At 59.9% G+C, this 226,944-nt stretch carries 207 protein-coding genes, 2 tRNA genes, 2 other RNA genes, 1 pseudogene and 1 other annotated feature (2 of these 213 only partly in view); of the genes and pseudogenes, 108 read left to right on the top strand and 104 right to left on the bottom strand.

The features are described from left to right. The 3 genes in view from ACF8MC_RS03280 to ACF8MC_RS03270 are tightly spaced (at most 25 nt apart) and all read right to left on the bottom strand, a layout consistent with a single transcriptional unit that may run on beyond the window. Positions 1-244, bottom strand: the 5' portion of a protein-coding gene (locus tag ACF8MC_RS03280; RefSeq protein ID WP_164104978.1) for an alpha/beta hydrolase. The gene continues 659 nt to the left of window position 1, outside the view; 244 of the gene's 903 nt are visible here — the first part of the coding sequence; the start codon lies at positions 242-244; its stop codon lies off the left edge, out of view. Further along, positions 231-1,127: an alpha/beta fold hydrolase gene (locus tag ACF8MC_RS03275; protein ID WP_164104979.1), complete on the bottom strand. Its 897-nt coding sequence runs from the start codon at positions 1,125-1,127 to the stop codon at positions 231-233. Before ACF8MC_RS03275 ends, ACF8MC_RS03280 begins: the two co-directional genes overlap by 14 nt. Before the next feature lie 25 nt (positions 1,128-1,152). Beyond that, a complete protein-coding gene (locus tag ACF8MC_RS03270; RefSeq protein WP_164104980.1) occupies positions 1,153-2,208 on the bottom strand; it encodes a sugar phosphate isomerase/epimerase in 1,056 nt (351 codons plus the stop codon). Positions 2,209-2,348: 140 nt separating this feature from the next. On the opposite strand from ACF8MC_RS03270, the gene ACF8MC_RS03265 reads away from it, so the two are divergent. After that, a complete protein-coding gene (locus tag ACF8MC_RS03265; protein WP_060420877.1) occupies positions 2,349-2,939 on the top strand; it encodes a TetR/AcrR family transcriptional regulator in 591 nt (196 codons plus the stop codon). Here the strand turns inward: ACF8MC_RS03265 and ACF8MC_RS03260 are convergent. Continuing rightward, the gene (locus ACF8MC_RS03260; RefSeq protein ID WP_226873095.1) at positions 2,936-3,088 is read right to left on the bottom strand and encodes a hypothetical protein; all 153 of its coding nucleotides are present in this window, start codon (positions 3,086-3,088) and stop codon (positions 2,936-2,938) included. The genes ACF8MC_RS03265 and ACF8MC_RS03260 overlap by 4 nt on opposite strands. Next, positions 3,057-3,989 (bottom strand): LysR substrate-binding domain-containing protein, encoded by a 933-nt coding sequence (locus ACF8MC_RS03255; RefSeq protein WP_039565997.1) that lies wholly within the window; start codon positions 3,987-3,989, stop codon positions 3,057-3,059. The genes ACF8MC_RS03260 and ACF8MC_RS03255 overlap by 32 nt, the downstream gene beginning before the upstream one ends. A 169-nt stretch (positions 3,990-4,158) precedes the next feature. On the opposite strand from ACF8MC_RS03255, the gene ACF8MC_RS03250 reads away from it, so the two are divergent. The 9 genes from ACF8MC_RS03250 (at position 4,159) to ACF8MC_RS03210 (ending at position 11,590) form a co-directional block, all read left to right on the top strand. Beyond that, complete coding sequence (locus ACF8MC_RS03250; protein WP_164104981.1) at positions 4,159-5,109, top strand: branched-chain amino acid ABC transporter permease; 951 nt, start codon at positions 4,159-4,161, stop codon at positions 5,107-5,109. Positions 5,110-5,119: 10 nt separating this feature from the next. Beyond that, positions 5,120-6,232, top strand: coding sequence for an ABC transporter ATP-binding protein (locus tag ACF8MC_RS03245; protein WP_033648403.1), 1,113 nt, complete (start codon positions 5,120-5,122; stop codon positions 6,230-6,232). Continuing rightward, entirely contained in the window at positions 6,229-6,999 is a 771-nt protein-coding gene (locus ACF8MC_RS03240) for an ABC transporter ATP-binding protein (RefSeq protein WP_047567335.1), read from the top strand. Before ACF8MC_RS03245 ends, ACF8MC_RS03240 begins: the two co-directional genes overlap by 4 nt. Beyond that, positions 6,992-7,705: an ABC transporter ATP-binding protein gene (locus ACF8MC_RS03235; protein ID WP_060706563.1), complete on the top strand. Its 714-nt coding sequence runs from the start codon at positions 6,992-6,994 to the stop codon at positions 7,703-7,705. The genes ACF8MC_RS03240 and ACF8MC_RS03235 overlap by 8 nt, the downstream gene beginning before the upstream one ends. Before the next feature lie 82 nt (positions 7,706-7,787). Next, a complete protein-coding gene (locus ACF8MC_RS03230) occupies positions 7,788-8,891 on the top strand; it encodes a branched-chain amino acid ABC transporter substrate-binding protein (protein ID WP_369803927.1) in 1,104 nt (367 codons plus the stop codon). 18 nt (positions 8,892-8,909) lie between these two features. After that, entirely contained in the window at positions 8,910-9,401 is a 492-nt protein-coding gene (locus ACF8MC_RS03225) for an L-2-amino-thiazoline-4-carboxylic acid hydrolase (protein ID WP_033634625.1), read from the top strand. Beyond that, positions 9,398-10,624, top strand: coding sequence for a Zn-dependent hydrolase (locus ACF8MC_RS03220; RefSeq protein ID WP_041035231.1), 1,227 nt, complete (start codon positions 9,398-9,400; stop codon positions 10,622-10,624). The genes ACF8MC_RS03225 and ACF8MC_RS03220 overlap by 4 nt, the downstream gene beginning before the upstream one ends. Positions 10,625-10,705: 81 nt before the next feature. Next, the gene (locus tag ACF8MC_RS03215; protein WP_004938187.1) at positions 10,706-11,053 is read left to right on the top strand and encodes a helix-turn-helix transcriptional regulator; all 348 of its coding nucleotides are present in this window, start codon (positions 10,706-10,708) and stop codon (positions 11,051-11,053) included. 3 nt (positions 11,054-11,056) lie between these two features. Further along, entirely contained in the window at positions 11,057-11,590 is a 534-nt protein-coding gene (locus ACF8MC_RS03210) for an SRPBCC family protein (protein ID WP_074026585.1), read from the top strand. On the opposite strand, the gene ACF8MC_RS03205 is transcribed toward ACF8MC_RS03210, so the two are convergent. Continuing rightward, entirely contained in the window at positions 11,591-12,619 is a 1,029-nt protein-coding gene (locus ACF8MC_RS03205) for a transporter (RefSeq protein ID WP_033653089.1), read from the bottom strand. A 186-nt stretch (positions 12,620-12,805) separates the two neighbouring features. On the opposite strand from ACF8MC_RS03205, the gene ACF8MC_RS03200 reads away from it, so the two are divergent. The 5 genes from ACF8MC_RS03200 (at position 12,806) to ACF8MC_RS03180 (ending at position 17,958) form a co-directional block, all read left to right on the top strand. Then, positions 12,806-14,416, top strand: a complete 1,611-nt coding sequence (locus tag ACF8MC_RS03200) for an inorganic phosphate transporter (protein WP_164104982.1) — start codon at positions 12,806-12,808, stop codon at positions 14,414-14,416. A 26-nt stretch (positions 14,417-14,442) separates the two neighbouring features. Further along, a complete protein-coding gene (ppk2, locus tag ACF8MC_RS03195) occupies positions 14,443-15,357 on the top strand; it encodes a polyphosphate kinase 2 (protein ID WP_033648410.1) in 915 nt (304 codons plus the stop codon). A 120-nt stretch (positions 15,358-15,477) separates the two neighbouring features. After that, positions 15,478-15,903, top strand: coding sequence for a nucleoside triphosphatase NudI (nudI, locus tag ACF8MC_RS03190; protein ID WP_033634632.1), 426 nt, complete (start codon positions 15,478-15,480; stop codon positions 15,901-15,903). 93 nt (positions 15,904-15,996) lie between these two features. Continuing rightward, positions 15,997-16,833: a D-alanyl-D-alanine endopeptidase gene (pbpG, locus tag ACF8MC_RS03185; RefSeq protein ID WP_164104983.1), complete on the top strand. Its 837-nt coding sequence runs from the start codon at positions 15,997-15,999 to the stop codon at positions 16,831-16,833. Between the two features lie 138 nt (positions 16,834-16,971). Further along, positions 16,972-17,958 carry an MsnO8 family LLM class oxidoreductase gene (locus tag ACF8MC_RS03180; RefSeq protein WP_041035235.1) on the top strand — a complete coding sequence of 329 codons (987 nt, stop codon included), beginning with the start codon at positions 16,972-16,974 and terminating at the stop codon, positions 17,956-17,958. On the opposite strand, the gene ACF8MC_RS03175 is transcribed toward ACF8MC_RS03180, so the two are convergent. Beyond that, positions 17,955-19,259 carry an aminotransferase class I/II-fold pyridoxal phosphate-dependent enzyme gene (locus tag ACF8MC_RS03175; RefSeq protein WP_164104984.1) on the bottom strand — a complete coding sequence of 435 codons (1,305 nt, stop codon included), beginning with the start codon at positions 19,257-19,259 and terminating at the stop codon, positions 17,955-17,957. The two genes, ACF8MC_RS03180 and ACF8MC_RS03175, sit on opposite strands and share 4 nt — an antisense overlap. Positions 19,260-19,325: 66 nt before the next feature. On the opposite strand from ACF8MC_RS03175, the gene ACF8MC_RS03170 reads away from it, so the two are divergent. Genes ACF8MC_RS03170 through pdxY form a run of 3 tightly spaced genes read left to right on the top strand, consistent with a single transcriptional unit; the run spans position 19,326 to position 21,139 of the window. Then, positions 19,326-19,580 (top strand): hypothetical protein, encoded by a 255-nt coding sequence (locus ACF8MC_RS03170; RefSeq protein WP_033634636.1) that lies wholly within the window; start codon positions 19,326-19,328, stop codon positions 19,578-19,580. Then, positions 19,577-20,293, top strand: coding sequence for a glutamine amidotransferase (locus tag ACF8MC_RS03165; RefSeq protein WP_164104985.1), 717 nt, complete (start codon positions 19,577-19,579; stop codon positions 20,291-20,293). The genes ACF8MC_RS03170 and ACF8MC_RS03165 overlap by 4 nt, the downstream gene beginning before the upstream one ends. Before the next feature lie 3 nt (positions 20,294-20,296). Further along, positions 20,297-21,139 carry a pyridoxal kinase gene (pdxY, locus tag ACF8MC_RS03160; RefSeq protein ID WP_049233180.1) on the top strand — a complete coding sequence of 281 codons (843 nt, stop codon included), beginning with the start codon at positions 20,297-20,299 and terminating at the stop codon, positions 21,137-21,139. Between the two features lie 43 nt (positions 21,140-21,182). On the opposite strand, the gene ACF8MC_RS03155 is transcribed toward pdxY, so the two are convergent. From ACF8MC_RS03155 to olsF, 3 genes are all read right to left on the bottom strand, one after another. After that, entirely contained in the window at positions 21,183-21,896 is a 714-nt protein-coding gene (locus ACF8MC_RS03155) for a flagellar brake protein (protein ID WP_033634639.1), read from the bottom strand. Between the two features lie 76 nt (positions 21,897-21,972). Continuing rightward, positions 21,973-22,755 (bottom strand): N-formylglutamate amidohydrolase, encoded by a 783-nt coding sequence (locus tag ACF8MC_RS03150; RefSeq protein ID WP_033634640.1) that lies wholly within the window; start codon positions 22,753-22,755, stop codon positions 21,973-21,975. 101 nt (positions 22,756-22,856) lie between these two features. Next, positions 22,857-24,578, bottom strand: a complete 1,722-nt coding sequence (gene olsF / locus ACF8MC_RS03145; RefSeq protein ID WP_033648417.1) for an ornithine lipid synthase OlsF — start codon at positions 24,576-24,578, stop codon at positions 22,857-22,859. 687 nt (positions 24,579-25,265) lie between these two features. Here olsF and ACF8MC_RS03140 point away from each other — a divergent pair. The 6 genes from ACF8MC_RS03140 to uspE all read left to right on the top strand — a co-directional run bounded on the left by ACF8MC_RS03140 (position 25,266) and on the right by uspE (position 30,793). Further along, a complete protein-coding gene (locus tag ACF8MC_RS03140) occupies positions 25,266-26,432 on the top strand; it encodes an SIS domain-containing protein (RefSeq protein ID WP_164104986.1) in 1,167 nt (388 codons plus the stop codon). 9 nt (positions 26,433-26,441) lie between these two features. Beyond that, positions 26,442-27,296: a tagatose bisphosphate family class II aldolase gene (locus ACF8MC_RS03135; protein ID WP_033634643.1), complete on the top strand. Its 855-nt coding sequence runs from the start codon at positions 26,442-26,444 to the stop codon at positions 27,294-27,296. A 305-nt stretch (positions 27,297-27,601) separates the two neighbouring features. Beyond that, the gene (locus ACF8MC_RS03130) at positions 27,602-27,913 is read left to right on the top strand and encodes a hypothetical protein (protein ID WP_060421218.1); all 312 of its coding nucleotides are present in this window, start codon (positions 27,602-27,604) and stop codon (positions 27,911-27,913) included. 219 nt (positions 27,914-28,132) lie between these two features. Beyond that, positions 28,133-28,657, top strand: a complete 525-nt coding sequence (gene ogt / locus ACF8MC_RS03125) for a methylated-DNA--[protein]-cysteine S-methyltransferase (protein ID WP_041035243.1) — start codon at positions 28,133-28,135, stop codon at positions 28,655-28,657. 281 nt (positions 28,658-28,938) lie between these two features. Next, positions 28,939-29,703, top strand: a complete 765-nt coding sequence (locus ACF8MC_RS03120; protein ID WP_033634646.1) for an FNR family transcription factor — start codon at positions 28,939-28,941, stop codon at positions 29,701-29,703. Positions 29,704-29,830: 127 nt separating this feature from the next. Continuing rightward, complete coding sequence (gene uspE, locus ACF8MC_RS03115; protein WP_033648422.1) at positions 29,831-30,793, top strand: universal stress protein UspE; 963 nt, start codon at positions 29,831-29,833, stop codon at positions 30,791-30,793. Positions 30,794-30,846: 53 nt separating this feature from the next. On the opposite strand, the gene pntB is transcribed toward uspE, so the two are convergent. From pntB to ACF8MC_RS03100, 3 genes are all read right to left on the bottom strand, one after another. Continuing rightward, complete coding sequence (pntB, locus tag ACF8MC_RS03110) at positions 30,847-32,241, bottom strand: Re/Si-specific NAD(P)(+) transhydrogenase subunit beta (RefSeq protein ID WP_033634648.1); 1,395 nt, start codon at positions 32,239-32,241, stop codon at positions 30,847-30,849. A 10-nt stretch (positions 32,242-32,251) separates the two neighbouring features. Next, positions 32,252-33,781: a Re/Si-specific NAD(P)(+) transhydrogenase subunit alpha gene (gene pntA / locus ACF8MC_RS03105; RefSeq protein ID WP_004938288.1), complete on the bottom strand. Its 1,530-nt coding sequence runs from the start codon at positions 33,779-33,781 to the stop codon at positions 32,252-32,254. Positions 33,782-33,930: 149 nt separating this feature from the next. Next, the gene (locus tag ACF8MC_RS03100; RefSeq protein WP_133160055.1) at positions 33,931-34,200 is read right to left on the bottom strand and encodes a hypothetical protein; all 270 of its coding nucleotides are present in this window, start codon (positions 34,198-34,200) and stop codon (positions 33,931-33,933) included. A 118-nt stretch (positions 34,201-34,318) separates the two neighbouring features. On the opposite strand from ACF8MC_RS03100, the gene ydgH reads away from it, so the two are divergent. The 4 genes from ydgH (at position 34,319) to ACF8MC_RS03080 (ending at position 38,045) form a co-directional block, all read left to right on the top strand. Next, positions 34,319-35,269, top strand: a complete 951-nt coding sequence (ydgH, locus tag ACF8MC_RS03095; protein ID WP_004938291.1) for a DUF1471 family protein YdgH — start codon at positions 34,319-34,321, stop codon at positions 35,267-35,269. A 244-nt stretch (positions 35,270-35,513) separates the two neighbouring features. After that, on the top strand, positions 35,514-36,905 hold the full coding sequence (locus tag ACF8MC_RS03090; protein WP_060430315.1) for an amino acid permease: 1,392 nt from the start codon (positions 35,514-35,516) through the stop codon (positions 36,903-36,905). Positions 36,906-37,130: 225 nt separating this feature from the next. Further along, positions 37,131-37,616, top strand: a complete 486-nt coding sequence (locus ACF8MC_RS03085) for a hypothetical protein (protein WP_033634651.1) — start codon at positions 37,131-37,133, stop codon at positions 37,614-37,616. Between the two features lie 33 nt (positions 37,617-37,649). Continuing rightward, positions 37,650-38,045 (top strand): pyridoxamine 5'-phosphate oxidase family protein, encoded by a 396-nt coding sequence (locus ACF8MC_RS03080; RefSeq protein WP_043147521.1) that lies wholly within the window; start codon positions 37,650-37,652, stop codon positions 38,043-38,045. A 99-nt stretch (positions 38,046-38,144) separates the two neighbouring features. Here ACF8MC_RS03080 and ACF8MC_RS03075 read toward each other — a convergent pair whose 3' ends face one another. Further along, positions 38,145-38,555, bottom strand: coding sequence for a hypothetical protein (locus ACF8MC_RS03075; protein WP_033648426.1), 411 nt, complete (start codon positions 38,553-38,555; stop codon positions 38,145-38,147). Between the two features lie 184 nt (positions 38,556-38,739). Here ACF8MC_RS03075 and folM point away from each other — a divergent pair, with 184 nt between their 5' ends. The 4 genes from folM (at position 38,740) to ACF8MC_RS03055 (ending at position 43,098) form a co-directional block, all read left to right on the top strand. Beyond that, positions 38,740-39,462: a dihydromonapterin reductase gene (folM, locus tag ACF8MC_RS03070; protein WP_060438618.1), complete on the top strand. Its 723-nt coding sequence runs from the start codon at positions 38,740-38,742 to the stop codon at positions 39,460-39,462. A 75-nt stretch (positions 39,463-39,537) separates the two neighbouring features. Continuing rightward, positions 39,538-40,263 (top strand): two-component system response regulator RstA, encoded by a 726-nt coding sequence (gene rstA, locus ACF8MC_RS03065; RefSeq protein WP_060438617.1) that lies wholly within the window; start codon positions 39,538-39,540, stop codon positions 40,261-40,263. Next, positions 40,260-41,564, top strand: coding sequence for a two-component system sensor histidine kinase RstB (rstB, locus tag ACF8MC_RS03060; RefSeq protein ID WP_060425795.1), 1,305 nt, complete (start codon positions 40,260-40,262; stop codon positions 41,562-41,564). The genes rstA and rstB overlap by 4 nt, the downstream gene beginning before the upstream one ends. A gap of 34 nt (positions 41,565-41,598) precedes the next feature. After that, entirely contained in the window at positions 41,599-43,098 is a 1,500-nt protein-coding gene (locus tag ACF8MC_RS03055; protein WP_033648429.1) for a carboxypeptidase M32, read from the top strand. Positions 43,099-43,267: 169 nt separating this feature from the next. Here ACF8MC_RS03055 and ACF8MC_RS03050 read toward each other — a convergent pair whose 3' ends face one another. Continuing rightward, positions 43,268-44,173: an alpha/beta fold hydrolase gene (locus tag ACF8MC_RS03050; protein WP_033648430.1), complete on the bottom strand. Its 906-nt coding sequence runs from the start codon at positions 44,171-44,173 to the stop codon at positions 43,268-43,270. A gap of 185 nt (positions 44,174-44,358) precedes the next feature. Here ACF8MC_RS03050 and asr point away from each other — a divergent pair, with 185 nt between their 5' ends. Both asr and ACF8MC_RS03040 read left to right on the top strand, forming a co-directional pair. Next, positions 44,359-44,634 carry an acid resistance repetitive basic protein Asr gene (gene asr, locus ACF8MC_RS03045; RefSeq protein WP_033648431.1) on the top strand — a complete coding sequence of 92 codons (276 nt, stop codon included), beginning with the start codon at positions 44,359-44,361 and terminating at the stop codon, positions 44,632-44,634. 293 nt (positions 44,635-44,927) lie between these two features. After that, positions 44,928-45,740 carry a serine protease gene (locus ACF8MC_RS03040; RefSeq protein WP_033634660.1) on the top strand — a complete coding sequence of 271 codons (813 nt, stop codon included), beginning with the start codon at positions 44,928-44,930 and terminating at the stop codon, positions 45,738-45,740. A gap of 293 nt (positions 45,741-46,033) precedes the next feature. Here ACF8MC_RS03040 and ACF8MC_RS03035 read toward each other — a convergent pair whose 3' ends face one another. Together ACF8MC_RS03035 and ACF8MC_RS03030 are read right to left on the bottom strand one after the other, a co-directional pair. Continuing rightward, positions 46,034-47,530, bottom strand: coding sequence for an aldehyde dehydrogenase family protein (locus ACF8MC_RS03035; RefSeq protein WP_200761765.1), 1,497 nt, complete (start codon positions 47,528-47,530; stop codon positions 46,034-46,036). A gap of 604 nt (positions 47,531-48,134) precedes the next feature. Continuing rightward, positions 48,135-48,800 carry a DUF3313 domain-containing protein gene (locus ACF8MC_RS03030; RefSeq protein WP_060420917.1) on the bottom strand — a complete coding sequence of 222 codons (666 nt, stop codon included), beginning with the start codon at positions 48,798-48,800 and terminating at the stop codon, positions 48,135-48,137. Positions 48,801-49,042: 242 nt separating this feature from the next. Between ACF8MC_RS03030 and ACF8MC_RS03025 the strand changes: the two genes are divergently transcribed. Further along, complete coding sequence (locus tag ACF8MC_RS03025; protein ID WP_033653064.1) at positions 49,043-49,666, top strand: TetR/AcrR family transcriptional regulator; 624 nt, start codon at positions 49,043-49,045, stop codon at positions 49,664-49,666. 363 nt (positions 49,667-50,029) lie between these two features. Here ACF8MC_RS03025 and hrpA read toward each other — a convergent pair whose 3' ends face one another. Beyond that, entirely contained in the window at positions 50,030-53,917 is a 3,888-nt protein-coding gene (hrpA, locus tag ACF8MC_RS03020; protein WP_103829564.1) for an ATP-dependent RNA helicase HrpA, read from the bottom strand. Positions 53,918-54,186: 269 nt separating this feature from the next. Here hrpA and azoR point away from each other — a divergent pair, with 269 nt between their 5' ends. Continuing rightward, positions 54,187-54,792 (top strand): FMN-dependent NADH-azoreductase, encoded by a 606-nt coding sequence (gene azoR / locus ACF8MC_RS03015; RefSeq protein WP_033634661.1) that lies wholly within the window; start codon positions 54,187-54,189, stop codon positions 54,790-54,792. Here the strand turns inward: azoR and ACF8MC_RS03010 are convergent. The 5 genes from ACF8MC_RS03010 to ACF8MC_RS02990 form a co-directional block, all read right to left on the bottom strand. Continuing rightward, on the bottom strand, positions 54,789-54,926 hold the full coding sequence (locus ACF8MC_RS03010) for a hypothetical protein (RefSeq protein ID WP_107685448.1): 138 nt from the start codon (positions 54,924-54,926) through the stop codon (positions 54,789-54,791). The two genes, azoR and ACF8MC_RS03010, sit on opposite strands and share 4 nt — an antisense overlap. Continuing rightward, on the bottom strand, positions 54,911-55,234 hold the full coding sequence (locus tag ACF8MC_RS03005; protein ID WP_033634662.1) for a YdbL family protein: 324 nt from the start codon (positions 55,232-55,234) through the stop codon (positions 54,911-54,913). The genes ACF8MC_RS03010 and ACF8MC_RS03005 overlap by 16 nt, the downstream gene beginning before the upstream one ends. 8 nt (positions 55,235-55,242) lie before the next feature. After that, positions 55,243-55,440: a YnbE family lipoprotein gene (locus tag ACF8MC_RS03000; protein WP_025302979.1), complete on the bottom strand. Its 198-nt coding sequence runs from the start codon at positions 55,438-55,440 to the stop codon at positions 55,243-55,245. Then, complete coding sequence (locus ACF8MC_RS02995) at positions 55,437-58,049, bottom strand: YdbH family protein (RefSeq protein WP_164104987.1); 2,613 nt, start codon at positions 58,047-58,049, stop codon at positions 55,437-55,439. The genes ACF8MC_RS03000 and ACF8MC_RS02995 overlap by 4 nt, the downstream gene beginning before the upstream one ends. A 317-nt stretch (positions 58,050-58,366) precedes the next feature. After that, positions 58,367-59,197: a LysR family transcriptional regulator gene (locus ACF8MC_RS02990; RefSeq protein WP_033653062.1), complete on the bottom strand. Its 831-nt coding sequence runs from the start codon at positions 59,195-59,197 to the stop codon at positions 58,367-58,369. A gap of 139 nt (positions 59,198-59,336) precedes the next feature. Between ACF8MC_RS02990 and ACF8MC_RS02985 the strand changes: the two genes are divergently transcribed. The 3 genes from ACF8MC_RS02985 to hslJ all read left to right on the top strand — a co-directional run bounded on the left by ACF8MC_RS02985 (position 59,337) and on the right by hslJ (position 61,241). Then, positions 59,337-59,627, top strand: coding sequence for a putative quinol monooxygenase (locus ACF8MC_RS02985; protein WP_033648435.1), 291 nt, complete (start codon positions 59,337-59,339; stop codon positions 59,625-59,627). Between the two features lie 142 nt (positions 59,628-59,769). Beyond that, positions 59,770-60,762: a 2-hydroxyacid dehydrogenase gene (locus ACF8MC_RS02980; protein ID WP_016927571.1), complete on the top strand. Its 993-nt coding sequence runs from the start codon at positions 59,770-59,772 to the stop codon at positions 60,760-60,762. 50 nt (positions 60,763-60,812) lie between these two features. Next, on the top strand, positions 60,813-61,241 hold the full coding sequence (gene hslJ, locus ACF8MC_RS02975) for a heat shock protein HslJ (RefSeq protein WP_164104988.1): 429 nt from the start codon (positions 60,813-60,815) through the stop codon (positions 61,239-61,241). 29 nt (positions 61,242-61,270) lie between these two features. Here hslJ and ACF8MC_RS02970 read toward each other — a convergent pair whose 3' ends face one another. After that, on the bottom strand, positions 61,271-61,525 hold the full coding sequence (locus ACF8MC_RS02970; protein ID WP_015377999.1) for a DUF333 domain-containing protein: 255 nt from the start codon (positions 61,523-61,525) through the stop codon (positions 61,271-61,273). A gap of 499 nt (positions 61,526-62,024) precedes the next feature. Beyond that, positions 62,025-62,357, bottom strand: a complete 333-nt coding sequence (gene ssmE / locus ACF8MC_RS02965; RefSeq protein WP_033634669.1) for a multidrug efflux SMR transporter SsmE — start codon at positions 62,355-62,357, stop codon at positions 62,025-62,027. Between the two features lie 238 nt (positions 62,358-62,595). On the opposite strand from ssmE, the gene nifJ reads away from it, so the two are divergent. The 3 genes from nifJ (at position 62,596) to ACF8MC_RS02950 (ending at position 67,839) form a co-directional block, all read left to right on the top strand. Beyond that, positions 62,596-66,129, top strand: coding sequence for a pyruvate:ferredoxin (flavodoxin) oxidoreductase (nifJ, locus tag ACF8MC_RS02960; RefSeq protein WP_060421234.1), 3,534 nt, complete (start codon positions 62,596-62,598; stop codon positions 66,127-66,129). 226 nt (positions 66,130-66,355) lie between these two features. After that, positions 66,356-67,294 (top strand): tRNA 2-thiocytidine(32) synthetase TtcA, encoded by a 939-nt coding sequence (gene ttcA, locus ACF8MC_RS02955; RefSeq protein ID WP_033634672.1) that lies wholly within the window; start codon positions 66,356-66,358, stop codon positions 67,292-67,294. A 146-nt stretch (positions 67,295-67,440) separates the two neighbouring features. Continuing rightward, complete coding sequence (locus tag ACF8MC_RS02950) at positions 67,441-67,839, top strand: VOC family protein (RefSeq protein ID WP_033634674.1); 399 nt, start codon at positions 67,441-67,443, stop codon at positions 67,837-67,839. Positions 67,840-68,058: 219 nt separating this feature from the next. On the opposite strand, the gene zntB is transcribed toward ACF8MC_RS02950, so the two are convergent. Next, positions 68,059-69,042, bottom strand: coding sequence for a zinc transporter ZntB (gene zntB, locus ACF8MC_RS02945; protein WP_049234356.1), 984 nt, complete (start codon positions 69,040-69,042; stop codon positions 68,059-68,061). A gap of 50 nt (positions 69,043-69,092) precedes the next feature. On the opposite strand from zntB, the gene ACF8MC_RS02940 reads away from it, so the two are divergent. From ACF8MC_RS02940 to ACF8MC_RS02930, 3 genes are all read left to right on the top strand, one after another. Then, entirely contained in the window at positions 69,093-69,902 is an 810-nt protein-coding gene (locus ACF8MC_RS02940) for a hypothetical protein (RefSeq protein ID WP_225845395.1), read from the top strand. 5 nt (positions 69,903-69,907) lie between these two features. Beyond that, on the top strand, positions 69,908-70,945 hold the full coding sequence (locus tag ACF8MC_RS02935; RefSeq protein ID WP_060387802.1) for a hypothetical protein: 1,038 nt from the start codon (positions 69,908-69,910) through the stop codon (positions 70,943-70,945). Between the two features lie 194 nt (positions 70,946-71,139). Then, the gene (locus ACF8MC_RS02930) at positions 71,140-71,388 is read left to right on the top strand and encodes a hypothetical protein (protein ID WP_033648443.1); all 249 of its coding nucleotides are present in this window, start codon (positions 71,140-71,142) and stop codon (positions 71,386-71,388) included. A 159-nt stretch (positions 71,389-71,547) separates the two neighbouring features. Here ACF8MC_RS02930 and ACF8MC_RS02925 read toward each other — a convergent pair whose 3' ends face one another. Beyond that, entirely contained in the window at positions 71,548-73,182 is a 1,635-nt protein-coding gene (locus ACF8MC_RS02925) for an ABC transporter substrate-binding protein (protein ID WP_164104989.1), read from the bottom strand. Between the two features lie 158 nt (positions 73,183-73,340). After that, positions 73,341-73,691, bottom strand: a complete 351-nt coding sequence (locus ACF8MC_RS02920) for a hypothetical protein (protein WP_015378006.1) — start codon at positions 73,689-73,691, stop codon at positions 73,341-73,343. Between the two features lie 205 nt (positions 73,692-73,896). On the opposite strand from ACF8MC_RS02920, the gene mpaA reads away from it, so the two are divergent. Then, on the top strand, positions 73,897-74,604 hold the full coding sequence (mpaA, locus tag ACF8MC_RS02915) for a murein tripeptide amidase MpaA (protein WP_033648445.1): 708 nt from the start codon (positions 73,897-73,899) through the stop codon (positions 74,602-74,604). A gap of 3 nt (positions 74,605-74,607) precedes the next feature. On the opposite strand, the gene ycjG is transcribed toward mpaA, so the two are convergent. Next, a complete protein-coding gene (gene ycjG / locus ACF8MC_RS02910; RefSeq protein ID WP_164104990.1) occupies positions 74,608-75,582 on the bottom strand; it encodes an L-Ala-D/L-Glu epimerase in 975 nt (324 codons plus the stop codon). A 224-nt stretch (positions 75,583-75,806) separates the two neighbouring features. Here ycjG and tpx point away from each other — a divergent pair, with 224 nt between their 5' ends. Next, positions 75,807-76,310, top strand: a complete 504-nt coding sequence (tpx, locus tag ACF8MC_RS02905) for a thiol peroxidase (RefSeq protein WP_004930536.1) — start codon at positions 75,807-75,809, stop codon at positions 76,308-76,310. A gap of 57 nt (positions 76,311-76,367) precedes the next feature. On the opposite strand, the gene tyrR is transcribed toward tpx, so the two are convergent. From tyrR to pspA, 7 genes are all read right to left on the bottom strand, one after another. After that, positions 76,368-77,939, bottom strand: a complete 1,572-nt coding sequence (tyrR, locus tag ACF8MC_RS02900) for a transcriptional regulator TyrR (RefSeq protein ID WP_033648446.1) — start codon at positions 77,937-77,939, stop codon at positions 76,368-76,370. Positions 77,940-78,251: 312 nt separating this feature from the next. After that, complete coding sequence (locus ACF8MC_RS02895; protein ID WP_164104991.1) at positions 78,252-79,313, bottom strand: YcjF family protein; 1,062 nt, start codon at positions 79,311-79,313, stop codon at positions 78,252-78,254. Further along, the gene (locus ACF8MC_RS02890; protein WP_033653054.1) at positions 79,310-80,707 is read right to left on the bottom strand and encodes a YcjX family protein; all 1,398 of its coding nucleotides are present in this window, start codon (positions 80,705-80,707) and stop codon (positions 79,310-79,312) included. The genes ACF8MC_RS02895 and ACF8MC_RS02890 overlap by 4 nt, the downstream gene beginning before the upstream one ends. Then, complete coding sequence (gene pspD / locus ACF8MC_RS02885) at positions 80,688-80,954, bottom strand: phage shock protein PspD (protein ID WP_031299672.1); 267 nt, start codon at positions 80,952-80,954, stop codon at positions 80,688-80,690. The genes ACF8MC_RS02890 and pspD overlap by 20 nt, the downstream gene beginning before the upstream one ends. Positions 80,955-81,051: 97 nt before the next feature. Beyond that, positions 81,052-81,411 (bottom strand): envelope stress response membrane protein PspC, encoded by a 360-nt coding sequence (pspC, locus tag ACF8MC_RS02880; RefSeq protein WP_033643233.1) that lies wholly within the window; start codon positions 81,409-81,411, stop codon positions 81,052-81,054. Next, on the bottom strand, positions 81,411-81,638 hold the full coding sequence (gene pspB, locus ACF8MC_RS02875; RefSeq protein ID WP_004930553.1) for an envelope stress response membrane protein PspB: 228 nt from the start codon (positions 81,636-81,638) through the stop codon (positions 81,411-81,413). The genes pspC and pspB overlap by 1 nt, the downstream gene beginning before the upstream one ends. A 63-nt stretch (positions 81,639-81,701) precedes the next feature. Beyond that, a complete protein-coding gene (gene pspA / locus ACF8MC_RS02870; RefSeq protein ID WP_047567251.1) occupies positions 81,702-82,367 on the bottom strand; it encodes a phage shock protein PspA in 666 nt (221 codons plus the stop codon). A 184-nt stretch (positions 82,368-82,551) separates the two neighbouring features. Between pspA and pspF the strand changes: the two genes are divergently transcribed. After that, positions 82,552-83,559: a phage shock protein operon transcriptional activator gene (pspF, locus tag ACF8MC_RS02865; RefSeq protein ID WP_103798492.1), complete on the top strand. Its 1,008-nt coding sequence runs from the start codon at positions 82,552-82,554 to the stop codon at positions 83,557-83,559. Between the two features lie 157 nt (positions 83,560-83,716). Here the strand turns inward: pspF and ACF8MC_RS02860 are convergent, their stop codons facing one another. Next, entirely contained in the window at positions 83,717-84,847 is a 1,131-nt protein-coding gene (locus tag ACF8MC_RS02860) for an MFS transporter (protein WP_049234348.1), read from the bottom strand. A 31-nt stretch (positions 84,848-84,878) separates the two neighbouring features. Continuing rightward, entirely contained in the window at positions 84,879-85,838 is a 960-nt protein-coding gene (locus ACF8MC_RS02855) for an SDR family NAD(P)-dependent oxidoreductase (RefSeq protein WP_164104992.1), read from the bottom strand. A gap of 93 nt (positions 85,839-85,931) precedes the next feature. Here ACF8MC_RS02855 and ACF8MC_RS02850 point away from each other — a divergent pair, with 93 nt between their 5' ends. Next, complete coding sequence (locus ACF8MC_RS02850; protein WP_164040399.1) at positions 85,932-86,165, top strand: hypothetical protein; 234 nt, start codon at positions 85,932-85,934, stop codon at positions 86,163-86,165. A gap of 47 nt (positions 86,166-86,212) precedes the next feature. On the opposite strand, the gene zigA is transcribed toward ACF8MC_RS02850, so the two are convergent. The 3 genes from zigA to folE2 are packed head-to-tail and all read right to left on the bottom strand — an operon-like array spanning position 86,213 to position 88,887. Next, complete coding sequence (gene zigA, locus ACF8MC_RS02845) at positions 86,213-87,400, bottom strand: zinc metallochaperone GTPase ZigA (protein ID WP_121535803.1); 1,188 nt, start codon at positions 87,398-87,400, stop codon at positions 86,213-86,215. A gap of 10 nt (positions 87,401-87,410) precedes the next feature. Continuing rightward, the gene (locus ACF8MC_RS02840) at positions 87,411-87,971 is read right to left on the bottom strand and encodes a carbonate dehydratase (protein WP_033634689.1); all 561 of its coding nucleotides are present in this window, start codon (positions 87,969-87,971) and stop codon (positions 87,411-87,413) included. Beyond that, complete coding sequence (gene folE2, locus ACF8MC_RS02835) at positions 87,961-88,887, bottom strand: GTP cyclohydrolase FolE2 (protein ID WP_033653048.1); 927 nt, start codon at positions 88,885-88,887, stop codon at positions 87,961-87,963. The genes ACF8MC_RS02840 and folE2 overlap by 11 nt, the downstream gene beginning before the upstream one ends. A 204-nt stretch (positions 88,888-89,091) precedes the next feature. Here folE2 and sapA point away from each other — a divergent pair, with 204 nt between their 5' ends. The 7 genes from sapA to ACF8MC_RS02800 all read left to right on the top strand — a co-directional run bounded on the left by sapA (position 89,092) and on the right by ACF8MC_RS02800 (position 96,999). Continuing rightward, positions 89,092-90,741, top strand: coding sequence for an ABC transporter substrate-binding protein SapA (sapA, locus tag ACF8MC_RS02830; RefSeq protein WP_060418574.1), 1,650 nt, complete (start codon positions 89,092-89,094; stop codon positions 90,739-90,741). Further along, positions 90,738-91,703: a putrescine export ABC transporter permease SapB gene (sapB, locus tag ACF8MC_RS02825; RefSeq protein WP_004930575.1), complete on the top strand. Its 966-nt coding sequence runs from the start codon at positions 90,738-90,740 to the stop codon at positions 91,701-91,703. Before sapA ends, sapB begins: the two co-directional genes overlap by 4 nt. After that, complete coding sequence (gene sapC, locus ACF8MC_RS02820; protein ID WP_004930580.1) at positions 91,690-92,580, top strand: putrescine export ABC transporter permease SapC; 891 nt, start codon at positions 91,690-91,692, stop codon at positions 92,578-92,580. Before sapB ends, sapC begins: the two co-directional genes overlap by 14 nt. After that, positions 92,580-93,572, top strand: coding sequence for a putrescine export ABC transporter ATP-binding protein SapD (sapD, locus tag ACF8MC_RS02815; RefSeq protein WP_004930587.1), 993 nt, complete (start codon positions 92,580-92,582; stop codon positions 93,570-93,572). The genes sapC and sapD overlap by 1 nt, the downstream gene beginning before the upstream one ends. Before the next feature lies 1 nt (position 93,573). Continuing rightward, on the top strand, positions 93,574-94,386 hold the full coding sequence (sapF, locus tag ACF8MC_RS02810) for a putrescine export ABC transporter ATP-binding protein SapF (RefSeq protein ID WP_033648455.1): 813 nt from the start codon (positions 93,574-93,576) through the stop codon (positions 94,384-94,386). Positions 94,387-94,810: 424 nt separating this feature from the next. After that, positions 94,811-95,995, top strand: coding sequence for a carboxymuconolactone decarboxylase family protein (locus tag ACF8MC_RS02805; RefSeq protein ID WP_033634696.1), 1,185 nt, complete (start codon positions 94,811-94,813; stop codon positions 95,993-95,995). Positions 95,996-96,450: 455 nt separating this feature from the next. Continuing rightward, the gene (locus tag ACF8MC_RS02800; RefSeq protein WP_033634697.1) at positions 96,451-96,999 is read left to right on the top strand and encodes an inclusion body family protein; all 549 of its coding nucleotides are present in this window, start codon (positions 96,451-96,453) and stop codon (positions 96,997-96,999) included. Between the two features lie 88 nt (positions 97,000-97,087). On the opposite strand, the gene ACF8MC_RS02795 is transcribed toward ACF8MC_RS02800, so the two are convergent. Both ACF8MC_RS02795 and dacD read right to left on the bottom strand, forming a co-directional pair. Continuing rightward, the gene (locus ACF8MC_RS02795) at positions 97,088-97,993 is read right to left on the bottom strand and encodes a LysR family transcriptional regulator (RefSeq protein WP_033653045.1); all 906 of its coding nucleotides are present in this window, start codon (positions 97,991-97,993) and stop codon (positions 97,088-97,090) included. 64 nt (positions 97,994-98,057) lie between these two features. Further along, on the bottom strand, positions 98,058-99,227 hold the full coding sequence (gene dacD / locus ACF8MC_RS02790; RefSeq protein ID WP_060430337.1) for a serine-type D-Ala-D-Ala carboxypeptidase DacD: 1,170 nt from the start codon (positions 99,225-99,227) through the stop codon (positions 98,058-98,060). 282 nt (positions 99,228-99,509) lie between these two features. Between dacD and ACF8MC_RS02785 the strand changes: the two genes are divergently transcribed. Then, positions 99,510-101,816 (top strand): FdhF/YdeP family oxidoreductase, encoded by a 2,307-nt coding sequence (locus tag ACF8MC_RS02785; RefSeq protein ID WP_164104993.1) that lies wholly within the window; start codon positions 99,510-99,512, stop codon positions 101,814-101,816. Positions 101,817-101,831: 15 nt separating this feature from the next. On the opposite strand, the gene ACF8MC_RS02780 is transcribed toward ACF8MC_RS02785, so the two are convergent. Then, positions 101,832-102,686 (bottom strand): LysR family transcriptional regulator, encoded by an 855-nt coding sequence (locus ACF8MC_RS02780; protein WP_033648464.1) that lies wholly within the window; start codon positions 102,684-102,686, stop codon positions 101,832-101,834. A 99-nt stretch (positions 102,687-102,785) separates the two neighbouring features. On the opposite strand from ACF8MC_RS02780, the gene gloA reads away from it, so the two are divergent. Together gloA and ACF8MC_RS02770 are read left to right on the top strand one after the other, a co-directional pair. Continuing rightward, complete coding sequence (gene gloA / locus ACF8MC_RS02775) at positions 102,786-103,313, top strand: lactoylglutathione lyase (RefSeq protein ID WP_004930603.1); 528 nt, start codon at positions 102,786-102,788, stop codon at positions 103,311-103,313. A gap of 187 nt (positions 103,314-103,500) precedes the next feature. Continuing rightward, complete coding sequence (locus ACF8MC_RS02770; protein WP_048321642.1) at positions 103,501-105,435, top strand: exoribonuclease II; 1,935 nt, start codon at positions 103,501-103,503, stop codon at positions 105,433-105,435. 75 nt (positions 105,436-105,510) lie between these two features. On the opposite strand, the gene ACF8MC_RS02765 is transcribed toward ACF8MC_RS02770, so the two are convergent. Together ACF8MC_RS02765 and ACF8MC_RS02760 are read right to left on the bottom strand one after the other, a co-directional pair. Then, on the bottom strand, positions 105,511-106,821 hold the full coding sequence (locus ACF8MC_RS02765) for an MFS transporter (RefSeq protein ID WP_039565906.1): 1,311 nt from the start codon (positions 106,819-106,821) through the stop codon (positions 105,511-105,513). Positions 106,822-106,851: 30 nt separating this feature from the next. Then, the gene (locus ACF8MC_RS02760) at positions 106,852-108,015 is read right to left on the bottom strand and encodes a M20 aminoacylase family protein (RefSeq protein ID WP_126192071.1); all 1,164 of its coding nucleotides are present in this window, start codon (positions 108,013-108,015) and stop codon (positions 106,852-106,854) included. Positions 108,016-108,400: 385 nt separating this feature from the next. Here ACF8MC_RS02760 and ACF8MC_RS02755 point away from each other — a divergent pair, with 385 nt between their 5' ends. After that, on the top strand, positions 108,401-110,467 hold the full coding sequence (locus ACF8MC_RS02755) for a carbon starvation CstA family protein (RefSeq protein ID WP_033653036.1): 2,067 nt from the start codon (positions 108,401-108,403) through the stop codon (positions 110,465-110,467). Positions 110,468-110,529: 62 nt separating this feature from the next. Here the strand turns inward: ACF8MC_RS02755 and ACF8MC_RS02750 are convergent, their stop codons facing one another. From ACF8MC_RS02750 to fsa, 6 genes are all read right to left on the bottom strand, one after another. After that, on the bottom strand, positions 110,530-110,745 hold the full coding sequence (locus tag ACF8MC_RS02750; protein WP_164104994.1) for a hypothetical protein: 216 nt from the start codon (positions 110,743-110,745) through the stop codon (positions 110,530-110,532). 80 nt (positions 110,746-110,825) lie between these two features. Beyond that, positions 110,826-111,251 carry a hypothetical protein gene (locus ACF8MC_RS02745; protein ID WP_060438595.1) on the bottom strand — a complete coding sequence of 142 codons (426 nt, stop codon included), beginning with the start codon at positions 111,249-111,251 and terminating at the stop codon, positions 110,826-110,828. 40 nt (positions 111,252-111,291) lie between these two features. After that, positions 111,292-111,657: a hypothetical protein gene (locus ACF8MC_RS02740; protein WP_125460730.1), complete on the bottom strand. Its 366-nt coding sequence runs from the start codon at positions 111,655-111,657 to the stop codon at positions 111,292-111,294. Further along, positions 111,654-122,591 carry a hemagglutinin repeat-containing protein gene (locus tag ACF8MC_RS02735; protein WP_314235208.1) on the bottom strand — a complete coding sequence of 3,646 codons (10,938 nt, stop codon included), beginning with the start codon at positions 122,589-122,591 and terminating at the stop codon, positions 111,654-111,656. Before ACF8MC_RS02735 ends, ACF8MC_RS02740 begins: the two co-directional genes overlap by 4 nt. A gap of 67 nt (positions 122,592-122,658) precedes the next feature. Beyond that, positions 122,659-124,263: a ShlB/FhaC/HecB family hemolysin secretion/activation protein gene (locus tag ACF8MC_RS02730; RefSeq protein WP_225369030.1), complete on the bottom strand. Its 1,605-nt coding sequence runs from the start codon at positions 124,261-124,263 to the stop codon at positions 122,659-122,661. A gap of 385 nt (positions 124,264-124,648) precedes the next feature. Then, positions 124,649-125,314 (bottom strand): fructose-6-phosphate aldolase, encoded by a 666-nt coding sequence (fsa, locus tag ACF8MC_RS02725; protein WP_164104996.1) that lies wholly within the window; start codon positions 125,312-125,314, stop codon positions 124,649-124,651. Positions 125,315-125,463: 149 nt separating this feature from the next. Here fsa and ACF8MC_RS02720 point away from each other — a divergent pair, with 149 nt between their 5' ends. The 4 genes from ACF8MC_RS02720 to osmB all read left to right on the top strand — a co-directional run bounded on the left by ACF8MC_RS02720 (position 125,464) and on the right by osmB (position 130,087). Next, positions 125,464-126,363, top strand: a complete 900-nt coding sequence (locus tag ACF8MC_RS02720) for a glycyl-radical enzyme activating protein (protein ID WP_164104997.1) — start codon at positions 125,464-125,466, stop codon at positions 126,361-126,363. A gap of 4 nt (positions 126,364-126,367) precedes the next feature. Then, a complete protein-coding gene (locus ACF8MC_RS02715) occupies positions 126,368-128,800 on the top strand; it encodes a formate C-acetyltransferase/glycerol dehydratase family glycyl radical enzyme (protein ID WP_164104998.1) in 2,433 nt (810 codons plus the stop codon). A gap of 50 nt (positions 128,801-128,850) precedes the next feature. Continuing rightward, positions 128,851-129,597, top strand: coding sequence for a DNA-binding transcriptional regulator YciT (locus tag ACF8MC_RS02710; protein WP_033647550.1), 747 nt, complete (start codon positions 128,851-128,853; stop codon positions 129,595-129,597). A gap of 271 nt (positions 129,598-129,868) precedes the next feature. Beyond that, on the top strand, positions 129,869-130,087 hold the full coding sequence (gene osmB, locus ACF8MC_RS02705; protein ID WP_004945176.1) for an osmotically-inducible lipoprotein OsmB: 219 nt from the start codon (positions 129,869-129,871) through the stop codon (positions 130,085-130,087). A 190-nt stretch (positions 130,088-130,277) separates the two neighbouring features. On the opposite strand, the gene yciH is transcribed toward osmB, so the two are convergent. Further along, positions 130,278-130,604, bottom strand: coding sequence for a stress response translation initiation inhibitor YciH (gene yciH, locus ACF8MC_RS02700; RefSeq protein ID WP_033647552.1), 327 nt, complete (start codon positions 130,602-130,604; stop codon positions 130,278-130,280). 10 nt (positions 130,605-130,614) lie between these two features. Beyond that, positions 130,615-131,343: an orotidine-5'-phosphate decarboxylase gene (gene pyrF, locus ACF8MC_RS02695; RefSeq protein WP_049232982.1), complete on the bottom strand. Its 729-nt coding sequence runs from the start codon at positions 131,341-131,343 to the stop codon at positions 130,615-130,617. Between the two features lie 329 nt (positions 131,344-131,672). Here pyrF and ACF8MC_RS02690 point away from each other — a divergent pair, with 329 nt between their 5' ends. Beyond that, the gene (locus ACF8MC_RS02690; RefSeq protein ID WP_041035330.1) at positions 131,673-131,933 is read left to right on the top strand and encodes a YdgH/BhsA/McbA-like domain containing protein; all 261 of its coding nucleotides are present in this window, start codon (positions 131,673-131,675) and stop codon (positions 131,931-131,933) included. 172 nt (positions 131,934-132,105) lie between these two features. Then, positions 132,106-132,405, top strand: coding sequence for an Arc family DNA-binding protein (locus ACF8MC_RS02685; protein ID WP_033653022.1), 300 nt, complete (start codon positions 132,106-132,108; stop codon positions 132,403-132,405). Between the two features lie 59 nt (positions 132,406-132,464). Here the strand turns inward: ACF8MC_RS02685 and lapB are convergent, their stop codons facing one another. From lapB to ACF8MC_RS02630, 11 genes are all read right to left on the bottom strand, one after another. Beyond that, positions 132,465-133,637 carry a lipopolysaccharide assembly protein LapB gene (lapB, locus tag ACF8MC_RS02680; RefSeq protein WP_033634721.1) on the bottom strand — a complete coding sequence of 391 codons (1,173 nt, stop codon included), beginning with the start codon at positions 133,635-133,637 and terminating at the stop codon, positions 132,465-132,467. Between the two features lie 6 nt (positions 133,638-133,643). Beyond that, positions 133,644-133,946 carry a LapA family protein gene (locus ACF8MC_RS02675; protein ID WP_004930650.1) on the bottom strand — a complete coding sequence of 101 codons (303 nt, stop codon included), beginning with the start codon at positions 133,944-133,946 and terminating at the stop codon, positions 133,644-133,646. A 291-nt stretch (positions 133,947-134,237) separates the two neighbouring features. Beyond that, positions 134,238-135,035 carry an SDR family oxidoreductase gene (locus ACF8MC_RS02670; protein WP_164104999.1) on the bottom strand — a complete coding sequence of 266 codons (798 nt, stop codon included), beginning with the start codon at positions 135,033-135,035 and terminating at the stop codon, positions 134,238-134,240. Then, a complete protein-coding gene (locus tag ACF8MC_RS02665; RefSeq protein WP_033647558.1) occupies positions 135,032-136,555 on the bottom strand; it encodes an FGGY family carbohydrate kinase in 1,524 nt (507 codons plus the stop codon). Before ACF8MC_RS02665 ends, ACF8MC_RS02670 begins: the two co-directional genes overlap by 4 nt. Beyond that, entirely contained in the window at positions 136,548-137,612 is a 1,065-nt protein-coding gene (locus ACF8MC_RS02660) for an ABC transporter permease (RefSeq protein WP_060456994.1), read from the bottom strand. The genes ACF8MC_RS02665 and ACF8MC_RS02660 overlap by 8 nt, the downstream gene beginning before the upstream one ends. Positions 137,613-137,622: 10 nt before the next feature. Beyond that, positions 137,623-139,122, bottom strand: a complete 1,500-nt coding sequence (locus tag ACF8MC_RS02655; protein WP_164105000.1) for a sugar ABC transporter ATP-binding protein — start codon at positions 139,120-139,122, stop codon at positions 137,623-137,625. After that, a complete protein-coding gene (locus ACF8MC_RS02650) occupies positions 139,122-139,748 on the bottom strand; it encodes a DUF2291 family protein (protein WP_164105001.1) in 627 nt (208 codons plus the stop codon). The genes ACF8MC_RS02655 and ACF8MC_RS02650 overlap by 1 nt, the downstream gene beginning before the upstream one ends. A gap of 64 nt (positions 139,749-139,812) precedes the next feature. Continuing rightward, positions 139,813-140,745, bottom strand: coding sequence for a D-ribose ABC transporter substrate-binding protein (locus ACF8MC_RS02645; RefSeq protein WP_048321653.1), 933 nt, complete (start codon positions 140,743-140,745; stop codon positions 139,813-139,815). A 63-nt stretch (positions 140,746-140,808) separates the two neighbouring features. Continuing rightward, the gene (locus ACF8MC_RS02640) at positions 140,809-141,609 is read right to left on the bottom strand and encodes a GolD/DthD family dehydrogenase (protein WP_164105002.1); all 801 of its coding nucleotides are present in this window, start codon (positions 141,607-141,609) and stop codon (positions 140,809-140,811) included. Between the two features lie 10 nt (positions 141,610-141,619). Continuing rightward, a complete protein-coding gene (locus ACF8MC_RS02635) occupies positions 141,620-142,525 on the bottom strand; it encodes a transketolase family protein (protein ID WP_033647566.1) in 906 nt (301 codons plus the stop codon). Positions 142,526-142,527: 2 nt separating this feature from the next. Beyond that, entirely contained in the window at positions 142,528-143,331 is an 804-nt protein-coding gene (locus ACF8MC_RS02630) for a transketolase (RefSeq protein WP_033634732.1), read from the bottom strand. A 388-nt stretch (positions 143,332-143,719) separates the two neighbouring features. Here ACF8MC_RS02630 and ACF8MC_RS02625 point away from each other — a divergent pair, with 388 nt between their 5' ends. Next, positions 143,720-144,514: a DeoR/GlpR family DNA-binding transcription regulator gene (locus tag ACF8MC_RS02625; RefSeq protein WP_033647568.1), complete on the top strand. Its 795-nt coding sequence runs from the start codon at positions 143,720-143,722 to the stop codon at positions 144,512-144,514. Positions 144,515-144,536: 22 nt separating this feature from the next. Here ACF8MC_RS02625 and pgpB read toward each other — a convergent pair whose 3' ends face one another. After that, entirely contained in the window at positions 144,537-145,298 is a 762-nt protein-coding gene (gene pgpB, locus ACF8MC_RS02620) for a phosphatidylglycerophosphatase B (protein WP_033647569.1), read from the bottom strand. Between the two features lie 279 nt (positions 145,299-145,577). On the opposite strand from pgpB, the gene ribA reads away from it, so the two are divergent. After that, a complete protein-coding gene (ribA, locus tag ACF8MC_RS02615; RefSeq protein ID WP_019452695.1) occupies positions 145,578-146,171 on the top strand; it encodes a GTP cyclohydrolase II in 594 nt (197 codons plus the stop codon). 56 nt (positions 146,172-146,227) lie between these two features. Here the strand turns inward: ribA and acnA are convergent, their stop codons facing one another. From acnA to topA, 5 genes are all read right to left on the bottom strand, one after another. Continuing rightward, entirely contained in the window at positions 146,228-148,900 is a 2,673-nt protein-coding gene (acnA, locus tag ACF8MC_RS02610; protein ID WP_164105003.1) for an aconitate hydratase AcnA, read from the bottom strand. A gap of 222 nt (positions 148,901-149,122) precedes the next feature. Next, positions 149,123-149,359, bottom strand: a complete 237-nt coding sequence (locus ACF8MC_RS02605; protein WP_080494909.1) for a hypothetical protein — start codon at positions 149,357-149,359, stop codon at positions 149,123-149,125. Next, positions 149,356-149,892, bottom strand: coding sequence for a DUF2778 domain-containing protein (locus tag ACF8MC_RS02600; RefSeq protein ID WP_164105004.1), 537 nt, complete (start codon positions 149,890-149,892; stop codon positions 149,356-149,358). The genes ACF8MC_RS02605 and ACF8MC_RS02600 overlap by 4 nt, the downstream gene beginning before the upstream one ends. A 180-nt stretch (positions 149,893-150,072) precedes the next feature. Further along, positions 150,073-151,047, bottom strand: a complete 975-nt coding sequence (gene cysB, locus ACF8MC_RS02595) for an HTH-type transcriptional regulator CysB (RefSeq protein WP_033634747.1) — start codon at positions 151,045-151,047, stop codon at positions 150,073-150,075. Positions 151,048-151,407: 360 nt separating this feature from the next. After that, entirely contained in the window at positions 151,408-154,005 is a 2,598-nt protein-coding gene (gene topA / locus ACF8MC_RS02590) for a type I DNA topoisomerase (protein ID WP_033647571.1), read from the bottom strand. Between the two features lie 427 nt (positions 154,006-154,432). On the opposite strand from topA, the gene ACF8MC_RS02585 reads away from it, so the two are divergent. Beyond that, positions 154,433-154,684, top strand: coding sequence for a YciN family protein (locus ACF8MC_RS02585; RefSeq protein ID WP_033634749.1), 252 nt, complete (start codon positions 154,433-154,435; stop codon positions 154,682-154,684). A 51-nt stretch (positions 154,685-154,735) separates the two neighbouring features. Here the strand turns inward: ACF8MC_RS02585 and sohB are convergent, their stop codons facing one another. Further along, positions 154,736-155,782, bottom strand: coding sequence for a protease SohB (gene sohB / locus ACF8MC_RS02580; protein ID WP_101426997.1), 1,047 nt, complete (start codon positions 155,780-155,782; stop codon positions 154,736-154,738). Positions 155,783-156,141: 359 nt separating this feature from the next. On the opposite strand from sohB, the gene ACF8MC_RS02575 reads away from it, so the two are divergent. Continuing rightward, positions 156,142-156,903, top strand: coding sequence for a YciK family oxidoreductase (locus ACF8MC_RS02575; RefSeq protein WP_060438590.1), 762 nt, complete (start codon positions 156,142-156,144; stop codon positions 156,901-156,903). 11 nt (positions 156,904-156,914) lie between these two features. After that, complete coding sequence (gene cobO / locus ACF8MC_RS02570) at positions 156,915-157,505, top strand: cob(I)yrinic acid a,c-diamide adenosyltransferase (RefSeq protein WP_164097274.1); 591 nt, start codon at positions 156,915-156,917, stop codon at positions 157,503-157,505. 37 nt (positions 157,506-157,542) lie between these two features. Here cobO and rluB read toward each other — a convergent pair whose 3' ends face one another. From rluB to ACF8MC_RS02545, 5 genes are all read right to left on the bottom strand, one after another. Further along, the gene (rluB, locus tag ACF8MC_RS02565; protein WP_033647574.1) at positions 157,543-158,448 is read right to left on the bottom strand and encodes a 23S rRNA pseudouridine(2605) synthase RluB; all 906 of its coding nucleotides are present in this window, start codon (positions 158,446-158,448) and stop codon (positions 157,543-157,545) included. Between the two features lie 163 nt (positions 158,449-158,611). Continuing rightward, entirely contained in the window at positions 158,612-159,409 is a 798-nt protein-coding gene (locus tag ACF8MC_RS02560) for an alpha/beta fold hydrolase (RefSeq protein ID WP_164105005.1), read from the bottom strand. A 148-nt stretch (positions 159,410-159,557) separates the two neighbouring features. Then, positions 159,558-159,917, bottom strand: a complete 360-nt coding sequence (locus ACF8MC_RS02555) for a Rap1a/Tai family immunity protein (RefSeq protein WP_033634755.1) — start codon at positions 159,915-159,917, stop codon at positions 159,558-159,560. Between the two features lie 114 nt (positions 159,918-160,031). Further along, positions 160,032-160,652 carry an L-threonylcarbamoyladenylate synthase gene (locus ACF8MC_RS02550; protein ID WP_033643268.1) on the bottom strand — a complete coding sequence of 207 codons (621 nt, stop codon included), beginning with the start codon at positions 160,650-160,652 and terminating at the stop codon, positions 160,032-160,034. A 47-nt stretch (positions 160,653-160,699) separates the two neighbouring features. After that, complete coding sequence (locus tag ACF8MC_RS02545; RefSeq protein WP_164105006.1) at positions 160,700-161,581, bottom strand: PHP domain-containing protein; 882 nt, start codon at positions 161,579-161,581, stop codon at positions 160,700-160,702. Between the two features lie 253 nt (positions 161,582-161,834). Then, positions 161,835-161,938 (top strand) — a sequence feature (Trp leader region). Positions 161,939-161,962: 24 nt separating this feature from the next. Here ACF8MC_RS02545 and ACF8MC_RS02540 point away from each other — a divergent pair. The 6 genes and pseudogenes from ACF8MC_RS02540 to ACF8MC_RS02515 all read left to right on the top strand — a co-directional run bounded on the left by ACF8MC_RS02540 (position 161,963) and on the right by ACF8MC_RS02515 (position 169,056). After that, positions 161,963-163,525 carry an anthranilate synthase component 1 gene (locus ACF8MC_RS02540; protein ID WP_164105007.1) on the top strand — a complete coding sequence of 521 codons (1,563 nt, stop codon included), beginning with the start codon at positions 161,963-161,965 and terminating at the stop codon, positions 163,523-163,525. Continuing rightward, positions 163,525-165,121: pseudogene (trpD, locus tag ACF8MC_RS02535) on the top strand (bifunctional anthranilate synthase glutamate amidotransferase component TrpG/anthranilate phosphoribosyltransferase TrpD). Before ACF8MC_RS02540 ends, trpD begins: the two are co-directional and overlap by 1 nt. Before the next feature lie 3 nt (positions 165,122-165,124). Then, positions 165,125-166,486, top strand: a complete 1,362-nt coding sequence (gene trpCF / locus ACF8MC_RS02530) for a bifunctional indole-3-glycerol-phosphate synthase TrpC/phosphoribosylanthranilate isomerase TrpF (RefSeq protein ID WP_080289017.1) — start codon at positions 165,125-165,127, stop codon at positions 166,484-166,486. Positions 166,487-166,527: 41 nt separating this feature from the next. Next, positions 166,528-167,718, top strand: a complete 1,191-nt coding sequence (gene trpB, locus ACF8MC_RS02525; protein WP_033634762.1) for a tryptophan synthase subunit beta — start codon at positions 166,528-166,530, stop codon at positions 167,716-167,718. Beyond that, on the top strand, positions 167,718-168,524 hold the full coding sequence (gene trpA / locus ACF8MC_RS02520; protein ID WP_164105008.1) for a tryptophan synthase subunit alpha: 807 nt from the start codon (positions 167,718-167,720) through the stop codon (positions 168,522-168,524). Before trpB ends, trpA begins: the two co-directional genes overlap by 1 nt. A gap of 217 nt (positions 168,525-168,741) precedes the next feature. Further along, positions 168,742-169,056, top strand: coding sequence for a BON domain-containing protein (locus ACF8MC_RS02515; RefSeq protein ID WP_025303053.1), 315 nt, complete (start codon positions 168,742-168,744; stop codon positions 169,054-169,056). 44 nt (positions 169,057-169,100) lie between these two features. Here ACF8MC_RS02515 and ompW read toward each other — a convergent pair whose 3' ends face one another. Next, positions 169,101-169,733 carry an outer membrane protein OmpW gene (gene ompW / locus ACF8MC_RS02510; RefSeq protein WP_004932076.1) on the bottom strand — a complete coding sequence of 211 codons (633 nt, stop codon included), beginning with the start codon at positions 169,731-169,733 and terminating at the stop codon, positions 169,101-169,103. A gap of 287 nt (positions 169,734-170,020) precedes the next feature. Between ompW and ACF8MC_RS02505 the strand changes: the two genes are divergently transcribed. Together ACF8MC_RS02505 and ACF8MC_RS02500 are read left to right on the top strand one after the other, a co-directional pair. Beyond that, the gene (locus ACF8MC_RS02505) at positions 170,021-170,461 is read left to right on the top strand and encodes a YkgJ family cysteine cluster protein (protein WP_033634766.1); all 441 of its coding nucleotides are present in this window, start codon (positions 170,021-170,023) and stop codon (positions 170,459-170,461) included. Between the two features lie 34 nt (positions 170,462-170,495). Further along, the gene (locus ACF8MC_RS02500) at positions 170,496-171,248 is read left to right on the top strand and encodes a YciC family protein (protein WP_033647584.1); all 753 of its coding nucleotides are present in this window, start codon (positions 170,496-170,498) and stop codon (positions 171,246-171,248) included. Between the two features lie 52 nt (positions 171,249-171,300). Here ACF8MC_RS02500 and ACF8MC_RS02495 read toward each other — a convergent pair whose 3' ends face one another. Then, positions 171,301-173,004, bottom strand: a complete 1,704-nt coding sequence (locus ACF8MC_RS02495) for a SulP family inorganic anion transporter (RefSeq protein WP_033634768.1) — start codon at positions 173,002-173,004, stop codon at positions 171,301-171,303. Positions 173,005-173,225: 221 nt separating this feature from the next. On the opposite strand from ACF8MC_RS02495, the gene ACF8MC_RS02490 reads away from it, so the two are divergent. Continuing rightward, positions 173,226-173,765: a septation protein A gene (locus ACF8MC_RS02490; protein ID WP_004932082.1), complete on the top strand. Its 540-nt coding sequence runs from the start codon at positions 173,226-173,228 to the stop codon at positions 173,763-173,765. A gap of 76 nt (positions 173,766-173,841) precedes the next feature. Further along, a complete protein-coding gene (yciA, locus tag ACF8MC_RS02485; protein ID WP_004932085.1) occupies positions 173,842-174,270 on the top strand; it encodes an acyl-CoA thioester hydrolase YciA in 429 nt (142 codons plus the stop codon). Positions 174,271-174,337: 67 nt separating this feature from the next. On the opposite strand, the gene tonB is transcribed toward yciA, so the two are convergent. Both tonB and ACF8MC_RS02475 read right to left on the bottom strand, forming a co-directional pair. Continuing rightward, positions 174,338-175,081 carry a TonB system transport protein TonB gene (gene tonB, locus ACF8MC_RS02480; protein ID WP_016927510.1) on the bottom strand — a complete coding sequence of 248 codons (744 nt, stop codon included), beginning with the start codon at positions 175,079-175,081 and terminating at the stop codon, positions 174,338-174,340. A gap of 236 nt (positions 175,082-175,317) precedes the next feature. Continuing rightward, on the bottom strand, positions 175,318-175,971 hold the full coding sequence (locus tag ACF8MC_RS02475) for an epoxyqueuosine reductase QueH (RefSeq protein WP_025303057.1): 654 nt from the start codon (positions 175,969-175,971) through the stop codon (positions 175,318-175,320). Positions 175,972-176,146: 175 nt separating this feature from the next. On the opposite strand from ACF8MC_RS02475, the gene ACF8MC_RS02470 reads away from it, so the two are divergent. Together ACF8MC_RS02470 and ACF8MC_RS02465 are read left to right on the top strand one after the other, a co-directional pair. After that, entirely contained in the window at positions 176,147-176,443 is a 297-nt protein-coding gene (locus tag ACF8MC_RS02470) for a YciI family protein (RefSeq protein ID WP_033634770.1), read from the top strand. 172 nt (positions 176,444-176,615) lie between these two features. Further along, on the top strand, positions 176,616-177,557 hold the full coding sequence (locus ACF8MC_RS02465) for an amidohydrolase family protein (protein ID WP_039565837.1): 942 nt from the start codon (positions 176,616-176,618) through the stop codon (positions 177,555-177,557). A gap of 33 nt (positions 177,558-177,590) precedes the next feature. Here the strand turns inward: ACF8MC_RS02465 and ACF8MC_RS02460 are convergent, their stop codons facing one another. Next, positions 177,591-178,457, bottom strand: a complete 867-nt coding sequence (locus tag ACF8MC_RS02460) for a LysR substrate-binding domain-containing protein (RefSeq protein ID WP_047567139.1) — start codon at positions 178,455-178,457, stop codon at positions 177,591-177,593. Between the two features lie 92 nt (positions 178,458-178,549). Here ACF8MC_RS02460 and ACF8MC_RS02455 point away from each other — a divergent pair, with 92 nt between their 5' ends. Continuing rightward, positions 178,550-179,500, top strand: coding sequence for a DMT family transporter (locus ACF8MC_RS02455; protein ID WP_239506345.1), 951 nt, complete (start codon positions 178,550-178,552; stop codon positions 179,498-179,500). A 17-nt stretch (positions 179,501-179,517) separates the two neighbouring features. Here the strand turns inward: ACF8MC_RS02455 and ACF8MC_RS02450 are convergent, their stop codons facing one another. Together ACF8MC_RS02450 and ACF8MC_RS02445 are read right to left on the bottom strand one after the other, a co-directional pair. Then, positions 179,518-180,519 (bottom strand): LacI family DNA-binding transcriptional regulator, encoded by a 1,002-nt coding sequence (locus ACF8MC_RS02450; protein WP_039565832.1) that lies wholly within the window; start codon positions 180,517-180,519, stop codon positions 179,518-179,520. Positions 180,520-180,589: 70 nt separating this feature from the next. Continuing rightward, on the bottom strand, positions 180,590-181,144 hold the full coding sequence (locus ACF8MC_RS02445) for a D-lyxose/D-mannose family sugar isomerase (RefSeq protein ID WP_164105009.1): 555 nt from the start codon (positions 181,142-181,144) through the stop codon (positions 180,590-180,592). Positions 181,145-181,372: 228 nt separating this feature from the next. Here ACF8MC_RS02445 and ACF8MC_RS02440 point away from each other — a divergent pair, with 228 nt between their 5' ends. The 5 genes from ACF8MC_RS02440 (at position 181,373) to ACF8MC_RS02420 (ending at position 187,527) form a co-directional block, all read left to right on the top strand. Next, positions 181,373-182,407: an NAD(P)-dependent alcohol dehydrogenase gene (locus tag ACF8MC_RS02440; protein ID WP_033634775.1), complete on the top strand. Its 1,035-nt coding sequence runs from the start codon at positions 181,373-181,375 to the stop codon at positions 182,405-182,407. 4 nt (positions 182,408-182,411) lie between these two features. Next, positions 182,412-183,929, top strand: a complete 1,518-nt coding sequence (xylB, locus tag ACF8MC_RS02435) for a xylulokinase (protein ID WP_164105010.1) — start codon at positions 182,412-182,414, stop codon at positions 183,927-183,929. After that, entirely contained in the window at positions 183,926-185,431 is a 1,506-nt protein-coding gene (locus ACF8MC_RS02430) for a sugar ABC transporter ATP-binding protein (protein ID WP_164105011.1), read from the top strand. The genes xylB and ACF8MC_RS02430 overlap by 4 nt, the downstream gene beginning before the upstream one ends. A 77-nt stretch (positions 185,432-185,508) precedes the next feature. Further along, positions 185,509-186,486 (top strand): ABC transporter permease, encoded by a 978-nt coding sequence (locus ACF8MC_RS02425; RefSeq protein WP_016927501.1) that lies wholly within the window; start codon positions 185,509-185,511, stop codon positions 186,484-186,486. Positions 186,487-186,519: 33 nt separating this feature from the next. Further along, entirely contained in the window at positions 186,520-187,527 is a 1,008-nt protein-coding gene (locus ACF8MC_RS02420) for a substrate-binding domain-containing protein (RefSeq protein WP_033634778.1), read from the top strand. A gap of 140 nt (positions 187,528-187,667) precedes the next feature. On the opposite strand, the gene ACF8MC_RS02415 is transcribed toward ACF8MC_RS02420, so the two are convergent. Continuing rightward, entirely contained in the window at positions 187,668-188,231 is a 564-nt protein-coding gene (locus ACF8MC_RS02415; protein ID WP_039565828.1) for a TetR/AcrR family transcriptional regulator, read from the bottom strand. A gap of 127 nt (positions 188,232-188,358) precedes the next feature. On the opposite strand from ACF8MC_RS02415, the gene smfY reads away from it, so the two are divergent. Continuing rightward, positions 188,359-189,831, top strand: a complete 1,473-nt coding sequence (gene smfY, locus ACF8MC_RS02410; RefSeq protein ID WP_033634780.1) for a multidrug efflux MFS transporter SmfY — start codon at positions 188,359-188,361, stop codon at positions 189,829-189,831. 200 nt (positions 189,832-190,031) lie between these two features. Beyond that, positions 190,032-190,523: a Dps family protein gene (locus ACF8MC_RS02405; RefSeq protein WP_004932132.1), complete on the top strand. Its 492-nt coding sequence runs from the start codon at positions 190,032-190,034 to the stop codon at positions 190,521-190,523. A gap of 45 nt (positions 190,524-190,568) precedes the next feature. On the opposite strand, the gene ACF8MC_RS02400 is transcribed toward ACF8MC_RS02405, so the two are convergent. Further along, the gene (locus ACF8MC_RS02400; protein ID WP_025159792.1) at positions 190,569-190,745 is read right to left on the bottom strand and encodes a YciY family protein; all 177 of its coding nucleotides are present in this window, start codon (positions 190,743-190,745) and stop codon (positions 190,569-190,571) included. A gap of 242 nt (positions 190,746-190,987) precedes the next feature. On the opposite strand from ACF8MC_RS02400, the gene cls reads away from it, so the two are divergent. Further along, a complete protein-coding gene (cls, locus tag ACF8MC_RS02395; RefSeq protein ID WP_033634781.1) occupies positions 190,988-192,448 on the top strand; it encodes a cardiolipin synthase in 1,461 nt (486 codons plus the stop codon). Between the two features lie 56 nt (positions 192,449-192,504). After that, on the top strand, positions 192,505-192,828 hold the full coding sequence (locus tag ACF8MC_RS02390; RefSeq protein WP_004932139.1) for an HI1450 family dsDNA-mimic protein: 324 nt from the start codon (positions 192,505-192,507) through the stop codon (positions 192,826-192,828). Between the two features lie 73 nt (positions 192,829-192,901). Here ACF8MC_RS02390 and oppF read toward each other — a convergent pair whose 3' ends face one another. The 7 genes from oppF to ACF8MC_RS02355 form a co-directional block, all read right to left on the bottom strand. Then, entirely contained in the window at positions 192,902-193,903 is a 1,002-nt protein-coding gene (gene oppF, locus ACF8MC_RS02385) for a murein tripeptide/oligopeptide ABC transporter ATP binding protein OppF (RefSeq protein WP_025303071.1), read from the bottom strand. Continuing rightward, the gene (locus tag ACF8MC_RS02380) at positions 193,900-194,916 is read right to left on the bottom strand and encodes an ABC transporter ATP-binding protein (protein ID WP_033634782.1); all 1,017 of its coding nucleotides are present in this window, start codon (positions 194,914-194,916) and stop codon (positions 193,900-193,902) included. Before ACF8MC_RS02380 ends, oppF begins: the two co-directional genes overlap by 4 nt. A gap of 11 nt (positions 194,917-194,927) precedes the next feature. Further along, positions 194,928-195,836: an oligopeptide ABC transporter permease OppC gene (oppC, locus tag ACF8MC_RS02375; protein ID WP_033634783.1), complete on the bottom strand. Its 909-nt coding sequence runs from the start codon at positions 195,834-195,836 to the stop codon at positions 194,928-194,930. A gap of 14 nt (positions 195,837-195,850) precedes the next feature. Then, entirely contained in the window at positions 195,851-196,771 is a 921-nt protein-coding gene (gene oppB, locus ACF8MC_RS02370; protein ID WP_033634784.1) for an oligopeptide ABC transporter permease OppB, read from the bottom strand. 83 nt (positions 196,772-196,854) lie between these two features. Continuing rightward, positions 196,855-198,492 (bottom strand): oligopeptide ABC transporter substrate-binding protein OppA, encoded by a 1,638-nt coding sequence (gene oppA / locus ACF8MC_RS02365; RefSeq protein WP_033647597.1) that lies wholly within the window; start codon positions 198,490-198,492, stop codon positions 196,855-196,857. A gap of 149 nt (positions 198,493-198,641) precedes the next feature. Then, entirely contained in the window at positions 198,642-200,279 is a 1,638-nt protein-coding gene (locus ACF8MC_RS02360; RefSeq protein ID WP_041035408.1) for an ABC transporter substrate-binding protein, read from the bottom strand. 696 nt (positions 200,280-200,975) lie between these two features. Beyond that, complete coding sequence (locus ACF8MC_RS02355) at positions 200,976-201,620, bottom strand: YchE family NAAT transporter (protein ID WP_015378089.1); 645 nt, start codon at positions 201,618-201,620, stop codon at positions 200,976-200,978. 531 nt (positions 201,621-202,151) lie between these two features. On the opposite strand from ACF8MC_RS02355, the gene adhE reads away from it, so the two are divergent. Then, entirely contained in the window at positions 202,152-204,824 is a 2,673-nt protein-coding gene (gene adhE / locus ACF8MC_RS02350) for a bifunctional acetaldehyde-CoA/alcohol dehydrogenase (protein WP_033634787.1), read from the top strand. A gap of 119 nt (positions 204,825-204,943) precedes the next feature. On the opposite strand, the gene ACF8MC_RS02345 is transcribed toward adhE, so the two are convergent. Beyond that, on the bottom strand, positions 204,944-205,528 hold the full coding sequence (locus ACF8MC_RS02345) for a thymidine kinase (RefSeq protein WP_033634789.1): 585 nt from the start codon (positions 205,526-205,528) through the stop codon (positions 204,944-204,946). A gap of 700 nt (positions 205,529-206,228) precedes the next feature. Here ACF8MC_RS02345 and hns point away from each other — a divergent pair. Beyond that, on the top strand, positions 206,229-206,636 hold the full coding sequence (gene hns, locus ACF8MC_RS02340; RefSeq protein WP_004932170.1) for a histone-like nucleoid-structuring protein H-NS: 408 nt from the start codon (positions 206,229-206,231) through the stop codon (positions 206,634-206,636). Positions 206,637-206,822: 186 nt separating this feature from the next. On the opposite strand, the gene ACF8MC_RS02335 is transcribed toward hns, so the two are convergent. From ACF8MC_RS02335 to rssA, 5 genes are all read right to left on the bottom strand, one after another. Further along, positions 206,823-207,833 carry an NAD-dependent epimerase gene (locus ACF8MC_RS02335; protein ID WP_164105012.1) on the bottom strand — a complete coding sequence of 337 codons (1,011 nt, stop codon included), beginning with the start codon at positions 207,831-207,833 and terminating at the stop codon, positions 206,823-206,825. A 9-nt stretch (positions 207,834-207,842) separates the two neighbouring features. Then, a complete protein-coding gene (locus ACF8MC_RS02330; RefSeq protein WP_033634791.1) occupies positions 207,843-209,186 on the bottom strand; it encodes a UDP-glucose/GDP-mannose dehydrogenase family protein in 1,344 nt (447 codons plus the stop codon). 40 nt (positions 209,187-209,226) lie between these two features. Continuing rightward, the gene (gene galU / locus ACF8MC_RS02325) at positions 209,227-210,144 is read right to left on the bottom strand and encodes a UTP--glucose-1-phosphate uridylyltransferase GalU (RefSeq protein WP_033634792.1); all 918 of its coding nucleotides are present in this window, start codon (positions 210,142-210,144) and stop codon (positions 209,227-209,229) included. Positions 210,145-210,356: 212 nt separating this feature from the next. After that, the gene (gene rssB, locus ACF8MC_RS02320) at positions 210,357-211,370 is read right to left on the bottom strand and encodes a two-component system response regulator RssB (protein WP_033634794.1); all 1,014 of its coding nucleotides are present in this window, start codon (positions 211,368-211,370) and stop codon (positions 210,357-210,359) included. A gap of 103 nt (positions 211,371-211,473) precedes the next feature. After that, the gene (rssA, locus tag ACF8MC_RS02315) at positions 211,474-212,376 is read right to left on the bottom strand and encodes a patatin-like phospholipase RssA (protein WP_033634795.1); all 903 of its coding nucleotides are present in this window, start codon (positions 212,374-212,376) and stop codon (positions 211,474-211,476) included. Positions 212,377-212,494: 118 nt separating this feature from the next. Here rssA and ACF8MC_RS02310 point away from each other — a divergent pair, with 118 nt between their 5' ends. The 9 genes from ACF8MC_RS02310 to ACF8MC_RS02270 all read left to right on the top strand — a co-directional run bounded on the left by ACF8MC_RS02310 (position 212,495) and on the right by ACF8MC_RS02270 (position 216,893). Continuing rightward, a complete protein-coding gene (locus tag ACF8MC_RS02310; RefSeq protein WP_033634796.1) occupies positions 212,495-212,959 on the top strand; it encodes a YchJ family protein in 465 nt (154 codons plus the stop codon). A gap of 68 nt (positions 212,960-213,027) precedes the next feature. Next, positions 213,028-213,876 (top strand): formyltetrahydrofolate deformylase, encoded by an 849-nt coding sequence (gene purU, locus ACF8MC_RS02305; RefSeq protein WP_016927485.1) that lies wholly within the window; start codon positions 213,028-213,030, stop codon positions 213,874-213,876. A gap of 175 nt (positions 213,877-214,051) precedes the next feature. After that, positions 214,052-214,136 (top strand) — tRNA-Tyr (locus tag ACF8MC_RS02300). A gap of 213 nt (positions 214,137-214,349) precedes the next feature. Beyond that, a tRNA-Tyr gene (locus ACF8MC_RS02295) sits at positions 214,350-214,434 on the top strand. Positions 214,435-214,481: 47 nt separating this feature from the next. Further along, positions 214,482-214,608, top strand: a non-coding RNA gene (locus ACF8MC_RS02290) — RtT sRNA. A 46-nt stretch (positions 214,609-214,654) separates the two neighbouring features. Beyond that, a non-coding RNA gene (locus ACF8MC_RS02285) (RtT sRNA) lies at positions 214,655-214,781 on the top strand. Between the two features lie 185 nt (positions 214,782-214,966). Beyond that, positions 214,967-215,539 (top strand): TIGR00730 family Rossman fold protein, encoded by a 573-nt coding sequence (locus tag ACF8MC_RS02280; RefSeq protein ID WP_004932190.1) that lies wholly within the window; start codon positions 214,967-214,969, stop codon positions 215,537-215,539. Between the two features lie 101 nt (positions 215,540-215,640). Beyond that, positions 215,641-216,447: an exodeoxyribonuclease III gene (xthA, locus tag ACF8MC_RS02275; RefSeq protein WP_060425833.1), complete on the top strand. Its 807-nt coding sequence runs from the start codon at positions 215,641-215,643 to the stop codon at positions 216,445-216,447. A 44-nt stretch (positions 216,448-216,491) separates the two neighbouring features. Continuing rightward, on the top strand, positions 216,492-216,893 hold the full coding sequence (locus ACF8MC_RS02270) for a pyrimidine (deoxy)nucleoside triphosphate diphosphatase (protein ID WP_033654369.1): 402 nt from the start codon (positions 216,492-216,494) through the stop codon (positions 216,891-216,893). 21 nt (positions 216,894-216,914) lie between these two features. Here ACF8MC_RS02270 and ACF8MC_RS02265 read toward each other — a convergent pair whose 3' ends face one another. The 5 genes from ACF8MC_RS02265 to ACF8MC_RS02245 form a co-directional block, all read right to left on the bottom strand. Further along, positions 216,915-217,211, bottom strand: a complete 297-nt coding sequence (locus ACF8MC_RS02265; protein ID WP_164104802.1) for a YnjH family protein — start codon at positions 217,209-217,211, stop codon at positions 216,915-216,917. Beyond that, the gene (locus tag ACF8MC_RS02260; RefSeq protein WP_164038908.1) at positions 217,208-219,133 is read right to left on the bottom strand and encodes a DNA topoisomerase III; all 1,926 of its coding nucleotides are present in this window, start codon (positions 219,131-219,133) and stop codon (positions 217,208-217,210) included. The genes ACF8MC_RS02265 and ACF8MC_RS02260 overlap by 4 nt, the downstream gene beginning before the upstream one ends. After that, entirely contained in the window at positions 219,133-220,251 is a 1,119-nt protein-coding gene (mnmH, locus tag ACF8MC_RS02255) for a tRNA 2-selenouridine(34) synthase MnmH (protein ID WP_164104803.1), read from the bottom strand. The genes ACF8MC_RS02260 and mnmH overlap by 1 nt, the downstream gene beginning before the upstream one ends. Beyond that, positions 220,251-221,294, bottom strand: coding sequence for a selenide, water dikinase SelD (selD, locus tag ACF8MC_RS02250; RefSeq protein ID WP_164104804.1), 1,044 nt, complete (start codon positions 221,292-221,294; stop codon positions 220,251-220,253). Before selD ends, mnmH begins: the two co-directional genes overlap by 1 nt. Before the next feature lie 157 nt (positions 221,295-221,451). Beyond that, on the bottom strand, positions 221,452-222,003 hold the full coding sequence (locus ACF8MC_RS02245; protein ID WP_004932204.1) for an NAD(P)H nitroreductase: 552 nt from the start codon (positions 222,001-222,003) through the stop codon (positions 221,452-221,454). A gap of 160 nt (positions 222,004-222,163) precedes the next feature. On the opposite strand from ACF8MC_RS02245, the gene sppA reads away from it, so the two are divergent. The 4 genes from sppA to ACF8MC_RS02225 all read left to right on the top strand — a co-directional run. Then, positions 222,164-224,020, top strand: coding sequence for a signal peptide peptidase SppA (gene sppA / locus ACF8MC_RS02240; protein ID WP_164038915.1), 1,857 nt, complete (start codon positions 222,164-222,166; stop codon positions 224,018-224,020). Between the two features lie 93 nt (positions 224,021-224,113). Next, positions 224,114-225,130, top strand: a complete 1,017-nt coding sequence (ansA, locus tag ACF8MC_RS02235; RefSeq protein ID WP_033638505.1) for an asparaginase — start codon at positions 224,114-224,116, stop codon at positions 225,128-225,130. Positions 225,131-225,152: 22 nt separating this feature from the next. Beyond that, positions 225,153-225,785, top strand: coding sequence for a bifunctional nicotinamidase/pyrazinamidase (pncA, locus tag ACF8MC_RS02230; protein WP_033647610.1), 633 nt, complete (start codon positions 225,153-225,155; stop codon positions 225,783-225,785). 232 nt (positions 225,786-226,017) lie between these two features. Beyond that, positions 226,018-226,944, top strand: partial view of a glycoside hydrolase family 18 protein gene (locus ACF8MC_RS02225; RefSeq protein WP_164104805.1) — the 5' portion only. The gene runs 351 nt beyond the window's last position; 927 of the gene's 1,278 nt are visible here — the first part of the coding sequence; its start codon is at positions 226,018-226,020; the stop codon falls past the right edge of the window.

Genomic DNA, 226,944 nt, shown 5'->3' with positions numbered 1-226,944 from the left:
CGAACAGCATTGCCGGCTGCGCGGCGGCGCGGTTTTCCCCCGCCGGTAGATAGGCGCGCAGCGCGATCCGATACCCATCGGCGGCGACCACCGTAAAGTCCCTGACGCCGCCGCTCGGTTCCGCCTCGCCCTGCAGCTGGCGTAAACCGGTTTCCGCGGCCGCGCGCATTTCCGCCAGCGACGCGGGGGGCGGCGCATCGGCCGATGCCGTCAAAAAGGCGGCAATGCGTTCATCGAGCGGCATGTGGTTCTCCTGCCAGGAACGGCGTAATCAGTGCAGTAAATTCCTCATGACACTCTTCGGTAATGAAATGCCCGCAGCCGGCGATCGTTTCGCCCCGCAGATCGTGCGCATTGCCCCGCAGCGTCGTCAGCGGCGCGTCGCCGGTGGCGTGCTCGGCCCCCACCGTCAACACCGGCATCGTCAGGGGCGTGGCGGCGCGCAGGCGGTTTTGCCGCACGGTCTCCGGGATCGCCCGGTAATAGTCGAATCCGGCGCGTAGGCCGCCCGGCGCCGAATAGGCGGCGATATACACCTGCGCCGCCACCCGATCGCGCCGATAGGACCAGCGATTGAAGATATAGCCAAGATATTCCCGCTCACGCCCCTGGGTCAGGGTCTCCGGCAAATCCGCCAGCTGGTTGAACATGAAATGCCACAGGAAGATGTTCTCCTCCGGCGCGACGAAAATCGGCGGCGGCGGCGCCAGCCCGGGGATCACCGCCTCCGTCAGCACCAGACGTTCCACCGCCTGCGGGAAATCGCTCGCCATGGCGTAACCGATCCACATGCCGATGTCGTGGCCAACCAGTTGGTAACGTTCATGGCCCAGCTGCGCCATCATCGCGTGCAACGTCGCACCAACGCTGCCGGTGTCGTAGCCGCCAGCGGGCTTGTCGGAATCGCCGATGCCCGGCGGATCGACGGCGATCGCCTGAAAACCGGCCGCCGCCAGCGCTTGCATCAGATAGCGCCAGGTGTACCAGGTTTGCGGCCAGCCGGGGATCAGCAGCACCGGCCGCCCTTCACCGGCCATCACGCAGTGAAGGCGCCGGCCGTTGACCTGGAGATAGACGTGTTCCGCCGCGAGATCCGCCAACGGGATCTCGTTCTGTAGGTGTTGCATGGGGTGACTCCCTGAAGGATTAGGCTCAGCGAATGCCGAGCAACGCGTTGATTTGCCGTGGGTTGACCGGTGCGCCGGCGAAGTCGTCGAACACTTTATCGGTGACGCGGATAATGCGATCGCGGATGAAGGCTGCGCCTTCGCGCGCGCCGTCCTGCGGATTTTTCAGGCAACATTCCCACTCCAGCGCCGCCCAGCCCGAATAACCGTACTGCGTCAGACGCGAAAAGATGCCGTTGAAATCGACCTGGCCGTCGCCCAACGAGCGGAAGCGGCCGGCGCGATCGATCCAGGATTGATAGCCGCCGTAAATACCCTGGCGACCGGTCGGATTGAACTCGGCGTCCTTGACGTGGAACATGCCGATAACCTCTTTATAGATATCGATAAACTCCAGATAGTTGAGCTGCTGCAGCACCATATGGCTCGGATCGAACAGAACCCGGCAGCGCGGATGATGGCCAACGCGCTCATGAAACATTTCGAATGTCACACCGTCGTGCAGATCCTCGCTCGGGTGAATTTCGTAACACAGGTTGATCCCCTGCTCGTCGCAGGCGTTAAGCACCGGCAGCCAGCGCCTGGCGAGCTCGTCGAACGCGGTGTCGATCAGCCTTTCCGGACGCTGTGGGAACGGAAACAGATAGGGCCAGGCCAGCGAACCGGAAAAGGTGCCCAGCTCGCTGAGCCCGAGCCGCGCCGACGCCTTCACCGCCAGCAGCATTTGCTGCCGCGCCCACTCGCCTCGCGCCTGCGGATTGCCCTGCAGCGCCGGCGGCGCGAAGCTGTCAAACAGCGCATCGTAAGCCGGGTGTACCGCCATCAGCTGGCCGAAGATATGGCTGGTCAATTCGCTGACCACCAACCCCTGTTCCGCCAACATGCCGGTCAAATCATCGCAGTAGGTTTGGCTTTCTGCGGCGGTGGCCACGTCGAATAAACGCCGATCCCAGGCCGGGATCTGCAGCGCGCTAAAGCCGGTCTGCGCCGCCCACTCGGCAATGGCGGGCAGGCTGTTGAACGGCGCTGTCTCATCGCTGAACTGCGCGAGATGCAGGCTTGGACCTTTGAGGGTTTTCATCGTAAACTCCTATTGGTTGTCGATTGACAAACAATAGGAGCAAAGCGCGATGACCGCAAGTGAAATTTATAAAGATATTGGTATTCCCGACGATTTAAGCGATCCTATGTCGCTGAATGGCAGGTAAATTGGAGCAGCAAATGGCAGGCAGACCGCGCGAGTTCGACCGCGAACAGGCGCTTTTGAAGGCGCGAAACTTATTCTGGCGACAGGGTTACGAAGGCACTTCGATGTCGGATCTGGTGGCGGAATTGGGCATTGCTTCCGCGCGCATCTACAAGGCGTTCGGCTCCAAAGAGCAGCTGTTCCGCGAGGCGATCGCCAGTTATGAAACCGAGGAAGGCGGCTTCGCCGATCGCGCCTTCGCGCAGGAAAGCGGCATTCGCCCGGCGATCAAACGCCTGCTGGAAGACGCCGTGCGGCTCTACAGCCGGCCGGATCTGCCGCAGGGCTGCATGGTGGTCTCCTCCGCCGCCAGCGTCAGTGCGGAAAACGACGGGCTCAAAGTCTGGCTGGCTGAGCATCGGTTGCAGCGCACCCAGCAGATCGTCGAACGGCTGCGGCAGGCGGTGCAAGCCGGCGAACTGCCGGCCGGCACCGACGCCGACAGCCTGGGGGACTTTTTCGCGGTCTTCCTGCACGGCCTGTCGATTCAGGCGCGTGACGGCGTCACTGAAACACGACTGTTGGCGGCGGTAAAGGTGGCGCTGACGGCCCTGGGCAACGCTTAATCTCCCGGCCGATCGGCAATCGCCAGCGCGCCTTCGCCGTAATCATGCTCTTCATCCTCAATGCGGCGCGCGTCCATGCGCAGCGCTTTGATGTTGGCCGCATCGACGGGTTGCAGATTATGCCCCGGCGTTCTGAGCCGCCGCCTCACGGCGCAGCCACTGCCGCAGATTTTCGCCTTCCTGCGACAGTTCGCTATCCAGGCGAGCGCACAGGTAATAATCGCGGCCGTCGTCGATCGGCAGATCGAACATTTTGATTAACTCACCGCTCTCAAGGTAGTGGGCGATTAACGGCTCACGCATCAGCGCGCATCCCAATCCCGCCTGCACCGCCGCCAGCGTCAACAATCCGTCTTCGAACATCGGGCCGATACTGCGCAGCGGGCGTTTAACACCGGCCTGCTGAAACCATTGCATCCAGGTATTGCGCTCCTCGTCGTGCAGCAGCGGCAGCGTCGCCAGCTGATCCGGCGTATCGAGCAAACCGTGCAGTTTACTGAACGCCCGGCTGCACACCGGCACCATTTGGCCGGACATCAGCTTTTCGCTGCGATAGCCGGTCCACTGCCCAACCCCGAAGCGGATCGACAGATCGGCGGCGTCGCTCAGGTAATTGCGGTGGTTGGCGTAAACCACATTGATGTCGATATCCGGATTTTCGCGCAGAAAGCCGCGCAGCCGCGGAATGAACCATCCCATGCCGAACAGCGGGATCAGGCTGATGGTGACCTGCCGCGATGCGGACTGCTCGCGCACGTGTTCGGTCGCCTGGCGCAGCACGTTAAACGCCGAGCGGATCGAACGGTAATACTCCCGCCCCTCGCTGCGCAGCACCAGATGACGCCCCTGCCGTTCTGTCAGCGGCATCTGCAAAAACGCCTCCAGCGTTTTCAGCTGATGGCTGACCGCCGAAGGCGAAATCATCAGCTCCTTCGCCGCCGCGCTGATGCTGCCCAGGCGCGCGATGGCTTCGAACGCCCGCACGGCGCGCAGCGGCGGATCGTTCGGCAGCATCGGCAACGGCTCATCATACTGTTCTGTTTTTTTCATATATCTATTGTTTTATGGAAGTCACGGAGAGAGGATTTATTTAATATACATAAAAATCAACAAATTAAAATCACTCGTTTTTTGTATAAGAAAGTATTTTTCCGTATTTTACAATTTTTTTAAATTCTCTACTGTGAGCCTCCTGACTCATTATCTCCGGACTCTCCTTATGGATACGCTGGTACAGCAGACCGTCAACGGTTTGATGCTCGGCAGCATCTATGCGCTGATCGCGCTCGGCTACACCATGGTGTACGGCATCCTGCGCATCATCAACTTCGCGCACGGCGACGTGCTGATGGTCGGGGCGCTCAGCGCGCTGTCGGCGATCGGCGTGTTGCAGCATCATTTTCCCGCGCTTTCGCCCTACGCCACGCTGCTGCTGGCGGCCCTGTTCGCCATGGCCGTCTGCGCCATCACCTCGATGGCGATCGAACGTCTGGCCTATCGCCGGTTGCGCAATGCGCCGCGCCTGGCCCCGCTGATCAGCGGCATCGGCGTCTCGCTGCTGCTGCAAACCCTGGCGATGCTGATCTGGTCACGCAATCCCCTGATGTTTCCGCAGCTGTTGCCGATGGCGCCCATCGCCCTGACCGCAGGCAGCGCCGAACATGCGCCGGCGGTGATCACCGGCACCGCGATCGTCACGCTGGCGGTGGCCATGGCGGTCATGGCCGGCCTCTGGCTGCTGGTCGAACACAGCCGTTTCGGCCGCGCCATGCGCGCCACGGCGGAAAACCCGCAGGTCGCCGGCCTGATGGGCATCAGTCCTGACCGCATCATCGTTCTGACCTTTGCGCTCGGCGGCGCGCTGGCGGCGGTAGCCGGCATCATGATGGCCAGCAACTACGGCAACGCCGGTTTCTCGATGGGCTTTCTGCCCGGCATCAAAGCCTTTACCGCCGCCGTGCTCGGCGGCATCGGCAACCTGCGCGGCGCGATGCTCGGCGGTTTGCTGCTGGGGCTGTTCGAATCGCTGGGCACCGGCTATCTCGGCGAGCTGACCGGCGGCGTATTCGGCAGCAACTACCAGGACGTCTTCGCGTTTCTGGTGCTGATCGCCGTACTGGTCTTCCGCCCCTCCGGGCTGTTGGGCGAACGCATCGCCACGCGCGCATAAGGACATCACGATGACCGTTTTAACTTCCACGCTTCCCCTGGCCACGCCTCGGCGCGCCAGACTGGGGCTGACGCTGTTCATTCTCGCTCTGCTGCTGGCGCCCTGGGTTGCGGGCGCCGCCGGCGGCAACTACTGGGTGCGCGTCGTCGACTTCGCCCTGCTGTACCTGATGCTGGCGCTCGGGCTGAACATCGTGGTGGGCATGACCGGCTTGCTGGACATGGGCTTTATCGCTTTTTACGCCGTTGGCGCCTATCTGGCCGCGCTGCTGTCGTCACCGCATCTGACGCAGCAGTTCCCGCTGCTGCTGCAGTGGTTCCCCGACGGGCTTCATCTGTCGATGCTGTGGCTGATCCCGCTGGCGGCGCTGCTGGCGGCCGTGTGCGGCATTCTGCTTGGCGCGCCGACGCTGCGGCTGCGCGGCGACTATCTGGCGATCGTCACGCTCGGTTTCGGCGAGATCGTACGTATTTTGATGCGCAATCTCGATCGCCCGGTCAACCTCACCAACGGCCCCAAAGGCATTTCCGGCATCGACCCGGTCAGCCTGTTCGGCCTGAAGTTTTCCGGCATGCATGAGTGGTTCGGCGTGCGTTTCTCCGGCCTGTACCTCTATTACTACCTGTTCGCCGCCCTGCTGCTGGCGATCCTGTTTATCAGCCTGCGGTTGCAAAATTCGCGCATCGGCCGCGCGTGGACGGCGATCCGCGAAGACGAGGACGCCGCGCGGGCGATGGGCATCAACACCCGCAACTTCAAGCTATTGGCCTTTGCCATCGGCGCCACCTTCGGCGGCGTGGCCGGCGCGCTGTTCGCCGCGTTTCAGGGCTTCGTGTCGCCGGAATCGTTCACCCTGCAGGAGTCGATCGCCGTCCTGGCGATGGTGGTGCTCGGCGGCATGGGGCACATCCCCGGGGTGATCCTGGGCGCGCTGCTGCTGGCCGCCCTGCCGGAATTGCTGCGCAGCAGCATGGGGCCGCTACAGCAGGCGCTGTTCGGCCAGGTGCTGATCGACCCGGAAATCATTCGCCAACTGTTTTACGGCCTGGCGCTGATCCTGGTGATGCTGTATCGCCCGGCGGGCCTGTGGCCGGCACGCCATATAAGGGGGAACGCCGCATGACGCCTTTGCTCACTTTAAATCACGTCAGCAAACGCTTCGGCGGCCTGACGGCGGTGGATGACGTCAGCATGAGCATCCGCCAGGGGGAAATCTACGGCCTGATCGGGCCGAACGGCGCCGGTAAGACCACCTGCTTCAATCTGATCACCGGTCTGTATCGCGCCGACGCGGGCGAATTCCGCCTGTCGGGCCAGCGCTATAGGCCCCAGGCGATCGATAAAGTGGCGCAGGCCGGCATCGCCCGCACCTTCCAGAACCTGCGGCTGTTCAACGAAATGAGCGTGCTGGAAAACGTGATGGTCGGCTGCCACGTGCGCACCCGCAACGGCCTGTGGGCGGCGATCGCCCGCCACCGCCGCGCCAGGGAGGAGGAACAGGCGGTGCGCGATAAGTCCCATGCGCTGCTGGAGTACGTCGGCATCGGCCAATTCGCCCATTACCGCGCCGGCGATCTCGCCTATGGTCATCAGCGCCGCCTGGAGATCGCCCGCGCGCTGGCGACCGAACCCCGGCTGCTGGCGCTGGACGAACCGGCGGCCGGCATGAACGCCGGAGAAAAAGTGGCGCTGCGCGAGCTGCTGCTGCGCATTCGCGACAGCGGCAAAACGCTGCTGTTGATCGAACACGACGTCAAGCTGGTGATGGGTCTGTGCGATCGCCTGACGGTGCTGGACTACGGCAAAGCGATCGCCGAAGGCGAACCGGCGCAGGTTCGGCGTGAACCGGCGGTCATTCAGGCCTATCTGGGAGGCGGCGCACATGTCTGAAGCCCTGCTGAGCGTTAAACGACTCAAAGTGTCCTACGGCGGCATTCATGCGGTCAAAGGCATCGATTTTACGGTCAACGCCGGCGAACAGGTCACGCTGATCGGCGCCAACGGCGCGGGCAAGACCTCCAGCCTGCGGGCGCTGACCGGTCTGCAGCCTTTCGAGGGCGACATCCTGTTCGACGGCCGTTCGATTCGCGGCATGGCGCCGCACCGCTTGCTGCAACAGGGGCTGGTGATGGTGCCGGAAGGTCGCGGCATTTTCACCCGCCTGACGGTGCGAGAAAACCTGCAGCTGGGCGCCTATGCGCGCCGTGACAAACCGGCGGTGCGGCACGATTTTGAACGGGTATGCGCCACCTTCCCGCGCCTGAACGAGCGCCTGAACCAACCGGCCGGGCTGCTTTCGGGCGGCGAACAGCAGATGGTGGCGATGGGCCGCGCGCTGCTCAGCCGCCCGCGCCTGTTGATATTGGACGAGCCGTCGATGGGGCTGGCGCCGATTGTGGTGGAGGCCATTTTTTCGGTCATCAAACAGCTGGCGCGTGACGGCGTCACGCTATTGCTGGTCGAGCAAAACGCCCGCCTGGCGCTGGAATCCACCGATCGCGCCTATGTGCTGGACAGCGGCAGCCTGAGCCACAGCGGCCGCTCCGCCGAGATGCTGGACGATGAAAAAATCAAACAGATCTATTTGGGTGAATAACCGTTGTTACCTTTAACCGCACCAGGAGTATGACATGCAGCAGAACTTTCGCATCAAGCCGTTGGCGCTGGCCGCCGTGACGATGATCCTGAGCCTCCCGGCGCTGGCGGACGACACCGTGCTGATCGGCCTGGCCGGGCCGCTGACCGGCCCTTCCGCGCGTATCGGCAAAGATCTCGAAAACGGCGCGCGGTTGGCGATCGCCGACGCCAACGCGCAAAAGCCGACGCTGAACGGCAAACCGGTCACCTTCAAATTGCTGTCCGAGGACGATCAGTCCGATCCGCGCACCGCCGTGGCCGTCGCGCAGCGTTTGGTGGACGAAGGCGTCGCCGGCGTGGTCGGCCACTGGAACACCGGCACCAGCATCCCGGCGGCACGCATCTATCACGATGCCGGCATCGCCCAGGTGGCGCCGGTCGCCACCGGCCACGGCTACACGCAACAAGGCTTTGACACCAGCTTCCGCGTGATGGGCCATGACGACGACGGCGGCAACTATGCCGGGCAGTATGCGGTGAAAACGCTGAAAGCCCAGCGCATCGCGGTGATCGACGATCGCACCGCCTTCGGCCAGGGCCTGGCGGACGAGTTCATCAAATCGCTGCAGGCCCAGGGCGTGCAGCCGGTCACCCGCGAATACGTCGACGACAAGACCGTCGATTTCAGCGCCGTGCTGACCACCGTGCGCAGCAAAAACGCCGATCTGATCTTCTTCGGCGGCGTGGACTCCCAGGCGGCACCGCTGGCGCGCAAACTGAAACAGCTGGGCATGAACGCGCAGCTGATGGGCGCAGGCGGCTTTGTCAGCCAGACCTTCCTGACGCTGGCGCAGCGTGAAGGCGAAGGCGTCGTCGCGCTGGAGCCGGGGCTGCCGCTGGAACAGATGCCGGGCGGCAAGGCGTTTGAACAAGCCTACCGCGACCGTTACCACACCCACATCGAACTGCATGCGCCCTTCGCCTACGACGCCACCCGGGTGCTGATCGCCGCCATCGAACAGGCCGGCTCGGCCAATCCGGCCGATTACCTGCCGAAACTGCGCGCCATCCATTATCAGGGCGTGACCGGCGCCATCGCCTTCGATGCGCAGGGCAACCTGCAACAGCCGAGCTTCACCCTGTACCGGGTAGTGGACGGCAAATGGCAGCCGCAAACCGTGTTGGGCGGCGCCAAACCACAATAAATCAAGAGGAGCAAGGCGATGAGCTGTGCAAACAACGAGTTGGGCATTTTGGCCCGCAGAAAGATCGAAGCGGAGATCATCAAACCGATCTACCAGATCCTGGTGCGTGAAATCGGCAAGGCGCGCGCTCAGGCGGTGATCGGCGAAGCCATCGAGAATGCCGCCATCGAGGCGGGCAAACGGTTCGCCGCACAGGAGCCGAACGGCGCGGATCTGCGCAGCTTCGCCGCCTTGCAGTATCTGTGGGAAAAAGACGACGCGCTGCGCGTTGAGGTGATCAACCAGGACGAACAACACTTCGACTATAACGTCACCCGCTGCCGCTACGCCGAGATGTACCACGAGATGGGGCTGGGGGAAATCGGCCACCTGCTCTCCTGCGCGCGCGACAGCCAGTTTATCGTCGGCTATGCGCCGGAGGTCGAGCTGCAGCGCAGCCAAACTATCATGTCCGGCGCCCCCTGCTGCGATTTCCGCTACACCGCCAAAACGCCGGGAGAAGAACAATGACGTATCGGGTCAACGGCGAGCGCCTGTGGCAAAGCCTGCACGCGATGGCGCAGTTCGGCGCCATCGCCGACAACGGCGTCACCCGCCTGGCGCTCAGCGAAGAGGATCGCCAGGCGCGCGACCAGCTGCGCCTGTGGGCGCTGGAGGCCGGTTGCAGCGTGCGCGTCGATCGGATGGGCAACATGTTCCTGCGCCGTGAAGGCGCGCGGCCCGAGCTGGCGCCGGTGGTCACCGGTTCTCACGGCGACTCGCAGCCCCGCGGTGGCCGTTTCGACGGCATCTACGGCGTGCTGGCCGGGTTGGAGGTGATTCGCAGCCTTAACGATCGGCAGATCGTCACCGAACGCGCAATTGAAGTGATCAACTGGACCAACGAAGAAGGCGCTCGCTTCGCGCCGGCGATGATCGCCTCCGGCGTGTTCGCCGGGGTCTTCGAGCTGGAATACGGCCTGACGCGCCGCGACGAGCACGGCGTCAGCCTCGGCGACGCGCTGGAACGCATCGGCTACGCCGGCGAACACCCGGTGGGCGGCACGCCGATCCATGCCGCCTTCGAGCTACACATCGAACAGGGGCCGATTCTGGAAGCGGAGCACCTCGACATCGGCGTGGTAACCGCCGCACAGGGGCAGCGCTGGTACGAACTGGAGGTCGTCGGCTTCAGCGCCCACGCCGGCACCACGCCGATGGATCGCCGCCGCGACGCCCTGCTGGGCTTCACCGAGCTGGTGACGGCGGTCAACCGCATCGGCTGGGATTTCGCGCCCGACGCGCGCGCCACGGTGGGCATGGCGCAAATTACCCCCAATTCACGCAACGTGGTGCCGGGCCGGGTCTTTTTCAGCGTCGAATTCCGCCATCCGCAGGAGTCAATTCTGGAACAGATGGAGCAGCGCCTGCTGGCGGCGGTAAACCACGTCAACGGCGGCGGCCTGACCGCTCGCGCCGAGCGCATTTTCCAGTATCCCCCGATCGCTTTTGATCGGGGCTGCATCGACAGCGTACGTCATGCCGCGCAAGCGTTGGGCTACCGCCATCGCGACATGATTTCCGGCGCCGGCCACGATGCCTGTTACCTTAACCGCGTCGCCCCAACCGCCATGATTTTCATTCCCTGCGTGGACGGCATCAGCCACAACGAGCGGGAAGACATCACCCCCGCCTGGGCAACCGCCGGCGCCGACGTGTTGCTGAACGCCCTGCTGGCGCACGCCGGCGCCTGATCCCCGCCCCGGTTTTCGCCGGGGCAAAAAATATTCAACAAAACGGTTGAATATTAGCCCGCCTGTTCTATATTCAACCATATGGTTGAATTATCTTCCTCACAGCTGGACGCCATTTTTCATGCGCTGGCCGACCCGACGCGCCGCTCGATGTTGCGCGCGCTGGCCGGCGGTGAGCGCAGCATCGGCGAACTGGCCGCGCCGCTGCAGATGTCGTTCGCCGGCGCCTCCAAGCACGTGAAAGCACTGGAACATGCGGGCCTGGTGCAACGCACCGTGCAAGGAAGAAACCATATCTGCCGGCTCGAACCCGAGCCTATGGCGCAGGCCATGCACTGGCTGCAAACCTATGAACATTTCTGGACTGAACGGCTGGATGCGCTCGAACAGGCGCTGCTGCAGCCCGAACAGCTTCCTCCCAAGGAGTGAACCATGAATGATTACGGCATGATTATCGAACCCGGTACGCTGCGCATCCAGCGGCTGCTGCCCGGCCCCATCGAGCGGGTGTGGGCTTACCTGACCGAATCCGACAAGCGCGCCACCTGGCTGGCGGCCGGCGCCATGACGTTGGAGAACGGCGCGCCGCTGGAGCTGGAATTTCGCAACTCCGATCTGGCGGGCGAGCACGAACCCCCGCCGGCCAAGTACAAACAGCACGGCGGCTGCGTCTGCAACCGCGGCCACATCACCTGCCTGTTCCCGCCGCGCCTGCTGAGCTTTACCTGGGCCGAACAGGATCAGGGCCGCCCTTCCGAGGTGACCTTCGAACTGACGGAACAGGGAAGCGCGGTGCTGCTGACGGTCACCCACCGGCGCTTGGCCAACCGCGACGAGATGCTCAGCGTCGCCGGCGGCTGGCACACCCATCTGGATATCCTGCAGGATCGCCTGCACGATCGGGCGCCGCAGCCGTTCTGGAGCACCCATGCCCGGCTGGAAGAAGAGTACCGCGCCCGCCTGTAATTACGACTCGTCCCTGCGCCTGAACGCCAGATAACCGGCGATCAGCGTAAAACTGCCGACCAGCAACACCAGCAGGATAAAACCGTGGTGATTGCTGGCCAGCGGGATCCCCCCCACGTTCATGCCGAAGAAACCGGCGACGATATTGATCGGCAGCGCCAGCACGGTGATTACCGTCAGCGTGTAGAGCGTGCGGTTGTTCTGCTCCATCAGCTTAGCGCCCAGCTCCTCCTGCAGCAGCCGGATGCGTTCGGTCAGGCTGGCGAGATCGTTCAACACCACGGTGAACTCTTCGGTAAACTGCCGCAGATCCTGCACCACCTCACGGCTCAGCCAGGTCGGCGGCCGGTTCAACAGGCGAAACAGCGCGGCCGGTTCGGGCGCCAACAGGCGCTGAAAGCGCAGCAACATGCGGCGCATGCGCCCCAGCTCGGTGCGATTGCGTTTCACGCGGCGGGTCAGCAGGCGATCCTCGATGGTATCGACATACTGGTTGGCCTGTCGCACCACCTGCTCCAGCACGTCCTCCTGCTCTTCCAGCAGGTGCGCCAGCAGTTCGGTGGACGAGGCCAACTGCAGCGCCGTCAGGCGGCCGAGCAGCCGTTCAATGAGTCGCACCGGTTTATGGCGCACGGTCACCACCAGCCCGCGGCAGCAATAGAGCCACAGCGTCGCCGTTTCCGGGTTGCTGTCCTCGGGGTGGAAGATCACATCGTTGAGCACCGCGAACAGATCGTCGCCCTGGCGCTCAATGCGCGTGGTGTGCGAACCGTGGCGAATCTCGTGGAAGAAAAAATCGGAAATGGCGAAATGATTTTTCAACCACTTCTCCGCCGCCGCGTGGTTGAGATTGAGGTGCAGCCAGATAAAACCGTCGCCGGGCGGCAACGTCTGGTAGGCCTGGCAGACCTGCTGCGAGTTCAGGCGCCTCGGCGGCTCACCGGAACGAAACACATGGCCGTAGATCAGCCCGGTCACTTCATCATCAAAATCCAGCTTGTGCATCTTTTCCGCTAACCGTTGCACCATAACGCCCTATCCTGCCTGTTGCCGTTAACCCAAGACCGTCCCCGCTGTTATAACAATCTTTATTTATCGGCGTTAATGATTTTCGCCGTTCCCGATGATTAATATTTTCGTCATAAAAAAGCCACATTCATTCAGAATACTTTTCAGGCGACAGCTACCGCATCCAATCCTCTCAGGAAGGTCATTATGAGCGATAACAGCGCCGTTCAACCGGACATGCCGGCCGCCTCCAGCCTGCCCAAACTGCATCAAAAGAACAGTCGACTCACTGTTCTTTTTTTTATGTTCTTATTAATTCTGGGGATCGCGTTCGCCGGGATGAACTTATTTAACGACGTCAGCGACGCCGGCGCCGTCTATACCAGTTACGTTCCGTTTTTATTATTGGGGCTGGCGCTATTGATTGCGCTGGGCTTTGAATTCGTCAACGGCTTCCACGATACCGCCAATGCGGTCGCAACGGTGATTTACACCCACTCGCTTTCGCCGATGGTCGCCGTGGTGTGGTCCGGTTTCTTCAACTTTCTCGGCGTGTTGCTCTCCAGCGGCGTGGTGGCCTTCGGCATCATTTCGCTGCTGCCGGTCGAGCTGATCCTGCAGGCCGGCACCGGCAACGGTTTCGCCATGGTGTACGCCCTGCTGTTCTCCGCCATCATCTGGAACCTCGGCACCTGGTGGCTCGGGCTGCCCGCCTCGTCGTCGCATACGCTGATCGGCTCGATTATCGGCGTCGGCGTCGCCAACGCCCTGATCCACGGCCGCACCGGCACCAGCGGCGTGGACTGGGGCCAGGCGATCAAGGTGGGCTACGCGCTGCTGCTGTCGCCGGTGATCGGCTTCGTGTTCGCCGGCCTGTTGCTGCTGGCGCTAAAGCTGTTCGTCAAGAACCGCCAGCTGTACAGCGCCCCTAAGGGCAATACCCCGCCGCCGCTGTGGATCCGCGGGCTGCTTATCCTCACCTGCACCGGCGTTTCCTTCGCCCACGGCTCCAACGACGGCCAGAAAGGCATGGGCCTTATCATGCTGATCCTGGTGGGCACCATGCCGATCGCCTACGCCCTGAACCGTTCGATGCCGCCGGAGCAGATTCCCCGGGTGGCGGCGCTGGCGGAGGTGACCCAAAACCAGCTGCTGCGCCAGTTCCCGGCCGGCGGCCAAACGCCGCCGCGCGAGGTGCTGACCGGCTATGTGCGCACCAGCGAGCTAACGCCGGAGGTGGTGCCGGCGTTGGCGCAGCTGGCCGGCGCGATCGGCGATCAAATTCGTCAGTACGGCTCGGTCGACAAGATCCCGGCGCAGGCGGTGTCGAACACCCGCAACGACATGTATCTGGCGTCCGAGACCATCAAGCACCTGAAGGCAGAGCATCAGCTGCAGATCAATCCCGACGCGCAGCGCAACCTCGACGCGCTGAAGGGCGAACTCGACAACGCCACCCGCTTCATTCCCTTCTGGGTGAAGGTGGTGGTGGCGATTGCGCTGGGGCTCGGCACCATGGTCGGCTGGCGCCGCATCGTGGTGACGGTGGGCGAAAAGATCGGTAAATCGCACCTGACCTACGCCCAGGGCGCCAGCGCCGAACTGGTGGCGATGACCACCATCGGCGCGGCCGACGCCTTCGGCTTGCCGGTTTCGACCACGCATGTCCTGTCGTCCGGCATCGCCGGCACCATGGCCGCCAACCGCTCCGGGCTGCAGATGGCCACCCTGCGCAATCTGCTGATGGCCTGGGTGCTAACCCTGCCGGCCTCGGTGCTGCTGTCGGCGGTGCTGTACTGGATCTTCAACCATTTCTAACACCGGGCCGATACGGAGAAAATCTGATGACCATGCATGAAGTCAACCGCGATGACGGTTTCAACCAGCGCCTGCTGCAAGAGTTTTACGACAGCTACGACGAAGAGCTGGAAATGGAGCTGGACGACCTGCGCTTCGACGCGGCAGAAGTCGACAGCGACGCGAAGAAAGCCTGGCGCAAGCAATACTTCCGCGAGTTGCTGCGCCTGCAGGGCGAGCTGGTGAAGCTGCAGGATTGGGTGATGCGCACCGGCCACCGGCTGGTGATAATCTTCGAAGGCCGCGACGCCGCCGGCAAGGGCGGCGTGATCAAGCGCATCACCCAGCGCCTCAACCCGCGCACCTGCCGCGTGGCGGCGCTGCCGGCGCCGAACGATCGCGAACGCACCCAGTGGTATTTTCAGCGTTATATCGCGCATCTGCCGGCCGCCGGCGAAATGGTGCTGTTCGACCGCAGCTGGTATAACCGCGCCGGCGTGGAGCGCGTGATGGGCTTTTGCAACGACGAAGAGTATGAGGAGTTTTTCCGCAGCGTGCCGGAATTCGAAAAAATGCTGACGCGCAGCGGCATCCAAATCGTCAAATACTGGTTTTCAATCACCGATGAGGAGCAGGAGCTGCGTTTCCTCAGCCGCATTCACGATCCGCTCAAGCAGTGGAAGCTCAGCCCAATGGATCTGGAAAGCCGCCGCCGCTGGGAGGACTACACCGAGGCCAAAGAAATCATGTTAGCGCGCACTAACATTGCCGAAGCGCCCTGGTGGGTGGTTCAGGGCGTCGACAAGAAAAAGGCCCGCCTGAACTGCATCACCCACCTGTTGCAGCAGGTGCCTTATGAGGAAGCCGAAGGCAACGTCATCACGCTGCCGCAGCGCAAACGCAGCCCGGAATACCACCGTAGCCCGGTGCCGGACAACATGGTGGTGCCTGAAATCTACTGACCTTAGCGCAGAGAGGCGGCTACCGCTTCTCTGCGCTAATACAACGCTTTGATTTCTCTCACGCTAAGGGGTTAAACCCCATGTTAAAGTGGTTGCTTTCCATTTTGACAGGAGTCTTCCATGCGCCAGCGCATCATTGTCTGCCCGCTGATTGAAAACGATAACGCCTTCCTGCTGTGCAAAATGGCGGCGCACAAGGGCGTGTTCCCCGGCCAATGGGCACTGTCCGGCGGCGGCGTCGAGCCGGGTGAACAGATAGAACAGGCACTGCGGCGCGAAGTGCGCGAAGAGCTGGGCGCCGCGCTGATCCTCGACAGCATCACGCCCTGGACCTTCCGCGACGATGTGCGCATCAAAACCTATGCCGACGGCAGCCGGGAGCAAATCTACATGATTTACCTGATTTTCGACTGCCATGCCGCCAACCGCGACGTGACGATCAACGACGAGTTCGACGACTACGCCTGGGTGCCGCGCGAGCGTCTCGCGGACTACGATTTGAACGAGGCCACCCGCTTCACGCTGCAACAAAAGGGATTGTTGTAACAGTTTGAGCGATTATCGCCCTATTTTCTTCACATTTGCCGGGCAGACTCTTTTGATATTTTTTAATCACTTAGGGTCACTATTGCCGCCGTTATGCTTTTATCTCACGCTTTTCTCCGTCTGCCCGCCCGGCGCTTCGGCGCCGCCCTCCTGTTCAGCCTGCTGTTCGTTTTGGCGCCCGTGCATGCCGCTGCGCCGCCGCTGGTGCTGAACGCCAAATCGGTGCTGGTCGTCAATCAACGCACCGGAAAGACGCTCTATCAGAAGCAGCCGAACCGCGTGCTGCCGATCGCCTCGCTCACCAAGCTGATGACCGCCATGGTCGCCCTGGACAGCAAACGCCCGATGGGCAGCAGGCTGAAAGTCACCGCCGCCGATCGCGATCTGCTGAAGAAAACCCACTCGCGCCTGACCATCGGCTCGGTGCTCAGCCGCCGCGACATGCTGCACATCGCCCTGATGTCTTCGGAGAACCGTGCCGCTGCGGCGCTGAGCCGCAGCTATCCCGGCGGACGCAAGGCCTTCGTGGCGAAAATGAATCAGAAAGCGCGCGCCATCGGTATGAAACGCGCCCGCTTCTACGATCCGACCGGGCTGACGCCGCGCAATGTGGCGTCCGCCAACGATCTGCTGAAGATGGTCAATCACGCCTATCGCTATCAATCGATTCGCCGCTTCAGCACCGACAAGCAGCAGATCGTGCGTCCTGGCCGAGGCCAGTTGGTCTACCGCAGTTCCAACGGCCTGATCAACAACCCAGCCTGGAAGATCCAGCTGCAGAAAACCGGCTTTACCGACGAGGCTGGCCACTGCCTGGTGATGCGCACCACCATCAAAGGGCAGCCGGTGGTGATGATCCTGCTCGGCGCGCAGTCGCGCTACGGCCACTACCGTGACGCCATTCGTCTGAAGGCCTGGCTCGAAGGATAATATCGCGGCGCTTTACCGATCTGCGCATATCCAAATTCGTTTTGGATCAATGGAATATCCTATCGCCAATCAGTATTAAGGCGCGCGCCGCCCGCATGGTATTTGTCAGGCATATCTGATGAGGAAAGGAGCGGGAAAATGGCTTATGCCTTGAGCATATTGGAAAAGAGTCCGATCGCCGACGGGGAAAGCGCCGCCCAGGCGCTGGCGCGCACGCTGCATCTGGCGCAACAGGCGGAACGCTGGGGCTATCGGCGTTTCTGGCTGGCGGAGCACCACAACACGCCGCAGCTCGCCTGCCCGTCGCCGGAAGTGCTGATCGGCTACCTGCTCGGCCAGACGTCGCGCATTCGCATCGGCTCCGGCGGCGTGATGCTGCAACACTACAGCGCCTACAAGGTGGCCGAAAACTTTAACCTGCTTGCGGCGTTGGCGCCGGGGCGCGTCGATCTCGGGGTGGGCAAAGCGCCCGGCGGCCTGCCGCTCGCCACCCAGGCGCTGCAGGCTGCCCATGACCGGCAACACAAGCCGGCTTTCCCGCAGCAGCTGTCGCAGCTGACCGCCTATCTGAACGACGACGCCGAGCCCGGCCTGAGCGCCACGCCGCTGCCGCCGCATGCTGCCCAGCGCTTTCTGCTCGGCGCCAGCAAAGAGAGCGCGGCGCTGGCGGCCGAATCCGGCTGGGCCTTCGTGTTCGCCGCGCATCTGAACGGCAATCCGCAAGATATCAGCGCAGCGCTGGCGCACTACGCCGCACACAGCGGCGGCCGCAAGGCGCTGCTGGCGGTAGCGGCGATCGCGGCGCCAAGCGCGGAACAGGCCGCGGCGCTGGCGGCGGATATACAGCAATACCGCGTCCACGTCGCCGGTGAGCAGAGCGTGACCGTCGGCAGCCTGGCGCAGGCCGAGAGTTTCGTGCAGCAGGCCGGCGCCACCGACTACCGCATCGAGCCGCGGGAAAGCCATATCCTGCTCGGCACCGCGCCGCAGGTGCATCAGCAACTGGCGCAGCTGCAGCAGCGGTACGGCGTGGACGAGTTCATCATCGACACGCCGATCGCCGAACCGAGCGCCCGGCTCACCTCACTGCAGCTGCTGGCGGAGGAGAGCCTGACGCCGGCCTAGTTGATCGCCGTACTGGCCCGCATGGCGTCGGCCAGATCCTGCACCAGAGCCGCCAGTTGCGCCGGCGCCACGTTGGCCAGGCTGACGCGGATCGCAGGATCGCTCTTCAGACGAAAAGGCTCGCCGCCCTGCACCAGCCACCCCCGCTGCGCCATCAGCTGCGCGGCGGCGGTTTCCGACCGCACCGGCAACCACAGGTGCAGCCCTTCACCTACCGCCAGCGCCGTGTGATTCAGCGCGTTGAGCCGTTGCACCAGTTCATCCCTTCTGGCCTGATACGCCTGCTGCGCCCGCTGCAGCTGCCCTTCCTGCAAGGCCTGCCCCCACAGCCTGGCGGCGATCTGCTGCAAGATATGGCTGACCCAGCGCTCGCTGATGTACTGATCGGCGCGCATTGCCTGCAGCAACGTCGGGTTGCCGCAGGCCAGCGCGATGCGCAGATCCGGGCTGAGAAACTTGCTCAGCGACAGCACGTACAGCCCGCGATCGCCGTCGAACGGCAGATGCAGCGGCAGCTGCGACAGCGGCCCCCAGAAGTCGTCGACGATCGCCAGACACTGCGGATTCGCGCTGAGAAAACGCCGCCACTGCTGCGCGCGTTGCGCAGAAAGCGAGGCGCCGGTCGGATTGTGGGCGCGCGGCGTCAGGATCACCGCGCCCGCCGCTCCGCTTTCCGGCAACCGACACCCCTGTTCATCCATCGCCAGCGGCAGCGGCCGCAGACGCAGGTGGCGCAGCAGCGTCAATAGCGGCGGCCAGCAGGGATCTTCCACCCACACCGCCGCGCCCGGCTGCATATGGCAGCGCAGCGCCTTTTCCATCGCGTCCAGCGCGCCGGAGAACACCGCCGGTTCCCCCAGCGTGACGCCCTGGCGGCCGAGCCACTCGCGCCCCAGGCCGGTCAATACCGGCAGATCGCCGCTGATGTCATAACCGTTTTGCTGCGGGAACGCCTCCGCCACGCCCAGCGCCAACGCCGGCAACAATGCGGCATCGAGATTGCCGCTGGCCAGATCGCACATCCCCGCCGGCACCTGGCGCGGCGCATAGGCCGCACTCACCGCCGCCAGCGGCGGCTCCAGCACCACCGTTCCCGCCCGCCCGCGCGTCACCACCAGACCGGCATCGCGCAATCGGGCGTATGCGCTGGCGACGGTATTCGGATTGACCTCCAGCTCCGCCGCCAGCTGGCGTACCGGCGGCAACAGCTCGCCCGGCCGCAGCGCGCCGTCTTTGATGCGTGCGGCGATCTGCTCGGCAATCTGGACAGCGCCGCCGCCTTTTGCATACAATGAAGTCATACATAAATCCTTTTGTACTAGTTCAAAATAGATTAACAGCTTCCGCGGCCAAAAGTAAGGGGTTCCATGGATAAACATTACGTGCTCGACATTCAGTATGCAGGAAAGGCCTTTGCCCGCCTGCAGATGTTCACGCCCTGGGCGGCCGATCAGCTGGAGCAGGCTTGCGCGCTGTTCCCGGCCGCGCAGGGTTATCAGGTGCAGCTCAGCCAGGTCAGCGAACGCCGCATCGTCTACCAGAGCGGCGCGCAAGGCATCGCGGTGCTGGGCGAGTCGCTGGCGCTGACGCCGTTCACCCACGCTCACGAGGTTAAACAATGAAGAAAGCCGTCGCCATTCGACACGTCAATTTTGAAAACCTTGGCATCCTCGGTTCCCTGCTCTCGCTGCGCGGCTATCAGATCGACTATTACGATGCCGGCCGCGATGATATTCGTGCTATCAATAATGAAAAGACCGATCTGTTGGTGGTGCTCGGCGGGCCGATCAGCGCCGCCCAACACTTTTCCGGCGCGCAGCGCTATGATTTTCTCGACCATGAATTGGCGCTGGTCAAACAGCGGCTGGCGCAGCGGCGGCCGACCCTTGGGGTGTGTCTCGGCGCGCAGGTGATCGCCCAGGCGTTGGGCGCCGACGTGATCTCGCTCGGCGTCAAAGAGATCGGTTTCGCCCCGCTGACCACGCTCACGGCGCAAGACGACTCGGTGCTGGCACCGCTGGCCGATACGCCGGTGCTGCATTGGCACGGCGATATGTTCACGATCCCGGAGGGCGCCCGCTGCCTGGCCGGCACGGCGGTTTGCCCGCATCAGGCCTTCGACTATCAGGGGTTCGCGCTCGGCCTGCAGTTCCATCTGGAGGCGGATCATCGCGATATCGAACGCTGGCTGATTGGCCATGCCTGCGAACTGGAACTGGCCGGCATCGCGCCCCAGAGCCTGCGCGAACAGGCGGCGCGCCACGGCGCACAGCTGGAACAGCGCGCGCGGCAGGTGTTCGCCCGCTGGCTGGATAATAACGAACCAAGGATGTAACTCATGCAACAGACTTCACCCTTGCGATCACCGTCCATCGACGTGATCAGCATTCAATCTCAGGTGGTCTACGGCAGCGTCGGCAACGGCATCGCCTACCGCGCCCTGCTGAAAAAAGGGCTGGAAGCGCTGCAGGTGCCCAGCGTGCTGTTCGGCTGCCCGCCCTATTACGGCAAGCCGCACGGCGGCGTCATCTCCGGCGAGTGGTTCGGCGGCTTTCTCGACGATCTGATCGCCCGCGGCGTGATGAAGCGCGCCCGGGCGGTGATCGTCGGCTATCTGGGCGACGTGATGCAGTGCCATATTCTGGCCAACTGGCTGCAGCGGGTGCGCGCCCTCAACCCGCAGATAAAGATCTATATCGATCCGGTGATGGGCGATTACGGCGAAGGGATCTACGTGGATGAGCGCATCGTCAACTGCTATCGCTCACCGTTCCTGCGGCTGGCCAACGGCCTGACGCCGAACGGTTTCGAACTGGAGCAGCTGTGCGGCCGGCAACTGAGCAGCCAAGAACAGACGCAGCACGCCGCGCAGGCGCTGTTGAACGACACCACCGAATGGGTGCTGGTCACCAGCGCGCCGGGCGTGGCGCAGCACGAAGACGAAGTGGGATTGATGCTGGTCACCCGGCAGGAAACGCGGTGCTTTACCCATCCGAAGGTCAAATCGGCGGTCAAAGGCACCGGCGATCTGTTCGCCGCACTGCTGGTGAGCCATCTGCTGCACGGCGCCGCACTGGACGCGGCCGTGGTCGCCGCCGGCGGCGAAGTGTGCGACGTGCTGGCCGAAGCGGCGCATTTCGGTTGGGAAGAGATCGGCAGCCTGCGGGCGTTACAGCCGTAAGGCCAGTGGAGAGTCAGGGGCAGCGTGCCGCCCCTGATAAATATCAGCGTTTTTTCTTTTTGTTGAAATCCAGCTCGAAGGCGAACACCGCGCTTTGAATTTTGCGCTCCATCGCCAGCCCCAGCTTGAGGAAGCGGCATGACAGGCGCGAGAAGTGCACCACCTGATCGTTATCGTCGGTTTCCTGATCGTCGTTGACCACCACCAGCTCCATGTTGACCTTGAAGCTGCCGTAGCTGCCCAAATCCAACTCCGCTTTCTTGAACTGCAGGCCCGGCTGGAAGAAATCCGGCAGCGGGCCGTCGAAACGCAAACCGACGCCGCCGGCGGACAGATCGTGGATCCGCAGCTCATAAGGCGTGCCGTTCGGGTATTCGCCGGTACAGAAGAATTGGCGCCAGTGCGGCGTGGTGATGCGGAACTGGCGACGGCGCTGGATGTAGACCAACTCCTGCGGCAGCCGGGTCGAGCAGGCCTGGACGCCCTGATGTTCGGTCAGCTCCGCCTGGCCGACGGAAAACTCGATTTTGGCGTCGTTGCTTTCAATCACGATGGTGCAGGCGCCGTCGATGGCGTTTTCCGCTTCCTCACCGCTAAACACGATATTGTCCGGCCCGACGCTCAATAACAGACTTTGAAACCGGTGCTGCTGATTTTCTACGCGCAGCGGCGTGCGTTGTTTGCAAATTTCACGCAGAATCGCCAGAACTTCAAAACGCTCCCGTTTGATAAACAGTCCGTTATCGCTGTGCTCCACACGTCTCTCCTGACTTTTTTTCTAATGACGTATTACGTATTCCTTACGGTTATCATCTCTGGGAATATTCCTAAAGTCAAATTTGCCAGCGCTGCCAGGCCTGCGGCAGCAGGCGTGCGAAACGTTTCGCCCACGCCTGTTGCCCACGTTCGTCGGCGATCAGATCCTGGCGGATTTCGATGCCGACATAAGGCAAACCGCGGCGTTCCGCATGGACCGGCAACGTGTAGTCGGTGGCATCGGTCATCGCATAGGGTTCGTTGATCCCCACCTGCAAATCTCCCTCTTCGCGCAGCAGCTCGGCCAGCAGATGGGCAAATTCCGGGTAGCGGTTAAACAGCAGCCCCACCTGCCAGGGGCGCGATGCCCCTTTGAACACCGGCGTGAAACTGTGCATGGCGATCACCGCCGTCGGCAGTTCACGCAGTTGGCGTTGCCCCAGATGATCGTCGATGGCGTGGTGATACGGCAAAAACACCTCGCGCTCGCGCGCCAGCGCGTGCTCGGCGTCGATACCGATATTGCCGGGGATCGGCGTCAGCTCGGACAAATGCGGGATCGAGCTGGCGATGCCGGGCGCCCGGTTGCAGTCGATCACCAGCCGTGAGTAACGCTGGTGGATCAGCGTGGCGTCCAATTGGCGGCTCAGATGGCGCGACACGCTCAGCGCGCCGATGTCCCAGCCGATGTGGCGTTCGATCTCCCCCGGCGGCAAACCGAGGTCGCCGAGGGATTGCGGGATCGCCTTGCCGGCGTGATCGCACAGCAGCAAAAAGGGCGCTTTGCCGCGCGGGATTTCAACGGCGGCGGCAGAGGGTTCGTCGGCGGACAATAACGGCGGGATAAACGAGTGAGGCATGACGGGCTCCGGCGGTGGAAAGCAAAACGTTTATCGTAGCGCTATCCCGTCGCCGGCCCCAAGGTCGTGCTTAGATCAAAAAGGCATGAGTCAGACTGTAGTCATGCCGTCTCGGCTGGCTGCGGCTGGTGCACCGCGATATAACGCTGATACCGCGACGGCTTGAGCCGCGTGGTATCCACCAGCACCAGCCCGTCGATGCAGTTGTTGAAAGCCGGATCGGTGCCGAAGTCGATAAACTGTACCCCGCCCGGCTCGCACAGTTCGGTGTACTGCTTGTACAGCGTCGGGATCGAGCAGCCGATATTGCTGAGCAGGCTCTTGAGCCGCACCAGATCTTCCTGGTAGTTATCCCCGGCAAACTGCGCCAGCACCTGCGGCAGTGACGCCGGATAAGGCCGGCGCGATTGCGCGAAGGCGTGGTCCGGCGAGAAATAGAGCCGATAGAAGGCGATCAGCAAATCGCGCGCCGCCAGCGGCATGCCGCCGGAGATCGACACCGGGCCGAACAGGTAGCGATACTGTGGGTATTTCGCCAGGTAGGCGCCGATGCCCAGCCACAAATAGTCCAGCCCGCGCTTGCCCCAATAGGCCGGCTGAATGAAGCTGCGCCCCAGCTCGATGCCCTGCGCCAGGATCGGCTCCATATCGCGATCGTAGTGGAACAGGCTGTTGCTGTAGATGCTTTCCAGCCCTTTGCGCGCGATTTGTTCGGCGGTGGGGATAAAACGATAGGCGCCGACGATTTCCAGCTCCTCCTCATCCCACAGCACCAGGTGGTAGTAATCGTCGTCATAGCTGTCCAGATCGCGGCGGCGGCCGGAGCCTTCTCCTACCGCGCGGAAGGCGATCTCGCGCAGACGCCCCAGTTCGCGCAGGATCGGCGTGCGCGCTTCGTCGTGGCGGCGATAGAGGTAGATGGTTTTACCGTCCGGCGTTACCCCCAACCGCTCGCAGTTCGCCAACGCCTTTTTCAGCTCCAGACGCTCTTCCGGCAGCGCGATCGGCGATTCGCTGGCGAACAGCCCCGGCTTGCCCTGCCCCAGGCGATACACGTGGCGGCGAAAACGCTCCGCCAGATCCTTGGCGCTGGTGTGGCCGTCGTGCCAGCTGGCGAACGGCACGCGGCCGCCGACGCGGATCTTGATGCGCCCGCCCCGCTGCTGGAACATTTCGCGCACCAGCAGCAGCGTCGACAGCGGCCGGTAGACCAGCGAGGTAAAGTAGAACAGGTTGCTGTTGCGCGCGCTGATGTGGATCGGCACGATCGGCGCGCGCGCCTTGGCGGCCAGGCGCAGAAAACCGGTATGCCAGTGGCCGTCGCGGATGCCTTTCGGGCTCATGCGCGACACTTCGCCGGCCGGGAACAGGATCAGCGCGCCCTGATTGTCCAGCTGCCGCTGCATGCCTTCAATCTGTTTGCGGCTGGTTTTATAAGCGACGTTATCCACCGGCACGAACAGGTTGCGCAGCGGTTCGATGTAGGTCAGCAGCTGGCTGGCCACCACTTTCACATCCGGGCGCACCGCCGCGACGGCGCGCAGCAGCACCAGGCCGTCGAGCGAGCCGATCGGGTGATTGGCCACCAGCACCACCGGCCCCTGGCTCGGAATGTTTTCCAGATCGCCGTCCACCAGCTCGCAGCTGAGGTTGAAGTAGTCCACCACCTGCTCGATCAGATCGAGCCCTTTCAGGTGGGGATAGTCGGCGGCGAACTGTTTGAATTCTTTTTCGAAGAGAAGGGTTCTTAGCAGGCTGCGCTGCCAGGCAGGGGTATTGCGGTGTGGAAATGCATCTTGCAACAGAGAATCCAGGCTGAACATCGCGTTATCTCCTGACGTAGTCGCTGCAAACTTAAGCCAGAGCCGTGACTCTGACGTGTCAGTTACATGACAATAAAATGAATCCATCGACTATCAGGTATAGCAAAGTAATGAAGAATTGGGAGCGAAAGACGCATTTTCGTCCCCACTTGCCCTCACATCGGCGCCGGTAGCGGCGTACGCGGAACAGCACGGTTACGCGCGCCGGCATAAAAAAACAGTGAAAGCCCGGCGATTGTCGAATTACCGCTGCGGCTTTCGTCATCGGCAGACTGAATAAATAGACGCCGAGAATTGTCGACTGATAAATAACGAATTTGCCGTTTTCACTTTGCGTTGACACCGCTTTCGCTTGCCGCTCAATCGAAAGCAAAAATAAATATAACCAACTGATAGATATAAGTATTTTTAAAATAACCGATTGCATTTCAGCGTTTCGTTTGCTGTAATTCGCCATAACTAACTGAAAGCGTTCCGGTCGGTATCGCCGCGGCTTATTAAGCCGTGGTCGGGCACGGCTACCGGTAAATCAGGAGTTTGCGTTAATGCCCAATACCGCAAAACGCCGGGAATTAATTATCGACCCGCAGCAGTGCAGGATCGGTGCTTGCCTAAAGGCGCTGCACCATTGAGGGAGCGACGTGATTATCGCCGACCGTTAACCAAGGCTTTTAAGGAGTTGTCATCATGAACGCGTATTTCTCTTACGAGGCGGATTGGCTGAAGCAGCGCAACGCCTGGCACACCGCCGCAGAGATTTGGCAGCAGCCGGATCTGTGGGCCGCGCTGCACCGGCAATTGCAGGATCAACAGGCGCAGTGGCAGCCGTTCCTGGCGCCGCTGCTGGCCAATCCGCACCTGCAAATCGTGCTGTGCGGCGCCGGCAGCTCGGCGTTCGCCGGCCGCGCCCTGGCGCCCTGGCTGCGCGAACGAACCGGCCGCGACGTGGCGGCCTACGGCACCACCGATATCGTCGCCAATCCGTTGCAGTATCTCGACCCTGAGCGGCCGACGCTGCTGGTCTCCTTCGCCCGCTCGGGCAACAGCCCGGAGAGCGTGGCGACGGTGGAGCTGGCCGACCAGCTGCTGCCGGAAAGCTATCACCTGATGCTGGTGTGCAACCCGGACAGCCGGCTGGCGCAGTATGCGCATCGGCGCGATAACGTCTGTTCGCTGGTGATGCCGCAAGGCTCCAACGATCAAAGCTTCGCCATGACCTCCAGCTTCAGCTGCATGATGCTGAGCGCCGCGCTGTTGCTCGGCTCGGCTTCGCTCGAGGCCGCCCAGGCGCCGCTCAACGCCATGGTGCAGCGCTGCCGTACACTGCGCGAAACGCTGCAGCCGCAGGTGAAGGCGTTGGCCGCCAGCGGTTTCCGCCGTTATATCACCCTCGGCGGCAGCTGTTTTACCGGCCTGGCGGAAGAGGCCTCGCTCAAGATGCTGGAGCTGACCGCCGGCCGCATCGTTACACGCTACGACTCGCCGCTCGGCCTGCGCCACGGCCCGAAATTCATGGTCGACGGCCAGACGTTGGTGGTGCTGATGTTCTCCCGCGACGACTACGCCCGCCAGTATGACCGCGATCTGTGGAACGAACTGCAGCGCGACGGGCTGGCGATGCAGTTGGTCGGGTTGACCGGCGAGCGCCAACCCCTGTCCGATGCCCTGCTGCCTATGCACGACGCGGCCGACGATATCTGGCTGCTGTTCCCGTATCTGCTGTTCACCCAGATGCTGGCCTTCGAGAGTTCGCTGGCGCAGGGGCTGACCCCGGACAATCCTTGCCCGACCGGCGAGGTCAACCGGGTGGTGAAAGGCGTGACGATTTACCGTTTTCCTTCCCCGGTGCTGTAAGGAGATCCCATGTATCTGATAGCCAACCGAGAAATGCTGCTCAAGGCGCAGCGTCAGGGTTACGCCGTCCCGGCGTTTAACGTCCACAATCTGGAAACCGTGCAGGTGGTGGCGGAAACCGCCGCCGAACTGCGCTCGCCGGTGATCATGGCCGGCACGCCCGGAACCTTCAGCTATGCCGGTACCGACTACCTGATCGGCATTTGCCAATCTGCCGCGCACCGCTACGATCTGCCGTTGGCGCTGCATCTGGATCATCACGAAGCGCTGGACGACATCGAGCACAAGGTGAAAAGCGGCATCCGCTCAGTGATGATCGACGGTTCGCATTTGCCGTTCGAGCAGAACATCGCCAAGGTGGCCGCCGCAGTGGCCCTGTGCCATCGCTACGGCGCCAGCGTGGAAGCGGAGCTGGGGCGCCTGGGCGGGCAGGAAGACGATCTGATCGTCGATACGGCGGACAGCTTCTATACCGACCCGGCGGCGGCACGCGAGTTCGTCGCCGCCACCGGCATCGATTCGCTGGCGGTGGCGATCGGTTCCGCCCACGGCCTGTATCACGGCGAGCCGAAGCTGGACTTCGAGCGCCTGGCGCTGATCCGCGAACAGGTGGACGTGCCCCTGGTGCTGCACGGTGCCTCCGGTATTCCGGAAGCGATGGTTAAGCGCGCGATCTCGCTCGGCGTCTGCAAGGTCAACGTCGCCACCGAATTGAAAATCGCCTTTGCCGATGCGGTGAAAAGCTACTTTTCACAGCACCCGGATGCCAATGACCCGCGCAAATACATCGTCCCCGGCAAGCTGGCGATGAAAGAAGTGGTGGCGGAAAAGATCCGCATCTGCGGCAGCAGCGGTATGCTGTAACCCCCGCTCGCCCCCGGTTCCTGCGGTTGCGCTACGGGGGCGAAAACATCCCGCCCTTTCCCGCTTTCCTGAGAGAACGATCACAGCCTTTTACCCTGCCCGCGCCGGAAACCATTAACCGGTCTTCACTATGATCCAAATCATGGTTTTACCCACCCTACCTCCTTACTATCAAATTCATTGAATGCAGGCAGTAGGATTTTTGCCCATTCGTTTTTATTTCGCCAGGCGAAATTGATTATTTGATAAAAACAAGCGTGCTTGTTTTTTAATTGGCAGCATTTTTAATCTGAGAGGAACAGCGTATGAACCATTACTTAGCCGTATTAAGCGCATTGGTCATTTTGCCCTTCGCTCTGCAAGCAAAACCGCTTTCCGGCAGCCAGGTCTCCTCCGGCGTCGTGCGCTTTACCGGCGCCATTACCACCCCGGCCTGCACCATCACACATCAGGATGAACAGCTTGTCTCCAACTGCTTCGGCAAAGTGACCGAATATCAGAACGGATATATTTCCTCTTCGTTAAAAGAGATGCCAAAAGAATTAGTCTCTGCCGTCACCAGCGAAATAGTGAATAACGATCCCCATTTAAAGCGCGTGACCATCAGCTATAAGTAACGCCAACGCGTTAATGCCTGGTGAAATAATAAACAGAACACAACTTGCCTTGATTAATTATAAATTTATTTTATAAATTCATCGGGCAATGACTACCCGGCTTACCCTGAGCCGGCTATTTGGGCAACCCTGCGGTTGCCCATCAGCATGTCCGAAATCCGCCATCTCTTCCCCCGCTTTCGTGCGATAATCGCCATACCAAACCGAGGAGTGATCCAGATGCAGACTTTTTTGATTGATCGTACCGCCACGCCGGTGGGAGAACTGGTGCTGATTGCCGATGAACAGGGGCGCCTGCGGGCGATTGACTGGACCGATCACGAAGCGCGCCTGATGAAGCTGCTGAATACCCACTACCGCACCGATCGCTTCACCCTGCGCGAGCAGCGCGATCCCGGCGGCCTGACCGATGCGATGCAACGCTATTTCGCCGGTGAGCTGAGCATTATCGATCGGCTGCCGGTGATGACCGCCGGCACCGAGTTCCAACGCACCGTATGGCAACAGCTGCGCCAAATCCCGTGCGGCGAGATCCTGACCTACGGCCAGCTGGCGCAACGCATCGGCCGTCCGACCGCCTCGCGCGCGGTCGGTATGGCCAACGGTTCGAATCCGATCAGCATCGTGGTGCCCTGCCACCGGGTGATCGGTTCGCAGGGCGCGCTGACCGGCTATGCCGGCGGCGTACAGCGCAAGCAGTGGCTGTTGCAGCATGAAGGCTACCTGCCGAAAAGTTTGCTGTAGCCGCGACGATGAGCTCATCCAGCGCCATTGTTTGGCGCTGCTTAATAAAGCACGTTGCTCAACGCCGCGCTCGTCCCCGCTTTGGCACTATCAATAACTTGTGTGAATAAAACGCATAAGTCACAAATAATATTCATAACTTCAGTCCCATACAGAATAATCGTCGGTATGTGTGCGCAAAATTCGCACACAATACCCCTATTCATGCTAATGCCACCCTTATCAGCTGCTGCAAAAGATGTTAAAATTGACTCATATCAATTATTGAATGAGCGTAATCTATGATCCCGGAAAAACGCGTGATTCGTCGTATCCAGTCTGGTGGTTGTGCGATCCATTGCCAGGACTGCAGCATCAGCCAGCTGTGCATTCCTTTCACCCTTAATGCCCACGAGCTGGACCAGCTCGACAACATTATCGAGAGGAAAAAGCCCATCCAGAAAGGCCAAACCCTGTTCAAGGCCGGCGACGAGCTGAAGTCGCTGTACGCGATCCGTTCCGGGACCATCAAAAGCTATACCATCACCGAGCAAGGCGACGAGCAGATCACCGGCTTCCACCTCGCGGGCGATCTCGTGGGCTTCGACGCCATCGGCGGCCTGAAGCACCCGAGTTTTGCCCAGGCGCTGGAAACCTCGATGGTGTGTGAGATCCCGTTCGAAACCCTCGACGATCTGTCCGGCAAAATGCCTAACCTGCGTCAGCAGATCATGCGGCTGATGAGCGGCGAGATCAAAGGCGACCAGGACATGATCCTGCTACTGTCGAAGAAAAACGCCGAAGAGCGCCTGGCGGCGTTCGTTTACAACCTGTCGCGCCGCTTCGCGGAGCGCGGCTTCTCACCGCGCGAGTTCCGTTTGACCATGACCCGCGGCGACATCGGCAACTACCTCGGCCTGACTGTGGAAACCATCAGCCGCCTGCTGGGCCGCTTCCAGAAAAGCGAAATCCTCAGCGTGAAAGGCAAATACATCACCATCGAAAACGCCGACGCCCTGTCGGTGCTGGCCGGTACGCCGCGCATCAACGTGTCCGTTAACGCCTGATTCTCCTGCCGGATCAACATTTCACTGAAATTGTTGATCCGGCGCCGCTTCTGTTGTTGTTCTGTTTTTCAATGTTGGGTTACTCTGTAAATTAACAGACTGTTGATTTCAGCTGTAAGGAGGCCCTATGGCGAAGTATCAGAATCTTCTGGTGGCTATTGACCCCAATCAGGACGACCAGCCGGCATTGCGCCGCGCCGTGTACCTGGTGAAACGGAACGGCGGGCGCATCAAAGCCTTCCTGCCCATTTATGACTTCTCTTACGAAATGACGACCCTGCTCTCTCCGGACGAAAGAACGGCGATGCGGCAAGGTGTGATCAGCCAACGCGCCGCCTGGATCAACGAGCAGTGCCGCTTTTACCTCAACGACGGCGTGCCGATCGAAATCAAAGTGGTCTGGCACAACCGCCCCTTCGAAGCCATCATTCAGGAAGTGCTTTCCGGCCAACATGACCTGCTGTTGAAAATGGCGCACCAGCACGACCGGCTGGAATCGGTGATCTTCACCCCCACCGACTGGCACCTGCTGCGAAAATGCCCTTGCCCGGTGTGGATGGTGAAAGACCAGCCCTGGCCGGAAGGCGGTAAAGCGCTGGTGGCGGTCAACCTGGCCAGCGAAGAACCCTATCACGATCCGCTCAATATCAAACTGGTGCAAGAAACCGTCGAACTGGCGCAGAACGTCAACCAGACCGAGGTTCACCTGGTCGGCGCCTATCCCGTTACTCCGATCAACATCGCCATCGAGCTGCCCGATTTCGATCCGAGCGTCTACAACGACGCCATCCGCGGCCAGCATCTGATCGCCATGAAGGCGCTGCGGCAGAAATTCTGCATTAAGGAAGAGTTCACCCACGTGGAAAAAGGCCTGCCGGAAGAGGTGATCCCCGATCTGGCCGAACACCTGCAGGCCGGCGTGGTGGTTCTGGGCACGCTGGGTCGCACCGGCATTTCGGCGGCCTTTATCGGCAACACCGCGGAACATGTGATCGACCATCTGAAATGCGATCTGCTGGTGATTAAGCCGGAGAACTTCAACTGCCCGATTGAGACGGATGAAGACGATGAGCACGACGACGAAGATTAACCCTCGCGCATAAAAAACGGGCCGCTAAGCGGCCCGTTTTTTTGGTTGCTCAATTACTTCTGCAATGCCCGCAGAATCGCTTCCACGCTGTCTTTGGCGTCGCCGAACAGCATCTGGGTGTTCTCCTTGAAGAACAGCGGGTTCTGCACGCCAGCGTAGCCGGTGTTCATCGAGCGTTTGAACGCGATCACGTTCTGCGCTTTCCACACTTCCAATACCGGCATGCCGGCGATCGGGCTGCGCGGATCCTCCAGCGCCGCCGGGTTCACCGTGTCGTTAGCGCCGATCACCAGCACGGTGTCGGTATCCGGGAAATCTTCGTTGATTTCATCCATCTCCAGCACCACGTCGTACGGCACTTTCGCCTCCGCCAGCAGCACGTTCATGTGGCCCGGCAAACGCCCCGCGACCGGGTGAATGCCGAAACGCACCTTCACGCCGCGCGCCCGCAGTTTCTCGGTGATTTCCGCCACCGGATATTGCGCCTGCGCCACCGCCATGCCGTAGCCCGGGGTGATGATCACCGAGGTGGAGTTCTTCAACTGCTCGGCCACTTCTTCCGCCGTGGTTTCACGGTATTCGCCCATCTCTTCGGCGTCGCCGGTAGACGAACCGTCACTGCCGAAGCCGCCGGCGATCACGCTGATAAACGAGCGGTTCATCGCCTTGCACATGATGTAAGACAGGATCGCACCCGAAGAACCCACCAGCGCGCCGGTGACGATCAGCAGATCGTTGCTCAGCATGAAGCCCGCCGCGGCGGCCGCCCACCCCGAGTAGGAGTTAAGCATCGATACCACCACCGGCATGTCGGCGCCGCCGATCGAGGCCACCAGATGCCAGCCGAACGCCAGCGCGATCGCCGTCATCAGCAGCAGCGTCACCACCTGCCAGCCCACGCTGTCGGTACGCACGAACGCCACCAGCAGCAGGAACGAGATCACCAGCGCCGCCAGATTCAGCTTGTGGCGGTTCGGCAGCATCAGCGGCTTGGAAGAAATGATGCCGCGCAGCTTGCCGAAGGCGACGATCGAACCGGTGAAGGTGACCGCGCCGATAAAGATGCCGAGGAACACTTCGGTCAGATGGATGTTCGCCATCACCGGCTCCATCGGCGCGCCGTGATCCAGGTAGCTGTTGAAGCCGACCAGCACCGCCGCCAGGCCAACGAAGCTGTGCAGCACCGCCACCAGTTCCGGCATTTCGGTCATCTCGACCTTCCTGGCCAGATAGACGCCGATTGAGCCGCCGATGATCATGGCGATGATGATCCAGCCGACGTTGCCGGAATCCGGCCCCAGAATGGTGGCGATCAGCGCGATCGCCATGCCGGCGACGCCGAACAGGTTGCCCTGCTTCGACGTTTCATGGCGCGACAGGCCCGCCAGGCTGAAAATAAACAAAATAGCGGCAACAATGTATGCAGCTGTAACCAATCCTCCAGACATTTGCTACCCCTTAGTTCTTGCGGAACATCTTCAGCATGCGCTGAGTGACGGTGAACCCACCGAAAATATTGATGCTGGCGATCAGCACGGCGATAAAGGAGAGGAAACTCACCCAGCCGCCATGGCCGATCTGCAACAGCGCGCCGACCACGATAATCCCTGAGATCGCATTGGTGACCGACATCAACGGGGTATGCAGCGCATGGCTGACGTTCCAGACCACGTAGTAACCGACCACGCAAGCCAGCGCGAACACGGTAAAGTGCGACAGGAACTCTTTCGGCGCCGCGTCCGCCAGCCAGCCGAACAGCAGGATTGCCAGAGCCATCAGGCCGTACTTCAGCCACGGCGAGGTCGGTTTGGCTTCGGGTTTGGCGGCCGGTGCGGCGGCGGGCGCCGCTTTCGGCTGGGCGGAGACCTGGATCGGCGGCGCCGGCCAGGTGATTTCACCGCTGCGCACCACGGTAACGCCGCGGATCACCGTATCGTCGAAATCGATGTCGATCTCGCCGTTTTTCTCTTTCGACAGCAGCTTCAGCAGGTTGACCAGGTTGGTGCCGTAAAGCTGCGAAGATTGGGTCGGCAGGCGGCTCGGCAGATCGGTATAGCCGATGATTTTCACGCCGTTGTCGGTCACGGTAATGGTGTCGGCCACGGTCAGCTCGCAGTTTCCGCCGGTTTGCGCCGCCAGATCGACGATCACGCTGCCCGGCTTCATCGACGCCACCATCTCTTTGGTGATCAGTTTCGGCGCCGGTTTACCCGGGATCAACGCGGTGGTGACGATGATATCGACCTCCGCGGCCTGCGCGGCGAACAGCGCCATCTCGGCCTTGATAAAGGCTTCAGACATCACTTTGGCGTAGCCGTCGCCGCTGCCCGCTTCCTCTTCAAAATCCAGCTCGAGGAATTCCGCGCCCATGCTCTGCACCTGCTCTTTCACTTCCGGGCGGGTGTCGAAGGCGCGTACGATGGCGCCGAGGCTGCCCGCGGCGCCGATCGCCGCCAGGCCGGCCACGCCGGCGCCGATGATCATCACCTTGGCCGGCGGCACTTTGCCGGCGGCGGTGATCTGGCCGGTGAAGAAACGGCCGAACTCATGCGCCGCTTCGACGATCGCGCGGTAGCCGGCGATGTTGGCCATCGAGCTCAGCGCGTCCATCGACTGGGCGCGCGAGATGCGCGGCACCGAGTCCATCGCCAGCGCGGTGACGTTGCGCGCCGCCAGCTTGGCCATCAATTCGGGGTTTTGCGCCGGCCAGATAAAGCTGACCAGCGTGCTGCCTTCGCGCATCAAGGCGATCTCGTCGTCTTGCGGCGCGTTGACTTTCAGGATCAGATCCGACTGCCACACTTCGCTTTCGTCGACCAGCGCCGCGCCGGCGGCTTCGTAGGCGACGTCCTCAAAACTGGCCAGTTTACCCGCCCCGCGTTCAATCGCGACGGTAAAACCCAGCTTCAGCAGTTGTTCCACCGTTTTCGGCGTGGCTGCGACCCGGGCTTCATTGGCCAACCGCTCTCTTGGTACACCAATACGCATAATGTTCCCTTCTCACCTGTCTTGGATGATGTTTATTATTTTCCTGCCCATAGCACGGCGTCACCGGCGGGCGTGGCATTAACTTGCCCGCACTGATTTCAGACGCCAACTATAACCTACTGAAAATAAGGTCGATGATCCATAATTGCTTACGCATTCAGCTCTGTTTTTACATAAAAACGCCGCGCGTGATATGACAAATCGCAATTTACTGTGAAAAAATCCATACAGAACAGCGCATTCTGCGTGACAAGAGATTTACGCCCGGCGTAACGATTTATGGCCATGCGCGGTGTATAAGCATAAAAGTTATCATTTTGTGAATAATTAACATTAATGACACCAAAGCCGTTATTATGGAAACTTATGGCGATGGCGCCATCCGTGCGCCCGGCGTCACCGTCGGCGATTTGTCGCACGGGATAACATAAAATGCTGAGACAGTTTTCAGAATTACATGTAATAATCGACGGCTGAATTACACTTAAACAGTTCAGTACGTTATAAACGTTAATGCGCTAGGCGAAAGGATTTTTTATGAAGCTGAAGACCACGATCATCGCGTCAGCCTTGTTATCACTCACCGCGCTGTCTGCTCATGCGGCGCAAGAGTTAACTCCTGAGAAAGCAGCGGCGCTGAAGCCGTTTGATCGCATCACGATTACCGGCCGCTTCAATGCCATCAATGAAGCCGTCGACGCCGTATCCCGCCGTGCAGACAAACTGGGTGCCGATTCCTTCTATATCCAGGACAGCAACAACAGCAACAACGGCGGCAACTGGCGCGTCACCGCAGACCTTTATCATAAAGATGCGCCAGAAGTGAGCAAAACACCAAAATACCGCGTATTTAACGGCGTGAACGAACTGCCTAAAGAGGAAGCCTATCTGCTGGAGCCTTACGATACCGTGAGCGTCAGCGGTTTCTACCGCAGCCAGCCGGACATCAACGACGCTATCTCCAAAGAAGCGAAGAAAAAAGGCGCCGCCTCGTTCTTCATCGTGCGCCAGGTTGACGCCAACTCCGGCGGCAACCAGTTCGTTACCGCCTACATCTATAAGGCCGATGCGCCAAAACGCCGCGTGCAGAGCCCGGACGCCATTCCGGCCGATTCTGACGCCGGCCGCGCCGCACTGGCCGCCGGCGGCGCCGCTGCCGCGAAAGTCGAAATTCCTGGCGTCGCGTCTTCCGGTTCGCCAAGCCGCGAAGTGGGTCGTTTCTTTGAAACCCAGTCTTCTACCGGCCAACGCTATACCGTCACGCTGCCTAACGGCACCAAGATCCAGGAAGTGAACAACGTGACCGCCGCGCAGATGGTGCCGTTCGATTCCGTCACCTTCACCGGCCACTTCAACAGCATGACCGATGTCTCCACCGAAGTGGCGAAACGCGCGGCCGAGAAAGGCGCCAAGTACTACCACGTCACCCGCCAGTGGCAGAACAAGAGCGGCGGCAACCTGACCGTCAGCGCCGATCTGTTCAAATAAAACCCGCTTTTCGGTTTACCATCGGGCAGCCCTTGAGCTGCCCGTTTTTATTGCCGCTTTTTTCATCGCGCGTTGAATAGTTTTTTGTAAATTCCGCATATTCAATCATTGCATCTCTAATCATCCCTCCGTAAAATTTGCGCCAATTTTTAGGGCTATTGTCTATTCGCGCAGTGGTAGTTAATACATTGTTGCCACCAAGCAGTTCCCTTCCAGTTGTTTATTCTGCGTTCAGGATCCGTCATTGGAAAAAAAACTCGGTCTTACCGCGCTAACCGCTTTGGTGCTCAGCTCAATGCTGGGTGCCGGCGTGTTCAGTCTGCCGCAAAACATGGCGCAGGTCGCCAGCCCCGCCGCGCTGCTGCTGGGTTGGGGGATCACCGGCGTCGGCATTCTGTTTTTGGCCTTCGCCATGCTGTTGCTTACGCGTTTGCGTCCGGATCTGGACGGCGGCATTTTCACCTACGCCAAGGAAGGGTTCGGCGAGCTGGTGGGCTTCTGCTCCGCCTGGGGTTACTGGCTGTGCGCCGTGATCGCCAACGTCTCGTATCTGGTGATCGTGTTCGCGGCGCTGAGTATCTTCACCGATCGCGGCGGCAGCGTGATTCTCGGTGACGGCAATACCTGGCAGGCGCTGATCGCCGAATCCGCCCTGCTGTGGATCGTGCACGCGCTGGTGCTGCGCGGCGTGCAAACCGCCGCCAGCATCAATCTGGCGGCCACCCTCGCCAAGCTGTTGCCGCTGGGAATGTTCGCCGTTCTGGCGACGATCGCCTTTAAAATGGACGTGTTCACGCTGGATTTCAAAGGCATCGCCCTCGGCAAGCCGGTGTGGGAACAGGTCAAGGACACCATGTTGATCACCCTGTGGGTGTTTATCGGCGTGGAAGGCGCGGTGGTGGTTTCCGCCCGCGCCCGCAATAAGAAAGACGTGGGCCGCGCCACCATGCTGGCGGTGCTGTCGGCGCTGGCGGTGTATCTGATGGTGACGCTGCTGTCGCTGGGCGTGGTGCCGCGCAGCGAACTGGCCGAAATGCGCAATCCGTCGATGGCGGTGCTGATGGTGGAACTGATCGGCCCGTGGGGTGACGTGCTCATCGCCGCCGGCCTGATCATTTCCGTGTGCGGCGCCTACCTGAGCTGGACCATCATGGCGGCGGAAGTGCCGCTGCTGGCCGCGCAGCACGGCGCGTTTCCGCGCGTGTTCGGCAAGCAGAACCGCCATCATGCCCCGTCCTCTTCGCTGTGGCTGACCAACATCGCGGTGCAGCTGGCGCTGGTGCTGATCTGGCTGACCGGCAGCAACTATAACTCGCTGCTGACCATCGCTTCGGAAATGATCCTGGTGCCTTACTTCCTGGTTGGCGCGTTTCTGTTCAAGGTGGCTTACCGCCGCCGCGACAAACGCCTGATCTTCGCCGCCACCGGCGCCTGCGTCTATGGCCTGTGGCTGCTGTACGCTTCCGGGCTGATGCACCTGCTGATGTCGGTGCTGCTGTATGCGCCTGGGCTGTTGGTGTTCATGTATGCCCGCCGCGGCCACCGGGACATCAATCTGCTCAACCGGCTGGAAAAGAGCAGCATCTTCTTGCTGCTGGCGGCCACGCTGCCTGCCGGTTGGCTTATGCTGCACTAAAATCGCCTGTCAATGCGGCTGCCCGTCAGCCGCATTTCGTTTCCCCCTTCTTTCTTCTTTCCCCGTTACCCCGCTACCCGTTGTTGATCCGTCAGTTGCTCCTCTTGCGATCTTAAATGCAATTAATTATCATTATCATCTGAGCATTAACGGCAAGACGCGAGCGCCCCCTGCCGAGAGGCGTCAGGAGGCGGGTTTAGACCGGCTGAAAATGGAAGGCATTTCATGGCTGAAAAACTGCTGCACGCATTACCCTTGTTTACCGCCTGGGAAGCGCTGATCGCCGAGGGCAACACGGCATTCAATCAGCGGCGCGATCGCCTGGCGATGGCGCACTACCAGCAGGCGCTGGAGGCCGCTCAGGCGCTCGTCGCCGAGCGGCCCTGGCAAAACGCGGAATATACCGAACGGTTTGACGCACTGCATCTTTTCGAATCCGCCCTGGCCGCGCTGATCGTCACGTTCAACAACATCACCCATCTGCGCCTGCGGCAAAAGCCGCTTCGCGGCGTAGAACCCCACGTGCATCAGGCCCGGCTCGCCATCGAGCAACTGATGGACGACACCTCGCTGTGCGAACAGATGCAGCAGATCGCCGAACGGCACCTGCTGCGGTTCCGAATTGAAACGCTGCAGGCGCTGCGCGAGCACCGGCTGCCGGAAACCAGCGTCTGCGCGCCCGCGGCGAACCATTCCGCCACCGTGCATTAACAACGCCACCACGACCTGAGGGGTAATCTGCCAATGAATGAATTGAATGATGAGATGAAAAAGATGCTGGCCAAACAGCTGCCTGTGCAGGCGACCAGCAGCCCAAGCGGCATGCCCGATATCGGCCCCAAGCGCTCTTTGCGCCTGTATGACGACCGTACGCTGATTTACAACGAAAATACCGGCGGCCAGACGCTGCAAAATATCAGGGAAGGATCGAAAATGGCCGTCGTGGTTATCGATCGCGAGGCGCTGGACGGTTACCGCTTCGTCGGCACCCCGGAACTGTTCCTGGCGGGCAAGCCGTTTGACGATGCGCTGGCGTTTGCAGAAAAAAATGGAATGAAGCCGCCGAAATACGCAGTGCTGATTCATATAGACGGCATTTATACCCTACGCTCCGGCCCCAATGCCGGGACCCGGCTTTAAAGGCAGGCCGCTACGCGGCGCGGAATATCACGTTCATGGTTAGGCTATCGCGGCAAGTCAATTGCCTAACCATCAACGAGTGGCCGGGTTGATTCCCGGTCAGCTTTTAGGGGGAATGGTGACGGTCATGCGCTCACCCACCAGGGCGATCGCGATGCCTTCCGCGCACTCTTTCTGAATGGCCGCCAGCTGCTGCGCCTCCAGCTCATAGGGCAGCTGAATATCAAATACCGTCAGACCCTGCTGCTGCGCCAGGTCAATCAGGCGCACAATGTTGGTTTCATCGCTGACCTGGGTTGACACCACCTGCAGCGCCAGCTCTTTCAACTGCTCTTTGCGCGTTTGTGACGTGGTCACGCGCGATTTCAACACCATGCCGAAGATCGGCATCACACCATAAATAGCATCAACAAAGCGCCAGTGCTTCCTGCACGATGCGGACAGAAAATCCATATAGTCGAAACAGATTTTCTCACTGCGCGCGATGGATGCAAGGTGATTGCTGTTCATCCCCTCATTCCTCTCATGGCCAGTGTTAACCCGTGGTCTTTCAAGCCGCCGCCGGGCGACAACCTGAAATGCATTGGGGATCTTACATCCAGAAATGGATAATCATGCGAAGCTTTAACGACTTTCCGCCGTATGATGGCATAATTCCCCTATTGTTTGCCAGTCTGTCCAGGAGCTTTAATCAATGGAACACCCCAACTCTGCCCCGGTGCTGATTACCGGCGGCGCGCGGCGCATCGGGCTGGCGCTCGCCAGAGCGTTTCTCCAGCGCGACGTTCCCGTCATCATCGCCTATCGCAGCGAATATCCGGCGATGGCCGAGTTGAAAGCCTTGGGCGCCTGCTGCATTCAGGGCGACTTTTCCACGCACGAAGGTATCTACCGTTTCGCCGACCAGGTGCGGCAGGTGGCGCCCAAATTGCGCGCGGTGATCCACAACGCCAGCGCCTGGCAGGCAGAGTCGCCGCAGGTGCCGCCGGAACAGGTGATGGCGACGATGCTGCAAATTCACGTCTATACGCCCTATTTGCTCAACCAACTGCTTGAAACCTGCCTGACCGGCCAGGGCCAGGCCGGCGCGGACATTATCCATCTCACCGACTACGTGGTGGAAAAAGGCAGCGACAAACATATCGCCTACGCCGCCAGCAAGGCCGCGCTGGACAATATGACCCGTTCGTTCGCCCGCAAGCTGGCGCCGGAGGTCAAGGTCAACGCCATTGCGCCGGCACTGATCATCTTCAATCCTGGCGACGACGAGGCTTATCGCCAGCAGGCGCTGGCGAAATCGCTGATGAAGGTCGCGCCGGGCGAGAGCGAAGTGGTCAACCTGGTGAACTACCTGCTGGAGAGCCGCTACGTCACCGGCCGCACCCACGGCGTCGACGGCGGCCGGCCGCTGCGCTGAGGCCAAGATCCGCATGGCGCATCGCCGCGGGCCGCGCTATGCTGAAATCCGCTTTTCTTATTAAAACACGGGCATATGCATAAAATTGTTTTTGTGGAAGACGATCCCGAAGTCGGCAAGCTGATCGCCGCCTATCTGGGCAAACACGACATCGAGGTGCTGATCGAGCCGCGCGGCGACAGCGCGCAGGCGCGCATCGAGCGCGAGCAACCCGATTTGGTGCTGCTGGACATCATGCTGCCCGGCAAAGACGGCATGACGCTGTGCCGCGATCTGCGCCCCACCTTCCCCGGCCCGATCGTGCTGCTCACCTCGCTCGACAGCGACATGAACCATATCCTGTCGCTGGAGATGGGCGCCAACGACTATATCCTGAAAACCACGCCGCCGGCGGTGTTGCTGGCACGCCTGCGTTTGCACCTGCGCCAACACGGCCAACAGCCGAAAGAAGAGTCGGTTCAGCCGCTCACCCAGCACAACGCGCTGTATTTCGGGCTATTGTGCATCGATCCGGTCAACCGGCAGGTCACGCTGGGCGAAGAAACTGTCACGCTGTCCACCTCGGATTTCGATCTGCTGTGGGAGCTGGCGACCCACGCCGGACAGATCATGGATCGCGAGGCGCTGCTGCAAAACCTGCGCGGCGTGAGCTACGACGGCATGGACCGCAGCATCGACGTGGCGATCTCCCGCCTGCGCCGCAAGCTGTACGACAACGCGCTGGAGCCGTTCCGCATCAAGACCGTGCGCAATAAAGGTTATCTGTTCGCCCCTAACGCCTGGGCATCGGTGCAACAATGAGAAAACTTTTCGTCCAGTTCTTCCTGTTGCTGTTCGTCTGTTTTCTGGTGATGGCGATGCTGGTCGGTCTGGTGTACAAGGTGACCGCCGAGCGCGCCGGCCGCCAGTCGATGGACGATCTGATGAAAAGTTCGCTGTACCTGATGCGCAGCGAGCTGCGCGAAATCCCGCTGAAGGACTGGAACAAGACCATCGCCACGCTGGATCTCAACCTGTCGTTCAAGCTGCATATCGAGCCGCTCGGCAAACAGGAGCTGAGCGAGGATCTGAAAAAACGGCTGCGGCTGGGGGAAATCATCGCCCTCGACGATCAGTACACCTTTATGCAGCGCATTCCGCGCAGCCACTATGTGTTGGTGGTCGGCCCCATTCCTTATCTGTTCTACCTGCATCAGATGCGTCTGCTGGATCTGGTGTTGCTGGTGTTTATCGGCATGTCGCTGGCGCTGCCGGTGTTTCTGTGGATGCGGCCGCACTGGCAAGATCTGCTCAAGCTGGAAAACGCCGCCCAGCGGCTCGGCGCCGGGCATCTGGATGAACGCACCCACTTCGATCCCACCTCCAGCCTGAGCCGGCTCGGCGTGGCGTTCAACCAGATGGCCGACAACGTCAACACCCTAATCGCCAGCAAAAAACAGCTGATCGACGGCATCGCCCACGAGCTGCGCACGCCGCTGGTGCGGCTGCGTTACCGGCTTGAAATGAGCGATAACCTGTCCGACAGCGAGCAGCAGGCGCTGAACCGCGATATAGGCCAGTTGGAGTCGCTGATCGACGAGCTGCTGACCTATGCCCGTCTGGACCGTCCGCAGGTTGCGTTAAACATTGAACCCATCGATCTGCCAAAGTGGCTCGAGGACAAGGTCGATGATATCCGCCTGCTCCATCAGGATCGCGACATCCAGCTCGATATCCCGCACGTCGGCGACTTCGGCGGCGTCGATCTGCGCCTGATGGAGCGCGTGCTCGACAACCTGGTCAACAACGCGCTGCGCTATTCCGAACAGCGGCTGCGCGTTGGCCTGTGGTTTGACGGCGACCTCGCCTGCTTGCAGGTCGAGGATGACGGGCCGGGTATCCCGCCGGAAGAGCGCGAACGGGTGTTTGAACCTTTCGTCCGTCTCGATCCCAGCCGCGATCGCGCTACCGGCGGCTGCGGGCTGGGGCTGGCCATCGTCCATTCCATCGCCGTCGCCCACCAGGGACAGGTGTTCGTCGAAGGCAGTTCGCTCGGCGGCGCCAGCTTCCGTTTCTGCTGGCCGGTGAAGCCGACATTCAGTTTAAAAGCCGATCTGGCGTAATGCCGCCAGACCTTCTCATTGGAGCCGAATAATAATGACATCTGCACATTCCAACACGTCTGCTTACGATCACCTGCGCGCCCTGTTCAGCCGGCTGTCGCGTTTCGGCCACCTGTCCGCCATCGCCGGTTGGGACATGCAAACCATGATGCCGCCGGGCGGCAGCAAGGCGCGCTCCGAAGCGCTGGCCGAGCTGAGCGTGCTGCAGCACCAGATTTTAACGGCACAAAGCACCGGCGCGCTGTTGGATCGCGCGCAGCAAGAGACGCTGGACGAACTCGACCGCGCCAACCTGCGCGAAATGCGCCGCCAATATGAAGACGCCGTGCTGCTGCCGGCCGCGCTGGTCGAAGCCAAATCGCTCGCCGGCGCACGCTGCGAACACGCCTGGCGCGCCCAGCGCCCGGCCAACGACTGGGACGGCTTCGCCGACAACCTGCGCGAAGTGGTCAAGCTCAGCCGGGAAGAAGCGCAGATCCGCGCGCAGGCGGCCGGCACCAGCCGTTACGACGCCCTGCTAAACCTGTATGAACCGGGCATGCGCAGCAGCGATCTCGACCGCATCTTCGGCGATTTGAAAACCTGGCTACCGGATCTGCTGCAGCGCGTGGTGGCCAAACAGGCTAACGAGCCCTGCCAGGCGCCGCAGGGTCCGTTCAATGTGGACACCCAGCGCCAGCTTAGCCTCAGCGTGATGAAGCTGCTCGGTTTCAACTTCGACAACGGCCGCGTCGACGTCAGCGCCCACCCGTTCTGCGGCGGCGTGCCGGAAGATGTGCGCATCACCACGCGTTACAACGAGAAAGAGTTTTTGACCGCGCTGCTCGGCATCGTGCACGAAACCGGCCACGCCCGCTACGAGCAGAACCTGCCGCGCGATCTGCTCGGCCAGCCGGTCGCCCTGGCTCGTTCCACCGCTATCCATGAATCGCAAAGCCTGCTGTTCGAAATGCAGCTGGCGCGCGGCAATGAATTCCTGAAGATCTTGCGTCCGTTGGTCACCGCGCAGTTTGGCGAACAGCCGGCGCTGGAAGAGGCCAACTTTATTCGCCTCAACCAGCGCGTTAAACCGGGCCTGATCCGCGTCGACGCCGACGAGGTGAGCTATCCTGCCCACGTCATCCTGCGCTACGAAATTGAAAAAGCGCTGATCGAAGGCGATATCGAGGTGGAAGACATTCCGGCGCTGTGGAATGAGAAGATGCAGGCTTACCTCGGCCTCGACACCATCGGCAACTACCGCAACGGCTGCATGCAGGATATTCACTGGACCGACGGCGCCTTCGGCTACTTCCCGACGTACACCCTCGGCGCGATGTACGCCGCGCAGCTGTTCCACAGCGTGCGTCAGGCCCTGCCTTCGCTGAGCGAAGATATCGCCGCCGGCAACCTGCAGCCGCTGTTCCACTGGTTGCAGCACAACATTTGGCGCCACGGCAGCCGTTTCCCGACCGAAACGCTGATCGCCAACGCGACCGGCGAAGCGCTCAATCCACGCTACTTCCGTCAGCATTTGGAAACCCGCTACCTGTAATCTCTCCTGGCGCGGCCCCGGCCGCGCCCTTTTCCCGCCTGCATGACCGGATAATGTTTCATAGCGCGCATTCCTTGCCGACAACGCCTTGGCCACAGAGTGGCGGCTGGCTACCTACCATAAGTATGTTGTAACTAAAATGGCAAAAAACGCCGGGCTTTCCGGCCTCTCATCCCAGCGCATGACGGGCGATCATCGCCGCCAGCTGCGGCCTCAATGGCGCGGGCAGGTCATGCCCCATGCCCGGCATGATATGCAATTTGGCGTTGGCGACCGCACGGGCGATCGCAACCCCACCCGCCTTGCGCACCAGCCGATCGCGATCGCCGTGAATAACCAGCGTCGGCGCGGCTATGCGCCGGCTGTAACGACGCAGATCGCCGCTGCCGAGCAACGCGGAAAGTTGCCGCTGCATGCCTTCCGGATCCACGCCCCGCTTCAGCAACCGCGTCACCAGCGTATCCAGCTCCGCCTCCTCCGGCGGATAAAATCGGGTGCCGAGCGCGCGCAGGAAGGTTTTCATCCCCTCGTGGCGCTGCTGCAGCGTCAAATCGGCCGCAGGCCGGCGCACCAACAGCCATAGCAGCGAAGGGGCCGGCGGCGGTAACAGCGGCTGATTGGTGCTGGAGAACAAGATGCATAACGAGGCGACGCGCTGCGGGTATTCGGCGGCCAGCACCTGGGCGATCATCCCCCCCATCGAAGCGCCCAGTACGTGAGCCTGCGGAATGCGTAAATGATCGAGCAGATGCGCCGCGTCCGCCGCCATGTCCGCCAGGGTATAAGGCACCGGCGTTTGCCAACCGAGCTGGGCGCGCAACATCAGCAGCCACAACGGCTGCGTACGTTGTGCCTGCGTTTTGCCGGAAAGGCCGACGTCTCGGTTGTCATAGCGGATCACCCGAAATCCCTTGGCCACCAGGGCGCGGCAGAAGTCGTCAGGCCACAGCAAAAGCTGTGCGCCGATCCCCATGATGAGCAGCAGCGGCGGGTGCGCCTCATCGCCCCAGTCCTCATAGGCCAGCGGCACCTCGCCCTGTTCGGTCACGCCACAACGAATTGATATCTCGTTCATGTTAAATCCTTTTTACCGTGCCTGGCGGTCATTATAACAGCAATCCCACTCCCCACCGCCGCCCTGTACATTAGGTTACATGCCGAAACCAATCACTCACGGAAAGGCGGACGCCGTTTGCCTACTATCATTTCAACGGCCCCGCAGTGGGGTTGATACCCAAAAGCCATATTGAGGATTCTGCGATGAAAAAAGTATTAGCTCTGGTTGTTGCCGCTGCAATGGGTCTGTCTTCCGTAGCTTTCGCTGCCGAGGCTGCCACCACCGCACCTGCGGCTAGCGCAACCACCGCCACCGCTGCGCCTGCTAAAGCCCAGGTGAAACACCACGGCAAGAAAGCCCCGGTTCAGAAAGCTCAGGCGGCCAAAAAGCATCACAAAAAAGCCGGTGCGAAAGCCCCGGCCCAAAAAGCCCAGGCGGCTAAAAAACACCACAAGAAAGCCAGCCACAAAAAGGCGTAACAACGTGAGGATCCCCTCACCGTTTCAGGCTTGACGTGTACAACACCCGGTTCGCCGGGTGTTTTTTCATCGGGGGTTCGCATTGATGCTGCGCCGCTACCTGTTCGAGATCGTTCTGACCGCCCTGATCCTTTGCGGCCTGATCGCCGTCTTTTTTTACCTGTAGCCTGCCGCATCGCCGGCGGGAAATTATTGAAAAATCAATTATTGCCCATCCACACGGATGCTAAATCAGTCTATAGTTAGCATTCAGTGTGTTTATGGATGATCCGTATTTGTCAGGCAAGAGATCTATGCGCAAATCCGTTTTACTGTTGCTGTGCTCACTCCCGCTCATCGCTGCTCAGGCGGCACGCGCCGACGGCCCGTCCAAGGCCGAGCAAACGCGTCTGTTTTTCGGCAAAGATGAACGCATCAAGGTCACGGATACCACCGCCCAGCCCTGGCAGGCCATCGGCCAGGTCGAAACCGCCAGCGGCAATCTGTGTACCGCCACGCTGATCTCCCCACACCTGGCGTTGACCGCCGGCCACTGTGTGCTGGCGCCGCCGGGGCAACTGGATAAAGCCATCGCCCTGCGCTTCGTGGCGGGTGATAAATCCTGGCGGTATCAAACCGACAATATCGAAACTCTGGTCGACAGCAAGCTGGGCAAAAAGCTGAAGCCGGACGGCGATGGCTGGATCGTGCCGCCCGCCGCCGCCGCTTATGACTTTGCGCTGATCCGTCTGAAAGACAAAAAGCCGCTGCCGATCGCACCGTTGCCGCTGTGGCAAGGCGACAGCAAGGCGCTGACCCAGGCCCTGAAACAGGCCAAGCGGTTGATTACTCAGGCGGGTTACCCGGAGGATCATCTGGATGACCTCTACAGCCACCAAAACTGCAAGGTCACCGGCTGGGCCCAGCAAGGCGTACTGTCGCACCAGTGTGATACCCTGCCCGGCGACAGCGGCTCACCGCTGCTGTTGAAAACCGCCGACGGCTGGCAGTTGATCGCCATCCAAAGCTCGGCGCCGGCGGCGAAAGATCGCTACCGCGCCGATAACCGCGCCCTGGCGGTGCCCGGCATCCGGGAAGCACTGGACGCCCTGGCGGCAGGCAAATAGTCTTTATCTCCACAAGCGCTGGTTTCAGGCGATCTCCCTTAACCAGCGTTTAGTCCGAGAGAAAGAGGGTTTTAATGTTAAGAAACATGCCATTATCGCCTTGATTAAAACCCGACAGTTCTTTGTGTCATGCCAATGATTGAAAATATTGCCATGCTCTGGGGGAATAATCTGAGGCAATAATGACATATAAATAACTCTATCTCTTTGGTTCTAATAAAATGCTCAGAAATCTCATCGTGAAAACTCCTTATATTTCCCTTTACATAAAATCGATGCCGTATCAAATCAACTTATTTGGGTGTGAAATTGATATGTATATTCTTTTCCCTGGTAAAGGCCAAAAGCTCACCCAAACACTCTTCTCGGCCAATCCCAGACTGTTTTACACCACCAAATGGAGCACCAAGAAAATGTTTAGCCACATCATTTATCCACACAAACCCTGCCTCAACATCCTGAGCCAATTGATTCGCGTCTTGCAGGCTGTCAGTCCATATAGAACAAGTTAGCCCAAGATCCAACTGATTCACTTGTTGAATAAGACTTTTCTTGTCATCCCATTTTATAATGGACAACACGGGACCAAAAATTTCTTCCCGTGCAATATCCATATCCATGGTTACATCAGCAAATACAGTTGCTTCAAAAAAACAGCCGTTCTTTAGTGATTCATGTGCGGGCCTCGAGCCTCCGGCAATAAGCCGTGCCCCAGCGAGCTTTGCCTGCTCAACATAAGATTCCACGCGGCTTAATTGAGCCTGAGAAATCAATGCCCCCATGGTGGTTTCAGGGTCTGACGGTATGCCTGGTTTAAATCGAGTCACGCGCGATGCAACCTTTTCGATAACATCCTCATATATATCGCTATGAATGTATGCCCGGCTTGTTGAACCACATGATTGCCCGCACCACTCAAAATTCATACCACGTATCACAGCATCGGCAACTTGATCTGGATTAGTATCAGAGAAGGCAATGAGGGCATTTTTTCCACCTAACTCAAGCAGCACCGGTTTTATCGTTTCCGCGGCTGCACGCATTACCGCCCGCCCCGTAGGTATGCTTCCGACTACAGTGATCATTGAAACGCCTGGATGCTGCGAGAGTGCAGCGCCAACGGCCTTCCCTCCTGTCACCACATTGAAGACTCCTGGCGGCAACAGTTCGTGAAAGAGCTCAGCCAGTCTCAGCGCCGAGAGCGGACTTTGCTCTGAGGGTTTAATTATAACGGCATTTCCCGCCGCCAACGGCGCAGCTATTTTCCCCGCACACGTCAGGAGTGGGTGGTTGAAAGGAATTATTCGCGCAACAACACCATAGGGCTCCCGTGTCGAAAAATTAACGGTCCCGACTCCCATTGGGATTGAGCTTCCTTTCATCTCGGTGACAAGTCCCGCAAAGAAGTCCAGCAGTTCTGCCGCCGCAGCCACATCCCCATATAACATCTGCACAGGGTTTCCGCAGTCAATGGCATCAAGCAACGCCAGCTCGCGTAAATTGCTGCGGATTACAGCAGCCATTTTTCGAAGTGTTTTTGCTCTTTCGAGTGGCTTGACTTGACGCCACAGCTGAAATCCATTTCTGGCAGCGTCAATAACGGAAGATACGTCGCGTTCGTCAGCTTCTGCAACTTTGCATAACTCCGTTCCGGTTCCTGGGCTATTCACTGCTCTGACTTCACCTCCGACGGGAGCATGCCAATTTCCGCCATAATACAGATTACGGGAAATGGGTAATACGCTCTGCCAAGAGGACGCTTGCGATTGCATACTATATTCATCTGCCATAATTAAGCTACTCCTATACAAATTTATCATTTAAATAATTCATCAAATATCACTGAGATTATGATGCCCTATCTTCTCCGATGAGAGGGTTAAATCTATCAGTAACTGTGGTTTGCCTTGCTTTGCTTTCCGCCAACGCGCTCATCAAAAAGTTGGCGACTGACCGTTTTTATAAAAAAAGCCAGATAACATCTCATTCCGCTTTCAAATACTGATGCGCGACCTCTTCAGAATAGGCGCCGCTGTGTGGAGCATAAGGCAAAAATGCCGTATTCCCATAATGCATCCAGAAAAACCCGCTGAGCTATCCATTGCCAATTATAAATATCAGTGTCGTTTACAAAATCAGTAAGACAACAAACACAAGAAATGAAATGTCTATGATTGTAAATATCACTATAAACCGGCCCACCGTCATCATCCCTCCTTCCACTGCGCTCAAACATATGTTCTCTGATAGCCGATGTATGTTATTGCACTGTCTCCGTTGTAGATTAATATACCCACTTGACTCGCTCATGTTTATCTGTCGGCGGCTCTGGTAAAATATCTTTTCGCCATTAAGGGCGGTAATTCAGCTTCACCATCAGCACATTGAGCATAATTAATTCAACATCTCAGCCAGTTCTTCCGCACCTTTGTCAATTCCCACCTCGGCCGCGTTGAGCGAGCCGATACTTGCACCGATATTCATGGCATTCGGATACTGTCTGGCCACGTAGGCGTTGAGAAGGTTATGGTTAGAAGCATCATAAAGCTCCACAACGTAATTCACTGAGCCGTTGAATAATCCTTCCTCACCACGGATAGATTGCACAATATTGTAAGGCCCTCCCACCAGAGGGTCTAACTTAGTGATAGTGCCGATAAAAGACGTCGTCGTATCAGCACCTGTTAACGTCAGTTTTAATCGGATAGTACCGGAAATTGGTGTGCTGACCTCTCGGAAGTGTGGACGCAAACTTTCGCTGAATTTGTTATACATATAATCCGCCAATAACTTGCGTTCTTCCGGTAAGAGATCGCCAAACTGGTGATCCCCACCTTGATAAATAACGACCGGTTCGATAATGATATTGGTGTATTTACTCCAGTCCACTGGCGGGGCATAGCGGTAAGGAATACGGTTGGATTTATCATCAGTGTTAGGAGTGAGCAATGATGATGAATCAATGCTAGCATACCGTACCGGTGGTTTTGCCGAACATCCGGCCAAAATAACGGTAGGTACCGCAACAACCAAGAGAAAAGCGTTGATGTAATTAGACATTTAAGACTCCCGACCAGAGATATCATCGATACTGATCTTAACTGATTGTTTTTCCCCAGAAAAACAACCGAAATATGGTGCTTAACAAGACTTTTCTTTAGGTGGATGGTGGTGTACACAACCAAGAGCGATCATAAAAACACCAAAACAGTACCACCTGGTACACTTTTATCATAGTTTCATCGCGTGTCAAGAAAAAGCCTCTTGTCATGTAACCATTGCTTTAACGGTAAGGAATGCTAATGAAAGTACGTACTAAAGCACGCCGCGACGCTATCGTCGAAGAAGCGGCATTGCTTTTTCAAGAAATGGGCTATGAACGAGCGTCAATGAATGAACTGGTCAAGCGGATTGGCGGATCGAAAGCGACTCTTTACCGTTATTTCCCTTCTAAAGAGGCGCTATTTGTCGCCGTTGTTCGTGAACATGCAACTCAGCACCTCACAGAAGCCGCTGAGGGACTGATGATTGATGCGCAAACTTTCACGCTGGAACAGACTTTGATGCGTTTTGCCGAGCGAAAGCTGCAGGTTGTTGCCAACGATAATAGCGCAATCGCCGTTTATCGGATGGTGGTTGCCGAGTCTGGTAATTCTGATATCGGCACTCTATTTTATGATGCAGGAATACGAGAAAGTGTAACAAAACTCTCGGAACTCATGGCGATAGCGATGGAGCGTAAGGAACTGCATTTGGCAGATCCGCACCTTAGAGCTTTACAATTTTTGTCGCTATTAACCGCAGAGGTTGATATGCGTGTGTACCAGCGCCAATTAACCCCGCTAAGTACACCGCAAATTCAGGAAATGGTTTGCCATGCAGTTCACATGTTTTTAAATGGAGCGGCATTCAGAGATAATGGCTAAAAAAAGGCCTCTGTACCTCAGGCATCCCTCATTTTTATCTTTTAACGATTCGTTTGAAATCACGCTGAATCATTAAATTCAGTGTAGTCACGCATCTGGTATTCGAGGTTTTCGAAACAGACTTTGAGACAAACATGCACCTGAAACATCCCCGTTCTCTCAGTAATGCAGCCTCCAGTGCACTCGAAGAGGGTTCGGCTCGCCTTTCATGCCATCGGAGCCGAGCCTGGACAGGCAAACGCCCCCTGGCAGAAATATGCCAGGGGAATGCCTCCACGGTGCCCCCTCTCGCCCGGCGGCCCAAAACCTTCTGCCCGGCCAGTTGTGCTGTCTGTCGTTCGACGCCGGCCGGCGCGCCCGAACTTAGCCCGAAAGCTGTTCGATAGTTTGCAGAATGCGCTTGTCGGAGATCGGGTACGGCGTGCCCAGCTGCTGCGCGAACAGGCTGACGCGCAGCTCTTCGATCATCCAGCGCACCGCTTTCACCTCTTCCTCCTGCTGCCGCTTTGGCGGCAGCTTGTTCAGCCACTGCTGCCAGGCCTGCTGCACCTGCTCCACCCGCAGCATCTGCGCGCGATCGCGATGCGGATCGATGGCCAGTTTTTCCAATCGGCGTTCGATCGCCTGCAGGTAGCGCAGCGTGTCCGGCAGGCGTTTCCAGCCGTTGCCGGTGACGAAACCGCGGTAGACCAGGCCGCCAAGCTGGGTTTTGATGTCCGACAACGCCAGCGCCAACGACATATCCACCCGGCCTTTCAGCCGTTTGTTGATGTTGAAGACCGCCGTCAGGATCTGCTCAACCTGCCTGGCCACCTCGACGACCGTGTCGTTCAGCTCGGCGCGGATCTGCTCCTGCAGGCGCGCAAAGCCTTCTTCTTGCCAGACCGGGCCGCCGTGTTCGGCGATCAGCTTGTCGATGCCGCACGAAATGCAATCGTCAATCAGCTCCAGCACCTTGCCGTACGGGTTGAAGTAGAGCCCCAGCTTGGCCTTGTTCGGCAGCTTTTCATGCAGGTATTTGATCGGCGAAGGAATATTCAACAACAGCAGGCGGCGCGTGCCCTGCCACATCGCCTGTTGCTGCTCGCTTTCGCTGTCGAACAGGCGGATCGCAACGCTGTCCTTTTCATCCACCAACGCCGGGTAAGCCTTCATCGAATAGCCGCCGCGCTTCTGCTCGTAAAACGCCGGCAGTTGGCCAAAGCTCCAGACATGCAGATTGCTCTGCTCCAGCCCATCGTCGGCCACCGCCGACAGCGTCTCCTGCACCTTCTCTTTCAGCTGCAGGCGCAACGCGGCCAGGTCTTTGCCTTCGCGCAGCGTCTGATTTTTCTCGCCCACCACGCGGAAGGTCATCTTCAGGTGATCGGGTACCTGATCCCACTGCCAGTCATCACGTGACACGGTCACGCCAGTCATGCGCCGCAGCTCACGCTCCAGCGCGTCCAGCAGCGGCAATTCCAGCGCAGTGACGCGGCCAAGGAACGCCTCGGCGTAGTTCGGCGCCGGCACGAAGTTGCGGCGCACCGGTTTCGGCAACGATTTGATCAGCGCAATCACCAGCTCGCGGCGGATGCCGGGGATCTGCCATTCGAAGCCCTGCTCCTCCACCTGGTTGAGGATCGGCAGCGGAATGTGCACCGTCACGCCGTCGGCGTCGGTGCCCGGTTCGAACTGGTAGCTCAGCCGCAGCTTGAGGTTGCCCTGATGCCAGAAGTTCGGGTAGTCGAGCGCGCTGATCTTGTTGGCGCCATCCTTGATCAGCATCTCTTTTTCGAAATTCAGCAGATCCGGCTGCTGTTTGGCGGCGTTCTTCCACCAGCTGTCGAAATGACGGCCGGAAACCACGTCGTTGGGAATACGGCGATCGTAGAAGCCGAACAGCGTTTCGTCGTCCACCAGAATGTCGCGGCGGCGCGATTTATGCTCCAGCTCCTCCACCTCGGCGCGCAGCTTTTGGTTGTCGCGGAAGAAGGCGTGGCGCGTCTGCCAGTCACCCTCCACCAGCGCATGGCGGATAAACAGCTCACGGCACAGCAGCGGATCGATGGAGCCGTAATTGACCTGGCGCGCCGCGACGATCGGCAGACCGAACAGCGTGACCTTTTCGCTGGCCATCACCGCCCCCTGCGACTTCGACCAGTGCGGCTCGCTGTAGCTGTGTTTCACCAGATGCTGAGCCAGCGGCTCGATCCATTCCGGCTCGATACGCGCGGCGATGCGCCCCCACAGGCGGCTGGTTTCCACCAGTTCGGCCACCATGGTCCACTTCGGCGGCTTCTTGAACAGGCCAGAGCCGGGGAAGATGGAGAAACGGGCGTTGCGCGCGCCGGTAAATTCCTGTTTTTCCGCATCCTTCTGGCCGATATGCGACAGCAAGCCGGTCAGCAGCGCGGTGTGTACGCTGCGGTAGTCGGAAGGCGTGCTGTTGATCGGCAGCCCCAGCTCTTTCACCACCTGGCGCAGCTGGGTATAGATATCCTGCCACTCGCGCACCCGCAGGTAGTTGAGGAAATCGTTGCGGCATAGCCGGCGGAACTGGCTGGAGGAGTTCGCCTTTTGCTGCTCCTGCAGATAATCCCACAGGTTGACGAACGCCAGGAAGTCCGAGTCCTTGTCGGCGAAGCGGCGGTGTTTCTCATCCGAGGCTTGCTGCTTGTCCATCGGGCGCTCACGCGGATCCTGAATCGACAGCGCGGCGGTGATGATCATCACTTCACGCACGCTGCCGCTCTTCTGCGCTTCCAGCACCATGCGCGCCAAACGCGGGTCGATCGGCAACTGCGCCAACTGCCGGCCCTGCGGCGTCAGCTGATAGTGGCCGTTGTCGGCGGTGGCGATCGCCCCCAGCTCTTCCAGCAGGCGCACGCCATCCTGAATATTGCGCTTGTCCGGTGCCTCGACAAACGGAAACGCGGCGATGTCGCCCAGCCCCAGCGAGGTCATCTGCAAAATAACCGATGCCAGGTTGGTACGCAGGATTTCCGGATCGGTAAACGCCGGCCGCGACAGGAAATCCTGCTCGGAGTACAGGCGGATGCACACCCCTTCCGATACGCGGCCGCAGCGCCCTTTACGCTGGTTGGCAGAAGCCTGCGACACCGGTTCGATCGGCAGGCGCTGCACCTTGGTGCGGAAGCTGTAGCGGCTGATGCGCGCGGTGCCCGGATCGATGACGTACTTGATGCCCGGCACCGTCAGCGAGGTTTCCGCCACGTTGGTGGCCAGCACGATGCGGCGGCCGTGGTGCGACTGGAACACCCGGTTCTGCTCGCTGTTCGACAGGCGCGCATACAGCGGCAGCACCTCGGTGTGCGGCAAATTGAGGCGGTTCAGGGCGTCGGCGGTATCGCGGATCTCGCGCTCGCCGCTCATGAAGATCAGAATGTCGCCCGGCCCTTCGCGGCCAAGCTCGTCCACCGCATCGAAAATCGCCTGCAGCTGGTCGCGATCGGTATCGTCGCCGTCGTCGACCACCGGGCGGTAGCGTACCTCCACCGGGTAGGTGCGGCCGGAAACCTCGATGATTGGCGCATTGTTGAAATGGCGCGAGAAGCGCTGCGGATCGATGGTCGCCGAGGTGATGATCACCTTGAGATCCGGGCGCTTCGGCAGCAGTTCGCGCAGGTAGCCGAGAATAAAGTCGATGTTGAGGCTGCGCTCGTGCGCTTCATCGATGATCAGCGTGTCGTACTGCATCAGCAGGCGGTCCTGCTGAATTTCCGCCAGCAAGATACCGTCGGTCATCAGCTTGACCAGGGTATTTTCTCCCACCTGATCGTTGAAGCGCACCTTGTAGCCGACGCTGCCGCCGAGCGGGGTTTCCAGCTCGTCGGCGATGCGGTTGGCGACGGTGCGGGCCGCCAGGCGGCGCGGCTGGGTATGGCCGATCAGCCCTTTCACCCCGCGCCCCAGTTCCAGGCAGATCTTCGGCAGCTGGGTGGTTTTCCCCGAGCCGGTCTCCCCGGCGACAATCACCACCTGGTGATCGCGGATGGCGTTTAATATGTCCTGCTTTTTTTGGCTGACCGGCAGGCTTTCCGGATAGGTAATGCGCGGGCAAGACGCGGCGCGCGCCTGCACTTTTTGCCGCGCCGCCGCGATGTCGCTTTCTACTTCGGCGGCCACCGCCAACTGGGCATCGGGATTTTTGATTTTTCGTGCGCCCTGCAGGCGACGACGCAGACGTTGTTGATCGCGGAGCATCAGCTCACCCAGTTGGGCCGGCAGTGCCTCGAGCGGAGATTTCACGTTCGGTGTTCCTTGTTTCTTCGCCGCCAAGGCCAGGCTTGGCAACGGTTTGATGTTTTTTTAGCGATTTTTTTGCTTTAGCCGCACAGCCTATCACAAACGGCTTTCTCCCCCTACTTTCGCGAGTAAAGCCTCGCCATGTCATTCAATAAAATCGAACGAAGATCTCGAAATATTGCGCTATCACTGTTGGAGGAATGTGAATAGCATGTACTCCATGCAAGGGACGCTGAGTCCTGATGTCACTGTCACAACGTAAGGAATTATCGATGAGCAACGTATTGGTTCTGAAATCAAGCATCCTGGCGACCTACTCTCAGTCTAACCAACTGGCCGATTTCTTCGTAGAGCAATGGAGCAACGCCCACAGCGGCGACACCATCACCGTGCGCGATCTGGCCGCACAGCCCATCCCGGTGCTGGACGGTGAACTGGTCGGCGCGCTGCGTCCCTCCGATGCTCCGTTGACCCCGCGTCAACAAGAAGCGCTGGCCCTGTCGGACGAGCTGATCGCCGAGCTGCAGGCCAATGACGTCATCGTGATTGCCGCGCCGATGTACAACTTCAACATCCCGACCCAGTTGAAAAACTATTTCGACCTGGTTGCCCGCGCCGGGGTGACCTTCCGTTACACCGAAAACGGTCCGGAAGGCCTGGTGAAAAACAAACGCGCGGTGATCCTGACCAGCCGCGGCGGCATTCATAAAGGCACCCCGACCGACCTGGTGGAACCTTACCTGCGTCTGTTCCTGGGCTTCATCGGCATCACCGACGTGGAGTTCGTCTTCGCGGAAGGCATCGCCTACGGCCCGGAAGTAGCGACCAAAGCACAGGAAGACGCCAAGGCGGCCCTGTCTCAGGTGGTGTCTGCCTAAGATCCTGCGCAGGGGCGCCGCGCCCCTGCCGGACAAGAAGCAAGTCCTGTCAAACCTGCACTACCCTCATAATAATCATCTATCCGTATCTCTTGGCGCGCCAGACGGCGCGCTTTTTTTATTTCTTCAGCCACTGGCCGTTGATGCCGCGCACATACTCGCCGCTCTGCGCCCGCGTCACCAGCTTCTGCCCGGCCATGCGCGCCACTTCGTCGACGGCGATATGGTTGCCGTCCGCCACTTCCTGATACTTCTCGGCGCGGCCGGCGTTGATGCGCTTCACCAGCGCCAGCGTTTCCGCGTCCTGCTTCACCGGGGCGATATAGCCGCTCAGGGTTTCGCCCACCCGCCCTTGCTGCTTCGCCTCATCCAGCGTCAACGCCATCGCCACGCCGCTGAACAACCAGGCGGCGCCGGCCAGCCACAAATAACGTTTTTTCATGTCGGCTCCTAGAACAGACCGCTTTGGGTTTTCAGCAGGTTTTCGACGTCCTTATCCACCTTGATATGAATTTCATGCTCGATCTTGACGTTCATATTGATGGTGATCGGATCCTTCGGCGTCGCCACCTCGATGCGCGGCACGCAGCCGCTCAGCAGCGAAACGCACAGCACCGCTGCCAGCGTCGACACACTCATGATTTTCATTGTTGCTCCCCAGGTTGTGAGAGGGCCTGCTCCAGCCACTCCTGTAAATTGTCGCCGAAGCGCAAACTGCGCCACAGCTGAAACACGTTTTCCTGATGCCGATAGTTCAGGATCACCTCGCGCTTGGCGTTCTTCTGCGGGTTGATGCCGTCGATACGCGCGCTCAGCGTCAGTTCGCCCAGGTTGTCGAGATCGACCCGGGCGTGCGAACGGTTGATTTCCATGTAGCGCAGCCAGTCGATCGCCGCGCCGGTCGCCAGGTTGTTGCTGCCGATGGCGTCGGCCATGTCTTTGTCCAGCCGCAGCGTCAGGGTGCCGGCGTTGGCGATCCAGCCGTTCTGCACCAGCCATTTCGGGTGGTTCAGGAACAGCGGCAGCTCACCGTCGACCCGGCCGGACATGGCGAACTGCTTCGGCTTCAGGGCGGTAAACAGCGCGCTGAGATCGACCTTGTCCAGCTTCAGCACCGCGGCGTCATGCTGCGGCAACCGCAGCGCCGACAGGCTGATATGCCCGTTGAGCATGTCCACGCCGACGTTGCTCAACGTCAGTGGCTGCCCTTCGCTATAAGGATAGGTGCCCTGCAGATCGGCGGAAATGTTCTGCATCTCGAACAGGTTGCTGAAAGACTTGATGCGCAGCGACACCGGCTGTTTGGCCCCCAGCAGCCACTGATGCTGCTTGAACCGGTACGACAGGATAAAGTCCAGGCCGCTCATTTCGCCGTCTTTCAGCCACATGCCGCCGTTTTTCACCACCCAGTGGCCGCCGGCCTCGAAGCCCTGCTCGCGAGCGGCGGAAAACGCCGACTGCGCATAAAACTCGCCGTCGCGCAGCGTGAGATTGAGATCCGGCGCGAGCAGCGGCTGGAAGACCTTCAGCGACTGTTTCGGCCACCAGGCTTCACCGCGCAGGCGTTCGCCGTCCCAACGGCCGCGCAGCGCGATCGGCCCGATCTGCTGTGCCTGCAGTTTGCCCTGCAGCTGGAAACTGTCCGGCGAAAGGCCGTTCACCTGCAGCGCCAGCACCGGCGCAGGCAGATGGCCGCCGTCGCTGAAGCTGACCTTATCCGCCGCCAGTTGCAGCTCGCCGTTGAACTGCGGGCTTTGTTCATCACGCCGCCAGCGCAGCGGCCGGTTGAGGCTCAGGCGCGGCGCGGCGACCGTCACCAAACCATACTTCAATTTATCGAAACCGGTGGAGAGCTTGTCGAGCACCAACTCGCTGTCCTGCCAGCGGCCGCTGCCGGCGACGTCCCAGGCGGCCTGCAGCGGCGGCAACCGGCCGTTGCCCCAGTAACGCCACTGCCAGTCGCCCTTGTCCGGCCAGAAATCCTGCGCCTGGCCGTCCAGGTGCAGCTTGAAGCGCCCCCAATAGCTGTCGCTGGCGTTCAGAATCGCCTGCAGGCGGCCGGTGATACCGGCGGCGGTCACCTTCACGCCCGCCAGCGGCAAACGCGCCTCTTCCAGCGTCATTTCCGGCGTCACCTTGCCCCACAGGCGCAACAGCGCCCCTGGCTGCAGCACCAGCGTCGGGTTGAGAATGCTGCCGCCGATCACGCCCGGAATCGACGCGGTGGCGGAGAAGTCGGCCAGATTGGCCTGACCGGTCAATTGGAAGCGCAGATCGCTGTCGGTCAACCCTACCTTGCCCGGCCCGAGGGTGAGCACCGCATTGCCCTTGCCGTTGTGGCCGGCGGTGATCACGTTCAGCCGCGCGCTGATCTCCGTTTCATCCCACCCTTTGCTCCAGTCGTGCAGCGCAACGCTCAGGCCGCCGTTCAACGGCTGCCCGCTGTACGGCCAACGCCACTCGCCCTGCCTGATGCTGACCAGCTGCGGCGCGACTTCCCACGGCAGCACCGCCAGCGGCCGATCGTCGCCTTTTTCGCTTACCGTCAACACGCCCTGCCGCTGTTGCCAGCGCATGTCCAGCAATACCGGTTTTTCCAGATAGGCGGTCTGCATTTCCCCCTGCAGCGCGCCCTGCGTCGGCAGGCTGGCCAGATCCAGCGGAATGGTTATCTTGCCGGCGAGACGCAGCGGTTGCGCGCTGTTGGGCGGGACGACGGTCAGGCTCTGCAACGTCAGCTGCTGTTTTTCATCCAGCTGCGCCTCGGCGCTGAGATTCGGCCCCTGATAATGCAGGCGTTGCCCGTCAGGGCCGGAGGAAAGCTGCAGCTTGCCGGCATAGCGCTGCCAGGGAACCAGCGTCAGGTCATTAATGGTGAGATCCAGCGGCGGCAGCTGTTGCTGCAGCTGATCGAGCGCCAGCGGCGCGCTGTTGGCGTCGCCGGCCGGCAGTTTTGACAAACAGGCGCTATCGACGCTGACCTTATCGCTCGACAGCTGCCAGCGGCCCTGGCGGTAAGCCAACCGCGTCGGCCCGACGTTGGCCAGCAGGCAATCTTGCGCGGTGAAACGCGCCCCCGCCAGCGCCAGGCCGCCCTGGCGCCAGTGCAATTTGCCCTGCAACTCCAGGCGGCTTCCCGCCGGCAACCAATGCGATAACACGCCCGGCAGCCAGCGCGGCAAAGTTTGCCACAACGCCAGCACCAGAATTGCGCAGCCCGCCACCGTCCCTATGAATACTTTTAATCGCCTGGTCATTAAATGATTGCTTCGTTCCTGAGTTAGGCATTGGTTAAGTCTATGCCTGAATTGACAATAATGATGGCATGAATTTGACATAGGGTGAAGCTGAGCGGGGTCGCAGCGGCGATTTGCACCTTTTTGGCGCAAACGTGTGCGGAGTTGTAGATTTTCGTTACATATGCATCACATAAACAGGACAGTTTTCAGACTTTTGTTATTGTCGTTGCCATTGATGATTAATAGTCTTGCAACCATTCTAATAAAAGTTCAGCTGCTAGCTAACTGTGTACTAGAGAAGCCATTCCCCACACCCCCGTGGGGATTTTTTTGCCTTAATGCCGAATCACGGCGTCAATAAAATCGTGCAAAATGCGGCTGTCGCTCGCTTTACGCCAGATAGCATAAATATCGCTGCGCATTTCATTCCCGCATTCTATGTATGCAACCTTTCGCTGCCGCGCCAGGCTTTCGGGCACAAACGCATAGCCTAATCCCGCTGTTACGCAGGCAAATATCACGTCGTAGCATTCCACCTCCAGCAGCGCGGCGGGGATGACTTGCTGCTTCTGCAGCCAGGCGTCCACCAGATGGCGATAGTGGCATTGCCGCGAATAAACATAGAGATCGCTTTTTGCCAACAACGCCGGCCGACATGCCCCGCCAATGAAGACCAAACGCTCCTGGAAAGCACGCCGGCTCTGCATCTGCGGATGTTCGATCGGCCCATCTGAAAACACCACGTCCAGCGCCCCTTTTTGCAGCTGAAACTCCAGATCCAGCGAATATCCCTGCACCACACTCAGCTGAACGCGGCGATTTTGCGCACGGTAATGGGCCAACTTTTGCGGCAAATGATGACTCAACGCGATATCCAGCGCGCCAAGCCTCAGTTCGCCCTGCACCGGATCCTGTTCAAACTGCGCTCGCGCCCGCTCTTCGATAGCCAAAAAGCGCTTGGCCTTATGGTAAAGCGCCCGGCCTTCCGGCGTGAGCGACAACCGATTGCGCTCACGCTCGAACAGCGTGACGCCGCACGCCATTTCCAGCTCTTTTAATTTCTTGGTCACGTTAGAGGGCACGCAAAACAGCCGCTCCGCCGCGGCCGTGAGACTCTCCGACTCCACCACCATGCAAAAGGTGGCTAACTGGGCACGTTTAAACATCTTAAGCCTTCACCAAAAGTGAACGATTCACGAACTTTATTTCACTTTTAGTCAGCCATCAAGTCCGTAAAATCCTCGCTGTCAGCACAATGCTGCCCCTGGAGATATCCAGTTTCATTACCGACCGAGGAAATCAATCATGATTACGCTCAACGTCTTTTTTCAGGTCAATCCGGCCAAGCGGCAAGCGTTTCTGAGCCTGCTCAACACCATGGTGCAGGAATCCAATAAAGAAACCGGCTGCTCTTTTTACCAGCTTTGGCAATGCCAGAGCGATGAGAACAGCTACGCGCTGATCGAAAACTGGGACGATAAGGCGGCGCTTTCAGCACACCAGAAAACGCCTCATTGGATCGCCTTTAACGATGTCGTTAACAGTTATTTGACCCATGATTACGATGAGCATCATTACACGGAAATCGCTCGTTAAAACCGCGTGAACCGGCCCAATGCGGGCCGGTTTCACTCCCCTGTCTGATAGAACAAGCCCCGCGCGGGACAAACTGCTAACCAATTGTCGAATTTACTAAAATCTGTTAAATTGATCACAAAATCACGGTGGAGAAACCACGATGAAATTGGCGATATACAGTACCAAACAGTATGACCGTAAATATCTCGAACTGGTGAATCAGCAGTTTGGCTATGAGCTGGAATTCTTCGACTTTTTACTCAGCAAAAAAACCGCCAAAACGGCCGCCGGTTGCAAGGCGGTGTGTATCTTCGTCAACGACGACGGCAGCCGTGAAGTGCTCGAAGAACTGGCGGCGCTGGGCGTCGAAATTCTCGCCCTGCGCTGCGCCGGTTTCAATAATGTCGATCTGGACGCCGCCAAAGAACTGGGCATCAAGGTGGTGCGCGTGCCGGCCTACTCACCGGAAGCCGTGGCGGAGCACGCGGTAGGCATGATGATGTGCCTGAACCGCCGTATTCACCGCGCCTATCAACGCACCCGCGACGCCAATTTCTCGCTGGAAGGGCTGATCGGCTTTAACATGCACAACCGCACCGCCGGCGTGATCGGCACCGGTAAAATCGGAGTGGCGACGATGCGCATTCTGAAAGGCTTCGGTATGAAGCTGCTGGCTTACGATCCGTTCCCGAGCGAACAGGCGCTGGAACTGGGCGCGGAGTATGTCGACCTGAAAACGCTGTACGCGCAGTCCGACGTGATCACCCTGCACTGCCCGCTGACGCCGGAAAACCACCATCTGCTGAATGCCGACGCCTTCGCGATGATGAAAAACGGCGTGATGGTGATCAACACCAGCCGCGGCGCGCTGATCGACTCCACCGCCGCCATCGACGCGCTGAAGCAGCAGAAAATCGGCGCGCTGGGAATGGACGTTTACGAGAACGAACGCGATCTGTTCTTCGAAGACAAGTCTAACGACGTGATTCAGGACGACGTGTTCCGCCGCCTCTCGGCCTGCCACAACGTGCTGTTTACCGGCCATCAGGCCTTCCTGACCGAAGAGGCGCTGACCAGCATTTCGCAAACCACGCTGCAGAACATCAGCCAGTTGGATCGCGGCGAAGCCTGCCCGAACCAGTTGAACGCCTGAGCGTCACCTCGGGGCGCCCTTGCGGCGCCCTGTTTATTTGAGAGAACGCGATGAGAAAAACCACGGTAGCCGCCCTTGCGGCGCTGGCTTTAGCGGGGTGCAGCATGAAACCACATACGGCCGTCACGCCAGGCGATCTGCTGCATCACAACTTCGTGTTGCAGAGCGTGGATGGCGAAACGGCGAAGCCACCGGCGGGCGGCGGCCTGCTCAATCTGGAGTTCGGCGAGAACCTGCATGTCTCCGGCGCGATGTGCAACCGCTTCTTCGGCCAGGGGCAATTACGCGACGGCGTGCTGACGGTGAAACCGCTGGCCACGACGCGCAGGCTGTGCCCTGATGAACAGCGCAACCGCTGGGATCGAGTGATCGCCGCCGTGCTGGAAAACGGCGCCGAAGTGACGCTAAACGCCCAGCAGCTGACGCTCAACGGCAGCGGCCACACGCTTATCTATACCCTGCGCGATTGGGTGTATTGATCCTGCGCGCCAGGCCTGGCGCCGCGGGCTTACCCGGCGCAGCTGCCCAGGCCCAGCGTGCGTTCTTCGCACTGCTTGCCGTTCGGCATTTGGCACATGCGCAGCGCTTCACCGTTCAGGTTGTGCGCGATGGTGGTGACGCCGCCGACCGCCGCGCAACCGGCGCTGGTCTGCAACGTATTGATTCTGGCACTGTTGCCCTGCTGTACTGGCTCTTCGTTATTGCTGCTGCAGGCGGCTAAAAGCAGCACGGCGCTGGCAAGCAGCCATTTTGATGTCGTCATTATCCCACTCCTGAACCCGGAACTGCGCTGTGTAAAATCGCCATTGCTGATAACGCGCGTCACTTGGCGGACACGTTTCGCTATCTTTGATGCAAACTTGTTTAATCTAGCTCGATATATAAATAATGAAAATATATTCCAGCCATTATTTGTCGTTTTTTTGCGTCGGCCGGACATTTATTTTGTTTGCAGAATATTTCCGCACCGGCGCGCGGTGCCAAACGTGACGGCGCCACCCGCTGCCAGGCTTCGGCCGCACGCAGAAAGTGATAACGTCACCGCTGCCGACCAGGAAGTTTTTCCGGCGATATCGCTATTCATTATCTTCGCGTGCTTTCAGTGAAACGGCGCATTTTTTGCTACCGGAGAGGACGATATTTGCGTCTATGCTGGCGGCGCTAAGTAATTAGCATTCCACTATTTTCAGTGAATGATGGCTGAATTCTTCAACCGGCGCGACTCGCTGTCGCGCCGGCATTTTTTCACATTAAAATAACACTCAGTGCACCGTGGCTTTCGACAGTAAATTAATCACCAGCACGCCGGCAATAATTAATCCCATGCCGACGATCGCCGGCCAATCCAATTTTTGCTGATAAACAAATACCGCGGCGACCGACACCAGCACGATCCCCATGCCTGACCAAATCGCATACACGATGCCCAGCGGCATACTCTTGACCACCATCGACAGCCCCCAAAATGCCACGCCGTAGCCCAGCACCACCAGCAGCGACGGCCACAGGCGGGTAAAGCCCTCGGAAGCTTTCAACATGGTGGTGGCGATCACTTCCGCGACTATCGCCATCGTCAAATACATAAATGCGCTCATGATTTTCTTCTGTCAGTTTGCCGATGCGCAATTATGACGTGCCGGAAATAAATTGTCTTTAAACGGTGAAAACAATTTATTGCCGCCGGCCCCCAATCGACGAGGAAATAGGCCTTTGACGATTTGTCACCCGCCACACAAACACGATAAAGCCGCGTTCAAACCCTCTGTTAGACTTTTTTCCATTACTGCGAAAGTGCGCTTTCGCGGCTTTGAGAGCAATGAAAAGGTAACGCCGATGATAACTACAGATGGTAATAATGCAGTCGCTTCCGTGGCCTATCGCACCAACGAAGTGATTGCCATCTACCCTATCACGCCGAGTTCCACCATGGCGGAGCAGGCGGATGCCTGGTCCGGTGATGGCCGGCAAAACATCTGGGGCGATATTCCCCGGGTAGTGGAAATGCAGTCGGAAGGCGGCGCTATCGCCACCGTGCACGGCGCCTTGCAAACCGGCGCGCTGTCGACCTCGTTCACCTCATCGCAGGGTCTGCTGTTGATGATCCCGACGCTGTACAAACTGGCCGGCGAGCTGACGCCGTTTGTGCTGCACGTCGCCGCGCGCACCGTAGCCACGCACGCGCTGTCCATCTTCGGTGACCACTCGGACGTGATGGCGGTGCGCCAGACCGGCTGCGCCATGCTGTGCGCCGGCAGCGTGCAGGAGGCGCAGGACTTCGCGCTGATCTCGCAGACCGCCACCCTCAACGCGCGCGTGCCGTTTATCCATTTCTTCGACGGCTTCCGCACCTCGCACGAAATCAACAAGATCGTACCGCTCAGCGACGATACGCTGCGGCAAATGCTGCCGCAGGCGGCGATCGACGCTCACCGCAGCCGGGCGCTGTCGCCGGATCATCCGGTGGTGCGCGGCACTTCCGCCAACCCGGACACCTATTTCCAGTCGCGCGAAGCCACCAACCCGTGGTATGACGCCACCGGCCAGCACGTGATCGACGCCATGGCAGCCTTCGCCGCCCTCACCGGCCGCCACTATCGGCCGTTCGACTATTACGGCCACCCGCAGGCCGAACGCGTGGTGGTGGTGATGGGCTCCGCCGCCGGCACCTGCGAAGAGGTGATCGACACCCTGCTGGCCCGCGGCGAGAAAGTCGGCGTGCTGAAAGTCCGGCTGTTCCGGCCGTTCTCCGCCAAATACCTGCTCGACGCGCTGCCGGACAGCGTGCGCAGCGTCGCGGTGCTCGATCGCACCAAAGAACCGGGCGCGCTGGCCGAGCCGCTGTATCTGGACGTGATGACCGCGCTGGCGGAAGCCTACAGCCGGGGTGAGCGCGCCACGCTGCCGCGGGTGATCGGCGGCCGTTACGGCCTGTCGTCGAAAGAGTTCGGCCCCGACTGCGCGCTGGCGGTGTTCCGCGAGCTGGCCCAGCCGCAGCCGCGCCCGCGCTTTACCGTCGGCATCTTCGATGATGTCACCGGGCTTTCGCTGCCGCTGAGCGACGAAATCCTGCCGCAGCGCGCCTCGCTGGAAGCGCTGTTCTACGGTTTGGGCAGCGACGGCTCGGTCTCGGCCACCAAGAACAACATCAAGATCATCGGCAACGCCACGCCGCTGTATGCCCAGGGCTATTTCGTCTACGACTCCAAAAAGGCCGGCGGCCTGACGGTGTCGCACCTGCGCGTCAGCGAACAGCCGATCAACTCGGCCTACCTGGTCAGCCACGCGGACTTCATCGGCTGCCACCAGCTGCAGTTTATCGATAAGTACCAAATGGTCGAACGCCTGAAGCCCGGCGGCACCTTCCTGCTCAATACCCCTTACGGCGCCGACGAGGTCTGGTCGCGCCTGCCGCAGGAGGTTCAGGCGCTGTTGCACCAACGCCAGGCGCGATTCTATATCATCAACGCCGCCAAGCTGGCGCGCGAATGCCGGCTCGGCGCGCGCATCAACACCGTGATGCAGATGGCGTTCTTCCACCTGACGCAGATCCTGCCGAGCGACGTGGCGCTGCAACAGCTGCAGGACGCCATCGCCCGCAGCTACAGCAGCAAGGGCCAAGAGATCGTCGAGCGCAACTGGCAGGCGCTGGGCGCCACCCGCGCCGCGCTGACCGAGATCCCGCTGCAGCCGGTCGACGCCAGCAGCCCGATGCGCCCGCCGGTGGTCTCGGACGCCGCGCCGGACTTCGTCAAAACCGTCACCGCCGCGATGCTGGCCGGGCTGGGCGATGCGCTGCCGGTTTCCGCCTTCCCACCGGACGGCACCTGGCCGGTGGGCACCACCCAATGGGAAAAGCGCAACATCGCCGAAGCGATCCCGATCTGGCAGCCCGACCTGTGTACCCAGTGCAACCACTGCGTCGCCGCCTGCCCGCACTCCGCCATTCGCGCCAAGGTGGTTCAGCCGGCGGAGATGGAGCACGCCCCCGCCTCCCTGCAGTCGCTGGATGTCAAAGCGCGCGATATGCGCGGCCAGAAATACGTGCTGCAGGTAGCGCCGGAGGATTGCACCGGCTGTAACCTGTGCGTCGAGGTCTGCCCGGCGAAAGATCGCCAGAACCCGGAGATCAAGGCCATCAACATGGCTTCGCGCCTCGATAATCTGACGGCGGAAAAAGACAACTACGACTTCTTCCTGCAGCTGCCGGAAATCGATCCGGCGCAGCTGGAGCGCATCGACATTCGCACTTCGCAGCTGATCACGCCGCTGTTCGAGTACTCCGGCGCCTGCTCCGGCTGCGGCGAAACGCCGTACATCAAGCTGTTGACCCAGCTCTATGGCGACCGTTTGCTGATCGCCAACGCTACCGGCTGCTCGTCGATCTACGGCGGTAACCTGCCGACCACGCCTTACACCACCAACGCCGAAGGGCGCGGCCCGGCGTGGGCCAACTCGCTGTTCGAAGACAACGCCGAATTCGGCCTGGGCTTCCGTTTAACGGTCGATCAACATCGCGCGCGAGTGCTGCGCCTGCTGAATGCTCTGGCGCCGCAGCTGCCGGAGCGGTTGGTCAATGCCCTGCAGATGGGCGACGTGGCGCCGGAGCCGCGCCGTAAGCAGATCGCCGAACTGCGCACGCTGTTGGCCAATCTCGAAGGCGAAGACGCGCGCCAGCTGGCGGCCGGCGCCGACTACCTGGTGGATAAATCCATCTGGCTGATCGGCGGTGACGGTTGGGCCTACGACATCGGCTTCGGCGGTTTGGATCACGTCCTCAGCCTGACGGAGAACGTCAACGTGCTGGTGCTCGACACCCAGTGCTACTCCAACACCGGCGGCCAGCAGTCGAAGGCCACGCCGCTCGGCGCGGTGACCAAGTTCGGCGAACACGGCAAGCGCAAGGCGCGCAAGGATTTGGGCGTCAGCATGATGATGTACGGCCATGTCTACGTGGCGCAGATCTCGCTGGGGGCGCAGCTCAACCAAACGGTGAAAGCGATTCAGGAGGCCGAGGCCTATCCGGGGCCGTCGCTGATCATCGCCTACAGCCCGTGCGAAGAGCACGGCTACGATCTGGCGCTCAGCCACGATCAGATGAAACAGCTGACCGCCACCGGCTTCTGGCCGCTGTACCGCTTCGATCCGCGCCGCAGCGCCGAGGGCAAGGCCGCATTGGCGCTGGATTCGCGGCCGCCGAACAGCAGCCTGTCGGAAACGCTGCTGAAAGAACAGCGTTTCCGCCGCCTGAACGCGCAGCAGCCGGAAGTGGCCAGCGCGCTGTATCAGGCCGCCGAGAAAGAGCTGCAGGAGAAATACGATTTCCTCAGCCTGCTGGCCGGCAAGGCGGAAAAATCCGCCGCAGAGTAACCTCCCTCAGGGCGCGAGCGATTCGCGCCCTGTTCTTTTACCGCCGGCGTCAGCCGCAGCAAAAACCCGCTGGCATTCCTGCGCGCAATCCGTACCATACAGGCCTCGCGTCGGGCGCGTGGCAGCAGGATGATGAATAATGATCAAAAGCCGCCGGTTGAATGGTAAACTCGCGGCTACAACGCCATGCCCCTAGTGCCCCCCATTGAGAATGAGCACGATTTAAATGTCAGAAAAGCAATCCGTTAGCCAAAAAGAGCAGTACAACCTTAACAAATTGCAAAAGCGCCTGCGCCGCAACGTGGGCGAAGCGATCGCCGATTTCAATATGATTGAAGAAGGCGACCGCATCATGGTCTGTCTGTCCGGCGGTAAAGACAGCTACACCATGCTGGAGATCCTGCGCAATCTGCAGCAGAGCGCGCCGGTCAACTTCTCCCTGGTGGCGGTGAACCTCGATCAGAAGCAGCCCGGCTTCCCGGAGCATATTCTGCCCGCCTACCTGGAAAGCCTGGGGGTGGAGTACAAGATCGTTGAAGAGAATACCTACAGCATCGTCAAAGACAAGATCCCGGAAGGCAAAACCACCTGTTCACTGTGCTCGCGCCTGCGCCGCGGCATTTTGTACCGCACCGCCACCGAACTGGGCGCCACCAAGATCGCGCTGGGCCACCACCGAGACGACATTCTGCAGACGCTGTTCCTCAACATGTTCTACGGCGGCAAGATGAAAGGCATGCCGCCCAAGCTGATGAGCGACGACGGCAAGCACGTGGTCATTCGCCCGCTGGCCTACTGCCGCGAGAAAGACATCGAACGCTTCTCGATCGCCAAGGAATTCCCAATCATCCCATGCAACCTGTGCGGCTCGCAGCCTAACCTGCAGCGCCAGGTGATCGGCGATATGCTGCGCGACTGGGACAAACGTTACCCTGGCCGGTTGGAAACCATGTTCAGCGCCATGCAAAACGTGGTGCCTTCGCACCTGAGCGACATCAACCTGTTCGATTTCAAAGGCATTCACCACGGTAGCGCCGTGGTGGATGGCGGCGATTTGGCCTTCGATCGCGAAGACATCCCGATGCAACCAGTCGGCTGGCAGCCGGAAGACTCAGACGACGCGGTGCCAGCGCCAGAGCGGTTGAACGTGCTGGAAATCAAATAAGCCCCTCTCGCCGCTTGCCCACTGCAAGCGGCGACATCCCCCTCTCTCGACGATCTCGATCCTGTTCACAGTTTGCGCAAAATTTACTGGGCGGTGCCGTTTTTACCCTATACTGTTTATTTATACAGCCATATGGAGATCGCGCAATGAATATCACCCCCTGCCTGTCCCACGTCTCGCTGGGCTCCAACGATTTCGAGGCCGCCGCCGCCTTTTACGATCGCACGCTGGCCGCCTTGGGTTGCCGACGCGTGCTGGAGCATCCCGGCGCCATCGGTTACGGCCGCGACTACCCGGAGTTTTGGCTGCAGGTGCCGATCGACGGCCGGCCGGCCTCGCCCGGCAACGGCACGCACGTCGGTTTTTTCGCCACCAGCAAACAACAGGTGGATGAATTCCATCGCCAGGCGCTGCTGGCCGGCGCCGCCGATGAAGGCGCGCCCGGTTCGCGGCCGCACTACGGCGAGGCTTACTACGGCTGCTTTGTCCGTGATTTGGATGGGCACAAGATTGAAGCCAGCTTCTGGGATGAAAGCGCGGCCTGAAGAAAAGAGGAAAGCCGAATAAAAAAATGCCGGTGATTAAACCGGCATTGTACGAATCAAATGTGCTATGCAGTAATTCAAAAATAAGAAAGTAAGACAATTATGGAGCGCAACGCCCATCGCTTGACGTTGCATTCACCTGCGAGAGAGATCATGCCCCATTTCCCCCGGCTAAATGTTGATATTGCTCAATGTTAACCGGGTTTTCGTCATTTTTGCCTACAGCCAGCGGCTGCGCTTCAGCCACCAGGCGACGCCAAGCACCAACCCGCCCAGCATCAGGCAAAACGCCGCAAAACCGAGAGGATTGCCGCCGCCCGGAATGCCGCCAAGGTTGACCCCGAACAGCCCGGTCAGGAAGGTGGTAGGCAGAAATACCATCGCCAACAATGACATGGTGTAAGTGCGGCGGTTCATCGCATCGGCCATCACCGTGGTGATTTCGTCGGACAAGATGGCGGTGCGCGCGATGCTGCCGTCCAGATCGTCCAATCCCCGCCCCAGGCGATCGGCGATGTCCTGCATGCGGCGGCGATCGTCGTCGCTCATCCACGGCAGGCGGTCGCTGGCCAGCCGCGCGAAGACGTCGCGCTGCGGCGCCATATAGCGGCGCAGCACGATCAGCTGTTTACGGATCAGCGCCAGCTGGCCGCGCTCCGGCACCTGCTGCTCCAGCAATGCGTCCTCCAGATCGATGATCTTGTCGTGCAGATCCTCGATAAATTCGCTGGTGTGATCGGTCAACGCATCGGAAATTTCCACCAGCCAGCTGCCGCTGTTGGTCGGCCCGGCGCCGCTTTGCAGATCGTTCACCACCTGATCGATGGAATACACCTTGCGGTGTCGGGTAGAGACAATCAGTTTATCGGTGATGTACACGCGAATGGTGACCAGCTGGTCCGGCCGGGAATTGGCGTTGAAGTTGATGCTGCGCAGGGTGATCATGGTGCCTTCGCCCTGGCGGCTGACGCGCGGCCGTGAGCTTTCGCCGGAGAGCGCTTCGCGCACCGAGTCCGGCAGCAGCGGCGTGGTGCTCAGCCATTCGGCGCTGGCCGGGTGCGCGTAATCAAGATGCAGCCAGCACGGCGCGTCGCAGGTGATCTTGTCATCCTGCCCGATCGGCGTGACGCCGCCCTTGCCGTCCAGCTGGTAGGCGTAAACCGCATCGGCGATCTGCAGCTCGCTCCCCTCAATCACATCCATTCATTTATCCCCTCAGTCTTGCTTATGTTGCTGAGTCTAGCGTTAACGCCTTGGAGATCAAAGGCCAAGCTGTAACGCCAGTTTTCACGTTGTCCTATAAGCGTGGTCTATACTTCTGCCGCAAGGAACGCAAGACAGCCCGAGAGGAGACTCGCATGTTACAAATCAGCGCCGCGGATATTTTGAAAATCGTCTTACCGACCGTCATTACGCTGTTTATCGCCGTCGTCAAAACCCCTTTTCGCATTCGGCGGGAAAACCGCGATAAGCTGCTGAACCTGCTCGAATCCGTCGAGAAGCGCCAGAGCGCCCCCATACGCCTGTTGCGATTTCGCGACTATCTCGGCAACAGCAGCGCCGGCCTTACTGCGCTGCAACTGCTGCTGGCATTGCCGGACAGCGTAGCGGCGCTGGAACGTTATCGCTTCACCGGTGGCCGCCAGCAAATCTTGCGCGCCACGTCCGCGGGCTTCGTTTTGCGGCCAAGCGCCAATAACGCCTTCAAACGTTTCCTGCTTTCGTGTCGCTATTTTTTGCTGTATTTGCTGTTCGTCACGCTGCTGGTACTGTTCCCCGCGTTGACTCAATGGGGACTGCAGCAGTCAGGGGTATTGATTACGCCCCATTCACTCAGCTATCTGCCTAATGCGCGCATCACCGACGGCTGGACGTTGCTGTTCCCCGGCTTATTATTTATTATCATTATGTTCAGCCTGGCATACCTGACCTTCAGACAGCTGGCACGCGCGGGTAACCTCAGCTCGGAACGCGCCTTTTATCGCTACTACCAACGAGCGCGTGAGGAACAACGATGCCGGGAAGTCCTGAGACAAATGCGCACTGCGCTGCGCCGAGCCTGACGAGAATGCGCCGCCTGCGGTGCATCGCAATGGCCGCCCTGCTGCTGTTCGGCCAATCGGTTCGTGCAGAGCCGGTGTTGGAGCGCCTCGCCACGCCCTATCGCGCGCCGACGGCGGCCGGTTCCCTGCCTTATTTTGTCGCTCACGCCCGATCCCCCCAGCCGCGTAGCGCACTGGTGGTGATGCACGGCCATCCACGCGACGCCGCCAGGACGTTGCAAGCGGCGATCGACGCCGCGCAGGGAGCGGGAGACAGCAGCTTGCTTGTCGCCCCGCTGTTTCAGGTACCGGTAAAACTCGCCGCCCACTGCCATTCCGCCGGTCTGCCCCAGCCGCAAGACGGCGACGCCCTGTGGCGCTGCGGCTCCTGGATCGAGGGCGATTTGGATAATGGCGGGAAGACCGGCTCATTTAACGCCATGGATAACCTGCTGGCCGATCTGAAACGGCGCTGGCCGTCGCTGCAGTCGATAACCGTGGCCGGTTTTTCCGCCGGCGCCCAGTTCGTGCAGCATTATGTCGGCTTTGCCCAGCCGCCACGCGGAGTGCGTCTGCGCTATGTGGTGGCCGATCCCGGCAGCTGGCTCTATTTTGATCGCCTGCGCCCTCTGCCCACCAGTTGGGGAAACTGCAGCAGTGAAGAAACCTGCCGTTTTCGCTGGCAAACGCTGGACGCCGGCCATTGTCCGCAGGCCAACCGATGGAAATACGGTCTGGAAGCGTTTCCCGCTCACCTGCAGCGCACCGCCGACGCGGCTCGTCGGCGTTACGCCGCCGCCGATATCACCTATCTGGCCGCCGCCGAGGATACCGGCGCCGCGCCGGGCGCCTACTATCGGATACTTGACAAATCCTGCGCCGCCCAGTTGCAGGGCCCCTATCGATTGCAGCGCGCCCTGGCCTACGCCGACTACGATCGGCATTACCTGGCGCCGGAGAAGCCGCATCGGTTAACGATCGTTCCCGGCTGCGGGCACAACGTCGCCTGCGTATTTTCCGCCCCGGCGGCCAGGCAGGCGCTTTTCCCCATTAATGCAGACTAATAATAACGGCAATGAAATAAACCTTTGCCGACAAATCAGGCAATATCGCTGATAAAGCGCTGGCAATGCCGTTATTATTATGACTTAACATATTGCTATCATTTTTAATTCAAAATGATAATAACAAATCAACACAAAGCTGTTTCAGCGCAAATTTTAGGGGCATATACTTTTCTCACTACGAGGAGGTAGTTATGTTACGCGACCATTTAAAAATAAACGCCAGCGATACGCTGGAAAAAATCAGCAATATCCATTTGCAAAACCAGGGCCAGGAAGAGATCAGTGAGTTTGTGGTGAAAAACGCCGCCGGCCTGCAGATTGGCAAGGTCTCCGTCCACGATCGTTTCAGCACCCGACGCTCGTACCCCACCAGTTACCGCATCACTCAAACCGACATGAACGGCCGGGTGGTGGTGGATGCCATGCGGGACTGTCTATAAGCGTAACCATTCTCTGAAATAGCGAAAATACTGTGATGATGGCAACCCTGTTTATTATTAAACGGGGTTTATCGCGTGAAATAATTAATTATCTTCTTAGTTTCATCGTCGAAAAAAAATAAAGCCCCCGCATCAAGCGAGGGCGATAATTAAAGCGACTCAGTGTTTGATGATATACATCGTCTGGCTGTAGGCCACGTCTTCCGGATTGGTGATCGGGTAGCCTTTTACCCACGGCTTGATCAGGCGGCCGTTGGTGTACTGGTAAATCGGCGCGATCGGCGCCTGATCGGCAATGATCTGCTCCATCTTGTTGTAATCGGCGGTCACCGCCGCCGGATTGGTTTCCCGCCCCGCCTGCGCCAGCAGCTTGTCATAGTCCGCGTTCTTGAACTTGGCGATGTTGCCGCTGTGGGTCGAGGTCAGCAGCGACAGGAAGGTCGACGCTTCGTTATAGTCACCTACCCAGGAGGCGCGGATCACGTCGAAATTGCCGGTGTTGCGGCTGTCGATGTAGGTTTTCCATTCCTGGTTCTGCAGCTTGACGTCAATCCCCAGCTTCTTCTTCCACATCGAGGCCACGGCGATGGCGATCTTCTGGTGGCTTTCCGAGGTGTTATACAGCAGCGTCAGCTTCAGCGGGTTGTTCGGGCCGTAACCGGCCGCCTGCAACAACGCCTTGGCCTGCGCGTCCAACTCCGCCTGCGATTGCTGTTGCAGCAAGCTCACTTCCGGTTTAAACCCGGCTGTCACGTCCGGCGTGAAGTGATAGGCCGGTTTTTCGCCGGTGCCCAGCACTTTTTCGGCGATAATCTTGCGATCGATGGCATAGGACAAGGCCTGGCGCACCCGCACGTCGTTGGTCGGCGCGCGCTGGGTGTTGAACGCGTAGTAATAGGTGCCGAGCTGATCCGGCGTATACACCTGCCCCGGAATGTCTTTCAGCAGCTTCTGATACATGTTTTTCGGGAAGGATTCGGTGATGTCGATATCACCCGCCAGGTAACGCTTGGTGGCGTTGGATTCCTGGTTGATCGGCACGAAGGTCACTTTGGTCAGCACGGTACGCGCATGATCCCAGTAATGGTCGTTAGGCGTCAGCACCAGCTTCTCGTTCACCACCCGCTCCTGCAGTTTGAACGCGCCGTTGCCCACCAGATTGCCGACCTTGGTCCAGTCGTTGCCGTATTTTTCCACCACTGCCTGATTCACCGGGAACAGGCTGAAGTTGGCCGTCAGGCTGACGAAATAAGGCACCGGTTTGTCCAGCTGCACTTTTAGCGTGTAGTCGTCCGGCGCCGACACGCCCAAGCGATCGGCCGGCAATTTGCCGCTGATGATCTGTTCGGCGTTCTGGATCCCCGCCAGCTGCGCGAACCAGGCGAACGGCGACAGGTTTTTCGGCTCTACCAGCCGCTGCCAGCTGTAGACGAAGTCCTTCGCCGTGACAGGGTCACCGTTTGACCACCGCGCGTCTTTGCGCAGATGGAAGATATAAGTCTGGTTGTCGCTGGTCTGCCAACGCGTAGCCACGCCGGGGATCACTTTCCCGCTGGCGTCCTGATTGACCAGCCCTTCGAACAGATCGCGCGCCAGCTGGGCCTCCGGCAGGCCAACCGCTTTGATCGGATCGAGCGAGGCCGGTTCGTCTTTAATATGGCGCACGATTTCCTGTTTGGCCGCCAGCGCGGTGCCCGGGGGAACCTGCGCCGCCATGGCGCTGCTCATACAGGCGCCGATCGCCGCCGCGCAAAGCGCCAAACGAAAACCTCGTTGCATTTTTCTTCCCGTCATTATGATGTTCCCCCGTTAACCATCTGAATTTTTTATCATATAGCACAAGATCCGTCCGGCCTAGCGCTCACGGCCGAGAAGTTGCAAAAAGTGCGATTCAGGCGATAAAAAACCCGTGCGGCGCAGGGCGGCACGGGCGGTGTTTGCAGCAGCGACCGTCAGTCGTACAGGTGGATGCTGTTGATGCGGTAGCTGAACTCTTCGCCTTCTTCTTCATCGAACACGGTGAAAAAGCCTTTCTCGGCCAGCGGACGGGCCGAAATATCGGTTTTTTGCAGCTGGCGCGCGTCGGCGTCGTCGTAGCCGTAATCGAGGTAGAAGGCATCTTTCTGGTAATCGATATGCAGGGTGAACGGATAGTTCGATTCATCCCCGCGCCCGTCGTCGTTTTTCACCACGCCGAACCACTCCCCCTGGCGGATCTGGTTTTCAGCGTCCACGCCGCACAGCAGCGTGATGGTGTCATTTTCATTTTCGCTATAGCTGGCGATGATTCTGGCTACTGGCATGTTAAATCCTCTTGCGGGTGATTGGCTTAGCACTGCCGTTAGTATAACAACAGCGTCAGGCCAGGTGCGGTTTAATTGGCGTTTTCGCCGCCGCCGCGTCACAGATCGCGCAAACGCCGCACAATTGCGATGGGAAAGATGTCTCAAAGCGTAATACACTGAATAAAATGACAATGACTCTCACCTTTAATCCAGGGACAACACCATGACCGAACATCGACCACGCAGTGAACGTGGCCAGTTGGCCATCGCAGGAGAGAACTACGGCAGCTCGCTGCTGGGCGCGCCGCTGCTCTATTTCCCGGCGGCGAGCAGCGGCCCGCAGACCGGGCTGATCATCGCCGGCACCCACGGCGATGAGAGCGCCGCCATCGTGACCCTGTCCTGCGCGCTGCGCAGCATCGCCCCCGAGCGGCTGCGGCACCACGTGGTGCTGGCGGTCAACCCCGACGGCTGCCAACTTGGGCTGCGCGCCAATGCCAACGGCGTCGATCTGAACCGCAACTTCCCGGCCGCCAACTGGCGCTCCGGCGACACCGTCTACCGCTGGAACAGCGCGGCGCCGGTGCGCGACGTCAAGCTCTCCACCGGCGGGCGCCCCGGTTCCGAACCGGAAACCCAGGCGCTGTGTCACCTGATCCATCGCCTGAAGCCGCACTGGGTGGTGTCGTTCCATGAGCCGCTGGCCTGCATCGAAGATCCCGCCAGCTCGCGGCTCGGCGTTTGGCTGGCGCACAAGTTCGAACTGCCGCTGGTGACCAGCGTCGGTTATGAAACGCCCGGTTCGTTCGGCAGCTGGTGCGCGGATCTGTCGCTGCCGTGCATCACCGCCGAATTCCCGCCGATCTCCGCCGATGCCGCCAGCGAGCGCTACATCGACGCGATGACCGAGCTGCTGACCTACCCGAATTAATCCTTACGGGGCGATATCGACGATCGCCCCGCATTCGAACGCTAGGCCTGGCTCGACGTCACGCGCCAGCCAGGTCGGGCCGTCCAGATCGACGAAGCGCGCCGCCGGCGCCAGCGGCAAGGCGGCGGATATCGCCCGCGACGTGCACAACATGCAGCCGAGCATGATGTCGAACCCTTGTTCGCGCGCGGCCTGCGCCAGCGCCAACGCCTCGGTCAAGCCGCCGGTTTTGTCCAGTTTGATATTGACCATCTGATAGCGCGGCGCCAGCCGCGGCAGATCGGCGCGGGTGTGGCAGCTTTCATCGGCGCAGATCGGCAGCGGATGAATAAAGTGCTCCAGCGCGGCGTCGTCACCGGCCGGCAGCGGCTGCTCCAGCATCGCCACGCCGAGATCGGCCAGCAGCTGGCAGCGCGCCGCCAGCCCTTCCGCCTGCCAGGACTCATTGGCGTCGACGATCAGCGTCGCCTGCGGCACCGCAGCGCGGATCGCCACCAGTCGTTCGCTGATATAGTGATCGTCGAGTTTGATCTTCAGCAGCGTGGCACCCTGCCGCTCCAGTTCGCGCGCGGCGAAGGCCATCGCTTCCGGCGTGCCGATGCTGACGGTCTGCGCCATACGGATATGCGCCGGAGCCACCACGCCGCTGCGCTGCCACAGGCTCTGCCCGTGCAGGCGGCACTCCAGATCCCACAGTGCCGAATCCAGCGCGTTGCGGGCGGCGCCCGCCGGCATCTGCGCCAGCAGCTGCTCGCGGGTTATGCCTTGTGCGATCGCCGGCGCCATCTCTGCCAGCTGCGCCATCACCGATTCCTCGCTCTCGCCGTAACGCGGGTACGGCGTGCATTCACCGGTGCCGCGCACGCCCTGCTGTTCGATTTCGACCACCACCACCCGGGCTTCGGTGCGGCTGCCGCGCGCAATCACGAAGGCGGTATGCAGCGGCCAGGCTTCCGGGTAAAAACGCATGTCTCTCATAACGGCTCCTGAGCGAAAACTGCGCATTCAGCCCGGCTGATGCGCGGTGATGTTTTATAGAACAGCCTAATATATACAACTATTTAGCAAACTTTGATATCCAATCCGCCCCGGTTGTCATAAACTGGCGCCAGGGTGTGAACCTGATGTTAAATGCCGTTGCCGGTGCGCCGTTTCATCAGGTTCATACCCTTTGTATAAACACCTGTAAAAGGAATCTAGCAATGACTCAGACAGTACATTTTCAAGGCAATCCGGTCAGCGTAGCGGGCAAACTGCCACAGCAGGGCGAACAGGCCAAGGCCTTCTCACTGGTTGCCAAAGACCTGTCAGACGTAGCGCTGAGCAGCTTCGCGGGTAAACGCAAAGTCCTGAACATCTTCCCAAGCATCGATACCGGCGTCTGCGCGACGTCGGTGCGTAAATTCAACCAGTTGGCCAGCGGCCTGGATAACACCGTGGTGCTGTGCATCTCCGCCGATCTGCCGTTCGCTCAGTCTCGCTTCTGCGGCGCAGAAGGCCTGAGCAACGTGGTCACCCTGTCCACCCTGCGCGGCGCCGAGTTCAAGCAGGCGTACGGCGTCGAAATCGCCGAAGGCCCGTTGGCGGGCCTGACCGCGCGTGCAGTCGTGGTGCTGGATGGCCAGGACAACGTGCTGTACAGCGAGCTGGTGAACGAAATCACCACCGAGCCGGACTACGACGCGGCGCTGGCTGCGCTGAAATAATAAAGCCGGCGAACGCTGGCTTTGGATACCCATTAAAGGCGCCGCAAGGCGCCTTTCTTATTCTTCGCCCTCGGCGCCGCCTTTGCGGCTGCTCAGGCCATACTCGCGCAGCTTGTTGGCGATGGCGGTGTGGGAAACGCCCAGGCGCTTCGCCAGCTTGCGGGTGCTGGGATAGGTGCGATACAGACGCGTCAGCACCGAGCGCTCGAAACGCTTGCTGATGTCGTCCAGCGAGCCGTCCAGCACCTCGTCGCCCAGCGACATCTCCACCTCGAACTCCGGCAACACGATATCCTGCGGCCGCAGTTCGTAGCCTTCGGTTTGCGTCAGCGCGCGGTAGATGGCGTTTTTCAACTGGCGTACGTTGCCCGGCCAGCCGTACTTGCTGAGGAAGCCGCCCAAATCGCTCGCCAGCTTGGGCCGCGCCACGCCCTGCTCATCGGCGAAGCGCGCCACGAACAGCTCGGTCAGCGGCATGATGTCCTGCGGACGTTCGCGCAGCGGCGGGATGGTGATGGTCAGCACGTTGAGGCGATAATAGAGATCTTCGCGGAATTCGCCGCGCTGCACCAGCTCGGTGAGGTTTTTCTGGGTGGCGCAGATCACGCGCACGTCGACGTGCACCTCATGCTCTTCGCCGACCCGGCGGAAGGTGCCGTCGTTAAGGAAACGCAGCAGTTTGGTCTGCATGCGCGGCGACATTTCGCCGATCTCATCCAGCAGCACCGAGCCGCCGTTGGCCTGCTCGAAGAAGCCCTTCTTGCCTTCCAGCGCGTTGGGATAAGCGCCCGGCGCATGGCCGAACAGCTCGCTCTCCACCACGTCATCCGGCAGCGCGGCGCAGTTCAGCGCCAGGAACGGCTGTTTGCCGCGCGGGCTGCGCAAATGGCAGGCGCGGGCCAGAATATCCTTGCCGGTGCCGGTATCGCCGACGATCAGCAGCGGCGCATCGAGCATCGCCAGCTTGCGCGCCTGCTCCAGCACGTGACGCATCTTGGCGCTCACCGCGACGATGTGGTCGAATTCGGTATCGTCGTTCACCGACAGATTTTGCAGCTGGCGGCCCATGCGCGCGGTGGACTTCAGCATCACCACAGCGCCGACCGCGGCCGGCTGCTGCTGTTCGTCTTCCAGATAGATGGGCGTGATGTCCATCAGGAAGTCCTGGCTGCGGATCACCACCCGCTCGGAGTGCGGCGCCGTATGCTCGCTCTCCAGCCAGCGGCTGAAGTTATAGCCGCCGATCAGCGCCCCGGCGGTCTGGTTGCGGATTTTGTCTTCGTTCAGGCTGAACAGCGCCTGCGCTGCCGGGTTGGCCAGCTCGACCTTGCCCTTCATGTCGATCGAGAACACCGGTTCCGGCATCGATTCCAGCAGCGCGCGCAGCGCGCGGTGCTCGCGTTCGGAAGGCATAAAGCTGACGGTGCGCACGTCGGTCACGCCGGCGATGCGGCGGATCTCCGCCATCAGCGCGCGGAAAGTATCGAACTCCAGCTGGGAGAAATTGAGGTAAATGCGGCCGATGGGATCGATCTCGATGCCACGTAAGTCAATGCTGCGCGATACCAAAAGATCGAGTAATTCTCGAGTGAGACCGAGGCGGTCTTCGCAAAATACTTCCAAACGCATCAGTGTTGGCCTTATCTCTGCAGGTGCGGGGATCGTTGACGATGATGATACTCCCTCGCACCGGGCGGTAGAAGCGATCTGTCAGCAAAAGTTGACAGAACTCTGATTTATTGCCGTGGTTGCTGATTTTAAACGCAAGCGAATAACAGCATCGGCGTCATTTTAGACTACAAACAGAGAGTTATCACAACCAGAATTAATTTTGCAGAGATTTATCACGCACTCGCAGGGGGATCGACTGTCGTCAAGTCTCGATTACGTCCGGCGTCGGCGCCGTTGAGAAAGCGGCGCTCCTGAGAGCGCCGTGCGGGATTATTTGGCCTTGCCGTCGCTCTTTTTCAGCGTGTCTTTCAACTGGCCGATCAGCTGGCTGCGGAAATCGCCAAGCTTCGGCTTTTCCCCTTCCAGCCACGGCAGCGGGCGGCACAGTTCCATCGCCTTGATGCCCAGCCGCGCGGTCAGCAAGCCGGCGCCGATGCCCTGCGCCGCGCGCGCCGACAGCCGCGCTGCCAGATCCTGCGACATCCAGTCCATGCCCACTTCGCGCACCAGCTCGGAAGCGCCGGCGAAGGCGATGTTCAACAGCACCAGCCGGAACAGACGAATACGGCTGAAGTAGCCCAGCTCGATGCCGTATAGCGCGGCGATGCGGTTGATCAAACGGATGTTGCGCCAGGCGATAAACGCCATATCCACCAGCGCCAACGGGCTGACGGCGATCATCAGCGTCGATTCGGCGGCGGAGCGGCTGATTTCGCGCCGCGCCTGGTTGTCGAGCACCGGCTGCACCAGTTTGGCGTACAGCTCCACCACTTCACGGTCATTTTGCGTTTCATGCAGCGAGGCCTGCCAGCGCTGCAGCGCCGGATGCCCCTGCTCCAGCCCGGCCTGACGCGCCAGCTTCTCGCAGAATTCGCGCCCCTGGCCCAGCCCGTGGCTGTGCAACAGCTCGCGCGCCACGTCGCGCTCTTCCGCGCGCTGGCGCAGCCGATACAAACGCCGCCACTCGGTGACCACCGAACCGACGCCGGCGAACACGATCAGGCCGCCGGCCACGCCGCCGCCCATGGCGATCCAGTCCTGCTGCACCCAGGCGGTATGCACCCACTGCACGCCCTGTGCCACCATGCTGACGCCGAACAGCGCCAGGCCAGCGGTGACCATTTTGCGCCACAGGCTGCGTTTCGGTTTCAGCGCGGCGTTAATGATGCCTTCGGCGCGCCCTTCTTCTTCTTCCTGCTGCAGCTCCGGCGCCGCCGGGAAAAAGCTTTCCGCCTGTTCGGCATCGAAAGCGACGCCGGCGCGCAACGCCGGCTCCTGCGGCGGCTGCAGCGGCTCGTCAAAATCGATACGCGGTTTGATCGGCTCGCTCATCGCAATTTGTCTCCCAATAAAAACTCCATCACCGCATCCAGACGGATGTGCGGCAACGGGCTGTCCACGCTCATGGCGCGTGGACGAAATTCATCGAAGTGGAACCCCTGGCTTTGCCAGAACGCCGGCCCCGGCAGGCGCGCGGGCACTTCGCCGGGGAACACCGTCAGCGGCGCGCCGTCACCGAGGCGGTTGCCCTTCAGCGCCGGAATGCGTTGCCCCTGATGATCGACGATGCCGCTCTCGGTCGCCTGCACCGAGGCCAGGCCGACGCAATCCATGCTGATGCCCTCGAACGCCGCATTCTGCCACGCCTCCTGCACCAGCTGTTGCAGCAACGACACCAGATTGGCGTGCTGATCGGCGGTGATATGATCCGCCTTGGTGGCGGCAAACATCAGTTTGTCGATGGTCGGCGAGAACAAGCGGCGAAACAGCGTGCGCTTGCCGTAATGGAAGCTCTGCATCAGTTGGGTCAGCGCCAGACGCATGTCGTTGAACGCCTGTGGGCCGCTGTTGAGCGGCTGCAGGCAGTCGACCAGCACGATTTGCCGATCGAAACGGACGAAGTGTTCTTTGTAGAAGTTTTTGACGATCGACTGGCAATAGTAGTTGAAACGAGCGCGCAACATGCCGATGTTGGTGTGTTTGTCGGCCTGCGCCAGCTTCGATTCGCCGATCGCGGCCACGTCGGGCCACGGGAAAAACTGCAGCGCCGGCGCGCCGGCCATGTCGCCCGGCAGCACGAAACGCCCCGGCTGAATGAAGTGCAGCCCTTCGCTTTTGCAGCGCAGCAGATAATCGGTGTAGGCCTGGGCGATCGCCGCCAGGCGGTTTTCGTCGGCCGGGGCCAGCGGATCGCAGGCCTTGCACAGCTCAAGCCAGGGTTTGGCCCATTCTGCGCGTTCGCCCTGCAGCAGCCCGGCCATCTGGCGCGACCAGGCCAGGTAATCCTGCTCGAGCATCGGCAGATCCAGCAACCATTCACCGGGATAATCGACGATCTCCAGGTACAGCGTGGAGGTGTCTTTGAAGTGGCGCAGCAGCGAGTCGTTGGAGCGGTAACGCAGCGCCAGACGGATTTCGCTGACGCCGCGCGTCGGCGTCGGCCAGGCCGGCGGCGTGCCGTAAAGCTGCGCCAGCCCTTCGTCATAGGTGAAACGCTGGATGCCGAGATCGCGCTGCGGGATGCGTTTGACGCCCAGCAGGCGCTCTTCGCGCGCCGGTGAAAACAGCGGCATGCGCGCGCCGCTGTGCACATGCAGCAGTTGGTTGACGAAGGCGGTGATAAAGGCGGTTTTGCCGCTGCGGCTCAGGCCGGTCACCGCCAGGCGCAGATGGCGATCCATTCCGCGGTTGACCAGCGAGGTTAACTCATTTTGCAGTCGTTTCATTGCTCTCCTTGACGTAACGCCCGAATGCCTTGTTCAGGCCTTTACGGAACAGCGGTTCCAGCACCAGCGCCAGCACGAAGCGCACCGGTTTGCGGCCGACGGTCTTCAACAGCCAGCCGGCGGCGCCCGCCGGGCCATAGTTCAATAACGCTATGATGATGACTTTAGCCAATGTCTTCAACATTGCCGCCGCTCCTCGTTTAAATCCACCCGTTCTGGCGGTGTTCGCAACATCGATTTTATTCATGACAATGCCCTCCGGCACAAGACGATTAATTGTACATTCAACGGGATAACGGCGGCGAAGATGCCCGGCCTGCGCAGGCCGGGCATCGCAAGAAGGGTTACAGCTTGCGGAAACGGCTCTGTACGCCGAAGGTATCGGACGTTACGTAGCGCTCGACCTGACGCAGCTGCTGCTCGCCGCTGCCCAACTCATATTCCAGCTGATCGAGCAGCTGGCGCGGCGTCTTCTGATGCTCGCCTTCGAAACGGCTGGCCGGCGCTTCGTCCAACACGAACACCAGCGCGATATAGGCCACCAGCGTGAAGAAAAACAGCCCGAAGAACAGCGACAGCACCACCATCACGCGGATCAGGCGCACCGGCACGTCGAAATAGTGGGCCAAACCGGCGCAGACGCCTTTCACCATGCCTTCTTCGGGAACGCGATAAAGCTTTTTACTGCCCAGCGTCATGCTCATCAGGACTGTCTCCAGTTCGGGTGTTCCGCATCAAGGATCTCTTCCAGCGCCTGAATGCGTTCACGCATGCGTTTGGCGTCTTCCGCCAGCTGCGCCAGGCGCTGCATTTCTTGCTGACTCAGCTGGATGCCGGTCTGTTGCCGATTGCTGTAATGCAGCCAAAGCCAAATCGGCGCGACAAACAGCACGAAAATTGTCAGCGGAATGGCAAGTAATAAAGCACTCATTGTTATTCCTTCTTATCGGGTCCTGGATAGGCGGCCACCTCCGACGTGTGGCCGCGGTTCGCCTTACTCTGAGCGGTTCATCTTGGCTTTCAGCGCCGCCAGCTGCTCACTGATGGCGTCGTCGGCTTTCAGCTCGGCAAACTCTTGGTCCAGCGACTTCTTTTTACCGATGCTGATGCTTTCCGCTTCGGCTTCCATATGGTCGATGCGGCGCTCGAACTGTTCGAAACGCGCCATCGCTTCATCCAGCTTGCCGCTGTCGAGCTGGCGGCGCACTTCACGGGAGGAAGACGCGGCCTGATGACGCAGCGCCAACGCCTGCTGCCGCGCACGGGTTTCGGTCAGCTTGTTTTCCAGCTCGCCGATTTCGCTCTTCATGCGTGCCAGCGTTTCTTCTACGGTCGTCACTTCTTGCGTCAGCGTGGCGATCAGATCGACCACCTTTTGTTTTTCGATCAGCGCCGCACGGGCCAAGTCTTCTTTATCTTTGCGCAGCGCCAGTTCGGCTTTTTCCTGCCAGTCGCCTACCTGGCTTTCGCCCTGCTCAATGCGACGCAGCAGCTGCTTTTTCTCCGCCAGCGCACGCGCCGACGTAGAACGAACTTCAACCAGCGTGTCTTCCATCTCTTGGATCATCAACCGCACCAGCTTCTGCGGATCTTCCGCCTTATCCAGCAGGGTGTTGATGTTGGCGTTCACGATGTCGGCAAAACGAGAAAAAATACCCATAATTCACTTCCTCTTGGTTCTGATGGCGTCTGAAGCGCCGCGTTAAGTCGTACAGCTTGCCTGAAGATATAATCAAAACCCGTGCCAACTTTTATATCATTGATAAATAATGGATATTATTTTTTGACTCTCTGCGCGCTTGCTGTAGAGTGATTATTTTCACCAAACATTGGCGAATTTCATCATGAACGAGCAGCCAGAGAATTTGTTGGGCGAGGCAAACGCCTTTGTCGACGTATTGGAGCAAGTCTCCCAGGTGGCAAAGCTGAACAAACCGGTGCTGGTGATCGGCGAGCGCGGTACCGGCAAGGAGCTGATCGCCCACCGCCTACACTACCTTTCCAACCGCTGGCAAGGGCCGTTCATCTCGCTCAACTGCGCGGCGCTGAATGAAAACCTGCTGGATTCCGAACTGTTCGGCCACGAGGCCGGCGCCTTTACCGGCGCGCAGAAACGCCATCTGGGGCGCTTCGAGCGCGCCGACGGCGGCACGCTGTTCCTCGATGAGCTGGCGACCGCGCCGATGCTGGTGCAGGAGAAGCTGCTGCGGGTGATCGAATACGGCCAGCTGGAGCGCGTGGGCGGCAGCCAGCCGCTGCGGGTGGATGTGCGCCTGGTGTGCGCCACCAACGACGATCTGCCGGCGCTGGCGGCGGCGGGCAAATTCCGCGCCGATCTGCTGGATCGGCTGGCGTTCGACGTGGTGCAGCTGCCGCCGCTGCGCCAACGTCGGCCCGATATCATGCTGCTGGCCGAGCATTTCGCCATTCAAATGTGCCGCGAACTGGCGCTGCCGCTGTTTCCCGGCTTTACCGAACGCGCCAGGCAAACGTTGCTCGAATATGGCTGGCCGGGCAACGTGCGTGAACTGAAAAACGTGGTGGAGCGCTCGGTTTATCGCCACGGCGACAGCGACAGCCCGCTTGACGAAATCATCATCAACCCGTTTGCGCCGCGTGAGGCGGCGCCGGTCGCGCCCGCCCCTGAAGGCGCCGGCGCGTTACCGGCGCTGCCGCTGGATTTGAAAAACTGGCAGCTGGAGCAGGAGAAGGTATTGATCGAAGCTGCGCTGCAGCAGGGGCGTTTCAATCAGCGCAAGGCTGCGCAGCTGCTGGGGCTCACCTATCATCAGCTGCGCGGCATGCTGAAAAAACATGCGCTGCTGCAAAACGGCGAGCAAGACGAGGATTAGTAACGCAGGGATTGGGTGCCGGTCTTTCCCGGCCGTCAGCTATTAGCCCCAGGTTGGGAGATGTGGCCTGAGGACGGCCGCCTGGAGATGTCGGCCTTTCCCGACGGTCACTTCACTGCGCGGGATTTTCCCGCCGATGAATCACCTTCTTGCAAGATCACTGCGGTATTTTCCCTGCCCGATAAATGACGCCGAGCGACAACGCGACGCAGACCAGAAAGGCATAGCGCAGACCGACAGTTTCGGATAAGAACCCGATTAACGGCGGCCCGATCAGCGTGCCCAGAAAGCCGATGGTCAACACCGCCGCGATGGCGGCGCTTGGCGCCATGGAAGAAGACCTTGCGGCCGCCCCCGCAACCAGCGGAATAATGACGCAAATGCCAAGCCCAACCAGGAAAAAACCGATTATCGATGTCACCAACCCCGGCAACCAGGTCGTTAGCGTCATGCCGGTGAACGCCAGCATTCCGCCCCACTGCAACGTTCTCCTCACTCCGATCCGATCAACGAACCGGTTCAACATGAGCCGACCGATCGTCATGGCCGCCATAAATACCGTAAAACCCAGGCCGATGTATTTTCGATCGACCGAGACGACATTCTGAAAATAAACGACGCTCCAGTCATACATGATGCCCTCACAAGCCATCGAGCAGAAAACGATCAGGCCATAGTTGAACAGCGAGCGGTCCGGGATGGCGAAAGCGCGCCCGGTCTGTTCCAACTCCGGTTTGTCGAACAATGCCCGCCGACACAGCAAGGCGGACACCAGAGCCACCGCCGCTATGCCAGTAAAGTGCAGCGGCAAGGCGACATCCCGACCGATCATTAGCGCCCCGATCCCTGCGCCGACGAACCCGGCCACGCCCCATATACCGTGAAAGAACGGCAGCCGCGTTTTACCGCTGACCGCCTCGGCGATACTGGCCTGCATGTTGTTAGAGACATTGACCGCGCTGTAAGCGAACCCGGAGAAAAACAGCAACGCCGCCAATTGAGGGACCGTCGCGGCAAAGGGCACCAGAAGCAAAAGCATGGCGTTGATCAGAATGGCCGCGACGCCGACCATCCTGCTGCCGAGTTTGGCGATCGCCCATCCCGATATCGGCAGCGACAAGACCACCCCGGCCGACATGGCGAACAGTACGCTGCCGAATACGCCGTCAGACAACGCGAGCCCTCCCTTGATCGTCGCCATCCTTGAGCTCAAACTGCCGAAACACAACCCCAGCATGAAAAACATGCTGGATATCGCCAGGTTTTTTTCTTTCATCATCGACATCATGGACGCTCCTCTTATCCGATTAGCGGCCTGCTCAGGCGAAGGCATCGACACCGGTCAGCGACGCCGAAAGCGCCCACAGACGCTGCGCCTGTTCCGGATCGATCGCGTATTCCTTCACGCCGACCAGCGCCTGACTGTCGTGTGCGGCGATACCGGCAATATCGCCATCCTCACAGTAAAGTCCTCCCAAACCCTGCAACTGCGGTGAGGTGGCGGCCCACACCTGAGTCGCGGCCCCCTGCTGAGGCGTTTTAAGGGCGTCGGGATCGGCCGGATTGCCGTCTTCGTCCATCCAGCCTAGGGCTAGCATCTCTTCTCTCGATATGTGCCGCTGCAGCGGCGTGGCGATGCTGCCAGGATGCAGGCTAAATGCGCGGATCCCCCGCGAGCGGCCAAGAAGATCCAACCGGACGGCAAACAGGGCATTCGCCGTCTTCGACTGACCGTACGCCAGCCACTTGTCGTAACCGCGTTCGAACTGCACATCTTCCCAGCGGATCGCCGAATGGTGATGCCCGGCGGAGGAAACGCTGACCACCCGCCCGCCATCGGCAATGGCCGGCCACAGCAAATTGGTCAGCGCATAGTGGCCGAGATGGTTGGTGGCGAACTGCCTTTCCCAACCGCGCCCCACCCGCGCCTCCGGGCATGCCATCACTCCGGCGTTGTTGATGACAATATCCGCCCGTAGGCTCGATGCGGTAAAGTCTGCGGCGAATCGGCGCACGCTGTTTAAATCGGCGAGATCGAGTTCGGCGATCTCGACGCCGGCGCTCTGCCCTAACACCTCTTTGGCTGCCGCCGGTGCCCGGCAAGCGACGATGACCCGTGCGCCGGCGTCGGCCAGCGCCAGCGTCGTCTCCAGACCGAGACCTGAATGACCACCGGTGACGATGGCCTGAGTGCCTGACAGATCCAGGCCCGTTAGCACCTCGCCGGCGGTCGTTTTGGGCCCGAATCCTGAGTTGATGGGGGTTTGTTGGATAATCACAGGCTTTCTCCTCGCGGTTAACAGTGGCAGGCCAAACGCAGCCGGCGCGTCGATGAGGAGGAGTATGAAATTCCGTCGCGGGACTGTGAATGTATGAAAGCCCGAACTTCTGTCGAGATCGTCCAGGTTGAACAGCAGAGTGCGGATATGCTGTTTGCCTGGCGAGGTTTCCGGTCTGAGGCAGGCAAAAAAAAAGCCAGCACCCGAGCTGGCTTAAAAAACACTGGAAGCAATGTGAGCAATGTCGTGCCTTCCACATCAGAGCCGCAAACTGTGGCCTTCCGTGAACTGCCAGGCGATGATAATAGTTATCAGTATCGTCTGTAAAGCACTTTGTTGAGAATTTTTCTCATTTCCACACGAAGATTGCGCAATTACCACTCAGGGAACGGGTCAGCCATGTCCAGCCAGTAGTCCACGCCAGCGGCCATTTCATCGTCGCTCAGCAGGCATTCGTCCAGCAAACGCACGATCGCCGCCTGCTGCAGATGCTGGCCGATAAACACCAGCTCCTGACGCATGTCGCCGAACGGCTCCACCCATTTTTCCTGAATGTGCGCCCGCGCTTCGGGATCCTGCGGCCAATTATCTTGCGGGATGGCGCGCCAAAAGGTGCCCGCCAGGCCGTAGTGGGCGATGCCGCCGGCCTGGCTCCACTGCCCGGCCTGCCGCGGCCGCGTCGCCAGCCAGAAAAAGCCTTTCGAGCGCAGCAGCTTGCCGCCGCCCCAGTCGCCGTTGATCACGCGGTAAAACTTGTCCGGCGCAAACGGCCGCCGCGCCTGATAGACGAAGCTACTGATGCCGTAGTTTTCCGTTTCCGGCACGTGTTCGCCGCGCAGCTCTTTCAGCCAGCCGGGCGCCTGCTGCGCCTTTTCAAAGCTGAAGCTGCCGGTATTCAGCACCGCCTCCAGCGGCAGCTTACCCGGCGCGATCGGCACAATGCGGGCATCGGGGTTCAGGCTGGCCAACAGCGCCATCACTTCGCCCTGCTGGGCTGGCGTCAACAGATCGGTCTTGCTGACCAGCATCACGTCGCAAAATTCAATTTGCTCAATCAACAGATCCGCCACGCTGCGCAGATCGTCCTCGCCCAGGCTTTGGCCGGCCTCCTGCAGGCTTTGCGCCCGCTGGTACTGCTGGATGAAATTCACCCCGTCGACCACCGTCACCAGAGTATCCAGCCGGGCGAACTGCGACAGGCTTTCGCCCTTTTCGTCCTCGAAGGTAAAGGTTTCCGCCACCGGCAGCGGCTCGGATATGCCGCTCGATTCGATCAGCAGGTAATCGAAACGCCCGTCCTGCGCCAGCTCACGCACCGATACCAGCAGGTCTTCGCGCAGCGTGCAGCAAATGCAGCCGTTGCTCATCTCCACCAGCTTCTCCTCCTGGCGATCGAGATGCACGGCATTTTCCACCAGCGCGGCGTCGATGTTCACTTCGCTCATGTCGTTGACGATCACCGCCACGCGCATGCCCTGCCGGTTGTTCAGGATGTGGTTCAGCACCGTGGTCTTGCCGGCGCCGAGAAAGCCGGAAAGCACGGTCACGGGAAGTTGTTTCATGGGAGCCTCATTAAAATTCATTGCGTAATGCCTGATAGCCGCGCACCAGCTCGACGTTGGTGGCGGCCACTTCTTCCGAAAACTGCAGCGCGCCGCGATCGACCTGGCGATAGCGCGACAGGTCGCTGTCCGGCCCTACGCGCTCGGTCGAGGGGATATAGCGGTTTTCCGGCAGCGTCACGCCGTCCACCACCGCGTTGTAACGCACCACGCAGCCGGACTGGATGTGGCAGTTGAACAGCACGCTGTTGAAACCGATAAACACCCGATCGTCGATGCGACACGGGCCGTGGACAATGGCGCGGTGGGCGATCGAGCTGTAACGGCCAATGATGACCGCCGCCCCGCTCTTGGAGTGGATCACCACGCCGTCCTGAATATTGGAGTGCGAGCCGATGACGATCGGTTCCATGTCGCCGGCGGCGTTCAACTCGTCGGCGCGGATCACCGCATACGGGCCGACGTAGACGAAATCTTCGACGATCACCCGGCCGCAGATAATGGCGGTGGGATCGATGTAGGCCAGCGGCGAGACCTGCGGCAGATGGCCGCTGGGATTTTTACGCAGCATGATTTTCTCCCCGCCAGCTCAGCTCCGCCACCGCATTGTGGGCATGCAGGCTCTCCTGATGCTCGACACGCAGCGAGAAGGCGCGGTAATCGCACTGGCTGCGCAGCATGCGATACAGACGCCGCGCCGCGTCCTCGCAAAACATCAGGTTCTGCCCGTTGGCCAGCGCGAAGGCCTGTTCGTCGCGGCGTTTCACCAGCGTTTGTACCGGCGTGCCCAGCGCGTGTTCGATGCGATCGATCAATTTCACCGGTTCGAACGCCCGTTCATTCTCGGGCGTCACGGTGACCCAGGCCCAGCTGCGCTGGCTGTGAGGGGTGGCCGGCATTCCCTGCTCCAACAGCCACTCGCTCACCTGCCGTTGGCTGATCCGCTCCGCCGCCTGTTCAAAATCAAACTGAAACTGTTGCTGCGCCAACTGACGGCTGAGCGCCGCCGAACTCGGGCAGGTCGAGGAGTAAGGTACGCCGACGGTCAGCGCCAGCGTCAGCCTGTCCGTCAGGGTGGCCTCGATGCGCAGCGGGTAAGCCTTCCAGCCGCGCTGCGGCGACAGCAACGCCGGGCGCGACAGCAGCAGCTCGCCGCTGAGCGTCAGGCTGGCGCGATCGCTGTGTTCCGGCTGAGAATCCAGAAAGGCCTGCAGCGTTCGGCCGAGGCGCTGCGGCGTCAGCTCGCCCTGCGTCAATTCGTCCAGCGCCAGATACAGCCGCGACATGTGAATGCCGCGTTCGCCCGCCGCTTCGGCGCGCAGGTTGATGCCGGCGTCGACCTTGGCCATCAGTGGCTTGCCGGCCAGCTCCAGCGGCAGCGCGATCCCTTGCATCCCGACCCAATCGAGCCCGACATCACTCATTTCGCCGCGCCATGCCTGAGCGTCCGGCAGCGAACGGCGTGGTGGAAGTGCAACTTCGTTCATACATCCCCTTGCGTTATTGTGACTTTGCCGAGGAACGGTATCATGATTTTGTTATGTTATAACATATCAAATAAGATTTTTTTCACGATCGCGAACGACCTGATTAATCAAGTCGCAGAAAACTCAGCGATTTTGCTCAATGGATTGGGCTGCCGGTCAGAGTGCGATACACTAACGCTATTGCTGATTAACCCATGAGCCTCTATGCGTGGTTTACCCCTTTGGATAGTGTCGTTGTGCTTTACCGGCTCCGCCCTGGCCGCAACCACACCGCCCGCGCCCGCCGCGGCGCCGCTGCCGGACATTCGCCAGAGCGGCTTTGTCTATTGCGTCAGCGGCATACTGAATACCTTCAACCCGCAAATGGCCAGCAGCGGCCTGACGGTGGATACCCTGGCCGCCCAGCTGTACGATCGCCTGCTGGATGTCGATCCCTACACCTACCGGCTGATCCCCGAGTTGGCGCAAAGCTGGGAAGTGCTGGACAACGGCGCCACCTACCGCTTCCATCTGCGCAAGGACGTGCCGTTCCAGACCACCGCCTGGTTCACGCCCACCCGCAAGATGAACGCCGACGACGTGGTGTTCAGCTTCGCGCGCGTATTTGACCAAAAACACCCGTATCACGACGTCAACGGCGGCGAATACCCCTATTTCGACAGCCTGCAGTTCGGCGATTCGGTGCAGAGCGTGAGAAAGCTCGACGACTACACGGTGGAGATCCGCCTGCAGTCGCCGGACGCCTCGTTCCTGTGGCACCTGGCGACCCACTACGCGCCGGTGCTGTCCGCCGAGTACGCCGACACGCTGACGCGCGAAGGCCATCAGGAGCTGATCGACCGCGAACCGGTCGGCAGCGGCCCGTTCCTGCTCAACGAATACCGCTCGGGGCAATATATTCGCCTGGCGCGCAACGCCGCCTACTGGAAAGGCCTGCCGCGCATGCCGCAGGTGGTGATCGATCTGGGCGCCGGCGGCACCGGCCGCCTCTCCAAACTGCTGACCGGCGAGTGCGACGTGCTGGCCTATCCGGCGGCGAGCCAGCTGTCTATCCTGCGCGACGATCCGCGCCTGCGCCTGACGCTGCGCCCGGGGATGAACATCGCCTATCTGGCGTTCAACACCCGCAAGCCGCCGCTCGACAACCTCAACGTGCGCCAGGCGATCTCGCTGGCGATCAACAACCAGCGGTTGATGCAATCGATCTATTACGGCACTGCGGAAACCGCCGCCTCGATCCTGCCGCGCGCCTCCTGGGCCTACGACAACGACGCGCACGTCACCGAGTACGATCCGGCCAAATCGCGCGAAATGCTGCGGCAGGCCGGCGTCGGCCAGCTGAACCTGAAGCTGTGGGTGCCGACCGCCTCGCAGTCTTACAACCCGAGCCCGCTCAAGACCGCCGAGCTGATCCAGGCCGATCTCGGCCAGGTGGGCATCAACGTCACCATTGTGCCGGTGGAAGGACGCTTCCAGGAAGCGCGCCTGATGGAGATGAACCACGATCTGACCCTGACCGGCTGGGCCACCGACAGCAACGACCCGGACAGCTTCTTCCGGCCGCTGCTGAGCTGCGCGGCAATCCGTTCGCAAACCAACTATGCTCACTGGTGTGACCCGGGCTTCGACGAGGTGTTGCAGAACGCGCTGCTGTCGCAGCAGCTGTCTCAGCGCATCGACAACTACCGCAAGGCGCAGAAGATCCTCGAGCAGCAATTGCCGGTGCTGCCGCTGGCCTCTTCCCTGCGGCTGCAGGCCTACCGCTACGACATCAAGGGATTGGTGCTGAGCCCGTTCGGCAACGCCTCGTTCGCCGGGGTGTACCGTGAATCCGCGCCGGAGGTGAAAAAGTGATTATCTTTACCCTGCGCCGCATTCTGCTGCTGCTGATCACGCTGTTCTTCCTGACGCTGGTCAGCTTCAGCCTGAGCTATTTCACGCCGCGCGCGCCGCTGAACGGCGCCGCCCTGCTGGACGCCTATCAGTTCTACTTCGTCAGCCTGCTGCACTGGGACTTCGGCGTTTCCAGCATCAACGGCCAGGCGATCAGCGAACAGCTGCGCGAAGTGTTCCCGGCCACCATGGAACTGTGCCTGCTGGCCTTCGCCCTGGCGCTGTTTATCGGCATTCCGCTGGGCATCATCGCCGGCGTGCTGCGCGGCAAGTGGCAGGACACCGCCATCAGCACCTTCGCGCTGCTGGGCTTTTCGATGCCGGTGTTCTGGCTGGCGCTGCTGCTGATGCTGTTCTTCTCGCTGCATCTGGGCTGGCTGCCGGTATCCGGCCGTTTCGACCTGCTGTATCAGGTGAAGCCGATCACCGGTTTCGCGCTGATCGACGCCTGGCTGTCGGACTCGCCGTACCGCGCCGAGATGATCGGCAGCGCCCTGCGCCACATGATCCTGCCGATCGCCGCGCTGGCGGTGGCGCCCACCACCGAAGTGGTGCGGCTGATGCGCATCAGCACCGACGACGTGCTGAGCCAAAACTACATCAAGGCCGCCGCCACCCGCGGTCTGTCGCGCTTCACCATCATTCGCCGCCACGTGTTGCACAACGCGCTGCCGCCGATCGTGCCCAAGCTGGGGCTGCAGTTCTCCACCATGCTCACGCTGGCGATGATCACCGAAGTGGTGTTCAGCTGGCCGGGCCTCGGCCGCTGGCTGATCAACGCCATTCGCCAGCAGGACTATGCGGCGATCTCCGCCGGTGTCATGGTGGTCGGCACGCTGGTGATCACCATTAACGTCCTGGCCGATATTCTGGGTGCGGCAACCAACCCGCTGAAACATAAGGAATGGTATGCCCTTCGATAACGTATACCGCGAGAAAAAAATGCCGAGCCCGCTGCGCTACACCTGGCGGATTTTTTACGGCGACGCGCTGGCGATGATCGGTTTTTACGGGGTGATCGCCCTGCTGCTGCTGTCGCTGTTCGGCAGCCTGCTGGCGCCCTACGCGCTGGATCAGCAGTTCCTCGGCTATCAGCTGCTGCCGCCGTCCTGGTCACGCTACGGCAACGTGTCGTTCTTTCTCGGCACCGACGATCTCGGGCGCGACATCCTCAGCCGCCTGTTGACCGGCACTGCCGCCACCTTCGGCTCGGCACTGGCGGTGACGCTGGCCGCGGCGTTCTGCGGGGTGATCCTCGGCGTGTTCGCCGGCGTCACCCACGGGCTGCGTTCGGCGGTGCTCAACCACATCCTCGATACCCTGCTGTCCATTCCGTCGCTGCTGCTGGCGATCGTGGTGGTGGCGTTTATCGGCCCCAAACTTGAACACGCCATGCTGGCGGTGTGGCTCGCCTTGCTGCCGCGCATGGTGCGCACCATCTACAGCGCGGTGCACGACGAGCTGGAGAAAGAGTACGTGGTGGCGGCGCGGCTCGATGGCGCTTCCACGCTGCAGATCCTGTGGTACGCCGTCATGCCGAACATCGCCGCGGTGCTGGTGACCGAGTTCACCCGCGCGCTGTCGATGGCCATTTTGGACATCGCCGCGCTCGGCTTCCTCGATCTCGGCGCGCAGCTGCCTTCGCCGGAATGGGGAGCGATGCTCGGCGATTCGCTCGAGCTGGTGTACGTCGCCCCCTGGACGGTGATGCTGCCCGGCGCGGCCATCCTCGTCAGCGTGCTGCTGGTTAACCTGTTAGGCGACGGTATGCGCCGCGCAATCAATGCCGGGGTGGAATAATGCCGTTACTCGATATCCGCAATCTGACGATTGAATTTATGACCGCCGAAGGGCCGGTCAAGGCGGTCGATCGCGTCAGCATGACGCTGACCGAGGGCGAGGTGCGCGGCCTGGTGGGTGAATCGGGCTCCGGCAAGAGCCTGATCGCCAAGGCCATCTGCGGCGTAACCAAAGACAACTGGCGCGTCACCGCCGACCGTTTCCGCTTCGACGACATCGATCTGCTGCAGCTGAGCCCGCGCGAGCGGCGCAGGCTGGTGGGCCACAACGTCTCGATGATTTTCCAGGAGCCGCAGTCCTGTCTCGATCCTTCCGAGAGCATCGGCCGCCAGCTGGCGCAGGCGATCCCGGGCTGGACTTATAAAGGCCACTGGTGGCAGCGCTTCAACTGGCGCAAACGCCGCGCCATCGAATTGCTGCACCGCGTCGGCATCAAGGATCACGACGACATCATGGGCAGCTTCCCGTACGAGCTGACCGAAGGCGAGTGTCAGAAAGTGATGATCGCCATCGCGCTGGCCAACCAGCCGCGCCTGCTGATCGCCGATGAGCCAACCAACGCCATGGAGCCGACCACCCAGGCGCAGATTTTCCGCCTGTTGGCGCGCCTCAATCAGAACAACAACACCACCATCCTGCTGATCAGCCATGATTTGCAGATGATGAGTAAATGGGCCGACCGGGTGAACGTGCTGTACTGCGGGCAAACGGTGGAAAGCGCCCAGTGCGAAGAGCTGCTGGCGGCACCGCACCACCCTTACACCCAGGCGCTGATCCGCGCCATGCCGGATTTTGGCCGCTCGCTGCCGCACAAGAGCCGGTTGAACACGCTGCCGGGCGCCATTCCTTCGCTGGAACACCTGCCGATCGGCTGCCGTCTGGGGCCGCGCTGCCCTTACGCGCAGAAGAAGTGCATCGAAACGCCGCGCCTGCGCCCGGTCAAAAACCACTTCTTCGCCTGCCACTTCCCGCTGAACATGGAGGAGCAATAACATGGAAACGCTGTTGGAAGTGCGCAACCTGAGCAAAACCTACCGCTACCGCACCGGGCTGTTCCGCCGCCAGCACGTCGAGGCGGTGAAATCCGTCAGCTTTACCCTGCGCGAAGGCCAGACGCTGGCGGTGATCGGCGAGAACGGCTCCGGCAAATCCACGCTGGCGAAGATGCTCTCCGGCATGGTGGAACCGACCGCCGGCGAACTGCTGATCGACGATCATCCACTGGAATTCGGCGATTATCGCTATCGCAGCCAGCGCATTCGCATGATTTTTCAGGATCCGAGCACCTCGCTCAATCCGCGCCAGCGCATCGGCCAGCTGCTGGACGCGCCGCTGCGGCTGAACACCAGTCTGGAACCCGCCGAACGCGAGCAGCGCATCAACCAGACGCTGCGCCAGGTCGGCATGCTGCCGGATCACGCCTACTACTATCCGCACATGCTGGCTTCCGGGCAGAAACAGCGCGTCGCATTGGCGCGTGCGCTGATCCTGCAGCCGAAGGTGATCGTCGCCGATGAGGCGCTGGCCTCGCTGGACATGTCGATGCGCTCGCAAATCATCAACTTGATGCTGGAACTGCAGGAAAAACACGGTATTTCCTATATCTACGTCACTCAGCACCTCGGCATGATGAAGCATATCAGCGACCAGGTGCTGGTGATGCACGAAGGGGAAATCGTCGAACGCGGCAGCACCGCCGAGGTGTTGGCGGCGCCGCTGCACGAATTGACCAAGCGCCTTATCGCCAGCCATTTCGGCGAGGCGCTGACCGCCGACGCCTGGCGGCGCGACGGCGGCCGTTTTTGAGGCCCGTCCTGGCCTGCAATAAACCCGCTGCGGCGGGTTTTTTATTGCCGCACGCGCCTGCCGCTACGCCAGAAAACGCAAATACAAATTACATTCTTGTTATATATCCTTATATTTTATTCCTTTCAGTTATTGATTAGTCCGTAACATTATTTTATCTCGCCAGGGCGATCGGTGAGGATATCCCCTACGTTGAGCCTCTCATACGACAGGATATCGCACTGATGAACAGCCTTCGCCATCGCCGCCTCTCGCAGTTTCTGCTTACGCTGGCCGCCGGTTTCTCTGTTTACGGCCACGCGCTGTGCTGCGATGAGCTGCGCTGAATCCGCCTTTCGCCCCGCCAGCGGGCATGTTGCCTCTTTGTCCAGCCGCCGCTGCCGTACGCAGCGTTGGCTGTTGATCACGATTAAGGATTGACCCTATGGAACGACTCCGTCGACAACATAATGCCCAGTGGTATCACGAAACCCAAAGCAGCGTACGGGGCGATGCGCCGCTGGAGCCGCAGGCGGCCACCCTGCGCGATCGTTTTCTGCTGGGGCTGGGCGCCTTCGCCGACGAAGCGCTAAATGCTGCGCTCAGCGCCCGCGCCGGGGTATTCAACGCCTCGCTGGCCGGTTACCACGCGCTGTTTCCCGACCAGGTGTCGCTGTCACGATACGTGACATTGTCACCCTACGATCGCCTCAGCACCGCGTTGACCGTCGCTCAGGTGACGGGCGTGCAATCGCTTTGTAGCCACTACGCCGCCCGCCTCGCCCCGCTGCACAGCCCGGACGCCTCCCGGGAAAGCAATATCCGCCTTGCCCAGATCACCCAATATGCCCGCCAGCTCGCCAGCCAGCCCACGCTGATTTGCCGCAGGGCGCTGCAACAGCTCGGCGACGTCGGGCTGAGCCCGGCGGATATCGTAACCTTCTCTCAGACGATCGGTTTTGTCAGCTATCAGGCGCGCGTAGTGGCGGGCGTCGCGGCGTTGGCCGGCCGCCCGGCGGTGGTGGTGCCCGGCTTCCCGAACGTCGAAGACGCCGATGGCGTCGCTTTCAGCGCCGACGAGTTGAGCTGGACTGCGCGTCTGCCGACAATCGACACGGAAGCCGCCGCCGCCGAACAGCTTGACGTGCTGGATCAGAGCCACCCGCAGGCGCGCGCCGAATCTTATTATTTGCTGTTGGCGCACGATGCCGCCGCGCTGCGCGAGCGTAACGGCGTGTTTAACGGCATCAATGCCGAAGGATATGGGTTATCGAGCCGATTGAAAGCGCTGGCGACGCTGGCAGTCTCGCGCATCAACGGCAGCCGCTACTGCGCGGCTACGGTGGCGCAAGAGCTACAGGACGACGGGCTGGCCCAGGCGCTGTTCGCCGGGCTGCCTCAGGGGCTGGCTTTTACCGAGGATGCCGTCAAACGTGCAGTGATCCACACCGCCGCCGAGCTGACGCGCGCTCCGGAGAAATTCACCCCGCAGAGCGTGCAGCCGTTGTTCAACAGCGGCCTGAATCAGGCGCAGGCGCTGGAAGTGATCCTCACCGCCGCGCTCTACGCCTGGGAAAACCGCCTGCGCCAAACGCTGGGCGATGCAGAGCCGGCACAGCCGGCGCAATGACCTATCACTGAGTTGACGGCTAATTTCGCCGTTAACTCTCTTTGGTCTATTTTGGCTAAAAACTTCACCAAAAGATGAACTGATAAAGTATAAATCCGAAAAAATAATATTTGTCAGAATTATGATTCGTTTTTCTCTGCCGCTCGCGAAAATAACGACTCGTCAAAATTATGTCTGCAAACAAAGCAATAGAAAGATTGCGCCCTCGCTCAATTATGTAACCGTTCTCATCGCAGAAGCAGTAAAACAAGGTTTTAACCCTGCTAATTAATAGAGAAACACATTAACGCCTCTAACTTTTCAGCAGTGGTGGGCTTGCTGTTTAGTTTCTATGATTAAGCCGATAGCGACGTTGTGATTTCCATTTCAAATATTCACTAAAAATAAACGCTCGCCGTCAACCCCATTATTTTTTGATTTTCCATCACAGCAAAAAAATATTGTGAGGTAACCCCATGTCTGAGCAAGAACTTAAATCCAGCAACAGTATCGTTAACGTGATTGTCGTCATCGATACCGATGCTCTGATAGAAGCATTCGAGAATAACAACCCCAGTCAGGACTCCGGCAACCCAACAGGTATCGGGCATCAATACGCTTATATGGTCGTCACCTCCGAGCAGGTGATCGGCGGTTCCGGCACGGCGGACCTGAACTTTAAAGCCAATGTCGGCGACGTCATTCGCTGGACCGGCACCTCAGAATCCGCCAATTTCGACGCCGGCGTGCTGATCTACGGGCTGCCGCAGTTCGGCAGCGGCACCCAGGTCTTTTCCAACCCGACCTTCAAAATGTACACCCGCAGCTCGATGATGCCGGCGCAAAATACCGTGTTCCCCGTCACCTTCACCAACCAAACCTATTGGTTCATCCAGGCGGACATCAGCAATACCGGCACGGAAAATTATTGCATCCAATTTGGCCTCTATTATCGGCCAAATGGCGGCGATCAGAAATTACTGGGTTATTTCTATTGGGATCCGACCATTACCATCAGCAATTAACCTTATTCCGTCGACCGTTAGGCACCACATGATTATGGCCCCTCGGGGCCATAATCGTTGCGGAAACATCGGGTAAACTTAAACGTCTCTATTCATTTTGCCGACGCAGCCACTCGCTGGCGGCGTCGAAGAATTTTTGCGCCAACGGCGTGGCGCGCTCCGCCATATCGACCACCACCGCCGCATGACGCGGCATGGCGCCGATGGCCACCGGGCGCCGCTGCAACGCCGGCATCAGCGGCGATTGCAGCTGGCCGCGCGGGAAGAGCCCGCAGCCCAGGCCGACGAAAATTCCCTCCAGCAGTTGGAAGATCGAGGCCGTCTCCAGCCGCGTGTGCAGCGTCAACCCGGCGTCGCGGAAGTGTTGATCGAGATAGCGGCGGAAATAACGCGTCGGCTCGGCCAGGCACAGCGGCAAGGCGGCCACCGCTTCCAGCGGCAACGGCGTGTCGCCCACCAGCTTAGGGAAGTGTTGCGGATGAAATACCAGCTCGACGCCGGTTTCCACCAGCGGTTGCGATTGGAAATGCAGCTCCTTTAAGGTCGACAGCTCGAAAAAGCCGATGCCGATGTCAACGGTATGCGCCGTCAGCGCCTCCAGCAGCTGATCGGCGCTCAGCACCGCCAGCCGGTAATCGAGATGCGGGTAACGCGCGCTGACCGCCTTGAGCATTTCCGATACCGAGATACTGCACTGCGGCACCACGCCAAGGCGCAGCGTGCCGTGCAAGCCGTGCTTGAGCGACTCCACCTCCAGCTTCAGCCCCTGGTAGACCGAGACGATCTCACGCGCCCACGCCAGCACCCGCTCGCCTTCGGCGGTAAAACCGCCGAAATGGTTGCCGCGGTTAATCAGCGAAACGCCCAGCTCTTTCTCCAGATTTTTCAATCGCATGGATAGCGTCGGCTGGCTGACGAAGCTGGCTTCCGCCGCCCGGCCGAAGTGGCGTTCCCGTTCTAAATTACACAAATAAATCAGTTGTTTAATATCCATAGCGCGGCTCAATGATCGGCAGTCGCATCAGTATACCACCGGGCGCCGTCGCCCGCCCGGCGAGTCAGAGCTTCAGCTTCACGTAATCCGCCAGGCGCGAGAACACGCCGCCCTGCGGCACCGCCTGCAGCGCGACCAGCGGCAGGGTTTTCACCACCTGGCCATTGTCGCTGATGCGGATCTCGCCGACGGTCTGCCCTTTGCCAATCGGCGCTTCCAGCCGTGCGGTATTGATTACGTACTGCGCCTTCAGCTTGTCCGCTTCGTTTTTTGGCAGGCTGAGCGACTGGTTCTGCGCGCTGCCGACCGGCAAGCGGTGATCCTCGCCGTACCAGACCGGCTCTTCCCCCAGGCTCTGCCCGGCGCTGAACAGGTGTACGGTGGTAAAGTCGCGCAGCCCCCAGGTCAACAGCTTACGCGCCTGCTCCTCACGCCCCTTAGCGCTTTTGCCGCCCATCACCACGGCGATCAGGCGGCGATCCCCTTCGGTGGCGGAGGCGATGATGTTGAAGCCGGCCGAGGCGGTGTGCCCGGTTTTCAGCCCATCGACGTGCAGCGTCTTATCCCACAGCAGCCCATTGCGGTTCTGCTGCGTGATACCGTTCCAGGTCAGCGACTTCTCGCTGTACATATGATATTCCGCCGGTTCACTCATGATAATGGCACGCGCAATCACCGCCAGATCGCCGGCGGTGGTGAACTGCCCCGGCGCATCCAGCCCGTGTACCGTTTCGAAATGGGTGTTCTGCAGGCCCAGCTGCGCGCTCTTCTCGTTCATCAGCTTGACGAAGTTGGCCTGGCTGCCCGCCACATAGTCCGCCATCGCCACGCAGGCGTCGTTGCCGGAATCGATGATAATGCCGCGGCTGAGATCGCGTACCGTGACCCTGTCACCGGGCTTCAGGAACATCAACGAAGACCCCTTGAACACCGGGTTGCCCTGCGCCCAGGCGTCTTTCCCCACGGTGACGACATCGTCAAGACCAATCTTGTGCTGGTCAAGCGCGTGGTCGATCACCAACCCGGTCATGAGTTTGGTCAGGCTGGCCGGGTTGCGCCGTTCATCGGCATTGCCGGCAGCCAACACCTGGCCGGTGGTGTAATCCATCAAAACGTAAGAGGCGGCGTCTATCGCCGGCGGGGTCATGGTGGGAAAATGGGGCGTCGTTCCCGCCGCCTGCGCCGCTAAAGGCAGCAATATGCCGCCGATCACCACTGATACTGAACGCTTCACGCTGTGTTCCTCAGGCCCGCAGGCTGAATAAAATGCCAATATAATCCGCGAGATAGACTGCATTAATTCACTTTCAGACGAAACCATTACTCTTTTGCAGCGGGTGTCTTTATGCAACCATTTGTTTACGTCATCGTCCGCCGGCGATAGATAAGCTCTATGCCGCCATTGCCCCATTCGATTAGACGCCACCCGGCAGCCCCCCTAAACTTGTGACATAAATACGCAAGACGCATAAAAAAGCGTTTACTTTTTAGCTACAACCACCTGCGAAGTGTCATCATGAAATTTAAACCGTCAATCAAGCCTTACACCGGCCCGGCAGGCGGCTGGGGTTCGCTTGAAGCCACCACCCGCTTTGTCCTCGACAGTAAACAAACGCTCAAAAACATGCGCAACCTGATGCGCGTCAACAAGGCTCGCGGCTTCGACTGCCCAGGCTGCGCCTGGGGCGACGACAACCACAGCACCTTCAGCTTCTGCGAAAACGGCGCCAAAGCGGTCAGTTGGGAAGCGACGCGCAGCGCCGTCGAGCCAGAGTTCTTCGCCGCCCACAGCGTCAGCACCCTGCAGCAGCAAAGCGACTATTTCCTCGAGTATCAGGGGCGCCTCACCCATCCGATGCGCTACAACGCCGAAACCGACCACTATGAGCCTATCCATTGGCCGGACGCGCTGGCGCTGATCGCCAAGCACATCAACGGCATGGACAACCCGAACCAGATCGAGCTGTATACTTCGGGCCGCGCCAGCAACGAAGCGTCGTACCTTTATCAGCTGTTCGGCCGCATGCTCGGCACCAGCAATTTCCCCGACTGTTCCAATATGTGCCACGAGGCGAGCGGCGTCGGGCTGAAACAGAGCATCGGGGTCGGCAAAGGCACCATCCGCATCGATGACTTCGAAAAGGCCGATGCCATCTTCGTGTTCGGTCAAAACCCCGGCACCAACCACCCGCGCATGCTGCACAGCCTGAAAAACGCCGCCCGACGCGGCGCGCGCATCGTCAGCTTCAACACCCTGCGCGAACGTGGGCTGGAAAGGTTCGCCGATCCGCAGGATCCGGTACAGATGCTGACGCCAAAATCCTCGCCGATCAGCTCTTCCTATTACCAACCGAATCTGGGCGGCGATATGGCGGCGGTGCGCGGCATGGTGAAAGCCCTGCTGGAAACTCACCGCCAGCGTCTGGCCGCCGGCGAGCCCGCCCTGTTCGACCTGGCGTTTATCGAACGGCACTGCGTCGGCGTAGAGGCTTACCTGGCGCAGGTAGACGCCACCGAGTGGCAGACCATTACCGCGCAGTCGGGCCTGAGCGAGGAGCAGCTGCGCCAGGCGGCGGCCACCTATCAGGGCGCCGAACGGGTGATCTGCACCTGGGCGATGGGCGTGACGCAGCATAAACACTCCATTGCGACGGTGCGCGAAATCACCAACCTGCAGCTGCTGTTCGGGCAACTGGGCAAACCGGGCGCCGGCCTGTGCCCGGTGCGCGGCCACAGCAACGTCCAGGGTAACCGCACCATGGGGATCGACGAGAAGTCGCCCAAAGCGCTGCTCGACAGCCTGGAGCGCCACTTTAACTTTACCGCCAACCGCGCGCTGGGCCACAACACGGTGGAAGCGATCGAAGCGATGCTGCGCGGCGAAGTGAAAGTGCTGATCGCGCTGGGCGGCAACCTGGCCGCCGCGGCGCCGGACACCGAGCGCACCGCCCGCGCCCTGCGCAACTGCGATTTGACGGTGCATATCAGCACCAAGCTTAACCGCAGCCACCTGGTGACCGGCAAAGACGCGCTGATCCTGCCGACGCTCGGCCGCACCGAACTGGACATGCAGGCCAGCGGCTCGCAGTACATTACGGTCGAGGATTCGTTCAGCATGGTGCACGCCTCGGAAGGCATCGGCAAACCGCTGGCGGAGACCCAACGTTCGGAGACGGCGATCGTCTGCGGCATCGCCGACGCGGTGCTGGGCACCCAGCAGTTGGACTGGCTGGAACTGGCCGACGACTACTCGCTGATCCGCGATCATATCGCCGCCACCATTCCCGGCTTCGAAGATTTCAACCGGCGCTGCGACCAGCCCGGCGGTTTCTACCTGGGCAATGCCGCCGCCGAACTGCGCTTCGCCACGCCAAGCGGCAAGGCAGAATTCAGCGCCGCCGCGCTGCCTACCACCCTGTTCCCGCAGCTGGGCGGCGAGCAAGCGCCGTTTACCCTGCAGACGCTGCGCTCGCACGATCAGTACAACACCACCATCTATGGCCTGGATGACCGTTATCGCGGCGTTTACGGCCAACGCGAAGTGTTGTTCATCCATCCGGAGGATCTGGCGGCGCTGGGCCTGCAGGATGGCGAACGGGTAGAGATTGAAACCCTGTGGAACGATGGCGTGGTGCGTAAAGTCGACGGGTTCAAGCTGGTGAGTTACGACATTCCGCGTGGCAACCTGGCGGCCTACTACCCGGAAACCAACCCGCTGGTGCCGCTGGCCAGCTTCGGCGACGGCACCGGCACGCCGACTTCGAAGTCGATTCCGGTGGTGGTCCGCCGCAGCGAACAGCAACCTTCGCGGCGCATCGCCTGAAAACGCGCGCCCGGTTCACCCCGGGCGCGCCAATATCGCCAGGATGGTCTGCAACTCGTCGGACAGCTGATGCCGTCGCCAGACGAAATACAGGTCGCTCACCCCCTCCTCACCCATTTCCACCACCTTCAGCCCCGGCGCCGGCAAGATCAGCGGCAGCAACGAACCGGGTACGCAGGCGACGCCACAACCGGCCTGCACGCAGGCCGCCATCGCGGCATAAGACTCCATTTCCAGCGTCATGCGCGGTTTCAGCCCGCGCGAGGCCAGCCAGTGATCGACCTTCAGGCGAAACGAACATTCGCGGCTGAAGGTGTAAAACTCCAACGGCGCCAGCGTGGCGGCGTCGGGTTCCCCGGCATCGGCCGGCATCAGCAATACCAGCCGTTCGTCGAATGCCTTTTGGCTGGCCAGCAGAGGGTGTTCAATCGGGCCGTCGGTGATCGCCAGATCGAGATCGCTGTCGATCAACATGCGTTCCAGCACCAGCGAGTCGCGGCTCAGCACGTTGATGTGCAGATGAGGCTGTAAACGGCGCAGCCGGGCAATACGCGCCGGCAAATGGCTGACCAGCGAGAAATCCAGCGCCCCGAGGTTCAGCAGCCCATGTTGGTGCTCGCCGGCGAACAGCTGCTTGCTGCGCTCCGCCTGCGCCACAATGTCGCGCGCCTGCTGGTAGAACAGCCGCCCTTTGGGATTGACGTACAGCCGGTTCTTGTCGCGGAAAAACAGCTCGCCGCCCAGCGACTCCTCCAGCTCGCGCAGCCGCAGCGTGACGTTGGAAGGCACGCAGTGCAGCTCGCGCGCGGCGGCGGCGATGGTTTTATGTTCCACCACGGTGCAGAAAAACTTCAGCTGGCTCAGCTTCATCTATCATTCACTTTTAGTTAGTGTTTTAGTTAAAAACAATCACTTTAGATTAGCATCGATTTCACCTACAGTCTGCCGACACCCTGAGGAGGATCTCTGATGCCACTGAATGACCTACTGACGCTGCCCGGCGTGGCGGCCCAACCGGATGCGGTAACCGACGGTTACGTGTTCAACCACACCATGATCCGCGTGAAGGATCTGACCAAGGCGCTGGATTTCTACACCCGCGTGCTGGGCTTTACCCCGGTTTATCTGGAAACGTTCGAAGAAGCCGCCTTCACCATCTGCTACCTGACGCGCAGCCCGCGTGAACAGATCCCGCAGGACGACGACGAACGCAAGCGCTGGGCGCTGAGCCAGCCGGGCATTCTCGAGCTGACCCATAACCACGGCACCGAAAATCAGGCGGATTTCCACTATCACAACGGCAACGGCGAGCCGCGCGGCTTTGGCCACCTGTGCGTCACGGTGCCGGACGTGCGCGCCGCCTGCGAGCGGTTTGAGCGCCTCGGCGTCACCTTCCAGAAACGCCTGCATGAAGGCCGCATGAACTACGTGGCGTTCATTCGCGATCCGGACGATTACTGGATTGAAATCCTGCAGCCGACGCCGCTGCAAGACTGACGGTCACCCGCCCTCCACCCCGGCCCTCGCGCCGGGGTTTTTCATCGATAGCGTTTCGATTGACCAATCTTGCGCAAAATCGCGCGGCAACGCGGGGTTCAGTGACGTTAGGCTTGCTCGCAGCGGGTGATTCGCGTAAAACTGTCAGCCGCAAATCTTGCCACTCACAACCCATTCACTGGACGATATGTTTCAAGATAACCCGCTGCTGGCGCAGCTTAAACAGCAACTTCACTCTCAAACCCCGCGCGTTGAAGGCGTCGTGAAAGGGACTGAGAAAGGCTTTGGCTTTCTTGAAGTAGACGGTCAAAAAAGTTACTTCATTCCGCCGCCGTACATGAAGAAAGTCATGCACGGGGATCGCATTATCGCCACCCTGCACACCGAGAAAGAGCGCGAAATCGCCGAGCCGGAAACCCTGGTCGAGCCGTTCCTGTCGCGCTTTGTCGGCCGCGTGCAAAAGCGCGACGACCGTCTGTCCATCGTGCCCGATCATCCGTTGCTGAAAGAGGCGATTCCGTGCCGCCCGGTGCGTGAATTGACCCACAACTTCCAGGCCGGCGACTGGGCGGTGGCGGAAATGCGCCGTCATCCGCTGAAAGGCGATCGCGGCTTCAACGCCGATCTGACCCAGTTTATCACCAACGGTGAAGACCATTTCGCCCCGTGGTGGGTGACGCTGGCGCGTCACAACCTGGAAAAAGAGGCGCCGGAGATGCTGGCTCTCAGCGAGCCGGCCGCCGCGTCGGCGCGTGAAGATCTGACCGCGCTCGAATTCGTCACCATCGACAGCGCCAGCACCGAAGACATGGACGATGCGCTGTACGTGACCGACAACGGCGACGGTTCGCTGCAGTTGACCATCGCCATCGCCGATCCGACCGCCTACGTCGAACAAGGCAGCAAGCTGGACGATATCGCCCGCGTGCGCGCATTCACCAACTACCTGCCTGGCTTCAACATCCCGATGTTGCCGCGCGATCTGTCGGACAACCTGTGCTCGCTGCGCCCTAACGAGCGCCGCCAGGTGCTGGCTTGCCGCGTGACCATCGCCGCCGACGGCGCGCTGGGCGAAGATATTCAGTTCTTCGCCGCCGAGATCGAATCCAAAGCCAAGCTGGTATACGACGAAGTGTCCGACTGGCTGGAAGGCATTGCCGGCTGGCAGCCGCCGAGCGACGCCATCGCACAGCAGGTAGCCCTGCTGAAACGCGTTTGCGACGCGCGCAACGCCTGGCGCCACCAGCATGCGCTGGTGTTTAAAGATCGCCCGGACTACCGCTTCGTGCTGGGTGAAAAAGGCGACGTGCTGGAGATCGTTACCGAGCAGCGCCGCAGCGCTAACCGCATCGTTGAAGAGTGCATGATCGCCGCCAACGTCTGCGCCGCCATCGTGCTGCGCGATCGCCTGGGCTTCGGCGTGTACAACGTGCACACCGGTTTCGATCCTGCGCTGGTCGAGCAAGCGGTCACCGTATTGCAGGCCAACGGCGTGGAAGCCGAAGCCGACAAGCTGCTGACCCTCGACGGTTTCTGCGAACTGCGCCGCCACCTGGACGCGCAGCCGACCCAGTTCCTCGACAGCCGCATCCGCCGCTTCCAGACCTTCGCGGAGATCAGCACCACGCCGGGGCCACACTTCGGTCTGGGGCTGGAGGCTTACGCCACCTGGACATCGCCGATCCGTAAGTACGGCGATATGGTCAACCATCGCCTGCTGAAGGCGATCATCAACCAGCAGCCGGCGGAAAAACCGCAGGATGACGTGACGGTACAGCTGGCGGAGCGCCGCCGCCTCAACCGCATGGCGGAGCGCGACGTCGGCGACTGGTTGTACGCTCGCTTCCTGCAGGACAAGGCCGGTACCGATACCCGCTTCAACGCCGAGATCATCGACGTGACCCGCGGCGGCCTGCGCGTGCGCCTGCTGGACAACGGCGCGGTTGCCTTCATTCCGGCACCGTTTATTCACGCGGTGCGCGACGAGATGCAGTGCAGCCAGGAAACCGGCACCGTGCAGATCAAGGGTGAAGTGGTTTACCGCCAGAGCGACACCTTGCAGGTCACCATCGCCGAAGTGCGCATGGAAACCCGCAGCGTGATCGCCCGCCCTGCGGCCTGAACGCCAACCTGAAACGGTAGCAGCGCCAAACGCCGACGGTGAAAACCGCCGGCGTTTTTTTTCGCCTCATTCCGGCTAGCGCAGCGGCTCGCCGCCGGTTTCGCGCAGCAGCGGCAGTACCGCCAGCGAAGCCAGCGTCGCCAGCATCAAATAGACGGCGGGCGCCAGCAGCGAGCCGCTCAGCGCGATCGACTGCGAGGCGATGTACTGGGCAAAACCGCCGAAGATCGCCACCCCGAGGCTGTAGACCAACGCAAACCCCAAAGCGCGAATGCGCTGCGGGAACAGCTCCGAAATCATCAACATGGTCGGCACCGAACCGAGCGTGGTCAACCCGACCAGCAGCGCGACAATCAGCAACAGCACCGCCGGATGCGGCACCGCGCTCAGCCACCAAAACGCCGGCAGGGCCACGATCAGAATCGCGATCCGCGACCAACGGATCAGCGGCAGGCGGCCGTAACGATCGCACCAGTGCCCGACCAGCAGGCTGCCGCCGAAGGTGACAAGCCCCGCCAGCAGCATCGCGGCATAGCCGTAGGCCTGCGCCATCCCCAAGTATTTCACCGCGTAGGTGCCGAGATAATACATCGAGATGTAAGTGGCGACGGTGGCGCCGATGGTCAGCATCACGCCGAGCACCACCGCCCGCGAGTGCTTGCGCAACTGCGCGGGTGGCTCGTGCGCCCGCGGCACCGACGGCCGATCGCTCTCCAGCCCGAGACGCAGCCAGCAACCGAGCGGCGCCAGCGCCACGCCGATAAAGAAAGGAATACGCCATCCCCACTCGGCCATGGCGTTCGGCTCGCCGGAAAGCACCGGCAAGGCCGCGCTGAGCGCCAGCGCGGTGACGCCGCCAACCACGGTGGCGATGCCCTGCGTCGCCAACGACCAGCTGGAATAGAAGCCGCGCCGGTTGGGCGGCGCGGACTCCACCAGCAACGACATCGACGCCCCTACCTCGCCGCCCGCCGCCACGCCCTGGATCAGGCGCGCCGCTACCAAGGTGACGGTTCCCCAGTAGCCGGCGCTGGCGTAGGTCGGCGCAAAGCCGATCATCGCCGTGCCCAGGCTCATCAAGGAAATCGTCAGGATCATCGCCGGTTTGCGGCCGCAGCGATCGGCATAGGCGCCAATCAGAATGCCGCCCAGCGGCCGCATGAAGAAGCTGACGCCAAACGTCGCGAACGCCAACAGCAATGCCAAATGCGGATCGCTGGACGGTGGAAAGAACAATACGCTGATGTAAATAACGAAGAAGTTATAAATACCGAAGTCGAAAAACTCCAGCGCATTACCGAAAGAGGCGGCGAATATGACCTTTTTGCCGCTGGCGTTCGGAGCCGATATTATTGCCGTTTGAGTTTCAGCCGTATTTTCACTCATCATTATCTTCCCTGTTATTATTTTTCGCGTTTATTTTAAATACGCTTCCGCCAACGCTGCCCAATAATGGCTGCCGGCCGCCAGACAGCCGTCGTTAAAGTCATATCCCGGGTTATGCACCATGCAGCTGCCTTCGCCATCGCCGTTTCCGATGATCAGGTAACAGCCCTGCGGGTGCGCATCGAGCATGAAGGCGAAATCTTCGCTGCCCATCAGCGGCCGGGCGCCATAGTGCGCGCGGGCGGCGCCGAACTGCTGTTCCGCCACGCGGTGGGCGAAACGGGTCATCCCTTCGTCGTTGATCAGCACCGGCGTGCCGTTAACATGTTCCACCACCGCGTGAGCGCCGAAGCTTGCCGCCTGCGCCTCGATCAGCGCCGGAATGCGCGCCAGCAAGGTTGCGCGCGCCTGGCGATCCAGCGAGCGCACGCTGAGCTTCATCTCCGCGCTGTCCGGGATCACATTGGCCGCCTCACCGGCCTTGATGCTGCCGACGGTGATCACCGCCGCTTCCAGCGGATCGATATTGCGCGAGACGATGCTCTGCAGGGAAACGGTGATATGCGAGGCCACCAGCACCGGATCGATCGTCAGCTGCGGGATGGCGCCGTGGCCGCCACGCCCCTGCACCCGCACGTTGAACTGATCCATCGAGGCCATAAACGGGCCGTGCTGGAAAAAGAACTCACCGAGCGGCATGCCCGGCATGTTGTGCATGGCGAAGATGGCGTCGCAGGGGAAACGCTCGAACAGCCCCTGTTCCACCATGCGCGCGCCGCCGTTCAGCATCTCTTCCGCCGGTTGGAAAATCAGGTGCAGCGTGCCGTTGAAGTTGCGCGTATGCGCCAGGTAACGGGCGGCGCCGAGCAGCATGGTGGTATGGCCGTCATGGCCGCAGGCGTGCATGCGGTTGGCCACGCTGCTGCTCCAGGGTTTGCCGGTGTTCTCCTCGATCGGCAAGGCATCCATATCGGCGCGCAGCCCGAGGCTTTTCACGCCGTCGCCCGCCCGCAGCGTGCCCACCACGCCGGTGCCCGCCAATCCGCGGTGCACCTCATAACCCCACGAACTCAAATAATCCGCGACCAGATCGCTGGTACGAAACTCTTCGAAACCCAATTCGGGGTGCTGATGAATATCGTGCCGAATAGCCGTGAGCTGCGGTAAATACCCTTCGATGATTTTATTTATCATAATTACATTCCTTTCGTGATTTTATTATTTATTTGGTGAATGAATAAACCTGGGGGTGAAAATAAAGGTATAACACGGCATGAATAATTTTATTTCGGCTCGCCTCGACAGATAAAATAATAATCCGCCAGACGCCGTATCCAGATAAAAAACGACAATGATTCGCTGTACGCGCCGCGAAAATGCAGAATGAATAACTGCCCGGGATTCTGTGGGCGGCAGCCTGCGCCAACGCTGTTTCATCACTTTGTTTTTACACTAAAACCCCACCTGCTTCACATTTCTCATCCGACCTGCCGCGGTTCAGCGGCAAAACTTCTACTGTTAAAACGTCATTCCAAATAACAACGTCGATTTTTACCTCTGTACGCCAAGGAGTTGTTTCATGAAAAACATCAGGTCCGGACTTATCTGGCTGCTGGTGGCGTTGGTCGGCGCCTTCGCCTTCGCCATGCTGGCGCTCAGCCGCGGCGAACACGTCAACGCCGTCTGGCTGGTGGTCGCCGCCGTCGCCTGCTACAGCATCGCCTACCGCTTCTACAGCCGGTTCATTGCCGACAAGGTCTTTGAACTGGACGATCGCCGTCTGACCCCGGCCGAACGCCGCAACGACGGCCTGGACTATGTGCCCACCAACAAATGGGTGCTGTTCGGCCACCACTTCGCCGCCATCGCCGGCGCCGGGCCGCTGGTGGGGCCGATTCTGGCCGCGCAGATGGGCTTCCTGCCGGGGACCATCTGGATCCTGGTCGGCGTCATGCTGGCCGGCGCGGTGCAGGATTTCCTGGTGCTGTTCATTTCCACGCGCCGCGACGGGCGTTCGCTGGGGGAAATGGCCAAGCAAGAGTTGGGCGCCTTCGCCGGGGTGATCACCATGCTCGGCGCGCTGGGGGTGATGATCATCATCCTGTCGGCGCTGGCGCTGGTGGTGGTAAAAGCGCTGGCCGACAGCCCGTGGGGGCTGTTCACCATCGCCGCCACCATCCCGATCGCGCTGTTCATGGGCATCTACATGCGTTTTATCCGGCCGGGCAAAATCGCTGAAATTTCAGTAATCGGCTTCGTGCTGATGCTGCTGGCGATCATTTACGGCGGCAACGTGGCGCAAGATCCCTACTGGGGGCCGTTCTTCACGCTGCACGGCACCACCCTGACCTGGGTGCTGGTGATCTACGGCTTCGTCGCTTCGGTGCTGCCGGTGTGGCTGCTGCTGGCGCCGCGCGACTACCTTTCCACCTTTATGAAAATCGGCGTCATCATCGGCCTGGCCATCGGCATCGTCTTCGCCATGCCGGAGATGAAAATGCCGGCGGTTTCGCGCTTCATCGACGGCAGCGGCCCGGTGTTCGCCGGCGCCCTGTTCCCGTTCCTGTTCATCACCATCGCCTGCGGCGCCATTTCCGGCTTCCACGCGCTGGTCTCCAGCGGCACTACGCCCAAGTTGGTGGAGCGCGAAAGCCACATCCGCTTTATCGGTTACGGCGCCATGTTGATGGAGTCTTTCGTCGCCATCATGGCGCTGATCTGCGCCTCGGTGCTGGATCCGGGGGTTTACTTCGCCATGAACTCACCGGCGGCGCTAATCGGCACCACGGTGGAAAATGCTTCGCAGGTCATCAACAGCTGGGGCTTTATCGTCACGCCGGAAACGCTGGCGCTGATCGCCAAAGAGGTGGGTGAGAACTCCATCCTGTCGCGCGCCGGCGGTGCCCCGACCTTCGCCGTGGGCATGGCACACATCATCAGCGAGGTGTTCAACAGCCGGGCGATGATGGCCTTCTGGTACCACTTCGCCATTCTGTTCGAAGCGCTGTTCATTCTGACCGCCGTAGACGCCGGCACCCGCGCCTGCCGCTTTATGGTGCAGGATCTGGTGGGCGTGGCGGTACCGCAGCTGGCCAACAACCGTTCGTGGTTCGGCAACCTGGCGGGCACCACGGTGGCGGTGGCCGGCTGGGGCTTCTTCGTGTATCAGGGCGTGGTCGATCCGCTGGGCGGCATCAATACCCTGTGGCCGCTGTTCGGCATCGGCAACCAGATGCTGGCGTCAATGGCGCTGATCCTCGGCACCGTGGTGCTGTTCAAGATGAAAAAACAGCGTTACGCCTGGGTCACCATTCTGCCGACCGCCTGGCTGTTCGTCACCTCCATGACCGCCGGCTGGCAGAAGATCTTCCATGAGAAACCGAGCATCGGCTTCCTGGCGCAGGCGAAGAAATTTTCCACCGGCATCGAGCAAGGCACGATCATTGCGCCGGCCAAATCGCTGAAAGACATGGAAACCATCGTATTCAGCAACCAAATCAACGCCGCGCTGTGCGGGTTCTTTATGCTGGTGGCGGTGACCATGCTGATCGCCGCCTTCTTCGCGATCCGCCGGGCGTTGCGCTCCGAACAGCCGACGACGCATGAGGTCAGCGCCGCGCTGCGGGAGGAGACCGGCCGCGGCTGAGTCTCGCCGTTAGGAGAAACGGCCGGCCTCTTGAGCAGTGCGCTGCTTAAGGGGTTGGGCCGTTAACGGACGACAGTTTGTCTGAAGATGTCGCCCCTAGGAATATTGTCTTCACCGACCCGCTTCTTGATTTCCGTCGCCAGGTACGGCGAGGCGCCGCTTGCCAGGTTATTGCCCGCCAGCGCCGTCAGCGCCCCCGTCACCGCCTGCGCCGCCTTCTGCAGGTCGCTGCCGGTGCCGTATTGCCGCATCGCGTTGTCGTATGCCCGCTGCATCACCGCCGCATCGTTCGTCGGTTTGCCGCTCTTCTCAAGTTGTTCCCTGGCCTGCGCCAGCGCCGCCGGGTCTTTCTGCGCCTTCAGCCCGGCGATATCTCCCTGCGTGCGGGAATGACATCCATCGCCTGGCCGCCAATCTCCCCAATCAACTGCGCCTGTTTGAGCCGGTTCTGCTCCTTCTCCTTGTTGAATATCGTGCTGATGCTGCCGTCGTTGGCATGCTCGGTATCCCAGTTCAGCTGCGCCACATCCTGCTGCTGTTTGCCGGTGTCGCGGACTATCAGCGTACCTTCGCTAACCCCGGCCTTCGTCGTGCCCTCGGCGTGCCCGCTGTGGTTGGCGCCCGACAGCATGCCGCCGGCCATGTTGGTCAGCAGATCCTTGACCACCGGCCCGCCGGTGCTAAAGCTGCCGCCGCTGTGCGTTGCGCTGTAGTCCGCCTGGTTGTGGATGTCCGTCCAGCCCAGCGTGCCGGTATCGAGGCGGCTCTGTCCTTTGCCTACCATGCTTGAAACAAAGATCCCGGCCAAATTGCTGGAAACTTTGCTACTTGATAGGGCAATTATAATGCGCAGGTATTTGATAATGCTCTGGTATATCAGGCCAATCTGAAGATCTCAATAAAGAATCCGCATCCTCTTTAAATGCATCAAAAAAACTTGATAAATTCATTGAGTACACTCTGATATATACTAGTGCCGCTTGTATTGCGACCTTATCATCATCCAAGCTCGCCTTTACCAAAAACTCTTTTGCATTTCCAAGCAATTCAAGTTGACGATGGAATGAAGCACATTGTTGAGCTTTATAATCAACCAAAAGATCACTCTCATTTATTGGTTTTTTTGGCATTATCTTCGATAACTGAAGATAAATGTCTTTTAACTCATCAAAATTAATTTCTTTAATCATTTAGGTAATTTCCGTCCTTCAGTAGCAGCACTTTTTGTTTTATCTACATTAACTGAGCCATCCAGATTTAAAACAACTCTAAAGTTACCTTTGCTATCAAAAACTTCAAGATGATTTTTATGGCTAGCATCCAGATAAAATTGATCTCCCTTACGGATCTCATCACTGATGTTACTAGAAGCTTTATAAACTGTTTGTCCTTGATAAATTTTGCTAGTTTTCTGTGAACTATCTTTTGCCAAGACACCAAAACCAGCCTGCTTAAAGAACTCCCCCATATTTCCGACAGAGCCAGCATTAGGAACATATGGAACTTTCTTACCTGGAAGGATGATTCCAGCAATCAACCCTCCTGTTGCTTCCAGCGCTGCCTGATTCCCTTCAGATGCCTGAACTAACGTGTCTTTCACCGCTGACCAGGTTTCACTTTGCATCAGGGCAGTAACGGTATCCGCCACTGCCTGATTCTTCCCGGCCAGGTCGCTCATCGCCTTGCTGCAGTAGCTGTCGCCCGCAGCACATGAAGCCAGTGCCATTGCAGCATCAGCGGCGTAGTCCGCCGAGCCTAGTGCAGCATCACCTGTATCAGCAAGGCCATTGATAATGGCGTTCGCGATAGCAGAAGTGGTGCCTTTACCCAGCTTTTCCCTAACCTGATTTTTCAGAGACTCGGCGGCCTGTTTAACAGACTCCCGCGCCTTATCTCCTGACAACGAGTTATTCTCTACCGCATTCTTCCCTGCCTGCCCGCCGGTCACCGCTCCCGCAGTATCCCCCGTCGCCAGCCCGCCTGCAAGCCCTGCGGCCAGCTGGCTCAGCGCGCTCACCTGCTGTTTCTCGCTTTCGCTCAGCTGCTGCGCCGTCTTGCCCGGGAACAGCTGCCCGGCAATGTAGCGCGCCGCCAGTTCACCGCCCCCCGCGCCCAGTCCCCCTGCCGCGGCCGACTGGTTATTCAACTGCGCCGTCACCGCGCCCAGCACTGCATGCGCCATTGTGTTGGCAGCAACGTCGACTTCACCGGTCAGCGGATTGGTGGTCAGTTTCTTGATTTCCGTCGCCAGATACGGCGAGGCACCGCTCGCCAGTGCGCCCGCCAGGTTATTGCCCGCCAGTGCCGTCAGCGCCCCCGTTACCGCCTGCGCCGCCTTCTGCAGGTCGCTGCCGGTGCCGTATTGCCGCATCGCGTTGTCGTACGCCCGCTGCATCACCTCCGCATCGTTCGTCGGTTTACCGCTCTTCTCAAGCTGCTCCCTGGCCTGCGCCAGCGCCGCCGGGTCTTTCTGCGCCTTCAGCCCGGCGATATCCCCCTGCGTGCGGATGACGTCCATCGCCTGGCCGCCAATCTCGACGATAAGCTGCGCCTGTTTGAGCCGGTTTTGCTCCTTCTCCTTGTTGAATATCGGGCTGATGCTGCCGGCGTTGGCATGCTCGGTATCCCGGTTCAGCTGCGCCACATCCTGCTGCTGTTTGCCGGTGTCGCGAACTATCAGCGTACCTTCGCTAACCCCGGCCTTTGTCGTGCCCTCGGCGTGCCCGCTGTGGTTGGCGCCCGACAGCATGCCGCCGGCCATGTTGGTCAGCAGATCCTTGCCCACCGGCCCGCCGGTGCTGAATGACCCGCCGCTGTGCGTCGCGCTGTAGTCCGCCTGGTTGTGGATGTCCGTCCAGCCCAGCGTGCCGGTATCGAGGCGGTTTTTCTCCTTGTCAGCTTGGCTTGCAATCACAGCGCCGTCGAGCTGGGTATGTTCTTTGACCTTGACGTCATACCCGCCTTTGCCGGCAAACAGCCCGGTCTGCTCTTTTACCGAGTCGAAGTTGCTGTGCAGTTTGTCCTTACTGGCGCTAAAATTCGCCGAGCCGCTGCCGGCGCCGATCGGCACGCTGATCCCGCCGCTCATCTGGGTCTGCCTGGCGTCATAGCGGTCGCTGTCCTGCTGGCTTTCCAGCGCCAGGTTACGGCCCACGTCGACGGTGACCTTTTCTCCGCTGGCCTGCGCGCCGGTAAGCCGGGTGTCGCGGCCGCTGGTCACCTTGAGATTACTGCCGGCATCCAGGGTGGTTTCGGCATGCGTCAGGCCGTTGCCGTTCTCATGCCCCTTGCCGGCATTGACGCCGGCCGAGACGCTGATGCCATAACCGCCAGAGCCTGCGCCGATGCCGACACCGACGTTGCCGCCTTTGCTGCTGTTTTTGCCAACGGTGCTTTCGCGGTTCTGCGCCGACTGCAGGGTAATGTCCCGCGCCGCATCGAGCGACAGATCTTTGCCCGCTTTCAGCTGGCTGCCGGTGACGACGATATCGCCACTTTGCGCGTTGTGGTTCTTGCCGCTCGCCGTTATCGACAGGTTTTGCCCGGCGGTGAGCGTGCTGCCCTGCGACTGGTGGCTGTCGGTGCGGGTTTCGCTTTTCGACGACTGACTGCCGTAGGAGGCGCTGATGCCCACTGTGTTGGTGGCACCCTGCGCCGCACCTTCGTCCCCCGGCTGTAAACCGGCGGCGGCGTTTTTCGCCTCCGCCGAGGCGGTCAGCGCATTATCCCGCTCCCAGGCCTGTGCAGCCTGCACGCCGGACAGCGCCGCCTTGGTGTTTTGCAGCGCGTTCAGGCGCCCATCGCCTTCTTTTCGCGCCTGCTGCGCCGAGCTGACGGCGGTGTTGAGCGCGCCGCCCACGGTGCCCGACAATGCCACGCTTAGGCCGCTCTGCTTCTGCTCGTAGGTCTCTTTACGCGTGCGCGCATCAACGCCGGGATCGATAGTCACGCTGTCGCCGGTAAGAGCCAGATCCTTGGCCGCTACCAGATCGGCGCCGCCGATGTGCAGTTGGTTGCCCGCCGTGACGTTGACGCTGCCCTGGCTGCTGCCGACGGTGCTGACGCTTTGGCTTTGGGTCCGGCCTTTCTCGTCGATTTCGTGTTTGCTCGACTGTTTGCCAATGGTGAAGCCGATGCCGCCGCTGCTCAGCAGGCCGCTTTTTTTCTTCTCTTCCAGCCGGTAATGCGTGTCGGTCTCGGTGGCCGCGCCGATGTCGACGTTACGGCCTGCCTGCAGGTTCACGTCCTGGTCGGCGGCAATGGCCGAGCCGGTGACCGTCAGATCGTTGCCGGCGCTGACGCTGACGCTGTTGCCGCTGAGCAGGCTGCCTTTCTCGCGTGTGGTGGCGTCATGCGCCACGCTGTGGCTGCTGCTTTTTTTCAGGAAACCTTTTTTCTGTGACCGCTCTTCACTGAGGGCCGACTCGCGTTCGGTGGCGGTATTGAGGGTCACATCCTGCTTCGCCTGCAGGGCGATGGCGCCCTGGTCGCTGTGCAGGGTGCTTGCCGTGGCGATGATGCTGCCGTCCTGCGCTACCACCGTGACGCCGCCCTGCCCGCTGAGGGTGCTGCCCACCACGTTTTCCCGTAGGACTTCTTCGGCGCGCTCACCTCTGGTTTTCCGGCCGCGACTTTCCTCGTTGGAGACGCGATGCTCGCTGTCGGTGGTGTGGTTAAGGATCACATCGTTTTTCGCCTGCAGGGCGATGGCGCCCTGGTCGCTGTGCAGGGTGCTGCCGGTGACCGTGACGTCGCCTTCACGCCCGATCACGGTCACGCCCTCGCGCCCGTTGAAGGTGCTGCCGGTGCTGATTTCGCGCCCGGTTTGTTCGATGCGATGGCTTTTGGTTTTGCCCTCGCGTTTGTTTTCGCTGTCCTGGTCCTGCGTGCGGGTGCGCGCGTCTTTAATGGTCACGTCCCGCGCGCTGACGCCAATACGCCCCTCTTTACTGTCAATCTGCGCGCCTTCGGCCAACAGGCGGTTGCCCGCCACCAGGGTGACGCCCTGGTCTCCGCCGAGTGCGCTTACTGTCAGGCGCTCTTCCTGGCGGTCGTTACTGACTGATGAAGTACGGCTGTTGGCGTCCAGGTGCGTGGTATTGGTGGTGCTTTCGGCCCTGATGTTGATATCGCCGCCGGCCTGCACGCGGGTGCTGCCGGCGACGCTGGCCTGGCTGCCCGTGAACGTGACGTCTCGCCCGGCATCGAGCGAGAGGTTGCCGCCAGCGTTAAGCTGACTCCCCAGAGCCTGCTGCCATTCGCCGCTGACGTGCGCCATCCGGGAGCCTGCCGCTTCCGTGCCGCCGCGGGTGCGGTTACCCATTGAACCGGAGATAACCTCAAGATCGGCGGTATGGCTGCTTTTCGCGGCGGTGATGGTCAGATCGTTACGCGCGCTCAGGCTGAGCGTATCGGTCGCATCCAGTTTCGCTCCGGTGAGCGTGATATCGGTGCCGCGCAGGCGAATGTCGCCGGCGCTCATGGTCGCCTGGCGCAGCGCGTCCTGCAGGTTAGTGCTCATGGCCAGACTGTCTGCCTGCACGTCAATGCTGCCTGCCCTGACGTCGCCGCCCTGATGCAGGAACTGCCCGGCGTCAACCGTCAGGGCTTTTTCGGCAAACAGGTTGCCAGCATTGGTGATGCTGTTTGCCGAGAGTTGCAGGTCACCGCCGCCAATTAGCGCGCCATCGCCGGTCAGGCGCAGCGTAGTCTGTGCCAGATACACCTTCGGCACCCACACCGTTTGCGGGCCGCCTTCCGTTTGCACCGTCTCGCTCACCAGCCAGACGATATCCTGTTGCAGCGCCGCAATCTGCTCCGGCGTCAACGCCACGCCCGGCACCAGATGGAAGTCCTGGGCGACTTTGCTGCCATTGTTCATCAGTTGCTGGTACTGCTCCATCGCATCCCAGCCCTTGACGGACGGTTTGCCGGTCAGCGCCAGCACCTGCTCGCGCACCAGACGCTGCTCGTAAAAACCGTCCCCCAGGCGCTTATGGGCCTGCGCGGGGTCATACCCTACGCGCTCGAGCATGTAGTCGCTGCTGATAAAGTTGTCGCGGCGGGTAAAGCGTTCATCGGTTACCACCAGGAACGGGCTGCCGATCGCCGTATGTTGACTAAACAAGCCGTTATTGGGGATGGCGGTGGCCACATTGCCCAGATGCTGTAACTGCGTCAGCGCCAGCTCAGACGGCAGCAGTGGGCGCCCCAGCGGCGAGGACGGCGTGGCGCCCGGTCTTGTCATTTGCTCGCCCGGCGCCAGCGTCGTATCGCCGTCAGGTCGGGCAGCGCCCTCTACCGTGAAGGCCAGCGGATTGCGCTCAAGCTCGGCGCGTTCGGCATCTACCGCCTTTAACGCCGCATCAAGTTGACTGATTTGCGCCTGATTGACCGTGGTGTTGGTGATGCGGGCTCCGTTGATGGTGACCGTGCCATTGCCGGTGATCACCCCGTCAACGGTCGCCAGCGCCGTGGTTTCGTCCCGGTTGAACGTGGGGTACCAGTGATGCGTGTCCTTGTCATAATGGTCAACGATAGCCGCCTGACGCCGCTCGTTAACCGAGTAACCGCGGTTGTCCACGCTGCCGCCGCCGTCCTGCTTCAGGTTGCCGTTGGCCGTAATGACGCTGGCGTCATTGAGCAACGTTCCCGTGATGCGCAGCACCATGTTGCCGCCGGCCAGAATACGCGCGCCGATCCCCTCACTCACCAGCTTATCGCGCGTCACCGTGCCGCTCTCGGTACGTTCGCGGAAGTTGTTGTAATCGGTGATGAACGGCGCGCTGTCGATATCGACATGCTTTTCGGGATCCCAGGTCATCACCTGCGTCCAGTCGTGCTCCCAATGGAAGCCGTTTTGATAAGGCGTCGGGATGGTCGCCAGCTGATTGCCCCCACGCGTTTCATAGAACGTCATCGCATAGCTGCCATCGGCATTCGGCTTGAGCGCCAGGTAGTTGACCCACAGGTCGGTCAATTGGCCCTTATTGTCCTTGACCCGTACCTGTGCGCGCTTGCCCGCCGCATCAATGGCCAGCAGTGTGCCGTAGCGGTTGGTTTGCGCCGCCGCGTCATCCTGATAGGTCAGCTGCTGGGTGGTCGGCGCCATGGTGATTTTATCGGGATTGACCTTTGAACCGTAGGAGCGCCAGTAGTAGTTGTAGCGGTGCCATTTGTAGTCGCTCTTCTCGGCGTTACGCTCAATCACCAGCCCTTCGCGCAGGTTGTTCAGGCGACGCGCTTCCACGGTGGCGTCACCGTCCGCTTCGATAAAGCTGGCCCGGTTTTCAATCAGGTCATCGCTGTGCAGGTGCAGACGGTCGGCGCTGTAAATCAGCGCGCCCTCCCGGTTGGTCAGCCGCTCACCGGCCTGCACCGTCAGGCTGTGGGTCGCCGCCATCACCGCAGGCGCACCGTGGTTGTCGATAATGCGCCCGTTCACGGTGATGTCGTCGCCCATCAGCGCCGCGGCGTTGTCCAGGGTATCGACGTTCAGCGTCATGCTGTCCGCCTCAAGACGCCCGGTGTTTTGCAAGGCTCCGGTCGTCAGCTGCAGCGTTTTGCCCACCAGCGCCGCCGGATTGGTGATGCTGGCAGCATGGAGCGCCAGCTTGCCGGGCAGCAACCAATCCGCCAGGTTGGTAAAGGCGCCGCTCAGAGAGAACGTCACCGTACCGTTACTGCTGATCGTTTCGCCGGCCTGATGGATGTAGTCCTGCTGCGCGGACAGCGTCAACGCCTGCAGCCCCAGCAGGGTACCGTTCTGATTATCCAAGGTACGCGCATGCAAGGTAAGTTGCCCGGCGCTCTCCACTCGCCCGCCCTGGTTGAGCAGCGCCAGCGGCGAGTCGGTCCGTGACCGGTCAGTATTGATATTGAGGTTGCCGTTGGCCAGGATCCGCCCCTGGCGGTTGTCCAGCTGCGTTACCCCCGAGAGGGTCATCTGGCCGCTACTCTGCAGGCGGCCTGCGGTATTGTCGATATCACGAGAGGTGATATCGGTGCGCGTGGTGCCCAGTATCAACCCGCCATCGCGATTGTTCAGGCGCTCGGCCTGCACATCCAGTTCCGCCTGGCTGCTGAGCGTGCCCTGACCGCTGTTATCGAGCGTCCCGGCCTTGAGCGCCAGCCCCTGGGTTGACACCAATTGCCCACCCCGGTTGTTGACCTGCGCCCCCTCAAGCGTGAGCGCGTCGCCGCTGTGCACCTTGCCATGCTGATTGTTAAGCCGGTCGAGTCGGTAGGTGCCCGCCCCCTGACTGATGAGCGTACCACCGGTATTATCCAGTTGCTTTGATGCCACCGTGATGCCGCCGCGGCTGCTGAGTACGCCGCGTGTATTATTGATACCGGCGGCCGACACCTCTTGCCCGCCATTGCTGCGCACTGCACCGCCGGTATTTTCCAGCAAACCAAGAATGCGCAGCGCCACGCGTTGCTGGCCGTCTATCGTCCCGCCGGCATTATTCAGCGCCTGCGCATCAAACGTCAGCGCATCGCCGCCCTGTATTTTCCCGCCGCGGTTGTCCAGCCCGCCGTTCAAATTGAGCCGCAGCTGCTTCTGGCTGTAGAGTTGCCCCGCCTGGACGTTATCAAGGCTGCGGGCGGCGATAGTCAGCGCCTGGCCCGCCAGCCATTCGCCGCCGGTGTTATTGATGGCGCCGGCGTGCTCGCCGTCAGCGGCCCCTTGTACGGTCAGTTGCCCCTGCGCCGAGACCTTACCGCTGCGGTTATCGATATCCTGTTTGATGCGCAGCGCCAGGTTTTGCGCCGATTGCATCACGCCCCGGGCGTTATCCAACCAGTCAGCCGTAAGCTGTGTTTCCTGCCGGCTCTGTACGCTGCCCTGCGTATTGTCAAAACCGCCGCTGATGGCCCGCCAGCTCCCCAGGCTGCCCATCCAGCCCTGCGTGTTGACGATATCCTGTGCCTGCAACACCTGAGACGATTGACTGAAAACTCGCCCCTGGCGGTTATCCAGTTTGCCGGTGAACTGCATGTCCAGGCTATCCAGCGCGTTGATGGCGCCCTGAGCATTGAGCAGACTGGCGGCGCGCACCTGCGTGCGGCCATTGCCGGTCAAGGTGCCGTTTTGGTTATCCCAGCCCCCCGCCAGATTCAGAGAAAGCGCCTGGCCGCCCAGCACCACCCCTGCGGCGCGGTTGGTCAACTGGCCTCCCTGCAGAGACAGATCGCCGCCGCTCTGCAGGGAGCCGCCGTCATTATCGAACAGGCTGGCTGCTCCGCCGTTAACGGCAAGGGCCTGCTGCGCGGTCAGTTTGCCGGAACGGTTGAGGATATTGCCTGTCGCATCCAGCGTCAGGCCTCCGCCGGACTGCAGCCGCCCGCCGGTATTGTCGAGCGACTGCGCGTTGGCGGTGACCTGCCGGCCACCTTGTGCGGTGCCGCCCTGATTGTCCCAATCGCCATCGGTGTTGACGGCGAGTGCGCTGCCGCCTTCAAGCCAGCCGGCGGCGTTGCTCAACCCTTGCTTCGCCGTCAGGTTCGCATCCTGCCTGGCGACCACCTTGCCCTGAGCGTTATCGAGGCGCTGCGCCGTTAGCGTGAGCGACTCGCCGCTGATTTCCCCCTCGCGGTTGCCAAGCACGCCCGACGCAGTGAGAGAGAGTCTCTGCCCGCCCAGCAGCTTGCCGGCCTCGTTGTGGATGTCTCGCGCTGACACCGTGGTTTGCCCATTCCCCTGCACCCTACCGTGATGATTGCTCAGCTCGCCCTCACTGCTCACCGTCAGCATCTCATCGGCGCCCAGCAGCCCCTGCGTGTTGTCCAGCCCCTGACGGGCATGCAGGTTAAGCCGTTGTCGGCCAATCACCTTGCCCTGCGTGTTGTCGAGACGGTCAGACTGCACCGTCAGCACCGTGGCACTGATTTCGCCGCCGCGGTTGGTGGCGTTGCCCGAGGTCTGCAGGGTTGATGCATGGCCTGAAAGCAGCTTACCGCCGTCGTTGTTGAGATTGCTCGCCGTTGCCGTCACGGCCGTTTCGCCTTGCGCCGTGCCGCCACGGTTGTCCCAGTCGCCGGCGTGCACATTCAGCGCCTTGCCGGCGCCAATCAGGCCGTGTTGGTTATCCAGGCGGCCGGCCGTCATTTCGAGATTTCCCTGGCCGATGACCTGCCCCTGCGCGTTATCCAGCCGTTGTACCGCCAGACGCACGTCATCGCCGCTCAGGGTGCCGGACTGGTTATTCAGATCGCTACCTGCCTCAAGCGTCAGGCCGTTCCCCGCCAGCAGATTGCCCCCGGCATTATTCACCGCGCCATCAACATGGAGCGTGAGCCCCGCCTGGGTTTTTATCGTGCCGCGCTGGTTATCGAGGCGGCCGGCGTCGAGGCGAAGCGCTCCGTTGCTGCCCATCGTGCCACCGCCATTGTCGAGCAGGCCACCCACTCGCCAGTGCTGCGCCGTTTCCCCCAACGCCACCAGGCGACCGCGCTGATTGACTAACTGACCGGCCGAAAGCCGGAGGCTCTGCGTCTCGATGGTGCCGTCACTGTTATCCAGCGCGCCTGCCAGGGTGAAACGGCTCTCACCGTCACCGGTCTGAGACCAGGTAGCCTGTTGGTTGAACAGGTTGTCAGCATCGACCGCCCAGCGCCCGGCCTTGACCTTGGCCTGCTGCGCATCCACATTTCCCTTCGTGCTCACGGCCAGCTCACCGCTGTCTACGGTGGACTGGCGCAAGGCCACGCCGCCCTCGCGGGCCGCCAGCGCGGTGCGGCCGGCCGCAACCTGCGCGCCGCTGATATCCACCCGGCGCCCGGACGCGTTGACGTTCTTTTTACCGAGCAGACTGCCACTGGCGCGGATATCGCCCTGGCTATCAAGCTGCAGATTGGCATCATGGACCAGCGCGCTTTCGACATTACTGCCCGCCAGCAGGTGGCCGCTGCTTTGGATGCCGCGCGCGGCGTTCAGGTGCACATTCCCGGCCGCCGCCAGCGTACCGGACTGCGTCAACATTCCCTCGCGACTCTCTATGGCCAGTTGCCCACCGCTGTACACTTTGCCGTGCGTCTCGATGTCGCCTTTTGCCGCCAATTGAATATCGCCGCCGGCCTGGGTGGCCGCATCCGGCGCATCAGAGCGCCAACTGAGCTTGCCTTCGCTGCTCACGGTGAGCGTTTTGCCCGCCCGGACCTGTCCGCCCTGGTTACGCACGCCGACGCCGGCTTCGGTGCCGATCATGCGGATACTGCCGCTGTACATGCCACCCATCTGCCCCATGTCGATGGCAAGCTCAGGCCTGGCACTGCCGTCGTCCGAAAGCGGCGCGGCGGTTTTGCCGTCCGCGCTCACGCGGTTACGACCGGCCACCACCGACACGCCTTCTTTAGCCCAGACGCCGGCGTTGACCTCCACCGCGCGCGCCAGAATGTCGACGTACTCGGTATCATGACGGGTATCGCCGTTGAGCCCACCGCCCTCGATGCGCACCACGCCGCGCTCGACCTGGTAGCCCGCCACGCTGCCATCGGCGTTCAGTTGCGGTTTGCCGGTGGTCAGCGTCATGCGCCCAGCGTTGATGGTGCCGCAGCCGTTGCAGACAATGCCGGCGGGGTTGGCCACAATCACCTGCGCCTTGCCGCCGGCCACTTCCATAAAACCGCGCAGCTGGCTGGGATTGTTGCTGTTGACTTCGTTGAGGATGACGCGAGCCGGCGCGGAATTGGGATTGAGATTAGGGTTACCCTGGATCATCCCGGCCATCTGGGTCGCGGTCATCACCGCCGAGTTGTTGAGGATGGCGCCTTTGGCGTCAACGTCAAACTGCTGATACTGATTATGTGAGACCCCAGCCTGGTTGGGGGCGGTGATGTTGACCTGCGGCAAGCCGTTCTGGGTAGTGATGACCTCCGGCCGCTGGGAAGGATTGGCACCGCCGTCCGCGACAATGCCGTCTGCCATGACGGGGCCGGCGAACATCAACAGCCCAAGCAGCCACACTGACCGACGCACGGTGACCCACAGACGACTTCCACCTGTTATTCCTGAACCGATGCGCTGCCCCGGCTCGCTGCTGCAGCTGCGGGCCAGTTCGGACACCACCCGCAACTCCCCGTGGGTGCGGCTGAAGATAAGGCGATAGCAATGTTTGTTCATAGGTCACATCCGTGAGAAAAGTCAGTCCGTTCAGATCAGCGCAGCAACGCTGCCGGTATCGCGATGTTCAGATTTCCAGATTTACGCTAAAACCCGCGGTCGCGCCGGAGGTATGGAACCCCGCAGGCTTGTAGAGCGGAACGCCGGCAAACAGGTCATAGCTGAATCGCGCCCACAGCGCGCCGCGCACGCCGAGCGCGCTGCCCGCCAATTGATGGCCAACCAAGTGGCGAGTGTTTGGGCCGTCCACCCGGCCGTAGTCGGCGGCCAGATACAATTCATGCCCGCGAGAAAACACGTTCCAGGCGATTTCATTGCGCCATAGCAGGCCCTTTTCGCCGGACAGCATCTGTTCGCCGTCAAAGCCACGCACCGTGTAACGCCCGGCAATGGCCATCCGCTCCTGCGGCGTCAGCGCGTTCGGGCTCCACTGCCCCCTTACGCTGGTATACACCCGCCAGGGCTGATCGCCCCAGGAGAACGGCTGATTGATGCCCAGGTCGCCGAGCAAAATGCCGGTACGTGCGCTGCCTTCATGACGCGACTCTTCCGGGGCAGGCAGGGCATTGAATGCGCCGGTGCCGCGGCGCCAGTTGATATTGGCGTCCAGCGTAGTGGTACCGTAGTAGCTGCGCTGATTCAGCCCCAGCTCCCAGCCGGCGGTCCGACGTTTTTGCGACACAATATCAACGTTGTCCACGGCGTTAGTCGAGTGCTTGCGGTAGCCGCGCAGGTTGAGCGTTAACTTGTGCGACTGGTCGCGGTACAGCAACCGGGAGACGGTCAACTGAATGTTGTCGCTCTTGCCGCTGTAGCGCAGCACCTCATTGGCGTTGGGGATGTTCTGGTGATAGGTGTAGTCGTTGTAATTGGCCGAGAAAGCCCAATATCCCACCGGGAAAAAGTAGTTCAGCGTATGTGAACGGTTGCCGAACGGCCCGTGCTGAAACACATCCTTGCCGATGTTGGCGTAAAACAGGTCATTCTGTGCAAACGGCGCATCGATAGCCAGAGTGGCCGAACCGAGATAACGCCCGGTACTTTTGGAGCCGCTGTCGTCCAGCCCCAGGCTGAGCCGCACCGGGCGCCCTTCGTGCCAGTTGACCTGCAGGTCACTGGTTCCGTCCTCGGCGCCGGGTACGATTTTAATATCGGCATTGGCGCTGGGCACCCGCCTGAAGTTCTCCAGCCCCTGTTCGATATCGCGCAGGCTGAGAATATCGCCGCGTGAGGCCGGAATAGCGTTCCACAGCCGCCCACGCCAGGAGACCGGCTCCTCAAAGCGGATCTCACCGATACGCCCCGGCTGCAGCGTCAGCGCCAACACGCCCGTGGTCAAGTCCTGCTCCTGCGCCATCACGCGTGTGGTGACATAGCCCTTGGCCAGTATGGCGTTTTGCACCTTGTTGATGGCAAGCACAATGCCCTGGCTACCCAGACAGCGGCCCCTGGTATCCGCCGCGGCGTTCAACGCCCATTGAAAGCGATCGGCAGACTCGCCGACCAACGTTAGCCGATTGATGATGAAGCAAGGGCGTTCATCGGTTGGGTAATCGGGCAGCACAACGTCGGGACGGGAAAGGCGCGCATCGGCCTGTGGGGCATTTTGCTGTTGCAGGGCGCGTTCGCGCTCCTGCTGGCGCTGCTGTTCGCGGGCATCAATGGACGCCATTCCATCGCTGGTAGACGCCGAAGCGGAAAACAGGGGTACAACGCCGATCAATAATCCCGACAGCCCGCAGCGGATAGAATAAAGTAAAGCACGAGCAGTATCTGAATCTGAGCGCATCCTTGGCTCCTCACCGTTACTTATAGTTATTTATTTGGTCAAAATCATAAGTTAAGTAAATTAATGTAAATAAACTTACTCTGGGGCGAATTATGAGCTTCGGGGGGGAAAAATCAACAGCTTTATGGCACTGCGATTCACAAAACCATAAGGGAGGCGGCGGGCATAAGAAGAATGGCGAAACGGCGGGAGGATGACGCCATGATGCGCCATCCTTTAAAATTAATTGTCGATCGGGAGGAGAATCAGTAAACGAGACGGACAGCTATCAGCCCAGCAAATTGCTGCCGAACGCCCCCTGCCAATCCTGTTCGAATTTCTCGACCGCGGCCTGCACCGCCGGCGCGCTCAGGAACTGCTCCGCCACATCCACCGGCAGCGTGATCGCCTGGCAGCCCGCCAACAGGCATTCCAGCGCCTGGCGCGGCGTCTTGAAGCTGGCGGCCAGCACCTGCGCCGACGGCGCGTGCAGGCTCAGCAGCTGCTGCAGCTCGTGCACCATTTCGATGCCGTCGCCGCCCTGCACGTCCACCCGATTGACGTAAGGCGCCACGTATTCCGCCCCGGCCAAGGCCGCCAGCAGCCCCTGCCCGGCGCCGTATACCGCCGTGCCCAGCGTTGGGATGGACATCGTTTTAAGCTTCTTGATCGCCGCCAGCCCCTCGGCGGTTGCGGGGATCTTGACCACCAGCCCCGGTACGCGCTGGCTAAGCAGCGCCGCCTCCGCCACCATGCGCTCCGCATCGGCCGCCATCACCTGCGCGAACAGCTTGCCGGTGCCGCCGAGGGCGTCGCGCAGCGCGGGCAGCACTTCCCAGATCGGCTTGCCTTCCTTCGCCACAATGCTCGGGTTAGTGGTGACGCCGTGCAGCGGCAGAATGCGCGCCAGGCGTTTTACCGCCGTCACATCGGCGGTATCGAGATAAAGCTCCATCACGGACTCCTGTGTCATGTTCTGTGGGCGGATTCAAACTCTGATCATCATAGGGCAAAAACCCCGCCAACCTTTGACCAAAATCAATCCAACTTTCATTCGAAACATCTTTAATGGCGAAAGATTCAGCAACGCCAAACGGGTGACTCATGTTCTTCAATCTGCAGCGCTACTCGACCCATGACGGTCCCGGTATCCGCAGCGTGGTCTTTTTAAAAGGGTGCCCGCTGAGCTGCCGCTGGTGCCAGAACCCCGAAAGCCGCTCGCGCCACGCGGATCTGCTGTTTGACGAACACCTGTGCCTGAGCGGCTGTACGCTGTGCGCCGAGCGCTGCGCGCAAGGCCTGCAGCGTGACGAGGGCGCGCTGACGCTGCGGCGCGAAGCCATCAGCGCAGACGACTATGCGGCGCTGGCCGCCGCCTGCCCGACCGGCGCGCTCAGCCTGTGCGGCAGCGCGGTCAACCCCGACGATATCATGGCCGAGGTGATGCGGGATAAGCCTTTCTACCTGCGCAGCGGCGGTGGTGTAACGCTGTCCGGCGGCGAACCCTTTATGCAGCCGGAGGTCGCGGCGGAGCTGCTGCGGCGCGGCCGCGAAGCCGGCATCCACACCGCCGTCGAATCCTGTCTGCACGTTCCGTGGCGTTACATCGCCCCTTCGTTGCCCTGGCTGGATCTGCTGTTGGCCGATCTCAAACACACCGATGAAGCGCGTTTCAAAACCTGGACCGGCGGCTCCGCCCGTCGGGTGATGAACAATTTCCGCCGGCTGGCGGCGCACGGCGTGCCAATGACCGTGCGCGTGCCGCTGATCCCCGATTTCAATGCCGATCGCCACTCTGTCCGCGCGATTGTCGACTTCGCCGCCGACGAGATCGGCGTATCGGAGATCCATTTTCTGCCGTATCACACGCTGGGCATCAACAAGTATCACCTGCTCGGCGAACCTTACCGCGCCGCCCGCACGCCGCTGGACGCGCCCGATCTGCTGGCCTTCGCCGAAGCGTACGCCGGCGCCAAAGGCCTGAGCGCCATTTTGCGAGGATAACGCCATGACTACGTTGGATTTGACCACCCTCAGCGCCCGCATCCAGGCGCATAAGAACGCGCTGATTCACATCGTCAAACCGCCGGTGTGCACCGAACGCGCTCAGCACTATACCGAGGCCTATCAACAGCATCAGGATCGGCCGCTGCCGGTGCGCCGCGCGCTGGCGCTGGCCAACCACCTGGCGAAGCGCAGCATCTGGATCGCCAACGACGAGCTGATCGTCGGCAACCAGGCCAGCGAGCTGCGCGCCGCGCCGATCTTCCCCGAATACACCGTCGGCTGGATAGAAAACGAGATCGACCAGTTGGCCGACCGGCCGGGTGCCGGCTTCTCGGTCAGCGAAGAGAACAAGGCGATTTTGCACCGTCTTTGCCCCTGGTGGCGCGGCCAAACGGTGCAGGATCGCTGCTATGGCATGTTTAACGACGAACAGAAGGCGCTGCTCGCCACCGGCATCATCAAAGCCGAGGGCAACATGACCTCCGGCGACGCCCACCTGGCGGTCAACTTCCCGCTGCTGCTGGAACTAGGCCTCGACGGCCTGCGTGAAAAGGTGAACGCGCGCCGCAGCCGCCTGCGCCTGACCGATTGGGAAGATCTGCATAAAGCGCAGTTTCTCAACGCCATCGACATCGTGCTGGCGGCGCTGAGCGAACACATCCTGCGCTTCGCTCACCTGGCGCGCGATATGGCGCAGCGCGAAACCCGCGACTGGCGGCGCACCGAGCTGCTGGCCATCGCAGACAACTGCGATCTGATCGCCCATCGCCCGCCGCACACCTTCTGGCAGGCGCTGCAGCTGTGCTATTTCATCCAGCTGACGTTGCAGATCGAATCCAACGGCCATTCGGTTTCCTTCGGCCGCCTCGACCAATATCTCTATCCCTGGTATCGGCGCGACGTCGAGCTGGAGCAGAACCTGGAGCGGGAAGACGCCATCGAGCTGCTGCACAGCTGCTGGCTTAAGCTGCTGGAGGTCAACAAGATCCGCTCCGGCTCGCACTCCAAGGCCTCCGCCGGCAGCCCGCTGTACCAGAACGTCACCATCGGCGGCCAAAAACTGCTCGACGGCCGGCCGTGCGACGCGGTCAACCCGCTGTCCTACGCCATTCTCGAATCTTGCGGCCGCCTGCGCTCCACCCAACCCAACCTCAGCGTGCGTTACCACGCAGGAATGAGCGCCGATTTCCTCGACGCCTGCGTGCAGGTGATCCGCTGCGGCTTCGGCATGCCGGCGTTCAACAACGACGAAATCGTCATTCCCGAGTTCATCAAGCTGGGGGTTGAACCGCAGGACGCCTACGACTATGCCGCCATCGGCTGCATCGAGACCGCCGTCGGCGGCAAATGGGGCTATCGCTGCACCGGCATGAGCTTCATCAACTTTGCCCGCGTGCTGCTGGCGGCGCTGGAACAGGGCCGCGACGCCACCTCCGGGCAGATTTTCCTGCCGCAGGAACAGGCGCTGTCCAAAGGAAACTTCGCCGATTTCGAGCAGGTGATGGCCGCCTGGGACCGACAAATCCGCTACTACACGCGCAAGTCAATTGAGATCGAATGCGTGGTGGACAGCGTGCTGGAGGAGAACGCCCACGATATTCTCTGTTCCGCGCTGGTGGATGACTGCATCGAACGCGGCAAAAGCATCAAGCAGGGCGGCGCCAAGTACGACTGGGTTTCCGGCCTGCAGGTCGGCATCGCCAACCTCGGCAACAGCCTGGCGGCGGTGCGCAAACTGGTGTTTGACCAGGGGGCGATCGGCCAGCAGCGGCTGGCGGCGGCGCTGGCCGACGACTTCGCCGGGCTGGATGGCGAACAGCTGCGCCAGCGGCTGCTCAACGCCGCGCCCAAATACGGCAACGACGTGGACGAGGTCGATCGGCTGCTGGTGCGCGCCTACCAAACCTACATCGACGAACTGAAGCAGTATCGCAACACCCGCTTCGGCCGCGGGCCGATAGGCGGCGGCTACTACGCCGGCACCTCGTCTATCTCGGCCAACGTGCCCTTCGGCGCCGCCACCCTCGCCACCCCGGATGGGCGCAAGGCGCACCAGCCGCTGGCGGAAGGCGCCAGCCCGGCGTCCGGCACCGACCACCTGGGGCCGACCGCGGTGTTCAATTCGCTCGCCAAGTTGCCTACCGAGGCAATCCTCGGCGGCGTGCTGCTCAACCAAAAGCTGAACCCGGCGACGCTGGACAACCCGCGCGATCGGGAAAAGCTGATGCTGATGTTGCGCACCTTCTTCGAGAGCTATCGCGGCTGGCATGTGCAGTACAACATCGTGTCGCGCGAAACGCTGCTGGCGGCGAAGCAACACCCTGACCAATATCGTGATTTAGTGGTTCGCGTAGCTGGCTATTCCGCCTTCTTTACCGCATTATCCCCTGAGGCGCAGGATGATATTATTGCGCGCACAGAACATACTCTTTAAACCTTTGACTCTTAGCGGCCGCGCCTTGGCGGCCGCATCATCAGGCCGATATGAATTTACGACAACAGACCATATTGCAGTTGGTTAACGATCGCCGGCGGATCAGCGTCAATGAGCTGGCGCGCGCCTCGGGCGTCTCGGAAGTCACCATCCGGCAGGATCTCAACCTGCTGGAAAAGCGCAGTTATCTGAAGCGGGTACACGGTTCCGCCGTGGCGCTGGAGAGCGACGACGTCGACGCCCGCATGATGTCCAATTTCACCCTCAAACAACGGTTGGCGCAATATGCCGCCGCGCAGGTCAACGACGGCGAGACGATCTTCATCGAGAGCGGCAGCGCCAATGCCCTGCTGGCGCGCTACATCGCCGAGCGCAAGCGCATTACGCTGATCACCGTCAGCCACTACATCGCCAACCTGCTGAAAGAAACCGACTGCGACGTGATTGTGCTGGGCGGCATGTACCAGAAGAAAAGCGAGACCGTGGTCGGCCCGCTTACGCGGCTGTGCATTCAGCAGGTGCATTTCAACAAGGCGTTTATCGGCATTGACGGCTTTCAGGCCGAAACCGGCTTTACCGGCCGCGACATGATGCGCGCCGACGTGGTCAGCGCGGTGCTGGCCAAGGGCGTGGAGAATATCGTGCTGACGGACTCGAGCAAGTTCGGCCAGATCCAGCCCAACCCGCTGGCGCAGACCGGCCAGATCAGCCGGGTGATCACCGATTCGCGCTTGGCGCTGGAGTATCAGCATCAGCTGAAACGCCAGGGCGTACAGGTGGAGCTGGTCAACGAATAACGCAGGTCACTGCCGCACCGCGCGGGCTACACCGCGCGCCTTCCCCTTGCGCAGCGGGATTTTAAGACTATTTACCTGTTTATCCTTCCCGAGAAACCTATACTCAGTTTCGGCGCCTTTTGGGCCGTAACTTGCTAATTATTCGGCCGTTAACAAAAAATGCCATTTTTTTATATCGATACTGTACGGGAATCAACGGCAGGCCTGATTTATGGTTAACGCCTATACTTATAGGGCACTTCCATATAGCCAATGCTAAGGAGAAGTCATTATGATGATTATCAATAAACGTTTCGCCACCGCCGCGCTGGCACTGACTCTGGCGTTTTCACTCAGCGCCTGTTCCAACATGTCCAAACGCGATCGCAACACCGCTATCGGTGCCGGCGCCGGTGCAGTCGGCGGCGCAGTGCTGACAGACGGCAGCGCGCTGGGCACGCTGGGTGGGGCTGCGGTAGGGGGCATCATCGGTCACCAGGTTGGCAAATAACCTGACCGAGAGACCTCGGCCGACAGGCTGGCAAAAGCGCCTCGGCGCTTTGACGTATTAACCAGAATAACGATGATTTCAGGTCTGTTTTACTTTAAGTCTATGGTTCTTTTGCCGTTAACGGGCTAACCCCCGGCAGCAACAACCTCAAGCCATGCCGCAGTATTGCACCGCGGCATGGCGATTCACCTCAACCGCCCGCCAGTTTGACCTTCATGCCTTTGGCTTCCAGCAGCTGTTTGAGCAGATCGCGTTTATCGCCCTGGATCTCGATAATCCCGTCTTTCACCGAACCGCCGCAACCGCATTTCTTTTTCAGCTCGGCCGCCAGTTTGTCGAGCGCGGCATCATCCAGATCGACGCCGGCGATCAGGCATACCCCCTTCCCCTTGCGGCCGCTGGTCTGACGCTGGATGCGCACGATGCCGTCGCCCTTGGCGCGTTGCGGCTTAACGTCTTCCTGCTTGATGCGGCCGGTGTCCGTGGAATACACCAGGCGGCTGTTATCGTCATTCATCATTGCCTCCTCAGGCCAAAGAGGCACGGATCGCGCGCAGCGTCGCGGCCGGATCCGCAGATTGGGTGATCGGACGCCCAATCACCATGTAGTCCACGCCGGCGGCCTGGGCCTGCACCGGGGTCATGATACGGCGCTGATCGCCCGCCGCGCTGCCTTCAGGGCGGATCCCCGGCGTAACCAGCTGGAAAGCCTGCCCGCAGGCGGCCTTCAGGCGCTGCGCTTCGTGTGCCGAACAGACCACGCCGTCCAGCCCGCAGTCGCGGGCCAGGCGCGCCAGGCGCTCGGCGTGTTCCGCCGGGCTGGCCTCGATGCCAATGCCGCGCAGGTCTTCCGCTTCCATGCTGGTGAGCACCGTCACGGCGATCAGCAGCGGCGCATCCGCTCCGTAAGGCAGCAGCGCTTCTTTAGCGGCGGTCATCATGCGCGCGCCGCCGCTGGCATGGACGTTGACCATCCAAACGCCCAGCTCGGCCGCCGCCGCAACCGCATGCGCGGTGGTATTGGGAATATCGTGAAATTTCAGGTCGAGAAACACGTCGAAACCGCGCCCGTGCAGATCGCGCACCAGCTGCGGCCCAAACAGCGTGAACATTTCTTTGCCCACTTTCAGCCGGCAGTCTTGCGGATCGATACGGTCGGCGAACGCCAGCGCAGCGTTCTTATCGGCGTAATCTAACGCCACAACGATTGGAGATGATTTTAAGTCATTGTTATTAGTGTTATTTTCAGACTTCATTTCTTCTACCTTCTGTAAAATGGACATAATCAGGTACTCACCCGCGAAACTGACCGCCGCATTCTACATGCCGGGGGCCAGAAATCCCAGCCGCAGCGCGTACCGCCGCTCTGTCATGTTACCTCTCACCTTTGTCATGGCGCGTCAACAAAAGCGCGTCAGCGATAAACCACGCAGCGTAAAACGTCGTAAAGATGCGTAAATTCTCAATCAAACATTTTGAACAACTTGCTCAGCATTATCAGATTTTCAAACGGCGCAGATGCTTTATTATTCACCACATCGGAAGCGAATGGCTTCCTTCCTAAATAAACAGACTGGAGTCACCTATGAAAACCATCAAATATTTTGCAGCCGCTACCGCTATCGCACTGACCTCTTTCGCTACCTTCGCCGCTGAGCCGGTCAACAGCCAACAGGCTGACAGCCTGACCGCCAGCGGCATCGTTTCCGCGGGCCATGCGACCACCCTCAGCAGCCTGGAGAAAAAACTGGCCGCTAAAGCCGATGCCCAAGGCGCCGGCAGCTACCGCATCATCTCCGCCGGCGGTAACAACATGCTGAGCGGCACCGCGATCATCTATAAATAATGTTTCCGGTACAGGGCCCGCACGCTCGGGCCCTGCCTCTGTTTCTCGCCTAAAAAACCCGCGTTTGCCTCACCCTTCTTTGTTACAGAAATATTAAATTTTTATTACACACTAGACACCCGATCGCCAGTGGCTTAGCTTGAAGGCATCTTCCTGCAGAAAGGCTTTCAAAATGAGCGAGATATCGACACTTACCATCAAAATTCCTCTGGAACTGAAGGAAAAAATCCGCGCCGCCGCCGCTGAAAACGAATTTTCGTTGAGCGTGGAAGTATGCCAGCGCCTGGAAAACAGCTTCAACGCGCCCGCCGCCAAGGCAGAAAAGCCGGCCAAAAAGGCGGATGAGCTGCACCACGGCGAGATCGACAATCAAAGCACCGAAGAAGAGGTTGAACAGCCACTGAGCCAGAAAGAACTGAAGAAACTGCGCCAGCTGTTGAAAACCGGCGCCAAAGGCGGCAAGAAAAAGTAAGCGGCAAACGAAAAAACGGGGCGATAAATCGCCCCGTTTTGTTTTGCCCCGCCGCCGCGTTATTGCCCGTCCAGACCGCGAATCGGTTTGACCGATGACCAGGCTCGGCACGACGGGCAATGCCAATAGAGCGAGTGCGCAGTGAAGCCACATTTGTGGCAGCGGTAACGCGGCTTGGTGCGAATTTGCTCGCCGACCATATCGCGCAACAGCAGCAGGCTCTCTTTCGCCCGGCCGTCTTCGGCGTCCGCCAGGTGATAATCCATCAGCCGGTAAAACACGCGCATGGTCGGATGGCGCTGCAGCTGGCGGTTGATATAGACCTGCACCACGTCGCGCCCTTCGTGCTGTTCGATGATCTCGGCCAGCATCAAATCGGCGGTGGCGCCGGTGTTCTCTTCCACGCAGCGTTTCAGGAATTCAACCCAGCTGTGCTGTTGTTCCGGCAGATGCGTGTAGCATTCCTGCAGCATCGGCAGCGTTTCGCTGACCAACTCTTTATCCTGGCTCAGCACGCGTTGCAGCGACTCTGCCGCTTTGGCGTAGTCGTTTTGCGCCATATAGATGCGCCCGAACATGATGGATACGCGCGCACACTGTTTATCGGCTGCGTCCGCACGTTTGAGCAGGCTCATCGCCCGATCGAGATCGTCGCTGCCCATCGCCTGCAGCGCCAGTTCACAATAGAAGTGCGCGATCTCGACGCGCTGTTTCTCTTTACCCAGCTTGACCAGCTTTTCCGCCACGTCGATCGCTTTTTGCCAATCGCTGGTGGCCTGATGGATCACCAGCAGTTGCTGCAGCGCCGATACGCGAAAATCCGCTTCGTCAGTCAACTGGCTGAACATGTCTTCCGCGCGATCGTACAGCCCGGCCGCCATATAGTCGCGGCCCAGCTGCTGTACCGCCAGCAGGCGCTGTTCAAAGGTCAGGGAGGCGCTTTCCATCAAGGCCTGGTGGATGCGGATGGCGCGGTCGACTTCGCCGCGCGAACGGAACAGGTTACCCAGCGTCAGGTGGGCTTCAACGGTGTTGCTGTCCTCTTTCAACATGTCGAGGAACAGATCGACCGCCTTGTCCTGCTGGTTGGAAAGCAGAAAGTTCACCCCTGCCACATATTCACGCGACAGGCGGTTGGCTTCTTGCTGTTTATCCTGCTGAGCGCTTCTGCGCCCCATGTACCAACCGTACGCGGCAGCCACGGGCAGCAACAGAAACAGCAGTTCTAACATAGAGGATTATTCCTTGCTGACAACGGGCTGAGCCGCCGGTTCAGCGGGCTGCTCAAGCTGCAGCTCCAGCCTTTTGATCTTGCGCTCGGCGCGGCCCAACGCAATGCGCGTGCGCAGGTAAAACAGGCCGCAAATGATCCAGCCGAGAACAAAACCGGCGCCAAACAGCGTGGCCAACAGGGTCGATACGCGATAGTCACCCTGCGCAACCAGATAGTTAAAATTGACCACCTGATCGTTATGCGCACCCAAGGTGACGGAAATCACGAAGATCACCAGAACCAACAAAAAAATCAGCAAATATTTCACATTCTTTCCCGCGATGCCGAGTGAATCGGATGAACGATGCCAAAACGTGGCGTCCCTAACCCTTAAGTTAGCATTTCCCACTGCGGCAGGGAAACCCTGCGGCACGATAAAACCACATATCTGCTGGCATATTCGGCAGTAAACGGCCTTAGCGAACAAATTGATGAGAAAGCTTCTCAAAACGTCGAATTTATAAGGATATGGGGGCGACGGCGCGGATTGCAATGGCGGGAAAATGTAAGTGGTTAATGCGGCGCCGTTCCGACGCCGCGTTTTTGTGACACAGTCACGTCATGACATGATTAACCCGCCGTCCACATTGATGGTTTGGCCGGTGATGTAGTCGGCATCGTCCGAGGCAAGAAAGGCCACGAGACCCGCCACGTCCTCGGGCTGACCGGCGCGCTTGAGCGGAATACCCGCCACCCACTCGGCCATCAACTCCCCTTTGCCGTAGGTTTTTTCCGGCCCGCTGAGAATTTCGCCCCAAACGCGGTCGTTATATTCCCACATCTCGCTTTCAATGATGCCGGGGCAGAATGCATTGACGGTAATGCCATGCGGTGCCAGCTCGAGCGCTAAACTTTGCGTAATGCCGATCACGCCCATTTTGCTGGCGGCGTAATGCGGTGTGTAAATGAATCCGTTACGCCCCTGACCGGAAGAGGTGTTGATCAGCCGCCCCTTGCGCTGGCCGACCATATATTTAGCCGCTTCCCGGCAGCAGAGCCACACCGCAGTGGTATTTACCGCCAACACTTTCTCAAAATCGCTTTTGGGCATCTGGTCAAAACGATCGATAGTGATCACCCCGGCGTTTTGAATGGAAACGTCGATCGCGCCGAATCGCTCCCAAGCCTGACGATAAAAATCAACCACCTGCGCCTCATCGGTGACGTCGAGGATCACCGGCAGAATCTCCACACCATAACGCTGGCGCAGCGTTTCCGTCGTGGTCAGAATGCGTTCCGCATTCGATGCAATCACCAGATTGGCACCCAAACGGGCGAAGCGCTCGGCGATGCCGGCCCCAATGCCGCGGCATGCGCCGGTAATCACCACGGTTTTCCCCGTGAAATCACGATTCATGGTTGTTCTCCTGTCATCAATGAGCTCGCCTGCGGCCGCCACAGGGTGCGTTGCACCGCCTGCCGCCAGGCGCTGTAGTTTTCCTGCAGCTGCCGGTGGCGCTGCATATCGGGTTTAAATTCATCATGTTGGGGCAACAATGCCGCCAGTTGCCGATCGGTAGTCCCCCACAGGCTGCGCATCGCCATCAGCGCCGCCCCCAGCGCCGAGAGTTCCGCCGTGTTGCTGCGCCACACCGGGCAACCCAGCAGATCGGCCTGAAACTGCATCAGCCAGTCATTGCGGCTGGGGCCGCCATCGGCCATTAACCCCTGCAATGCAAAACCCGGCTGTTGCCGCAATACGCCGATCACATCGGCGATTTGATAAGCCACCGACTCAAATGCGGCCCGCACCAAATGTTCCCGCCGCGTGCCGCGGCTGAGGCCGCAGATCACGCCGCGCGCCTGCTCATCCCACCAGGGTGCGCCGACCCCGGTCAGTGCCGGCACAAAATAGACGCCACCGCTGTCGGCCACGCAAACAGGCAGTTCACTTAACGGCGTCTCGCCCCCCGCCGGCATGGCGGTGATATCCAGCATCCAGGCAATGGCGTCGCCGGTGTGGGGAATATTGCCCTCCAGCGCATACTGCATACGCTCGCCATCGTGCCAGGCGACGGTCGTTGCCAGAGCGCTCGTGTCGCATTGCGCTTCGGCGATCGGCGCCATCACCGATGAACCGGTGCCATAGGTGGCCTTAACCTGCCCCGCCTGGCCGAGCGCATGGCCGTACAGCGCCGCATGCGAATCACCGACCATCGCGCCAATCGGAATGCCGTCGGCAATGCCTTCCAATCCCAACGTCGCGCCGAACACATGGCTGGAGGGGGAGATCGTCGGCAGCGCCTGGCGGGGAATGTTGAACAGCGCCAGCATCCGCTCGTCCCAATCGCCGGAGGCAAGGTTCAACAGCTGGGTGCGAGCGGCATTGGAGGTATCGCAGCCGAATGCCTGTCCTCCGCTCAACTGCCAAAGCAGCCAGGCATCGATGGTGCCAAGGCAGATTTCTCCGTTCTCCGCCATCCGTTGCCCCCCTTCGCAGCGATCGAGCAACCAGCGCATTTTCGCCGCCGAGAACAGCGGTGAAAGCGGAAGACCGGTGGCGCGACGCACCACTTCGGCCTGCCGATCGTGCCGCAGCCGTTCACAGAAATCGGCGGCGCGCGCGCATTGCCAGGTTAGGGCCGGACCGATCGGCTGGCCGTCGGAACGCCGCCAACCAATGGCGGTTTCACGCTGGTTGCTGATGGCGATACCGGCAATACGGGATGCGCCGGCCAACGCAATCGCTTCCCGCAGCACCGCCAGAGAGGCTGCCAGCAAGGCCTCGCCCCGCTGTTCCACCCAACCGGGCTGCGGCGTCTGCAGCGTCAACGGCCTGCTGGCTCTGGCGACGATCGCCCCCTGCGCATCCACCACCACAGCCTTGGCGTTGCTGGTGCCTTCGTCCAACGCGACAATGCAATCCGCTTTAACCATGGCTCACCTCAGCCAGCGGCTGCACCGCTTTTTTATCCTGCCGCTGCATCAAAATGACCTTGCTCTGCAAACGCTGCTGGAACTGGTCAATCACCACGGCGGTAACGATCACCAGCCCTTTAATCACCATTTGCCAGAACTCGCTGACGCCCATCATCACCAGACCGTCCGCCAGAAAAACGATCACAAAGGCGCCGATGATCGAACCGAATACCCTGCCGCGGCCACCGCTGAGCGCCGTACCGCCCAGCACCGTCGCGCCGATGGCGTCCATCTCGAACATATTGCCGGTCATCGGGTGCGCGGTTTGCAACTGAGAAGCGATGACCAGCCCCACCAGCGCCGCACACAGCCCGGAGAAGGCATAGACGAACATTTTCACTTTGACGATCGGCACCCCCGACAGCCGCGCCGCCGGCTCATTGCCGCCAATCGCATAGATATAACGGCCCAGCGGCGTTTTCTTGGTGAGATAGATCCCCAACAACACGATGGCCAACATCAGCCAAATCGGGTTGTAAATCCCGAGAAAGGTGCCGGATCCCAGGGCCGCGAAACCGGTGTTGCCCAGCGCTTCCATGCCCACCAGATTGGGATAGGTTTTGCCGTCCGCCGTCAACAACGCCGCTCCGCGCGCCACGTACATTGCGCCCAGGGTGCAGATGAACGGCGCAACGCCGAGCCGCGTGATCAGCGTGCCGTTGACCAAACCCAACAACACGCCCAACAGCGCCACCGCGCCGATCACTTCGAAAACGTTGAGAAACAGCCGGTTGCCATCCCACAGCGGGATACCGACGGTCAACAGCGCACCGGCGATCATCCCGCACAGGCCCGCCACCGCGCCGACCGACAAATCGATGCCGCCGGTGAGGATCACCAGCGTCATGCCAACCGCCAGCAACCCGGTAATCGCCACGTGCTGCGTCATGATCAGCAGATTGGAGACGGTCAGAAAATTCGGCACCATGCCGCTGAAGAACAGCACCACCAGCAACAGGGCGATGAAGGTGCGCGCCTGCAGCAAATACATATACAACCGATACTTGGTTTGCATTGCCTTATCCTTATGCGTGTGGGGTTGAGGCGCGGATCAGCGTTTCGCGATCGGCCCGTTCGCGCGGCAGATCGGCCGTCAGTTTCCCGTCCGCCATCACCATCACCCGGTCGGCCAGTGAGACCACCTCATCCAGCTCCGACGAAGAGAACATCACCGCCAGCCCCTGGCGTGCCATCGCGCCAATCAGGTGATAAACGTCCGTTTTGGCGCCGACGTCGATTCCGCGCGTCGGCTCATCGAGAAACACTACCTGCGGCCCGGTCAGCAGCGCCTTGCCCAACACCACTTTCTGCTGATTGCCGCCGCTCAGGCTGGTGATTGGCAGCTCCCGGTCACTCACCTTGATCGCCAGTTTTTCGATCATGCCGTCGACCAACGCACACTCCCCGGCCGACGCCAACGGCCGCAGCGCGTTGCGCCCCAGGCTGGCCAGGGTCATGTTGGCCTTGATCGACATCATCTGCACCAAGCCCTCCGCCTGCCTGTCTTCCGGCACCAACGCCATGCCCAACGCCATGCGCTGACGAAACCCCAACCGCTCCACGCTTTTGCCGTTGAGCAGAATGCGGCCTGCCGTCTGGCGCATCACGCCGTTGACCACCTTGAACAGTTCGGTGCGGCCGGCGCCCAACAGGCCATAAATGCCGATCACTTCCCCTTTACGCAGTGAAAAACTGACGTCGTTAAGGCAATAGCCGCCGTTTTCACGCGGCAGCGTCAACTGCTCAACCTTCAGCACTTCATCCCCTTGCTCTGCCGCGCAATAATCAAAGTGCTTGCTCTTTTCCCCGACCATCTTTTCGATGATCCACGGGATGCTGACGTTGCAGACCGGCTCGGCGGCAACAAAACGCCCATCGCGAAATACCGTGATGCGATCGCCAATCTCCATCAGCTCTTCCAGACGGTGAGAAATGTAGATGATGGTGACGCCGCGTTTTTTCAGATCGGCGATCACCCGAAACAGCGTGCGCACTTCAGCCTGGCTCAGCGCCGACGTCGGCTCATCCATGATCAGCACCCGGGTGTCCTTCGCCAAGGCGCGAGCAATTTCCACCAGCTGCTGATGTCCAATGCCGAGACTGCCCAACGGCGTATGCGGATCGATGTCCAACTCCAGCCGCTGCAGCAAGGATTTGGCCAGCTGATATTGATAGTCCACATTGATGCGGCCACGCTGGAAGAACTCGTTGGCCATAAAAATGTTGTCCATCACCGACAGGTTGGGGAACAGGTTCAGCTCCTGGAAAATAATGCTGATCCCGAGCCGCTCCGCCTGCTGCGTGGAAGTTAGCGTCACCGCTTTACCCTCCAGCTCGATGGTGCCGGAGGACGGGGTTTCCACCCCCGCCAGCAGCTTCATCATGGTCGACTTGCCGGCGCCGTTTTCGCCGATCAGCACGTTGACCTGATTGCGAAACACTTGATAACTCACGCTATCCAACGCGGTGACGCCAGGATAGAGACGCGAAACGTTGCGCGTTTGAATAATGACCGGATCGCTCATCACGCCCCCTTAGGTTGAATGCGTACCGGCGTGATCAACAGCGGCTCGGCAGGCGCCTGCCAGCTGCTGAATACGCCGTACACGGTAATGTGGTCACCCACCTTGGGCGGGGATCCGGCCAGTTCGTCGATCGAAGCCTGATTAATCGCCCTGGCAAAATCGCCGAACAGCGCTTGGTCATTGAAATCGCTGTAGCTCAGCCCGCGATAGCTGTCGCGCAATGCCGTACCGCGATAAACCGGCCCGATCTGCACCTCCACGCTGCTGAGCGGTGCATCGGTCAGCTTGAGCGTTAATTTTCCGCTGCGCGAACGGGTGTTGACCGCCGCGACTTCACCGCTGACCTTAACGTTGAAATAACATGGAAACTCCGGTTGAGCGCGGTACCCCAGCAGACCGCAGGCGCTGTCAAAATCCTTGGCCTGGGCGATCCGGGCGAGCAGCTCGCCCAGCGGCTGCGCCGTTTTGACCGCTTGCGGAGCGATTTGGCCGCGGTAAATTTCCGCCGCCTGCGCCACATGCGGATTCACCGGGGAGCGAAGCTCCGCCAGCTTTTTCTCCGAAACGATACGGCAACCGCTCAACGCCAGGACGACGGTGACGGCCAGCGCAATGCGCATCGACATAACAACACCTCCGATCGCACCCCGCCGCCGGGACGGGGTGGTGAAAGACGCCGCTCAGCGCGGATTACGGTTTGAAGTTGAAGTCACTGACCCGTTGCGCATTGTCTTTGCCGATCAGGATGCCGCGGAACATCACGCGCTCCTTGCCGGTATAGCTGCCGGACTGGAAATAGCCGTCGAGGATTTCAATGCCCTGCGCGGCGATCGCCTGCGCCTGCAACATCACGCTGGCGTAGAGGCTGCCGTTGAGAATGGCGTCGCGTTCATCGTTGCTGCCGTCGATACCCACCACGGTGACATCCTGCCGGCCGGCGGCCTTCAGCGCCGCCACTGCGCCCAGCGCCACCGGGCCGTTGCCGCAGATCACGCCTTTGATGTCCGGATGCGCCTGCAGAATGCTGTCCATGATGCGTTTCCCTTCCAGCAGATTGCCCTTGGCATCCTGACGCGCCACGCTGACCATCTCAGGGTATTGGTCGATCACGTTGTGGAACGACTGCGAGCGCGTGACGCAGTTATTGTCCGCCAGGTTGCAGGTCAACTCGGCGTATTTGCCGGTTTCCCCCATTTTTTCGACAAACTGGTTGGCGACGTCCGAGCCGGCCTGGAAGTTGTTATGGGTGATCTGCGCCAACGCTACGCCATCGACCGGGATCTCGCGGTTGATCAGCACCACCGGAATACCGGCGTTTTTCGCCTGCTGCACGGCGGCGACGCTGGCCTGGGAATCGGCGTTATCCAAAATGATGCCCTGTACTTTGCGGCCGATAACCAGGCTGATCAGCTCCCCCTGGCGCTTAACGTCTTCGCCGTGCGACAGCACCAGCGTCTGATAGCCGAGCGACTTGGCCTTGCTCTCGGCCCCCTTGGCCTCTGCGGAGTAATAAGGGTTGTCCAGCGAATTGACGAGAATGGCGATCGTGCCTTTTTCCGCCGCCATGGCAGAGGTGCAGGCAAAACCGGTGAGCAGGGTAAGGTAAGTGGCTATTTTTCTCATGATGGTGTTCTCTTATCGTTGTGTTGAACATCGTCTGGTGTTGGCGATCGCTGCGGTTGCCGCTTACCAAATGGTAAAACCGCCGTCGATCATCAGGTCCGCACCGGTGATCATGTCGCTGCCGTTGCTGGCAAAAAACAGGATCGCCGCCGCAATTTCGTCGGTATAAGCAAAACGCCCCAGCGGGATCAGCTTTTTCATCGCCTCGCCCTTCTCGCCGCGCCAGGCTTTCTCTCCCATAGGCGTCAGCACCACGGTGGGCGATAACGTGTTGACCGTAATGCCGTGCGGTGCCCACTCTTTGGCCATCACCTTGGTCATGCCCAGCAGCCCTGCCTTGGCGGCGGTGTAAGCGCAGTGATCGTCAATGGCGATGGAGGCCGCCTGCGACGCGATGTTGATGATTTTCCCGCCGTGGCCGGCGGCTATCGCGCGGCGCGCCAGTTCTTGCGAGCACAAAAAAGGCCCGGTGAGGTTGACCGCCAGATGGCGCTGCCACTCCTCGAGCGTCACTTCCGTCGCCGGTTGCAGATTGACGTAGCCGGCGCAGTTGACCAGGATATCGAGCCGGCCAAAGCGCCGCTGAGCCGCATTGAAGGCGGCGGCCACCGAGCCGGGTTCGGTCACGTCGCACACCTGGCAGCACACCTGTTCTTCCCCCAACTCCCGCAGCACCGCCGCGGCTTTGTCCTGTTCAAAGGCCGGATACATCAATACCAGGCGCGCGCCCTTCTCCAGCAGCAAGCGATTGGCGGCCATCGCGATGCCGCCCAGACCGCCGGTGATCACCGCCACTTTCCCTGCCAGCGACATCTGGCTATCGACACCGTAGCGTAAATTAACGTCGTATTCGTTCTGCTCCATCGCATTCCCCCTATGGCGTTAACTGAGCATGCAATCCTGCGGCGTCGATGGCGTATTGCCGCCGCAGCGCCGCCCGGCTGCTGCTGTGGGTAAATTCATAAGCCGGCACGCCCAGCGCGGTAAACGGCCGCGGCAGCTGATGCCGCAGCAACAGCTCACCGATGATGGTGCCCAGGCCACCGCTGAGGGCGTGCTCCTCCATGGTCAGCACCCGGCGGTGCGAACGCATCAACGCCACTACCGCCGCCTCATTGAGTGGCCAGAGCGAAGGCAGCGAGACGATGGTCGGGTTATCGCCCAATTCCAGCACCTTCATCGCCTCGTGCGCCACCGTCCCCAGGCAAAACACCAGGCTGTCAGATCCTTGATGCAGCACCTCCGGCTCTCCGGGGCGGAAGTGATAGCTCGCGTTCAGCACCGGCAGCTTGTCGCTGTCCATACGGATATAGGCCGGGCCGGGTTGCGCGATGACATAACGGACAATCTCTGCCGCTTGTCGCGCATCCGCCGGCGCATAGACGCTGAGATTGCCCAGCGTGCGGGCGATGGCGATATCGTTCATGCAATGGTGCGTCGCCCCCAGCGGCCCATAGCCGAATCCGGCATTCAGGCCGAGCATTTTCACGTTGGTTTCCGTGTAGCAAACATCGTTTTTCATCTGCTCGTTAGAACGGGCGAACAGGAAAGGCGCGGCGTTAGCGGTAAAGACCGTGCGGCCGCTGAGCGCCATGCCGGCGGCCATGCCCACCATATTTTGTTCGGCGATGCCGACGTTCACCACACGCTCCGGATAAGCCTGCTCAAAGGGCGCGATTTTCGACGTGGACGTGGAGTCCGCCACCATCACGCTCAGATCTGCCCCCGCCAGCTGCTCTTCGATCAACGCCGTCACCACGGCATCGCGTAAGTCCTGCATGTTCACCCCTCCAGTTCCGCCAGCGCCTGCGCCAGCTGTTGTTCGTCCGGTACCGCGTGATGCCAGGCGGCAACGTTAGCCATAAACGACACGCCGTGCCCCTTTTCGGTATTGGCCAAAATCACCCGCGGCTTGTCTTGGCTCGGGCGTTGGATCGCCGCCACCAGCGCCGCCGGATCGTGCCCGTCGCATTCCAGGGTTTCGAAACCGAAAGCGCGCCATTTTTCCGCCAGCGGCTCTAGCGGCATGATGGCCTCTGTCTTGCCCGCCAGCTGCAGCCGGTTGCGATCGACGATGGCAATCAGGTTATCCAGCTTGAATTTGCTGGCCGCCATCGCCGCCTCCCAGTTGGATCCCTCCGCCAGTTCGCCGTCGCCCAGCAGCACGAAAGCGCGGCGATGTGCGCGCCCGGCCAGTTTGTTGCCCAGCGCCAGCCCCACGGCGATAGGCAGGCCATGCCCCAAACCGCCGGAGTTGATCTCCACCAGCTCCGGCAGCTTCTGCCGCACCGGATGCCCGGCCAGCAAGGTGTCGTCGCCCATGAACTGATCGAGCACCGCCGGATCGAGCAGGCCCATCGCCGCGCAGCTGCAGTAAAAACCGCCGGCGCCGTGCCCTTTAGACAAAATGAACCGATCCTGATCGGGCCGGGCATTGCCGCGATCCATCACCGCCATATACAAGGTGCAGATGATGTCGATTTCCGACAGATCGGCGCCGGTATGGCCCTTGCCTGCCTTATGGTTCATGGTCACCACATATCGGCGCGCCTGGCGCGCCGTGTTTTTAATCGCCTGGAAGTCCATCGTCACCTCTGTTTGAGCACGTTGATTATCGTTATCGCCTCTAAAACGATCCGCTAACCCGCCATTGATTTTCGAATGGAAATCATATGCAGCAAAAACGATAATTAATGTGGGCAAGATCAAATTTCAAGCAAAAGCACGCAACAGGCGGAATCACAATTCACAAAAAGCAATAAATAACAATGAAATGAAAACATTCAAATAACTTAAAATTCGTTTTACCCGGTGACTTTCGCTGATACCATAGACTTTCGAATAAAAATCAATATGGGTTGACCGGGTTTATCCATAGCTTTATCAATAATCGCGAGCTAAAATTCAGCGCATCAATAAGGAGTTGCCGTGGCAAACCGCCCGGCGGGAACTGACAGGTGCAGGAGTCTTTCGATTGAAAAGCAAAAGCGAACAGCTGGCGGAAATGCAGCAACGGCGCGAAAAGATCCTCGACATGATCCGCGAAGACGGCTCGGCGACGGTCAAAATGCTGACCGATACCTTCAAGCTGACCGAAGCGACCATTCGCACCGACCTGCGGGTCCTGCAGCAACAAGGTTATGTGCAGCGTTTCCACGGCGGCGCAACCCTGGTCGATGGCAAGCAAAACACCCATGCCATGCTGTTGGAACGCCAGGTCAACCTGACCGCCAAGGATCGCATCGGCAAGCTCGCCGCCGGTTTTATCGAACCGGGCGACACCATCATTCTTGATTCGGGCACCACCACCACGGCTATCGCCAATCACCTGAGCCACATCAAGAAACTGTCCGTTATCACCACCGGCGTCAATATCGCGCTGCAGCTGGGCGGCGAACCGGGCGTGAACATTTTGCTGACCGGCGGCTCGTTCAAATTTCCGACGCTTTCCACTTCGGGGGACAAAGCCGCCGGCTTCTTCGAGAACGTTCTGGCCCAGAAACTGTTCCTCGCAACGGCCTGCATCTCACCCCGCCACGGCCTCAGTTTCCCAAGCGAGACCGACATCAAACTGAAAACGGCGATGATCAACGCAGCCAACACGGTGTATGTGGTTGCCGACTCCAGCAAAATCGATAAGGTGTCGATGTTCGCATTGCCCTGTGACTGGCAGCATATCGACTATTTGATCACCGACGACGGTATCAGCAATACCGCCATACAGGCCTTTGAGAAGGTGGGAGTAAAGGTGTTGGTGGCAGGCGCCTGACGGGCGCCTGCGAGAAGAATGCTTATTCCGGCTTGCGCGCCGCGATTTCCTGCTGCTCTTGCGGCGGCGGCGTCAGCGGGCCAAACCAGCGCTGCGCCAGCCAGCAGGTGACCACCACCAACAGCCAACTGATCAGCGTGGCCATCGCCAGATCGCGTGGCCAGTGCATGCCCAGCAGCAAACGGCTGCCCATCACCCCCGTTGCCCACACCATCAGCAGCGCGACGGTTTTATAATGGCGGCGCGGCCACAGCAGCCCTACGCCCAACAGCGCCCAGGTGGCGGCGAACATCGTATGCCCCGACGGGAAAGCGAAGCCTGTTTCAAACTGCCAGTGCTTGCGCAGCCAGTTCGGCACCAGGGTCTGATCCTGCAATTGCTCGCGCACCAGCGCGCTGCGCTCTTTGCGATGCAGCGAATAGAAGTATTTGCCGTCCACGCCGTGGTTTTGCTCCAGCCATACCACAAACGGCCGCGGTTCTTGCACCCGATCCTTGATCAGCGACTTGATCCCCTGCCCAATCACCAACGCGGCGGAAAGCAGGATCGCCAGACCGATGGCCGCCTTGAGCCGAAAGCGCAGACACCACAAAAACCAACCGCAAAGGATAGCGCTGGTCAAAATGCCCCACGGCGAGGTCACGGTTTCGGTCACCCAGTACAGCGCTTTCAGCAGCCGATCATTGCCGCCGGGCTGCCAGTGCCAGCCGGATACCCAGACCGCCAGCGGCATCAACAGCAGCAGCAGCGCGCCGCCCGCCGTGCGTTTTGCTATCTCATACATTCCCGTTTTCCTCTGCGTGAATCAGACTGCAGTGTAACAAGAGTGTAATCTTGATAACACGCGAAAAATTAAACAGATAGGCAACCTATCGCAATAATAGGTAGCCGGAAAACGCCATCTGCTGGTTTGCTGAGCACCGCCCGGCAAGAAGTTGTGGCAAAATAGCCGATAATTAACGAAATAGAGATCGGCGCAGCACGTTTTAGTCTTGGTCAATTTACCGAACCGGACTTAGGATGCGCGACAATGATTGAATCGTAGGTTTTTGTGGAGAGTGACATGCAGCTTAAACGGGTGGCAGAGGCTAAACTGCCGACACCTTGGGGCGATTTCCTGATGGTAGGATTCGAAGAACTGGCGACCGGGCATGACCATCTGGCGCTGGTATTCGGTGATATTTCCGGCGAAGCGCCGGTGCTCGCGCGCGTGCATTCCGAATGTCTTACCGGCGATGCCCTGTTCAGCCTGCGCTGCGACTGCGGTTTTCAGCTGGAAGCCGCGCTGGAGCAAATCGCCGAAGAAGGCCGCGGCATTCTGCTTTATCATCGCCAGGAGGGCCGCAATATCGGCCTGTTGAACAAGATCCGCGCCTATGCTCTGCAGGATAAGGGCGCAGACACCGTGGAAGCCAACCACCAGCTCGGCTTCGCCGCCGACGAGCGCGACTTCACCCTGTGCGCCGACATGTTCAAACTGCTGGGCGTCGACGCGGTACGCTTGCTGACCAACAACCCGAAAAAGGTCGAGATCCTGACCGAAGCCGGCATCAACATCAGCGAGCGCGTGCCGCTGATCGTCGGCCGCAACCCGAAGAACGAACACTATCTGGCGACCAAGGCCGCCAAAATGGGCCATTTGCTCGACCAGAAGTGATCGCCGCCGCGGCGGAAACAATCAGGGCGCCTTGCGGCGCCCTTTTTATTGCTTAATTACAGCATTTTCCTGATCACATAATGCAGGATGCCGTCGTTTTCGTAGTAGGTCAGCTCATTGCCGGTATCGATGCGGCAACGAGTGTCGATCACTTCCTTGCGCCCGTCGGCATAGGTGATGTGCACCGGCACCGTCTGGCCCGGCTGCAGCTGCTGCAGGCCGCCGACGCTGATCTGCTCATCCCCGGTCAGCCCCAGGGTTTTGCGCGTCACCCCTTGCGGGAACTCCAGCGGCAAAATCCCCATGCCGATCAAGTTGGAGCGGTGAATGCGCTCGAAGGATTCGGCGATCACCACCCGCACGCCCAGCAGGCGCGGCCCTTTCGCCGCCCAGTCGCGGCTGGAGCCAGAGCCGTACTCTTTACCGGCGATCACCGCCAGCGGCACCTTTTCCTGCTGATACTGCATGGCGGCGTCGTAGATAGACAGCTGCTGCTGCGACGGGATATGGCGGGTATAGCCCCCTTCCACGCCCGGCACCATTTCGTTGCGAATGCGGATATTGGCGAAGGTGCCGCGCATCATCACTTCGTGGTTGCCGCGGCGCGAGCCGTAAGAGTTGAAATCCTGCGGCGCCACGCCGTGCTCGCTCAGGTAACGCCCCGCCGGGCTGTCGCGCTTGATGTTACCCGCCGGCGAGATGTGGTCGGTGGTCACCGAGTCGGCCAGAATCGCCAGAATGCGCGCGTCTTTGATGTCCTGCACCGGATCCGGCGTCACTTTCATGGTGCTGAAGAACGGCGGATGACGAATATAGGTAGAATCCTCCTGCCACTGATAAGTCGCCGAGCCGGTCACCTGGATCGCCTGCCAGTTAGCGTCGCCGTCGAACACTTCGCCATATTCCTTGTGGAACATCTCGGTGCGCACTTCTTCCACCGCCTGAGCGATGTCCTGGCTGCTCGGCCAGATGTCCTTCAAATAGACCGGTTGACCGTCGTTGCCCTCGCCCAGCGGCTCTTTGGTCAGGTCAATCTTCATGCTGCCCGCCAGCGCATAAGCCACCACCAGCGGCGGCGAGGCCAGCCAGTTGGTTTTCACCAGCGGGTGGATGCGCCCTTCGAAGTTGCGGTTGCCCGACAGCACCGCGCCCACGGTCAGATCGCCCTCTTTGATCGCCTGCTCGATCGGATCCGGAAGCGGGCCGGAGTTACCGATGCAGGTGGTACAGCCATAGCCCACCAGATTGAACCCCAGCTCTTCCAGATAGGCGGTAAGTTTGGCGCTGTCGAAGTAGTCGGTCACCACTTTGGAACCCGGCGCCAGCGAGGTTTTTACCCAGGGCTTGCTACGCAGCCCTTTCTTGACGGCATTTTTCGCCAGCAGGCCGGCCGCCATCATCACGCTCGGGTTGGAGGTGTTGGTGCAGGAGGTGATCGCCGCGATCACCACCGCGCCGTCGCGCAGTTCGTGCTGCTGCCCGTCCAGCGTAAAGGTTTTGCTGTCGGCTTTGGCCTTTTGACCGCCGATATCCAGCTCGGTGGCGGCCTTGAACGCCTGCGGCACATTTGGCAGCGCAACGCGATCCTGCGGGCGTTTCGGCCCGGCGAGGCTGGCTTCCACCGTCGACATGTCCAGCGCCAGCGAGCTGGTGAAGACCGGTTCATCACCGGGGTTGCGCCACATGCCCTGCGCCTTGGCGTAAGCTTCCACCAGCGCGATTTGTTCTGCGCTGCGGCCGCTGAGCTTCATGTAGCCGAGCGTAACGTCATCCACCGGGAAGAAGCCGCAGGTGGCGCCAAATTCCGGCGACATGTTGGCGATGGTTGCCCGGTCCGCCAGCGGCAGATCGGCCAGGCCATCGCCGTAAAACTCGACGAACTTGCCGACAACGCCGTGCTTGCGCAGCATTTGGGTGACGGTCAGCACCAGGTCGGTGGCGGTAATGCCCTCGCGGAGCTTGCCGGTCAGCTTGAAGCCGACCACGTCGGGGATCAACATCGACACCGGCTGGCCCAGCATCGCCGCTTCCGCTTCGATGCCGCCGACGCCCCAGCCGAGGATGCCGAGGCCGTTGATCATTGTGGTGTGGGAGTCGGTGCCCACCAGCGTATCGGGATAAGCCACGCGGCGGCCACTTTCGTCGCTGTGCCAGACCGTTTGCCCAAGGTATTCAAGGTTGACCTGGTGACAGATGCCGGTGCCCGGCGGCACCACGCGGAAGCGGTTGAAGGCTTTCTGCCCCCAGCGCAGGAAGGTGTAGCGCTCGTGGTTGCGCTGCATTTCGATACGCACGTTGTCTTCAAAGGCGTTGTCATCGCCAAATTCATCGACGGTGACCGAGTGGTCAATCACCAGATCCACCGGCGACAGCGGGTTCACCTGATCGACGTTGCCCCCCAACCGCCGCACCGCTTCGCGCATCGCGGCCAGATCCACCACCGCCGGAACGCCGGTAAAATCCTGCATCAGCACGCGCGCCGGACGGTAGGCTATCTCACGGTCGGCATGGCCGGTTTGCAGCCAGGCGACGATGGCCTTGAGGTCGTCAACCCGCACGGTATCGCCATCCACATGGCGCAGCAGGTTCTCCAACAGCACTTTCATTGATTTCGGCAACCGGTCGATATCACCCAGCTGCTTCGCCGCCAGCGGCAGACTGTAATAGTAATATTCGCTATTCAGCGCAACCAGCTTATCCATACTTGTTTCACGAAGATCGGACGACATAGCTCCTCCATTTCTTATTGTGATAAAACAGGGTAATCACTGAGGTCTTGTTTAAAGATACCACAAAGATAAGTTAACGTTTTGATAACAACACGATTTGATCACAACGATAGGCGGGAACAATCAGCGCAAAGGAAGTCCGAACGCCGCCAAGGGGTTAGGCTGCGCGCCAACGAAAACGCCGCAGCGAGGCGGCACTTTGGCGAGGAAGATCTCGCGGTTTTAGCTGGGATTACGCACCAGGCGGCGACAGACTATTAGGACAACCGCCGCAATGATGGCAGAGACACCCAATTTAATGGCAATGACAACCGAGTCGAAATTATTCATCCCTATTTCACCATCACCGCTAATTTCTATGTTGTTGGAAACGAAACTGTCGAAAATTCCGTCTGGTAGGTAGCGCAGCAACAAAAGGGTGAGCAACAAGAACAGAACAATCCAGAGACTTTTTTTCATCGTGATACCACGCATTTACTGTAATCAGGCACGCCTTGAACATCTATACGGCCGTACGCCATCAGCCCTCGACCTCCAGGCACTCTCACTTTTCTACGCCTTAGCAGCGCATCCCGAAGGATCTGAAAGTCAGATGCCTGATAGAGAGTAATACATCCCCAAGAAACACCGGTGCCATCTGTGTTGAGTGGATGCAGTCTAAAACTGTTTCGAATGGCGCCATTTACGACGGTGTAGTCACTCATTGTTTCATTGCTGAAGAGACCAAACCATTCAGAATGGCGATTCTTGTAGCGATGATACAGGTCAACCAATTCAGAGCGAATTTGATTTGCAATACTGCCCTTTGGTCTGTCGACGATCCAGTATGTTCCTAGAGGAATGGCGGCTTTATCACGATCCGAACAGTTTGGGTTGTTAATGTAATACTCAATACCCGATAACACGTCGAATGTCCCCACTCCATAGCACCGTAATTTCACTATCTTGCCATCACTTGATAAATCAGCGTAGTTAAGCCTGCATATCTGCATAACGTTGAATTTCCTTATTCAATGATCCGAACGTTTGCACTCTACTCAGACGCTAACGGGTTGAAAAGAGGGCAGCGACTTTTCAGGATGATCCTGAGAAGCAAGAAGGCACGGATTTCCGGGCTAAAAAAACCCGGTTTGGCAGGCGCCTCTCCGGGTTTGATTTGATATCGTCAACGGTTACTTAATCGGCAGCTTGATGTCCTTGAACATCGCCTCGATCTCTTCGTTGGAACGCAGCGCCACCGCGCTGTCGACCACGTCGCGCGTCAGGTGCGGCGCGAAGCGCTGAATGAAGTCGTACATGTAGCTGCGCAGGAAAGTGCTGCGGCGGAAGCCGATTTTAGTGGTGCTGTAGGTGAAGATATCGCTTGCATCCACCGTCACCAGATCCGGATCCTGCACCGGATCCACCGCCATGCTGGCGATCACCCCCACCCCCAATCCCAGACGCACATAGGTTTTGATCACGTCGGCGTCGGTGGCGGTAAAGACGATGCGCGGCGTCAGGCCGGCGCGGTTGAAAGCGGTATCCAGCTCCGAGCGGCCGGTAAAGCCGAAGGTGTAAGTGACGATCGGGTAAGCCGCCAGCTCTTCAATGCTGATGCTGCTTTTGCCCGCCAAAGGATGATCGGGCTTCACCACCACCGCGCGGTTCCAGTGGTAGCACGGCAGCATGATGAGATCGTCGTACAGGTGCAGCGCTTCGGTGGCGATGGCGAAATCGGCGGTGCCTTTGGAGACCGCTTCGGCGATCTGCGTCGGCGAGCCCTGGTGCATGTGCAGCGAGACGCGCGGGTAACGCTCGATAAAGCCCTTGATGACGTTGGGCAAGGCGTAGCGAGCCTGGGTATGCGTGGTGGCGACGTACAGCGAGCCTTTGTCCGGGTAAGTATGTTCACCGGCGACAGCTTTGATGGCATCCACCTTGGACAGCACTTCACGCGCGATGCGAATAATTTCCTGGCCGGCCGGGGTGACCTGGGTCAGGTGTTTGCCGCTGCGGGCGAAGATCTGGATGCCCAGCTCATCTTCGAGCATGCGCACCTGCTTACTGATGCCGGGTTGCGAGGTATAGAGCCCTTCTGCCGTCGAGGAGACATTCAGGTTGTGGTTAACCACTTCCACAATGTAACGAAGCTGCTGCAATTTCATATCTTATACCATCCTAGGTTAAACACTGCGGCTTACCCGCAGCCAGGTATATCGGTGTCGCCCCGGTATGCTGAAACTCACAAGCCATAAACACCGTGTTTTACCCTGATGGTGAAGAAAACGCCGTTGTTAATAAGCTTTAATAATAAAAAAACTTTTTATATAACCACTATACCACGTTGCAGCTTCAAGTATAGATCCGCGTCACACTATGATAACGATTATTTTGCATTGGTATCAACGTGAAACGGCGGTGACGGAGGGGTAAAAACAGCAAAGGATAGATCCGTTTCCCCCTTTTCACCAATAAAAAACCAGCCGCCAGGGCTGGTTTTTCATCTTGCGGGCGGGACATTGGCCTTACTTCTTGCCTTCGACCCACTTGCCGTCCACGTAGAACGCAGACCAACCGGTCGCCTTGCCGTCTTTTTCAGAAGAGACGTACTGCTGTTTGGTTTTACGGCTGAAACGTACCAGCGTTTTATTGCCTTCGGCGTCCGCCACCGGCGCATCGGCCAGATAGCGCAGCTTCTCCGGCAGGCGATCCTTGAAGCGAGCCAGCTCTTCCACCAGCGGCGCGCGGGTCTCGCGCGATTTAGGGAAGGTGTTGGCTGCCAGGAACACGCCGGCAGCGCCGTCACGCAGCACGAAATAGGCGTCGGACTTCTCGCACGGCAGCTCCGGCAACGGCACCGGATCTTCCTTCGGCGGCGCGACGTCGCCGTTACGCAGGATCTTGCGGGTGTTTTTGCAGTTCTCGTTGGTGCAGCCCATGTACTTGCCGAAACGCCCCATTTTCAGGTGCATTTCCGAGCCGCACTTGTCGCACTCCACCACCGGGCCGTCGTAGCCTTTCAGACGGAACTCGCCCTCTTCGATCTCGTAACCGTCGCACGCCGGGTTGTTACCGCAGACGTGCAGCTTGCGCTGGTTGTCGATCAGATAGCTGTCCATCGCCGTACCGCATTTCTTGCAGCGGCGGCGGGCGCGCAGCGCGTTGGTTTCCGCCTCGTCGCCTTCGAGGATGTTGAGCACTTCCGCTTCCGGCACCAGGTTGATGGTGGTTTTGCAGCGCTCCTTCGGCGGCAGCGCGTAGCCGGAACAGCCGAGGAACACGCCGGTGCTGGCAGTACGGATGCCCATCTTGCGGCCGCAGGTCGGGCAGTCGATGCTGGTCATCACCATCTGGTTAGGCCGCATGCCGCCTTCTTCCGGATCCTTCTCCGCCGTTTCCAGCTGTTCGCTGAAGTCGACGAAGAACTCGTCCAGCACCGCTTTCCACTCGGCCTGGTTGTTGGCGACCTCATCGAGACCATCTTCCATGCGTGCGGTGAAGTCATAGTTCATCAGCTCGCGGAAGTTTTCTTCCAGGCGATCGGTGACGATCTCACCCATTTTCTCGGCATAGAAGCGGCGGCTTTCCACCCGCACATAACCGCGATCCTGAATGGTCGAGATGATGGAGGCGTAGGTGGACGGGCGGCCGATGCCGCGTTTTTCCAGCTCTTTCACCAGCGAGGCTTCGCTGTAGCGCGCCGGCGGCTTGGTGAAGTGCTGGCTTGGGATCAGTTTCTGCAGATCCAGTTCGCTGCCGATTTCGACGTATGGCAGGGTGCGATCTTCATCTCCCTTGCGCAGCGCCGGCATCACCTTGGTCCAGCCGTCAAAGCGCAGCGTACGGCCCTTGGCGCGCAGCTGATAATCGCCGGCTTTCACCGTCAGCGTGGTGGAATCGTATTGCGCCGGCGTCATCTGGCAGGCAACGAACTGGCGCCAGATCAGCTGATACAGCTTCTGCGCGTCCGCTTCCATGTCTTTCAACTGCTCGGCGAGCACGTTCACGTCCGAAGGACGGATCGCTTCGTGCGCTTCCTGCGAATTCTCTTTGCTGCTGTACTGATTCGGCGCCTTCGGCAGGTATTTGTCGCCGAAGTTGTCGCCGATGTAGCCACGCACCATGTTGAGCGCATCCTGGCTCAGGTTGGTGGAATCGGTACGCATATAGGTGATGTGGCCGGCTTCATACAGCCGTTGCGCCATCATCATGGTTTTTTTCACGCCGAAGCTCAGGCGGGTACTGGCGGCCTGCTGCAGCGTGGAGGTAATGAAAGGCGCGCCCGGTTTGCTGCTGGTCGGTTTGTCTTCGCGATCCAGCACCGTGTAGCGGGCTTTTTCCAGCAGCTTGACCGCGGCGTGAGTCTGCTCGCGGTTGACCGGTTTGAACGGTTTGTCGTGCGCGTGGGTCACTTCCATCTGCAGCGCGGTTTCACCCTTCGCCAGCAGATCGGCATGCAGCTCCCAGTACTCTTCCGGCACGAAGGCCTTGATGTCGCGCTCGCGCTCAACCACCAGGCGCACCGCCACCGACTGCACGCGGCCGGCGGACAGGCCGCGGGCGATTTTCTTCCACAGCAGCGGCGAGACCATATAGCCCACCACGCGGTCCATGAACCGGCGCGCCTGCTGCGCGTTGACGCGGTCAATGTTCAGCTCGCCCGGCTGTTTGAACGCCTGCTGGATCGCGTTTTTGGTGATTTCGTTAAACACCACGCGGCTAAAGCGTTTGTCATCCCCACCGATCACTTCCCGCAGGTGCCAGGCGATGGCTTCCCCTTCGCGGTCAAGGTCGGTTGCGAGATAAATGTGGTCGGCGTTTTCCGCCAGCGATTTTAACTCGGCGACCACTTTTTCTTTACCCGGCAGGATTTCATAATGCGCTTTCCAGCCGTGATAAGGGTCGACGCCCATGCGATTTACCAGCGCCGCCTTCTCATCTTTTTTAACTTTTTTCTTGGCTTTGTCTTCGGTTGAGTCAGCGCTCTTTTTGCTGGCTGAGCCACTGGTCGGCAAATCACGGATATGACCGACGCTGGACTTCACCACGTAGTCACTTCCTAAATATTTATTAATAGTTTTGGCTTTTGCCGGGGACTCAACTATTACGAGAGCTTTACCCATATTTACCTTTACCTAATTTATTTCTTCTAAAAAGAAGTCTTTTATCTCGCCGTGCCGCGGCAATTCGTGTCTCTTTTTTTATATTGCGGCAGTCTGGCAAGAGATCAACAGATTTTTTTCTTTTAGTTGCTCAACCGCTCAACCTGAACGCAAGTTGTTGATCCTGCCTGCTATTCACCCATGCCCCAGAAGTATGGCTGTGTGAGTTTTATTCATGGCGTAAACAAAACCTTCCACCCGACGCCGCAAAATCCCACACTGTACCTGATAAAAAGCGTCACGCAACCTAATTAGCACGGAAAGACCGATTTCGCCAACCGGCGGCCGCGCATGGCCATCCAGACGGCAAATAAACCTTAGTCGGTTTGCGGATAAAAGCGAACCGGCGTTAGAATATGCGCAGAGTTTTTAGTTTGGAGTCTAATAAATGCGCACAAATACTGCCCCTATCGGCCGCGAGGCCCTGCTGGCGGAAGCAAATAACATCATCCGCCAACACGAAGATTATCTGCACGGCATGATCGCCACCGACGTTGAACAAAAAAACGGCGTTTTAGTTTTCCGCGGCGAATACTTTTTGGATGCCGACGGATTGCCCACCGCCAAAACCACCGCGGTATTTAATATGTTTAAACATTTGGCCCATCTGCTTTCGGAAAAATACCACCTGGTCGATTGAGAAAAGAAAACGGGGGCGCCCGGCCCCCGCTGATTCACGCTATCGCCGCCGTTACAGCAGCGGCTTTTCCCCACGCTGCCACCAGCGCAACAGCAAGCGATCGACGCTTTCCGCCGCGCTGCCGGTAAAGCGATCCATCAGGCGTTTGCGGCGCGAATAGCGCACGGCGATCACTTCGTGGTTATCCAGCTCGGCGATCAGCAAGTCATCGCTGGTGCCGATAGCGTCAATCAGGCCCTTCTCTTTCGCCTGTGAACCGAACCAGTGCTCACCGGTGGCGACGCTGTCGATGTCGAGCGACGGGCGCTGCTCATGCACAAAGCGCTTGAACAGCTCGTGGGTTTCGTTCAGATCTTCACGGAACTTATCGCGCCCCTGTTCGGTGTTTTCACCGAACAGCGTCAGCGTGCGTTTGAACTGCCCGGCGGTGTGCAGCTCCACGTCGATGTCGTTCTTCTTCAGCAGGCGGTGGAAGTTCGGGATCTGCGCCACCACGCCGATCGAGCCGATGATGGCGAACGGCGCCGCCACGATGCGATCCGCGACGCAGGCCATCATGTAGCCGCCGCTGGCCGCCACTTTATCCACCGCTACCGTCAGGCGAATGCCGCCTTTACGCAGGCGCTCCAGCTGCGAGGCCGCCAGGCCGTAGCCGTGCACCACTCCGCCAGGGCTTTCCAGCCGCAGCAGGACTTCATCCTGCGCCGACGCCACCGCCAACACCGCCGAGATCTCTTCGCGCAGCGAGGTCACCTCGTGCGCGTCCATGCTGCCCTTGAAATCCAGCACATACAGGCACGGCTTGGCCACCTCGACCGCGCCGGACTTGGCGCGCTGCTTTTTCAGCTTGTCGTCGGCCTTGGTCTGTTTCTTGAACTGTTTCAGCCAAACCTTTTGCTCGGCGGCATCCATGCGCGCCAGGCGCATGTCACGCTGCATCTCGCGATACTGTTCACCGAGATCGGTCAGCTGCAGCTCCCCTTTCTGGCGGCTCTTGCGTTGCCCCAGACTGACAGCCAGTATGGCCAACGCGGCGATGGCGAGCACCACCGTGGCAACCTTGGCCAGAAACAGGCCATAAACAGATATAAACTCCACAGATTCCGCCTTTATTTACAGGTTGTTAGTATGATTCTTCCCATTTTAGCCAACCGCAGCGGCTGCTGTCGCGGCTAAATGAAAATTCATTGCGCACGGAGCATCACTATGGGGACGATTTGCGGCCGAACCAAGCCGTCGCCGCCGCGCTTTTGTTACAAAAGAATGCCATTTCAGCCTGCTACGCATTGAAAATGCCGGCGGATTAAGGCATATAACACCCATTATTCATCAATATGATGAGACGCATTCGCTGCGCGGCCCGTAGACGGTCGAGCCTTCGCTCCCGCCCCGGCCGCGCGTTTCACTCTTGCTCCCCGATATCTGCGGGAGAACGGCCACCCAGGCGAGGATTTATCGTGCATTACCAACCCAAGCAAGATCTGCTCGAACAACGTATCATTCTGGTCACCGGCGCCGGCGACGGCATCGGCCGCGAAGCGGCGCTGACCTACGCGCGCTTCGGTGCCCGGCTGGTGCTGCTGGGGCGTACCGAAAGCAAGCTGCTGGCGGTACAACAAGAGATCGCGGCCCAGGGCGGCGCCCCAGCGTTGGTGGTGACGCTGGACTTGCTGCACGCCACGCCGGAGCAATGCCGGCAGATAGCCGACGATCTGGCGCGCCAGCTCCCCCGCCTTGACGGCGTGCTGCACAACGCCGGCCTGCTCGGCGACATCGCGCCGATGGCCGACCTGTCGATGACCATGTGGCAAGAAGTGATGCAGGTTAACGTCAACGCCACCTTTATGCTGACTCAGGCGCTGCTGCCGCTGCTGCTGAAATCCCACGCGGGTTCGCTGGTGTTCACCAGTTCCAGCGTCGGGCGCACCGGCCGCGCAGACTGGGGCGCCTATGCGGTGTCGAAGTTCGCCACCGAGGGCATGATGCAGGTGTTGGCCGACGAGTATAAAAACCGCAATCTGCGGGTGAACTGCATCAATCCGGGCGGCACCCGCACCAAAATGCGCGCATCTGCCTTCCCACACGAAGACAAGAACAAGCTGAAAACCCCGGCCGATATCATGCCGCTGTATCTGTATCTGATGGGCGAAGACAGCCGCCGCAAAACCGGCATGAGCTTCGACGCCCAGCCGAACCGTAAACCCGGCGCGGCCGAATAAGGAGCGTTTTCATGGCGGAAGATCGTCATCAGCAGCGCCAGCAGCGCCTGAAAGAACAGGTCGATGCGCGCATCGCCGCGGCGCAGGACACGCGTGGCCTGCTGCTGGTGTTTACCGGCAACGGCAAGGGTAAGACCACCGCCGCCTTCGGCACCGTCACCCGGGCGGTCGGCCACGGCATGCGCGCCGGGGTGATCCAGTTCATCAAGGGCGAATGGCCCAATGGCGAAAAGAATCTGCTGCAGCAACACGGCGTTGAATTTCAGGTGATGGCCACCGGCTTCACCTGGGAGACGCAGAACAAAGCCAGCGATACCGCCGCCTGCCAGGCGGTGTGGCAACACGGCAAACGCATGCTGACCGACAGCAGCCTGGATCTGGTGCTGCTGGACGAAGTGACCTACATGCTGACCTACGGCTATCTGGAACTGGAAGAGCTGAAGGCCGCGTTACTGGAGCGCCCTGCGCACCAAACGGTGATCCTGACCGGGCGCGGTTGCCATCGCGATCTGCTGGAACTGGCGGATACGGTCACGGAGATGCGGCCGGTGAAGCACGCGTTTGATGCGGGCGTGAAGGCGCAACAGGGGATCGATTGGTAACAAAAGTTCTGGCCCCGAACGGGGCCAGAATGAGAGATTAGCCGCGTTTGCTCGGCTTGCCCGGTTTACCCGGCTTGCTGCCTGGCGCACTGCGGCGGCCGCTGCCGGCCACCTGCGAATGGCGCTTGACCGCGCGGCGGATCTGGTTAGCCTTCACGCGGCGGCGCTCACGCTCCACCGGCATCTTGCTGACCGTTTCCGGCTTCAATTCCACCAGCTCGCGCAGGTAGTTGATCGCCGGCAGATCCAGCTCGGCCCAGCCGCCGCGCGGCAGGCCTTTCGGCAGATCGATGTCGCCATAACGCACGCGGATCAGGCGGCTCACCTGCACGCCCACCGCTTCCCACAGGCGACGCACTTCACGGTTGCGGCCTTCGGTCAGGGTCACGTTGTACCACTGGTTGAGGCCTTCACCGCCCTGGAAGCTGATGGTGCGGAAGGCAGCCGGGCCGTCTTCCAGCTGCACGCCCTTGCTCAGCTGCTTCACTTTCGCATCGTCGACCTGGCCGAACACGCGTACCGCGTACTCGCGCTCCACTTCACGGCTCGGGTGCATCAGACGGTTGGCCAGTTCGCCATCGGTGGTGAACAGCAGCAGACCGGAGGTGTTGACGTCCAGGCGCCCTACCGCCACCCAGCGCGAACCGCGCAGCTTAGGCAGACGATCGAACACCGTCGGGCGGCCTTCAGGATCGCTGCGGGTACACAGCTCGCCTTCCGGTTTGTAGTAGGCCAGCACCCGGCAGACCACGTCTTCAGACTCTTTGATCGACAGGACATGACCGTCCAGGCGAATTTTCATCGCCGGCGTCACTTCAACGCGATCGCCCAGCTTGGCGACCTTGCCGTCGACGCTGACGCGCCCGGCTTCAATCATGGTTTCGATTTCACGACGCGAGCCATGCCCGGCGCGCGCTAAAACTTTCTGTAACTTTTCGCTCATTGAGCAACCTCTAATGTCGCCTTCACAGGCGTCGGGGGGATAACCGCCGCGGCCAACCGCCACAACGGTAACAATACATTTATCAGGATCGAACCGCGCATTATACAGGCTTTCTAAGGTGTTGAAACCCACTTTATCGGCGGCGACCTCCCTCGGGCAGCGTTTACGGCGCCAAAAAATCCTCCACCGCCCACAGCACCGCGTCGGGCCTTTCCAGAATGCCGAGGTGAGTGCGAGCCTCCCCCAAACGCACCACGGAGAAAAACGGCTGTTCGGCGGCAAATGCCTGCTGGCGCCGCAGATAGTCGTCGCGGCGATCCAGCGAGTAGATGTGGCGGCACGGCGGCGGCACGCTCATTCCCGCCAGACGTTGCAGCGGCGAGCCGAATTGCCGGTAGGCCTGTTCGATGGCCACGCCGGCGGCACGCCAGAGCCGGTAATCTTCTTGCGCCATCTCAACCTCCAGATGGCGTTTGACCCGTTCGTGGCGGATGCCGCCCTGCCAGAAGGCGAACAAGGCGTCGCGCGCCGCCAGCCACTGCTGCGGCTGCTGCATGCGGCTCACCGCCGTAAAGAACGCCGGTTCCGGCTGCGTCATGATCCAATCGAGAAACACCATGCCCCGCACCCGCTGCGGCAACGCTTCGGCCAACGCCACCGCCAACCAGCTGGCGTGCGCCACCGACAGAGTCACCACGTTGTCCAAACGCAGCGCCGTCAGTAGCTGACGCACATCTTCCAGCAAATCGTCCGCCGCGAGCGACATCTCCGCCGTTTTTGACGACAGGCCGTGGCCGCGCCAGTCGATGCTGATCACCCGATAACGTTCTGCCGCCAGGGCGATGAAGGGATCGAACACGGTTTTCGGCTCGCACCAGCCGGGCAGCAGCACCAGCGTGAGCGGCCCTGAGCCGATATCCTGATAATCGAGAGCGATGTTGGCGCTGTGAAATGTGGTCATATAACCTCCTGCGCGTCTCTCCCCGACCCGTTCGGGGGATGCCGACGATGCTAAGGTGACAGCGCCGCGGAGATTGATCTATTGAAGTTCGTGCGGAAAGTATGAGAGCGCACCTTATGAAAAAATGCGCACTAAATGGAATGCAAATTTAATGGCGCACGCAGGGATAGGCGGCGCTTAACGCCAGCATGATCACCGAAGGCGCAGAGTAATGCAACTGCTCGGGATGCTCGTTCAAATAGCGCATCACCGCATCGGCGGCCGTGCCGATACTCATCCCGGCTTCCGGGCAAATATTGCGGTTGCCCTGCATCGAATAAGTATCGAATACGCCGGCGACGTATCCCATAAACATGCCGCCGTTAAGCGCTTCGGCCACGGTGGCCTCACCGTTTTTATTTTTTACGTAACCGCCGGATTCCGCCAGCAAGGAACTGCCCGAATAAAAACCCGCATTTGCCATCGAGGAAAATAATAAGGCCGCTAAAAAAGAAACCCGTTTAATCATTGGTGCGCATCCTGCCCATTATCAATTCTGAAGTAGCAAGAATAGCTGCTTTCACCCGAAATAGCGTCGCTTCAGCCGATTTTCAGACAATGGGCAAGTCGGCGACGGTTTACATCAGCGGAAAGGCGCCGCGTCGCCCGCCCCTTCACGCACCACTTCCGGCGAGGATTCGGTCAGATCGATAACCGTAGTCGGCTGTTGACCGAGGAAACCACCGTGGATCACCAGATCGACCACCTTGCCCAGGTGATCGCTGATCTCTTCCGGATCCGATTCGGCAAAATCATTGCCCGGCAGCATCAGGGTGGTGGACATCATCGGTTCGTTCAGCGCCTCCAGCAGCGCCAGCGCGATCGGGTTCGACGGCACGCGCAGGCCGATGGTTTTACGCTTTTCATTCATCAGGCGGCGCGGCACTTCCTTGGTCGCTTTCAGAATGAAGGTGTAGTTACCCGGCGTATTGTTTTTGATCAGGCGAAACGCCGTATTATCGACGTGCGCATAGGTCGACAACTCGGACAAATCGCGGCACATCAGGGTAAAGTTGTGGTTGCCGTCCAGCTGACGGATGCGGCAAATGCGCTCCATCGCCGCCTTCTCTTCCAGCATGCAACCCAGCGCATAGCCGGAATCGGTGGGATAAACGATCACCCCGCCCTTGCGCAACACCTCGACCGCCTGGTTAATCAAACGCGGCTGCGGGTTGTCCGGGTGAATATAAAAAAGCTGACTCATGACTTGCTCCTAAAATGATGCCCGCGCGCGTTGCCACGCGCGTAAAATCAGACCGCCTCGCCAGGCTGCGGCCAATCGCGCCACACCGGCTCGACGCCGCCCGGCAGCCACAGTTTGCGGCCCAGTTCGATCCACGAACAAGGCTGATGAAAATCAGAGCCTTGCGAGGCCAACAGGCGGTAGTCCTGGGCGTATTTCGCCAATTGCGAGCGCTCATGCGGCGCCTGCTGACACTGCGCCACTTCCATGGCGTCGCCGGCGTGTTCGGCGAAATGCGCCAGCAAACGTTTCAACCACTTCGCGGTCAGATCGTAACGGCCGGGATGCGCCATCACCGCCTGGCCGCCCGATTGATGAATCGCATCAATGGCTTGTTCTATTGTACACCACTGCGGCGGCACGTAGCCGGTTTTGCCCTTGGCCAGGTATTTCTTGAACACCTGCGCCATGTTGTCCGCCACGCCAATCTCCACCAGATAACGGGCGAAATGGCCGCGGGTCACCGCGCCGTCGCCCGCCAGCCGCTGGGCGCCGGCATAGGCGTCGGGAATGCGCGCCTTACCCAGACGCACGCCGATCTCCTGCGCACGCCGATTGCGCCGTTCGGTTTGTTCCGCCAACAGCGCCACCAGCGCCGGGTGCGCGACGTCCATGCCCAATCCAACGATATGGATCTCATGATTTTCCCACAGCGTCGAGATTTCCACCCCGTTGACCAGCCGCAGCGGCAACGCCTGCTCCGCAATGGCGGCGGCGGCCTCGGCCAGGCCTGCGGTGGTGTCGTGATCGGTGATCGCCAGCACGCCCACGCGCATCTCGACCGCCCGCTGCACCAGCTGCGTCGGCGTCAGGTAGCCATCGGAGGCGGTTGTGTGGCTGTGGAGGTCGTACAGAGTAAAGGCGGTGGATGGGGGGTTACTGTCTGTCAAAACGGCTATCCGGCAATGGCTTGGTTTTCTATCATACCCGCGATCGGCGGCCGGACGGAAATCTATTCTGCCCCGGCCGCGGACGCCAGGCGGAATGATGAATAGAATTCACGCTGACCGCTAAAACATTGTGCAAAAAGAGGGTTGACTTTGCCCCCTCGAACCAGTTAACTAGTACACAAGTTCACGGCAATGGCCGTGTCGGATGAGCGTTAACAGAGAGAGTCTGCAAATGAACAATTACATTTCTCTTCACGGTTGGTGGCGTACCTCCCTCTTGCGGGCGGTGTAATCGCGCATAGCTGTCATCTGACAATGCAGATTTCCTGAGCCCGCACCCGATGCGGGCTTTTTTATGGACAGAATTCACTGGAACCACCGATGATGAACACCAAACCACAACTGACATTGCTGAAGGCGCAAGCCAGCTACCGGGGCGATCCCACCACCATTTTCCACCAGCTGTGCGGCGCCCGTCCGGCCACCCTGCTGCTGGAATCGGCGGAAATCAACAGCAAACAGAATCTGCAGAGCCTGCTGGTGATCGACAGCGCGCTGCGCATTACCGCACTGGGCCACACCGTCAGCGTGCAGGCACTGAGCGCCAACGGTGCGGCGCTGCTGCCGCTGCTGGACGAAGCGCTGCCGCCCGAGGTGCGCAATCAGGCGCGCCCCAACGGCCGCGAGCTGAGCTTCCCGGCGATCGACGCGGTGCAGGACGAAGACGCCCGCCTGCGTTCACTGTCGGTGTTCGACGCGCTGCGCACGCTGCTGACCCTGGTGGACTCCCCGGCGGACGAGCGCGAAGCCGTGATGCTGGGCGGCCTGTTCGCCTACGATTTGGTCGCCGGTTTCGAAGACCTGCCGGCGCTGCGCCAGGATCAGCGCTGCCCGGACTTCTGCTTCTATCTGGCGGAAACCCTGCTGGTGCTGGATCACCAACGCGGTACGGCCCGTCTGCAGGCCAGCGTCTTCAGTGAGCAGGCGAGTGAAGCGCAGCGTTTGCAGCAACGCCTGGAACAGCTGCAGGCCGAATTGCAACAAACCCCGCAGCCGATCCCGCACCAAACGCTGGAAAACATGCAGCTGAGCTGTAACCAGAGCGACGAAGAGTACGGCGCGGTGGTCAGCGGGCTGCAGGAAGCGATCCGCCAGGGCGAGATTTTCCAGGTGGTGCCGTCGCGCCGCTTCTCCCTGCCGTGCCCGGCGCCGCTGGCAGCCTACCAGACCTTGAAAGACAACAACCCCAGCCCGTACATGTTCTTCATGCAGGATGATGACTTCACCCTGTTCGGCGCTTCGCCGGAGAGCGCGCTGAAATACGACGCGAGCAATCGCCAAATCGAAATCTACCCGATCGCCGGCACCCGCCCGCGCGGCCGGAGTAAGGACGGTTCGCTGGATCTGGATCTCGACAGCCGCATCGAGCTGGAAATGCGCACCGACCACAAAGAGCTGGCCGAGCACCTGATGCTGGTCGATCTGGCGCGCAACGATCTGGCGCGCATCTGCCAGGCCGGCAGCCGCTACGTCGCCGACCTGACCAAGGTGGACCGCTATTCGTTCGTCATGCACCTGGTTTCCCGGGTAGTGGGCACCCTGCGCGCCGATCTCGACGTGCTGCACGCCTACCAGGCCTGCATGAACATGGGCACCCTGAGCGGCGCGCCGAAAGTGCGGGCGATGCAGTTGATCGCCGCCTCCGAAGGCACACGCCGCGGCAGCTACGGCGGCGCGGTAGGCTACTTCACCGCCACCGGCGATCTGGATACCTGCATAGTCATTCGTTCCGCCTACGTTGAAGACGGCATCGCCACCGTGCAGGCCGGCGCCGGCGTGGTGCTGGATTCCATCCCGCAGGCGGAAGCCGACGAGACCCGCAACAAAGCCCGTGCCGTGCTGCGTGCCATCGCCACTGCGCACCATGCCAAGGAGGTGTTCTGATGGCCGATATTCTGCTGCTCGACAACGTCGATTCCTTTACCTACAACCTGGTCGATCAGCTGCGCGCCAGCGGCCACCAGGTGGTGATTTACCGTAACCAGATCGCCGCCGAGGTGATCATCGAACGCCTGGAGCACATGACCCAGCCGGTGCTGATGCTGTCGCCCGGCCCCGGCACCCCGTCCGAAGCGGGCTGCATGCCGGAACTGCTGCAGCGCCTGCGCGGCCGGCTGCCGATCATCGGCATCTGCCTCGGCCACCAGGCGATCGTCGAAGCCTACGGCGGCCAGGTCGGCCAGGCGGGCGAGATCCTGCACGGCAAGGCCTCGGCGATCGTTCACGATGGCGAAGGTATGTTCGCCGGCATGGCCAACCCGCTGCCGGTAGCGCGCTACCACTCGCTGGTCGGCAGCAATATCCCGGCCGATCTCACCGTCAACGCCCGGTTCGGCGAGATGGTGATGGCGGTGCGCGACGATCATCGCCGCGTGTGCGGCTTCCAGTTCCACCCGGAATCGATTCTGACCACCCACGGCGCGCGCCTGCTTGAGCAGACCCTGGCCTGGGCGCTGGCGAAGTAATATAAGGAACACGACGATGCAACCTATTCTTGAGAAACTGTACCGCGCCGAGTCGATGAGCCAGCAGGAAAGCCAACAGCTGTTCAGCGCCATCGTGCGCGGCGAATTGGAGCCGAGCCAACTGGCGGCGGCGTTGATCAGCATGAAAGTCCGCGGCGAGCGCCCGGAAGAGATCGCCGGCGCCGCCAAAGCGCTGCTGGACGACGCTCAGCCGTTCCCGCGCCCTGACTACCCGTTCGCCGATATCGTCGGCACCGGCGGCGACGGCACCAACAGCATCAATATTTCCACCGCCAGCGCCTTCGTGGCGGCGGCGTGCGGCGCGAAGATCGCCAAACACGGCAACCGCAGCGTCTCCAGCCGCTCCGGCTCTTCGGATCTGCTGGCGGCGTTCGGCATCCGCCTGGATCTGCCGGCGGAAGAAGCGCGCAAGGCACTGGACGATCTCGGCGTGTGTTTCCTGTTCGCGCCGCAGTACCACACCGGTTTTCGTCACGCCATGCCGGTACGCCAGCAGCTGAAAACCCGCACGCTGTTCAACGTGCTGGGCCCGCTGATCAACCCGGCGCGTCCGCCACTGGCGCTGATCGGCGTTTACAGCCCGGAACTGGTGCTGCCGATCGCCGAAACCCTGCGCGTGCTGGGCTATCAGCGTGCGGCGGTGGTTCACGGCGGCGGCATGGACGAGGTGGCGATCCACGCCCCGACGCACGTGGCGGAATTGAACAACGGCGAAATCAGCAGCTACCAGCTCACGCCGCAGTCCTTCGGATTGGAAACCTATCCGCTGGAAGCCTTGCTGGGCGGCACGCCGGAAGAAAACCGTGACATTTTGGCGCGGCTGTTACAAGGTAAAGGCGAGCCGGCGCACGCCGCGGCGGTCGCGGCCAACGTCGCGTTGCTTCTGAAGTTATTCGGACATGAAGACCTCCGCCAAAATGCGCGGCAGGCACTGGATATGATCAACAGCGGGCAGGCCTATGAGCGTGTCATCGCACTGGCGGCAAGAGGATAAATGATGCAGGAAACCGTGCTACACAAGATTGTCCGCGACAAAGCGCAATGGATCGCGGCGCGACAACAGCAACAGCCCCTGGCCGGCTTTCAGAACGACATCGTACCGAGCGAACGCAGCTTCTATCACGCGCTGCAGGGCACCCGGACGGCTTTCATTCTCGAATGCAAGAAGGCCTCGCCTTCCAAGGGACTGATTCGCGAGAACTTTGATCCGGTGGAGATCGCCACGGTGTATAAAGATTTCGCCTCGGCGATCTCGGTGCTGACCGACGAGAAATACTTCCAGGGCAGCTTCGATTTCCTGCCGCTGGTCAGTAAAACCGTCAGCCAGCCGGTGTTGTGCAAAGACTTTATCATCGATCCGTATCAGATTTACCTGGCGCGCTACTATCAGGCCGACGCCATCCTGCTGATGCTGTCGGTGTTGACCGACGAGCAGTACCGCCAACTGGCGGCGGTGGCCCACAGCCTGAACATGGGCGTGCTGACCGAAGTGATCAGTGAAGAAGAGCTGCAGCGCGCGATCGCGCTGGAAGCGCGCGTGGTCGGCATCAACAACCGCGATCTGCGCGATCTGAGCATCGATCTGAACCGCACCCGTCAGCTGGCGCCGCGCGTGCCGCACGGCGTGACGGTGATCAGCGAATCGGGCATCAACAACTACGGGCAGATCCGCGAGCTGAGCCATTACGCCAACGGTTTCCTGATCGGCAGCGCGCTGATGTCGGAACCCGATCTGCGCGCCGCCGTGCGCCGCGTGATCCTGGGCGAAAACAAAGTGTGCGGCCTGACCCGTCCGCAGGACGCCGCCGCCGCCTATCAGGCCGGCGCCATCTACGGCGGGCTGATTTTCGTCGGCCGCTCGCCGCGCTATGTGGACATCACCCGCGCTCGCGAAGTGATCTCCGGCGCGCCGCTGAAGTACGTCGGCGTGTTCTGCGACGCCCAGGTCGATACCGTGGCGTTGACCGTTGAGCGCCTCGGTCTGCACGCGGTGCAATTGCACGGCGCAGAAGACCAGGCCTATATCAACGCCCTGCGCGCCCGCTTGCCGGCCGATTGCCGCATCTGGAAAGCGCTGAGCGTGAAAGATCGGGTGCCGGCGCGCGATCTGCAGCATGTCGATCGCTACCTGCTCGACAACGGCGCCGGCGGCACCGGCCAACGCTTCGACTGGTCGGTATTGCAAGGTGAAGATCTGACTAACGTGATGCTGGCGGGCGGCCTGCGCGCCGACAACTGCGTCGAGGCGGCCAAGCTCGGCTGCGCCGGGCTGGACTTCAACTCCGGCGTGGAAAGCGAACCGGGCATCAAAGATCCCGCGCGCCTGGCCTCGGTCTTCCAGACCCTGCGCGCCTACTGAATACGGCTCAACATTAATAACGGATAATAACGGGAACTCTCATGACGCTGCTTAACCCCTACTTCGGCGAATTTGGTGGCCAATACGTGCCGCAAATTCTGATGCCGGCCCTGAAACAACTGGAAGAAGCCTTTGTCAGCGCCCAGCGCGATCCGGCATTCCAGGCGGAATTTATCGATCTGCTGAAGAACTACGCGGGCCGCCCGACGGCGCTGACGCTGTGTAAAAACCTCACCGCCGGCAGCAACACCAAGCTGTACCTGAAGCGTGAAGACCTGCTGCACGGCGGCGCGCACAAGACCAACCAGGTGCTGGGCCAGGCGTTGCTGGCCAAGCGCATGGGCAAAACCGAGATCATCGCGGAAACCGGCGCCGGCCAACACGGCGTCGCTTCGGCGTTGGCCTGCGCGCTGCTCGGCCTGAAATGCCGCATCTATATGGGGGCCAAAGACGTCGAGCGCCAGTCGCCTAACGTGTTCCGCATGCGGCTGATGGGCGCGGAAGTGATCCCGGTGCACAGCGGCTCAGCCACCCTGAAAGACGCCTGCAACGAAGCGCTGCGCGACTGGTCCGGCAGCTATGAAACCGCGCACTATATGCTCGGCACCGCCGCCGGCCCGCATCCGTACCCTACCATCGTGCGTGAATTCCAGCGCATGATCGGCGAAGAAACCAAAGCGCAGGTGCTGGAGCGCGAAGGCCGCCTGCCGGATGCGGTCATCGCCTGCGTCGGCGGCGGCTCCAACGCCATCGGCATGTTCGCCGATTTTATCGATGACGCCGACGTTGGGCTGATCGGCGTGGAACCTGCCGGCCTGGGCATCGAAACCGGCCAGCACGGCGCGCCGCTGAAGCACGGCCACGTCGGCATCTACTTCGGCATGAAAGCGCCGATGATGCAGACCGCCGAAGGCCAGATTGAAGAATCCTATTCAATTTCCGCCGGGCTGGACTTCCCGTCCGTCGGGCCGCAGCACGCCTACCTGAACAGCACCGGCCGCGCCGAATACGTGTCGATCACCGACGACGAAGCGCTGGAAGCGTTCAAGGCGCTGTCGCGCCATGAAGGCATCATCCCGGCGCTGGAATCCTCGCACGCCCTGGCGCACGCGCTGAAAATGATCCGTGAAACGCCGCAGAAAGAGCAGATCCTGGTGGTCAACCTGTCCGGCCGCGGCGACAAAGACATATTTACCGTTCACGACATTTTGAAAGCACGGGGAGAAATCTGATGGAACGTTATCAGCAACTGTTCACGCGTCTGGAAAGCAGCAAGGAAGGCGCCTTCGTCCCGTTCGTGACGCTGGGCGATCCTAATCCGGCGCTGTCGCTGCAGATTATCGACACCCTGATCGAAGCCGGCGCGGACGCGCTGGAGCTGGGCATCCCCTTCTCCGATCCGCTGGCGGATGGCCCCACCATCCAGAGCGCGACGCTGCGCGCCTTCGCCGCCGGCGTCACGCCGACCCAGTGCTTCGAGATGCTGGCGACCATCCGCCAGAAGCACCCGACCATTCCCATCGGCCTGCTGATGTACGCCAACCTGGTGTTCCATAAAGGCATCGATGCGTTTTACCAACGCTGCGCCGAAGTGGGCGTGGACTCGGTACTGGTCGCCGACGTGCCGTTTGAAGAGTCTGCGCCGTTCCGCGCCGCCGCCACGCGCCACGGCATCGCGCCGATCTTCATCTGCCCGCCGAACGCCGATGACGATCTGCTGCGGGAAATCGCGTCGCACGGCCGCGGCTACACCTATCTGCTGTCGCGTGCCGGCGTCACCGGTACCGAAAGCCGGGCGCAGCTGCCGTTGCATCACCTGGTGAACAAGCTGCGCGAGTACCACGCCGCGCCGCCGCTGCAAGGCTTCGGCATCTCCGAACCCGAGCAGGTGAAGGCCGCGCTGCAGGCCGGGGCCGCCGGCGCGATCTCCGGCTCGGCAATCGTCAAAATCATCGAACAGCACCATGCCAACCCGGCGGAGATGCTGACCAGGCTGGCGGCCTTCGTCAGCAATATGAAGCGCGCCACCCGGGCGTGATCCTCTTCAGCGAGCGCCCTGCCGGCGCTCGCTTTAACAGCTTGTTTCCCCTCAAAGTTTGTTCCATTTATTTACAGCAAAAATTTGAACAAACCCAGGTCTTGTCTCACAATGAACTTTGTTCGCTATGCATTTCTTCGTTTGATTTGGGGAATGCGCCCGCTGCGGCGAAAAACCGTAGCGAATTTCAACCATAACATTGCATGGAGAGTAATTTATGAAGCTGTTTAAAACCCTTTCGGCCTTGTGCATGGCAGCCGTTGTGGCGGTCGCGGTGAGCGCTTGCGCGCCGACGGCAAAATCTGAGGGAACGGGCGGTTATATCGATGACACGGTGGTCACCACCAAAGTGAAATCGGCACTGCTGGCGGATAAAAACATCAAGTCACGCGAAATCAGCGTGGAAACCTTTAAAGGGCGCGTACAGCTGAGCGGCTTCGTGACGTCCAGCGATGACGCCAACCGTGCGGTGCAGGTCACACGCGGCGTGGCCGGCGTGAAATCGGTTGAAAACGTAATGCAGATTAAATAATACCGACACAGGGAGGCGCAACGCCTCCCTGCTTGGAGCCTTCATCAGAAGCGGTACCCCGCCCCGAACATGAACACCCACGGATCCAAACGCGTATCGAAGCTGTGGTGCCCACCATTCGCATCGTTGAAGCGAGTTTTGGTTTCGATATTCATCCACCACACCGACATGTTCAGCATCCAGTGCTCATCCAGGTTGTAATCCAGGCCGGCCTGCGCCGCCACACCCCAGGAATCTTTTAGATCGAGATTGCTCAACCCGGCGCTTTTGCCGTAGTCGTTGAACTTCTCATCGAAGAAAGTGGTGTAGTTAACGCCGACGCCCAGGTAAGGACGCAGTTTGTCCTGCTTATCGCCGAAGTAGTATTGCGCCATCAGCGTAGGCGGCAACTGGTGAACGGTCGCCAGATCGGTGCCGCCCAGCGTCACCTTGTGGCGGAATGGCGTTGCGGCCAACAACTCAACGCCGATGTTGTCCGTCACCATATAACCGAAGGTCAGACCGAGCTGGGTGTTGTTTTTCGCATCCAGCGAACCCAACCCCAGCACGTTGTCCGAACCCGCATTTGGACGCACCGTCGCGGTGCCCGCGCGGAACAGGAAATCACCGGCCTGATGCGCACTTGCCAACATAGGCGCCATCATCGTCGCCAATACCATCAGAGTTGTCTTTTTCATTATCCATTCCATTTGTGTGGTTAATCGCTCGAGGGGGGAATATACCTACTTTCGGGTATTTGTGATCCCATCGAGATCACATCTTATGTGTAAAAATTTAAAATCCTACTAAAAACAAGGTTACCTAACCGCCTAATAAATCAAGGATTGATCTGCATCAAAAAATCGATTTTGTTGCAAATTATCTACATGTTCAAATTTCGGTTGCGGAGAAAATTGCGGCTGAGGTAATTTCATTTTCCGTGTTGGTTTTGGTTGGTGCCGTGAGGAGTCGGCGGGCAATCAAGATGAGCGAAATCCTTAATCCCTGTGTCAGCTGCGGCGCATGCTGCGGTTATTTTCGAGTGTCATTCTATTGGGCCGAAGCCGAAGACGGCGGCGGCACCGTCCCTCTTTCCCTGACGGAGCCTTTAACCCCGTTCCTGCGCTGCATGCAGGGGACCAACAGCAAGTCCCCTCGCTGCAACGCGCTGGACGGCGAGATCGGCAAAGCCGTGTCCTGCTCGATCTACCTCAATCGGCCCAGCCCGTGCAGAGAGTTCGATCAGTCCGGTGAAAACGGCCTGCGCAACGAAGCCTGCGATCGCGCCCGGGAACGCTACGGCCTGCCGCCCTTGCCGGTGCCCCTGCCGCTGTCGCTGCCTGAGACGACGATCGTTGAAGAAATAGGCGTAGTGCAATTCGCGGGGTGCCACAGCGGCGTGGAACAGGGTACAATCACCCACTGATTTATCTCTGTTTTCCCGACGCCAAGGAGTCTGCATGTCTATCACGGCCAACGCTTTGTACCGTGACAGTTTTAACTTTTTACGCAACCAACTGGCCAGCATCCTGATGCTGGCGTTGTTGACGGCGTTTATCTCCGTGCTGCTGAATCAGGCCTTCAGCCCCGATGCCGAACAGTTGGCGACGCTCGCTGCCACCACCAGCGATTTCGCTTCGTCTACCGGTATGGGCATTCAGGAAGTGATCCAGCAGATGACGCCGGAACAGCAGATGGTGTTGCTGAAAGTGTCGGCGGCCGCCACCTTCTCCGCGCTGGTCGGCAACGTGCTGCTGGTCGGCGGGATGTTGACGCTGATTCGTCTGGTGTCGCAAGGGCAACGCACCAGCGCCCTGCGCGCGCTCGGCGCCTCGGCGCCCGACTTGCCGCGCCTGCTGCTGCTGCTGTTTATCTGCACCCTGCTGATCCAGCTTGGCCTGACGCTGTTTGTGGTGCCGGGCGTGCTGATGGCGATCGCCTTCGCGCTGGCGCCGGTGATCGCCTCGGTCGACAAGAAAGGCGTGTTCGCTTCGCTCAAGCTGAGCAGCAAACTGGCCTTCGCCAATGCGCGCGTGATCGTGCCGGCGATGATGCTGTGGCTGGCGGCCAAACTGCTGGTGCTGTTTTTGGTGAGCCATCTGTCGGTGCTGACGCCGAACGTCGCCAGCGTGGTGTTGACCGCGTTGAGCAACCTGGTGTCTGCCCTGCTGCTGATCTACCTGTTCCGCCTGTATATGCTGCTGCGCGGCTAACGCCGGCGTCAGCGAAAATCAAGGGGCACGCTTCGGCGCGCCCCTTTTTTGTTTACCCCATCACGGCGGCTTCCGCCTGCTCCTTACTCTGAATCAGCTTCAGCGCCAGATACAGATCCGGCACCAAAATCAGCTCTTTGTCGCGCCCTAAGCGGTTGATGCGGAACCAACGCGTCAGTTCGGTGCGACGCCCCGCCAGCACCAGTCTAACGTTACGCTGTAACAGATCGCGTTTCAGTTCGTCTATGGCCGCCAACACGCTGATATCGGCATGGGTAAAACTGGCCACCGCGTCCACCACCACCCAACGCGGCTGGAACGGCGTGCCGTCGACCAAATTGAGAATGCGGCGTTTGAAGTACGCCACGTTGAAATAGGTCAGGGGCGAATTGAAACGATACATCATGACGCCGGGCACCGCCTTCACCCCATTGTTGTTGCCCATGGAGTGGATCATGCCTTCGTCGTTGACGCCCAGCAGCTGTTCCGTCGGCCGGAAGACGGTGCGCAGAAACTGCATCAATCCCAGCAACACCGCCAGCCCGATGCCGCTGATCACCCCCACCAGCAGCACGCTGAGGAAGGTAAACAGCGCCAGGCGGAACGCCTGCGCGTTGCGACGGCGCAAGATCCAGATGCCGCGGATGTCCAGCAGTGACCAGGCCGCATACATCAGCACTACCCCCAATCCCGCCACCGGAATAAACTGCAGCGGCGACATCAGGAACAGCAAGACGAAGGCGATTACCGCGGCGGCGATGATCGACACCAGCTGGCTCTTGCCGCCGTTGGCGTCATTCACCGCGGTGCGCGAGTCTGCGCCGCTGATGGCGAAACCTTGCGACAGCGCAGAGACGATATTCACCAGCCCCAGCGCGCGAAACTCGGCGTCGGCGTTCACCTCATAACCGTTTTTGGCGGCAAAGCTGCGGGCGGTGAGCATCATGCTGACAAAGCTCACCACCGCCAGGTTGAGCGCCGGGATCACCATGTCACGCAGCAGCCCCGGCTGAAAATCCGGCCACTGGACGATCGGCAACACGCCGCTGAAACCGCCCACCGTCACCACGCCATGCTGTTGCAGGCCGCCCGCCCAGGTCACGAACGCCGCCAGCACGATGGCGAACAGCGGTGCCGGCCAGTTAGGCCGCCATTTTTTAAATCCGAGCAGCGTCACCAGCGTCAATAACGACACCGCCATCGTCAGCCAGTCGCTGTGCAGCAGGTTGCCGGGCAGCGCGTAGATGCGCTCGATCAGCTGCGCCGGGCGCACCGTGAACCCCAACACCTTGCCGATCTGATCGACCATAATGGTGATCGCCACCCCGTTCAGCAACCCGCTGAGGATCGGCCGCGACAGCAGATCCGCCAGCGCCCCCAGCTTGAACCGGCTGGCCAGCAGGCACCAGCCGCCCATCATGGCGGTCATCATGATGGTCAGTTGCCAATGGCGCTCCATATTGCCCGCCGCCAGCGGCGTCACCACCGCGGCGATCACCGCACAGGTGGCGGCGTCGGGCCCGACGATCAGCTGGCGTGACGATCCGAACAGCGCATAGGCCACCATCGGCAAAATACAGGAATAGAGCCCCACCACCGGGCTGACCCCGGCCAGCTCGGCATAGGCGATGGCCACCGGCAAGGCGACGGCGGCGACGGAAAGGCCGGCGCGAATATCCGGCTTGAGCCAACTGCGTTGATAGCCCAATAAATGCGTCAAACCCGGCGTCAGGGCCTGGAGAGATTTCCACTGCATGCTGTTTTCCGCGGTAAATTATCTGGTTATTATGCTACTTACTATGCGGCCTGCGGCACGCGCTGGCAATGCGCCCGCGCTTTCTCGCGTAAGTTTATGCAAATTCCTGCTTTCGCGGCAGAAATCCGCCGGCCAAACGCCGATAATCGGCAGCGCCCGGCGGTACACAGAGCTCGCCGAATCCGGTATAGTCGGCCGATGAACAGATGATGGATTGATTTATGAAGCAGTTTCTTGATTTCCTCCCGTTAATTGTCTTTTTCGCTTTTTACAAGCTGTACGATATTTACGTCGCTTCCGGCGCGTTGATCGTCGCTACCGCACTAGCGCTGGTGTTCACCTGGGTTAAATACCGCAAGGTCGAGAAGATGACGCTGATCACCTTCCTGATGGTGCTGGTGTTCGGTACCCTGACGCTGGTGTTCCACAACGATTTGTTCATCAAATGGAAGGTCACGGTGATTTACGCGCTGTTCGCGCTGGCGCTGCTGATCAGCCAATGGGTGCTCAAAAAACCGCTGGTTCAGCGCATGCTGGGCAAAGAGCTGACGCTGCCGGACAAAGTGTGGAGCAACCTTAACCTGGCCTGGGCGGTCTTCTTCCTGGCCTGCGGCCTGGCGAACATCTATGTCGCCTTCTGGCTGCCGCAAAGCGTCTGGGTCAATTTCAAAGTCTTTGGCCTGACGGTGCTGACGCTGGTCTTCACCCTCCTCAGCGGTATCTATATTTACCGGCACATGCCGGAAGAACAGAAAAAATAGTTACAAAATTGTTAATGCCTGCGGCGCTTGTCGCGGGCAGTATGATGTTATTCCCTCCTTTTAAAAGCAGACTGCTATGACACAACAACGACCTTTACCCAGCGGCGAGCTGGTGCTGCGCACGCTGGCGATGCCGGCCGATACCAATGCCAACGGTGATATCTTCGGCGGCTGGCTGATGTCGCAAATGGATATCGGCGGCGCCATCCAGGCAAAAGAGATCGCCGAAGGGCGCGTGGTGACCGTGCGCGTGGACGGCATGACCTTCCTGAAACCGGTGGCGGTAGGTGATGTGGTTTGCTGCTATGCGCACTGCATCCGTACCGGGCGCAGCTCGATCACCATCAATATCGAAGTGTGGGTCAAGAAAGTCTCCTCCGCCCCGATCGGCCAGCGCTACCGGGCGACCGAAGCGGTGTTCACCTATGTGGCTGTCGATGCGGAAGGCAACTCGCGCGCGCTGCCTGAGGGCAAAATGAATTTCCGCGTCGGCTTCGAAGAATAAACTGACGCTACGCCGCAAATGCAAAAAGGGTCGCCGAGGCGACCCTTTCTTTTTGTGTTGACCGAACTCAGTTCAATTCAGTCGTGCCGTTCAGCTTGAAGCGGATAGTGACGGTGCGATCTTTCGCTTCTTTGGCTTCATAGCGCCACTTGCGCATCGCCTGCTTCACTTCACGCTCAAACATGTTGCGCGGCTCGGCCGACAAGATGCGCACGTTGCTCACGCGCCCGTCGCTGTCGATATCGAACTGTACCCGCACGTTGCCTTCGATCTGCAAAGCCTGGGCCCGCGGCGGATAGAGCGGATTGGCGCGGCTGATCGGCCTTGGCCCGACCTCGCGCGAGTTGCCCTGCACCGGCGCAGCAGGCGCCTGTTTCACCGGCGCTTTATCGATCGGCTTGGCCGGCGAATCGTTGTTGAACGGCGACGGCTCGCGCGGCTCGACCTTCTTCGGCTCCGGTTTGACCTGTTTTTCGACCTTCGGCTTCGGCTTAGGCTTCGGTTTCGGCTTGACCGGCTCCGGCTTCACGATCGCCTTCGGCGGCGGCTCCACGATAGGCTCCGGTTCTGGCTCCGGCTCAGGTTCGACCTGCGGCGGTTCCGGCTCGGCCGGCGCCGGCGGTGGCGGTTCAGCCATCGCGGCGGTGTTGACCATCATGACGCTGATCGGCGCGTCCTCTGGCTTCGGCAGCTCCACCACTTCTTTTACCGAAGCGTAAAGCAATCCCGCCACCAGGGCGCTGTGCAGGCCTACGGACAAGACGAAAGGCACGGATATACGGCGATTAAGGAACATCTTTTTTAGCGGCATAATGATTCTGTTTCCTCTGGTTCGCCAAGTTTAAATGCAAATAGCAATCATATTCAATAACGAAAGGCAAACTATCGCTTTAATCGTCAGTATGCGCGGCTAAAACCAGCAAACTCATAAGGATATTAACCTGGCCGTTGCTTTTTTATCGCCGGAACACCACGCTTCATTAACGTTTCGCCTGGCGTCAAAAAGTAAAAAACCCGCCGTAGCGGGTTGATTGCGGTGATTAAGCGTTATTCTTCATCGCCATAGTAAAGCACGCCCAGCTTGATCAGCGGCCGCCCTTGCGCCTTGCGGTGCAGGTTGGTGTCGCGCAGCGAATAGACGCAGCCGCAGTATTCCTGCTGATAGAAGCGTTCGCGCTTGCTGATCTCTATCATGCGCGACGAACCGCCCTTCTTGCGCCAGTTGTAATCCCAGTACACCAGGTCAGGATACTTTTCCGCCGCGCGAATGCCGCAGTCGGTGATCTGCTGCATGTTCTTCCAGCGCGAAATGCCGAGCGAGCTGGAGATGGTGTCGTAACCGTGCTCATGCGCATACAGCGCCGTGCGCTCGAAACGCATGTCGAAACACATGGTGCAGCGGATACCGCGCTCCGGCTCATTCTCCATCCCCTTGGCGCGGGCGAACCAGTTGTCGGTATCGTAATCGGCATCGATGATCGGCACCCCGTGCTGCTCGGCGAAGCGGATGTTCTCTTCCTTGCGCAGCAGATACTCTTTTTGCGGATGAATATTGGGGTTATAGAAGAAAATGGCGTACTCGATCCCGGAGGCCTGGATCGCTTCCATTACCTCGCCGGAACAGGGCGCGCAGCACGAATGCAGCAGCAGTTTGCTTTTGCCCGCCGGCAAATCGAGTTTTTCCCTTACCAGTTCCGTCATGTCCTCACCTCAATGGCATATCAGTTTAAGCGCGCCGCACTATACGAATAAAAAGTAGCGGCTTCAAGGCATAAGCGCCAATCCGCCGGGAAATTCGCCCTACGCCGTTCCCCTGTCGCGCCTTTTGCGCTACCTTGGTAGCACCGTTTTATAGCCATGATTTTAAAGGTGAAAAATGCTTTATCTGATCTACGCGCAAGACGTCCCCAACTCGCTGGAAAATCGTCTGGCGGTGCGTCCGGCACACCTGGCGCGCCTGCAGGCGCTGCGCGACGCCGGTCGCCTGGTGGTCGCCGGCCCTAACCCGGCCATCGACAGCAACGATCCCGGCGCCGCCGGCTTTACCGGTTCGACGGTGATCGCCGAATTCGAGTCGCTGGCGCAAGCCCAGGCCTGGGCGCAACAAGATCCCTATATCGCCGCCGGTGTCTATGCCGACGTGACGGTGAAACCGTTCAAGCAGGTGTTCTGATCTCCAGCCCTCCCAATACCGGGAACGCCCGTTCGCGCGCCGTTCCCGGATCAATGCGTGCTCTCACCCTAACCCGTCGGTAGAAAAAATGCTCTCCCTTCAGGAGGCGTCGCGTCGCCCGCCTATACTCTCCTGAACCCGCGGCATCGCCGCGAAGCCGGGAGATAGACCGATGCGACTCGACGTACACGCTCACCTGTGGAGCACAGAGTATCTGGATCTTTTGCAAGCGCATGGCGTGCACGACGTGGCCGCCTATCGGCAACTGGGCGCCGGCCGCACCGAGCGCGAACTCGACGCGCGCTTCGCCCTGCTGGACAGCGCCGGCATCGACATGCAAATCCTGTCGGCGACGCCGCTGTCGCCGCATCTGGAAGACGAACAGGCGGCCGTTGATGCCGCACGCCGGATCAATGATGAATATGCGGAACTGGTAGCGCGTTATCCCACCCGCTTTCGGGCTATCGCTTCTTTGCCGCTGCCGCATATCGACGCGGCGTTGCTCGAGCTTGAAAGGGCCTTTACCCAGCTCAATATGCTGGGCGCCTGCATCACCACCTCGGTGCTCGGGCTGTCTATTGCCAACCCGCTGTTCGAGCCGCTCTATCAGGAACTCAATCGCCGCCACAGCGTGCTGGCCATTCATCCCGCCGGCCGCGGCGCGCATTCGCCGCTGATCGCCGATTACGCTTTGACCTGGTCGATTGGCGCGCCGATCGAAGATACAGTCGCCGCCATGCACTTTATCCTCCACGGCATCCCCCAACGCTTTCCGGAGATGAAAATCATTGTGCCGCACCTGGGCGGCCTGCTGCCGATGACGCTGGAGCGTCTCGACCAAACCGTCGCGTGGGAAGCGCCGCATACGCCGGAACCGCCGAGCCGCGCCGCTCTGCGCATGTGGTACGACACGGTAGGCCACGATCAGGTGCCCGCGTTGCAAGCGGCGGCGGCGACCTTCGGCGCAGAGCGGCTGCTGTTCGGCACCGATTTCCCGTTCCAGCCGGGCGACCTGTTTCAAACCACGGTGGACTACATCCGCCGTGCGGGTTTGCCGGAGGCAGACGTGAACGCCATTTTGGATCGCAATGCGGCGGCGGTGTTTGGGCTATAGGATGTGAGGCAGCCCTCCCAGGTTTGGCCGCGCTTACTGCGCGATGCGTTCACCGGTCTGAAAATACTCGCCGATGACTTTCTCCAGCATCGTCGTCGCAGGCTCGCCGTCGGCGGCGAAAGAGCGCAGCAGCTGTACCTCATACGGCGCGACCGGTGGCAACTCTTCGAGTATCCGCATCGCGCCAGAGAGCCGCGCCCGATCGAGCAACGTGACGGCCAGCCCCGCCTCTACGCACGAGGCCACCACGCTGGCCGAGGGACTGCTTAAAATGACCCGCCATGGCCGCCCCGCGGCCGTCAACGCCTCGAGCATCGCTTCGCGATAAGGGCAATCGGCGGCATGCAACGCCAGCGGCAGCGGCCGGTTAGCCTGCAGCGCCAGCGAACGGCCTCCGGCCCACACCGGCGCAGTCACCGCAAGCGGTGTCTGGCACTGTCTCCCCGAGGGTTGAACCACCAGCGCAAGATGCAGCCGATTACGGCCAATTTGTTCCGCCAGCGCCTGGCTGGCGGCGGTAGAGACTTCCAGCTCCACTGCGGGAAAACTGTCGGCAAACCGCGGCAAAATATGGCGTATCACATGAGAAGCGTACTCATCGGGCAATCCCAATTTGATATGGCCGCTCAGCGGCGCGCCCTGCAGCTCCCGCAGAATATCGTCATGGGCGTTCAGCAGCCCGAGCGTCGAGGCCAGCAGCCTGTTCCCCAGCGGCGTCAGCGCCACGGACTGATTGTCACGCTCCAGCAGGCGCCCGCCCGCCAGCTGTTCCAGGCGCTGGATATGCACGCTCACGGCGGCGGGGCTGCGATTGACAAATGCCGCCGCCGCGCGAAATTGCCCCAAACGCGCAATGGCGTGAAAAGTGCGCAAGAGATCGATATCCAATGTCGGCCGCATAATTTAACTCCATTAAACAACTAAACAAAAATTATTCGATTTATTAAATTATAGCCACTCACTACCATCGGGCGGAAAAGGAGGTGACCACCATGTCCCTGCCACAATTCCGCCCCTCTTCCCACTGCGGCAAAGCCGCCCTCTGGCTGGCTGCGGCCGAGGTTCTGCTGATCGTGGCCTGGAGCTCCGGTTTCGTCGGCATCCGCTTCGCCGCCGATTACGCGCCGGTGTTGCTGGTGGCGTTCTGGCGCTGCGTGGTGGTCGCGTTCGCGCTGCTGCCGTTTAGCCTGAGCGCCATAAGGCGCGCATCTCCGCTGACGGTAGCTGTTCACGCCGGGATCGGGTTGCTCGCCATGACCGGTTACCTGACCGGCGTCAGCAAAGGCATTGAATATGGCGTGCCGGCCGGGCTGGCCGCGCTCATCGCCGATTTGCTCCCTCTCGGCACGGCGCTGCTGAGCATGCTGGTGCAACGTCGCCTGCCCGATGGCCGCGTCTGGTTCGGGTTAACATTGGGGGTTAGCGGGGTAACGCTAGCGACCGGCAGCGCCATCTCATGGGGAAACGCCCCAATGTGGAGCTACTTGTTGCCGCTGGCGGGGATGCTGTCGCTGGCGCTGGCGACGCTGTGGCAGCAAAGGCTGCCGCAGACGCAGGCAATGAGTTTGCCGGCCGCGCTGGGGATACAAAGCGTGGTTTCAGCACTGGCTTTCGCCGCGATGGCCGGCGCTGAAGGCCCGTTGCTGCCAACCATGACGACGGGTTTTGTGATCGGCGTGCTTTGGACCGCGCTGCTGGCGACGCTGGGCGGCTACGGGCTGTACTGGTTTTGTCTAAGGCTCACCTCTGCGCTGCGCGTGACGAGCCTGCTGTTTCTCAGTCCCTTCGTCACTTTCTGCTGGGCATGGTTAATGTTCGATGAGCCCCTTTCCTGGCCGATGCTGCTGGGCGCGGCGGCCGCAGGAAGCGGTTTGTGGTTGCTAATCCGTCCCGCCGGGGGGATGAGCCGTAAACGGCGCAACGCGCTGAAAAATGACGGGTAAAGCGAACGGCGCCGCCGCTACGCGATGAGTTTTCCCCGCACCACCACCTTGCCCGGCTTGATATCGGGGTCGGCAATGCGCCGGATCGCCAGATTCAACGCTTGCCAGGCGATCTCTTGCAAATCATGCGACACGCAGGGGAAATGAAAACCGTAGATCTCAGCATGTGAAACCTCATCGATGCTGAACAGCGACACGTCCTGCATCAACGGCAGCCGGTGTTCAATGCAGGCCTTGATAATGCCCAGGGAGATCTGGTTATTGCAGCCGACGAAAAAGTCCGGTGCGCGGTTATTGGCCAGCCAACGGCTCGTTTCTTGCCAGGCGACATCCATAAAGAAATCGGCATACAGCACTTCAAGCGACGCCACCTTGCCTTGTAATGCCGCTTGCAAGCCAGTGACCCTGTCACGCGCCACGTTGGAGTTTTCCGGCCCGGAGACCACCACCACCCGCTGCGCCTTCTGTTCCAGCAGCCAGCGCCCCGCCTGGAGGCCGCAGTCCAGGTTATCGATATACACCCCGCTGCAGTGGCGATTGTCCAGCTCCCGGTCGATCAGCACCACCGGAATATTCAAGGTTTCCAACCGTTTTAGGTAGGAAGGCTGGTACAGATGATCGTTGGAAATGACCGAGAGAATGATCGCATCGACGTTGTAGCCAATCAGTTTGTCGATGATTCTGTCTTCGCTTTCCTGAGACTCATAGGAGTCGAACACCAGGGTGTCGTATCCCATTTTTTGCGCTTCAAGCGTCATCAGCCGCGTCAGGCCGCCAAAGAACGGGTTGGCCATATCAGGGTTGACGATACCGATGGTTCTGCTGCTTTTTGCCCGCAGGTTACGCGCCGCGGCATTGACCACATAGCCGAGCTCGGCAGCGGTCTCCCGAATGCGGCGCAGCGTTTCCGGATGAACTTTGTCCGGCTGTGAAAATGCCCGCGACGCGGTGATTTTACTGACGTTTGCCTGTGCGGCGACGCTAGCCAGCGTCGCTTTCCGTCCTCGACCCACTGCCAAATGCAGCTCCTTAGCTTTGAGTATCATTTTGTACCATTAACAACATCATGACAGAACTTTCATCGTGGCGCTAATGGTTTACGCCCGCCAGGCGGTTAATCCGGGGATCGGTAAAGATATCCAGCTCGTCACGGCTCTCGGAAGAGAACTCGGACACCACCGCCCCCCGCTTTCCAGCCTGAAACCAGTGCCGGGTATTGGGCGCGATGGTGTATTGCTCGCCCGGCCGCAAGAGGATATAGCGATTGCAGGTATACCAAGGCTCCGCACCCTCTGGTACCCGGCATACCGGTTCGCCGCCGGCGTCATTAAGCGTCAGGTTTTCATCATCGACAAACAGAAACACCTCGCCCCAACGGCAGCGAAACGTCTCTTGCTTGCCCGGCGTGCCGGCGAAAGGAGGATGCAAATGTTCCGGGCAAGTCTGCTCTGGAAACAGCACCAACTCTTTCGCACAATAGCGAGGCGAGTTGACATAGGTCAGCAGTTGCAGCCCTGAGGCGGGATAGTCGGCCAGACCAAATGTCGCAATTTCAATACGTTGCCGTTCTTCTTCGGTCAGAATAATGTCCGCCTTGCGCAAATATTCCAGCGTAGCGGCCATGGCGGTTTGTCGTTTGTTCATCATTTCCCCTGCAAAGTAACGGTATCGATATCAACACGCTGATATTAAAACCGTCATTGCATCGCCGATTTTGTGATCGTTATCCCCATATTGAATAACAACCCACCAGCAAAATTAACTCTCGTCGAGTAATTCCAACATCGATCACAGTTTACCCCTTCGCTTTGGCCCAATATCGCCGCATTGAAATGATACCGTTACCATAAAAATGATTCACCAGGAGGCAATATGAAAGCATTAGTGTTGGCCAAAGCGGGGGAAATCGCTATCGAGGACGTCCAGCTTGCCGAAACGCTGGGCCCCGATGATGTGCAGATAAAAATTCATTCCGTGGGCATCTGCGGCAGTGATGTGCACTATTACCAACATGGCCGCATTGGCCCGTTCGTGGTTAACGCCCCGATGGTGCTCGGCCATGAAGCCTCCGGCGTGGTGCTCGCGACAGGTAAAAACGTCACTCACCTCAGCATCGGCGATCGCGTTTGCATGGAGCCCGGCATTCCCGATCTCAACTCGGCGCAGACGCGCGCCGGTATTTACAACCTTGACCCGGCCGTTCGCTTCTGGGCGACGCCGCCGGTACACGGTTGCCTGCGCGAAACCGTCATCCACCCTGCCGCCTTCACGTTCAAATTGCCGGACAACGTCAGTTTCGCTGAAGGCGCCATGGTGGAACCCTTAGCCATCGGCATGCAAGCGGCCACCAAAGCCGGGATCAAACCCGGCGATATCGCGCTGGTGATCGGCGCCGGGCCGATCGGCGTGGTCACCGCCCTCGCGGCGCTGGCGGGCGGCTGCTCGGACGTCATTATTTGCGATCTGTTCGACGAAAAACTCGCCGTTGCGGCCAGTTACGAGGGGCTGCACGCCGTCAATATCAAAACCGGCGACCTGGCGGGGAAAGTGGCCGCCCTCACCAGCGGCAATGGCGCCGATGTCGTGTTTGAATGCAGCGGCGCGAAACCGGCTATCGCTACGCTGGCCGAACATGCGGCGCCCGGGGCGACCGCCGTGCTGGTCGGCATGCCGATCGATGCCGCGCCGCTGGATATCGTCGCCGCGCAGGCCAAGGAAATTACCTTCAAGACCATTTTCCGCTACGCCAACATGTACCCACGCACGCTGCGGCTGTTGAGCAGCGGCAAGCTGCGCGTCCAGCCGTTGATAAGCCAAACCTACAAGTTCTCCGACAGCGTGGCGGCCTTCGAGCGCGCGGCGGCGGGACATGCCTCAGACATCAAAATCATGCTGGAGATGGAGTGATCCTATGGCGCTCTATGCTGGCATAGACTGCGGTACGCAAGGCACGAAAGTCGTGATTGTCGACAGCACACAGGGCGTGATCCTCGGTGAGGGCAACGCCCCTCACCGTCTCATCAGCCAAGCCAATGGCCGGCGCGAACAGGAGGCCGACTGGTGGATTGAGGCGCTAGTCATCGCTTTTCGCCAAGCCGTGACTCACGCCGGCGTTGATGCACGGGAGATTCACGCTCTGGGGGTATCGGGCCAACAACATGGGTTTGTGCCGCTGGACACAGACGGCAACGTGCTGCACAGCGTCAAGCTGTGGTGCGATACCGAAACCGCAGAAGAAAACGAACGGCTCCTGCAACAGCTCGGCGGAGCCAACGGCTCGCAGGAAACGCTTGGCCTGCGGATCGCCACCGGTTATACCGCGTCAAAAATCCTTTGGTTCAAGACGCACCATCCGGCGCTGTGGGCACAACTGCATACCGTGTTGTTGCCCCATGACTACTTGAACTTCTGGCTGACCGGGGAGCGCGTAGCGGAATATGGCGACGCTTCCGGCACCGGGTTGTTCGATGTGCGCACCCGTCGCTGGAGCAAAACCGCCGTCGATCTCATCGACGACAGCGGCCGCCTGTGGCAAGCCCTGCCGCCGCTCAAAAGCGCGGAGTGCTGCATCGGCACGGTGCGCCCCGCCGCGGCGGAAAAACTCGGCCTCGGCCCGGCAGTGCGGGTCTCGACCGGCGGCGGCGACAACATGATGGCGGCCATCGGTTCCGGCAACATCGAGGCCGGCACCCTCACCCTGAGCCTGGGCACCTCCGGCACGCTGTTCGCCTGGTCCGCCGCCCCCGTCACGGCGGAATCGGACATGATTGCCGGCTTCTGCTCCAGCACCAACGGGTGGCTGCCATTGATTTGCACCATGAATGTCACCTCGGCCACCACCGCGGTACAAACGCTGCTGGACCAAGATCTTGCCGGCTTTAACGCTTTGCTGGCGCAGGCTTCGCCCGGCGCAGGCGGTGTCGAGATGCTGCCGTTCTTCAATGGCGAACGCGTTCCGCCATTGCCCCACGCGCGCGCCAGCCTGCACAACCTTGATAGCGACAACTTTACCCGCGCCAATCTCTGCCTGGCGGTGGTCGAAAGCGCCACGTATGGGTTGCGCTATGGCATCGAGCTGTTTCGCCGTCAGGGCATCGAAGCGCGCGAAATCCGCCTCACCGGCGGCGGCGCCCGCAGCGCCGCCTGGCGACAAATCGTCGCGGACGTAATGGGATGCCCGGTGGTCTGTCTGAAAGCCAAAGAGACCGCGGCGCTGGGCGGCGCCATTCAGGCGATGTGGGCGACGATGTTGGCCGACGATCCGCGCCGGAACGCCGCCGCATTGCTGGCCGAACTGTGCCAACGCTTCGTTGCGCTGGATGAGGCCACGCGCACGCCGCCAAACGCCGGCAGGCAGGCGCAATACGAGACGCTTTATCAACGCTACCTGCAACGCTTGCAGCAGACCTATCCGGAGGTGCAACTGTGACGCGAGATCCCCATACGCCAGCGCCCGCCTACCTGCTGGAGGTCAGCGGCGTCAGGAAAGCCTTCGGCCCGGTCGTGGCGCTCAAGAATGCGGAGTTTTGCCTGCGGCGCGGATCCATCCATGCCCTGTGCGGCGGCAACGGCGCGGGTAAATCCACCTTTCTCAGCATTCTGATGGGCTTTATTCAACCCGACGGCGGCGACATTTTTATCAATGGCCAACGCTGCGAATTTCATCATCCGCGGGAAGCCCTCAATGCCGGCATCGCCATCGTGCAGCAGGAGCTGAGCGCGATCCCGGATCTGACGGTGGCCGAAAACATTTGGCTGGGCCGCGAGCCGAGACGCCTGGGGTTCGTCGATTTCGCAACGCTCAACCAGCGCACGACCAGCCTGCTCAAAGAACTCGATTTCAAGATCGACGCCCGAGAAAAAATGCGCAACCTGAGCGTCGCCGAACAGCAGCTGGTCGAGATCGCCAAGGCGCTGTCGCATGCCAATGCCGACATCATCATCATGGATGAACCCACCTCGGCGATTGGCGAAGAGGATGCGCAGAAAATCTTTCAGACGCTTCAGCAACTGGCGGCAAAAGGTAAAGGCATTATTTACGTCTCTCACCGTTTGTCAGAGATATTCCAAATCGCGGACAGCTACACCATTTTCCGCGACGGCGCCTATATCCATGAAGGCTATATCGCCGACATTACCCGTGAACAGCTGATCGAACACATTATTGGCGGCGAGTACGACAGCGAGTTCGCCAAATTCAACCAGCCCGGCGAACAGGTCTTGCTGGCGGTCAATAACCTGTGTTGGCGCAACAAGATAAAAGATATCAGCCTGCAGTTGAAGCACGGTGAGATCCTGGGCATCTATGGGCTGGTGGGATCGGGCCGCAGTGAATTTCTCGATCTTATCTTCGGCATTCAGCATGCCGACAGCGGCACGATCCGCCTGGGTGACAAGACGCTGAACCGCCACTCTCCGCGCGAGGCCATCGACAGCGGTATTGCCTACGTGACGGAAGATCGCAAGGAAACCGGCCTGGTGCTGTGCCGTTCCGTCAGTGAAAACATCAATATCGCCTCTTTTGCCGCCATCAGCCGGATGGGGTTTGTCAGCGAGAAACGGGAGCAGGCGCGAACCCGCGACATGAGCCAGCGCTTCAACGTTAAAACCCACGACGGCGAACAGCCGGTGGGCAACCTGAGCGGCGGCAACCAGCAAAAAGTCGTGCTGGGCCGTTGGGCGCTGCTGGATCCGGAGGTTTTGCTGCTCGACGAGCCGACGCGCGGTATCGACGTCGGGGCCAAGAAAGAGATCTATCGATTTATGTCGGAGTTCGCCTTGCAAAACAAAGGGATCATTATGGTTTCCTCCGAGCTTTCGGAAATTATCGGCATGAGCGATCGCATATTGGTGTTTCGTGACGGGCAGTTGGCCGGCGAGCTTTCGGCAGCCGATGCGACCCAGGCAGCACTGATGAAACTTGCGGTTTAACAGAGAGAGAAAAAAAAATGAGCAGCGCCCACTCCTTATCACCAGGAATTTCATTTTTCACCCGCAATAAGCGCCGTATGCACAAATACGGCATTATCATCGCCTTTTTCGCCCTGTGCCTGATCGTGGCGCTGATTGGCGAATATCAGGTCGCTCAGGGGGCCTGGAGCAGCAACTATTTTCTCAGCAATGAAAACACCCTGATCGTCCTGCGCCAGGTCTCGATCAACGGCATTCTGGCGATCGGCATGACCTTCGTCATCATTACAGCAGGCGTCGATCTCTCCGTGGGCTCGGTGCTGGCGTTAAGCGGGATCGTCGCCGCCCGCTTCGCCACCAACAACAGCGGATTGGCTATCGGCGACACCGCGACCGCCGTTATGGCGCCGCTGATTGTGGCGCTGGGCATCGGCATCGTCTGCGGCCTGGTAAACGGCACCGTGTTAGCCCGTTATCGGCTGCAGCCGTTTATCGTCACCATGGGCATGCTCTCCGCGGCGCGCGGTTTAACCATGCTGACCACCAACGGCAATCCGGTATCGCAATTGAACAGCGATTTCCGCTGGTTAGGCAATGGCTATGTCGGCGGCGTTCCGGTGCCCGTCATCATCTTCATCGTGCTGTTCGCCCTCGCCTGGCTCGTGCTGAATAAAACCCTCTTCGGGCGCTACATCTACGCCGTCGGCGGCAACCCGAAGAGCGCGCGCACCTCGGGGATTAACGTGACCCGCATCAAAATACTGGTGTATACGCTGTGCGGCGCGCTGGCCGGCATCGCCGGCCTGATCCTCACGGCGCGCACCGGTTCGGCGCAGACCAATGCCGGCGCAGGGTATGAGCTGGACGCCATCGCGGCGGTGGTGATCGGCGGCACCAGCATGGCCGGCGGCGTCGGTACGCTGGTCGGCACCTTCTTCGGCGTGCTGATTATCGGGGTGATGAATAACGGCCTCGATCTGCTCGGCGTGCAGTCGTATTACCAACAAATTATCAAAGGCGCATTGATCGTCCTTGCCGTATTGCTCGACCCCTCGCGTAAGCAACAGCGCGATTAATAACATCAGACCCAACTCTACCAGGAGAAAACCATGAATAAGACCAAGATAGCGTTGTTTGCCTCTGCCCTGATGCTGGGCAGCCTGTCGGCAGCCCAGGCCGCCCCGGTTAAAATCGCGGTATTGATGTACGGCAACAAAGCCGAGTTCGTGCAATTGATGGAAAGGTTCGGGAAGGAACACCCGGCGGTGAAAAGCGGCGAAGCCGTGCTGACCTTCTACGATGGGCGTTATGATGCATCGGTGCAAAACGATCAGGCCGCCACCGCTATCCAGACACGCGCCGATGCCATTATCGTCAACCCTATGGATTTTGAGGCCAATATCGATATCGTCACCAATGCCAACGAGGCCAAAATCCCGGTGGTGGTCACCAATGCGCGCCTGAACACGGACGCGATGACGTCTGAAGTGGTGTCTAACGACGAGTTGGGGGGATATCTGGAAGCCAAAGCCGTACTGGACAAACTCGACTGCAAGAACCATAAGGTGAACGTAGTGATTATCGAAGGCCCGAAAGGCGGCAGCGGCGAGATCCAGCGCGGCAAGGGCAATGATAAAGCGATAGCCGAGTGCGGCGCTGGCCAGGTCACCGTGCTTGAACGCAAAACGGCCAACTGGTCACGCGCGGAAGCGCAGCCGCTGATGGAAAACTGGCTGCAGAAACATCGGGGCAAAATCAACGGCGTGATTGGCCAAAACGACGAGATGGCGCTGGGCGCTATCGAGGCGATTAAAGGCGCCGGCCTGAATGTGAAGGACTTCGCGATTGCCGGCGTTGACGGCGTTTCCGACGCGATTCATGCGGTGCAGGCCGGTGAAATGGTCTCTATCCTGCAAGATGCCAAAGGCCAGATGCAGGGGTCCATCGACGTCGCGCTGCGCGCCGTGAAAGGTGAAAGCTATCAGCCGCAGTCGGATATCTGGAAACAGTACGCCAAGGATCTGAAATGGGAAGGCGGCACGCAGAAGCATTACTACATTCCGTGGACCGTCGTCACCGCAGAGAACGCCCAATCGCTGTTGGACGCCCGTAAATAATCCCCCGCCCCCTGCCTCCAGGGGGCACCGCTTGGGCGTTTGCCTGCAAACAAAAAAAAGCCAGCACGGAGTGGCTGGCTTAAAAGTTCTTCGAGGGAATATCTTGTTCGATAACCATACGCCCTTCACTGCGGGCTTTACTAGCTATCAGTGCGATAGGCATCCTCAGTTAAAATCAACGCCTGCATATCGGTGAACATCGTTTCCCATTCCGCCTGGTCGATATCCATCAAACCAAAATAACGCAGCATAAAGGCGCCTTCGGTGGCTAGAAACGCCAGGCGCGCGCGCTTGCCCTCTTCGGTGGTCAAATCGAGCCCGGCGATGCGGCTGCGATACCATTCGCGCGTGCTCGCCAGATGCTCCGGCGTTTGAATCAGCGTCGCCATCAGCCCGGCGGCCTTGGCGCTGGCGGTCTGATCCGAACTGTGGGTGGCCAGCATATGCGCCCGCACAGCGGTCTGCGGCGAAGGATCGTCGCCGGCGATAGCCGTGAACAGCGTTTCATAGGCACTGCCCCAGCGATCGAACATGGCATCAATCAGGGCGTCTTTGCTGCCAAAGCAATACTGCACCCCGCCCTTGGAGATCCCCATCGCTTTGGCGACGGCGTCGATGGTCAAGCCGGCGGCGCCCTGGGTGGCGACGATCTCTTCGGCGATGTCCAAAACCTTGTCGCGATCGATGCTGCGTTGACGTCCCATTAAGAAACCCTTCTTTTCAATACGAACGTATGGATATATATTATCACCAGTATACCACCCGGCATCGCCGGTGGGTTACCCGAATGGCGGCGCCTCCGCGCGGCCCACTTTAACTGGATTATGACTTATGTACGCCAAGAACCGCTGGTTGATCCTGACGATGGTCGCCAGCGCCCTGTTCCTGATCGTCATCGATATGACGGTGTTATATACCGCCCTGCCGCGCTTAACCCAGGCGCTGGACGCCAGCGCTTCGCAAAAACTCTGGATCGTCAACGCCTACCCGCTGGTGGTGGCCGGCCTGTTGCCCGGCGCCGGCATGCTGAGCGATCGCATCGGCCATAAACGGCTGTTTCTCGCCGGACTGCCGGTGTTTGCCGTCGCGTCGCTGTGCGCCGCGTTCTCGCCCACCGCCGAGTGGCTGATCGCCGCCCGGGTGTTCCTCGCCGTTGGCGCGGCGATGATGATGCCCGCCACGCTGTCCATCGTGCGCCACGTCTTTACCGACGAACGCGAACGCGCGCTGGCGATCGGCATCTGGGCCTCGGTGGCCTCCGGCGGCGCGGCCATCGGCCCGGTGGTCGGCGGCCTGCTGCTGGAGTATTTCTGGTGGGGTTCGGTGTTCCTGATCAATGTGCCGGTCGTGCTGCTGGTCTGGCCGCTGGCGTGGAAACTGATCCCGCGCTGCGGTGGCGATAACCCGCGCCCTTCGGACATCGTCGGCTCGGTGCAGATCATGATTGGTCTGGTCGGCGCTATCTATGCGCTGAAGGAGCTGAGCAAGCCGACGCCTGATGTGAGTGCCTTGCTTGTGGCAGCCCTGATCGGCGTGTTGTTCCTGGCCCTGTTCGTGCGTCGTCAGCAGCGCAGCGCCCACCCGATGATCGATTTCTCTCTGTTCCGCAACCGGCTGTTCGCCGGCGGCATCGGCGTGGCGCTGCTTTCGATGGTGGCGCTGATCGGCATCGAACTGGTGCTCAGCCAGCGATTGCAGCTGGTGCTCGGCCTCAGCCCGCTGCAGGCGGCGCTGTTTATTTTGCCGATCCCGCTGGCCTCGGCGCTGGCGGGACCCGTAGCCGGCCTGCTGTTGCCGCGCTACGGCGAACGCAGCATCATCCTCGGCGGTTTTGTCCTGACCACTCTCGGCATCGCCGGTCTTGCCGCGTTATACCAGAGCGGCATGGCATTGCAATTGGTCAGCCTGGCGCTGGTGGGCTTTGGCCTCGGCGGCGTGATCACCGCCGCTTCCACCGCCATCATGCTGAACGCGCCGGAGGAAAAATCCGGCATGGCGGCGTCGATCGAGGACGTCTCCTACGAACTGGGCGGCGTGCTGGGCGTGACGCTGCTCGGCGGGTTGATGACGGCGGTTTACAGCCACAGCCTGGCGCTGCCGGCGGAGCTGCCGGTCAACCCGCTGGCATACGACAGCATCGACGAAGCCCTGCGCCTGGCGGCCGGGATGGCGGCCGATCGCGCGCAGCAGCTGACGCAGCTGGCGCGTCTGGCCTTTGATCGCGCGTTTATTACGGTACTGATCGCCGCCGCGCTGTTAATGGCGCTGGGCGCCGGGGCGGTAAAACTGGCGCTGCGCAAGTAACCGATAAAAGCGGCTTTTTTCGCCGGCGGAACCTGCGTAAACTAATTCGGCAATTTGCTCGACGGATTTGTCGTCATCGGTTTGAACGATGGCAATAATGCCTGTTATCGTGTTTAACCCTGCGATAAATCCGGTTACTGTATCCCCTATGGAAATTGATTCTGTCTACTATCGGAACAGATAATCAGGAGAAGATTATTATGGCAACGGCAAAGAAAGCAGCGAAAACCCATATCGGCCTCGACAGTAAACAATCGGCAAAACTCGCCGAAGCGCTGAACGCGCTGTTGGCGAACTATCAGGTGCTGTATATGAACGTGCGCGGCTATCATTGGAACATTACCGGCCCGCAGTTCTTTGAACTGCACGCGAAGTTCGAAGAGACATATAACGATCTGCTGACCAAGGTGGACGAGCTGGCGGAACGTATTCTGACGCTGGGCTCGCAGCCGCGTCACGCTTTCAGCGACTATCTGAAAACCGCCGACATCAAGGAACACACCAACGTGACCGATGATAAGGGCACGCTGCGCGGCCTGTTGGAAGGGTATTCAATCTTGCTGCAACAGCAGCGTGAACTGCTGACGGTGGCGGCGGACGCCGGCGACGAAGGCACCGCGTCGCTGATGAGCGATTACATCAAAGAGCAGGAAAAACAGGTCTGGATGCTCAACGCCTATCTGGGCAAATAACCCTGGCGCCATAACAAAACAGTCCCTTACGGGACTGTTTTCGTTTTACCACTCGCAGGATACCGCAAACAGCAGCGCGCGCCGATGCTGATCGTCCAGGCGGCGCCGCACCCGGATGATATGGCGATTGCTGCACGACTGGCGCTCCAGCCAGCGATGCCGGCGGCGTTGGCTCTGCCGCAACATGCGCCAGCGGCCCACTTCATTTCTACTGCGTCTCATAATTCCGTCACTCGTTCGTCTAATGCCAACCGCGGGCATTATAGCCCTTTCCGCCCGTGATCCAAGCCGCCGTTATCGGCGGCACAGCGGACGCCGCGCGGGCAAAAGCCGCCCTTTCATTTTCAGCAAGTGCCTTAACTTCATCATATTTATGTAACATAAGCGCCGATAAAAGGTTTCGCCTTGCCCGATCTGTGCGTACACTCATCATTGGTGGTTTGCGAACGGGATTTTTCGCCTTTATGACAACATTTTATACCGTAATCAGTTGGCTCATGGTGTTCGGCTACTGGCTGCTGATCGCCGGCGTGACGATGCGCATTTTAATGAAGCGCCGTGCGGTTCCCTCTGCCATGGCCTGGCTGCTGGTTATCTATATTCTGCCGCTGTTCGGCATCGTGGCCTATTTATCGTTCGGCGAGCTGCATCTGGGCAAGCGCCGGGCCGAGCGCGCCAAGGCCATGTGGCCGTCGACCGCCCGTTGGTTGAAGGAGCTGAAAGAGAGCCGCCGCATCTTCGCCACCGAATACAGCGAAGTCGCCGAACCGCTGTTCCAGCTGTGCAACCGCCGCCAGGGCATCGACGGCGTCAAGGGCAACCAGCTGCAGCTGCTCACCACCACCGACGACACGCTGAAAGCGCTGATCCGCGACATCGAGCTGGCGCGCCACAACATCGAAATGGTGTTCTATATCTGGCAGCCCGGCGGCCTGGTCGATCAGGTGGCCGAATCGTTGATGGCCGCCGCGCGGCGCGGCGTACACTGCCGCCTGATGCTCGACTCCGCCGGCAGCCTGCAATTTTTCCGCAGCCCCTACCCGGCGATGATGCGCAATGCCGGCATCGAAGTGGTGGAAGCGCTGAAGGTCAACCTGCTGCGCGTGTTCCTGCGCCGCATGGATCTGCGTCAGCACCGCAAAGTGGTGCTGATCGACAACTACATCGCCTATACCGGCAGCATGAACATGGTCGACCCGCGCTACTTCAAGCAGGATGCGGGCGTCGGCCAGTGGATCGACCTGATGGCGCGCATGGAAGGCCCGGTGGCCACCACCATGGGCATCGTCTATGCCTGTGACTGGGAGATTGAAACCGGCAAGCGCATTCTGCCGCCGCCGCCGGACGTCAACATCATGCCGTTCGAACAGGAGAGCGGCCACACCATTCAGGTGATCGCCTCCGGCCCCGGCTTCCCCGAGGAGATGATCCACCAGGCGCTGCTGACCGCGGTCTATTCCGCGCGCGAGCAGCTGATCATGACCACGCCGTACTTCGTGCCGAGCGACGATCTGCTGCACGCCATCTGCACCGCCGCCCTGCGCGGCGTCGAGGTCAGCATCATCGTGCCGCGCGACAACGATTCGATGATGGTGCGCTGGGCCAGCCGCGCGTTCTTCTCCGAGCTGCTGGAGGCCGGCGTCAGGATCTATCAGTTCGAAGGCGGCCTGCTGCATACCAAGAGCGTGCTGGTGGACGGGCAACTCAGCCTGGTCGGCACCGTCAATCTGGATATGCGCAGCCTGTGGCTGAATTTCGAGATCACGCTGGTGATCGATGATGACGGCTTCGGCAGCGATTTGGCCTGCGTGCAGGAAGATTACATCGCCCGTTCCAAACTGCTGAACGCCAAAGAGTGGCTGAAGCGGCCGTTCTGGCATCGCCTGGTCGAGCGCCTGTTCTACTTTTTCAGCCCGCTGCTGTAAAAGCCGCGACGAGCGTGCTTTAATAGCGCCAAATCATTTGTTATCAGGATTTTTTTATGGATTTGAATAACCGCCTTACCGAAGACGAAACGCTGGAACAGGCCTACGACATCTTCCTCGAATTGGCCGGCGACAATCTGGATCCGGCGGATATTCTGCTGTTCAACCTGCAGTTTGAAGAGCGCGGCGGCGCCGAACTGTACGACCCCTCCGAAGACTGGAGCGAGCACGTGGATTACGATCTGAACCCGGACTTCTTCGCCGAGGTAGTGATCGGTCTCGCGGACAGCGACGGCGAGCCGATCAACGACGTGTTCGCCCGCGTGCTAATCTGCCGCGAGAAAGACCACAAGCTGTGCCACATTCTGTGGAAAGAGTGATTCGCCGATAGCATATCGGATAAAAAAAGCCCCGCTCATTCAGCGGGGCTTTTTGTTGCCGGCTAGCGGCGCATTACAGCGGATCGACCTTCAGGCACGAAACCGCATGGCGGAAACTGCCCTCCAGCAGCGGACGCGTCTTGGCGCACTCCGGCCCAGCGATCGGGCAGCGGGTGCGGAACACACAGCCGGTCGGCGGGTTGATCGGCGAAGGCAGCTCCCCTTCCAGCAACTGGATCTGCTTTTCCTTCTCCTTGTCCGGATCCGGGATCGGCACCGCCGACATCAGCGCTTTGGTGTAAGGGTGCTGCGGATTGTGGTACACCTCGTCATAGGTGCCCAGCTCCACCGCATGGCCCAGATACATCACCAGCACGCGATCCGAAATGTGCTTCACCACCGCCAAGTCGTGGGCGATAAAGATCAGTGACAGCCCCATCTCGCGCTGCAGCTGCTGCAGCAGGTTCACCACCTGCGCCTGAATCGACACGTCCAGCGCGGAGACCGGTTCGTCGCAGATCACCAGCTTCGGCTCGAGGATCAGCGCGCGCGCGATGCCGATACGCTGGCACTGGCCGCCGGAAAACTCGTGCGGGTAGCGGTTGATCAGGTTAGGCAGCAGGCCGACCTTCAGCATCATCGCCTTGACCTTGTCCTTCACTTCCTGACGCGGCATTTTCGGGTAGTAGGTGCGCAGCGGCTCGGCGATGATCTCGCCGATGGTCATGCGCGGGTTGAGCGAAGCCAGCGGATCCTGGAAAATCATCTGGATATCGCTGCGGGTTTTGCGCCAGTCGGCGTCGCTCATGCCCAGCAGATCTTTGCCCAGCCAGGCGACGCGCCCGCTGGTGGCCTTCACCAGGCCGATGATGGCGCGCGCGAAGGTGGATTTGCCGCAGCCGGACTCGCCGACCACGCCCAGGGTTTCCCCCTCGAACAGCCGCAGCGTGACGCCATCGACCGCTTTCAGGGTTTTCGGCGGCTGCCAGAACCACTGTTTGTCGTCATGAATGTCGAAGTGCACTTTCAAATCGGCCACTTCGAGCAGCACTTTCTTGTCGGTTACCGCTGTCATACCAACGCCTCCACCGGTTTAAAGCAGGCGCGCAGGCGCCCTTCCCCAAATTGCTCCAACGGCGGAGCGCTCGCACACTGTTCCATGGCGTACGGGCAGCGCGGCTGGAACGGGCAGCCTTTCGGCAACCGCAGCAGGTTCGGCGGGTTGCCGGGAATGGTCAGCAACGCTTCGCCTTCGGCGTCGAGGCGCGGCACCGCGTTCAACAGGCCGATGGAGTACGGATGGCTCGGCTGGTAGAACACCTCGCGCGCGCTGCCGTATTCCATGGTGCGGCCGGCGTACATCACCAGCACCTTGTTGCAGATGCCGGCCACCACGCCCAGGTCGTGGGTGATCATGATGATCGCGGTGTTGAACTCGCGCTTCAGTTCGTTGAGCAGCGTCATGATCTGCGCCTGGACGGTCACGTCCAGCGCGGTGGTCGGTTCGTCGGCGATCAGCAGCTTCGGCCGGCACAGCAGCGCCATGGCGATCATCACGCGCTGGCGCATGCCGCCGGAAAACTCGTGCGGATACATGCGCATGCGCTTGCGCGCTTCCGGCATTTTCACCGCGTCGAGCATGCGTACCGACTCTTCGAAGGCTTCGCTTTTGCTCATTTTCTTATGCAGCATCAGCACTTCCATCAGCTGTTCGCCAACGCGCATATAAGGGTTGAGCGAGGTCATCGGGTCCTGGAAGATCATCGAGATCTCTTCGGCCCGCAGCTTGTTGAGCTGATTTTCCGGCAGGTTGAGAATTTCACGGCCGTTGAATTTGGCCGAGCCGCCGATGCGGCCATTGCTGGCCAGCAGCCCCATCAGGGCGAATGCGGTCTGCGATTTGCCGGAACCGGATTCACCGACGATGCCCAGCGTTTCGCCGGCGCGCAGGTCGAAGTTCAGATCGTTCACCGCCGTCACGTCGCCGTCCGGGGTGGAGAACGTGACGCGCAGGTCTTTCACGTCCAGCAGCGGCGACGTTTTGACGCCGGCGCCGGTTTGCAGTTGAGGATGTTCAATGGTGCTCATGATTGCACTCCTTAACGATCTTTCGGGTCGAGGGCGTCACGCAGGCCATCGCCGATAAAGTTGAAACAGAACAGAGTGACAACCAGGAAACCCGCCGGGAACAGCAGCAACCACGGTGAAACTTCCATTGAGTTGGCGCCGTCGCTAAGCAATGCGCCCCAGCTGCTGAGCGGCTCCTGCGTGCCCAGCCCCAGGAAGCTGAGGAAGGATTCGAACAGGATCATGCTCGGCACCAGCAGCGAGGCATACACCACCACCACGCCGAGCACGTTCGGCACGATATGCCGCAGCACGATATTGCGCGTGGAGACGCCGCACACCAGCGCCGCTTCGATGAACTCCTTGCGCTTGAGACCGAGGGTTTGGCCGCGCACGATACGCGCCATATCCAGCCACGACACCATGCCGATCGCCACGAAGATAAGCAGGATGTTCTGGCCGAAAAAGGTCACCAGCAGGATCACGAAGAACATGAACGGGAAGGAGTTGAGGATCTCCAGCAGGCGCATCATCACCGAGTCGACCTTGCCGCCCAGATAGCCGGACATCGCGCCGTACAGGGTGCCGACGATCACCGCCACCAGCGCCGCCGCCACGCCGACCATCAGCGAGATGCGCCCGCCGATCGCCACGCGCACCAGCAGATCGCGCCCGGAGGAGTCGGTGCCGAAATAGTGCCCCGATTCCACGCTTGGCGCGGCGGACATCATCGCCCAATCGGTATCGTCGTAGGCAAATTGCGACAGCATCGGCGCCAGCACCACAAACAGCGTGATCAACACCAGAATGAACAGGCTGCTGACCGCCGCGCGGTTGTGCATAAAGCGCCGGCGCGCGTCTTGCCACAGGCTGCGTCCTTCCACTTCCAGCTTCTCGCTGAAGTGTTCCAGAGCTTCGCTGTTCTTTTTAGTCAACATCATTCGCGTGCTCCAGATTAATAACGGATTTTCGGATCGATGACCGCATACAGCACATCGACGATCGCGTTGAACAGAATGGTCAGTGCGCCCACCAGAATGGTCAGGCTCAATACCAGGGAGTAGTCGCGGTTCAGCGCGCCGTTAACGAACAGCTGGCCGATCCCCGGCAGACCGTAGATGGTTTCGATCACCATCGAACCGGTGATGATGCCGACGAACGCCGGGCCCATGTAGGACAGCACCGGCAGCAGCGCCGGCTTCAGCGCGTGGCGGAAAATGATGCGACGCATCGGCAAGCCTTTGGCACGCGCGGTGCGGATGAAGTTGGAGTGCAGCACTTCAATCATCGAGCCGCGCGTGATACGGGCGATGCTGGCAATATAGGCCAGCGACAGCGCCACCATCGGAAGGATGATGAATTTAGGCGCGCCGCCGTTCCAGCCACCGCCCGGCAGCCATTTCAGCGTGATGGCGAAGATCAGCACCAGCAGCGGCGCCACCACGAAACTGGGTATCACCACCCCGGTCATGGCGAACCCCATCACCGTGTAGTCCCATTTGGTGTTCTGATTCAGCGCGGCGACAACGCCGGCGCTCACCCCCAGCACCACCGCCAGCAGAAACGCGGCCAGGCCGAGTTTGGCGGACACCGGGAAAGAGCCGGCGACCAGATCGTTGACCGAATAGTCCTTGTATTTAAAGGACGGGCCGAAGTCTCCCTGCGCAAGCTGCGCCAGATAATGACCGTACTGTTTCCAGATCGGGTCGTTCAAATGATATTTGGCCTCGATATTCGCCATAACTTCCGGCGGCAATGCGCGCTCCCCGGTAAATGGACTGCCGGGCGCCAGGCGCATCATGAAGAATGAGATGGTGATAAGGATAAATAGTGTCGGGATCGCTTCCAGCAAGCGACGAAGTATAAATTTAAGCATTGCCCTAACCCTGTGCGACAGCCTGATGACGGCTTATTATTCTCAACATGGGCCGGCGGCCTGCGCCGCCGGCTCTTACCGTATCAATGCTTGATGATGTACAGGTTTTTGTCGTACACGTTATCAAGCGGGTCTTTGCCGGTGTAGCCACCGACGTAAGGTTTCACCAAACGGGCGTTCACGTAGTAATACAGCGGAACGATGGCGGAATCCTTATCCAGCTGAACTTCCGCTTTCTGATACAGATCGGCGCGCTCGTCTTTGGTCTTCGCGGTCAGCACGTTGGCCATCAGCTTGTCGAACTCGGCGCTCTTGTAGTGCGGGGTGTTACTGCTGCTGTCGGACAACATCATGTTCAGGAACGAACTCGGTTCGTTGTAGTCGGCGCACCAGCCGGCGCGCGCCACGTCATAGGTGCCCTGATGGCGGGTATCCAGGAAGGTTTTCCACTCCTGGTTCACCAGCTTCACGTCCACGCCCAGGTTTTTCTTCCAGATGGAGGCGGCGGCGATCGCCAGCTTCTTGTGCAGGTCTGAAGTGTTGTACAGCAGGGAGAAGGTCAGCGGTTTGCCCGGGCCGTAGCCGGCTTCCGCCAGCAGTTTCTTCGCCGCTTCGTTGCGTTTTTCCTGCGTCCAGCCGAACCACTCCGGCGGGGTCAGCTTGGCGCCGTCGGTGTATGGCGGCGTAAAGCTGTAGGCCGGCAGATCGCCCTGGTTTTTCACCTTGTTGACGATGATGTCGCGATCCATGCCCAGCTTCAGCGCTTCACGCACGCGCGCATCGGTGAACGGCGCCTTCTGGTTGTTGATTTCGTAGTAATAGGTGCACAGGTAAGGATCGACATGCACCTCTTTCGGGATCTCTTTCTTCAGCTTCTGGAACAGTTCGATCGGCATGTTGTTGTAAGTCATGTCGATTTCACCGGTGCGGTAGCGGTTAACGTCGGTCACTTCCGACGAAATAGGCAGGAACGTCACTTTATTGATGATGGTTTTGGCGTTATCCCAATATTCCGGGTTGCGTTCCAGTACGATGCGTTCGTTGACAATCCAGTCTTTCAGTTTGTAGGCGCCGTTGCTGACGTAGTTGGCCGGCAGCGTCCACTTCTCGCCAAACTTCTCCACCGCGTCTTTGTAAACCGGCTTCATGGCGTAGTGCGGGGTCATTTCAACCAGATAAGGCACCGACTCGCTCAGGGTCACCTGGAAGGTGTGGTCGTCGATGGCCTTCACGCCCAGCGTCGACTTGTCTTTTTTACCGGCGATGATGTCATCGACGTTTTCCACATGGGCGTACTGCAGGTAGCTGGCGTAAGGCGACGCGGTTTTCGGATCCACCACGCGCTGCCAGCTGTAGACGAAATCTTGCGCCGTTACCGGCTTGCCGTTGGACCATTTGGCGTCTTTACGCAGGTGGAAGGTCCAGACTTTGAAATCCTTGTTATCCCAGCTTTCCGCGACGCCCGGCACGATGGAACCGTCCGGGCTGTTGTTCGCCAGGCCTTCCATCAGATCGCGGGTGACGTTGTTTTCCGGCACGCCCTCGATTTTGTGCGGATCCAGCGACTGCACTTCGGAACCGTTGTTTTTGACGATTTCTTGCTTGTCGGCCAGCTGCACGCCTGCAGGAACGTCGGCGGCAAAGGCGGAGGTGGTTGCTGTGATGCCCAGCGCGGCGATGACGCCGGCGGCAATGAGCGTTTTCTTCGTGATGTTGGTCATACTTATCGACTCCAGTTTTTTATTATCACAGGCTCTTCGTGGAGCCTGCGTTGCCCGTAAGCGGACTCTGTTTTCCCGCCGCCGCGGAACGAATGCGGCGGCCGGCCTTCCCTATATTCCTCCGCGAACTAGCGCCAGGAATACCCCTTTTACTGCTTGATAATGTACAGATTTTTAACGTCGGTATAGTCCAGCGGATCTTTGCCGGTGAACCCGCCCACCGTCGGCTTGATCAACCGCGCGCTGACGCGGTAATAAACCGGGACCAACGCGGAGTCTTTGTCCAGCTGCGCTTCCGCCTGCTGATAGAGCGCGGCGCGCGCAGCCTCATCCGGCGCCTTCAGCGTGGCGGCCATGATGGCGTCGAACGCCGGGCTCTTATAGAACACGGTATTGATGCTGCTGTTGGACAGCACCAGGTTCAGGAACGCGCTGGGCTCGTTGTAATCCCCGCACCAGGTGGCGCGCGCCACGTCGTATTGCCCCTGATGGCGGCTCTCCAGCGACGTTTTCCATTCCTGGTTGCGCAGCGTGACCTCAGCGCCCAGGTTCTTCTTCCACATCGACGCAGCGGCGATCGCCTGCTGTTTGTTTTGATCGGAGGTGTTGTACAGCAGCGAGAATTTCAGCGGCTTGGCGTCGCTGTAGCCCGCTTCCGCCAGCAGTTTCCTGGCTTCAGCGTTGCGCTGTTCCTGGCTCCAGCCGGCCCACGCGGGTTGCGTGAAGTTAGCGCCTTCCGTGAAGGTCGGCGTGAAGCTGTAGGCCGGGATCTGCCCCTGGCCCATGATCTTGTTGGCGATGATGTCGCGATCCAGCGTCATCTTCACCGCCGTACGCACGCGCGCATCGGTGAACGGCGCCTGCTTGTTATTGAGCTCGTAATAGAAGGTGCACAGATAAGGGTTAACGTGCAGCTGTTCAGGCATTTCGCGCTTCATCTTGACGTACAGGTATGGCGGAATGGCGCTGTTGGTGATATCGATCTCGCCGCTGCGGAAGCGGTTAACGTCGCTGACTTCCGAGGTAATCGGCAGGAAGGTCGCCTGATTGATCACCGTCTGCTTGTTGTTCCAGTAGCTCGGGCTGCGCTCCAGCACGATGCGCTCGTTCACCACCCACTCTTTCAGGCGGTAAGCGCCGTTACCGACGTAGTTGGCGGGCAGCGTCCATTTATCGCCGAATTTCTCCACCACCGCCCGCTTGACCGGTTTTAGCGACGTGTGGCTCAGCATGCTGATGAAATACGGCACCGGCTCGCTCAGCGTCACCTGCAGCGTTTGATCGTCCAGCGCCTTGACGCCGAGGGTCTGCGGGCTCTTCTTACCGGTCAGGATGTCGTCAATATTCTCGACTTTGGTGTATTGCAGGTAGCTGGCATAGGGCGAGGCGATTTTCGGATCGGCCAGACGCTGCCAGCTGTAGACGAAATCTTGCGCGGTCACCGGGCTGCCGTCGCTCCACACCGCGCCGGGACGCAGGTGGAAAGTCCACTGCTGATAATTCTGGTTATCCCAGCTCGCCGCCGCCGCCGGCACCACATGCCCGTTGGCGTCGGTGCTCACCAGCCCTTCCAGCAGGTTAAGAATGATATTGCTTTCCGGTACGCCCTCGACCTTATGCGGATCCAATGAAGCCACTTCGCTACCGTTGTTGATCACAATATTCTGCTGCTGCGCCAACTGAACGCCGGCCGGCACCTGCGCCGCCCAACCACTATTTACGGCGCCGACGCTCAGCGCGCCGCTAATCAACAAGGTCAAAGAAGTACGCTTCAGGGTTTGCTGCATAATCGAGGCTCCTTTTCACCGACAAGCATCGCTTATCGAAGTTTGTGAAGTGTTTATAAGAATTCTAAATAAACGGATACCAGCAAAAATCATTCCCGTTTTTATGGCGCATTTCAGTTAATTGACCACGGGAAAGTTGCTCGGAAATTAGCAGAAGCCAAATTCCATAGCCAATAAATTTTACGAAAATGTTAAGCAATTCTCTTTTATCGCACGAAGCCCGATCCGTCCCCTGCGTTCGAGGCCAAGAAAAACCAATATCATTGATATGATTTTAAAGGCAAAAAAACCGAATTCATTTCAATTGAAACCGTCAGCACGATCTCACCGCCGCGAAAAGAAACATTCAGTTAACAATCCAATCATTCAAAGAACAAACACCTGTCTACGGGCGGTTAATCACTAATAACACCTGGATGAAAGTGAGACAAGCCCCACAGAATGATGTGACTAATTTAACAACAGCTTTACCGTTGAACGGGGGCAAAATGCGCGAAAAGGGGGGAGGAAAAGTGTTTGAAATAGCGCTCAGCGTTTTTTTTGAGCAGCAACATGAGATTTATGCAACATAAGAGTGCAACGGCATAATTTTTATTCACTCTGTGCACTATAATAATGCGAACCAATAAATAATTTAAACTTTAAAATTAATTTTAGCCGCGCCGACGCGAAAGGTACGCGGCTAAACAAAGGGTATTACAACAGGCCGGGGAATATCGCCTTAATGCCGGTAACGATAAACTCGATGCCGAGCGCCATCAGCAGCAGACCCATGATACGGGTGATCACGTTGATGCCGGTCTGCCCCAGCAAACGCACCAACAGCGGCGCGGCGCGGAACAACAGCCAGCAACAAAAGGCGAACAAGGCGATCGCCACCGTAAAGCCGAGCAGGCTTTGCCAGTTGTGATAACGGGAACTCCACACGATGGTGGAACTGATCGCCCCCGGCCCCGCCATCAGCGGCAGCGCTAGCGGCACCACGCCGATGCTTTCGCGGATCGCGCTCTCCGATTTCTCCTGCTTGTTTTGCTTGTCTTCCCCCAGCTTGCCGCTGATCATCGACATGGCGATGGTCACCACCAGAATACCACCGGCGATGCGGAACGAATCGATAGAGATGCCGAACATCCGCAGGATCCCTTCGCCCAGGAACAGCGACGTCCACAAAATGATGGCGACCGACAGGTTGGCGGTCAGGTTGGTTTTATTGCGCCCCGCTTCCGCCTGGTAGCTGGTCATGCTGATAAACACCGGCAAAATGCCCACCGGGTTGACCAGCGCAAACAGACCGACAAAGAACTTGATAAAGCCGGAAAGATCCAACAGAGATTGGCCCACAGATGCTCCGCATTAATCGCTATAAAAAAGGTGTGCTGCCTATGCGCGCTAATGTAATGGAATTGGCGCGGGTAATCCATCCGGCCCAAGCAGCATTTTTGACTGTCAGCAAGTTATGCAACGAAACAAATGCCCTTTGTTAAAGTGATGTATGGCCTTTTGATTTTTTATGTTGAAAAAAGAGTCATCGCTCACAGTTATCAAGAATGATTCCCAACACCGGCAAGCTGAAAGGTGTCAGCTTGCACTTTTCATGATTTAGATCACAAATCGACTACCCAACAGTGGGTAAGCTCTTAGTCGTAGTCAGGGAGTAGAACAAAGTCGGCGGCAGCCCAGCCGGTTCCCTTCTCCTCACTGCCTGCCCCTCCGGTTGGCGTAGGGTGAAGCTCTTTAAGCAAATCAGCAGCATGCGAAGAAATAACGCGGGAAAGCCCCGGTATTCAAATCACCGTTTATTCCCGTTATGACTATACTAGTGGCTCGCACGGCTTATTTACTGAAAGAGTTTAACATTATCAGGAGAGCATTATGGCTGTAACGAATGTCGCTGAACTGAACGAGCTTGTCGCACGTGTCAAAAAAGCCCAGCGCGAATATGCCAACTTCACTCAAGAGCAAGTGGATAAAATTTTCCGCGCTGCCGCCCTCGCCGCTGCTGATGCCCGTATCCCGTTGGCCAAAATGGCCGTGGAAGAATCCGGAATGGGTATCGTCGAAGACAAAGTGATCAAAAACCACTTCGCTTCCGAGTACATCTACAACGCCTATAAAGATGAAAAAACCTGTGGCATCCTGTCTGAAGATGACACCTTCGGTACCATCACCATCGCCGAGCCTATCGGCCTGATTTGCGGTATCGTCCCTACCACCAACCCAACTTCTACCGCGATCTTCAAAGCGCTGATCAGCCTGAAAACCCGTAACGGCATCATCTTCTCGCCGCACCCGCGTGCGAAAAATGCCACCAACAAAGCCGCCGATATCGTGCTGCAAGCCGCTATCGCCGCCGGCGCGCCGAAAGACATCATCGGTTGGATCGACCAACCGACCGTCGAGCTGTCCAACCAGCTGATGCACCACCCGGACATCAACCTGATCCTGGCCACCGGTGGCCCGGGCATGGTGAAAGCCGCCTACAGCTCCGGCAAACCGGCCATCGGCGTCGGCGCCGGTAATACGCCGGTGGTGGTAGACGAAACCGCAGACATCAAGCGCGTGGTCGCCTCTATCCTGATGTCCAAAACCTTCGACAGCGGCGTTATCTGCGCTTCCGAACAGTCGGTCATCGTCGTCGACTCTATTTATGATGCGGTACGCGAACGCTTCGCTTCCCACGGCGGCTATCTGCTGCAGGGTAAAGAACTGAAAGCGGTGCAGGACATCATCCTGAAAAACGGCGGTCTGAACGCGGCCATCGTCGGGCAATCCGCACCGAAAATCGCCGAGATGGCAGGCATCAAAGTGCCGGCCAACACCAAAGTGCTGATCGGCGAAGTGAAGCTGGTCGACGAGTCCGAACCTTTCGCCCATGAAAAACTGTCGCCGACGCTGGCGATGTACCGGGCCAAAGACTTCGAAGACGCCGTCGCCAAAGCCGAAAAACTGGTCGCCATGGGCGGTATCGGCCACACTTCCTGCCTGTACACCGACCAGGATAACCAAACGGCTCGCATCGCCTACTTCGGCGATAAAATGAAAACGGCTCGCATCCTGATCAACACCCCGGCTTCTCAGGGCGGTATCGGCGACCTGTATAACTTCAAACTCGCGCCTTCGCTGACGCTGGGTTGCGGCTCCTGGGGTGGTAACTCCATCTCTGAAAACGTCGGACCTAAACACCTGATCAACAAGAAAACTGTAGCGAAGCGAGCAGAAAACATGTTGTGGCATAAACTTCCGAAATCGATCTACTTCCGCCGTGGCTCGCTGCCTATCGCGCTGGAAGAAGTGGCGACCGACGGGGCAAAACGCGCCTTCATCGTGACCGACCGTTTCCTGTTCAACAACGGCTATGCCGACCAGATCACCAAGGTTCTGAAGTCTCACGGCATCGAAACCGAAGTGTTCTTCGAAGTGGAAGCCGACCCGACGCTGAGCATCGTGCGTAAAGGCGCCGAGCAGATGAACTCCTTCAAACCGGACGTCATCATCGCGCTGGGCGGCGGTTCGCCGATGGACGCTGCGAAAATCATGTGGGTGCTGTACGAACATCCTGAAACCCACTTCGAGGATCTGGCGCTGCGCTTCATGGACATTCGCAAGCGTATCTACAAGTTCCCGAAAATGGGCGTGAAAGCGAAGATGATCGCTATCACCACCACCTCAGGCACCGGTTCGGAAGTCACGCCATTCGCCGTCGTGACCGACGACACCACCGGGCAGAAATACCCGCTGGCCGACTATGCGCTGACCCCGGACATGGCGATTGTCGACGCCAACCTGGTGATGAACATGCCGAAATCCCTGTGTGCCTTCGGCGGTCTGGATGCGGTCACCCACGCGCTGGAAGCCTACGTCTCGGTGCTGGCGAACGAATACTCCGACGGCCAGGCGCTGCAGGCGCTGAAACTGTTGAAAGAGTATCTGCCGGCCAGCTATAAAGAAGGCGCGAAAAACCCGGTTGCTCGTGAACGCGTGCACAACGCCGCCACCATCGCCGGTATCGCTTTCGCCAACGCCTTCCTTGGGGTTTGCCACTCCATGGCGCACAAGCTGGGTTCGGAGTTCCACATTCCGCACGGCCTTGCCAACGCGATGCTGATTTCCAACGTTATTCGCTACAATGCGAACGACAACCCGACCAAGCAGACGGCCTTCAGCCAGTACGACCGCCCTCAGGCGCGCCGCCGCTACGCTGAAATCGCCGACCACCTCGGCCTGAGCGCCCCGGGCGACCGCACCGCGCAGAAGATTGAGAAACTGCTGGCCTGGCTGGACGAGCTGAAAACCGAGTTGGGCATCCCAACCTCCATCCGCGAAGCGGGTGTGCAGGAGGCGGACTTCCTGGCGAAAGTCGACAAGCTGTCGGAAGACGCGTTCGACGACCAATGCACCGGCGCCAACCCGCGCTATCCGCTGATTGCCGAACTGAAGCAAATCATGCTGGATACCTTCTACGGCCGCGAATTCAGCGAAGCGGTAGAAGAGGAAGCTGCCGCTCCTGCTGCCGCCAAAGCCGCGGTAAAGAAGCCCAAGAAATAACAGTTCCGTGAACCGATAGAAAAACCCGCCACACGGCGGGTTTTTTATTGCGCCCGAGGCGCTGCATTTCGACTCAGGTCACCAAAAGGCTTCAGCGGGCTTTGGCGGCGTTTTCTCCCCTACTCCAGGGAGTGAATCGCCTCTTTATAATGCTTGCGGCAGACGGAGACATAGCTCTCGTTACCGCCAATCACCACCTGCTCACCGGCGTGCATCGCCTGGCCGTTTTCATCCAACCGCAACACCATATTGGCTTTGCGCCCGCAGTGGCAGATGGTTTTCAATTCCACCAGCTTATCAGCCCAGGCCAGCAAATATTGGCTGCCGATAAACAGCTCACCGAGAAAATCGGTACGCAGGCCGTAGCACAATACGGGAATGTCCAGTTGGTCCACCACATCGCACAATTGCTCAACCTGGGCCTTGGTCAGGAACTGGCTTTCATCCAGCAGCACGCAATGCACCGGCTGCTGTTGATGCTCCTGCTGAATCATGGCGTACAGCATCGAGTCGTTATTATAGAGCTGGGCCTGCGAGGATAAACCGATGCGCGAGCTGACTTTGCCTACCCCAAAGCGGTGATCGATCTCCGCGGTGAACACCAGCGTGCGCATACCACGTTCTTGATAGTTATATGAAGACTGTAGCAGCGCGGTGGACTTGCCGGCATTCATCGCAGAGTAATAAAAATAAAGTTGAGCCATGGCCCCGCAACTCCGATGGTATAAGAAATATTCAAATGTTGATTAGGACGGTGAGTGTACCATAACCCGCCCCCCGACTCAGCCCAAAGCGAGCGAATATTGCGTTCGCCGTAATAATGCGCTTTCAAGCGAAACATATCCTTCTGTCGGCCCGTTCTTTTTACCGCTATTTACAGGATAATGTATGCCTGTCATCACTATTAATTCTTGCTAATGGTTAAGCCGGTCATTTGCCGATTAATGCATAATCCCCCCTTTCACCTCGGCAGGCGCCGCGACCGCGGCGGAGTGCTTGCCTATTATACGTGAGGCCAATACAGGGCATTTAATCACCTTCGTTCTCCCCCGACGTTTCCTGACGCAATCTTTACCCAGATACCCCTATTGTTTACAATGTCTGCCTCGTCATGACGTGATTAAGCCCACAGAACCCATTGTAATATTGATATAAATTACAGCGATAACTTATCGATGAAAGCCTTGCGCCACGCGCATTTTAAAGCATGCCTGCTGAAATTTTGACTTAAGTGCGGTGAGGGTAATAGTTAACAGCCCTTCCTATATTAGTCGGACAGATCCGATTAACGGTTTTTTAAAAGGTAAATTTGAGTATTCAAGTCAATTTGGCTATTGCAGAAAGGAAAATAGCACTCTATTATTATCGAGACGCCCCCCACCAATATAATTTGAGACTAGGACAATGAGCGAAGCATTAAAGATTTTGAACAACATCCGCACTCTGCGCGCCCAGGCAAGAGAATGCACACTGGAAACGCTGGAAGAAATGCTCGAGAAACTGGAAGTTGTTGTGAACGAACGTCGCGAAGAAGACAGCCAGGCTCAAGCAGAAATCGAAGAACGCACCCGTAAACTGCAGCAATACCGCGAAATGCTGATTGCTGACGGTATCGATCCGAATGAACTGCTGCAAACCATGGCTGCCAACAAGGCTGCCGGCAAAGCAAAACGTGCAGCACGTCCTGCTAAATACCAATATAAAGACGAAAACGGCGAACTGAAAACCTGGACCGGCCAAGGCCGTACCCCTGCGGTGATTAAGAAAGCTATCGAAGAGCAAGGTAAATCTCTGGATGATTTCCTGCTGTAATAGCGATTCAGTCCGTATCTGAAAGGCTCCCTGCGGGGGGCCTTTTCATTTTAAAGCTTATAGCCGTGATCCCGCCTCATCCCTTTTCTTTTAGTAAATATCCTAATTCGCATTTTCCTCCTTGCACGAAATCCCAGTGAAAAAAAAGGGCCCTAAGGCCCCTTTATCGCATTTACCCTCGTTCAATTATTGAACCTGGTAGAATGCCTTATACCAATCAACAAAGCGCTTCACACCCTCTTCAACGCTGGTTTCCGGCTTAAAACCAATGTCACGATAAAGCTCTGCGGTATCCGCGCTGGTATCCATCACGTCGCCAGGTTGCATCGGCAGCATATTCTTGCGGGCCGTTACCCCCAAAGCCTGCTCCAATGCCGTGATATATTCCATCAGTTTAACGGGGGAGTTATTGCCGATATTATAAACATGATACGGCGCGGAACTGGTCGCCGGCGATCCCTGTTCAACGGTCCATGACGGATCTACCTGCGGAATAACCGCCTGCAGCCGCACAATCGCCTCGGTGATATCATCAATGTAAGTAAAGTCACGGTGCATTTCACCGTGGTTATATACATCGATGCTCTCCCCCGCCAATATGGCCTTGGTAAACTTGAACAGCGCCATATCCGGACGCCCCCAGGGACCATATACGGTAAAGAAGCGCAGCCCCGTCGTCGGAAGACCGTATAAATGAGAGTAGCTGTGTGACATCAGCTCATTGGCTTTTTTGGTTGCCGCATACAGTGACACAGGGTGGTCGACAGAATCTTCGGTAGCAAACGGCAGCTTGCGATTGAGGCCATAAACAGAGCTGGAGGACGCGTAAAGTAAATGCTCGACCTTATTATGCCGGCAGCCTTCCAGCACGTTCAAATGGCCGATCAGGTTGGCGTCCGCATAAGCCAACGGGTTGACCAGCGAATAACGCACGCCGGCTTGCGCGCCCAAATGAATGACGCGCTGAAACTGATGCTCGGCGAACAATGCCGCCATGCCTTCGCGATCGGCCAAATCCAGCTTGATAAAGCAGAATCCCGGCTTATCCGCCAGTCTGTCCAGACGGGCCGTTTTCAGGCCCACGTCATAATAGTCATTCAGGTTATCGATGCCGACAACCTGATGCCCGGCGGTCAACAAACGCTCTGCAACGTGATAACCAATAAACCCTGCGGCGCCTGTAACCAGGAATTTCATGGTCACTCCTTAAATAACCGGTTTAATCGATGCGCCGCGGCCAATCGCATAGTAGGTAAAGCCACGATTCGCCAAACGCTCCGGATCGTACAGGTTACGTCCATCGAAGATCACCGGCTGTTTCAACGCACCCTTGATCACGTCGAAGTCCGGCGCGCGGAAATTCTGCCATTCGGTGCAAATCACCAGCGCATCGGCGCCGTGCAACGCAGCCTCTTTGGTGCCCATCAGTTTCAGATCGTCACGCTGGCCATAGATGCGCTGAACTTCGTTCATCGCTTCCGGATCGTAGGCTTGAACGGTGGCGCCGGCAGCCCACAGTTGCTCCATCAGCACGCGGCTGGAGGCTTCACGCATGTCATCGGTATTCGGCTTGAACGCCAGGCCCCACAGTGCGAAGGTTTTGCCCTTCAAATCGCTGCCGAAATAGTCTTTGATAAAGCTGCTCAGCTTGTCTTTCTGTTGGTAGTTGACCTGCTCTACCGCCTGCAACAGCTTCGGTTGGTAACCGATCTGCTCCGCCGTGCGGATCAAGGCCTGCACATCTTTCGGGAAGCAAGAGCCACCGTAGCCACAGCCAGGGTAGATAAAGTGATAGCCGATGCGTGAATCGGAACCGATGCCCTGACGCACTTTCTCGATGTCCGCGCCCAACATTTCCGCCAGGTTGGACATTTCGTTCATAAAGCTGATTTTGGTCGCCAACATGCAGTTGGCGGCGTATTTGGTCAGCTCCGCGCTGCGGATATCCATCATGATCATACGATCGTGATTGCGGTTAAACGGCTCGTACAGCTCGCGAATAGGTTCGATCACCTCTTTATTATCGGTACCGATCACGATGCGCTCAGGGCGCATGCAGTCAGCCACCGCAGCGCCTTCCTTCAGGAATTCAGGGTTGGACACCACGTCGAACGGCACGTTGCTGCCGCGCTTAGCCAGCGTTTCCGCCATCACCTGACGCACCTTGTCCGCCGTGCCGACCGGCACGGTGGATTTGTCGATCACCACTTTGCGATCGGTCATGTGCTCGGCGATGGTGCGCGCCACCGCGGTGACATATTTCAGATCGGCGGAGCCGTCCTCATCCGGCGGCGTGCCGACGGCGATAAACTGGATATTCCCGTGCGCCACGCCCGCTTTGGCATCGGTGGTGAAATGCAGGCGTCCGGCCTCATAGTTTTGCTGCACCAGCGGCGCCAGGCCCGGCTCAAAAATCGGGATATTCCCTTTTTTCAGGTTTTCGACTTTTCGCTCATCAACATCGATGCACATAACGTCATGGCCAACTTCAGCCAGCACCGCGGCCTGTACCAGCCCCACATAACCAATACCAAAAACTGTTACTTTCATGTGAAAATCCTAGTTTTTCAAATTAAGACGAAAGATCAAATTACTTCTTGTCAGCGGCAACAACCTGTTGCAGCCACTGAGAAAATTCTTTGCCCAGGCTGGCATGACGCATGCCGTACTCTACAAAAGCCTGCATGTAACCCAGTTTGTTACCGCAGTCATGGCTCACGCCTTTCAGGTGATACGCTTCCACCGTTTCCTGCTGCATCAGCATTTCGATGCTGTCAGTCAGCTGAATTTCATCGCCGGCGCCTGGAGGCGTTTTCGCCAACAGCGGCCAAATATCGGCGGACAACACGTAACGCCCGACAATCGCCAGGTTGGAAGGCGCTTTATCCGGCGACGGCTTCTCGACCACGCTGACCATCGGCGCGCTTTCGCCCGGTTGCAGATCGACGCCCTTGCAGTCGGCTACGCCGTAGTTTCCGACATCCTTATGCGGCACGGGTTCAACCATGATTTGGCTGACGCCGGTGGTTTCGAAGCGCTGCAGCATTTCGTGCAGGTTGTCTTTTTTCGGATCGGCGCTGTATTCATCGAGGATCACGTCAGGAAGCACCACCGCGACCGGCTCATCGCCCACCATCGGGTAGGCACACATAATTGCGTGCCCCAGGCCTTTGGCATTGCCCTGACGAACCTGCATCACGGTAACGCCTTTCGGGCAGATCGACTGCACTTCATCCAGCAATTGGCGCTTGACGCGTTTTTCCAGCATCGCTTCGAGTTCGAAACTGGTATCAAAATGGTTTTCGATCGAGTTCTTGGAGGAGTGGGTGACCAGCACAATCTCGTTAATCCCCGCCGCAATGCACTCATTGACGACGTATTGGATCAGCGGTTTATCAACCAGCGGCAGCATTTCTTTCGGAATGGCTTTGGTGGCCGGCAACATCCGCGTACCCAAGCCTGCAACCGGGATCACGGCTTTTCTGACTTTGCGATTTACAGCAGGCATTATTTCCTCTCTTAAAGCTAAAGCGCTCATTTTATGAGCTTGGCTCGATATAAAAAAACCTTCGGAGTATACCAGCTTATACGCGCCGAGCATTAGCCGGAACACAAATAGAAAACATTTAGGACTATTACCCGTTCGGATAATCGGGAGAATAAATAAACGGTTTAATTACCGATAAGTGAATAGCTTAAGATCTCGCCGATCGCTGCCTGTTATTCAGCGCTGAGCATCAGCCGCAATCGGCCACCGCTGCCCCATACCTGACACTGCCAGGCGGCACAGCGCTGACTGATCTGATTCATGTAGGTAGCTCCCAGCGTCCCCAGCGGCACGCCGTTGTTCAGCTGGATTTGATTGTCACCGGTATTGACGTTGGCATGCAGCCCGGCGGAAACCAGGATCAGGTTTTTATTTTCGGCGTGATAATATCCCAACAACAGAGGGAATTGACCGTCTAATTTCCCCTGCCGCAATAATTGATTAACCTGCTTTAACAATGCCGACATTTGCGGCAGACGATGCTGTTGATTAGCCAGATGATCTTGCAGCAGCCCATTAAATAACGCGCGCAACAGCAAAGCCGCCAATACGCCATTATCGCCGGCGCGCGTGACGTCCAGGCAATAGAATGCCAGATCCTTTTCTGACAAGGCGGCGATATCCAGCACCAGGCCGGGATTTTCGCCGGTGGTTAACTGCCGATAGTTGATCCGGCAATGCGCAATGGTCTGCTGTACCGGCGGCTGCAATTGTTTAAGCAGTTTGACGGCTTCGGAAGGATTTTTGCTCAGCGCATCCCAATCCTGAAACAGTTCAACCTCTTCAATCGCCTGGGAGGTGAACATATTGGGGTATAAGCACGCCAGCACCGCTTCACGCAGGCGGTTGAGATCGGTCAGCGGCTTGAGCAGCACATCCTGCACGCCCAACCGCAGCACCTTGGCGATGTCAGCCATCTTGTCGGTGGCCGAGATCACCAGCACCGGGATCTGTACCCCCTGCAAACGCAGGTGTTCAACGAATTCGATACCGCCCATTTCCGGCATCGCGAGATCGCACAGAATCAGATCCGGCTTGAAGTCATCGACGGCACTCAACGCCTGTAAACCGTTGGTCGCCTCGCCGGTTTCAGCGCCCAGCGAGGCCAAATAACCGACCAGCACCGAACGAAAAACCTGTTCGTCCTCAACGATCAAGATGCGCTTGTGAGTAAGTGGTAATGCCATCAGCCGAGCCTCGTCCCTTTCCATAGTGTAATAGTGGCTCAAAAAGGTCACTTATGCTCGTCTGAAACAGACTGACCGCGCAATGCCAACCGAGAACCGAGAATTATCTATTTTTTATCAACGGCAACAACCGATCCAGTTGTTTTTCCACCGCCAGCAATCCCGCTTCGATCGCTTCATTGGCGCGGTGGAAATCCAGCGTCGAGATTTGCGGGCAAAAAGGTTGAATCAGCACATCCGGCGGATCGCTCGCCATCCGGTTGCGCTTCAGGCGATTTTCCAGCATTTGAATCGAGGTGCCCATGACCTCCATCGCCGTGGGCGCCGCCGCCGGTTTGCGCTGCCGCATTCTGCCGATGCGCTCCCGCAGACGCCCGCGCCAGGTGGCCGCTGGCGCATCGTCCGGGCTTTCTTCCTCGATACGTATCGAGAACAGATCCTGCTGCATCAGGTGCGCGTCATGCTGCAGATCGACCGCGATGACGATATCGGCGCCCATGGCGCGGCAAAGCGACACCGGCACCGGATTGACCACCGCGCCATCCACCAGCCAATAGCCGTCGGCCCACACCGGTGCCAACAGGCCAGGCATGCTGCAGGAGGCGCGTATCGCCTGATGAATATCGCCTTCAGTCAGCCACAGCTCACGCCCGGTGCTGAGATTGGTCGTCACGGCGCCGAACTTCAGCGCACATTCGGCGATATCATTGATCTTCAACAACTGTCCGACGGCGTTAAACACCCGCTCGCCGCGCAACAGGCCGCCACGGTGCCAGGAAAAATCCATCAGGCGAATCACGTCCCAATAGCTGAACGATCGCACCCACTGCTCCATCGCCGGCAGACGATGGCTGGCGAACGCCGCCCCCACCAACGCGCCGACGGAGCAACCGGCCACGATATCAACCTCAATCCCCAGTTTCTTTATCGCATTAATCACGCCGATGTGCGCCCAGCCTTTGGCCGAGCCCGCCCCCAGCGCCAGTCCGATCTTGATTTGCCGCATAGCGCCATCCTCGCGGTGAAAGGTGTTCTCTGCTTTCAGGGTAGATTGTCACTGACGAATATTGTTAGGTAACATATGCGCTAAATTCATTTTCTGCCTCGTGTTCTCAGGAGTTATTTTGCCCGAATCATGCCCATGCGGCAGCGGACAGGCGTATAACGCGTGCTGCGCCCCTTTTATCAGCGGCAATCAGCCCGCGCCCACGCCCGGTCAGCTGATGCGTTCACGCTTCACCGCCTACGTGAGTCATAACGTCGACTATCTGATCGCCACCTGGCACCCCGACTGCGGCGCCGAAGCGTGGCGCAATGCAATCGTCGACAGCTTTAAAAATACCGAATGGTTAGGCCTGACGATCGTGGAAGAGAAAGCCGGTCATGAGCCGGATGAAGGCTTCGTCGAATTCATCGCCCGCTTTATCGATGGCGAAAGCGGCGAACCACAGGCGATGCATGAGCGCTCGCGCTTCCTTCGTCGCGATCAACGTTGGTATTATATCGACGGCACCAAACCCCAGCCCGGCAGAAATGCGATGTGTCCCTGTGGCTCAGGGAAAAAATACAAGAAGTGCTGCGGGCGCTAGCCGGCCGGCGCTTCACGTTTACGCCTGCGCAGACAGGCCGTTCAGTATCAGACAGGATCCTCAAACCCATGCCACACCAAAATGTACAACGGAAAGTGTTACGCACCATCTGCCCGGACGCCAAAGGGCTGATCGCCAAGATCACCAACATCTGTTACAAGCACGAACTCAACATCGTGCAGAATAATGAGTTTGTCGATCACCGCACCGGGCGTTTCTTCATGCGCACCGAGCTGGAAGGCATTTTCAACGACAACACGCTGCTGGCCGATCTGGACAGCGCGCTGCCGGAAGGTTCGCTGCGTGAGCTGCACAGCACCGGGCGCCGGCGCATCGTGGTGCTGGTCACCAAAGAGGCCCACTGCCTGGGCGATCTGCTGATGAAAAGCGCCTATGGCGGCCTCGACGTTGAAATCGCCGCCGTGATCGGCAACCACGACACGCTGCAATCGCTGGTGGAGCGTTTCGATATTCCTTTCCATCTGGTGAGCCACGAAGGCCTGACGCGTGAACAGCATGACCGCGAAATGACGGCCAAGATCGATCAATATCAGCCGGATTACGTGGTGCTGGCCAAATATATGCGCGTGCTGACCCCGGCCTTCGTGCAACATTATCCGAATCAGGTGATCAACATTCACCATTCGTTCCTGCCGGCGTTTATCGGCGCGCGCCCTTATCACCAGGCCTATGAGCGCGGGGTAAAAATCATCGGTGCCACCGCCCACTACGTTAACGACAATCTCGACGAAGGCCCGATCATCATGCAGGACGTGATCCACGTCGATCACACCTATTCCGCCGAGGATATGATGCGCGCCGGCCGCGACGTGGAGAAAAACGTGCTCAGCCGCGCGCTGTATCAGGTGCTGGCGCAGCGCGTCTTCGTCTACGGCAACCGCACCGTTATTCTTTAATCGCTCAATAAATCGGTGCATTTCGTTCAGGGATGCACCGCCAAGAATAAAAAAACGGCAAACGATTCATTTTCTGCATTTCAATGCTTTACACATCCGCTTCATTTGATATGATGCGCCCCGCTTACCGAGACAGCGCTCTCGCAAGCAAGGCCAGTTAAATAGCCATGTATATGGTGGGGTTCCCGAGCGGCCAAAGGGAGCAGACTGTAAATCTGCCGTCACAGACTTCGAAGGTTCGAATCCTTCCCCCACCACCATCTTTTCGTTGCTGATACGCATTGGGTTAAAGCGAATCAGAAAGGGAAGGATAACGTGCTTTAGCGCGGCCCGAAGGGTGAGGAACGAAGTGACGAATAATCCTTCCCCCACCACCATCCTCTCTCCGCCAGGAGCGAAGACGCAGTAAAGAAACCGGCCAGGTTTCTTCCAGATAAAACTGGAACGACAATTTGTAAATCCATGAATACCATGGTGGGGTTCCCGAGCGGCCAAAGGGAGCAGACTGTAAATCTGCCGTCACAGACTTCGAAGGTTCGAATCCTTCCCCCACCACCATCTCTTTATAGAAAATCCCAAATAAACTTAAAGCACATCGCACCCATAATGCTCCGCACTGGGGAAGGATGAGAAGCTTCGATAAGGTTCGAGTCTCACGCAGTGAGACAATGCGCTTCAGCGCGGCCCGCAGGGTGAGTCGCGCAGCGACGAATTATCCTTCCCCCACCACCATCTCTTTATAGAAAACCCCAAATAAACTTAAAGCACATCGCCCCATAATGCTCCGCACCGGGGAAGGATGAGAAGCTTCGACAAGGTTCGAGTCTCACGCAGTGAGACAACGCGCTTCAGCGCGGCCCGCAGGGTGAGTCGCGCAGCGACGAATCATCCTTCCCCCACCACCATCTTTTATAAAATCCCCCAAACCTCATCAAAGCACATCGCATCTATCACTCGCGCTTCGGGAAAACTCACACCGTCGAACGGCGCTCTCATCCGGCGTTTTATTTCCGCCTCCGAGCCGTAACTTGAACTCCGGCCGACAATTCGCTATACCACTGGCTTCTTTTGCGCAGTAAGGAACAGGTGGATGCGAAACAATATTTGCGTTTTTTGTGGCGCCAGCGAAGGCGTCAATCCCGCTTATGCCGAGCAGGCTCGTCAACTGGGGCAGCTGCTGGCCGCACAGGGGCGCCGTTTAATCTACGGCGGCGGCAAAAAAGGATTGATGGGGATCGTGGCGGACGCGGTGTTGGCGGCGGGCGGTGAAGCTGTCGGCATTATCCCCGAGCGCCTGGTTGAAGCGGAAACCGCGCATCGCGGCCTGACTGAATTGGAAGTGGTGCCGGATATGCACACGCGCAAAGCCCGTATGGCGGCGCTGGCGGACAGTTTTATCGCCCTGCCCGGCGGCATCGGCACGCTGGAAGAGCTGTTTGAAATCTGGACCTGGGGGCAAATCGGCTATCACAACAAACCGGTCGGCCTGCTCAACGTCAACGGCTTCTACCGCCCGCTGAGCCAGTTCCTCGAGCACGTCGCCGATCAGGGCTTTATGCGCCACGACTACCTCGGCACCCTGCACATCAGTGAATCGGCGCAAACGCTGCTGCAACAGTTTGACGACTATCAACCCAAAAATTACGACCGCTGGGCGAAATAAAGCCGCTGCGCAGCCAGCGGTCCCGCCGCTGTCTGCGTTACATTTCCCGCCAAACTCTGCTACTATCACAGCACATTTTTCTCGTGAAAACGGCACCGCTCATGAAGTTTGTCTCTTTTAATATCAATGGACTGCGCGCGCGTCCGCATCAGCTGGCGGCAATTATCGAACAGCACCAGCCCGACGTGATCGGTCTGCAAGAAACGAAAGTTCACGACGACATGTTCCCGCTGGAAGAAGTCAGCCAGCACGGCTATCACGTGTTCTATCACGGGCAAAAAGGCCATTACGGCGTAGCGCTGCTGACCAAAGCGGAGCCTCTGGCCGTGCGCCGCGGTTTCCCGACCGATGAAGAAGATGCGCAGCGTCGCATCATCATGGCCGATCTGGCTACGCCGCAGGGCACGCTGACGGTGATCAACGGCTACTTCCCGCAAGGTGAAAGCCGCGACCACCCGATCAAATTCCCGGCTAAAACACGCTTTTATCAGGATCTGCAAAACTACCTGGAGCAGCAGCTGTCGGCTGAATCCCCGGTGTTGATTATGGGTGACATGAACATCAGCCCAAGCGATTATGACATTGGCATCGGCGAAGACAGCCGCAAACGCTGGCTGCGCACCGGCAAGTGTTCCTTCCTGCCGGAAGAGCGCGAATGGATGGATCGCCTGCTGAATTGGGGCCTGGTAGACACCTATCGCCACGCCAACCCGGGGCGCAGCGACGAATTCTCGTGGTTCGACTACCGCTCCAAAGGGTTCGACGACAACCGCGGCCTGCGTATCGATCTGCTGCTGGCCAGCACCCCGCTGGCTTCGCGCTGCATCGCCACCGGCATCGATTACCAAACCCGTGGGATGGAGAAACCTTCCGACCATGCGCCGGTGTGGGCGGAATTTACGCTGTAAACCCATCACCCCGGCGCTCGCCGGGGTTTTACTCTGTGAAGCCAATGAAAATTATCGACGTGGTAGCCGCCATTCTGGAACAGAACGGCCGCATTTTGCTGGCCCAGCGCGGCGCAGGCAGCGATCAGGCCGGTCTGTGGGAGTTTCCCGGCGGCAAGGTTGAAGCCGGCGAAAGCCAGCCAGAGGCGCTGGCGCGCGAGCTGGATGAAGAGTTGGGGATTTGCGCCCGTATCGGCGACCATGTGGGCAGCAATCAGTGGCAGCAAGGCGAACGCCTCATCCGGCTACATGCCTGGCGAGTCGCGGAGTTCTCCGGTGAATTGCAACTGCATTGCCACTCGGCGCTGGTCTGGGTCACGCCGCAACAGGCGCAGGAATACGCCCTGGCGCCCGCCGACGTTCCACTGCTGGCGGACTATATCGCCGCGCAAGGCGATGCGCGCTGAGCGCGGCGATAGGTTACATCGTCACTTCTTCAATCGCACCCAAATCAAGGGGTTGGTGCCGATGGTGTTAGGCTCACGCACGCACTGCAGCACTTCCCCTTCCACTTTAAGCACCGCGCCCTCGGAATAGTTTTGATTCTGGTAGACGCAACAGCGGTTGCAGGGCTGCGCCGGCGGCGGATTGACGCCGCTTTTGGCCGTGCCCCAAATCTCCGGCGAAACCGGCAACACCACGTCCACATCGCCGCGATTGGCGGCGGCCAGGCCGGAAAACGCCAAGACAGCGACGGCTAAAACCCCACTGAGTCCATGCTTCATTCACTCTTCTCCTGCGCCTTGCCGGCGCTTTTCCTGCGTTTTTTGCCCCCGCTGGAAGGCGGCGGCGGCAACCCACGAAACGCCATGCTCGCCCGGCTCTGCTTGGCCTGATAAATCAGCTCTTGCAGCGTGCCGACCAACGGCTGCATAAAGTCCTGATAGCGGCAGGATTTCTCGCTGATTTGCGTCAGCGTGGCTTCCCAGTTGGCCGTCATATCAGGACGCGCAGCAAGATCCGGCAGCGAGTGAATCAACGCGCGCCCGGTTTCGCTGGAGTGAATATAGCGCCCCTTCTTGTACAGAAACGCCCGTTTGAACAGCAATTCGATGATCCCCGCTCGCGTCGCTTCCGTACCTAAACCATCGGTCGCCCGCAGGATTTTCTTTAACGCTTTATCTTGTACGAACCGCGCGATGCCGGTCATGGCCGACAACAGGCTGGCGTCGGTAAACGGCCGCGGCGGCTGCGTCTGGCGTTCCACCACTTCACCGCGCTCGCACAGCAGCTCATCGTCCTTGGCCACCACCGGCAGCGGCGCGCCTTCGTTTTCCTCGTCGCGCTCCTTGCTGCCCAGCAGCGTACGCCAACCGGCCTCCGCCAGGAAACGCGCCTTGGCGATGAATTTGCCGCCGGCGATATCCAGCTCGATCACGCATTTGCGGAACACCGCATCCGGGCAGAACTGCATCAAGTACTGGCGCGCCACCAGCCCATACACATTCCGTTCATCCTGCGTCAGATTCACCTTGCCGGCGCGGGCGGTGGGAATAATGGCGTGGTGCGCATCGACCTTTTTATCGTCCCAGCAACGGTTGCGGCGATCGCTGTCGATCACCGGCTGCGGATACAGCTCGGGTTGGTGCACGCTGATGGCGTTCAGCACCGCGTGGCGGCCGGCAAAATGCTCTTCCGGCAGATAGCGGCAGTCGGAACGCGGATAGGTGATCAATTTGTGGGTTTCGTACAGCCGCTGGCAAACGTCCAGCACCTGTTGCGCGCTGAGGTTATAGCGCCGGGCCGCCTCGATTTGCAGCGTAGAGAGCGAGAACGGCAGCGGCGCGGTATCTGATTCCCGTTTATCATTATAGGCCGTGACCAGGGCCGGCTGGCCCTCGATGCGCTTGACCACGTGCTCCGCCAACGGCCGGTGCAGCAAACGCCCCTCTTCATCCTGATAAGGTTCGCAGGACTCGCTGGGTTGCCACAGCGCCACAAAGCGTTCTTCTTTCGGCGTGACGATGTGCGCCTTGACCTCAAAGAAGTCTTTTGGCACGAAGTTTTCGATCTCTTCGTCGCGGCGCACCACCAATCCGAGCACCGGGGTCTGCACCCTGCCCACCGACAGCACGCCGTCGTAACCGGCGTTGCGGCCCAGCAGCGTGTAGGCGCGGGTCATATTGATGCCGTACAGCCAGTCGGCGCGCGAACGCGCCAGCGCAGACACGCACAACGGAATGAAATCACGGTTGTCGCGCAGACGCTCGACAGCACGCTCCACCGCCTGCGGATTGAGATCGTTGATCAGACAGCGGCGCACGTTCTGGCGCTTCTCCGCCGTCAAATCCAGGTAGTCCAGCACCTCATCCACCAGCAGTTGCCCCTCGCGATCCGGGTCACCGGCGTGAACCACTTCATCGGCTTCGTGCAGCAGCTTTTTAATGGCGTTGAGCTGTTTGCTGACCGAAGGGCGTGGCTGTAAGCGCCATTTTTCGGGGATGATTGGCAGATCCGCCAACGACCAGCGCGCATAGCGGCTGTCATAGGCGTCAGGCTGGGCCTGCTCCAGCAGGTGGCCGACGCACCAGGTCACCACGTCGTTGTTGCCACAGGCGATATAGCCGTCGCCGCGGCGATGCGGCTTGGGCAAGACGTCGGCAATGGCGCGCGCCAAACTCGGTTTCTCGGCTATGAACAGTCGCATTAATCACCGTTTTTCTGGCTGAACGTCATCAAGAATTCTCTTACTTCTGCATAGTTCCCACGGAAGACGATCCGCTGGGCTTTCTTTTCCAACTGATAGCAATACATCGGATCGTAGTACTGCTGCAACAGAGGCGCCAACCATTCGCGGTGCGCGTCGCCCTGGCCACTGAGGCGCTGAGCCCGCAGCGCCGCCTCCAGCCGCTGCGTCAACTGCTGGAAGCGCTCCAGGCCCAAACGGCGGCGGATGGCGAACAGGCCGTGATGCAAATAGTCGTCGTACTGCCGCCAGCCTTCTTCCACGCCATAGGCCTGTTCGAACTGTTCGCGCATACCGTCGATATATTCGGCCTGCAGACGCGCCAGACGAATATCGAACGGATCGTCGATCACCGCCACCGGCGCCTGCTGCATGCCGTTGAACAACGGCAACGGCAGATTGTTGCTGCCGATGATCCGCCCTTCGTCTTCCAGCACCCAACGGCGGCTGCCACCATGCTGTTTTTTCAGCAATAACACAGCCAGACGATTCTCAAAATCTATCTGCGAGCTCTGCCCCGCCAGCGTTCGGCCAAAAGATGAACCGCGATGGCGCGCAGCGCCTTCCAGATCGACGCCGTCGGCCAGTTCGTTGACCAGCAGCGTCTTGCCGCTGCCGGTATTGCCGCCCACCAGGGCCATCGGCAATTGCGCGCTTTGCGTCAGTACACCGAGCAGATAATTGCGCAGCGCCTTATAACCGCCAATGATGCGCGGATAATCCACGCCGGCCTCGTGCAGCCATTGCTGCACCAGCTGCGAGCGCAGCCCGCCGCGGAAGCAGTAAATATAGCCTTCGGGCCGCGCTGCGCAGGCCGCCAGCCAGGCGGCGGTGCGCTGTTCGCGCAGTTTGCCGTTCACCAGGCTGTGGCCGAGCGCGATCGCCGCCTGCTGCCCATGCTGCTTATAGCAGGTGCCGACCGCCTGGCGCTCGCTGTCGATCATCAGCGGTAAATTCACCGCCTGTGCGAAGGCGCCCTGCTGAAATTCGATCGGTGCGCGCACGTCAATCAGCGGCACGTCCTGCAGGAAAATGCGTCGGTAATCGTCGCTGTCCGGCCTTCCTTGGATGTGGGACACTACACAACCTCGATCAGTGGCTGCCCGGTCTGTGCGGCATGCAATTCACCGATAGCGTTGAGGGTGATACCGTGCTGCCCGGCAATCGCCAGCACCTGCGCTTCCGCCTCTGGCAATACCGCCAACAGCAAGCCGCCGGAGGTTTGCGGATCGCACAGCAGCTGGCGCTGCAAATCGCTCATCTCGCCCACCAGATGGCCATAGCTGTCGAAGTTGCGCCCGGTGCCGCCCGGCACGCAGCCTTCGGCGATATACGCCTCGACGTCCGGCAGCTTCGGCACCCGCTCGAACCAGACCGTCGCCTGCAGACCGGAGCCCTGGCACACCTCGCTCAGGTGGCCCAGCAGGCCAAAACCGGTGATATCGGTCATCGCCGTGACGCCCGCCACCTCGGCAAAGTCGGCGCCTGGCTTGTTCAGGCGGCACATCACTTCGGTCGCCAGGCCCTGATGCTCAGTGCGCAGTTTGCTTTGCTTCTCGGCAGTCGTCAGCACGCCGATGCCCAGCGGCTTGGTCAGATAGAGTTTCGCCCCGGCCTGTGCCGCGCTGTTTTTCTTCACCCGTTCGGTATTGACCACGCCGGTGACCGCCAGGCCGAAAATAGGTTCCGGCGCATCGATGGAATGGCCGCCGGCCAGCGCGATCCCCGCCTGCTGGCAGGCGAAACGGCCGCCGTCGATCACCTGCTGCGCCACCTCCGGCGGCAGCTTGGCGATCGGCCAGCCGAGAATGGCGATCGCCATGATCGGTTTGCCGCCCATCGCATACACGTCGCTGATGGCGTTGGCGGCCGCAATGCGGCCGAAATCGAACGGATCGTCGACGATCGGCATGAAAAAGTCGGTGGTGCTGATGATGCCGACGCCGTTGCCGATGTCGTACACCGCCGCGTCGTCGCGGGTTTCATTGCCGACCAGCAGGCGCGGATCGACAAACTTTTCCCGCTCGCTGTGCAAGATGGTTTCGAGAACTTTCGGTGAGATTTTGCAGCCGCAGCCAGCGCCATGGCTGTACTGGGTTAAACGGATCGCTGGCGATGTCATAGTCCACTCCCTTCGGTAACGGCACTCAAGATAACATAGGGTAGCGCTTGCCGAAGAGATTGATAAGAGCGCGCCAGCGATAAGCGAACGGCCTGCTCAGAAACCATGCGATTTTGCGGGGTTTGGCGCATTTTCGCCGCGCCCCGCGGGAGAAAACTCAGAAATAGCTGACGAAAGGCGTGCTGTCCGGCGGCGTCACCTTGGTGGCGGCCTTCAGCTGCGGCGTGCCCAGATAGAGGAAACCGACGATCTCGTCCTGCTCGCGGCAGCCGAAGGCTTCGCGCACCAGCGCATGCTCGGTCCAGGCGCCGGTGCGCCAGATGCCGTTAAAGCCCTGCGCCAGCGCCGCCATCTGCATCGCCTGCACCGCACAACCGGCGGAAACCACCTGCTCCCAGCGCGGCACCTTGGTCTCTTCAGTGCAGTGCGCAATGACGGTGATGATCAGCGGCGCGCGGAACGGCGCCTTGGTGGCCTTTTCGATCGCCGCTTCGTCCAGCTGATCCTGCTTCGCCGCCGCCTGCAGCAGCTGGCTGAAGCGCTCCAGACCCTGATTTTCGATCATCACGAAACGCCACGGCTGCAGCGCGCCGTGATCGGGCGCACGCAGGCCCGCGTTGATGATATTTTGGCGCACTTCCCCCGCCGGCGCCGGTTCCGCCAGGCGCGAAGCCGAGCGGCGATTCAATAAAAGATCCAGAGCATCCATCGTAAACTCCTGATAACAATTTTCATTCCGGCCACGTTAACATAGCTAAACGACGAGTTACAGCCTCGGCGATAGCGTCTGTGTGCCACGATTTAAAGCTGACATTTCCCCGGCCGCTCATTAGGATAGCGGAACATTCTCGACTCTTGTTGGAGAGCACATGCGCACATTGTGGCAAATTATTGCCGGCATTTTCCGGTGGACATGGCGTCTGCTGAATTTTATCAGGGAACTGATCCTTAACCTGTTCCTGGTCTTGCTGATCCTGGTTGGGGTTGGCATCTATCTGTCCTTCCAAAGTTCCTCCACCACGACGGCCCCGGCGCGCGGCGCGCTGCTGGTCGATTTAAGCGGCGTGGTGGTCGATCAGCCCTCGGTAAACAACCGGGTGCGGCAATGGGGCCGCGAGCTGTTGGGCGCCTCCAGCAGCCGTCTGCAGGAAAACTCGCTGTTCGACGTGGTCGATAGCATCCGCAAGGCCAAAGACGATAAAAACATTACCGGCATGGTGTTGCAGCTGAATGACTTCGTCGGCGCCGATCAGCCGTCGCTGCGCTATATCGGCAAGGCGCTGCGCGAGTTCCGCGACAGCGGCAAGCCGATCTTCGCCATCGGCGACAGCTACAACCAGACGCAATACTTCCTGGCCAGCTACGCCAACAAGGTCTATCTGTCGCCGCAGGGCGCGGTCGATCTGCACGGTTTCGCCACCAACAACCTGTATTACAAGTCGTTGCTGGACATGCTCAAGGTCACCACCAATATCTTCCGCGTCGGCACCTATAAATCGGCGGTCGAACCGCTGATCCGCGACGATATGTCTCCGGCGGCGCGCGAAGCGGACAGCCGCTGGATTGGCGGCCTGTGGCAGAACTATCTGGAAACCGTCGCGGCCAACCGCCAATTGACGCCACAGCAGCTGTTCCCGGGCGCCGCCGGCGTGCTGAGCGGCCTGCAGGCGGCCGGTGGCGACACCGCTCGCTATGCGCTGGACAATAAGCTGGTGGACGAGCTGGCCTCGCGCACCGCGATCGAAAATCAGCTGGTCAAGACCTTCGGCTGGGATAAACAGGCGAACGATTTCAACGCCATCAGCATCTACGACTACCAGCCGAAACCGGACGCCAACCAGGGCGGCAAGATCGCCGTGGTCTTCGCCAACGGCGCCATCATGGACGGCCCGCAGACGCCGGGTAACGTCGGGGGTGATAGCACCGCCGCCGAACTGCGTCAGGCCCGTCTGGATCCGGCCATCAAGGCCGTGGTGTTCCGCGTCAACAGCCCGGGGGGCAGCGTCAGCGCATCCGAAGTGATCCGCTCCGAACTGGCCGCCGTGCGCGCCGCCGGCAAACCGGTGGTGGTTTCGATGGGCGGCATGGCCGCGTCGGGCGGCTACTGGGTTTCGACGCCGGCCGACTACATCATCGCCAGCCCGAGCACCCTGACCGGTTCCATCGGCATTTTCGGCATCATCAACACCTACGAGAAAACCCTGGATACGCTGGGCGTGCACACCGACGGCGTGGCGACCTCGCCGCTGGCCGACATTGCGGTCACCAAGGCGCTGCCGCAGGAGTTCTCGCAGATGATGCAGCTGAACATCGAAAACGGGTATAAGAACTTCCTCGATTTGGTCGCCAAATCGCGCAAGATGACCCCGCAGCAGGTTGACCAAATCGCCCAGGGCCACGTCTGGCTCGGCAGCGACGCCAAGGCCAACGGCCTGGTCGATCAGTTGGGCGATTTCGACGACGCGGTGAAAAAAGCCGCCGAGCTGGCGAAGCTGCAACAGTGGCAGCTCAACTGGTTCGTCGATACCCCAAGCCTGAGCGATATGGTGCTCAGCCAGTTCGGCGTTTCCGTTCACGCCATGCTGCCGGCGGCGATTCAAGCCATGCTGCCCGCTCCGCTGGCCTCGGTCGCCAACGCGGTGAAAGAACAGCCGGGTTTGTTCAATAACCTGAACGATCCGCAAAACCGTTATGCGATCTGTCTCACCTGCGGAGAAGTCCGCTGACAAATAATTCTGCAGCCCGGCCATCGCCGGGCTTTTTTTCTGCCGCCATGCCCCTATAATTCAGCCCATCTTATCTTTGTTAAAATCATGACCATGCAAAAGAAATCCATTTACGTCGCCTACACCGGCGGCACCATCGGCATGCAGCGTTCCGATCACGGCTATATCCCGGTTTCCGGCCACCTGCAGCGCCAGCTGGCGCTGATGCCCGAATTCCATCGCCCGGAAATGCCGGATTTCACCATTCATGAATATGCGCCATTGATTGACTCTTCGGATATGACACCGGAAGACTGGCAGCACATCGCCGACGACATCAAGCAGAACTACGATCGCTACGACGGCTTCGTGATCCTGCACGGCACCGACACCATGGCGTTCACCGCGTCGGCACTCTCCTTCATGCTGGAAAACCTGGCTAAACCGGTGATCGTCACCGGCTCGCAGATTCCGCTGGCGGAGCTGCGCTCCGATGGCCAGACCAACCTGCTCAACGCGCTGTATCTGGCGGCCAACCATCCGGTGAATGAAGTCAGCCTGTTCTTCAACAACAAGCTGTTCCGCGGCAACCGCACCACCAAAGCGCACGCCGACGGCTTCGACGCCTTCGCCTCCCCGAATCTGCCGCCGCTGCTGGAAGCCGGTATTCACATTCGCCGCCAGCAAGGCATCGACAGCCCGCCATGCAACGGCGCGCTGCGGGTGCACGACATTACGCCGCAGCCGATCGGCGTGGTCACTATCTATCCGGGCATTTCCGGCGCGGTGGTGCGCAACTTCCTGCTGCAGCCGGTCAAAGCGCTGATCCTGCGTTCCTACGGCGTCGGCAACGCGCCGCAGAAGGCCGAGCTGATCGACGAGTTGCGCGCGGCCTCAGAACGCGGCATCGTGGTGGTGAACCTGACGCAGTGCATCTCCGGGCGCGTCAATATGGAAGGCTATGCCACCGGCAACGCGCTGGCGCACGCCGGGGTGATCAGCGGTTTCGACATGACGGTGGAAGCCGCCCTGACCAAGCTGCACTACCTGCTGAGCCAGCCGCTGACGCCGGAACAAATCCGCGCCCTGATGCAGCAAGACCTGCGCGGCGAGCTGAGCATCAACGGTTAACCTACTGAACTCTGGAGCGGCGATGAAAACGGCCCTGTTGTTGATCGATCTGCAAAACGATTTCTGCCCCGGCGGCGCGCTGGCGGTCACGGCGGGCGACGCCGTCATCCCGGTGGCCAATCAGGCGATCGCCGCCTGTCTGGCGCGTGGCGAACCGGTGGTAGCCAGCCAGGACTGGCATCCCGCCAATCACCGCAGTTTTGCGGTGAACTCCCATGCGCAGGTCGGCACCCTCGGCGAGCTGGAAGGCCTGCCGCAGGTGTGGTGGCCGGTGCACTGCGTGCAAGGAAGCCACGGCGCCGATTTTCACCCCCAGTTACAGCGGCAACATATCAATGCCGTTTTTCGCAAAGGGCAGGATACGGATATCGACAGCTACAGCGCATTCTTCGATAACGGCCACCGAGCGCAGACCGAACTGCACGGCTGGCTGCAATCGCAGGGCGTCCAGCGGCTGGCAATCATGGGCCTGGCGACCGACTACTGCGTCAAGTTCAGCGTGCTGGATGCGCTGGCCGCCGGCTATCCGACGCAGGTGATCGTCGACGGCTGCCGCGGCGTGAATCTGCAGCCGGACGACAGCGAGCGGGCGCTGCAGGACATGGCGTGCGCCGGTGCGCAACTGGTTACCCTGTCACAATTCCTCGCCAACTAAATCCTCCAGGGCGCCATCAGCGCCCTCTCTGCGCGGTGGCGAAAATTTCGACGCCGCTCACAATATCGCCCTTCTTCTCCGCCAGCCGCTTGTGAGCAGCAGGCGCTTTTGCTGTTATGGCTCCGACGCTTTTGGCGTCAATCGGTTATACGCATCCGGGGCCCACTGAGCCCGGCTTTATTGTGACCGCCTCAGGCGGTACGGTCGGCCTTGCCGACCCAAGGAGAAAGACATGAAAATAACCCAAAAACTGCTGCCTTTACTGGCGGCGGTGCAGTTGGCTATGGCCGGCGCAGGCACGGCCCAGGCGGCTTATCTCTCCGTTGGCTACTTCAACGGCGGCGGCGACGTCACCGCCGGCCCCGGTGGCGACATCGACAAGCTGGACGTCACGCAAATCACCCACCTCAACTATTCGTTCGGCCTGATCTACAACGGTGAGAAAGACGAAGCCAATGCAGCGCTGAAAGACCCCGCTCGCCGCCACCAGATCTACCTGTCGCCGAAGGTCACGGCCGATCTGCAACGGCTGCCGATACTGCGTAAACAGAACCCCGAGCTGAAAGTGCTGCTGTCGGTCGGCGGCTGGGGCGCACGGGGTTTCTCCGGTGCCGCGGCAACTGCGGAAAACCGGGCGATATTCATCCGCTCCGCGCTGCAGGTGATCGCCCAGTATCAGCTGGATGGCATCGATCTGGACTGGGAATATCCGGTGAACGGCGCCTGGGGGCTGGTGGAAAGCCAACCGGCGGATCGCGACAACTTCACCCTGCTGTTGAAAGAGCTTCATCAGGCGCTGGGTAAAGGCAAGCTGTTAACCATCGCCGTCGGGGCCAACGTCAAAAGCCCGCAGGAATGGGTTGATGTGAAAAGCATTGCCCCTTACCTCGACTACATCAATCTGATGACCTACGACATGGCTTACGGCACGCAGTACTTCAATGCCAACCTGTACGATTCAAAGCATTGGCCAACCGTGGCGGCCGCCGATCGCTACAGCGCCGATTTCGTGGTCAAGAATTATCTGGCTGCCGGCCTGAAACCGGCGCAGATGAACCTGGGCATCGGTTTCTACGGCCGGGTTCCGAAACGGGCGACCGAGGCGGGTATCGACTGGGACAAGCCGGACGCCGCCAAACATCCGGTGACGCAACCTTAC

Source organism: Serratia sp. LACPHL-BACT-2024-00286 (assembly GCF_043109535.1).
GTDB lineage: Bacteria > Pseudomonadota > Gammaproteobacteria > Enterobacterales > Enterobacteriaceae > Serratia > Serratia sarumanii.
The sequence above is the reverse complement of the archived record's forward strand: the minus strand, read 5'-3'. Positions and strand labels throughout refer to the sequence as shown.

Excerpts from the sequence above, each read along its gene's own strand:
- ACF8MC_RS03275 (WP_164104979.1), bottom strand. The coding sequence starts at position 1,127 with ATGCAACACCTACAGAACGAGATCCCGTTGGCGGATCTCGCGGCGGAA.
- ACF8MC_RS03270 (WP_164104980.1), bottom strand. The coding sequence starts at position 2,208 with ATGAAAACCCTCAAAGGTCCAAGCCTGCATCTCGCGCAGTTCAGCGAT.
- ACF8MC_RS03265 (WP_060420877.1), top strand. The coding sequence starts at position 2,349 with ATGGCAGGCAGACCGCGCGAGTTCGACCGCGAACAGGCGCTTTTGAAG.
- ACF8MC_RS03255 (WP_039565997.1), bottom strand. The coding sequence starts at position 3,989 with ATGAAAAAAACAGAACAGTATGATGAGCCGTTGCCGATGCTGCCGAAC.
- ACF8MC_RS03250 (WP_164104981.1), top strand. The coding sequence starts at position 4,159 with ATGGATACGCTGGTACAGCAGACCGTCAACGGTTTGATGCTCGGCAGC.
- ACF8MC_RS03245 (WP_033648403.1), top strand. The coding sequence starts at position 5,120 with ATGACCGTTTTAACTTCCACGCTTCCCCTGGCCACGCCTCGGCGCGCC.
- ACF8MC_RS03240 (WP_047567335.1), top strand. The coding sequence starts at position 6,229 with ATGACGCCTTTGCTCACTTTAAATCACGTCAGCAAACGCTTCGGCGGC.
- ACF8MC_RS03235 (WP_060706563.1), top strand. The coding sequence starts at position 6,992 with ATGTCTGAAGCCCTGCTGAGCGTTAAACGACTCAAAGTGTCCTACGGC.
- ACF8MC_RS03230 (WP_369803927.1), top strand. The coding sequence starts at position 7,788 with ATGATCCTGAGCCTCCCGGCGCTGGCGGACGACACCGTGCTGATCGGC.
- ACF8MC_RS03225 (WP_033634625.1), top strand. The coding sequence starts at position 8,910 with ATGAGCTGTGCAAACAACGAGTTGGGCATTTTGGCCCGCAGAAAGATC.
- ACF8MC_RS03220 (WP_041035231.1), top strand. The coding sequence starts at position 9,398 with ATGACGTATCGGGTCAACGGCGAGCGCCTGTGGCAAAGCCTGCACGCG.
- ACF8MC_RS03215 (WP_004938187.1), top strand. The coding sequence starts at position 10,706 with ATGGTTGAATTATCTTCCTCACAGCTGGACGCCATTTTTCATGCGCTG.
- ACF8MC_RS03210 (WP_074026585.1), top strand. The coding sequence starts at position 11,057 with ATGAATGATTACGGCATGATTATCGAACCCGGTACGCTGCGCATCCAG.
- ACF8MC_RS03205 (WP_033653089.1), bottom strand. The coding sequence starts at position 12,619 with ATGGTGCAACGGTTAGCGGAAAAGATGCACAAGCTGGATTTTGATGAT.
- ACF8MC_RS03200 (WP_164104982.1), top strand. The coding sequence starts at position 12,806 with ATGAGCGATAACAGCGCCGTTCAACCGGACATGCCGGCCGCCTCCAGC.
- ppk2 (WP_033648410.1), top strand. The coding sequence starts at position 14,443 with ATGACCATGCATGAAGTCAACCGCGATGACGGTTTCAACCAGCGCCTG.
- nudI (WP_033634632.1), top strand. The coding sequence starts at position 15,478 with ATGCGCCAGCGCATCATTGTCTGCCCGCTGATTGAAAACGATAACGCC.
- pbpG (WP_164104983.1), top strand. The coding sequence starts at position 15,997 with ATGCTTTTATCTCACGCTTTTCTCCGTCTGCCCGCCCGGCGCTTCGGC.
- ACF8MC_RS03180 (WP_041035235.1), top strand. The coding sequence starts at position 16,972 with ATGGCTTATGCCTTGAGCATATTGGAAAAGAGTCCGATCGCCGACGGG.
- ACF8MC_RS03175 (WP_164104984.1), bottom strand. The coding sequence starts at position 19,259 with ATGACTTCATTGTATGCAAAAGGCGGCGGCGCTGTCCAGATTGCCGAG.
- ACF8MC_RS03170 (WP_033634636.1), top strand. The coding sequence starts at position 19,326 with ATGGATAAACATTACGTGCTCGACATTCAGTATGCAGGAAAGGCCTTT.
- ACF8MC_RS03165 (WP_164104985.1), top strand. The coding sequence starts at position 19,577 with ATGAAGAAAGCCGTCGCCATTCGACACGTCAATTTTGAAAACCTTGGC.
- pdxY (WP_049233180.1), top strand. The coding sequence starts at position 20,297 with ATGCAACAGACTTCACCCTTGCGATCACCGTCCATCGACGTGATCAGC.
- ACF8MC_RS03150 (WP_033634640.1), bottom strand. The coding sequence starts at position 22,755 with ATGCCTCACTCGTTTATCCCGCCGTTATTGTCCGCCGACGAACCCTCT.
- olsF (WP_033648417.1), bottom strand. The coding sequence starts at position 24,578 with ATGTTCAGCCTGGATTCTCTGTTGCAAGATGCATTTCCACACCGCAAT.
- ACF8MC_RS03140 (WP_164104986.1), top strand. The coding sequence starts at position 25,266 with ATGAACGCGTATTTCTCTTACGAGGCGGATTGGCTGAAGCAGCGCAAC.
- ACF8MC_RS03135 (WP_033634643.1), top strand. The coding sequence starts at position 26,442 with ATGTATCTGATAGCCAACCGAGAAATGCTGCTCAAGGCGCAGCGTCAG.
- ACF8MC_RS03130 (WP_060421218.1), top strand. The coding sequence starts at position 27,602 with ATGAACCATTACTTAGCCGTATTAAGCGCATTGGTCATTTTGCCCTTC.
- ogt (WP_041035243.1), top strand. The coding sequence starts at position 28,133 with ATGCAGACTTTTTTGATTGATCGTACCGCCACGCCGGTGGGAGAACTG.
- ACF8MC_RS03120 (WP_033634646.1), top strand. The coding sequence starts at position 28,939 with ATGATCCCGGAAAAACGCGTGATTCGTCGTATCCAGTCTGGTGGTTGT.
- uspE (WP_033648422.1), top strand. The coding sequence starts at position 29,831 with ATGGCGAAGTATCAGAATCTTCTGGTGGCTATTGACCCCAATCAGGAC.
- pntB (WP_033634648.1), bottom strand. The coding sequence starts at position 32,241 with ATGTCTGGAGGATTGGTTACAGCTGCATACATTGTTGCCGCTATTTTG.
- pntA (WP_004938288.1), bottom strand. The coding sequence starts at position 33,781 with ATGCGTATTGGTGTACCAAGAGAGCGGTTGGCCAATGAAGCCCGGGTC.
- ydgH (WP_004938291.1), top strand. The coding sequence starts at position 34,319 with ATGAAGCTGAAGACCACGATCATCGCGTCAGCCTTGTTATCACTCACC.
- ACF8MC_RS03085 (WP_033634651.1), top strand. The coding sequence starts at position 37,131 with ATGGCTGAAAAACTGCTGCACGCATTACCCTTGTTTACCGCCTGGGAA.
- ACF8MC_RS03080 (WP_043147521.1), top strand. The coding sequence starts at position 37,650 with ATGAATGAATTGAATGATGAGATGAAAAAGATGCTGGCCAAACAGCTG.
- ACF8MC_RS03075 (WP_033648426.1), bottom strand. The coding sequence starts at position 38,555 with ATGAACAGCAATCACCTTGCATCCATCGCGCGCAGTGAGAAAATCTGT.
- folM (WP_060438618.1), top strand. The coding sequence starts at position 38,740 with ATGGAACACCCCAACTCTGCCCCGGTGCTGATTACCGGCGGCGCGCGG.
- rstA (WP_060438617.1), top strand. The coding sequence starts at position 39,538 with ATGCATAAAATTGTTTTTGTGGAAGACGATCCCGAAGTCGGCAAGCTG.
- rstB (WP_060425795.1), top strand. The coding sequence starts at position 40,260 with ATGAGAAAACTTTTCGTCCAGTTCTTCCTGTTGCTGTTCGTCTGTTTT.
- ACF8MC_RS03055 (WP_033648429.1), top strand. The coding sequence starts at position 41,599 with ATGACATCTGCACATTCCAACACGTCTGCTTACGATCACCTGCGCGCC.
- ACF8MC_RS03050 (WP_033648430.1), bottom strand. The coding sequence starts at position 44,173 with ATGAACGAGATATCAATTCGTTGTGGCGTGACCGAACAGGGCGAGGTG.
- asr (WP_033648431.1), top strand. The coding sequence starts at position 44,359 with ATGAAAAAAGTATTAGCTCTGGTTGTTGCCGCTGCAATGGGTCTGTCT.
- ACF8MC_RS03040 (WP_033634660.1), top strand. The coding sequence starts at position 44,928 with ATGCGCAAATCCGTTTTACTGTTGCTGTGCTCACTCCCGCTCATCGCT.
- ACF8MC_RS03035 (WP_200761765.1), bottom strand. The coding sequence starts at position 47,530 with ATGGCAGATGAATATAGTATGCAATCGCAAGCGTCCTCTTGGCAGAGC.
- ACF8MC_RS03030 (WP_060420917.1), bottom strand. The coding sequence starts at position 48,800 with ATGTCTAATTACATCAACGCTTTTCTCTTGGTTGTTGCGGTACCTACC.
- ACF8MC_RS03025 (WP_033653064.1), top strand. The coding sequence starts at position 49,043 with ATGAAAGTACGTACTAAAGCACGCCGCGACGCTATCGTCGAAGAAGCG.
- azoR (WP_033634661.1), top strand. The coding sequence starts at position 54,187 with ATGAGCAACGTATTGGTTCTGAAATCAAGCATCCTGGCGACCTACTCT.
- ACF8MC_RS03005 (WP_033634662.1), bottom strand. The coding sequence starts at position 55,234 with ATGAAAAAACGTTATTTGTGGCTGGCCGGCGCCGCCTGGTTGTTCAGC.
- ACF8MC_RS03000 (WP_025302979.1), bottom strand. The coding sequence starts at position 55,440 with ATGAAAATCATGAGTGTGTCGACGCTGGCAGCGGTGCTGTGCGTTTCG.
- ACF8MC_RS02995 (WP_164104987.1), bottom strand. The coding sequence starts at position 58,049 with ATGACCAGGCGATTAAAAGTATTCATAGGGACGGTGGCGGGCTGCGCA.
- ACF8MC_RS02990 (WP_033653062.1), bottom strand. The coding sequence starts at position 59,197 with ATGTTTAAACGTGCCCAGTTAGCCACCTTTTGCATGGTGGTGGAGTCG.
- ACF8MC_RS02985 (WP_033648435.1), top strand. The coding sequence starts at position 59,337 with ATGATTACGCTCAACGTCTTTTTTCAGGTCAATCCGGCCAAGCGGCAA.
- ACF8MC_RS02980 (WP_016927571.1), top strand. The coding sequence starts at position 59,770 with ATGAAATTGGCGATATACAGTACCAAACAGTATGACCGTAAATATCTC.
- hslJ (WP_164104988.1), top strand. The coding sequence starts at position 60,813 with ATGAGAAAAACCACGGTAGCCGCCCTTGCGGCGCTGGCTTTAGCGGGG.
- ACF8MC_RS02970 (WP_015377999.1), bottom strand. The coding sequence starts at position 61,525 with ATGACGACATCAAAATGGCTGCTTGCCAGCGCCGTGCTGCTTTTAGCC.
- ssmE (WP_033634669.1), bottom strand. The coding sequence starts at position 62,357 with ATGAGCGCATTTATGTATTTGACGATGGCGATAGTCGCGGAAGTGATC.
- nifJ (WP_060421234.1), top strand. The coding sequence starts at position 62,596 with ATGATAACTACAGATGGTAATAATGCAGTCGCTTCCGTGGCCTATCGC.
- ttcA (WP_033634672.1), top strand. The coding sequence starts at position 66,356 with ATGTCAGAAAAGCAATCCGTTAGCCAAAAAGAGCAGTACAACCTTAAC.
- ACF8MC_RS02950 (WP_033634674.1), top strand. The coding sequence starts at position 67,441 with ATGAATATCACCCCCTGCCTGTCCCACGTCTCGCTGGGCTCCAACGAT.
- zntB (WP_049234356.1), bottom strand. The coding sequence starts at position 69,042 with ATGGATGTGATTGAGGGGAGCGAGCTGCAGATCGCCGATGCGGTTTAC.
- ACF8MC_RS02935 (WP_060387802.1), top strand. The coding sequence starts at position 69,908 with ATGCGCCGCCTGCGGTGCATCGCAATGGCCGCCCTGCTGCTGTTCGGC.
- ACF8MC_RS02930 (WP_033648443.1), top strand. The coding sequence starts at position 71,140 with ATGTTACGCGACCATTTAAAAATAAACGCCAGCGATACGCTGGAAAAA.
- ACF8MC_RS02925 (WP_164104989.1), bottom strand. The coding sequence starts at position 73,182 with ATGACGGGAAGAAAAATGCAACGAGGTTTTCGTTTGGCGCTTTGCGCG.
- ACF8MC_RS02920 (WP_015378006.1), bottom strand. The coding sequence starts at position 73,691 with ATGCCAGTAGCCAGAATCATCGCCAGCTATAGCGAAAATGAAAATGAC.
- mpaA (WP_033648445.1), top strand. The coding sequence starts at position 73,897 with ATGACCGAACATCGACCACGCAGTGAACGTGGCCAGTTGGCCATCGCA.
- ycjG (WP_164104990.1), bottom strand. The coding sequence starts at position 75,582 with ATGAGAGACATGCGTTTTTACCCGGAAGCCTGGCCGCTGCATACCGCC.
- tpx (WP_004930536.1), top strand. The coding sequence starts at position 75,807 with ATGACTCAGACAGTACATTTTCAAGGCAATCCGGTCAGCGTAGCGGGC.
- tyrR (WP_033648446.1), bottom strand. The coding sequence starts at position 77,939 with ATGCGTTTGGAAGTATTTTGCGAAGACCGCCTCGGTCTCACTCGAGAA.
- ACF8MC_RS02895 (WP_164104991.1), bottom strand. The coding sequence starts at position 79,313 with ATGAGCGAGCCGATCAAACCGCGTATCGATTTTGACGAGCCGCTGCAG.
- ACF8MC_RS02890 (WP_033653054.1), bottom strand. The coding sequence starts at position 80,707 with ATGAAACGACTGCAAAATGAGTTAACCTCGCTGGTCAACCGCGGAATG.
- pspD (WP_031299672.1), bottom strand. The coding sequence starts at position 80,954 with ATGAATAAAATCGATGTTGCGAACACCGCCAGAACGGGTGGATTTAAA.
- pspC (WP_033643233.1), bottom strand. The coding sequence starts at position 81,411 with ATGAGCATGACGCTGGGCAGTAAAAAGCTTTATCGCGTTCCCGAAGAA.
- pspB (WP_004930553.1), bottom strand. The coding sequence starts at position 81,638 with ATGAGTGCTTTATTACTTGCCATTCCGCTGACAATTTTCGTGCTGTTT.
- pspA (WP_047567251.1), bottom strand. The coding sequence starts at position 82,367 with ATGGGTATTTTTTCTCGTTTTGCCGACATCGTGAACGCCAACATCAAC.
- pspF (WP_103798492.1), top strand. The coding sequence starts at position 82,552 with ATGAACGAGCAGCCAGAGAATTTGTTGGGCGAGGCAAACGCCTTTGTC.
- ACF8MC_RS02860 (WP_049234348.1), bottom strand. The coding sequence starts at position 84,847 with ATGATGTCGATGATGAAAGAAAAAAACCTGGCGATATCCAGCATGTTT.
- ACF8MC_RS02850 (WP_164040399.1), top strand. The coding sequence starts at position 85,932 with ATGAAAGCCCGAACTTCTGTCGAGATCGTCCAGGTTGAACAGCAGAGT.
- zigA (WP_121535803.1), bottom strand. The coding sequence starts at position 87,400 with ATGAAACAACTTCCCGTGACCGTGCTTTCCGGCTTTCTCGGCGCCGGC.
- ACF8MC_RS02840 (WP_033634689.1), bottom strand. The coding sequence starts at position 87,971 with ATGCTGCGTAAAAATCCCAGCGGCCATCTGCCGCAGGTCTCGCCGCTG.
- folE2 (WP_033653048.1), bottom strand. The coding sequence starts at position 88,887 with ATGAACGAAGTTGCACTTCCACCACGCCGTTCGCTGCCGGACGCTCAG.
- sapA (WP_060418574.1), top strand. The coding sequence starts at position 89,092 with ATGCGTGGTTTACCCCTTTGGATAGTGTCGTTGTGCTTTACCGGCTCC.
- sapC (WP_004930580.1), top strand. The coding sequence starts at position 91,690 with ATGCCCTTCGATAACGTATACCGCGAGAAAAAAATGCCGAGCCCGCTG.
- sapD (WP_004930587.1), top strand. The coding sequence starts at position 92,580 with ATGCCGTTACTCGATATCCGCAATCTGACGATTGAATTTATGACCGCC.
- sapF (WP_033648455.1), top strand. The coding sequence starts at position 93,574 with ATGGAAACGCTGTTGGAAGTGCGCAACCTGAGCAAAACCTACCGCTAC.
- ACF8MC_RS02805 (WP_033634696.1), top strand. The coding sequence starts at position 94,811 with ATGGAACGACTCCGTCGACAACATAATGCCCAGTGGTATCACGAAACC.
- ACF8MC_RS02800 (WP_033634697.1), top strand. The coding sequence starts at position 96,451 with ATGTCTGAGCAAGAACTTAAATCCAGCAACAGTATCGTTAACGTGATT.
- ACF8MC_RS02795 (WP_033653045.1), bottom strand. The coding sequence starts at position 97,993 with ATGGATATTAAACAACTGATTTATTTGTGTAATTTAGAACGGGAACGC.
- ACF8MC_RS02785 (WP_164104993.1), top strand. The coding sequence starts at position 99,510 with ATGAAATTTAAACCGTCAATCAAGCCTTACACCGGCCCGGCAGGCGGC.
- ACF8MC_RS02780 (WP_033648464.1), bottom strand. The coding sequence starts at position 102,686 with ATGAAGCTGAGCCAGCTGAAGTTTTTCTGCACCGTGGTGGAACATAAA.
- gloA (WP_004930603.1), top strand. The coding sequence starts at position 102,786 with ATGCCACTGAATGACCTACTGACGCTGCCCGGCGTGGCGGCCCAACCG.
- ACF8MC_RS02770 (WP_048321642.1), top strand. The coding sequence starts at position 103,501 with ATGTTTCAAGATAACCCGCTGCTGGCGCAGCTTAAACAGCAACTTCAC.
- ACF8MC_RS02765 (WP_039565906.1), bottom strand. The coding sequence starts at position 106,821 with ATGAGTGAAAATACGGCTGAAACTCAAACGGCAATAATATCGGCTCCG.
- ACF8MC_RS02760 (WP_126192071.1), bottom strand. The coding sequence starts at position 108,015 with ATGATAAATAAAATCATCGAAGGGTATTTACCGCAGCTCACGGCTATT.
- ACF8MC_RS02755 (WP_033653036.1), top strand. The coding sequence starts at position 108,401 with ATGAAAAACATCAGGTCCGGACTTATCTGGCTGCTGGTGGCGTTGGTC.
- ACF8MC_RS02745 (WP_060438595.1), bottom strand. The coding sequence starts at position 111,251 with ATGGTAGGCAAAGGACAGAGCCGCCTCGATACCGGCACGCTGGGCTGG.
- ACF8MC_RS02740 (WP_125460730.1), bottom strand. The coding sequence starts at position 111,657 with ATGATTAAAGAAATTAATTTTGATGAGTTAAAAGACATTTATCTTCAG.
- ACF8MC_RS02735 (WP_314235208.1), bottom strand. The coding sequence starts at position 122,591 with ATGAACAAACATTGCTATCGCCTTATCTTCAGCCGCACCCACGGGGAG.
- ACF8MC_RS02730 (WP_225369030.1), bottom strand. The coding sequence starts at position 124,263 with ATGGCGTCCATTGATGCCCGCGAACAGCAGCGCCAGCAGGAGCGCGAA.
- fsa (WP_164104996.1), bottom strand. The coding sequence starts at position 125,314 with ATGGAGCTTTATCTCGATACCGCCGATGTGACGGCGGTAAAACGCCTG.
- ACF8MC_RS02720 (WP_164104997.1), top strand. The coding sequence starts at position 125,464 with ATGTTCTTCAATCTGCAGCGCTACTCGACCCATGACGGTCCCGGTATC.
- ACF8MC_RS02715 (WP_164104998.1), top strand. The coding sequence starts at position 126,368 with ATGACTACGTTGGATTTGACCACCCTCAGCGCCCGCATCCAGGCGCAT.
- ACF8MC_RS02710 (WP_033647550.1), top strand. The coding sequence starts at position 128,851 with ATGAATTTACGACAACAGACCATATTGCAGTTGGTTAACGATCGCCGG.
- osmB (WP_004945176.1), top strand. The coding sequence starts at position 129,869 with ATGATGATTATCAATAAACGTTTCGCCACCGCCGCGCTGGCACTGACT.
- yciH (WP_033647552.1), bottom strand. The coding sequence starts at position 130,604 with ATGAATGACGATAACAGCCGCCTGGTGTATTCCACGGACACCGGCCGC.
- pyrF (WP_049232982.1), bottom strand. The coding sequence starts at position 131,343 with ATGAAGTCTGAAAATAACACTAATAACAATGACTTAAAATCATCTCCA.
- ACF8MC_RS02690 (WP_041035330.1), top strand. The coding sequence starts at position 131,673 with ATGAAAACCATCAAATATTTTGCAGCCGCTACCGCTATCGCACTGACC.
- ACF8MC_RS02685 (WP_033653022.1), top strand. The coding sequence starts at position 132,106 with ATGAGCGAGATATCGACACTTACCATCAAAATTCCTCTGGAACTGAAG.
- lapB (WP_033634721.1), bottom strand. The coding sequence starts at position 133,637 with ATGTTAGAACTGCTGTTTCTGTTGCTGCCCGTGGCTGCCGCGTACGGT.
- ACF8MC_RS02670 (WP_164104999.1), bottom strand. The coding sequence starts at position 135,035 with ATGAATCGTGATTTCACGGGGAAAACCGTGGTGATTACCGGCGCATGC.
- ACF8MC_RS02665 (WP_033647558.1), bottom strand. The coding sequence starts at position 136,555 with ATGGTTAAAGCGGATTGCATTGTCGCGTTGGACGAAGGCACCAGCAAC.
- ACF8MC_RS02660 (WP_060456994.1), bottom strand. The coding sequence starts at position 137,612 with ATGCAAACCAAGTATCGGTTGTATATGTATTTGCTGCAGGCGCGCACC.
- ACF8MC_RS02655 (WP_164105000.1), bottom strand. The coding sequence starts at position 139,122 with ATGAGCGATCCGGTCATTATTCAAACGCGCAACGTTTCGCGTCTCTAT.
- ACF8MC_RS02650 (WP_164105001.1), bottom strand. The coding sequence starts at position 139,748 with ATGTCGATGCGCATTGCGCTGGCCGTCACCGTCGTCCTGGCGTTGAGC.
- ACF8MC_RS02645 (WP_048321653.1), bottom strand. The coding sequence starts at position 140,745 with ATGAGAAAAATAGCCACTTACCTTACCCTGCTCACCGGTTTTGCCTGC.
- ACF8MC_RS02640 (WP_164105002.1), bottom strand. The coding sequence starts at position 141,609 with ATGGAGCAGAACGAATACGACGTTAATTTACGCTACGGTGTCGATAGC.
- ACF8MC_RS02635 (WP_033647566.1), bottom strand. The coding sequence starts at position 142,525 with ATGCAGGACTTACGCGATGCCGTGGTGACGGCGTTGATCGAAGAGCAG.
- ACF8MC_RS02630 (WP_033634732.1), bottom strand. The coding sequence starts at position 143,331 with ATGGACTTCCAGGCGATTAAAAACACGGCGCGCCAGGCGCGCCGATAT.
- pgpB (WP_033647569.1), bottom strand. The coding sequence starts at position 145,298 with ATGTATGAGATAGCAAAACGCACGGCGGGCGGCGCGCTGCTGCTGCTG.
- ribA (WP_019452695.1), top strand. The coding sequence starts at position 145,578 with ATGCAGCTTAAACGGGTGGCAGAGGCTAAACTGCCGACACCTTGGGGC.
- acnA (WP_164105003.1), bottom strand. The coding sequence starts at position 148,900 with ATGTCGTCCGATCTTCGTGAAACAAGTATGGATAAGCTGGTTGCGCTG.
- ACF8MC_RS02605 (WP_080494909.1), bottom strand. The coding sequence starts at position 149,359 with ATGAAAAAAAGTCTCTGGATTGTTCTGTTCTTGTTGCTCACCCTTTTG.
- ACF8MC_RS02600 (WP_164105004.1), bottom strand. The coding sequence starts at position 149,892 with ATGCAGATATGCAGGCTTAACTACGCTGATTTATCAAGTGATGGCAAG.
- cysB (WP_033634747.1), bottom strand. The coding sequence starts at position 151,047 with ATGAAATTGCAGCAGCTTCGTTACATTGTGGAAGTGGTTAACCACAAC.
- topA (WP_033647571.1), bottom strand. The coding sequence starts at position 154,005 with ATGGGTAAAGCTCTCGTAATAGTTGAGTCCCCGGCAAAAGCCAAAACT.
- ACF8MC_RS02585 (WP_033634749.1), top strand. The coding sequence starts at position 154,433 with ATGCGCACAAATACTGCCCCTATCGGCCGCGAGGCCCTGCTGGCGGAA.
- cobO (WP_164097274.1), top strand. The coding sequence starts at position 156,915 with ATGGCGGAAGATCGTCATCAGCAGCGCCAGCAGCGCCTGAAAGAACAG.
- rluB (WP_033647574.1), bottom strand. The coding sequence starts at position 158,448 with ATGAGCGAAAAGTTACAGAAAGTTTTAGCGCGCGCCGGGCATGGCTCG.
- ACF8MC_RS02560 (WP_164105005.1), bottom strand. The coding sequence starts at position 159,409 with ATGACCACATTTCACAGCGCCAACATCGCTCTCGATTATCAGGATATC.
- ACF8MC_RS02555 (WP_033634755.1), bottom strand. The coding sequence starts at position 159,917 with ATGATTAAACGGGTTTCTTTTTTAGCGGCCTTATTATTTTCCTCGATG.
- ACF8MC_RS02550 (WP_033643268.1), bottom strand. The coding sequence starts at position 160,652 with ATGAGTCAGCTTTTTTATATTCACCCGGACAACCCGCAGCCGCGTTTG.
- ACF8MC_RS02540 (WP_164105007.1), top strand. The coding sequence starts at position 161,963 with ATGATGAACACCAAACCACAACTGACATTGCTGAAGGCGCAAGCCAGC.
- trpCF (WP_080289017.1), top strand. The coding sequence starts at position 165,125 with ATGCAGGAAACCGTGCTACACAAGATTGTCCGCGACAAAGCGCAATGG.
- trpB (WP_033634762.1), top strand. The coding sequence starts at position 166,528 with ATGACGCTGCTTAACCCCTACTTCGGCGAATTTGGTGGCCAATACGTG.
- trpA (WP_164105008.1), top strand. The coding sequence starts at position 167,718 with ATGGAACGTTATCAGCAACTGTTCACGCGTCTGGAAAGCAGCAAGGAA.
- ACF8MC_RS02515 (WP_025303053.1), top strand. The coding sequence starts at position 168,742 with ATGAAGCTGTTTAAAACCCTTTCGGCCTTGTGCATGGCAGCCGTTGTG.
- ompW (WP_004932076.1), bottom strand. The coding sequence starts at position 169,733 with ATGAAAAAGACAACTCTGATGGTATTGGCGACGATGATGGCGCCTATG.
- ACF8MC_RS02505 (WP_033634766.1), top strand. The coding sequence starts at position 170,021 with ATGAGCGAAATCCTTAATCCCTGTGTCAGCTGCGGCGCATGCTGCGGT.
- ACF8MC_RS02500 (WP_033647584.1), top strand. The coding sequence starts at position 170,496 with ATGTCTATCACGGCCAACGCTTTGTACCGTGACAGTTTTAACTTTTTA.
- ACF8MC_RS02495 (WP_033634768.1), bottom strand. The coding sequence starts at position 173,004 with ATGCAGTGGAAATCTCTCCAGGCCCTGACGCCGGGTTTGACGCATTTA.
- ACF8MC_RS02490 (WP_004932082.1), top strand. The coding sequence starts at position 173,226 with ATGAAGCAGTTTCTTGATTTCCTCCCGTTAATTGTCTTTTTCGCTTTT.
- yciA (WP_004932085.1), top strand. The coding sequence starts at position 173,842 with ATGACACAACAACGACCTTTACCCAGCGGCGAGCTGGTGCTGCGCACG.
- tonB (WP_016927510.1), bottom strand. The coding sequence starts at position 175,081 with ATGCCGCTAAAAAAGATGTTCCTTAATCGCCGTATATCCGTGCCTTTC.
- ACF8MC_RS02475 (WP_025303057.1), bottom strand. The coding sequence starts at position 175,971 with ATGACGGAACTGGTAAGGGAAAAACTCGATTTGCCGGCGGGCAAAAGC.
- ACF8MC_RS02470 (WP_033634770.1), top strand. The coding sequence starts at position 176,147 with ATGCTTTATCTGATCTACGCGCAAGACGTCCCCAACTCGCTGGAAAAT.
- ACF8MC_RS02465 (WP_039565837.1), top strand. The coding sequence starts at position 176,616 with ATGCGACTCGACGTACACGCTCACCTGTGGAGCACAGAGTATCTGGAT.
- ACF8MC_RS02460 (WP_047567139.1), bottom strand. The coding sequence starts at position 178,457 with ATGCGGCCGACATTGGATATCGATCTCTTGCGCACTTTTCACGCCATT.
- ACF8MC_RS02455 (WP_239506345.1), top strand. The coding sequence starts at position 178,550 with ATGTCCCTGCCACAATTCCGCCCCTCTTCCCACTGCGGCAAAGCCGCC.
- ACF8MC_RS02445 (WP_164105009.1), bottom strand. The coding sequence starts at position 181,144 with ATGAACAAACGACAAACCGCCATGGCCGCTACGCTGGAATATTTGCGC.
- ACF8MC_RS02440 (WP_033634775.1), top strand. The coding sequence starts at position 181,373 with ATGAAAGCATTAGTGTTGGCCAAAGCGGGGGAAATCGCTATCGAGGAC.
- xylB (WP_164105010.1), top strand. The coding sequence starts at position 182,412 with ATGGCGCTCTATGCTGGCATAGACTGCGGTACGCAAGGCACGAAAGTC.
- ACF8MC_RS02425 (WP_016927501.1), top strand. The coding sequence starts at position 185,509 with ATGCACAAATACGGCATTATCATCGCCTTTTTCGCCCTGTGCCTGATC.
- ACF8MC_RS02420 (WP_033634778.1), top strand. The coding sequence starts at position 186,520 with ATGAATAAGACCAAGATAGCGTTGTTTGCCTCTGCCCTGATGCTGGGC.
- ACF8MC_RS02415 (WP_039565828.1), bottom strand. The coding sequence starts at position 188,231 with ATGGGACGTCAACGCAGCATCGATCGCGACAAGGTTTTGGACATCGCC.
- smfY (WP_033634780.1), top strand. The coding sequence starts at position 188,359 with ATGTACGCCAAGAACCGCTGGTTGATCCTGACGATGGTCGCCAGCGCC.
- ACF8MC_RS02405 (WP_004932132.1), top strand. The coding sequence starts at position 190,032 with ATGGCAACGGCAAAGAAAGCAGCGAAAACCCATATCGGCCTCGACAGT.
- ACF8MC_RS02400 (WP_025159792.1), bottom strand. The coding sequence starts at position 190,745 with ATGAGACGCAGTAGAAATGAAGTGGGCCGCTGGCGCATGTTGCGGCAG.
- cls (WP_033634781.1), top strand. The coding sequence starts at position 190,988 with ATGACAACATTTTATACCGTAATCAGTTGGCTCATGGTGTTCGGCTAC.
- ACF8MC_RS02390 (WP_004932139.1), top strand. The coding sequence starts at position 192,505 with ATGGATTTGAATAACCGCCTTACCGAAGACGAAACGCTGGAACAGGCC.
- oppF (WP_025303071.1), bottom strand. The coding sequence starts at position 193,903 with ATGACAGCGGTAACCGACAAGAAAGTGCTGCTCGAAGTGGCCGATTTG.
- ACF8MC_RS02380 (WP_033634782.1), bottom strand. The coding sequence starts at position 194,916 with ATGAGCACCATTGAACATCCTCAACTGCAAACCGGCGCCGGCGTCAAA.
- oppC (WP_033634783.1), bottom strand. The coding sequence starts at position 195,836 with ATGATGTTGACTAAAAAGAACAGCGAAGCTCTGGAACACTTCAGCGAG.
- oppB (WP_033634784.1), bottom strand. The coding sequence starts at position 196,771 with ATGCTTAAATTTATACTTCGTCGCTTGCTGGAAGCGATCCCGACACTA.
- oppA (WP_033647597.1), bottom strand. The coding sequence starts at position 198,492 with ATGACCAACATCACGAAGAAAACGCTCATTGCCGCCGGCGTCATCGCC.
- ACF8MC_RS02360 (WP_041035408.1), bottom strand. The coding sequence starts at position 200,279 with ATGCAGCAAACCCTGAAGCGTACTTCTTTGACCTTGTTGATTAGCGGC.
- adhE (WP_033634787.1), top strand. The coding sequence starts at position 202,152 with ATGGCTGTAACGAATGTCGCTGAACTGAACGAGCTTGTCGCACGTGTC.
- ACF8MC_RS02345 (WP_033634789.1), bottom strand. The coding sequence starts at position 205,528 with ATGGCTCAACTTTATTTTTATTACTCTGCGATGAATGCCGGCAAGTCC.
- hns (WP_004932170.1), top strand. The coding sequence starts at position 206,229 with ATGAGCGAAGCATTAAAGATTTTGAACAACATCCGCACTCTGCGCGCC.
- ACF8MC_RS02335 (WP_164105012.1), bottom strand. The coding sequence starts at position 207,833 with ATGAAATTCCTGGTTACAGGCGCCGCAGGGTTTATTGGTTATCACGTT.
- ACF8MC_RS02330 (WP_033634791.1), bottom strand. The coding sequence starts at position 209,186 with ATGAAAGTAACAGTTTTTGGTATTGGTTATGTGGGGCTGGTACAGGCC.
- galU (WP_033634792.1), bottom strand. The coding sequence starts at position 210,144 with ATGCCTGCTGTAAATCGCAAAGTCAGAAAAGCCGTGATCCCGGTTGCA.
- rssB (WP_033634794.1), bottom strand. The coding sequence starts at position 211,370 with ATGGCATTACCACTTACTCACAAGCGCATCTTGATCGTTGAGGACGAA.
- rssA (WP_033634795.1), bottom strand. The coding sequence starts at position 212,376 with ATGCGGCAAATCAAGATCGGACTGGCGCTGGGGGCGGGCTCGGCCAAA.
- purU (WP_016927485.1), top strand. The coding sequence starts at position 213,028 with ATGCCACACCAAAATGTACAACGGAAAGTGTTACGCACCATCTGCCCG.
- ACF8MC_RS02280 (WP_004932190.1), top strand. The coding sequence starts at position 214,967 with ATGCGAAACAATATTTGCGTTTTTTGTGGCGCCAGCGAAGGCGTCAAT.
- xthA (WP_060425833.1), top strand. The coding sequence starts at position 215,641 with ATGAAGTTTGTCTCTTTTAATATCAATGGACTGCGCGCGCGTCCGCAT.
- ACF8MC_RS02270 (WP_033654369.1), top strand. The coding sequence starts at position 216,492 with ATGAAAATTATCGACGTGGTAGCCGCCATTCTGGAACAGAACGGCCGC.
- ACF8MC_RS02265 (WP_164104802.1), bottom strand. The coding sequence starts at position 217,211 with ATGAAGCATGGACTCAGTGGGGTTTTAGCCGTCGCTGTCTTGGCGTTT.
- ACF8MC_RS02260 (WP_164038908.1), bottom strand. The coding sequence starts at position 219,133 with ATGCGACTGTTCATAGCCGAGAAACCGAGTTTGGCGCGCGCCATTGCC.
- selD (WP_164104804.1), bottom strand. The coding sequence starts at position 221,294 with ATGACATCGCCAGCGATCCGTTTAACCCAGTACAGCCATGGCGCTGGC.
- ACF8MC_RS02245 (WP_004932204.1), bottom strand. The coding sequence starts at position 222,003 with ATGGATGCTCTGGATCTTTTATTGAATCGCCGCTCGGCTTCGCGCCTG.
- sppA (WP_164038915.1), top strand. The coding sequence starts at position 222,164 with ATGCGCACATTGTGGCAAATTATTGCCGGCATTTTCCGGTGGACATGG.
- ansA (WP_033638505.1), top strand. The coding sequence starts at position 224,114 with ATGCAAAAGAAATCCATTTACGTCGCCTACACCGGCGGCACCATCGGC.
- pncA (WP_033647610.1), top strand. The coding sequence starts at position 225,153 with ATGAAAACGGCCCTGTTGTTGATCGATCTGCAAAACGATTTCTGCCCC.